At 46.1% G+C, this 230,686-nt stretch carries 190 protein-coding genes, 2 tRNA genes, 1 other RNA gene, 2 pseudogenes and 1 riboswitch (2 of these 196 cut by a window edge); of the genes and pseudogenes, 138 read left to right on the top strand and 57 right to left on the bottom strand.

From position 1 onward, the window contains the following. The 3 genes from aceE to lpdA form a co-directional block, all read left to right on the top strand. Positions 1 to 1,496: the 3' portion of a pyruvate dehydrogenase (acetyl-transferring), homodimeric type gene (aceE, locus tag AB0763_RS11075; RefSeq protein ID WP_306100627.1), read on the top strand. 1,165 nt of this gene lie to the left of the window's left edge; only the last 1,496 of its 2,661 coding nucleotides appear in the window; its start codon lies beyond the left edge, outside the window; it ends in the stop codon at positions 1,494 to 1,496. Positions 1,497 to 1,514: 18 nt separating this feature from the next. Continuing rightward, the gene (aceF, locus tag AB0763_RS11070; protein ID WP_306100628.1) at positions 1,515 to 3,395 is read left to right on the top strand and encodes a pyruvate dehydrogenase complex dihydrolipoyllysine-residue acetyltransferase; all 1,881 of its coding nucleotides are present in this window, start codon (positions 1,515 to 1,517) and stop codon (positions 3,393 to 3,395) included. Positions 3,396 to 3,634: 239 nt separating this feature from the next. Beyond that, the gene (gene lpdA / locus AB0763_RS11065) at positions 3,635 to 5,062 is read left to right on the top strand and encodes a dihydrolipoyl dehydrogenase (protein WP_306100629.1); all 1,428 of its coding nucleotides are present in this window, start codon (positions 3,635 to 3,637) and stop codon (positions 5,060 to 5,062) included. A gap of 236 nt (positions 5,063 to 5,298) precedes the next feature. On the opposite strand, the gene AB0763_RS11060 is transcribed toward lpdA, so the two are convergent. Next, entirely contained in the window at positions 5,299 to 5,901 is a 603-nt protein-coding gene (locus AB0763_RS11060; RefSeq protein ID WP_306100630.1) for a TetR/AcrR family transcriptional regulator, read from the bottom strand. Positions 5,902 to 6,236: 335 nt separating this feature from the next. Here AB0763_RS11060 and hpt point away from each other — a divergent pair, with 335 nt between their 5' ends. After that, positions 6,237 to 6,764 carry a hypoxanthine phosphoribosyltransferase gene (gene hpt / locus AB0763_RS11055; RefSeq protein WP_306100631.1) on the top strand — a complete coding sequence of 176 codons (528 nt, stop codon included), beginning with the start codon at positions 6,237 to 6,239 and terminating at the stop codon, positions 6,762 to 6,764. Between the two features lie 35 nt (positions 6,765 to 6,799). Here hpt and can read toward each other — a convergent pair whose 3' ends face one another. Beyond that, on the bottom strand, positions 6,800 to 7,462 hold the full coding sequence (can, locus tag AB0763_RS11050) for a carbonate dehydratase (protein ID WP_306100632.1): 663 nt from the start codon (positions 7,460 to 7,462) through the stop codon (positions 6,800 to 6,802). Positions 7,463 to 7,690: 228 nt separating this feature from the next. Between can and AB0763_RS11045 the strand changes: the two genes are divergently transcribed. Beyond that, entirely contained in the window at positions 7,691 to 8,605 is a 915-nt protein-coding gene (locus tag AB0763_RS11045) for an ABC transporter ATP-binding protein (RefSeq protein WP_306100633.1), read from the top strand. Positions 8,606 to 8,613: 8 nt separating this feature from the next. Continuing rightward, complete coding sequence (locus AB0763_RS11040) at positions 8,614 to 9,384, top strand: ABC transporter permease (RefSeq protein WP_306100634.1); 771 nt, start codon at positions 8,614 to 8,616, stop codon at positions 9,382 to 9,384. A gap of 226 nt (positions 9,385 to 9,610) precedes the next feature. Here AB0763_RS11040 and panC read toward each other — a convergent pair whose 3' ends face one another. The 7 genes from panC to sfsA form a co-directional block, all read right to left on the bottom strand. Further along, entirely contained in the window at positions 9,611 to 10,525 is a 915-nt protein-coding gene (panC, locus tag AB0763_RS11035; protein WP_306100636.1) for a pantoate--beta-alanine ligase, read from the bottom strand. 11 nt (positions 10,526 to 10,536) lie between these two features. Continuing rightward, positions 10,537 to 11,331 carry a 3-methyl-2-oxobutanoate hydroxymethyltransferase gene (panB, locus tag AB0763_RS11030; protein ID WP_306100637.1) on the bottom strand — a complete coding sequence of 265 codons (795 nt, stop codon included), beginning with the start codon at positions 11,329 to 11,331 and terminating at the stop codon, positions 10,537 to 10,539. A gap of 9 nt (positions 11,332 to 11,340) precedes the next feature. Beyond that, positions 11,341 to 11,838 carry a 2-amino-4-hydroxy-6-hydroxymethyldihydropteridine diphosphokinase gene (folK, locus tag AB0763_RS11025; protein WP_306100845.1) on the bottom strand — a complete coding sequence of 166 codons (498 nt, stop codon included), beginning with the start codon at positions 11,836 to 11,838 and terminating at the stop codon, positions 11,341 to 11,343. After that, complete coding sequence (gene pcnB, locus AB0763_RS11020) at positions 11,838 to 13,196, bottom strand: polynucleotide adenylyltransferase PcnB (protein ID WP_306100638.1); 1,359 nt, start codon at positions 13,194 to 13,196, stop codon at positions 11,838 to 11,840. Before pcnB ends, folK begins: the two co-directional genes overlap by 1 nt. A 66-nt stretch (positions 13,197 to 13,262) precedes the next feature. Next, complete coding sequence (gluQRS, locus tag AB0763_RS11015; protein WP_306100639.1) at positions 13,263 to 14,150, bottom strand: tRNA glutamyl-Q(34) synthetase GluQRS; 888 nt, start codon at positions 14,148 to 14,150, stop codon at positions 13,263 to 13,265. Positions 14,151 to 14,409: 259 nt separating this feature from the next. After that, positions 14,410 to 14,856: an RNA polymerase-binding protein DksA gene (dksA, locus tag AB0763_RS11010; protein WP_306100640.1), complete on the bottom strand. Its 447-nt coding sequence runs from the start codon at positions 14,854 to 14,856 to the stop codon at positions 14,410 to 14,412. Between the two features lie 123 nt (positions 14,857 to 14,979). Then, positions 14,980 to 15,705, bottom strand: coding sequence for a DNA/RNA nuclease SfsA (gene sfsA, locus AB0763_RS11005; RefSeq protein WP_306100641.1), 726 nt, complete (start codon positions 15,703 to 15,705; stop codon positions 14,980 to 14,982). A gap of 21 nt (positions 15,706 to 15,726) precedes the next feature. On the opposite strand from sfsA, the gene hrpB reads away from it, so the two are divergent. The 10 genes from hrpB (at position 15,727) to AB0763_RS10955 (ending at position 32,037) form a co-directional block, all read left to right on the top strand. Continuing rightward, positions 15,727 to 18,207, top strand: coding sequence for an ATP-dependent helicase HrpB (gene hrpB, locus AB0763_RS11000; protein ID WP_306100642.1), 2,481 nt, complete (start codon positions 15,727 to 15,729; stop codon positions 18,205 to 18,207). After that, positions 18,204 to 20,585, top strand: coding sequence for a penicillin-binding protein 1B (gene mrcB / locus AB0763_RS10995; RefSeq protein WP_306100643.1), 2,382 nt, complete (start codon positions 18,204 to 18,206; stop codon positions 20,583 to 20,585). The genes hrpB and mrcB overlap by 4 nt, the downstream gene beginning before the upstream one ends. 30 nt (positions 20,586 to 20,615) lie before the next feature. Beyond that, positions 20,616 to 22,979, top strand: a complete 2,364-nt coding sequence (locus tag AB0763_RS10990) for a patatin-like phospholipase family protein (protein ID WP_306100644.1) — start codon at positions 20,616 to 20,618, stop codon at positions 22,977 to 22,979. Between the two features lie 260 nt (positions 22,980 to 23,239). Further along, the gene (gene acnB / locus AB0763_RS10985) at positions 23,240 to 25,837 is read left to right on the top strand and encodes a bifunctional aconitate hydratase 2/2-methylisocitrate dehydratase (protein ID WP_306100645.1); all 2,598 of its coding nucleotides are present in this window, start codon (positions 23,240 to 23,242) and stop codon (positions 25,835 to 25,837) included. A gap of 154 nt (positions 25,838 to 25,991) precedes the next feature. Further along, complete coding sequence (locus AB0763_RS10980) at positions 25,992 to 26,363, top strand: YacL family protein (RefSeq protein ID WP_306100646.1); 372 nt, start codon at positions 25,992 to 25,994, stop codon at positions 26,361 to 26,363. 205 nt (positions 26,364 to 26,568) lie between these two features. Next, positions 26,569 to 26,907, top strand: coding sequence for a P-II family nitrogen regulator (gene glnK, locus AB0763_RS10975; RefSeq protein WP_306100647.1), 339 nt, complete (start codon positions 26,569 to 26,571; stop codon positions 26,905 to 26,907). 26 nt (positions 26,908 to 26,933) lie between these two features. Continuing rightward, positions 26,934 to 28,163: an ammonium transporter gene (locus AB0763_RS10970; protein WP_306100648.1), complete on the top strand. Its 1,230-nt coding sequence runs from the start codon at positions 26,934 to 26,936 to the stop codon at positions 28,161 to 28,163. A 151-nt stretch (positions 28,164 to 28,314) separates the two neighbouring features. Further along, the gene (locus tag AB0763_RS10965; RefSeq protein WP_306100846.1) at positions 28,315 to 29,331 is read left to right on the top strand and encodes a Fe(3+) ABC transporter substrate-binding protein; all 1,017 of its coding nucleotides are present in this window, start codon (positions 28,315 to 28,317) and stop codon (positions 29,329 to 29,331) included. 46 nt (positions 29,332 to 29,377) lie between these two features. Continuing rightward, positions 29,378 to 31,006 carry an iron ABC transporter permease gene (locus AB0763_RS10960; protein ID WP_306100649.1) on the top strand — a complete coding sequence of 543 codons (1,629 nt, stop codon included), beginning with the start codon at positions 29,378 to 29,380 and terminating at the stop codon, positions 31,004 to 31,006. Beyond that, complete coding sequence (locus tag AB0763_RS10955) at positions 31,003 to 32,037, top strand: ABC transporter ATP-binding protein (protein ID WP_306100650.1); 1,035 nt, start codon at positions 31,003 to 31,005, stop codon at positions 32,035 to 32,037. The genes AB0763_RS10960 and AB0763_RS10955 overlap by 4 nt, the downstream gene beginning before the upstream one ends. A 2-nt stretch (positions 32,038 to 32,039) precedes the next feature. Here AB0763_RS10955 and rsmC read toward each other — a convergent pair whose 3' ends face one another. The 3 genes from rsmC to hemL form a co-directional block, all read right to left on the bottom strand. Then, entirely contained in the window at positions 32,040 to 33,065 is a 1,026-nt protein-coding gene (rsmC, locus tag AB0763_RS10950; protein WP_306100651.1) for a 16S rRNA (guanine(1207)-N(2))-methyltransferase RsmC, read from the bottom strand. Positions 33,066 to 33,155: 90 nt separating this feature from the next. Continuing rightward, positions 33,156 to 34,244, bottom strand: coding sequence for an AI-2E family transporter (locus AB0763_RS10945; protein ID WP_306100652.1), 1,089 nt, complete (start codon positions 34,242 to 34,244; stop codon positions 33,156 to 33,158). Positions 34,245 to 34,330: 86 nt separating this feature from the next. Beyond that, on the bottom strand, positions 34,331 to 35,623 hold the full coding sequence (gene hemL / locus AB0763_RS10940) for a glutamate-1-semialdehyde 2,1-aminomutase (RefSeq protein ID WP_306100653.1): 1,293 nt from the start codon (positions 35,621 to 35,623) through the stop codon (positions 34,331 to 34,333). Between the two features lie 352 nt (positions 35,624 to 35,975). On the opposite strand from hemL, the gene erpA reads away from it, so the two are divergent. Continuing rightward, positions 35,976 to 36,317, top strand: coding sequence for an iron-sulfur cluster insertion protein ErpA (erpA, locus tag AB0763_RS10935; RefSeq protein ID WP_306100654.1), 342 nt, complete (start codon positions 35,976 to 35,978; stop codon positions 36,315 to 36,317). Positions 36,318 to 36,687: 370 nt separating this feature from the next. Here erpA and AB0763_RS10930 read toward each other — a convergent pair whose 3' ends face one another. After that, positions 36,688 to 37,974: a peptidoglycan DD-metalloendopeptidase family protein gene (locus tag AB0763_RS10930; protein WP_306100847.1), complete on the bottom strand. Its 1,287-nt coding sequence runs from the start codon at positions 37,972 to 37,974 to the stop codon at positions 36,688 to 36,690. A gap of 129 nt (positions 37,975 to 38,103) precedes the next feature. Between AB0763_RS10930 and tyrS the strand changes: the two genes are divergently transcribed. Next, the gene (gene tyrS / locus AB0763_RS10925; protein WP_306100655.1) at positions 38,104 to 39,291 is read left to right on the top strand and encodes a tyrosine--tRNA ligase; all 1,188 of its coding nucleotides are present in this window, start codon (positions 38,104 to 38,106) and stop codon (positions 39,289 to 39,291) included. Positions 39,292 to 39,330: 39 nt separating this feature from the next. On the opposite strand, the gene AB0763_RS10920 is transcribed toward tyrS, so the two are convergent. After that, positions 39,331 to 39,768: a YbaN family protein gene (locus AB0763_RS10920; protein ID WP_306100656.1), complete on the bottom strand. Its 438-nt coding sequence runs from the start codon at positions 39,766 to 39,768 to the stop codon at positions 39,331 to 39,333. Between the two features lie 519 nt (positions 39,769 to 40,287). On the opposite strand from AB0763_RS10920, the gene AB0763_RS10915 reads away from it, so the two are divergent. Beyond that, complete coding sequence (locus AB0763_RS10915; RefSeq protein WP_306100657.1) at positions 40,288 to 40,623, top strand: hypothetical protein; 336 nt, start codon at positions 40,288 to 40,290, stop codon at positions 40,621 to 40,623. Here the strand turns inward: AB0763_RS10915 and dacB are convergent. Further along, positions 40,617 to 42,050, bottom strand: a complete 1,434-nt coding sequence (gene dacB / locus AB0763_RS10910) for a D-alanyl-D-alanine carboxypeptidase/D-alanyl-D-alanine-endopeptidase (RefSeq protein ID WP_306100658.1) — start codon at positions 42,048 to 42,050, stop codon at positions 40,617 to 40,619. The two genes, AB0763_RS10915 and dacB, sit on opposite strands and share 7 nt — an antisense overlap. Positions 42,051 to 42,307: 257 nt before the next feature. Here dacB and greA point away from each other — a divergent pair, with 257 nt between their 5' ends. Continuing rightward, entirely contained in the window at positions 42,308 to 42,781 is a 474-nt protein-coding gene (gene greA, locus AB0763_RS10905) for a transcription elongation factor GreA (protein ID WP_306100659.1), read from the top strand. Positions 42,782 to 42,973: 192 nt separating this feature from the next. Here the strand turns inward: greA and yhbY are convergent, their stop codons facing one another. After that, positions 42,974 to 43,270, bottom strand: a complete 297-nt coding sequence (yhbY, locus tag AB0763_RS10900; protein ID WP_306100660.1) for a ribosome assembly RNA-binding protein YhbY — start codon at positions 43,268 to 43,270, stop codon at positions 42,974 to 42,976. 104 nt (positions 43,271 to 43,374) lie between these two features. Here yhbY and rlmE point away from each other — a divergent pair, with 104 nt between their 5' ends. The 15 genes from rlmE (at position 43,375) to nlpI (ending at position 59,345) form a co-directional block, all read left to right on the top strand. Next, positions 43,375 to 44,004 (top strand): 23S rRNA (uridine(2552)-2'-O)-methyltransferase RlmE, encoded by a 630-nt coding sequence (rlmE, locus tag AB0763_RS10895; protein ID WP_306100661.1) that lies wholly within the window; start codon positions 43,375 to 43,377, stop codon positions 44,002 to 44,004. A gap of 107 nt (positions 44,005 to 44,111) precedes the next feature. Next, on the top strand, positions 44,112 to 46,085 hold the full coding sequence (gene ftsH / locus AB0763_RS10890; protein ID WP_306100662.1) for an ATP-dependent zinc metalloprotease FtsH: 1,974 nt from the start codon (positions 44,112 to 44,114) through the stop codon (positions 46,083 to 46,085). Between the two features lie 64 nt (positions 46,086 to 46,149). Further along, positions 46,150 to 46,986, top strand: coding sequence for a dihydropteroate synthase (gene folP, locus AB0763_RS10885; protein WP_306100663.1), 837 nt, complete (start codon positions 46,150 to 46,152; stop codon positions 46,984 to 46,986). 8 nt (positions 46,987 to 46,994) lie between these two features. Further along, on the top strand, positions 46,995 to 48,341 hold the full coding sequence (gene glmM, locus AB0763_RS10880; RefSeq protein ID WP_306100664.1) for a phosphoglucosamine mutase: 1,347 nt from the start codon (positions 46,995 to 46,997) through the stop codon (positions 48,339 to 48,341). Between the two features lie 201 nt (positions 48,342 to 48,542). Continuing rightward, the gene (gene secG, locus AB0763_RS10875) at positions 48,543 to 48,893 is read left to right on the top strand and encodes a preprotein translocase subunit SecG (protein ID WP_306100665.1); all 351 of its coding nucleotides are present in this window, start codon (positions 48,543 to 48,545) and stop codon (positions 48,891 to 48,893) included. 10 nt (positions 48,894 to 48,903) lie between these two features. Beyond that, a tRNA-Leu gene (locus AB0763_RS10870) sits at positions 48,904 to 48,987 on the top strand. Between the two features lie 57 nt (positions 48,988 to 49,044). Beyond that, positions 49,045 to 49,121, top strand: a tRNA-Met gene (locus AB0763_RS10865). 205 nt (positions 49,122 to 49,326) lie between these two features. Continuing rightward, positions 49,327 to 49,782, top strand: coding sequence for a ribosome maturation factor RimP (rimP, locus tag AB0763_RS10860; protein WP_306100666.1), 456 nt, complete (start codon positions 49,327 to 49,329; stop codon positions 49,780 to 49,782). Between the two features lie 19 nt (positions 49,783 to 49,801). Continuing rightward, positions 49,802 to 51,289, top strand: coding sequence for a transcription termination factor NusA (gene nusA, locus AB0763_RS10855; RefSeq protein ID WP_306100667.1), 1,488 nt, complete (start codon positions 49,802 to 49,804; stop codon positions 51,287 to 51,289). Positions 51,290 to 51,310: 21 nt separating this feature from the next. Beyond that, positions 51,311 to 54,040, top strand: a complete 2,730-nt coding sequence (gene infB / locus AB0763_RS10850; RefSeq protein WP_306100668.1) for a translation initiation factor IF-2 — start codon at positions 51,311 to 51,313, stop codon at positions 54,038 to 54,040. Between the two features lie 94 nt (positions 54,041 to 54,134). Then, on the top strand, positions 54,135 to 54,530 hold the full coding sequence (gene rbfA, locus AB0763_RS10845) for a 30S ribosome-binding factor RbfA (RefSeq protein WP_306100669.1): 396 nt from the start codon (positions 54,135 to 54,137) through the stop codon (positions 54,528 to 54,530). Then, a complete protein-coding gene (truB, locus tag AB0763_RS10840) occupies positions 54,530 to 55,471 on the top strand; it encodes a tRNA pseudouridine(55) synthase TruB (protein WP_306100670.1) in 942 nt (313 codons plus the stop codon). Before rbfA ends, truB begins: the two co-directional genes overlap by 1 nt. Positions 55,472 to 55,588: 117 nt before the next feature. Further along, on the top strand, positions 55,589 to 55,858 hold the full coding sequence (gene rpsO, locus AB0763_RS10835; RefSeq protein ID WP_306100671.1) for a 30S ribosomal protein S15: 270 nt from the start codon (positions 55,589 to 55,591) through the stop codon (positions 55,856 to 55,858). Between the two features lie 330 nt (positions 55,859 to 56,188). After that, the gene (pnp, locus tag AB0763_RS10830; RefSeq protein ID WP_306100672.1) at positions 56,189 to 58,330 is read left to right on the top strand and encodes a polyribonucleotide nucleotidyltransferase; all 2,142 of its coding nucleotides are present in this window, start codon (positions 56,189 to 56,191) and stop codon (positions 58,328 to 58,330) included. Positions 58,331 to 58,427: 97 nt separating this feature from the next. Then, positions 58,428 to 59,345 (top strand): lipoprotein NlpI, encoded by a 918-nt coding sequence (nlpI, locus tag AB0763_RS10825; RefSeq protein ID WP_306100673.1) that lies wholly within the window; start codon positions 58,428 to 58,430, stop codon positions 59,343 to 59,345. 67 nt (positions 59,346 to 59,412) lie between these two features. Here the strand turns inward: nlpI and AB0763_RS10820 are convergent, their stop codons facing one another. Next, positions 59,413 to 61,458, bottom strand: a complete 2,046-nt coding sequence (locus tag AB0763_RS10820; RefSeq protein WP_306100674.1) for an EAL domain-containing protein — start codon at positions 61,456 to 61,458, stop codon at positions 59,413 to 59,415. Between the two features lie 288 nt (positions 61,459 to 61,746). Here AB0763_RS10820 and AB0763_RS10815 point away from each other — a divergent pair, with 288 nt between their 5' ends. From AB0763_RS10815 to rimI, 3 genes are read left to right on the top strand one after another with little or no spacing between them, the layout of a single operon-like run. Next, positions 61,747 to 62,247, top strand: coding sequence for a GNAT family N-acetyltransferase (locus AB0763_RS10815; RefSeq protein WP_306100675.1), 501 nt, complete (start codon positions 61,747 to 61,749; stop codon positions 62,245 to 62,247). 29 nt (positions 62,248 to 62,276) lie between these two features. Next, positions 62,277 to 62,696 (top strand): DNA polymerase III subunit psi, encoded by a 420-nt coding sequence (locus AB0763_RS10810; protein WP_306100676.1) that lies wholly within the window; start codon positions 62,277 to 62,279, stop codon positions 62,694 to 62,696. Further along, on the top strand, positions 62,689 to 63,123 hold the full coding sequence (gene rimI, locus AB0763_RS10805) for a ribosomal protein S18-alanine N-acetyltransferase (protein ID WP_306100677.1): 435 nt from the start codon (positions 62,689 to 62,691) through the stop codon (positions 63,121 to 63,123). The genes AB0763_RS10810 and rimI overlap by 8 nt, the downstream gene beginning before the upstream one ends. 59 nt (positions 63,124 to 63,182) lie before the next feature. Here the strand turns inward: rimI and AB0763_RS10800 are convergent, their stop codons facing one another. Beyond that, the gene (locus AB0763_RS10800) at positions 63,183 to 63,614 is read right to left on the bottom strand and encodes a hypothetical protein (RefSeq protein WP_306100678.1); all 432 of its coding nucleotides are present in this window, start codon (positions 63,612 to 63,614) and stop codon (positions 63,183 to 63,185) included. A gap of 333 nt (positions 63,615 to 63,947) precedes the next feature. Between AB0763_RS10800 and AB0763_RS10795 the strand changes: the two genes are divergently transcribed. The 7 genes and pseudogenes from AB0763_RS10795 to AB0763_RS10765 form a co-directional block, all read left to right on the top strand. Continuing rightward, entirely contained in the window at positions 63,948 to 66,104 is a 2,157-nt protein-coding gene (locus AB0763_RS10795) for an FAD-dependent oxidoreductase (RefSeq protein WP_306100848.1), read from the top strand. 135 nt (positions 66,105 to 66,239) lie between these two features. After that, positions 66,240 to 67,379 (top strand): ABC transporter substrate-binding protein, encoded by a 1,140-nt coding sequence (locus tag AB0763_RS10790; protein ID WP_306100679.1) that lies wholly within the window; start codon positions 66,240 to 66,242, stop codon positions 67,377 to 67,379. Then, on the top strand, positions 67,379 to 69,106 hold the full coding sequence (locus tag AB0763_RS10785) for an ABC transporter permease (RefSeq protein WP_306100680.1): 1,728 nt from the start codon (positions 67,379 to 67,381) through the stop codon (positions 69,104 to 69,106). The genes AB0763_RS10790 and AB0763_RS10785 overlap by 1 nt, the downstream gene beginning before the upstream one ends. Positions 69,107 to 69,117: 11 nt before the next feature. Beyond that, positions 69,118 to 69,750 (top strand): ATP-binding cassette domain-containing protein, encoded by a 633-nt coding sequence (locus AB0763_RS10780; RefSeq protein WP_306100681.1) that lies wholly within the window; start codon positions 69,118 to 69,120, stop codon positions 69,748 to 69,750. 1 nt (position 69,751) lies between these two features. Beyond that, entirely contained in the window at positions 69,752 to 70,378 is a 627-nt protein-coding gene (locus tag AB0763_RS10775; RefSeq protein ID WP_306100682.1) for a CDP-alcohol phosphatidyltransferase family protein, read from the top strand. Continuing rightward, positions 70,371 to 71,168 carry a sterol desaturase family protein gene (locus AB0763_RS10770; protein WP_306100683.1) on the top strand — a complete coding sequence of 266 codons (798 nt, stop codon included), beginning with the start codon at positions 70,371 to 70,373 and terminating at the stop codon, positions 71,166 to 71,168. The genes AB0763_RS10775 and AB0763_RS10770 overlap by 8 nt, the downstream gene beginning before the upstream one ends. Positions 71,169 to 71,433: 265 nt before the next feature. Beyond that, positions 71,434 to 71,577: pseudogene (locus tag AB0763_RS10765) on the top strand (DNA-binding protein); the annotation flags it as partial. A 14-nt stretch (positions 71,578 to 71,591) separates the two neighbouring features. Here the strand turns inward: AB0763_RS10765 and AB0763_RS10760 are convergent. Then, positions 71,592 to 72,592 (bottom strand): annotated as a pseudogene (locus AB0763_RS10760) (tyrosine-type recombinase/integrase). Between the two features lie 189 nt (positions 72,593 to 72,781). On the opposite strand from AB0763_RS10760, the gene AB0763_RS10755 reads away from it, so the two are divergent. From AB0763_RS10755 to prfC, 4 genes are all read left to right on the top strand, one after another. Beyond that, positions 72,782 to 73,633 (top strand): SDR family oxidoreductase, encoded by an 852-nt coding sequence (locus tag AB0763_RS10755; RefSeq protein WP_306100684.1) that lies wholly within the window; start codon positions 72,782 to 72,784, stop codon positions 73,631 to 73,633. A gap of 6 nt (positions 73,634 to 73,639) precedes the next feature. Then, positions 73,640 to 74,566 carry an AraC family transcriptional regulator gene (locus AB0763_RS10750; RefSeq protein ID WP_306100685.1) on the top strand — a complete coding sequence of 309 codons (927 nt, stop codon included), beginning with the start codon at positions 73,640 to 73,642 and terminating at the stop codon, positions 74,564 to 74,566. Positions 74,567 to 74,613: 47 nt separating this feature from the next. Beyond that, a complete protein-coding gene (locus tag AB0763_RS10745; RefSeq protein ID WP_306100686.1) occupies positions 74,614 to 75,366 on the top strand; it encodes an NAD(P)H-binding protein in 753 nt (250 codons plus the stop codon). Between the two features lie 343 nt (positions 75,367 to 75,709). Beyond that, positions 75,710 to 77,299, top strand: coding sequence for a peptide chain release factor 3 (gene prfC, locus AB0763_RS10740; protein WP_306100687.1), 1,590 nt, complete (start codon positions 75,710 to 75,712; stop codon positions 77,297 to 77,299). Positions 77,300 to 77,374: 75 nt separating this feature from the next. On the opposite strand, the gene AB0763_RS10735 is transcribed toward prfC, so the two are convergent. The 4 genes from AB0763_RS10735 to AB0763_RS10720 form a co-directional block, all read right to left on the bottom strand. Further along, entirely contained in the window at positions 77,375 to 78,340 is a 966-nt protein-coding gene (locus tag AB0763_RS10735) for an ABC transporter permease (RefSeq protein WP_306100688.1), read from the bottom strand. A gap of 2 nt (positions 78,341 to 78,342) precedes the next feature. Beyond that, on the bottom strand, positions 78,343 to 79,452 hold the full coding sequence (locus AB0763_RS10730; RefSeq protein WP_306100689.1) for an ABC transporter permease: 1,110 nt from the start codon (positions 79,450 to 79,452) through the stop codon (positions 78,343 to 78,345). Next, positions 79,452 to 81,008 (bottom strand): ABC transporter ATP-binding protein, encoded by a 1,557-nt coding sequence (locus AB0763_RS10725; RefSeq protein ID WP_306100849.1) that lies wholly within the window; start codon positions 81,006 to 81,008, stop codon positions 79,452 to 79,454. The genes AB0763_RS10730 and AB0763_RS10725 overlap by 1 nt, the downstream gene beginning before the upstream one ends. Before the next feature lie 341 nt (positions 81,009 to 81,349). Further along, entirely contained in the window at positions 81,350 to 82,348 is a 999-nt protein-coding gene (locus tag AB0763_RS10720) for a BMP family protein (RefSeq protein ID WP_306100690.1), read from the bottom strand. A 437-nt stretch (positions 82,349 to 82,785) separates the two neighbouring features. Here AB0763_RS10720 and AB0763_RS10715 point away from each other — a divergent pair, with 437 nt between their 5' ends. The 10 genes from AB0763_RS10715 (at position 82,786) to secF (ending at position 94,154) form a co-directional block, all read left to right on the top strand. Beyond that, positions 82,786 to 83,568, top strand: coding sequence for a TatD family hydrolase (locus AB0763_RS10715; RefSeq protein ID WP_306100691.1), 783 nt, complete (start codon positions 82,786 to 82,788; stop codon positions 83,566 to 83,568). Between the two features lie 209 nt (positions 83,569 to 83,777). Beyond that, positions 83,778 to 85,037, top strand: a complete 1,260-nt coding sequence (locus AB0763_RS10710; RefSeq protein ID WP_306100692.1) for a NupC/NupG family nucleoside CNT transporter — start codon at positions 83,778 to 83,780, stop codon at positions 85,035 to 85,037. Between the two features lie 286 nt (positions 85,038 to 85,323). Further along, a complete protein-coding gene (deoC, locus tag AB0763_RS10705; RefSeq protein ID WP_306100693.1) occupies positions 85,324 to 86,103 on the top strand; it encodes a deoxyribose-phosphate aldolase in 780 nt (259 codons plus the stop codon). Positions 86,104 to 86,130: 27 nt separating this feature from the next. Continuing rightward, a complete protein-coding gene (gene deoA, locus AB0763_RS10700; protein ID WP_306100694.1) occupies positions 86,131 to 87,450 on the top strand; it encodes a thymidine phosphorylase in 1,320 nt (439 codons plus the stop codon). Between the two features lie 86 nt (positions 87,451 to 87,536). Further along, positions 87,537 to 88,256, top strand: coding sequence for a purine-nucleoside phosphorylase (gene deoD, locus AB0763_RS10695; protein WP_306100695.1), 720 nt, complete (start codon positions 87,537 to 87,539; stop codon positions 88,254 to 88,256). 267 nt (positions 88,257 to 88,523) lie between these two features. Continuing rightward, positions 88,524 to 89,579, top strand: coding sequence for a tRNA preQ1(34) S-adenosylmethionine ribosyltransferase-isomerase QueA (gene queA, locus AB0763_RS10690; protein WP_306100696.1), 1,056 nt, complete (start codon positions 88,524 to 88,526; stop codon positions 89,577 to 89,579). A gap of 133 nt (positions 89,580 to 89,712) precedes the next feature. After that, on the top strand, positions 89,713 to 90,849 hold the full coding sequence (gene tgt, locus AB0763_RS10685) for a tRNA guanosine(34) transglycosylase Tgt (protein WP_306100697.1): 1,137 nt from the start codon (positions 89,713 to 89,715) through the stop codon (positions 90,847 to 90,849). A 136-nt stretch (positions 90,850 to 90,985) separates the two neighbouring features. After that, positions 90,986 to 91,315, top strand: coding sequence for a preprotein translocase subunit YajC (gene yajC / locus AB0763_RS10680; RefSeq protein ID WP_306100698.1), 330 nt, complete (start codon positions 90,986 to 90,988; stop codon positions 91,313 to 91,315). A gap of 20 nt (positions 91,316 to 91,335) precedes the next feature. Beyond that, positions 91,336 to 93,192: a protein translocase subunit SecD gene (gene secD / locus AB0763_RS10675; RefSeq protein WP_306100699.1), complete on the top strand. Its 1,857-nt coding sequence runs from the start codon at positions 91,336 to 91,338 to the stop codon at positions 93,190 to 93,192. Between the two features lie 14 nt (positions 93,193 to 93,206). Next, positions 93,207 to 94,154 (top strand): protein translocase subunit SecF, encoded by a 948-nt coding sequence (gene secF, locus AB0763_RS10670; protein WP_306100700.1) that lies wholly within the window; start codon positions 93,207 to 93,209, stop codon positions 94,152 to 94,154. Between the two features lie 272 nt (positions 94,155 to 94,426). Here the strand turns inward: secF and suhB are convergent, their stop codons facing one another. After that, positions 94,427 to 95,230, bottom strand: a complete 804-nt coding sequence (gene suhB / locus AB0763_RS10665) for an inositol-1-monophosphatase (RefSeq protein ID WP_306100701.1) — start codon at positions 95,228 to 95,230, stop codon at positions 94,427 to 94,429. Positions 95,231 to 95,445: 215 nt separating this feature from the next. Here suhB and trmJ point away from each other — a divergent pair, with 215 nt between their 5' ends. The 13 genes from trmJ to AB0763_RS10600 all read left to right on the top strand — a co-directional run bounded on the left by trmJ (position 95,446) and on the right by AB0763_RS10600 (position 110,341). Further along, complete coding sequence (gene trmJ / locus AB0763_RS10660; protein WP_306100702.1) at positions 95,446 to 96,171, top strand: tRNA (cytosine(32)/uridine(32)-2'-O)-methyltransferase TrmJ; 726 nt, start codon at positions 95,446 to 95,448, stop codon at positions 96,169 to 96,171. Positions 96,172 to 96,261: 90 nt separating this feature from the next. Then, positions 96,262 to 96,759, top strand: a complete 498-nt coding sequence (iscR, locus tag AB0763_RS10655; protein WP_306100703.1) for a Fe-S cluster assembly transcriptional regulator IscR — start codon at positions 96,262 to 96,264, stop codon at positions 96,757 to 96,759. Between the two features lie 49 nt (positions 96,760 to 96,808). Beyond that, positions 96,809 to 98,002 carry an IscS subfamily cysteine desulfurase gene (locus tag AB0763_RS10650; RefSeq protein ID WP_306100704.1) on the top strand — a complete coding sequence of 398 codons (1,194 nt, stop codon included), beginning with the start codon at positions 96,809 to 96,811 and terminating at the stop codon, positions 98,000 to 98,002. A gap of 449 nt (positions 98,003 to 98,451) precedes the next feature. Next, complete coding sequence (pepB, locus tag AB0763_RS10645) at positions 98,452 to 99,732, top strand: aminopeptidase PepB (RefSeq protein ID WP_306100705.1); 1,281 nt, start codon at positions 98,452 to 98,454, stop codon at positions 99,730 to 99,732. 65 nt (positions 99,733 to 99,797) lie between these two features. After that, positions 99,798 to 100,226, top strand: a complete 429-nt coding sequence (ndk, locus tag AB0763_RS10640; protein WP_306100706.1) for a nucleoside-diphosphate kinase — start codon at positions 99,798 to 99,800, stop codon at positions 100,224 to 100,226. A 126-nt stretch (positions 100,227 to 100,352) separates the two neighbouring features. Continuing rightward, positions 100,353 to 101,477 carry a bifunctional tRNA (adenosine(37)-C2)-methyltransferase TrmG/ribosomal RNA large subunit methyltransferase RlmN gene (locus AB0763_RS10635; protein WP_306100707.1) on the top strand — a complete coding sequence of 375 codons (1,125 nt, stop codon included), beginning with the start codon at positions 100,353 to 100,355 and terminating at the stop codon, positions 101,475 to 101,477. A 712-nt stretch (positions 101,478 to 102,189) separates the two neighbouring features. Further along, the gene (gene rodZ, locus AB0763_RS10630; protein ID WP_306100708.1) at positions 102,190 to 103,164 is read left to right on the top strand and encodes a cytoskeleton protein RodZ; all 975 of its coding nucleotides are present in this window, start codon (positions 102,190 to 102,192) and stop codon (positions 103,162 to 103,164) included. An 8-nt stretch (positions 103,165 to 103,172) separates the two neighbouring features. Further along, positions 103,173 to 104,309, top strand: a complete 1,137-nt coding sequence (gene ispG, locus AB0763_RS10625; RefSeq protein WP_306100850.1) for a flavodoxin-dependent (E)-4-hydroxy-3-methylbut-2-enyl-diphosphate synthase — start codon at positions 103,173 to 103,175, stop codon at positions 104,307 to 104,309. A 12-nt stretch (positions 104,310 to 104,321) separates the two neighbouring features. Then, on the top strand, positions 104,322 to 105,590 hold the full coding sequence (hisS, locus tag AB0763_RS10620; protein WP_306100709.1) for a histidine--tRNA ligase: 1,269 nt from the start codon (positions 104,322 to 104,324) through the stop codon (positions 105,588 to 105,590). A gap of 76 nt (positions 105,591 to 105,666) precedes the next feature. Further along, on the top strand, positions 105,667 to 106,281 hold the full coding sequence (locus AB0763_RS10615) for a tetratricopeptide repeat protein (RefSeq protein ID WP_306100710.1): 615 nt from the start codon (positions 105,667 to 105,669) through the stop codon (positions 106,279 to 106,281). 9 nt (positions 106,282 to 106,290) lie between these two features. Further along, on the top strand, positions 106,291 to 107,451 hold the full coding sequence (gene bamB / locus AB0763_RS10610) for an outer membrane protein assembly factor BamB (RefSeq protein ID WP_306100711.1): 1,161 nt from the start codon (positions 106,291 to 106,293) through the stop codon (positions 107,449 to 107,451). Positions 107,452 to 107,760: 309 nt separating this feature from the next. After that, positions 107,761 to 109,245: a ribosome biogenesis GTPase Der gene (gene der / locus AB0763_RS10605; protein ID WP_306100712.1), complete on the top strand. Its 1,485-nt coding sequence runs from the start codon at positions 107,761 to 107,763 to the stop codon at positions 109,243 to 109,245. Positions 109,246 to 110,104: 859 nt separating this feature from the next. Next, positions 110,105 to 110,341 (top strand): zinc-ribbon domain-containing protein, encoded by a 237-nt coding sequence (locus AB0763_RS10600; protein WP_368643185.1) that lies wholly within the window; start codon positions 110,105 to 110,107, stop codon positions 110,339 to 110,341. Here the strand turns inward: AB0763_RS10600 and xseA are convergent. Further along, a complete protein-coding gene (gene xseA, locus AB0763_RS10595) occupies positions 110,319 to 111,674 on the bottom strand; it encodes an exodeoxyribonuclease VII large subunit (protein WP_306100713.1) in 1,356 nt (451 codons plus the stop codon). The two genes, AB0763_RS10600 and xseA, sit on opposite strands and share 23 nt — an antisense overlap. Positions 111,675 to 111,874: 200 nt before the next feature. Between xseA and guaB the strand changes: the two genes are divergently transcribed. The 7 genes from guaB (at position 111,875) to AB0763_RS10560 (ending at position 122,821) form a co-directional block, all read left to right on the top strand. Further along, complete coding sequence (gene guaB, locus AB0763_RS10590) at positions 111,875 to 113,341, top strand: IMP dehydrogenase (protein WP_306100714.1); 1,467 nt, start codon at positions 111,875 to 111,877, stop codon at positions 113,339 to 113,341. 108 nt (positions 113,342 to 113,449) lie between these two features. Next, positions 113,450 to 115,003, top strand: coding sequence for a glutamine-hydrolyzing GMP synthase (gene guaA / locus AB0763_RS10585; RefSeq protein ID WP_306100715.1), 1,554 nt, complete (start codon positions 113,450 to 113,452; stop codon positions 115,001 to 115,003). Between the two features lie 338 nt (positions 115,004 to 115,341). Further along, positions 115,342 to 116,610: a PotD/PotF family extracellular solute-binding protein gene (locus AB0763_RS10580; protein ID WP_306100716.1), complete on the top strand. Its 1,269-nt coding sequence runs from the start codon at positions 115,342 to 115,344 to the stop codon at positions 116,608 to 116,610. A 9-nt stretch (positions 116,611 to 116,619) separates the two neighbouring features. Further along, positions 116,620 to 118,863 carry an ATP-binding protein gene (locus tag AB0763_RS10575; protein ID WP_306100717.1) on the top strand — a complete coding sequence of 748 codons (2,244 nt, stop codon included), beginning with the start codon at positions 116,620 to 116,622 and terminating at the stop codon, positions 118,861 to 118,863. Positions 118,864 to 119,021: 158 nt separating this feature from the next. Continuing rightward, positions 119,022 to 120,893, top strand: coding sequence for a methyl-accepting chemotaxis protein (locus AB0763_RS10570; protein WP_306100718.1), 1,872 nt, complete (start codon positions 119,022 to 119,024; stop codon positions 120,891 to 120,893). A 257-nt stretch (positions 120,894 to 121,150) separates the two neighbouring features. Beyond that, complete coding sequence (locus AB0763_RS10565; RefSeq protein WP_306100719.1) at positions 121,151 to 121,738, top strand: acetate uptake transporter; 588 nt, start codon at positions 121,151 to 121,153, stop codon at positions 121,736 to 121,738. A gap of 159 nt (positions 121,739 to 121,897) precedes the next feature. Beyond that, the gene (locus AB0763_RS10560) at positions 121,898 to 122,821 is read left to right on the top strand and encodes a bile acid:sodium symporter family protein (RefSeq protein WP_306100720.1); all 924 of its coding nucleotides are present in this window, start codon (positions 121,898 to 121,900) and stop codon (positions 122,819 to 122,821) included. Between the two features lie 233 nt (positions 122,822 to 123,054). Here the strand turns inward: AB0763_RS10560 and AB0763_RS10555 are convergent, their stop codons facing one another. After that, positions 123,055 to 124,566 carry a sodium:alanine symporter family protein gene (locus AB0763_RS10555; protein WP_306100721.1) on the bottom strand — a complete coding sequence of 504 codons (1,512 nt, stop codon included), beginning with the start codon at positions 124,564 to 124,566 and terminating at the stop codon, positions 123,055 to 123,057. Between the two features lie 384 nt (positions 124,567 to 124,950). Further along, entirely contained in the window at positions 124,951 to 125,703 is a 753-nt protein-coding gene (locus AB0763_RS10550; RefSeq protein ID WP_306100722.1) for a lipopolysaccharide kinase InaA family protein, read from the bottom strand. A gap of 427 nt (positions 125,704 to 126,130) precedes the next feature. Here AB0763_RS10550 and AB0763_RS10545 point away from each other — a divergent pair, with 427 nt between their 5' ends. Both AB0763_RS10545 and AB0763_RS10540 read left to right on the top strand, forming a co-directional pair. Beyond that, a complete protein-coding gene (locus AB0763_RS10545; protein WP_306100723.1) occupies positions 126,131 to 126,673 on the top strand; it encodes an Ail/Lom family outer membrane beta-barrel protein in 543 nt (180 codons plus the stop codon). 168 nt (positions 126,674 to 126,841) lie between these two features. Next, positions 126,842 to 127,456 carry a LysE family translocator gene (locus tag AB0763_RS10540; RefSeq protein WP_306100724.1) on the top strand — a complete coding sequence of 205 codons (615 nt, stop codon included), beginning with the start codon at positions 126,842 to 126,844 and terminating at the stop codon, positions 127,454 to 127,456. A 76-nt stretch (positions 127,457 to 127,532) separates the two neighbouring features. On the opposite strand, the gene AB0763_RS10535 is transcribed toward AB0763_RS10540, so the two are convergent. After that, positions 127,533 to 128,879, bottom strand: coding sequence for an MATE family efflux transporter (locus AB0763_RS10535; RefSeq protein WP_306100725.1), 1,347 nt, complete (start codon positions 128,877 to 128,879; stop codon positions 127,533 to 127,535). A 98-nt stretch (positions 128,880 to 128,977) separates the two neighbouring features. Between AB0763_RS10535 and AB0763_RS10530 the strand changes: the two genes are divergently transcribed. The 4 genes from AB0763_RS10530 to codA all read left to right on the top strand — a co-directional run bounded on the left by AB0763_RS10530 (position 128,978) and on the right by codA (position 133,966). Then, a complete protein-coding gene (locus AB0763_RS10530; RefSeq protein WP_306100851.1) occupies positions 128,978 to 129,934 on the top strand; it encodes a LysR family transcriptional regulator in 957 nt (318 codons plus the stop codon). Positions 129,935 to 130,195: 261 nt separating this feature from the next. Continuing rightward, on the top strand, positions 130,196 to 131,452 hold the full coding sequence (gene codB / locus AB0763_RS10525; RefSeq protein WP_306100726.1) for a cytosine permease: 1,257 nt from the start codon (positions 130,196 to 130,198) through the stop codon (positions 131,450 to 131,452). Positions 131,453 to 131,455: 3 nt separating this feature from the next. Then, positions 131,456 to 132,616: a PucR family transcriptional regulator gene (locus AB0763_RS10520; RefSeq protein WP_306100727.1), complete on the top strand. Its 1,161-nt coding sequence runs from the start codon at positions 131,456 to 131,458 to the stop codon at positions 132,614 to 132,616. A 99-nt stretch (positions 132,617 to 132,715) separates the two neighbouring features. Beyond that, positions 132,716 to 133,966: a cytosine deaminase gene (gene codA / locus AB0763_RS10515; RefSeq protein WP_306100728.1), complete on the top strand. Its 1,251-nt coding sequence runs from the start codon at positions 132,716 to 132,718 to the stop codon at positions 133,964 to 133,966. Between the two features lie 39 nt (positions 133,967 to 134,005). On the opposite strand, the gene AB0763_RS10510 is transcribed toward codA, so the two are convergent. The 5 genes from AB0763_RS10510 to AB0763_RS10490 form a co-directional block, all read right to left on the bottom strand. After that, positions 134,006 to 134,644: a response regulator transcription factor gene (locus tag AB0763_RS10510; RefSeq protein WP_306100729.1), complete on the bottom strand. Its 639-nt coding sequence runs from the start codon at positions 134,642 to 134,644 to the stop codon at positions 134,006 to 134,008. Continuing rightward, positions 134,637 to 135,998: a cache domain-containing protein gene (locus tag AB0763_RS10505; RefSeq protein WP_306100730.1), complete on the bottom strand. Its 1,362-nt coding sequence runs from the start codon at positions 135,996 to 135,998 to the stop codon at positions 134,637 to 134,639. Before AB0763_RS10505 ends, AB0763_RS10510 begins: the two co-directional genes overlap by 8 nt. An 81-nt stretch (positions 135,999 to 136,079) precedes the next feature. Continuing rightward, positions 136,080 to 137,363 carry a TRAP transporter large permease subunit gene (locus AB0763_RS10500; RefSeq protein WP_306100731.1) on the bottom strand — a complete coding sequence of 428 codons (1,284 nt, stop codon included), beginning with the start codon at positions 137,361 to 137,363 and terminating at the stop codon, positions 136,080 to 136,082. Between the two features lie 9 nt (positions 137,364 to 137,372). Then, the gene (locus AB0763_RS10495) at positions 137,373 to 137,903 is read right to left on the bottom strand and encodes a TRAP transporter small permease subunit (RefSeq protein ID WP_306100732.1); all 531 of its coding nucleotides are present in this window, start codon (positions 137,901 to 137,903) and stop codon (positions 137,373 to 137,375) included. 273 nt (positions 137,904 to 138,176) lie between these two features. Further along, positions 138,177 to 139,265: a TRAP transporter substrate-binding protein gene (locus AB0763_RS10490; RefSeq protein ID WP_306100733.1), complete on the bottom strand. Its 1,089-nt coding sequence runs from the start codon at positions 139,263 to 139,265 to the stop codon at positions 138,177 to 138,179. 488 nt (positions 139,266 to 139,753) lie between these two features. Between AB0763_RS10490 and AB0763_RS10485 the strand changes: the two genes are divergently transcribed. Both AB0763_RS10485 and AB0763_RS10480 read left to right on the top strand, forming a co-directional pair. Continuing rightward, on the top strand, positions 139,754 to 140,122 hold the full coding sequence (locus AB0763_RS10485; protein ID WP_306100734.1) for a PH domain-containing protein: 369 nt from the start codon (positions 139,754 to 139,756) through the stop codon (positions 140,120 to 140,122). 250 nt (positions 140,123 to 140,372) lie between these two features. Further along, a complete protein-coding gene (locus AB0763_RS10480) occupies positions 140,373 to 140,687 on the top strand; it encodes a hypothetical protein (protein ID WP_306100735.1) in 315 nt (104 codons plus the stop codon). A 61-nt stretch (positions 140,688 to 140,748) separates the two neighbouring features. Here AB0763_RS10480 and AB0763_RS10475 read toward each other — a convergent pair whose 3' ends face one another. Further along, positions 140,749 to 141,507 (bottom strand): DeoR/GlpR family DNA-binding transcription regulator, encoded by a 759-nt coding sequence (locus AB0763_RS10475; protein WP_306100736.1) that lies wholly within the window; start codon positions 141,505 to 141,507, stop codon positions 140,749 to 140,751. Positions 141,508 to 141,809: 302 nt separating this feature from the next. Here AB0763_RS10475 and ltnD point away from each other — a divergent pair, with 302 nt between their 5' ends. The 5 genes from ltnD to AB0763_RS10450 all read left to right on the top strand — a co-directional run bounded on the left by ltnD (position 141,810) and on the right by AB0763_RS10450 (position 146,921). Continuing rightward, on the top strand, positions 141,810 to 142,721 hold the full coding sequence (ltnD, locus tag AB0763_RS10470; RefSeq protein WP_306100737.1) for an L-threonate dehydrogenase: 912 nt from the start codon (positions 141,810 to 141,812) through the stop codon (positions 142,719 to 142,721). Further along, a complete protein-coding gene (gene otnK / locus AB0763_RS10465; protein WP_306100738.1) occupies positions 142,718 to 143,977 on the top strand; it encodes a 3-oxo-tetronate kinase in 1,260 nt (419 codons plus the stop codon). Before ltnD ends, otnK begins: the two co-directional genes overlap by 4 nt. Next, positions 143,970 to 144,602, top strand: coding sequence for an aldolase (locus AB0763_RS10460; RefSeq protein ID WP_306100739.1), 633 nt, complete (start codon positions 143,970 to 143,972; stop codon positions 144,600 to 144,602). Before otnK ends, AB0763_RS10460 begins: the two co-directional genes overlap by 8 nt. Continuing rightward, complete coding sequence (otnI, locus tag AB0763_RS10455) at positions 144,602 to 145,378, top strand: 2-oxo-tetronate isomerase (RefSeq protein ID WP_306100740.1); 777 nt, start codon at positions 144,602 to 144,604, stop codon at positions 145,376 to 145,378. Before AB0763_RS10460 ends, otnI begins: the two co-directional genes overlap by 1 nt. A gap of 91 nt (positions 145,379 to 145,469) precedes the next feature. Then, positions 145,470 to 146,921, top strand: a complete 1,452-nt coding sequence (locus AB0763_RS10450) for a GntP family permease (protein WP_306100741.1) — start codon at positions 145,470 to 145,472, stop codon at positions 146,919 to 146,921. Between the two features lie 126 nt (positions 146,922 to 147,047). Here AB0763_RS10450 and AB0763_RS10445 read toward each other — a convergent pair whose 3' ends face one another. Beyond that, positions 147,048 to 148,112, bottom strand: a complete 1,065-nt coding sequence (locus AB0763_RS10445) for a YeiH family protein (RefSeq protein ID WP_306100742.1) — start codon at positions 148,110 to 148,112, stop codon at positions 147,048 to 147,050. Positions 148,113 to 148,212: 100 nt separating this feature from the next. On the opposite strand from AB0763_RS10445, the gene AB0763_RS10440 reads away from it, so the two are divergent. The 8 genes from AB0763_RS10440 (at position 148,213) to atzF (ending at position 159,238) form a co-directional block, all read left to right on the top strand. Continuing rightward, a complete protein-coding gene (locus AB0763_RS10440; RefSeq protein ID WP_306100743.1) occupies positions 148,213 to 149,091 on the top strand; it encodes a LysR family transcriptional regulator in 879 nt (292 codons plus the stop codon). A 289-nt stretch (positions 149,092 to 149,380) separates the two neighbouring features. Further along, positions 149,381 to 149,481, top strand: a riboswitch (guanidine-I (ykkC/yxkD leader). Positions 149,482 to 149,551: 70 nt separating this feature from the next. Continuing rightward, on the top strand, positions 149,552 to 150,634 hold the full coding sequence (locus tag AB0763_RS10435) for a putative urea ABC transporter substrate-binding protein (RefSeq protein ID WP_306100744.1): 1,083 nt from the start codon (positions 149,552 to 149,554) through the stop codon (positions 150,632 to 150,634). 21 nt (positions 150,635 to 150,655) lie between these two features. Continuing rightward, entirely contained in the window at positions 150,656 to 151,477 is an 822-nt protein-coding gene (locus AB0763_RS10430) for an ABC transporter permease (protein ID WP_306100745.1), read from the top strand. Continuing rightward, positions 151,477 to 152,292 carry an ATP-binding cassette domain-containing protein gene (locus AB0763_RS10425; RefSeq protein WP_306100746.1) on the top strand — a complete coding sequence of 272 codons (816 nt, stop codon included), beginning with the start codon at positions 151,477 to 151,479 and terminating at the stop codon, positions 152,290 to 152,292. Before AB0763_RS10430 ends, AB0763_RS10425 begins: the two co-directional genes overlap by 1 nt. A gap of 11 nt (positions 152,293 to 152,303) precedes the next feature. Next, positions 152,304 to 153,038: an urea amidolyase associated protein UAAP1 gene (locus AB0763_RS10420; RefSeq protein ID WP_306100747.1), complete on the top strand. Its 735-nt coding sequence runs from the start codon at positions 152,304 to 152,306 to the stop codon at positions 153,036 to 153,038. Positions 153,039 to 153,053: 15 nt separating this feature from the next. After that, complete coding sequence (locus AB0763_RS10415) at positions 153,054 to 153,692, top strand: urea amidolyase associated protein UAAP2 (protein WP_306100748.1); 639 nt, start codon at positions 153,054 to 153,056, stop codon at positions 153,690 to 153,692. A gap of 93 nt (positions 153,693 to 153,785) precedes the next feature. Next, positions 153,786 to 157,394, top strand: a complete 3,609-nt coding sequence (uca, locus tag AB0763_RS10410; RefSeq protein ID WP_306100749.1) for an urea carboxylase — start codon at positions 153,786 to 153,788, stop codon at positions 157,392 to 157,394. A gap of 14 nt (positions 157,395 to 157,408) precedes the next feature. Next, the gene (atzF, locus tag AB0763_RS10405) at positions 157,409 to 159,238 is read left to right on the top strand and encodes an allophanate hydrolase (RefSeq protein WP_306100750.1); all 1,830 of its coding nucleotides are present in this window, start codon (positions 157,409 to 157,411) and stop codon (positions 159,236 to 159,238) included. 147 nt (positions 159,239 to 159,385) lie between these two features. On the opposite strand, the gene cpdB is transcribed toward atzF, so the two are convergent. After that, complete coding sequence (gene cpdB / locus AB0763_RS10400) at positions 159,386 to 161,356, bottom strand: 2',3'-cyclic-nucleotide 2'-phosphodiesterase (protein WP_306100751.1); 1,971 nt, start codon at positions 161,354 to 161,356, stop codon at positions 159,386 to 159,388. 239 nt (positions 161,357 to 161,595) lie between these two features. Between cpdB and AB0763_RS10395 the strand changes: the two genes are divergently transcribed. Beyond that, the gene (locus tag AB0763_RS10395) at positions 161,596 to 161,979 is read left to right on the top strand and encodes a hypothetical protein (RefSeq protein ID WP_306100752.1); all 384 of its coding nucleotides are present in this window, start codon (positions 161,596 to 161,598) and stop codon (positions 161,977 to 161,979) included. Positions 161,980 to 162,115: 136 nt separating this feature from the next. On the opposite strand, the gene AB0763_RS10390 is transcribed toward AB0763_RS10395, so the two are convergent. The 3 genes from AB0763_RS10390 to AB0763_RS10380 form a co-directional block, all read right to left on the bottom strand. Then, positions 162,116 to 164,035, bottom strand: coding sequence for an ATP-dependent DNA helicase RecQ (locus AB0763_RS10390; protein ID WP_306100753.1), 1,920 nt, complete (start codon positions 164,033 to 164,035; stop codon positions 162,116 to 162,118). Between the two features lie 188 nt (positions 164,036 to 164,223). Further along, positions 164,224 to 165,951, bottom strand: coding sequence for a ubiquinone-dependent pyruvate dehydrogenase (gene poxB, locus AB0763_RS10385; RefSeq protein WP_306100754.1), 1,728 nt, complete (start codon positions 165,949 to 165,951; stop codon positions 164,224 to 164,226). Positions 165,952 to 166,256: 305 nt separating this feature from the next. Next, complete coding sequence (locus AB0763_RS10380; RefSeq protein ID WP_306100755.1) at positions 166,257 to 168,266, bottom strand: methyl-accepting chemotaxis protein; 2,010 nt, start codon at positions 168,264 to 168,266, stop codon at positions 166,257 to 166,259. A gap of 315 nt (positions 168,267 to 168,581) precedes the next feature. Between AB0763_RS10380 and AB0763_RS10375 the strand changes: the two genes are divergently transcribed. After that, positions 168,582 to 170,885: a methyl-accepting chemotaxis protein gene (locus AB0763_RS10375; protein ID WP_306100756.1), complete on the top strand. Its 2,304-nt coding sequence runs from the start codon at positions 168,582 to 168,584 to the stop codon at positions 170,883 to 170,885. Between the two features lie 122 nt (positions 170,886 to 171,007). Here AB0763_RS10375 and AB0763_RS10370 read toward each other — a convergent pair whose 3' ends face one another. Next, positions 171,008 to 171,658 (bottom strand): sensor histidine kinase KdpD, encoded by a 651-nt coding sequence (locus tag AB0763_RS10370; RefSeq protein WP_306100757.1) that lies wholly within the window; start codon positions 171,656 to 171,658, stop codon positions 171,008 to 171,010. Between the two features lie 421 nt (positions 171,659 to 172,079). Here AB0763_RS10370 and dtpA point away from each other — a divergent pair, with 421 nt between their 5' ends. From dtpA to AB0763_RS10350, 4 genes are all read left to right on the top strand, one after another. Beyond that, on the top strand, positions 172,080 to 173,564 hold the full coding sequence (dtpA, locus tag AB0763_RS10365) for a dipeptide/tripeptide permease DtpA (RefSeq protein WP_306100758.1): 1,485 nt from the start codon (positions 172,080 to 172,082) through the stop codon (positions 173,562 to 173,564). Positions 173,565 to 173,743: 179 nt separating this feature from the next. Then, positions 173,744 to 174,697: an SPFH domain-containing protein gene (locus tag AB0763_RS10360; RefSeq protein ID WP_306100759.1), complete on the top strand. Its 954-nt coding sequence runs from the start codon at positions 173,744 to 173,746 to the stop codon at positions 174,695 to 174,697. A gap of 1 nt (position 174,698) precedes the next feature. Further along, positions 174,699 to 175,160, top strand: a complete 462-nt coding sequence (locus AB0763_RS10355) for an NfeD family protein (RefSeq protein WP_306100760.1) — start codon at positions 174,699 to 174,701, stop codon at positions 175,158 to 175,160. A gap of 146 nt (positions 175,161 to 175,306) precedes the next feature. Next, positions 175,307 to 175,612: a hypothetical protein gene (locus AB0763_RS10350; protein ID WP_306100761.1), complete on the top strand. Its 306-nt coding sequence runs from the start codon at positions 175,307 to 175,309 to the stop codon at positions 175,610 to 175,612. A gap of 236 nt (positions 175,613 to 175,848) precedes the next feature. On the opposite strand, the gene AB0763_RS10345 is transcribed toward AB0763_RS10350, so the two are convergent. The 4 genes from AB0763_RS10345 to smpB all read right to left on the bottom strand — a co-directional run bounded on the left by AB0763_RS10345 (position 175,849) and on the right by smpB (position 178,929). Next, positions 175,849 to 176,331, bottom strand: a complete 483-nt coding sequence (locus tag AB0763_RS10345; RefSeq protein ID WP_306100762.1) for a helix-turn-helix transcriptional regulator — start codon at positions 176,329 to 176,331, stop codon at positions 175,849 to 175,851. Next, complete coding sequence (locus AB0763_RS10340; RefSeq protein ID WP_306100763.1) at positions 176,316 to 177,677, bottom strand: type II toxin-antitoxin system HipA family toxin; 1,362 nt, start codon at positions 177,675 to 177,677, stop codon at positions 176,316 to 176,318. The genes AB0763_RS10345 and AB0763_RS10340 overlap by 16 nt, the downstream gene beginning before the upstream one ends. A gap of 332 nt (positions 177,678 to 178,009) precedes the next feature. Then, positions 178,010 to 178,376: a transfer-messenger RNA gene (gene ssrA, locus AB0763_RS10335) on the bottom strand. A gap of 67 nt (positions 178,377 to 178,443) precedes the next feature. Further along, entirely contained in the window at positions 178,444 to 178,929 is a 486-nt protein-coding gene (smpB, locus tag AB0763_RS10330) for an SsrA-binding protein SmpB (RefSeq protein WP_306100764.1), read from the bottom strand. 108 nt (positions 178,930 to 179,037) lie between these two features. Between smpB and AB0763_RS10325 the strand changes: the two genes are divergently transcribed. Together AB0763_RS10325 and AB0763_RS10320 are read left to right on the top strand one after the other, a co-directional pair. Then, on the top strand, positions 179,038 to 179,469 hold the full coding sequence (locus AB0763_RS10325; protein WP_306100765.1) for an SRPBCC family protein: 432 nt from the start codon (positions 179,038 to 179,040) through the stop codon (positions 179,467 to 179,469). Then, positions 179,469 to 179,771: an RnfH family protein gene (locus AB0763_RS10320; protein ID WP_306100766.1), complete on the top strand. Its 303-nt coding sequence runs from the start codon at positions 179,469 to 179,471 to the stop codon at positions 179,769 to 179,771. Before AB0763_RS10325 ends, AB0763_RS10320 begins: the two co-directional genes overlap by 1 nt. Before the next feature lie 62 nt (positions 179,772 to 179,833). Here AB0763_RS10320 and bamE read toward each other — a convergent pair whose 3' ends face one another. The 3 genes from bamE to nadK all read right to left on the bottom strand — a co-directional run bounded on the left by bamE (position 179,834) and on the right by nadK (position 183,458). Continuing rightward, positions 179,834 to 180,193, bottom strand: a complete 360-nt coding sequence (gene bamE, locus AB0763_RS10315; protein WP_306100767.1) for an outer membrane protein assembly factor BamE — start codon at positions 180,191 to 180,193, stop codon at positions 179,834 to 179,836. A 440-nt stretch (positions 180,194 to 180,633) separates the two neighbouring features. Then, positions 180,634 to 182,298 carry a DNA repair protein RecN gene (recN, locus tag AB0763_RS10310; protein ID WP_306100768.1) on the bottom strand — a complete coding sequence of 555 codons (1,665 nt, stop codon included), beginning with the start codon at positions 182,296 to 182,298 and terminating at the stop codon, positions 180,634 to 180,636. Between the two features lie 275 nt (positions 182,299 to 182,573). Next, positions 182,574 to 183,458: an NAD(+) kinase gene (gene nadK / locus AB0763_RS10305; protein WP_306100769.1), complete on the bottom strand. Its 885-nt coding sequence runs from the start codon at positions 183,456 to 183,458 to the stop codon at positions 182,574 to 182,576. A gap of 145 nt (positions 183,459 to 183,603) precedes the next feature. On the opposite strand from nadK, the gene grpE reads away from it, so the two are divergent. The 8 genes from grpE (at position 183,604) to tadA (ending at position 191,704) form a co-directional block, all read left to right on the top strand. Next, entirely contained in the window at positions 183,604 to 184,206 is a 603-nt protein-coding gene (gene grpE, locus AB0763_RS10300; RefSeq protein ID WP_306100770.1) for a nucleotide exchange factor GrpE, read from the top strand. A 407-nt stretch (positions 184,207 to 184,613) separates the two neighbouring features. Continuing rightward, complete coding sequence (dnaK, locus tag AB0763_RS10295; RefSeq protein WP_306100771.1) at positions 184,614 to 186,530, top strand: molecular chaperone DnaK; 1,917 nt, start codon at positions 184,614 to 184,616, stop codon at positions 186,528 to 186,530. Positions 186,531 to 186,738: 208 nt separating this feature from the next. Further along, positions 186,739 to 187,887: a molecular chaperone DnaJ gene (gene dnaJ / locus AB0763_RS10290; protein WP_306100772.1), complete on the top strand. Its 1,149-nt coding sequence runs from the start codon at positions 186,739 to 186,741 to the stop codon at positions 187,885 to 187,887. Between the two features lie 330 nt (positions 187,888 to 188,217). Next, a complete protein-coding gene (locus tag AB0763_RS10285) occupies positions 188,218 to 188,739 on the top strand; it encodes a prepilin-type N-terminal cleavage/methylation domain-containing protein (protein ID WP_306100773.1) in 522 nt (173 codons plus the stop codon). Position 188,740: 1 nt separating this feature from the next. Beyond that, positions 188,741 to 189,397 (top strand): PilW family protein, encoded by a 657-nt coding sequence (locus AB0763_RS10280; protein WP_368644071.1) that lies wholly within the window; start codon positions 188,741 to 188,743, stop codon positions 189,395 to 189,397. 36 nt (positions 189,398 to 189,433) lie between these two features. Beyond that, a complete protein-coding gene (locus AB0763_RS10275; protein WP_306100775.1) occupies positions 189,434 to 190,678 on the top strand; it encodes a hypothetical protein in 1,245 nt (414 codons plus the stop codon). After that, positions 190,644 to 191,069 (top strand): hypothetical protein, encoded by a 426-nt coding sequence (locus AB0763_RS10270; protein ID WP_306100776.1) that lies wholly within the window; start codon positions 190,644 to 190,646, stop codon positions 191,067 to 191,069. The genes AB0763_RS10275 and AB0763_RS10270 overlap by 35 nt, the downstream gene beginning before the upstream one ends. An 80-nt stretch (positions 191,070 to 191,149) precedes the next feature. Then, positions 191,150 to 191,704: a tRNA adenosine(34) deaminase TadA gene (gene tadA, locus AB0763_RS10265; protein WP_306100777.1), complete on the top strand. Its 555-nt coding sequence runs from the start codon at positions 191,150 to 191,152 to the stop codon at positions 191,702 to 191,704. Positions 191,705 to 192,474: 770 nt separating this feature from the next. Here tadA and mltF read toward each other — a convergent pair. Further along, entirely contained in the window at positions 192,475 to 194,151 is a 1,677-nt protein-coding gene (mltF, locus tag AB0763_RS10260) for a membrane-bound lytic murein transglycosylase MltF (protein ID WP_306100778.1), read from the bottom strand. Positions 194,152 to 194,432: 281 nt separating this feature from the next. Between mltF and purL the strand changes: the two genes are divergently transcribed. Beyond that, positions 194,433 to 198,326: a phosphoribosylformylglycinamidine synthase gene (purL, locus tag AB0763_RS10255; RefSeq protein WP_306100779.1), complete on the top strand. Its 3,894-nt coding sequence runs from the start codon at positions 194,433 to 194,435 to the stop codon at positions 198,324 to 198,326. A 76-nt stretch (positions 198,327 to 198,402) separates the two neighbouring features. Here purL and AB0763_RS10250 read toward each other — a convergent pair whose 3' ends face one another. Both AB0763_RS10250 and AB0763_RS10245 read right to left on the bottom strand, forming a co-directional pair. After that, positions 198,403 to 199,470, bottom strand: a complete 1,068-nt coding sequence (locus AB0763_RS10250; RefSeq protein ID WP_306100780.1) for a succinylglutamate desuccinylase/aspartoacylase family protein — start codon at positions 199,468 to 199,470, stop codon at positions 198,403 to 198,405. A gap of 135 nt (positions 199,471 to 199,605) precedes the next feature. Next, complete coding sequence (locus AB0763_RS10245) at positions 199,606 to 201,075, bottom strand: aminoacyl-histidine dipeptidase (RefSeq protein WP_306100781.1); 1,470 nt, start codon at positions 201,073 to 201,075, stop codon at positions 199,606 to 199,608. A 1,134-nt stretch (positions 201,076 to 202,209) separates the two neighbouring features. On the opposite strand from AB0763_RS10245, the gene AB0763_RS10240 reads away from it, so the two are divergent. The 14 genes from AB0763_RS10240 (at position 202,210) to pgpA (ending at position 214,567) form a co-directional block, all read left to right on the top strand. Continuing rightward, complete coding sequence (locus AB0763_RS10240) at positions 202,210 to 203,499, top strand: NCS2 family permease (RefSeq protein ID WP_306100782.1); 1,290 nt, start codon at positions 202,210 to 202,212, stop codon at positions 203,497 to 203,499. A gap of 82 nt (positions 203,500 to 203,581) precedes the next feature. Then, positions 203,582 to 204,046 (top strand): xanthine phosphoribosyltransferase, encoded by a 465-nt coding sequence (gene gpt / locus AB0763_RS10235; protein WP_306100783.1) that lies wholly within the window; start codon positions 203,582 to 203,584, stop codon positions 204,044 to 204,046. 90 nt (positions 204,047 to 204,136) lie between these two features. Continuing rightward, complete coding sequence (gene frsA, locus AB0763_RS10230; protein ID WP_306100784.1) at positions 204,137 to 205,384, top strand: esterase FrsA; 1,248 nt, start codon at positions 204,137 to 204,139, stop codon at positions 205,382 to 205,384. An 89-nt stretch (positions 205,385 to 205,473) separates the two neighbouring features. Further along, on the top strand, positions 205,474 to 205,851 hold the full coding sequence (crl, locus tag AB0763_RS10225; RefSeq protein WP_306100785.1) for a sigma factor-binding protein Crl: 378 nt from the start codon (positions 205,474 to 205,476) through the stop codon (positions 205,849 to 205,851). A 145-nt stretch (positions 205,852 to 205,996) separates the two neighbouring features. Beyond that, positions 205,997 to 207,136, top strand: coding sequence for a glutamate 5-kinase (proB, locus tag AB0763_RS10220; RefSeq protein ID WP_306100786.1), 1,140 nt, complete (start codon positions 205,997 to 205,999; stop codon positions 207,134 to 207,136). 18 nt (positions 207,137 to 207,154) lie between these two features. Beyond that, the gene (locus tag AB0763_RS10215) at positions 207,155 to 208,405 is read left to right on the top strand and encodes a glutamate-5-semialdehyde dehydrogenase (RefSeq protein WP_306100787.1); all 1,251 of its coding nucleotides are present in this window, start codon (positions 207,155 to 207,157) and stop codon (positions 208,403 to 208,405) included. A gap of 170 nt (positions 208,406 to 208,575) precedes the next feature. Further along, positions 208,576 to 209,025 carry a transcriptional regulator NrdR gene (gene nrdR, locus AB0763_RS10210; protein WP_306100788.1) on the top strand — a complete coding sequence of 150 codons (450 nt, stop codon included), beginning with the start codon at positions 208,576 to 208,578 and terminating at the stop codon, positions 209,023 to 209,025. Between the two features lie 6 nt (positions 209,026 to 209,031). Next, positions 209,032 to 210,138, top strand: coding sequence for a bifunctional diaminohydroxyphosphoribosylaminopyrimidine deaminase/5-amino-6-(5-phosphoribosylamino)uracil reductase RibD (ribD, locus tag AB0763_RS10205; protein ID WP_306100789.1), 1,107 nt, complete (start codon positions 209,032 to 209,034; stop codon positions 210,136 to 210,138). Positions 210,139 to 210,143: 5 nt separating this feature from the next. Then, positions 210,144 to 210,800 (top strand): riboflavin synthase, encoded by a 657-nt coding sequence (locus AB0763_RS10200; RefSeq protein WP_306100790.1) that lies wholly within the window; start codon positions 210,144 to 210,146, stop codon positions 210,798 to 210,800. Positions 210,801 to 210,838: 38 nt separating this feature from the next. Next, the gene (gene ribBA / locus AB0763_RS10195) at positions 210,839 to 211,948 is read left to right on the top strand and encodes a bifunctional 3,4-dihydroxy-2-butanone-4-phosphate synthase/GTP cyclohydrolase II (protein WP_306100791.1); all 1,110 of its coding nucleotides are present in this window, start codon (positions 210,839 to 210,841) and stop codon (positions 211,946 to 211,948) included. 140 nt (positions 211,949 to 212,088) lie between these two features. Beyond that, positions 212,089 to 212,559, top strand: coding sequence for a 6,7-dimethyl-8-ribityllumazine synthase (ribE, locus tag AB0763_RS10190; RefSeq protein WP_306100792.1), 471 nt, complete (start codon positions 212,089 to 212,091; stop codon positions 212,557 to 212,559). After that, a complete protein-coding gene (gene nusB, locus AB0763_RS10185; RefSeq protein ID WP_306100793.1) occupies positions 212,559 to 213,026 on the top strand; it encodes a transcription antitermination factor NusB in 468 nt (155 codons plus the stop codon). The genes ribE and nusB overlap by 1 nt, the downstream gene beginning before the upstream one ends. A 64-nt stretch (positions 213,027 to 213,090) precedes the next feature. Continuing rightward, positions 213,091 to 214,071 carry a thiamine-phosphate kinase gene (gene thiL / locus AB0763_RS10180; RefSeq protein ID WP_306100852.1) on the top strand — a complete coding sequence of 327 codons (981 nt, stop codon included), beginning with the start codon at positions 213,091 to 213,093 and terminating at the stop codon, positions 214,069 to 214,071. After that, complete coding sequence (pgpA, locus tag AB0763_RS10175) at positions 214,064 to 214,567, top strand: phosphatidylglycerophosphatase A (protein ID WP_306100794.1); 504 nt, start codon at positions 214,064 to 214,066, stop codon at positions 214,565 to 214,567. Before thiL ends, pgpA begins: the two co-directional genes overlap by 8 nt. 277 nt (positions 214,568 to 214,844) lie before the next feature. Here the strand turns inward: pgpA and dxs are convergent, their stop codons facing one another. Genes dxs through xseB form a run of 3 tightly spaced genes read right to left on the bottom strand, consistent with a single transcriptional unit; the run spans position 214,845 to position 217,869 of the window. Next, positions 214,845 to 216,710: a 1-deoxy-D-xylulose-5-phosphate synthase gene (gene dxs, locus AB0763_RS10170; RefSeq protein ID WP_306100795.1), complete on the bottom strand. Its 1,866-nt coding sequence runs from the start codon at positions 216,708 to 216,710 to the stop codon at positions 214,845 to 214,847. A gap of 21 nt (positions 216,711 to 216,731) precedes the next feature. Beyond that, a complete protein-coding gene (gene ispA / locus AB0763_RS10165) occupies positions 216,732 to 217,616 on the bottom strand; it encodes a (2E,6E)-farnesyl diphosphate synthase (protein WP_306100853.1) in 885 nt (294 codons plus the stop codon). 7 nt (positions 217,617 to 217,623) lie between these two features. Then, entirely contained in the window at positions 217,624 to 217,869 is a 246-nt protein-coding gene (gene xseB / locus AB0763_RS10160; RefSeq protein ID WP_306100796.1) for an exodeoxyribonuclease VII small subunit, read from the bottom strand. Positions 217,870 to 218,240: 371 nt separating this feature from the next. Between xseB and pomA the strand changes: the two genes are divergently transcribed. The 7 genes from pomA (at position 218,241) to rlmM (ending at position 225,254) form a co-directional block, all read left to right on the top strand. Further along, positions 218,241 to 219,002 carry a flagellar motor protein PomA gene (gene pomA, locus AB0763_RS10155; protein WP_306100797.1) on the top strand — a complete coding sequence of 254 codons (762 nt, stop codon included), beginning with the start codon at positions 218,241 to 218,243 and terminating at the stop codon, positions 219,000 to 219,002. An 18-nt stretch (positions 219,003 to 219,020) separates the two neighbouring features. After that, complete coding sequence (locus AB0763_RS10150) at positions 219,021 to 219,989, top strand: flagellar motor protein MotB (protein ID WP_306100798.1); 969 nt, start codon at positions 219,021 to 219,023, stop codon at positions 219,987 to 219,989. Positions 219,990 to 220,314: 325 nt separating this feature from the next. Then, positions 220,315 to 221,766, top strand: a complete 1,452-nt coding sequence (gene thiI / locus AB0763_RS10145; RefSeq protein ID WP_306100799.1) for a tRNA uracil 4-sulfurtransferase ThiI — start codon at positions 220,315 to 220,317, stop codon at positions 221,764 to 221,766. A gap of 484 nt (positions 221,767 to 222,250) precedes the next feature. Beyond that, entirely contained in the window at positions 222,251 to 223,171 is a 921-nt protein-coding gene (locus AB0763_RS10140) for a transcriptional regulator GcvA (RefSeq protein ID WP_306100800.1), read from the top strand. After that, positions 223,152 to 223,778: an alpha/beta fold hydrolase gene (locus AB0763_RS10135; protein ID WP_306100801.1), complete on the top strand. Its 627-nt coding sequence runs from the start codon at positions 223,152 to 223,154 to the stop codon at positions 223,776 to 223,778. Before AB0763_RS10140 ends, AB0763_RS10135 begins: the two co-directional genes overlap by 20 nt. Then, positions 223,768 to 224,151, top strand: coding sequence for a DUF423 domain-containing protein (locus tag AB0763_RS10130; RefSeq protein ID WP_306100854.1), 384 nt, complete (start codon positions 223,768 to 223,770; stop codon positions 224,149 to 224,151). The genes AB0763_RS10135 and AB0763_RS10130 overlap by 11 nt, the downstream gene beginning before the upstream one ends. Before the next feature lie 11 nt (positions 224,152 to 224,162). Next, positions 224,163 to 225,254: a 23S rRNA (cytidine(2498)-2'-O)-methyltransferase RlmM gene (gene rlmM, locus AB0763_RS10125; protein ID WP_306100802.1), complete on the top strand. Its 1,092-nt coding sequence runs from the start codon at positions 224,163 to 224,165 to the stop codon at positions 225,252 to 225,254. A 99-nt stretch (positions 225,255 to 225,353) separates the two neighbouring features. Here the strand turns inward: rlmM and xni are convergent, their stop codons facing one another. The 4 genes from xni to AB0763_RS10105 form a co-directional block, all read right to left on the bottom strand. Further along, positions 225,354 to 226,121: a flap endonuclease Xni gene (gene xni, locus AB0763_RS10120; RefSeq protein ID WP_306100803.1), complete on the bottom strand. Its 768-nt coding sequence runs from the start codon at positions 226,119 to 226,121 to the stop codon at positions 225,354 to 225,356. 113 nt (positions 226,122 to 226,234) lie between these two features. Continuing rightward, a complete protein-coding gene (gene ppnN / locus AB0763_RS10115; RefSeq protein WP_306100804.1) occupies positions 226,235 to 227,599 on the bottom strand; it encodes a nucleotide 5'-monophosphate nucleosidase PpnN in 1,365 nt (454 codons plus the stop codon). A 237-nt stretch (positions 227,600 to 227,836) separates the two neighbouring features. Next, positions 227,837 to 229,402, bottom strand: a complete 1,566-nt coding sequence (locus AB0763_RS10110; RefSeq protein ID WP_306100805.1) for a GGDEF domain-containing protein — start codon at positions 229,400 to 229,402, stop codon at positions 227,837 to 227,839. Between the two features lie 96 nt (positions 229,403 to 229,498). Next, on the bottom strand, positions 229,499 to 230,686 hold the 3' portion of the coding sequence (locus AB0763_RS10105) for a lipopolysaccharide assembly protein LapB (protein ID WP_306100806.1). 1,101 nt of this gene lie beyond the right edge of the window; 1,188 of the gene's 2,289 nt are visible here — the last part of the coding sequence; its start codon lies beyond the right edge, outside the window; its stop codon occupies positions 229,499 to 229,501.

Genomic DNA, 230,686 nt, shown 5'->3' with positions numbered 1-230,686 from the left:
CGGTTAAAGGTTACGGCATGGGTGAAGCGGCAGAAGGCAAAAACATCGCTCACCAAGTGAAGAAAATGGACATGACTCACGTTCTTCACCTTCGCGATCGTCTAGGCCTACAAGATCTTGTTTCTGATGATGACATCAATAATCTGCCATACTTGAAGCTAGAAGAAGGCTCAAAAGAGTACGATTACCTTCACGCTCGTCGTCAAGCGCTACACGGTTACACACCACAGCGTCAACCAAACTTCAGTGGTGAATTCCAAGTGCCTGCACTAGAAGAGTTCAAACCGCTATTAGAAGAGCAAAAACGCGACATTTCTTCAACGATGGCTTATGTTCGTACCCTGAACATCCTGTTGAAGAACAAAGCGATCAAAGACAACATCGTGCCAATTATTGCCGATGAAGCGCGTACCTTTGGTATGGAAGGTCTATTCCGTCAAATCGGTATTTACAACCCGCACGGTCAGACTTACACCCCTGAAGACCGCGGCGTCGTGTCTTACTACAAAGAAGACACGTCTGGTCAAGTGCTTCAAGAAGGTATCAACGAGCTAGGTGCAATGTCATCTTGGGTGGCGGCAGCAACGTCTTACAGCACCAACAACTTGCCAATGATCCCGTTCTACATTTACTACTCTATGTTTGGTTTCCAACGCGTTGGTGACATGGCATGGATGGCGGGTGACCAACAAGCTCGTGGTTTCCTTTTAGGTGCGACTGCCGGTCGTACAACACTAAATGGTGAAGGTCTACAGCACGAAGATGGTCACAGCCATATTCAAGCGGGTACCATTCCAAACTGTATTTCATACGACCCAACCTTCGCTTACGAAGTGGCAGTTATCATCCAAGACGGTATTCGTCGTATGTATGGTGAGCAAGAGAACATCTTCTACTACTTGACGCTAATGAACGAAAACTATGCAATGCCAGCAATGCCAGAAGGCGCTGAAGAAGGCATCCGCAAAGGTATCTACAAGTTAGAAACACACGCGGGCAGCAAAGGTAAAGTTCAGTTGATGAGTTCAGGTACTATCATGAACGAAGTTCGCAAAGCGGCGACCATCCTTAGCGAAGACTACGGTGTTGCTTCTGACGTTTACTCAGTGACTTCATTTAATGAATTGACCCGTGACGGTCAAGATGTTGAGCGTTTCAACATGCTACACCCAGAAGCGGATGCAAAAGTACCTTATATCACTCAAGTGATGGGCAACGAACCTGCAATTGCTGCAACCGACTACATGAAAAACTACGCAGAACAAGTTCGTGCATTTGTTCCTGCAGAGTCTTACAAAGTGTTGGGTACTGATGGCTTTGGCCGTTCAGACAGCCGTGATAACTTGCGTCGTCACTTCGAAGTGAATGCGGGTTATGTGGTTGTTGCCGCACTCAGTGAACTTGCAAAACGCGGTGATGTTGAAAAGTCTGTGGTAGTAGAAGCTATCAAGAAGTTCGACATTGATGCAGATAAAACAAACCCACTATACGCTTAATTAAAGGTAGGAAAAGCAATGGCAATCGAAATTAATGTACCAGATATCGGTGCGGATGAGGTTGAAGTTACTGAGATTCTGGTAAGCGTTGGTGACACAGTAGAAGAAGAACAGTCACTAATCACAGTTGAAGGTGATAAAGCGTCAATGGAAGTGCCCGCCTCTCAAGGTGGTGTCGTAAAAGAAATTAAAATTTCTGAAGGCGATAAAGTCTCTACAGGCTCACTTATCATGATCTTTGAAGCGCAAGGTGCAGCAGCAGAAGCTGCACCGGCTCCAGCCGAAGCACCTGCAGCACCGGCACCTGCGAGTTCTGAAGCTAAAGAAGTTCACGTACCTGATATCGGTGGTGATGAAGTTGAAGTCACTGAAATCATGGTCGCGGTTGGCGATAGCGTGGAAGAAGAGCAGTCTTTGATCACCGTTGAAGGCGACAAAGCGTCAATGGAAGTACCAGCACCGTTTGCCGGTACCGTCAAAGAAATCAAAATTGTGTCTGGTGACAAAGTGTCTACCGGTTCATTGATCATGGTCTTTGAAGTGGCGGGTGAAGCTGGCGCGGCACCGGCTCCTGCAGCCGAAGCCCCAGCGGCAGCTCCTGCCGCCCCAGCGGGCGCTAAAGAGGTTAACGTCCCTGATATCGGTGGTGATGAAGTTGAAGTCACTGAAATCATGGTCGCGGTTGGCGATAGCGTGGAAGAAGAGCAATCTTTGATCACGGTTGAAGGCGACAAAGCGTCAATGGAAGTACCAGCACCGTTTGCCGGTACCGTAAAAGAGATCAAAATCGCTGAAGGCGACAAAGTGTCTACAGGCTCTTTGATCATGGTCTTTGAAGTTGCCGGTGCAGCACCTGCAGCGGCACCAGCAGCTTCTACACCAGCACCAGCAGCAGCGCCAGCGGCGAAAGCGGAAGCACCAAAAGCAGCAGCGCCTGCAGCGGGTGATTTCCAAGAAAACAACGAGTACGCTCATGCCTCACCTGTTGTTCGTCGCCTTGCACGTGAATTCGGTGTCAACCTTGCTAAAGTGAAAGGGACAGGCCGTAAGAATCGCATCGTTAAAGAAGACGTTCAAAACTACGTGAAAGAGGCGTTAAAACGTCTTGAATCAGGTGCTGGCGCGGCTGCATCTGGTAAAGGTGACGGCGCTGCACTTGGTCTACTACCGTGGCCAAAAGTCGACTTTAGCAAGTTTGGTGAAACAGAAGTTAAACCACTTTCTCGCATTAAGAAGATCTCTGGCGCGAACTTGCATCGCAACTGGGTGATGATCCCACACGTGACCCAATGGGATAACGCAGACATCACTGAGTTAGAAGCGTTCCGCAAAGAGCAAAACGCAATCGAAGCGAAGAAAGACTCAGGTATGAAGATCACGCCACTTGTTTTCATCATGAAAGCAGCGGCGAAAGCTCTAGAAGCATTCCCTTCATTCAATGCGTCACTTTCTGATGATGGCGAAAGCTTGATCTTGAAGAAATACGTCAACATCGGTATTGCTGTTGATACGCCAAATGGTCTTGTTGTGCCTGTCTTCAAAGACGTGAACAACAAAGGCATCTACGAGCTATCAAATGAGCTTAAAGCGGTGTCTAAGAAAGCGCGTGACGGTAAGTTAACCGCTTCTGACATGCAAGGTGGTTGTTTCACTATTTCAAGCCTAGGTGGTTTGGGTGGTACGGCATTCACTCCAATCGTCAATGCACCTGAAGTGGCTATCTTAGGTGTATCTAAGTCTGAAATGAAACCGGTTTGGAATGGTAAAGATTTCACTCCGCGTCTACAGCTTCCTCTATCACTGTCTTACGATCACCGCGTGATCGACGGTGCAGAAGGCGCTCGTTTCATTACTTACTTGAACGGTTGTCTAAGCGACCTTCGTCGTTTGGTACTGTAAGCGACTTTTAGGGGCGGCATTAGCCGCCCTTATCAGTCAAACGTATTGAATGATTTAACAGTAAATGAATTTTATTGTTGAATTGTTGGCTAGCTCACAGGCTGAGTGGAAGCGCTTTTCGAAGCGAAGACATGTGGTTAAACTGTTGACGTTTTGAAACAAAATTGTTTTTCTTTTAAACAGAAAATGCATCTCCTCTCCAATTTGCCTGTTATGGATAATGACTACAAGAGGTCAAAATGAGCAAAGAAATTAAAGCCCAAGTCGTGGTACTTGGTTCTGGTCCCGCTGGTTACTCTGCCGCTTTCCGCTGTGCAGACTTAGGTCTTGAAACCGTCATCGTTGAACGTTACAGCACTCTAGGTGGTGTATGTCTAAACGTAGGTTGTATTCCTTCAAAAGCCCTACTTCACGTCTCTAAAGTGATTGAAGAATCTAAAGCGATGGCTGAGCATGGGGTTGTTTTCGGCGAACCTCAAACTGACATCAACAAGATCCGCATTTGGAAAGAAAAAGTGGTTGGCCAGCTAACGGGTGGTCTTAACGGCATGGCTAAAATGCGTAAAGTGAATGTCGTGAATGGTTACGGTAAATTTACCGGCCCTAACACCATCGAAGTCGAAGGCGATGAAGGCAAAACGGTGGTTAACTTTGACAACGCGATTGTTGCAGCGGGCTCTCGTCCAATCAAATTGCCATTTATCCCACATGAAGACCCTCGTATTTGGGATTCAACAGACGCACTTGAACTCAAAGAAGTGCCTGAAAAACTGCTTATCATGGGCGGTGGTATTATCGGTCTAGAAATGGGGACGGTTTACCACTCTCTTGGTTCTAAAGTGGACGTGGTTGAAATGTTTGACCAGGTGATTCCTGCGGCAGATAAAGACATCGTTAAGATCTTTACCAAGCAGATCAAAGACAAGTTCAATCTGATGCTTGAAACCAAAGTGACCGCGGTTGAAGCCAAAGAAGACGGTATTTACGTTTCAATGGAAGGCAAAAAAGCACCGGCAGAAGCTGAGCGTTACGATGCGGTTCTTGTTGCCATTGGTCGTACGCCAAACGGTAAATTGCTTGAAGCAGAAAAAGCCGGCCTTGAAGTGGATGAGCGTGGTTTCATCAACGTAGACAAGCAAATGCGTACCAACGTACCTCATATCTTTGCCATCGGCGATATCGTTGGTCAGCCAATGTTGGCCCACAAAGGTGTGCATGAAGGCCATGTAGCGGCTGAAGTTATTGCCGGTAAGAAGCACTACTTCGACCCTAAAGTGATTCCTTCAATTGCATACACTGAGCCAGAAGTCGCTTGGGTTGGTAAGACAGAGAAAGAAGCGAAAGCTGAAGGGATCAACTACGAAGTTGCTACCTTCCCATGGGCGGCATCGGGTCGTGCAATCGCCTCTGATTGCTCTGAAGGTATGACTAAGCTTATCTTTGATAAAGACACTCACCGTGTGGTTGGTGGTGCTATCGTCGGTACAAATGGCGGTGAGCTACTGGGTGAAATTGGCTTGGCGATTGAAATGGGCTGTGATGCTGAAGATTTGGCATTGACTATTCACGCGCACCCAACCTTGCACGAATCAGTAGGCCTAGCGGCTGAAGTATTTGAAGGTACGATCACCGATTTGCCTAATGCTAAAGCGAAGAAGAAGAAATAATACTTTTCCGTTTTAGTTGAAAAAAGCTGCCAATTGGCAGCTTTTTTATTATCGTCATCTGATTTATGTCAATCGAACGTCATTGTCGGTTGTGCGAGCGGGTTAGCAATCTCAATAACCGCGTACCAATCACATGGAAAATAGCGGCTTAAATTGGTATTGAAAAAAGGTTTGCCTTATTTAAGCTTTCCCTATGCCACCCAGGCTAAACCGTTAATGAGACTGGCAGGCTTTCCTCAGATGAACCGCAGCATTGAAAAATAGCTTTTCAATAATTCTTTAATCTCTTTACTGCTGGCTGAGCGATTGGCTTGGACAAAAATAGAGTAGGACATCGCGAGAAAGAGATTAGATAAGTGCTCGGGTTTAAAGCTATTGTCGATTTCGCCTTTTTCAATCGCGTTGCTGAACATGTTCTGGATCAGCAACTGATTAGTGCGATTACTGCTAACGAACAAAGGCCACACCTCTTCACGGGTGGACGCACTCCATTCAAACCACACTTTCATCCAATAACAATCATGCTCAACATTGAGTACCATATTTTCAATGATATTGGTCATGTTGTCCTGGATAGGCTGCTCCATATCGATGTGATCGGTGAGAAAGTTCGACAGTTGGCGAACTACATGATTAAGCACTTCGTCGACCAAATCCTCACGAGTGGGGAAGTAGTTAAAGACTGTTGCAACGGAAACCTGAGCAACTTCTGCAATGTCTGCATGCCCTCCGCGACCAATACCACGACGAGCGAATACTTCTAAAGCAATTTCCATTAATTGTTGTTTGCGTTTGAGAGGGGAAAGCCGAGTTCGAGGTCTTTTTGTTATCGTTTCCATAATAAATTTCCTTGCCAAGTGAGTGGGGCTCAGTAATTTGTGATTATTATTATTACTGTCCATTATCAGTGTACTGGTGCATATGATGGTGGTCAACTACTCACAACAAATTAAGATTGATAATTGAATTAATATCGACAACTAAGAGGGGGTTTTTGTTCGTTTTGGAATCAAAATCTCAGTATTATCTCGGCAAAAAGAGAAATATTGGCCTTTTATCGTTGATTAATCGTGCTTATTTTTCACCAGTAAATTGACGTTAGTGTGGTTATGTCTGAGTCATCGCGATGGTACAATAGCGGTAAATTTTATCCCTAAGCCAATATTGAGTAAGTATGAAGCATACGGTAGAAGTCCTGATTTCTGAGCAAGAAGTCCAACAGCGCGTCCGAGAACTCGGACAGTCAATCAGCGAGCATTACCAGTCGAGCCAAGAATTAGTCCTCGTCGGCTTGTTGCGTGGGTCATTTGTTTTTATGGCGGATTTGTGTCGAGCCATTGATTTGGTCCATCAAGTCGATTTTATGACGGCATCGAGTTATGGCAATACCATGGAGAGCTCACGAGATGTTCGCATCCTAAAAGATCTGGACGACGACATTCAAGGCAAAGACGTTTTACTGGTTGAAGATATAATTGATACTGGTAATACACTGAGTAAAATCAAAGAAATGCTTGCTTTGCGAGAGCCTAACTCGATCAAAATTTGCACCTTGCTCAACAAGCCATCTCGTCGTGAGGTTGACGTTCCTGTTGATTGGATCGGTTTTGACATTCCCGATGAATTTGTCGTTGGGGTCGGTATTGATTACGCACAAAAATATCGCCACCTGCCTTACATTGGCAAAGTGGTACCAGAGTAATCTGTTTATCTAGCCAATAAACTGAAAAACAAGGCTTATTGGCTGGGTAATTCGGCATGTAAAATTTTGTTCATGGCACTTTGATAGACGTTATCTAACGATAGAGCATCAGAACAACGCAGCGATAAATCTTTTAAACGCCCATCGGCAATCCCGTAAATTACCCCGTGTAAGCTTATGCTTTGACCTCGTTGCCACGCATTTTGCAGCAGAGTGGAGTTGCCAAGATTGTACACTTGGGCGGCGACATTGAGCTCACAGAGCTTGTCCGCCCATTGCGGTTGAGGAAAGAGCGATAGGCTTTTTTTATGCGTTAAATAGACATCGCGTATGTGTAATAACCAGTTGTTAATCAAGCCTAAATTCGGGTTTTCTATCGCCGCGATGACCCCACCGCAGCCATAGTGACCACAGACGATGATGTGTTTGACCTTTAAAATATCGACGGCGTATTGCACGACGGACAAGCAATTGAGATCGGTGTGAATCACTTGGTTGGCGACATTTCTATGAACAAACAGTTCGCCAGCTTCGAGTCCGGTTAAACGTTCTGCCGGTACGCGACTGTCTGAACAACCAATCCAAAGGTAACTGGGCGATTGCCCCGCCTCTAAATGAGAAAAGTATTCCGGTTGCCCTGATTTCAGTGCCTCAGACCATTTGGAGTTGTTATCAAATAAGGTTTTAAGTTCGGGCATCGGTTATCCTGGTTACACGAAGGGGTAAATGTTGAGACTAGGTGAAGTCGACGCCTTAGTAAATGATTTTGATCGGGTGAGGGTAAAAAAGCCGTGGTGGGGGATGGGATTCCATCATGGGGTATTTCCTTATTGCCTCACCTTACTTCACTTTTTCGGCGCAAGCGACTGAGTCGCCATTTTTCAATCACGTAAGGTATGTGTCCAAGACAAAAAGAGTAATCACTCATGTATGCATTAGAAATAGAACAGCTGACAAAAACCTATTCAGGTGGTTTTCAAGCGTTAAAAGGCCTCTCTTTAACGGTAGAAAAAGGCGACTTTTACGCCTTATTAGGCCCGAATGGCGCAGGAAAATCGACCACCATTGGCATCATCTCTTCTTTGGTTAACAAAAGCTCAGGTCAAGTAAAAGTCTTTGGCTACGATATTGACAGCCATTTGGAGCAAGCCAAACAACACTTGGGGTTAGTGCCACAAGAGTTTAATTTTAATCCCTTTGAAACGGTGGAACAAATTGTCTTGCAACAAGCTGGTTATTACGGCGTTAAAAGGGACGTAGCCAAGCAGCGCGCTCAGCAGTACCTCACTCAGCTGGATTTGTGGCAAAAACGTCACGAGAGAGCGCGTAACTTGTCTGGGGGGATGAAGCGCCGCCTTATGATAGCAAGAGCCTTAATGCACAACCCCAAGTTACTTATCTTAGATGAGCCAACCGCTGGTGTTGACATAGAGCTGCGCCGCTCTATGTGGCGATTTTTAAAGAAGATTAACCAAGAGCAGCAAATTACGATCATCTTGACCACACACTACCTTGAAGAAGCTGAGATGCTGTGTCGCAATATTGGTATTATTCAGGCCGGTCAATTGATCGAAAATACCAGTATGAAAGCGCTATTGAACAAGCTTGATGTTGAAACCTTTATCCTTGACGTCGATGATATCGAGGCATTACCGCGATTAACTGGGGTTAAGGAGCAGGTGATCGTCAATGGCTCATTGGAAATTGAACTGGAAAAAAGCCAAGGGTTAAATACTATCTTTGAACAGTTATCACAACACAATATCAAAGTGCTTTCGATGAGAAATAAAGCAAATCGCCTCGAAGAGCTCTTTGTTGCTATCGTTAATCAGAACGGTTAAGAGGAAGTATGTATCACATTTATTGGACTGCTTTTTGCAGTTTATTACTAAAAGAAATCAATCGCTTTACTCGTATCTGGGTACAAACGATTGTTCCGCCAGCAATTACGATGACTTTGTACTTTGTTATCTTTGGTCAATTGATCGGTCAGCGCATTGGAGAGATGCACGGCGTGAGTTACATGGCGTATATTGTCCCTGGCCTTATCATGATGTCCGTCATTACTAACTCGTACTCAAATGTGGCTTCTTCTTTTTTTAGCGCCAAATTTCAAAAGCACATCGAGGAGTTATTGGTCGCCCCCGTTCCGAACTACGTTATTATTTGGGGGTACGTCATGGGGGGCGTGACGCGAGGTTTGTTGGTCGGCACTTTAGTGACCGCGGTGTCTTTGCTCTTTGTTGACTTACAGGTCCATCATTGGTGGGTCATTGTGATCACGGTATTGTTGACCTCAATCGTGTTTGCGCTAGGCGGTTTGATCAATGCGGTGTTCGCCACCACCTTTGATGACATCTCAATCGTTCCCACTTTTGTGCTTACACCATTGACTTATTTAGGCGGTGTTTTTTATTCGTTGAGTTTGCTGCCTGAGTTTTGGCAAGGTGTGTCGAAAATCAACCCGATTGTTTATATGGTTAACGCGTTTCGCTACGGGTTCCTGGGCATCTCTGATGTGCCAATCGCCACGTCGTTTATGGTGTTAATAGGATTTGTGGTTGCCCTATACGCCTTAGCTCACTATTTGATCACCCGTGGTATTGGGTTAAGGCATTAATCGTCAATCAACACCATCTCGAGCAAATCGCGATCAATGGTAGAGCGGTAAAAGCCTTGCTATTAAGGCCGCTCTTGTTCTTGTAACAATAGGGGCGAGAGTGGTTGTTCGTTCCAACGCGTTAGCGAGTGTTTACCGGTAAGGGATGGCGGTGATTGAATAAGGTACGTTTTAAAGTTGAATAATAAAAAGGTCGCTGTTAAGCGACCTTTTTCTTTGCACAAAATTAAGCTTGAGAAGCCGTTTCACTTTCTGGCTCTTGCCCGCTGGTTTGCTCGTCACGAGATTCTTGAGTAAAGTCCACGACAAGGTTGTCGATGAGGCGAACTTGACCGAGAAAAGCCGACATTAAAATCACAATCTGTTGAGTGTGCTGATTGATATCTTGTAAAGTGCGTGCATCGCGGATAAAAATTTGATCTGGTTCGAGATCGGCGGCTCTTAGTTGATCATTGGCGTCTTCGATAATCGAGTCGTAATCATGGCGACCGCCGCGAATGGCACTGCTCATCCAGCGCATAGTGCGTGCGAGTACTGGCGCACGTTGACGCTCATCAATCGTCAGTAGATTATTGCGAGAACTCATCGCCAGGCCATCGAGTTCACGCGTCGTCGGGACACCGACAATGTCGACGTTTAACGCCAAATCGCTAACGAGTTTGCGCACAATGGCCAACTGTTGGAAATCTTTTTCACCAAAACACGCCAGATCCGGCTGAATGATATTGAGCAATTTAGTCACTACGGTCGTCACGCCGCGAAAATGGCCAGGGCGAGCATTGCCTTCTAAAATAGCCGACAGTACCGGAACATCGACCAAAGTGTGTGACTCTGGCTGTTCTGGGTACATGGTCTCTACTTCTGGAATGAAGACGGCATCTACGCCTGCTTCCATCAATTTACTCAAGTCAGCTTCTAGGGTTCTTGGGTAGTTTTCTAAGTCGTCTGCGCGATCAAATTGCAGCGGGTTGACAAAGATACTGACGACGACAATATCGGCAAGTTCTTGCGCTTTTTTGACTAAAGTAAGGTGACCATCGTGTAAATTGCCCATCGTGGGTACAAAACCAATACGTCGTCCATCGCGTCGCGCTTGTTGAATAAATTCACGAGCTTCTGAAATTTCAGCAAAAGTTTGCATTGCAATGACCTCTAAGCAATTGTGTGGGCGTCATCAGGAAACGCGCCATTACGCACATCTTCGATATACTGTGCAGCGGCTTGATGAATACTGCCTGTTTCTGCTAAAAAGTTTTTCGAAAATTTGGGTATATAGTTGGCGGAGATGCCGAATATATCATGCATGACCAACATTTGACCATCGGTCTTATTACCCGCACCGATACCGATCACAGGAATGTCAAGTAACTGGGTGATCCGCTCAGCTAATTCACTTGGCACGCACTCAAGCAATACGATTTGTGCGCCTGCTTGTTGTAAAATCAGTGCGTCTTTGACCATTTTATCCGCTTTGTCTTGTTCACGGCCTTGAACTTTATACCCGCCTAAGATATTAACAGATTGAGGCGTTAAGCCTAGGTGTGCACAGACTGGAACCGCGCGTTCTGTCAGCATACTAATGGTTTCAGCCAGCCACTCTCCGCCTTCTAATTTTACCATGTTGGCCCCTGCTTGCATTAACTTAGCGGCATTTTCGCACGCTTGTAATGGGGAGGCGTAGCTCATAAATGGCATATCTGCGAGCAGTAAACTGTTGGGGCTACCGGCTCTGACGCTGCGGGTGTGGTAGCAAATATCGTCAACCGTGACGGGCAAAGTGTCTGATTGGCCTTGTAGAACCATGCCAAGGGAGTCTCCGACGAGTAATACCGGCATTTCCTGGCTTTCGAACACTTGAGCAAAGCTGGCGTCATAGGCGGTGACACAAGCAAATTTGTGACCTTCTTTTTTCCAAAGATTAAGGTCATTAATGGTAACTTTTTTCATTGTTTTTCCTTACTCGTTTGGCAGGCTTTGCCAAATACTAAGCCCGTTTAATGGCGTGTTAGCCAGCAACTCAGAGAGCTTAGTCCCATCGGGGAGCGTTAAATCGGGAGTGATCTCAGCCAGAGGGTAGACAACGAATTCTCTGACTTTCATTCCGTAATGTGGGATGGTTAGTCTAGGGTGTTCGATGGTCTCTTGGCCATAGAGCAAGATATCTAAATCGAGCGTTCTTGCTCCCCAACGTTGTTCTTTTCTTACCCGGCCGTGCTCGAGCTCGATACGCTGGGTGTGCTCTAGCAGTTCAAGGGGTGTTAAGTGGGTGTACAACTTGGCCACCGCATTGATGTAATCCGGTTGATCTTGAGGGCCCATCGGCGTACTTGAGTACAGCGATGACACTTGCTCCCATTGGCTATCGGGGAGCTGTTTTAGCGCTTCGATGGCCTGTTGGGCTTGCTGTACTGGGTTGTCTAAGTTACTGCCGATGGCAATGTATACCGTTTTCATCATGCTTTGGGTTTCTTTTTACTGGTATTGCGACGGCGGCGGCGCGGCTTGCTGCTACCTGGCTCGTTGATGTCGTTAACCATGGCTTGGCGCATATTGCGACCCGCTTGTTGGAAGGTATCCCACCACTTGGCCAATTCTTGTGTTTCACCGCCTTCGATCTCGCCGCGCATTTCCAAAAAGTCAAAACCGGCTCTGAATTTATTGAGCTCGAGCAAGCGAAAAGCGCGTTTACCGCTGCGGCGCATCAAGCGCATTTGCAATACCCAAATATCGCGAATGGTCGTGGTATGACGGCGCGGAATAGCAATGGTTTTTACTTGTGCATCTAAAATGACATTGCTCGCTTCCATCATGGCGTCGTAGGCATTGAGGTTTAACTCTTTTTCTAGCTTGTTCGAAAGAGATATCAATGGGTACCACAGCATTGCGGCAAACATGAAAGCAGGGTTGATGCGTTTGCCCTCGAGAATACGTTGGTCCGTTGAATCGAGTACGATATCGAGCATTTGCTCTGTCGCCGAGTCGTATTGCTCGGTAAAGTGCTCAGCAATAACGGGAAACATCTGTTGAAACAAACCGTATTCACGCAGCAGATGGTAGGTCTCTAGCCCTTGTCCTGATTGCAATAACTTTAATGATTCTTCGTACATACGCGCTGCGGGAATGTCTTTGAGTAGCCCGGCAAGCTCTTCAATCGGCGCGGCGGTTTCTTCTTCGATATCAAAGTCGAGTTTCACCGCAAAGCGAATGGCTCGCAGCATACGCACTGGATCTTCTCGGTAGCGTTTATCGGGGTCACCGATGAGGCGAATCAGGCGCTCTTCTAAGTCTTCAACACCTCGAGCGTAGTCGTGGATCGAATAATCAGCGATGCTGTAGTAAAGCGAGTTAACCGTAAAGTCGCGTCGTTCCGCATCTTCGTCTATAGTGCCGTATACGTTATCTCTTAACAGCATACCCTCTTTGGATTGCAAAGACGTTTTATCATTCGATTGATCGTGATGACCGCGAAATGTCGCGACTTCAATGATATCGCGGCCAAACATAATATGGGCAAGACGAAAGCGACGACCAATAAGACGGCAATTGCGAAACAACTGTTTGATTTGCTCCGGTGTTGCATTGGTGGCGATATCAAAATCTTTTGGCGTTAAGCCAAGCAGTAAATCGCGGACACCGCCGCCAACGAGAAAGGCATCAAAGCCTGCACTATGAAGGCGATACAGGACTTTGAGTGCATTTTCACTGATTTGTTTACGCGAGATATTGTGTTCTTCGCGAGTGAACACGTTCAATGAGAGCTCCGGGCGTTGGAGGTGTTCGTCTGTGATGTTATCGTTTGTATTCATGTGCATTATTGGCAATGGTTTCTCAACCTAGCGTTATTGAATTTGCTGCGCCAAAGCGCAATTTGCGGCTAATCATAGCTCAACCGAAGGCATTTGAGAATGTTGCGGAATACTTAATTGGTTAGGTAGTTGATTTAAAGTCCAATTTTCGACACCCCAATGCAGTATTTCTGCCAGTTTTGCCTCTTTTAAGTTGGCTTCGAGCTTAAACCCCAAAAAGTTCATGGCGGCGAGCAATGTGCGTCTGGGGTGTTTTTCATCTAATGCCGGGGCGTGGTTTTGCTTGGATAATTTTAACCCTTGCGCTGTCGTTGCCAAAGGCAAGTGCAGATAAGACACCGGCGTTTTCTTTAATTGGTGGTATAAGCTGATTTGGCGTCCCGTCGGTTCAATCAAATCTGCGCCGCGCACCACTTCGGTAATACCTTGCTCAATGTCATCAATGACGACAGCAAGGTTATAAGCAAACAGCCCATCTTTTCTTTTAATGATGAAGTCTTCTCGGGCTAGGGCATCTGGAATGGTCAGTACCCCGTGTTTTCGGTCGTGAAATTGGTAAATGGGGCTGCGGGGTTGTAATCGGATTGCCCCGGTTGACCACTGTTTTTTTCGGCAACGGCCTTGATAAAAGCCACCGCTTTGTTGAACTTCTTTGCGAGTGCATTGACAGTAATAGGCTTGGCCTTGCGATAGCCAATGATCAATCTGCGCTTGGTATAAGTCATGGCGATGGCTCTGATAAACGACTTCTCCGTCCCAGTGTAACTGGTAGCGTTCAAGGGTTCTTAGGATCTGGTCGGCGGCGCCTGCCATTTCTCGTGGTGGATCGAGATCCTCAATGCGTACTCGCCACAAACCGCCTTGAGATTTCGCTTGGAAGTAACTGCCCAATGCGGCGATTAACGAGCCAAAATGCAACGGGCCAGAAGGGGATGGGGCGAAACGACCTATGTATCTCATACTGCTCTTTTGTTTCATCCTGTCAGATCAATCGAGTTACTATAAAACCAAATGCCTTCGAGAAAAAGGCGAACAGGTTTAAAAATCTTCTCGTTAAAGAAAAACCAGATAATTTACAAGGGAAGCGTATTCGTGACGATGAGTCTTTTTTCGATAGGAAGGCTCACGGCGTTAGAAAAAGAGTAACGCGGCGTTGCGTCGCCATGAGCAACGACAAAAGGGAGCATGAGCTCCCTTTATTCTAGCGCTCGATAAGGCTTTAGCCTTGCATTTGGCGTTCTTTGATTTCTGCGAGTGTTTTACAATCAATACACAAATCGGCTGTTGGGCGAGCTTCTAAACGGCGAATGCCGATCTCAACCCCACAAGATTCACAAAAACCGAAATCATCATCTTTGATTTTATCCATGGTTTTTTCGATTTTTTTGATCAAGCGACGTTCGCGATCTCGGTTGCGCAGTTCAAGACTGAACTCTTCTTCTTGAGATGCGCGATCAACCGGATCGGGGAAATTGGCTGCTTCGTCTTGCATGTGGTGTACAGTGCGATTGACCTCTTCCCTGAGTTGATTGCGCCATGCAGTCAAGATTTTAGTAAAGTGTTCCATCTGCTCTGGCGACATGTATTCTTCGCCAGCTTTTTCTTGGTATGGTTCAACACCGGCAATAGCTAGAATGCCTAGCGTTTTTTTCTTTGAGTCTGGCATACTGCATCTCCTACTTACACCTTGTTAACTGCTTTGCAGCTAATTTAAGGCGGGTATCTATATCAGAAAGAAGCGTGGGTGGCAACGACTGAATCAGATACTTCACTGAATATGATGGCAAGGTCAATATTTATGATGATTTTGCCAAGAAATGGGTGTCGTAAGGCTGATTTCAGAAGGGGTGATTTGTGCTTGATAACACAAGACCTCAACACCGGCTTCTTCCGCTTGTTTTAATAGTAATGAATAATCGCGGTCTATATGGTGGGCAACCGTGACTTTTTCAATCCCTGTATGTAAAACAGCGAAAAAAAGTACCGCTCGATAGCCCGCTTGTTTCATGGCGATCAACTCTCGCAGGTGTTTTTGTCCGCGGGCGGTGACGGCATCGGGAAAGGCACCGAGTTTATCTTGTTGGTCGAGCAATAACGTCACACTTTTTACTTCGATGTAGCAATCGGGTTGATTTGGATCGCTGAGCAAAATATCAATGCGACTCTTTTCGTGTCCGTAAGTGACTTCGGTGTGTAATTGCTGGTATCCAATGAGCTCTTTAATGCGCTGTTGGTTAATGGCGTCGACAACTAAAGGGTTCGCTTTCGCGGTATTGACGACAATGAAATCGCCTTGTTGAGTCTGGGTGATTTCCCAACTGTTGGGGTATTTGCGTTTTGGGTTGGTCGATGTTGAATACCACAGGGTATCTCCTGGGGTCGCACAGCCGGTCATAGCGCCCGTGTTAGCGCAGTGAATTGTGCGAATTTCCCCATTGTCTAATTCGATGTCGGCGAGAAAGCGTTTATAGCGACGCAGTAACTTGGCCGATTCTAGTGCCGGTTCGAACTTCATAATTTACTGTTTTTATGTACAATGATGTTATACGTTCATCATAAGGTTTTTTCTTTGTCTCAGCTACCTATTGAATCGGTTATGCCCCAATTATTGACCGCGTTGGATCAGTCTTCGCAGGTCATACTCAAAGCGCCTCCGGGGGCAGGGAAGTCGACGCTGTTGCCGTTACGGCTACTGGAGAATAACGCACACCAGCGCATTATCATGTTGGAGCCGAGGCGGTTAGCGGCGCAAAACATTGCTCAATTTCTTGCCAAGCAACTCAACGAGCCGATTGGGCAAACTGTCGGCTATCGCGTGCGCGGCGATAGTAAAGTTTCACAGCACACGCGCTTACAAGTGGTGACCGAAGGGGTGCTGACTCGCATGATGCAAAGCGACCCTGAACTGAGTGACTTTGATCTGTTGATTTTTGATGAGTTTCACGAACGCCATTTACACGGTGATACGGCGCTGGCGTTTGCTCTAGAAGTTCAAACATTGCGCGATGAGTTAACCTTATTGGTGATGTCGGCAACGTTAGAGTACTCATCATTGTGCGACGTATTGAGCGAGGCTGAGTACATCGAATCTCAAGGCCGTCAATTCCCTGTGCAAATCGATTATCACCCCTTGATGGCCAACGTGTCGCTTACCACCGCTGTCAGCCAAAAGGTGCAGCAAGCACTGGCACGATACGACGATTCTATTTTAGTGTTTTTGCCCGGTGTCGCAGCGATCAAAACGGTTGCTCAAGTTTTGTCTTCTTCACTCGGCACGGATGTTCACATTGCGCCTTTGTATGGGCAAATGAGCATCAAAGATCAGCAAGCGGCATTGTTACCCGCCCCTAAGGGAAAGAGAAAAGTCGTGTTAGCGACCAACATTGCTGAAACGTCATTAACGATTGAAGCCATTGGTGGTGTGATTGACTCAGGCCTAGAGCGCATGGCTGAATTTGATTTAAAATCTGGCAGCACGCGTCTCAAACAAAAGCGCATTGCTCAATCTTCGGCAATTCAGCGCAGTGGCCGCGCAGGCCGCTTACAAGCAGGGTGGTGCTGGAGACTGTATTCTGAAGCACAATTTCGCCAGCAAGCATTGGTCCCAGAGCCAGAAATTCTGCGCAGTGATTTGGCGCCCTTGGTGATGGAGCTATCGCAATGGGGGGTGAATGAGGTTTGTGAGCTGGCTTGGCTTGATGAGCCTAAGGCTTCTTCTATTGCTCAAGCCAAAACGCTCTTGTCTGATTTGGGCTTGTTGACGGATACCGGGTTGACGGAACTTGGTCGACTCGCTTACCCCTATCCCTGTCATCCTCGTTTAGCCGCGATGTTGGTGAAAGCAGAAGCGTCGTTAAGGCCGACGGCGGCACTGATTGTCGCGTTGCTTGAAGAGCGAGAAACCAAGGGCGATCTTTGTTTTTGGGTCAGATTGTGGTGTGAAGCAAAGCACCCCCAACAACAGCGTGTGTCTAAGACCGCTGAGCGCTTTTTATCTCAAGGTGAACGCATGTCAAGTCAGCAAATTGAGCTTGATCAAGTGCCTGCCTTGCTGTGCTTGGCTTACCCTGATCGAATTGCTCAGGTGCGCGCCTCATCTATGAACTATTTACTCGCTAATGGCCATGGCGGGCATTTTTCAGATCACAGTTCGTTTTTAAATCGCGAGGATTATCTGGTTGCCATTGATTTGCGTCACAGTGATGGCCAAAGCAGTAGCCAAATTTTGTGTTATGTCGAATTGGGATTGAATGTGATCGAAGAGACGATGGCTCGATTGATTGAACAAAGAGAATGGGTTGATATCGATGACAAAACCGGAACCATCAAAGCGCATTTGCAGACGCGTTACCAAACATTAGTGCTTGCACAAGTCCCAATTGTGAATCCTGAGCCAGAAAAAATGACTCAGGCTTTACTTAATTATGTCCATCGTCACCGTTTGTCGTGTTTAAATTGGCATGAGAGTGTTCAACAATGGGTGACTCGTATTCGGTGTGCAGAGCAGTGGTTACCAGAGTATCCATGGCCAGATGTTTCTGAGGCGGCTTTATTAGCCTCGACCGAGCTTTGGCTACTGCCAGAATTGCATCAGTGTAAGTCGGTAAAAGGATTAAAACAGATTGATCTTGTCAAGGCACTGACGCGTCTGTTGCCGTGGCCGTTACCACAAATATTGGACAATGAGTTACCCACTCATTACCGCGTTGCGACAGGGCAGGTCCATCCTATCCGCTATGTCGAAGCACAATCTCCGATCTTATCTGTGCGGATGCAACAGATGTTTGGCGAACGACAAAGCCCGACGATTGCACAAGCTAGGGTGACCTTAACCGTGGAGTTATTATCGCCAGCCAATCGCCCTTTGCAGTTAACACAAGACTTAGCCAGTTTCTGGCAAAACGGCTATCAAGCGGTCAAAAAAGAAATGAAAGGGCGTTACCCCAAACACGTTTGGCCTGATGACCCAGCTCAACACCAGCCAACCACTAAAACCAAAAAGCAGTTAAATTCATGACGGATAAAAAAACAACTCCAAAAGCGAAGAAAAAACAGGCTCCAACCAAACGAGGTAAAGAGAAGTCATCTTCTGCGAGTACGAATAAAAAGCCGGTAAAACCAACGGGTAATAAACCGAGTCGTTGGCGGGTATTGTGGGGGTTTTGTTGGAAGGCCAGTTTGGCTTTATCTGCGGTATTAGTGGTATGGGGTGTTTATCTCAATGCGGTAGTGAAAGAGCGTTTTGAAGGGCACTTGTTTAGCTTGCCAACGGTGGTGTATGCCAGGATTTTAGATTTATCACCTGGTGAAGGACAAACCATTGAGCAGATAAGAGATGAGCTCGATATTCTTAATTATCGCAAGGTATCGTCCCCAAAATTTGCTGGTGAGTATTCGATGTCAGCGCATAAAATTGAGCTGATTCGCCGGCCCTTTGCGTTTCCCGATGGGGAAAGCCCAGATCGTCACGTCATGTTGTATTTTGATCAACAAGGTCTGCAAAGGATCCATTCGTTAGATTCTTCCGGTGATCTTGGCTTTTTACGCCTCGATCCCAAAATGCTCGGCATGTTAGAAAAAAACAGCGATGAGCAGCGTTTGTTTTTGCGCCGTGATCAATTCCCAGAAATGATGATCGATGCCTTGTTAACGACCGAAGACCGCGATTTTTACCAGCACGACGGGGTTGAGCCATTATCCATTGCTCGAGCTTTACTGGCGAACATCCGCGCCGGTAGAACGGTTCAAGGTGGCAGTACCCTGACTCAGCAATTGGCGAAAAACCTATTTTTAAGTCGCGATAGAACCTTGTGGCGAAAATTGCAAGAAGCTTATATTGCATTGATTTTAGACCATAAATACAGTAAAGACCGCATTTTACAAGCCTATCTCAACGAGGTTTACTTAGGGCAAAGTGGTTCACAAGCCATCCATGGTTTTGGGCTAGCTGCCCGCTATTACTTTGGCCAACCTATCCAAGAGTTGCGAATTGATCAGTTGGCCATGTTGGTGGGGTTAGTCAAGGGCCCGTCGTACTACAATCCAGTGCGTTACCCCGAACGGGCGAAAAAGCGTCGTGATTTGGTCTTACGTTTGATGATGAATGAGAACTTGTTATCGTCAAAGCAATACAATACCTTGGCCAGTCGCCCCCTTGGTTTACAAGCCAAGCCCCATGTAGCGAGCAGGCAGCCTGCGTATTTCCAACAAGTCAGCCGAGAAATCAAGCGCACTTTAGGCGATCAATTTAAAGCGGAAGAAGGCCTGCGCGTGTTTACTTCTCTCGACCCGATTTCGCAAGATAGGCTCGAACAAGCCGTGCAATACGAAATTCCGCAACTTGAAAAACGCACTGGACACGATTTGCAAGTGGCTGCGGTGGCCGTCGCACGACAAAGTGGTGAAATCCGCGCAATGATCGGCGGTAAACACACACAATACGACGGTTATAACCGAGCGATTAGCGCCAGTCGACAAATTGGCTCTTTGGCCAAGCCAGCGGTGTATCTTACCGCGCTGTCAGAGCCGGAGAAATACGATTTAGCCACGACACTGCAAGACACGCCTTTGACGTTAGAAAGCGATGATGGGCAGCGTTGGCAACCACAAAATTACGATCGCAAGTTTCGCGGTGAGGTGCCTTTGTATCAAGGGTTAGCCAAATCTCTTAACGTGCCGACGGTTCGTCTCGGGATGGAGCTTGGCATTGATAACGTGTCTGAAACCATGGAAAAAATTGGTATTGATGGCAATGAGATAAGACCGGTACCCTCGATGTTTTTAGGCAGCTTTAGTTTAAGCCCTTTTAGTGTGGCTCAGATGTTTCAAACCATCACCAACTCCGGACGTAAAGCGCCTTTAACGGCCCTTCGTTATGTGATGGATGTAAAAGGCAATGTGTTGTATCGATCCCTGCCAAGAGCGTCACAAGTCGTGCCAGAACAAGCGGCATGGCTAACCACTTACGCAATGAAAATGGGGGTACTACAAGGCACAGGTCGCCACTTACAACAGTCTTTCTCTTGGGCCGCTCTTGCAGGAAAAACCGGCACCAGTAACGATACACGCGACAGTTGGTTTGTCGGTGTCGATGGTCGAGAAGTCACGACATTATGGGTAGGCCGAGATAACAATAAGCCGACGCAATTGACGGGTGCCAGTGGCGCACTTCGAGTTTATGAGCAATATTTATTGCGCCGGCAACCCGAAATGTTGCAATTGCCTTGGCCTCAAAATATAAAAACGATGGGGTTTGATCACAATGATCAAGGAGGCTTATCACTAAATTGCCAACGTCAACCTGATATAAAACTGCCCGTTTGGGATCGCGGTAATCAATGGCAACAACGCTGTGAGAAAAGTAAAACCTGGTTTCAACGCGTGTTTGATTGGTAATGATCAAACTCAACAATAAGGAATAAACAAATGATCGGGTTACGACGAGCAAGCGTGTCTAGATACCTGTATTTGGGGCTAACGGTGAGCTTTTGCTCTTTATTATCGTTTTGCTCTTGGGCAGACACTAAGGCGTCGCCTACGGATGAGCTCAGCACCCCTCGTTTTGAAGCACGCCCAGATCAGCGGCCTAAAATTGCTCTCGTATTAGCGGGTGGAGGGGCGAAAGGGGCCGCTCACATTGGCGTTCTTAAAGCATTAGAAGAATTAGCCATCCCGGTTGATTTCATTACCGGTACTAGTATGGGGGCCTATGTCGCAGGCTTATACGCAACCGGGATGAGCGCCGATGAAATCGAAACCCTGGTGACCAGCATCGATTGGAGCAATGGCTATCGCGATCGAGTGAACCGCAGTGAACGCCGCCTGCGTGAAAAAGAATACGAAGATCGTTACCAACTCAATACCGATTTGGGGATTGGACTGGGGGAAATTCATTCCCCGGTTGGGGTTGTTCTGGGCCAAAGTATGTGGCAAATCTTGCGAAAGAGCACGGGGAATTTGCCGTTATTTCGAACGTTTGATGATCTGGCGATTCCGTATCGTCCTGTCGCGACCGATATTGTCAGCCTTGAGCCAGTGGTCATTAGCCGAGGTTACCTCTCTGATGCCATGATGGCGAGTATGTCGGTACCCGGCGTACTCCCTCCATTTCCGATGGATGGCAAGATGTTGGTCGATGGCGGTGTCACCAATAATATGCCGGTGGATGTCGCTCGTAAAATGGGGGCCGACATTGTTATCGCGGTTGATATTAGTACGGACTACAAAAGTAAAGACGCTTTTACTGATATGTTTACCGTTGCCGATCAGTTGTCAAACTATCTGGTCAGGCGCAATACCGAGCAGCAAGCTCAGCAATTAGACGCAAATGATGTGTATATTAAGCCTCATGTTGGCGACATGGAAACAACGGAATTTGACCGTATGCCTGAGGCGTATGAGCAAGGGTATCGAGCCGTGTTTAGCCATCTTAGCAACTTAAAAAAGCTGTCGGTAACCAAAACAGAATACCAAGATTACCAAGACAAAAAAGAAGCGGTGCGCGAGGGACTTATCTATGGCCACCAAGTGAACATCGATCACATTGCCATCAATAACCACACTCATTACAGTGATGAGTGGATTCTCAAGCGGCTCAACCTACCAACCGGCCAAGTGCTGTCACAAGAGCAAGTTGAACAAAGCGTGCAAAAGCTTTACGCCTTAGATCGCTTTCAGTTGATCTCTTACCATTACCGTCAAAGTGATGAGGGCAATGAGCTCGTCTTTGATATCAAAGAGAAATCCTGGGGGCCAAACTACGCTAACTTCCGTTTTTTCCTTGAAGATGACTTTCGAACCAGTAGCCAATACGGTATTGGCTTGTCCACTAACTTCACCGATTTAAACGACAGTGGGGCGGAGTTTCGACTCAACTTGGATGTCGGTACCGATAAATTGATCGAAGGTGAGTTGTTCACTCCGCTGTTTTCCAGTCCGTATTTTTATAATGCGAGTAAGATTGACTATAGCGAAGAGTCGCGAAACTTTCCTCAATCCGATATTGAAAATCCCGATATCAGCGATGTTTACGATTATTGGCCAGTGGATTACGATACCTTAAGTGCCCAGTCCATATTGGGGTGGCAACCAGAGCTGTGGCAAGACGTACGCATAGGCCTTCGCTACAGCAAAGGGGATGCTAAATTATCCAACAATGAATCCGCCGGCACCGCCAGTTTTGAGCGCCGCGGTATTTTCGCTGATTATCGCCTAGACAGCTTGGATAACTACGCCTTGCCTAATGATGGCTGGTTACTCAATGTTGAATACTTATTGTCTTATGACGATGTTAACGCCGGGGGGCTATCGTCAATACTCCCTGAGTATCAAGATAACAATGATCGTGTTTACGAGTTAAAGTCAAAACTATTACACGCGAGAACCTTTGGTCGACATACCTTTGTCGCGCAATTCAATTACAGCTTTGTGAAAAGTGAAGCGGATCAGTTTCCGATTAACCCAGCTCAGTTGGGGGGCTTTTTGAATTTATCCGGTATTCCTCGCAACAGTCTTTTTGGCAAAAACAAATTGTACAGCAGTTTGGTGTATCGCTATCGCTGGTTTGATAATGATTTTGGGCTTTTTAAGGCGCCCGTTTATTTGGGCGGCTCGATAGAACGCGGCGGTGTTTGGTCCGATTCCGGAGTGGGCATTGACGATGCACCTATGTATAACGCAGGCTCGGTATTTGCCGGTATTGACTCTCCTATCGGGCCGATAGTGCTCGCGTATGGCAGAACAGAACAAAATATGAGTTCGGTGTATTTTATTATCGGAACTTCTTACTAGATGAGAATTTGAAAGGATGAAATGTCTCAAGTTGTCGACTTTTGCTCTAACTTGCTATGTTGATCAAAATGGTGAGATTTTAATTTCTCGTTACATTTGCTAATCTAGTGCTTACAGTTTGGCCTCTAGGGCGCTGTTTCCAGTCAGATCGATTGAATGAAAACAAGGGCAATGGAGAGCCAAGTTTCCAAGGATGTTCACTCTGTGTTTAAAACTCTAAAAGTATCAAATAGAGTGGACCGCAATGAGAGGAAAAAGTCGTGCTTGAAGCCTATCGTAAACACGTCGCAGAGCGTGCTTCAGAAGGAATCGTACCCAAACCCCTAGACGCGGAGCAAACCGCAGCGTTAGTTGAGCTATTAAAAAATCCACCGGAAGGTGAAACGGATGTTATTCTCGATTTATTTGAAAATCGCATTCCTCCCGGTGTCGATGAAGCTGCTTATGTCAAAGCGGGGTTCTTGTCTGCTCTGGTTAAAGAAGAGGTTTCCAGTCCTCTAATTTCGCGAGAAAGAGCGGTTGAGTTATTGGGAACCATGCAAGGTGGATACAACATTGAGCCTTTAATTCAGTCTCTTGATGATGATGCTCTAGCGCCTATCGCCGTTAAAGCACTGTCTAAAACGCTTTTGATGTTTGACGCTTTTTATGACGTGGAAGAAAAAGCCAAGAATGGCAATGAATACGCCCAATCTATTATTCAGTCATGGGCGGACGCCGAGTGGTTCTTAAATAAGCCAAAACTTGAAGAAAAACTGACGGTAACCGTTTTTAAAGTGTCGGGTGAAACCAATACCGATGACCTATCACCTGCACCAGACGCGTGGTCACGCCCCGATATCCCATTGCACGCACTCGCGATGCTAAAAAACGAACGCGAAGGCATTACCCCCGACGAGCCGGGTAATGTCGGTCCTATTTCTACGATTGACAATCTCAAAGAAAAAGGCTTTCCATTAGCTTATGTTGGCGATGTGGTTGGTACGGGGTCTTCGCGAAAATCTGCCACAAACTCTGTGCTTTGGTTCATGGGCCACGATATTCCTTATGTTCCAAACAAGCGCGGTGGTGGTGTTGTGCTCGGCGGTAAAATTGCCCCTATCTTCTTTAATACGATGGAAGATGCGGGAGCATTGCCTATTGAAGTCGATGTCAGCAAATTAGAAATGGGCGATGTGATTGATATCTACCCGTACGCTGGTAAAGTTTGTCGTCACGGTACTGATGAAGTTCTGGCTGAGTTCAAACTAAAAACCGAAGTCTTATTAGATGAAGTGCGCGCTGGTGGCCGAATTCCTCTGATTATCGGTCGTGGATTGACGGATAAAGCACGTCAATCTTTAGGACTTGAATCTTCCGATGTATTCCTAAAACCCGGTGATGTGGCTGATAACGGTAAAGGGTTTACCTTGGCTCAAAAAATGGTCGGCAAAGCCTGTGGTCTTCCTGGTGTTCGCCCTGGTGCGTACTGCGAGCCGAAAATGACCACGGTTGGGTCGCAAGATACCACTGGGCCAATGACACGTGATGAGCTCAAAGACTTGGCGTGTTTGGGTTTCTCAGCGGACTTAGTGATGCAATCTTTTTGTCATACCTCTGCTTACCCGAAACCCGTCGATGTGAATACCCACCACACGTTACCGGACTTCATTATGAACCGCGGTGGGGTGTCTTTGCGCCCGGGTGACGGAATTATTCACTCTTGGTTGAACCGCATGTTACTGCCAGACACCGTGGGCACGGGCGGGGACTCTCACACTCGTTTCCCCTTAGGGATCTCATTCCCTGCCGGCTCTGGTTTGGTGGCCTTTGCTGCGGCAACCGGTGTCATGCCTTTAGATATGCCTGAATCAATACTGGTGCGCTTTAAAGGGAAGATGAAACCGGGTATTACCCTTCGAGATTTAGTGCATGCCATTCCCTACTACGCGATTCAGCAAGGCTTATTGACGGTTGAAAAATCTGGCAAGATCAATGAGTTCTCAGGCCGAATTCTCGAAATTGAGGGTTTGGAGCACTTAACGGTTGAGCAAGCATTTGAGCTTTCTGATGCGTCAGCGGAGCGAAGTGCGGCAGGGTGTACGGTTAAGCTCTCTCAAGCGTCAATCGAAGAATACCTCAATTCAAATATCGTCATGTTGAAATGGATGATTTCTGAAGGTTATGGTGACGTTAGAACCATCGAAAGACGGATTAAGGCCATGCAAGAGTGGCTAGACAACCCTGAATTGATGCAAGCGGATGCCGATGCGGAATACTCCCATGTCATTGACATTGATCTCGCTGAAATTGATGAGCCTATTTTGTGCGCGCCAAACGATCCCGATGATGCTCGTTTGCTTTCTGAAGTGCAAAATACCGATATCGATGAAGTGTTTATCGGTTCTTGTATGACCAATATTGGCCATTTCCGTGCGGCGGGTAAACTGCTTGATAAGTACAAAGGCCAACTTGAGACTCGTCTGTGGATAGCACCACCAACTAAAATGGACAAAGATCAGTTGGTTGAAGAAGGTTACTACGGGATCTTCGGCAAAGTGGGTGTGCGTATTGAAACCCCAGGGTGTTCTTTGTGTATGGGGAACCAAGCGCGCGTGGCGGATAAAGCGACAGTCATGTCGACCTCAACACGTAACTTCCCCAACCGTTTAGGCGCTGGCGCAAATGTCTTCTTAGCCTCGGCTGAGTTGTCTGCCGTTGGGGCAATTTTAGGTCGTATCCCTACGCCACAAGAGTACTTGGAGTTTGCGGAACAAATTGATGCAACCGCGGCAGATACCTACCGCTACCTCAATTTCCACCTCATGGGCCAATACAAAGATAAAGCCGATACAGTGATCTTCCAAGAACCAGCTTAATCTCTGGCTTATTGCCGACTCACTTAAAGGCCCTAATGTTGATTAGGGCCTTTTCTTTTGCTGACTTTCCTGGTCGACCAATTATAATGCCGAGTTATTTTATTGAGCTGCTTATCGGACTTAGGCCGATTGCAGCGATAATAAGGGGTCACTCGTGGAATTTGAATTTACCAAAAATACGTTATTGGGGACTTACTCAGTGCGCTGCGAAATGGAGCACCAGATCCTTGCTCGCTGGCTAGAGGACGAAATCGGTGCACAGCGCACAATGATTGATCAAGTTCACAGTTTTCTCGAACTCTGTGCAAAAAAACCGATGCAAACGCATTGGTTACCCGGGAGAGAGATAGGTGTAAGTGGTTTAGAGCATGAAATAAAAGTAATGCAAAATTCGTTAGTTAATGATGATGAATGGTTAGAAGAAGAGGGGATGTCACTCTATCAATCTGAAGGCATCAGCGTGTGTGGTCTCGAAGACTTTCGCCAAGTGTTTCTGCAGTGGTGTGATTTTGTTGCACAGTATTAATCCAAGTAAAATTTATTGCGCACCATTATGGTGACAAAAAAATACCACGCATCATTTTAGTGATTGTTTGCACAATAAAGGTGCGCTCACTTCCCTTGTGTACTGGTTTTTTTCTTTATTTTTATATTTATCAGTCACTTAAAATAATGGCACGTACTTTGTATTACAAATGTGGTATCAAAACGACAGTTTGGGAGAAGGTACGATGAAATTAATAAATGCGATAATAAAACCGTTTAAGCTTGACGATGTTCGCGAAGCTTTAGCGGATGTAGGTGTTGAGGGGATGACTGTCTCTGAAGTCAAAGGATTTGGACGTCAGAAAGGTCATACCGAGCTGTATCGAGGTGCAGAGTACCAAGTTGACTTTCTACCGAAAGTGAAATTGGAAATCGCAACTCAGTCAGACAATGTCGATCGAGTGATTGAGGCGATTTCAAAAGCGGCTCACACGGGTAAGATCGGTGACGGTAAGATTTTTGTCTACGATCTGAGCCAGGCTGTGCGTATTCGCACAGGTGAAACAGATTCAGAAGCATTATAAGATTCAAGGGATTGGAGACTATAAACATGGAATTAGCAACAACAGTAACAGAACTGCGTTACGCATTAGACACTTTTTATTTCCTCATTTCAGGTGCGTTAGTTATGTGGATGGCAGCAGGATTTGCCATGCTCGAATCAGGGCTTGTTCGCTCTAAAAACACCACTGAAATTTTAACCAAAAACTTCGTGTTGTACGCAGTAGCTTGTACTATGTACTTGTTGGTTGGCTACAATATTATGTATGTCGACAATGGTGAAGGCGGTTGGATGCCATCGATTGGTGCGCTTATCGGCACTCAAGCGGATGGCGCGGACCACTCACTAGAATCTGACTTCTTCTTCCAAGTTGTTTTTGTTGCAACGGCAATGTCAGTGGTATCGGGTGCAGTTGCAGAGCGTATGAAGCTTTGGTCATTCTTGGTGTTTTCTGTCGTTCTTACCGCCTTCATCTACCCAATGGAAGGGTACTGGACATGGGGTGGTGGTTTCCTTTCTGCCGCTGGCTTTAGCGACTTTGCCGGTTCTGGTATTGTTCACATGGCTGGTGCTGCTGCCGCTCTTGCTGGTGTGCTACTTCTTGGCGCTCGTAAAGGCAAATACGGCAAAAATGGTGAAATCCACCCAATCCCTGGTTCAAATATGCCACTCGCAACACTGGGTACATTTATCCTGTGGCTAGGTTGGTTTGGTTTCAACGGCGGTTCTCAGTTGATGGTCTCTGACTTTGAAAATGCGACTGCGGTTGGTCAAATCTTCCTTAACACTAACGCTGCTGCGGCAGCTGGCGCAATCGCTGCCCTTATTGTTTGTAAGAGTACTTGGGGTAAAGCCGATTTAACCATGGTTCTCAACGGCGCATTAGCCGGTCTCGTTGCCATTACCGCTGATCCTCTTTCTCCTTCTCCAATCGCTTCTGTTATCATTGGTGCAGTCGCGGGCGTGATTGTGGTATTTAGCATCATCGCACTCGATAAAGTGAAGATTGACGATCCTGTCGGTGCCATTTCTGTTCACGGTGTGTGTGGTTTCTTCGGTGTTATGGTTGTTCCTATGAGCAATGGTGACGCAAGCTTTGGCGCACAGTTACTCGGCGCAGTTGTTATCTTTGCATGGGTTTTTGCTGCCAGCTTGGTTGTTTGGGCCATTTTGAAAGCCACCATGGGCATCCGAGTTTCTGAAGAAGAAGAAATGGAAGGTGTGGATATGAATGAGTGTGGTGTAGGCGCTTACCCTGAGTTTGTGACTAACAAATAAAAATTCGTTACACTTTTTTGAATCAAAACCTGCTGTCTACAGCAGGTTTTTTGATCTCTACACTAGGTAAACAATGTGTTTTCGTTATTATAAGTAAACTTTGATTGATAATAATTATTGTTAAGTTTATCAGGTGATGAGAATGAAACGAATGAAACCAAGCTGCCTACTGGCGATTGCTGCTTTACCTTTCTTAAATGCAACAGCGGCTTACGCTGCTGATGAAGTCAATGTTTACTCTTACCGACAACCTTTTCTTATTCAGCCAATGCTAGATGCTTTTACTCAAGAGACTGGCATTAAGGTGAATGTGAAATTTGCGAAAGCAGGTATTGCTGAGCAGTTGGTCCGCGAAGGCGAATTCAGTCCTGCTGATGTTTTACTGACGGTCGATATCAGTCGTTTGGCTGAATTGGTGGCAAAAGAGGTTGTTCAACCGGTATCAAACTCAGAAATACAAAATAATATTCCTGCGCAATATCGCGATAAAGACAATCAATGGTTTGCACTCACCTTACGCGCGAGAAATGTGTATTCTTCCAAAGAGAGGGTTGGGCCTCTAGCAGAAGAATTTACCTATTTAGATCTGGCGGATTCACGTTTTAAGGGCAAAGTGTGTACGCGAAGTGGTAAGCACCCTTATAATATCTCCTTGGTGTCTGCTATGATTGCCCATCACGGTGAGCAAGAAACAAAACAATGGCTTAACGGTGTGAAAGACAACTTAGCTCGCAAGCCGCAAGGAAACGATCGCGCACAAGTAAAAGCGATCAAAGAGGGTCTTTGTGATGTCTCGCTAGGCAACAGTTACTATTTGGGTAAAATGCTCGATGATAATGAGCAAAAAGCTTGGGCTGAGTCTGTGTACATCAACTTCCCTAACCAGACGACCAGTGGTACACATGTCAATGTCTCTGGGATGGCGATGGCGAAGTTTGCACCAAACAAAGACAATGCGCTTAAGTTAATGCAGTTCTTATCTGATCAACAAGCACAAAGTCTGTATGCAAAAGTGAACTATGAATATCCGGTGAACCCAAGTGTCTCACCTTCAGAGTTAGTGGCTTCATGGGGAGAGTTTAAAGCAGACTCTATTGCCCTTGGTGAGATAGCGGCCAATCATGAAAAAGCAACCAAGTTACTAGATGAAGTCAAATTTGACCTTTAATCTCGATACGGTAAGGCCCGTATCTCTGGGTCATTACTGAGTAAACATGAAACGATATTATCCTTTTTGGTTATTGGCCAGCACTGTGCTGGCCATATTAACTCTTGCCCCCATTACGGCAATTTTTTCTCTGTCATTGAGTCCTAGCGATGGTCTGTTTGAACACTTACAGCAGACAGTTCTACCTACTTATATCAAAAATACTTTTTTATTAACGAGTTATGTTTTGCTGGGCAGTGCTATTTTAGGGGTGCCTACCGCGTGGTTTATGGCCATGTGTCAAGTGCCGGGCGAGCGCTATTTACAGTGGTTGTTGGTGCTGCCTTTGGCCATGCCGGGCTACATAATGGGCTACATTTTTACTGATTGGTTTGACTTTGCAGGGCCAGTCCAGGTGTTATTGCGACACTGGTTCGACTGGCAGGCCGGGCAGTATTGGTTTCCCGATGTTCGCACCTTGCCCGGTGCTGCTATCGTATTATCACTGGGGCTTTATCCTTACGTCTATCTGCTTTGCCGCAACGCGTTTAAAGAACAAAGTAATCACTTGTTGAAATCGGCTCAACTGTTAAGACACGGCAGTATTGCGCGTTTTATGCTTGTGTCGATGCCATTGGCACGTCCTTCTTTAGTGGTGGCACTGTCTTTGGTGGCAATGGAAACGATTGGCGATTTTGGCACGGTCAGTTTTTTTGCTGTCAATACACTCACAACGGCGGTTTATGATACCTGGCTTGGTTATTCTGATCTCAATGCGGCGGCGAAAATTGCCGCTTCGATGTTAGGGGCCATTGTGATTTTATTGGCTCTTGAGCGATTTAGTCGCCGTAAACAGCGTCTGTTTCAAGCGCAAAACTCGGTTGAAAATATCGAGAAATTTGCCTTGAGTACAGCGAAAAAAATCGCGGTTTTATGCTGGTGTTGGGGCATTGTTTTTTTGGCTTTTTTCGCCCCTTTTGTGCAGCTTTTTCGTTATGCTTATCAATATTTTGCACAAAGTTGGAGCACATCTTTTTCCGAGTTTACAGCCAACAGTTTGTCGGTTTCTGCCATCGCGGCTGTATTGGCAGTGGGGTTGTCTTTGATCGTGACTTTAAACGCCCGTTTACACGCACGGCCTTCTCAATATCTTCAAAGCCGATTTTCTTCTTTGGGCTACGCGTTACCGGGGACAGTGTTAGCCATTGGCGTGATGTCTTTTTTGCTTATGATGGATCATCAAATTAATGATATTGCAGAGTTCTTTCACCTTGATAAGCCAGGGTTAATTTTATCTGGAACGATGTTTGCGATCATTTTTGCCTTTGTCGTGCGTTTTAGTACCATTGCCATTGGTACGATTGAAAGCCATTTGGCGAAAATATCCCCCTCCTTAGACATGGCAGCTCAATCTATGGGTTATCGGTCTTTGGCAATGCTAGCTCGTGTGCATTTTCCCTTGCTAAAGCGACCAATGTTAATCGCCGGTCTGTTGGTTTTTATCGAATCGATGAAAGAACTCAATGCGGCGCTCTTGCTAAGACCGTTTAATTTCGAAACCTTAGCGACCTATGTGTATAATTTTGCCTCTGACGAGCAATTGGAACTCGCCGCTTTACCGGCGATATTATTGGTGTTAGTTGGGGTTGTTCCCCTCGTGTTAATTAACCGTTCTTTAGAAAGGAGTCGGACATGACCTCCGCATTATCCGTATCTCAATTACAATGTGGTTATCAACAGCAAACGATTTTAGATCGCCTTTCTCTCGATGTTGAAGCGGGAGAAATTGTTTGCTTGTTAGGAGCAAGTGGGTGCGGTAAAACGACCTTATTAAAAGCCATTGCGGGTCTAATTGATACTGATGAAGGGATGATTTGTATTGATGGTCAAGCGGTTAATGGTCCCAACCTAAAAATAGAGCCAGAGCATCGTCAAATCGGAATGATATTTCAAGATTACGCTTTGTTTCCTCATCTCAATGTTGGGCAAAACATCGGTTTTGGTTTACGTCATTGGTCGAAGCAAGACAAACGCCAACGCATCAAAGAAATGCTGGCTCTTGTGCATTTAGAAGGATTAGAGGCACGCTTTCCCCATCAACTCTCTGGTGGTCAGCAACAGCGGGTTGCTATTGCAAGAGCGCTCGCCTATCAACCTAAGCTTCTTCTGCTTGACGAACCTTTTTCCAATATTGATAACCAAGTTCGCCACGAGTTAATCGGCGAAATTCGCCAATTGTTTAAAGCGCAAGGCATGACGGCGATTTTGGTCACTCACAGTCGAGAAGAAGCGTTTGCGTTTGGCGATAAAATTGCGGTGATGAATGAAGGGAAGATCGAACATTATGGCCATGCTGCCGAATTGTATCATCGCCCCAACAATACCTTTGTCGCTGAGTTCTTAGGTGCTTGCCGGTTTCTGTCGGCAACCCGTCTCGATGGCGATCGTTTTGCAACTGAGCTAGGGACACTCAAAGCTCAGGCTCTTTCCCCGATTGCTGAGGGAGAATCTGGTCTGGTGTTATTACGTCCTCATCAAGTCAGCGTGAGCGCTGACAGTAATAGCGCCTATCAAGTGGTCGAAAGTCAATTTACCGGTGAGAATTACCGAGTGCTGGTGTCGCTCGGGGAGCAGAGTGTTATCGCCACGACAAGCCAACCATTGCCTGCCGGCCAGCTTGTTTCGGTACGTCTTAACTCAAGTGAATTTATTGCACTGGCCAGCTAGTGCTATTTAGCTGCGTGATAAATGGCAAATTGACGGTTTTTGTCGACCGTTTGGCAATCGCCAAAAGCCTCTTTGATAATGGGGGGGTACTGCAAAAAACTGTTGGCGACAATCCACATGTTCCCATGGCTGTTGAGATGGTTTGGTGCTTGTCCCAGTAAGGTTTCTGCTGCTTGATAATGGGTTTCTAATCCACTGTGAAATGGCGGATTAGACACAATAGTTTGATAGTCACTGCGGGTATCGCTGTATATATCGGAAGCGAACACCTTGGCATCAAGCTGGTTGGCGATGAGCGTCGCTCGACTCGAGGCGAGGGCAAAGGCATTGATGTCACACATTTCTAAGCTGATTTGTGGGTTTTTTAGGGCAAGGTAGGCCCCAATGACCCCAGCACCACACCCAAAATCAAGAACTTTTCCTGAGAGTGCGGGTAAGTTCTTTAAGAGCAATTGAGTGCCGAGATCCAATTCCCCATGACTAAACACACCAGGCAGGCTTTTAACGGTAAAACACTCATCATTGACCATGACCTCAAAGCTTTTAAACCAAGAATCTAGTTCAAAGGCGGGGGCTTGTTTCTGACATTGTCCCCAGTAAAAAGCACAGCGGCGCGCGGAGTCGTATTTGTTGATCGGACCGTAAGGCGCAAACATCTTCTCGATGCTTTTAATACCAGATCGAGTTTCACCAACCGCGGCAATCTCAGTGTCGACACCTAATTTGTCCATGAGCATGGCCAATAGGTACTGGGCCTCTGTCTTGGCTTTTGGCCAATATAACAACACCATGTCAACGGGTTGGCTTTGATGCCACTCAATATCGAAATAGCAATTTAAAGTTGGAGCGCGTTTCGATATCGAGCGGTAGTAGCTGTAATTGGTACACAAGATAGAGACGGACGCACAGACCTCAAGCAGCTCAACTGGAAAGTCATCTTCGACCTCGCCAGCGATCAATAGGTGTTTACCTGAAAAGTAATCCAATTGACGATGTGCAATTTGACTCGGTGCGGTATAAGCAGACATAGGGTTCCTCAAGTTGGTAGACCAAGTATAGCTGGCGCGAAGTTTCTCATACATTGACCAGGCAATGAAGCGAAAATGTGGCGAACAGGGTTAAGTTTGGTCTTGTTTATCGAGAAAGTGCTTAAACTCTTCTTCATAAATATTAAACAGTACGAGAGTAATGGCAAAAATGAGTGGCCCATAAATCAAACCAATCAATCCAAAGACTTGTATGCCACCAAGCAGAGAGAAGAAAATCAGTAATGTACTCATCCCAGAGTGACCTTGCATAAGCAGCGGTCGTAAAAAGTTATCGATTGAGCCTACCACTGCCATACACCAAATGGCGAGAAAAAGTGCCCAACCTGAATCACCGATGACAAAGAGGTATAAGGTCGCGGGCAACCAAATTAATGCCGTGCCAATGACGGGAATAAATGAGGCAAAACCTATCATCGTACCCCAGAATAAGCCAGGGAACCCAGCGATGGCCATACCAATGCCTCCGGCAACGCCTTGGGCAATCGCGGTGAGAAACGAGCCCATGACCGCCGATTTTGACACCGTGACAATTTCACTGAGTAGGCGGTCTTCTTGGCTGCGAGAGAGCGGCAGTATATGCCTTAATGTACTGATAATGTGGTCGTGATCGCGCAATAAGAAAAACAGCACAAACAGCATGAGGAAAAAGTCTAATACAATACTAGTGACATTACCCAGGGCTTTGGCCCCTGCACCAACGACTTCTGTACCATAGCTAGAACCTTGGTCGACGGCCTTTTCTACGAGGCTTTCTAAATCGATCGCTTCGCCGGGTAGATAGGCATTGAGCCAAGATAGAAGTTGGTCGACGAAAGGATGACTAATCAGAGTCTTCACGCCGCCATCGCCAACCCATTGTAAGACATTTTGAAAAAACTTACTGCCTTGGTCGATAAGAGCCACGGCGACTAAGGCCAGTGGAATAATAATTATCACGGTTAATAAGATACAGCTCAGCGTTGCCGATGTATTGGGGTAATTGGGCCATTGTGATTCGACCTTTTGATGAATTGGTTGCATTAACAGCGACACAACAAAGGCCATGACAATCGCATTTAAATACGGGCTGATCAAATAATAGCAAGCCAATGAGGCGCATAGCAGGGCAATGATAATAACCCAATGACTGGCGTTAATAGTGAGCTTTTTATTCGCCACGTGTAACTCTCCTTGTGAAGCTGAACACAATCCCCCTAAACGCAGCCTAAATCTCGTTTAGGGGGCGGTTTTCACTCAGTGCTAAGTTATTCGCTTGTCGCCAGTTGAGCGAAACAATGTTCTGCGGCTTTCAAAGTTGCGTTTATTTCTTTATCGCCATGGGCTAGAGAAACAAAACTGGCTTCAAATGCCGAAGGGGCTAAGTAAATACCTTGCTCTAACATTAAATGGAAAAAGCGTTTAAATCGTTCAGTATCACAACGAGCGACATCTTCATAACACGTTACTCTTTCTTGATCCGTGAAGAAAAAGCCAAACATACCACCGACTTGGTGAACCAATAAAGGAATTTGGTATTGATTGGCAATGGCTTTAAAGCCTTGCGCGAGTTGTGACGTTTTATCGGCCAATCTCGCCTCGTTGCCTTCTTGGCGCAGTAGCGTTAAGCAAGTCAAGCCAGCGGCCATGGCAACGGGGTTTCCAGAGAGAGTCCCCGCTTGATATACCGGGCCTGTTGGAGCAATGTATTGCATAATTTCTTTTTTGCCGCCAAAAGCACCGACTGGCATTCCACCGCCAATCACCTTACCTAAGGTGGTGAGATCCGGAGTCACTTGGTAATGCGCCTGAGCACCGCCAAGGGCAACGCGAAAACCGGTCATGACTTCATCAAAAATCAACAACGCACCTTCTTGATCGCAAATGTCACGCAGGCCTTGGTGGAAGCCCTCAACCGCGGGGATACAGTTCATATTACCAGCGACAGGCTCGACAATAATACAAGCAATTTGACCTGGGTTGGCGGCAAATAACGCTTTGACAGAGTCTAGATCATTAAATCGAGCGGTCAGTGTATGTTTGGCAAAGTCTTCAGGAACGCCAGGTGAACTTGGCTGGCCTAGCGTCAATGCACCTGAACCGGCTTTAACTAATAATCCATCGGAGTGCCCGTGGTAACAACCTTCAAATTTAATAATTTTATCGCGTGATGTGTAGCCACGAGCAAGCCTTATGGCACTCATGGTTGCTTCAGTACCGGAATTGACCATACGCAACTGTTCCATCGATGGTACCAACTCAGAAACGAGCTCTGCCATTTGAATCTCAACCGCGGTTGGTGCACCGAAACTCAAGCCGCGTTGGGCCGCTTCGATGACTGCGTCTCGAATATCAGGGTGATTGTGACCGAGAATCATTGGTCCCCAAGAGCCGACATAATCAATGTACTCTTTGCCGTCAGCGTCATAGATGCAAGCACCATCAGCACGCTCGATAAATAGGGGAGAACCACCGACACCATTAAAAGCACGTACAGGTGAATTGACACCGCCAGGGATGATTTTTTGCGCTTGTTGATAAAGCGAAGCAGACTGGGTCATGGAATTCCTCTTCATTGTCGTTTGACCGTTCGATGTATTGTAACGATTGAAACTTGTTCGGTACAATCTTTGCGGTGGTATTTGTTTCATTCAAGCAAAAGACGCTTCGAACTCCAAGTTTGAATAAAACCAAGATAAGGGCATGGGGGAATAACGGTGTGAGAATGGTTTGGTATTAAATGTTTTTTATTTTATATCAATCACATAAAAGTTATTTTCAACGTCGATGACGGTGAGGAAACGTATAATACTTGAACCCATAGATGAGCTGTACGATAATTGATTATTATTAAAGCCAGTTTGTATTTGGCCAAGTGGCTAAAGCACAGAGTAACACACGGGAGAAGTCATCGTGAGTGAAGTCAATATTCCTTTATCTTTTTCAGATGCAGCAGCCATGCGCGTGAAAAACCTGATCACCGAAGAAGAAAATCCAGAGCTAAAACTGCGAGTTTACATCACCGGAGGCGGTTGCAGTGGTTTTCAGTACGGTTTTACCTTTGATGAGTCTATCAACGACGGTGATACAACGATTGAAAACAGCGGAGTCACTTTGGTTGTTGACCCGATGAGTCTGCAATATTTAATCGGTGGCGTGGTTGATTATACCGAAGGTCTCGACGGTGCTCGGTTCTTCGTGAGTAACCCAAATGCAACCACAACCTGTGGCTGTGGCGCCTCATTTAGTGTGTAAATGATAGCCCTATTAGGGGCGAAAAATGCTTCATTGTGGCACGCTTAACAATAAAAAAGTCATGACTAGAGTCATGACTTTTTTATTTGCCTTAACCTTGGCTTGGTCGTTGACGCAGTGAGTTATCGATTGAGCATTAGCGAGCCTTTTCTGCGCCAATATAATCAAATCACCATTGAGTGATTTACCTGTTATACCAATCTGATTAAGTATGTGGTCAATGATAGCGCAGAGAAAAAGCTTGAGAACAAGGCAACCTATTTATTTATAAATACAAGACAGTTAGTAGTTGTTCTACAAGTTATTTTCTTAACGATGTTATCGAGTTTTTTAACCAGCTAGGGTGACCAGCTATTTAGTTAGATTGGTATTATTGCATAGAAAGCAATTGCTGGTACTGTTCGAGTTTTTGTAAGCGTAAATTGGCATTGGCAATAAAGGTTGCTTTAGCTTTGCCTTGTAATGATTTTGACAGTGGTAAGTCAACCGTTCTTGGGTTCTTGTGAACGCCATTGACCAGAAATTCGTAGTGTAAATGCGCACCGGTTACCCGACCTGTACTGCCTAACGTGCCGATCGTTTGCCCCTGCTTCACTCGTTGGCCGGTATTAACGAGGCGTTTTTTCATATGTAAGTACTTGGTAATGTACGTATTACTATGACGGATAAACACATAATTGCCATTAAAGCGATTGTATCCGGCTTTTTGTACGACACCATCACCAGCCGCCCAGATCGGAGTCCCTACAGGGGCCACGTAATCGGTGCCGCGATGGGGTTTAACTAACCCTGTGACTGGGTGTAGCCGTTTGGGGTTAAAATTTGAGCTGACACGACGAAAATCGATCGGTGCCCGCAAAAAGGCTTTTTTCATTGCGCGGCCATTTTTATCGAAATACTGATCGCTATTTTCGTCTAGTATGGCGGTAAAGGTATCGCCTTGGTTGGTAAACGTCGCCGCGAGAATTTTGCCTTTTCCAACCACTTCGCCCTCGACAATCATATCTTGGTAAAGCACCTTAAAGCTGTCTTGTTGACGAATGTCTAAAGCAAAATCAATATCCCAGCCAAACATACCGGCAATGGCCATGATTTGGTTAGGAGTGAGATTGGCACTGATCGCGGCATTCCAAAAATTGGAAGTGATGGTCGCTTCGGTGTAGTTGTATTGATAATCGATGTGCTTTTTATCGGTGCGAGATTGATACCCCTGCTCTCCTTTGACGACGACAAAGGTTTCGAATTGATTGAGCCCTCGTCGTAATTCAGTTAATTGCTTTTCTTGATCAAAGCCAAAGGCCAGTTTGTCGCCCGGTCGTAAATTGCTCAGCTGACTTTTAATTTCTTGGCTGCTATTCATGATGCGATAAAGCAAGGTGGGTGAGAGGCCAATTCGTTTGAATAGTAAAGCGGTACTTTCACCAGGTTGGACTTGGTAATGTTGCCAATCAAGGCTGTGGACTGGCTTTTCGGGAGAGTAAAAAAGATCGATGTCTAAAGGCAAGCTATAACGCTGGCCAACCACGTATTTTCTTTTGCGATCGTTTTCACTCAAAGATGCTTCATCTGGAAGTAAACACGCGACAAAAATTAAGGCGCTAAAAAAACCGACCCCGATACGATGAAAGCGAGGCAAAGTGTTAAAAATAGTCTTGATTGGTAAAAACATTAGCAATGAGTCGTAAAAATCCCTTGTTCCTAGTCTAACCTGTTTCAAAAAACATCGCTATTCAAGTACACTTATGCGCTAATCTATTTTTGCCAAATTTGTGGGAGTGAACAAACAATGGCGAGTCTTGAAGCGGCATTGGCCGAAATTAAGCGTGGTGTGGAAGAGTTAATTCCCGAAGAAGAGTTAATTACAAAATTAAAAGAAGATCGTCCGTTGCGCATTAAGCTTGGGGCGGATCCGACAGCACCAGACATTCACTTGGGGCATACCGTGATTTTGAATAAATTGCGTGCCTTCCAAGAGCTCGGCCATGAAGTCACTTTCTTGATCGGCGATTTTACCGGTATGGTCGGCGATCCAACGGGCAAAAACACAACCCGTCCTCCTTTGACCCGTGAAGACGTTATCCGCAATGCTGAAACCTATAAACAGCAAGTGTTTAAAATTTTAGATCCTGAGAAAACCAAAATTCAATTTAACTCTGAGTGGTTATCTGAGCTTGGTGCGGAAGGGATGATCCGCCTTGCGGCCAACCAAACCGTAGCGCGTATGCTTGAGCGCGATGACTTTAAAAAACGTTACCAAAATGGCCAAGCTATTGCGATTCACGAGTTTATGTACCCATTACTCCAAGGCTATGACTCTGTCGCCATGGAGACGGATGTTGAGCTTGGTGGTACGGACCAAAAATTCAATTTATTGATGGGGCGTGAACTGCAAAAAGCGCATGGTCAGAAGCCTCAAGTGGTATTAATGATGCCGCTTTTGGTTGGCCTGGATGGCGAAAAGAAAATGTCGAAGTCGGCGCATAACTATATTGGTATTACCGAAGCACCGAGTGAAATGTTTGGCAAGATCATGTCAATCTCGGATGATTTGATGTGGAGTTACTACGAATTGCTGTCATTCCGCCCATTAGAGGAAATTGCGCAATTTAAAGCTGAGATCGCGAATGGGAAAAACCCACGTGATATCAAAATCTTATTAGCTAAAGAAATTATTGCTCGTTTCCATACCGAAGCCGATGCCGATGCCGCAGAACAAGAATTTATCAATCGTTTCCAAAAAGGGGCGATTCCGGATGAAATGCCAGAGTTTACCTTTGAAGCCGGCTTACCCTTGAGTAACTTGCTAAAAGAAGCTGGCTTATGTGCTTCGACATCAGATGCCATGAGAATGGTAAAACAAGGTGCGGCAAAAATTGATGGTGAAAAAGCAGTAGATGCTAAGTTTGTGCCACAGGCTGGGACTTATGTCTTCCAAGTTGGCAAACGCAAATTTGCTCGTATTACCATTCAATAATCGCTTGTAAAAAAACTGATTGCATATTCAACCCCTAATTTAATTAGGGGTTTTTTCTGTTTTCGGTTTCGTTGCGATCTTTTTGTCGGCGGTTTTAAAGCGTAAAATAAACCAGGTTTCAAACGCCAAGAGGCCTGCAATGGCATAAAACCAATGTGTACCCCAAGCGACAAAGTACGCCACCGCCCCCATCGAGAGCCAGATCATAATTAACGCATTGATCTTTTCTTTTTTGGTCAGTCCTGAATTGTTTTTTAATCGCCTTGCCATAGGGCCGAGTTTAGGATGATCCAATAGCCATTGCTGAAATGCAGGAGATGAGCAGCCAAAACAATACAGTGCCAATAAAATAAAAGGCACAGTGGGCAACAAAGGCACGGTGATCCCAATTAAACCGAGAATCACACTGGTCCAGCCAATACAGGCAAACCCTTTTCTTTTGATTTTTTCTTTTCGTGTAATCGGCTCTTGGTCCATGGAAGTCTCTTAGTGTTGAAAAGCGCATGCCCTTAGAAGGAGTAATGGTGCTCGATAAAATACGCTATGTCAGTATTGGTACAACGCGAAGAAAGCTCACATTGTTTTTTTTACCGGCCAGGTAAATCGGCGATTGTGCTACACCAAAATAAATAGTATCGCTGTGCGATTGGCGGTGCAAATAGATTCCTAAAAAACCTTGCCCAGCTCCCTGCCATTGACATTGGTAGTCAACGAAAAGCAATCACGGCGCAACCCTGAGCATGGAAGGCGTTTGAGAAGGGTGAGCAAAAGGCGATCAATTTTGCTATACTATGGTTAAATGAATTAATCAGGATCAATTAAGAGGTTGAGCATAATGAACTTATAACACCCCTTGTCCAAGCGTTAAGGGATAAGCGGATCTGAGGAGGTGACTCCTTGCTATCTGTTTCTCCGTTGGCGTTTGCTTTTCCACAATAAGTTATCTCATTTGAGGAGAAGCGAAGGATTTGATCCTATGATATTAGGAGCAACAATATGATGCCGATGACAAACCATTATTCGCCAAAAGGGCGCTTTTCTGAGCAAGATATCCAAGCGGCGACCAAAGCTTTTTTAATGTACGACAATTCACACCAAGTTCGCTTGCTATTGCTGATGTCTTTTGACGAGGGATTAGCCGTACTTTCGCAGTGTGATGCGGATCGAGTTAAACTCTGGCTTAAAGAGCTTAGCCAGCAAGCCCCCGAACGGGCTCATTCCTATCACATCGCTCTGACTGCGGCCCCTGAGAGTCATTATACTTTGCCTCGTTGGGTAAAAGTATTCATTGCTTTAGGCGTGTTGGTGATCCCTGTCCCTCTTTTCTATTGATGAGGCCGTTGTTGAGCAAGGGCCATGTCACGTTGCACAACCAAAGGGTAAAAACGCCGTTCTACTTGGGTTAAAGGAGAGGTCTTACGGTCTTTTTCTGGAAAGTAATCACTCACCAATTGTAGAAATATTCGCGTGGGCTCACCTTGTTCATTTAAGGCAAACCCCGCCATGTTTTTGGTGCCATACAGCGTACCACTTTTGGCGGCTATGTTTCCCTTTACAGGGCTCGCGAGCATACTACGTCGGTATTTAAGCGTGCCTGATTGACCGGAACGAGGCAACAGTGTGACGAAATTCAGTGTCTTGTCGTGTTGCCCAATATAGCGCAACACGTCGAGTAACATTCCCGCCGTCAGTCGATTACTCCTCGACAGGCCTGAGCCATCAACAATCTGAGCATGGGTGAGGTCAATGCCTGCTTTACTGAGTAAAATTTGCTTAATGGCTTCGGTACCGTTATCAAAATTACCTGGTTGAAAGAAGAATTTTTGTCCTAGGGTTTTGGTCATGCTGTCCGCAATGAGGTTATCTGATTTTCTCAACATGACTTTGAGTAAATCATCTAACGGTTGGGATTGATGTTGCGCGATGAGTTCACTGTCCTTGGGGCGAGGGGCGGTAAGAACTTGTCCATCAAGGGTAATGCCTAGCTGATTGAGCTGTTGATAGATAACTTGAGTGGTATAGAGCGAGGTATTTCTGACGGCAAAATTCAGCGGTAAGGGCTTCTCTCTCTCGACAATGCACCCACTTAATACATAGTGATTGTCATTGGTCGCTTGCAGATGGAGTTCGCAATGCTGTTGTTTCTTTACGCTAGAGGTTACCGTGACGGCTTGATTGTCGACATAAATAGGATATTGTTTAGGGACATTGACACGCGTTTTTCCACTGGCAGACGTATAAAGGGCACCAGGGATACAATTGTGATCTAAATTGGTCGCCTGACTGGGCGCGCTATAACAAACCCCCAGTGCATCCCAAGGAGAACCTACGGCATTGCCAAGTCCTGAAAAGTGAGTGTCGTCAATATAAAGGTTGCCTTTGATATGGGTTAACCCTTGCTCCTTGGCTTGGGTTAATAGTGTTAACAAATCTTGGCGCGACAATGTGGGATCGCCGCTAAAATGCAAATACCAATGGTCTGCTTTTTTCGATAATTCAGTCCGATAGTGGAAATCGGGCTCAAGTTCGAGTTTAGCGGCTAATGCGGTCAACAGTTTTTGGGTGCTCGCGGGTGGAAAAAAGCCGTCTTGATTATTCTGTATGAAGTTATCACTAGGGTCGGATAGGTTTTCCACTTGGAAATAATAGCGGGTATTCTGCGGTAAAGTATCGAGCTCAAGAGTGTCTGCCAGTGAATAAGGCCCCAAGAGTGAGCAAAGAAAAAAAAGCAGTGAAAGTATTAAAGTGCGATCTGGCATGAGCTGTGAGGACCAATGGTTCGTTTGAGTTTTGAGTATAGCGAGAGTTTGCCCATCCCTCTAGTGAACTAAGTCTTGGATTTGTCAAAATCGTTGTAAGAATTGATAAGCGTTTCTCAGTTAGCCTTGAATATAGATGATTTCACCCCCATATTTGTTTACACTAACACGAATTGTTTCACGCATATGACTACCTAGTCTCGCTCGACTAGGTAGTTTTATTTTGTCCAAAGAACACTTTGGCATAGAGGTAAAAAATGGAAAAAATTCCTATGACAGTTCGCGGCGAAAAGAAGCTGCGAGAAGAGCTTGACCGTTTATTAAAGCTTCGTCCAAAAATCTCCGCAGCAATTGCTGAAGCACGTGAGTTGGGCGATTTAAAAGAAAACGCGGAATACCACGCCGCTCGTGAAGAGCAGGGGATTTGTGAAGCTCAAATTCGCGATATAGAGTACAAATTATCGGTTGCCCAAGTTATTGACGTGACCAAAATGGACAACACGGGCAAAGTTATCTTTGGCGCCACGGTTACGCTGATTGATTGCGATACCGAAGAAGAAAAACGCTATCAAATTGTCGGTAACGATGAAGCAAATATCAAAGCGGGTCTAATATCTGTAAGCTCACCGATTGCCCGAGGTTTGATTGGCAAGATGGAAGGTGACGAAGTAGTGATCTCTACGCCTGGCGGCGATCGCGACTTTGAAATTGACAGTGTTGACTATATCTAACCCCTGTCTCTCTATCGCGTTGGCACAGGTTTTGTCACGGGACACAATGAGGCAAAGCGCGATAAAAGCACTCTGCTGAGAATCAAGGCGGCGATCATTTGAACAATGACTCTTTTTTAATGAGAGATGCTTCAAATAAAAAACAAAAAGACGGTGTGAGCCGTCTTTTTTGTTTTAACGTATAAACAGACGTTACTTACGAGGCAGTTCGATTTTACGGTCTTCTGTCTGGCGATATAGAACCAGTACTTTACCAATAGTTTGTACTTTTTCTGCTTTCGTTTCACGAACGATGGCATCGATGATCAAATTCTTAGTGTCGCGATCTTCAGATGCAACCTTGATTTTGATCAGTTCGTGATGATCCAATGCAATCTCAATTTCGGCCAGTACTGCTTCTGTGAGACCGTTTGCTCCCATCAGTACGACGGGTTTGAGATTGTGTGCTAGGCCTTTAAGGTACTGCTTTTGTTTTGTGCTTAGGTTCATTACGTACTCAAATTTATTTAAGATAAGGGTTGAAAACGCGTATTTTAACGCCATCTTAACCGGAAGACTATCATTTATTAGTCACGTTGAAATTTGGGATACTCATGAGCAAAAAGAAACATTCAGCCAGTTCAGGCCGATGGTTGAAAGAACACTTCGATGACAAATACGTAAACGAAGCCAAAAAAAAGGGTTATCGCTCTCGGGCAATCTTTAAAATTGAAGAAATTCAAGGCAAAGATCAGTTGCTTAAACCCGGCATGACGGTTGTCGATTTAGGAGCCGCGCCTGGTGGTTGGTCACAATATGCCGCGAATATTGTCGGAGAGTCAGGGCAAGTCATTGCATGTGATATTCTGCCAATGGATTCCATTGCCGGTGTTGCGTTTTTGCAAGGTGATTTCCGTGAAGATGCGGTTTTAGAGGCTTTGCTCGATAGAATTCAACCCGATATGGTCGATGTTGTGATGTCTGATATGGCGCCTAACATGGCGGGAAATTTGTCGGTTGATCAGCCTAGAGCCATGTATTTAGTCGAATTGGCCTTAGATATGTGTCGACAAGTTCTAGCTGCTAATGGTAGCTTTGTGGTCAAAGTCTTCCAAGGTGAAGGCTTCGATCAATATGTAAAAGACGTACGCGATCTCTTCAAAGTGGTCAAAATACGCAAACCCGACTCGTCGAGGGCTCGCTCTCGTGAAGTCTACATTGTTGCAACTGGTTACAAAGGGTAACTAATTAGGCGTTAAGTGCGGCAATGTATGCATAGCTACAGTGTAAAAACTGTAGTACCCTACCTTTAATTACAATTAGTTATCGAGAGGCTGACACCTTGAGTGACATGGCAAAAAATTTAATTCTGTGGCTGGTTATCGCCGTTGTATTGATGTCGGTATTCCAGAGCTTCGGTCCAGGCGATAGCAGTGGGCGAGCAGTTGACTACACGACTTTTGTTCAGGAAGTTGGACAAGGTCAAATTCAGGAAGCGACCTTCAAAGACAGTGAAATTACCTTCACTCGTCGTGGTGGAACGGCAAAGTACGTGACTTACATGCCAGTTTACGATCAAAAGTTACTGGATGACATGATCAACAAAAATGTCAAAGTCCAAGGTACCCCACCTGAAGAGCAAAGCTTGTTGGGCACCATTTTCATTTCGTGGTTCCCCATGATTCTTCTTATCGGGGTGTGGATTTTCTTCATGCGCCAGATGCAAGGTGGCGGTGGTAAAGGCGCCATGTCGTTTGGTAAGAGTAAAGCTCGCATGATGAGCGAAGAGCAAATCAAAACGACGTTTGCCGATGTTGCCGGTTGTGATGAAGCAAAAGAAGACGTTAAAGAACTGGTTGACTACCTTCGCGATCCGAGCCGCTTCCAAAAATTAGGGGGTAAAATCCCAACAGGCGTGTTGATGGTGGGCCCTCCTGGTACGGGTAAAACTTTGCTGGCAAAAGCGATTGCGGGTGAAGCCAAAGTACCATTTTTCACTATCTCCGGTTCAGACTTTGTTGAGATGTTTGTCGGTGTTGGTGCTTCACGTGTTCGAGATATGTTTGAACAAGCGAAGAAAGCAGCGCCTTGTATTATCTTTATCGACGAAATTGATGCGGTTGGTCGTCAGCGTGGCGCTGGTGTCGGTGGCGGTCACGATGAACGCGAACAAACCCTAAACCAAATGCTGGTAGAGATGGATGGTTTTGAAGGTAACGAAGGTATTATTGTTATCGCCGCAACAAACCGCCCAGATGTTTTGGACCCGGCATTATTGCGCCCAGGCCGTTTTGACCGTCAAGTGGTTGTTGGTTTGCCAGATGTACGCGGACGTGAACAAATCTTGAAAGTACACATGCGTAAAGTGTCTGCCGCATCTGACGTTAAACCTGAGTTGATTGCTCGTGGTACACCAGGCTTCTCTGGTGCGGATTTGGCGAACTTGGTCAATGAAGCGGCGCTATTTGCTGCGCGTGGTAGCAAAACCGAAGTGACCATGGTTGAGTTTGAGTTGGCAAAAGACAAAATCATGATGGGCGCAGAACGACGTTCTATGGTGATGTCTGAAGACATTAAAGAATCAACGGCTTATCATGAAGCTGGTCATGCGATTGTCGGGCGTTTAGTACCAGAACACGACCCGGTTTACAAAGTGTCAATTATCCCACGCGGCCGTGCTTTGGGTGTGACCATGTATTTGCCTGAGCAAGATCGCATTAGTATGTCTCGTCAACACTTAGAGTCTATGGTGTCGAGCTTGTATGGCGGCCGCCTGGCAGAAGAGCTCATTTACGGCGCTGATAAAGTGTCTACCGGTGCATCAAACGATATTGAGCGTGCAACCGATATTGCACGTAAGATGGTCACTCAATGGGGCTTTTCAGATAAATTGGGTCCGTTGTTGTACGCTGAAGAGGAAGGGGAAGTTTTCCTCGGGCGCAGTGTGACACAAACCAAACACATGTCTGATGATACCGCGAAGTTAATCGACGATGAAATTCGTCAAATTATCGACCGCAACTACGACCGTGCTAAGCGTATTCTTGAAGAGAATATGGACATTATGCATGCAATGAAAGATGCGTTGATGAAATACGAAACCATTGATGCTGGCCAAATTGACGATTTGATGGCTCGTAAGTCTGACATTCGCCCGCCTGCTGGTTGGGTTGAAAAAGATGAAGCGGCTGCCAACAGTACTGCGCCAGTAGCGAAAGCGGAGCCTACCTCCCAACAAGTAGAAGAGACGAATAAGACAGACACTTCTGACAGTGATAAGTCTTCACCTGAATCTTCAACAGAGGATTCAGAGAACAAACAGTAATCTCTTCCTCATTAAAAACCCCGAGTCACGCTCGGGGTTTTTTGTCGTTATGCTGAGTTAACACATGCAGATTAAATCAAAAAACAAAACGCTCGATCTCACCACTCCCCAAGTGATGGGGATAGTCAATACCACCCCAGATTCTTTTTCTGATGGCGGCTTGTATCGTCAAACCGAAGCCGCAGTCGCCCATGCCAAAGCCATGATTGAGGCCGGTGTCACCATTATCGATATAGGCGGAGAATCAACTCGTCCAGGCGCGGAATGGGTCAGTGAAGAAGAAGAGTTAGCTCGAGTGATCCCTGTGATTAAAGCGATCCGGGCATTCTCATCCGTGTGGATCTCTGTCGACACCAGTAAAGCTGAGGTAATGAAACAAGCGGTGGAGGCCGGGGCTGATCTCATCAATGACGTCCGTTCATTAACTATGCCTGGCGCGATGGCGGTGGCAGCCAAAGCACAGGTGCCGGTGTGTATTATGCACATGCAAGGGCAACCGCAAACCATGCAAGTTTCCCCTCAATACCGCGATGTCTTTCAAGACGTCGAGGATTTTTTAACTGAACGTGTGTCGGCGTGTGAACAGGCCGGTATTCCAAGAGAGAACTTGATTCTCGACCCTGGTTTTGGTTTTGGAAAAACGTTACAACACAATTATCATCTGTTGGCGAATTTAGAAAAATTTCATAAATTTAACCTGCCGGTGTTGGCTGGGATGTCACGCAAATCTATGATCTTTAAACTACTAGAAAAGCAACCGTCGCAATGTATGGTCGGTAGCGTCACCTGCGCCACACTCGCTGTGCTCAAAGGGGCACATATTATTAGAGTTCATGACTTTCAAGAAACCTTGGAAGCGATGGCCATTATTCGAACGATGCAAGAAAACAAAACAAGTTAAGGCGAATTATGTCACAGTCTAACGAAAGACAGTATTTTGGAACCGATGGTGTTCGAGGCGAAGTGGGTCAGTATCCTATTACCCCTGATTTTGTACTGAAACTGGGCTGGGCGGCTGGCCGAGTATTGGCCAAGCAAGGCACCAAAAAAGTCATCATCGGTAAAGACACGCGCATCTCAGGTTATATGTTAGAGTCAGCTCTTGAGGCAGGGCTCGCCGCTGCAGGCCTAAAGGCGGTACTAACAGGGCCGATGCCTACCCCTGCCATTGCTTATTTGACCCAGACTTTTCGCGCTGAAGCGGGTATTGTCATTTCAGCGTCACACAATCCATATTACGACAATGGTATTAAGTTCTTTTCGTCGGAAGGGACTAAATTGCCAGACGAAATCGAGTTGGAAATCGAGGCTGAGTTGAATAAAACCATTGAGTGTGTTCAGTCTGCTGATCTCGGCAAAGCAGAGCGACTCGTTGACGCTGCAGGGCGCTACATTGAGTTTTGTAAGAGCACGTTTCCCAATCAGCAAAGCCTAAAGGGACTGAAAATCGTCGTCGATTGCGCTCATGGTGCCACTTATCATATCGCACCGAGTGTCTTTCGCGAGTTAGGAGCTGAAGTCATTGGCATGGGGGTTGAGCCTAATGGTACAAACATTAACGATAAAGTTGGTGCTACCGATGTCGCTGCGCTGCAACAGCGCGTTATCTCAGAACAAGCAGACCTAGGCCTAGCTTTTGATGGCGATGGCGATCGCTTGATCATGGTCGATGAAAAAGGCGAGAAAATCGACGGTGATCAAATTGCGTATTTAATTGCGCGAGAAGCACTGCGTCGCGGGGAGCTAAAAGGCGGTGTTGTCGGAACGCTCATGACCAATATGGGGATGGAGAAAGGCCTCAAACAGTTGGGTATTCCTTTCACCCGCGCTGCGGTGGGTGACCGTTATGTGATGGAAAAACTGCAACAAAAAGGTTGGAAAATTGGCGCAGAAAACTCAGGCCATATCATTTTGCTCGACAAGGTCACCACAGGGGATGCGATAGTCGCTGGCTTACAGGTTTTATCTTGTGTTGTGAGCAGTGAGATGACCCTGCATGAATTGGCTTGTGGTATGACGCTTTACCCGCAAGTTCTTGTCAATGTACGTTTTAGTGGTGATATTGATCCATTAACGGCGCCGGCGGTTACCCAGGCCGTGGCAGAGGTGGAGCGCAATCTAGCCGATAAAGGACGCGTGTTATTGAGAAAGTCCGGCACTGAGCCATTGATCCGAGTTATGGTAGAAGGGGAAGACCGGGCTCTGGTGGAGCAAAGCGCCGAGAATATTGCCACTGCGGTAAAAGCAAACTGTTAAAATCTGAACACATTCGCTCTTTGTTGTGTTATTTTTGACCGTTTGATGTCAGTGGTTGGTTTTTTTGTTATTTTTCCCTTGTCAGCGCTATGGGCTTTCGATAGTATTGCCTCCGCCTCTTAAAGTAGAGGCGCTAGCCTTGTTCCTAACAGAGTGTTTTGAACGGCGCTGGCTCAACAATTTGGAACATAGGTGGACGTTATGTTTACAGCTCTACTTGTGATTTACCTGTTGGCGGCGCTTGCTGTTATTGGCCTGGTGTTGATTCAACAAGGTAAAGGCGCAGATATGGGAGCCTCATTCGGTTCAGGTGCTTCAAACTCAGTGTTTGGCTCTGGCGGCTCTGGTAACTTTTTAACCCGAATGACTGCAATTTTTGCAACTGCATTTTTTATTATCAGTCTTGTACTAGGCAACATGTCTACTCACAAAGACGCATCAGAATGGCTTGACCCATCGTTGAACCAATCTGTTCAACCTTTGATTCAAGATGCTTTGACTGATAAATCGAGCGAATCTTCTGCACCTTCGAGTGACGAGATTCCTCAATAAAGATTTTTGTGCCGAGATGGTGAAATTGGTAGACACGCTAGCATGAGGTGCTAGTGCCTTAGGTGTGAGGGTTCGAGTCCCTCTCTCGGCACCATTATTCTTGACAAACTTGTAAATCACTTGTCAGTGCGTATAATGCACTCAAGTCGGACGCGGGGTGGAGCAGTTTGGTAGCTCGTCGGGCTCATAACCCGAAGGTCGTCGGTTCAAATCCGGCCCCCGCAACCAAACTTTGCCGAACCTAACAAGTTTGTAGCAATACCGCTATCGCATGGTATTGCAGTTGAGTTTACGTTTTATTAACTCAACGATTCAGGGTCCAGCAACTAAAAACCCCGACTTTCGGGGTTTTTTATTATCTGAAGAAATTCAGAAGTTGCTTGGTAATTTTGATTGGGCTCTGAGCCCTTTTTTTGTTTCTGGAGTGGTTTAAATGACTGGTTTAGAAAGACAACTTACTGAAATGCTTGAAGCTCCTGTGGCTGCATCAGGTTATGAGTTGGTTGGATTAGAGTTTATTCGTGCTGGTGAGCACTCGACTTTGCGTATTTATATTGATCATGAAAACGGCATTAATGTCGATGATTGTGCAGAAGTGAGTCATCAAGTCAGTGCGGTATTGGACGTTGAAGATCCAATTACAGTGGCTTACAACCTGGAAGTGTCTTCACCAGGTATGGAAAGACCACTCTTTAAAGCTGCACACTACCAGCAGTTTTTAGGTCACGAGGTCAATGTTGTTCTCAAAATGGCCGTTGGAAATCGTCGCAAGTGGAAAGGTGTGATTGACGCTGTAGAAGGCGAGACAGTCACTGTACTGGTCGATGGGCAATCCGAACAATTTGCGTTGAGCAATATTTCTAAAGCAAATCTTATCCCTAAATTTTAAGTCTTAGAGGCAAGACACAATGAGTAAAGAAATCTTAGCGGTTGTTGAGGCGGTTTCTAACGAGAAAGCAGTTCCTCGTGAGCGTATTTTTGAAGCACTTGAAACCGCATTGGCAACATCAACCAAGAAAAAATACGAAATAGAAATTGATGTTCGTGTTGCTATTGATCGCAAAACCGGTGAGTTTGATACTTTCCGTCGCTGGTTGGTCGTCGAAGAGGTTGAGTTCCCAACTAAGGAAATCTCTCTTGAGGCCGCGCAATACGACGACGAAGAGATCGAATTAGGTCAATTTGTTGAAGATCAAATCGAATCAGTCAAGTTCGATCGCATTACGACGCAAACGGCGAAGCAAGTGATCGTACAAAAAGTTCGCGAAGCTGAACGCGCACAAATTGTTGAGCAATTTATCGACAATGAAGGCGAGTTGGTTACCGGTGTCGTAAAAAAAGTCAACCGCGAAACCGTCGTTATTGATTTGGGTAACAACGCGGAAGGGGTCATTCTTCGTGAAGACCAACTGCCACGTGAAAACTTCCGCCCAGGCGATCGCGTTCGCGGTCTCTTGTACGCAGTAAAACCGGAAGCTCGTGGCTTCCAGTTGTTTATCACGCGCTCTAAGCCTGAGATGTTGTCTGAGCTATTCCGTGTCGAAGTACCCGAAATCGGTGAAGAGTTAATTGAACTTCGCGGTGCGGCTCGCGATCCGGGCTCACGTGCTAAAATTGCGGTTAAAACCAATGATAAGCGTATTGACCCAGTTGGTGCATGTGTCGGTATGCGCGGTGCTCGTGTTCAAGCTGTCTCTGGTGAGATCGGCGGCGAGCGTATCGATATTGTTTTATGGGACGACAACCCAGCGCAATTCGTGATCAATGCGATGGCGCCTGCCGAAGTGGCTTCAATCATCGTTGATGAAGACAGCCACACGATGGACATTGCTGTCGAAGCGGACAACTTAGCTCAGGCGATTGGTCGCAGTGGTCAAAACGTTCGTTTGGCATCTCAACTGACCGGTTGGGAGCTCAATGTCATGACGGTTGAAGATCTTCAGAAGAAACACGCTGAAGAGTCTGAAGCCTCAATTGAAAACTTCATGAAGTATCTCGATATTGAAGAAGATTTTGCTCAACTACTGGTTGAAGAAGGTTTCTCTACTCTTGAAGAAGTTGCTTATGTGCCCGTCAATGAGCTTTTGGACATCGACGGCTTAGATGAAGATCTCGTTGAAGAGCTGCGCGGCCGTGCAAAAAATGCATTGACCACGATTGCACTAGCAAAAGAAGAAGCTTACGGAGATGTTGAGCCTGCAGATGACTTGCTGGCATTAGAAGGCCTAGAGCGTGAGCTTGCTTTCAAATTCGCTGCTAAAGGCATCATTACCTTGGAAGATTTAGCCGATCAAGGTATCGATGATTTAGAAGGTATTGATGGACTGACAGAAGAGCGCGCCGGAGAGCTGATTATGGCTGCTCGTAATATTTGTTGGTTTGGAGAAGACGCATAATATCAGCAAGGAGGAGGCGGCATGACAGAATTTACCGTGAAAGCACTGAGTGAAGAGATTGGCACCCCAGTTGACCGCTTGATAAAACAACTCGCCGACGCTGGCATTAACAAGTCAAGTAGTGATACGATTTCACAAACAGAGAAACAAACTCTACTGACTTACTTGAAAAAAGAGCACGGAGACACCAGTGATGAGAGCGCTCCGACTCGTTTGACACTTCAGCGCAAAACGCGCAGTACTCTTAGTGTTAGTGCAGCAGGTGGTAAAAATAAAGACGTTCAAGTCGAAGTTCGCAAGAAACGCACTTATGTAAAACGCAGTGCACTCGACGAAGAAGCAAAACGCGAAGCGGAAGAAGCCGCGAAACGTGAAGCCGAAGAACTTGCTAAACGCGAAGCCGAAGAAAAAGCGAAGCGTGAAGCAGAAGAAACAGCAAAGCGCGAGGCGGAAGAAGCTGCCAAACGCGAAGCTGAGCAAAAAGCGAAGCGTGAGGCCGAAGAAGCCGCTAAGCGTGACGCAGAAGAAAAAGCGAAAAGTGAAGCTAATGCAACACATCGCGATCAAGAGGCGGCCCATGTCGCTGAAGAGAAATTAAAGCAAGAAGCAGCGCGAAAAGAAGCCGAAGAGCTAAAACGTCGTCAGGATGAAGCGGCAAAGCGTAAGGCTGAAGAAGAAAGTCAGCGTAAAATTCAGGAAGCTCGACAACTGGCTGAACAAAATAATGAGCGTTGGTCTGCGGAACAAGAGAAAAAAGGTGATATGGAAGATACAGATTACCATGTAACGACTTCACGTTATGCCCGTGAGGCCGAAGATGAAGCAGACCGTCGCGTAGAGGGCGGTCGTCGTAAGAAGAAAAAGAAAGCAAGCTCGAAAGACAGCGAAAATGCCAACAGCGGTCGCGAACCGCGTAATAAGGCGAATCGCCGCAATCGCAAGCCATCTAAACCTTCTTCGATGCAGCACGGCTTTGATAAGACAGCAACGGTTGCTAAGCAAGACGTTGTCATCGGTGAAACGATCGTCGTCTCTGAGCTGGCTCAAAAAATGTCTGTCAAAGGCACTGAAGTCATCAAAGTGATGATGAAAATGGGTGCTATGGCAACCATCAACCAAGTTATCGACCAAGAAACAGCTCAGTTAGTTGCTGAGGAAATGGGCCATAAAGTGGTTCTGCGCAAAGAAAATGAGCTTGAAGAAGCGGTACTTTCTGATCGCGATGACAACGCTGAATCTGTGCCTCGTGCACCGGTTGTGACCATTATGGGTCACGTTGACCACGGTAAAACGTCGACACTGGATTACATTCGTCGTGCTCACGTTGCCTCTGGAGAAGCCGGTGGTATTACCCAGCACATCGGTGCTTACCACGTAGAAACGGATAACGGCATGATCACCTTCCTGGATACCCCAGGACACGCGGCCTTTACCGCTATGCGTGCTCGTGGTGCTCAAGCGACGGATATCGTTGTTCTGGTTGTTGCTGCAGACGATGGCGTCATGCCACAAACAAAAGAAGCTATCCAACACGCGAAAGCGGCGGGTGTGCCTCTTATTGTTGCAGTGAACAAGATCGATAAAGAAGAAGCGAACCCAGACAACGTTAAAAATGAGCTTGCTCAGTTTGATGTTATTCCTGAAGAGTGGGGCGGTGAGAACATGTTTGTTCACATCTCTGCTAAACAGGGAACCAACATAGATGCGCTTCTTGAAGCAATTCTTCTTCAAGCGGAAGTGTTAGAGCTTAACGCAGTGAAAGAAGGCATGGCCTCTGGCGTGGTGGTAGAATCTCGCCTCGATAAAGGTCGCGGTCCTGTCGCTACCATCCTAGTTCAATCGGGTACGTTGAACAAAGGCGATATCGTTCTGTGTGGTCAAGAGTACGGGCGCGTTCGCGCAATGCGTGATGAACTCGGCAACGAAGTGATGCAAGCAGGCCCATCGATTCCTGTTGAAGTATTGGGCTTGTCTGGTGTTCCAGCGGCCGGTGATGAAGCCACTGTGGTTCGCGATGAGCGTAAAGCGCGTGAAGTCGCCAACTACCGTCAAGGCAAATTCCGCGAAGTTAAGCTTGCTCGTCAACAAAAAGCGAAGCTTGAGAACATGTTCTCGAATATGGCTTCTGGTGACGTGGCAGAACTGAACATTGTACTCAAAGCAGACGTTCAAGGTTCGGTTGAAGCGATTGCTGATTCATTGACGAAATTGTCAACGGATGAAGTAAAAGTCAATATCGTTGGTTCTGGTGTTGGTGGTATTACCGAGACTGATGCTGTTCTTGCGGCTGCGTCTAACGCTATCGTTGTTGGTTTTAACGTTCGTGCTGATGCTTCTGCTCGTCGTACCGTTGAAACTGAAAACTTAGACTTGCGTTACTACTCAATCATTTATCAATTGATTGATGAAGTGAAACAAGCGATGAGCGGTATGCTTGCGCCTGAATTTAAGCAAGAGATCATTGGTCTTGCTGAAGTTCGCGATGTGTTCAAATCACCTAAGTTGGGCGCGATTGCCGGCTGTATGGTCACAGAAGGTGTCATCAAGCGCAATAACCCAATTCGCGTTCTTCGTGATAACGTGGTTATCTATGAAGGTGAGCTTGAGTCGCTACGTCGCTTTAAAGATGACGTGCAAGAAGTGAAAAATGGTTATGAGTGTGGTATCGGTGTTAAAAACTACAACGATGTCCGCGTTGGTGACCAAATTGAAGTATTCGAAGTCGTTGAAATTAAACGTACTATCGATTAATTCACTCAGGTTGCATTAAGCAAACGGGTTGTTTAAATACACCATGGGGGGCTGGGATAACCATCCCCCCATTCTTCTATAAAGAGAAAAAGTTATGTCAAAAGAATTCAGCCGCACCCAACGTGTCGCACAACAATTGCAAAAAGAATTGGCGATGATCTTACAACGCGAAGTCAGAGACTCTCGTTTGGGCATGGTCACGGTTTCCGATGTTGAAGTGTCTCGTGATCTCGCTTACGCCAAAGTATTTGTTACTTTCTTATGTGTGGGTGAGCAGACTCCAGAAAGCTGTCTCAAAGCGCTGCGTGAGCACGAGACCCACATTCGAATGATGCTTGGCAAACGCATTCGCTTACGCCTGACCCCCGAAGTGCGTTTTTATTACGATGAGACGCTAGTTGAAGGGATGAGAATGTCTAACTTGGTCAGTGAAGTGGTCAGTCAAGACAATGAGAAAAAACACTCATCAGGTCGCGAGGACGAAGAGTAATGGCACGTCGTCGTAAAGGACGCCCCGTCGATGGGGTTTTATTATTAGACAAGCCCACTGGCGAGTCGAGTAATCACGTACTACAAAGAGTGAAACGCGCTTTTTTTGCTGAAAAAGCTGGTCATACTGGCGCGTTAGATCCTCTTGCGACGGGGATGCTGCCCATTTGTTTGGGTGAAGCAACCAAGTTTTCACAATTCTTGCTTGATTCCGACAAGCGCTACCGCGTGGTTGCCAAACTGGGTGAGCGCACCGACACCTCGGACTCCGATGGTGAGATTGTCGAGCGTCGTCCAATCGACTTTAGCCCTGAGCAATTGGCTCAAGCGGTTGAGAGTTTTCGCGGTGAAACTCTTCAAGTTCCCTCGATGTTTTCTGCACTTAAGCACCAAGGTAAACCCTTGTATGAATATGCAAGACAAGGGATTGAGGTCGAGCGTCAAGCACGTCCTATCCACGTCTATGATATCCAGTTGATAAAACATGAGAATGATGAAATCGAAATGGACGTTCATTGTTCTAAGGGCACTTACATCCGCACTATCGTTGATGACTTGGGTGAAATGCTAGGCTGTGGCGCGCATGTGACGTATCTGCGCCGCACTGCCGTTGCCAATTATCCTTATGAAAAAATGGTCACGCTCGAGCAACTCGATGCGCTACTCGAACAAGCCAACGAGAGTCAAGTGGCGCCAAAAACGCTACTTGATCCTTTGCTATTGCCTATGGATACCGCGGTTGCTGCGCTGCCTAAAGTCAATTTGATCGATGAATTAGCCGATATGATTCTACACGGCCAGCCAGTCCAAGTTATTGGCGCTCCGGCATCAGGCCAGGTGTGTTTGACCGCCGGTGAATCTCAAACATTTATCGGTGTTGGGGTGATTAATGACGATGGCAATATTGCCCCTAAGCGCCTAGTGGTTTTTCGCGAACAATAAACAACGATAATTGAACTTGTTTTAGCGGAGGTTATTGCCTATAATCCCCGCTCCTCGTACCGGCTGAATCAGAGATTGGCTGGTACAAACGTTAACTCAACTCTTTAGGAGAGAATTATGTCTCTGAATGCAGAAACTAAAGCAGCTGTTGTAGCTGAATACGCACGTGGCGAAGGCGACACTGGTTCACCAGAAGTACAAGTAGCACTACTTACTGCTTCTATTAAACACCTACAAGGTCACTTCCAAGAGCACAAAGGCGATCACCACAGCCGTCGTGGTCTTCTACGTATGGTTTCTCGTCGTCGTAAACTTCTAGATTACCTAAAAGGTAAAGATCTAGCTCGTTACCAAGACCTAATCAAGCGTCTAGGTCTACGTCGTTAATTTCGACAGACAAAGAACAATGATTTGAAAAAGGGGCTTTATGCCCCTTTTTTATTGGTGAAATTTAGCCAAATGCCGATTAAATCGTTATACTATTTGGCGAAATCTCATCGGATTTTATTCATGCTAATAGGGTGAACTGACTTGGAGTAACCAGCGGTTTCATCCTATGGCATAAGTGGCTTTGGGCGTTGCTAGTCACATCACACGTCGACCATTTGGTCGCGGCTATTCCAAGCAGGTTATTTGAGCCTGTTTGGATTAGTCGCGATAAGCAATGTCTCACTGCCCTTGTTAATTTTTATAGGCTCAAAGAGCAAAGGACAAGACATGTTCGAAAAACCCGTAGTAAAAACGTTTCAATACGGTAATCATACCGTTACTTTAGAAACTGGTATTATCGCACGCCAAGCCACCGCTGCTGTGATGGTGACCATGGATGACACTGCTGTATTCGTTTCAGTGGTTGGTAAAAAAGAGGCCGTTGAAGGCCAAGATTTCTTCCCATTAACGGTTAACTACCAAGAGCGTACTTACGCGGCAGGTAAAATCCCTGGTGGTTTCTTCAAACGCGAAGGCCGTCCTTCAGAAGGCGAAACATTAACCGCTCGTCTTATCGACCGCCCAATCCGCCCACTGTTCCCAGATTCGTTTAAAAACGAAGTTCAAGTGATTGCGACAGTTGTCTCGGTGAACCCTGATGTTCAACCTGACATTGTTACTATGATTGGTACGTCTGCGGCATTGGCCATTTCAGGCATTCCATTTAACGGCCCAATCGGTGCGGCGCGCGTTGGTCATATCGATGGTCAGTTAGTGTTAAACCCGAGTAACACAGAGCTTGAAAACTCTAAACTAGACTTAGTGGTTGCGGGTACTGAATCGGCTGTATTAATGGTTGAATCCGAAGCGGATAACTTAACAGAAGAAGAAATGCTCTCTGCTGTGGTTTACGGCCACGATCAACAACAAACGGTGATCAGCGCCATTAATGAGTTTGCTGCAGAAGTCGCAACACCGGCATGGGACTGGGTTGCTCCAGCGGAAAACACTGAGCTGAAAGCAAAAATTGCACAGCTAGCAGAAGCGCAATTGGTCGAAGCGTATCAGATCACTGAAAAGATGGCGCGTTATGAACGCATTGGTCAAATCAGTGCTCAAGTCAGCGAAACGCTATTGGCGGAAGATGACACGCTTAACCCGAAAGAGATCCACACGATTTTCCACGATCTAGAAAAAACCGTTGTTCGCAGCCGTATTATTTCTGGTCAGCCGCGTATTGATGGCCGTGAAAAAGACATGGTTCGCGCTTTGGATGTTCGTACGGGTGTACTTCCTCGTACCCACGGTTCGGCTTTGTTCACTCGTGGTGAAACCCAAGCTATGGTGACCGCGACGCTTGGTACCCAGCGCGATGCTCAAATTATCGATGAGTTGACCGGTGAGCGTAAAGACCACTTCTTGTTACACTACAACTTCCCTCCATACTGTGTGGGTGAAACGGGCTTTGTCGGTTCACCTAAGCGTCGTGAAATTGGTCACGGTAAACTGGCTAAACGCGGTATTGCTGCGGTAATGCCATCGGTTGATGAATTCCCATACACAGTGCGTGTTGTATCGGAAATTACCGAGTCTAACGGCTCTTCATCAATGGCTTCTGTATGTGGTACTTCCCTTGCTCTTATGGATGCAGGTGTGCCAATTAAGTCATCCGTTGCCGGTATTGCGATGGGCCTAGTGAAAGAAGGCGATGATTTTGTCGTGCTGTCTGACATCTTAGGTGACGAAGACCACTTAGGTGATATGGACTTTAAAGTTGCGGGTACCAATGAAGGTATTACTGCGCTACAAATGGATATCAAGATTGAAGGTATCACGAAAGAGATCATGCAGATTGCGCTAAATCAAGCACAAGGTGCGCGTAAGCACATCCTATCTGTCATGGATCAAGCCATTGCTGGCGCTCGTGATGATATCTCTGAGTTTGCTCCTCGTATCCACACGATGAAGATCAGTGCTGAAAAGATCAAAGACGTTATCGGTAAAGGCGGTGCGGTTATTCGTCAATTGACAGAAGAAACCGGTACAACGATTGAAATCGAAGATGACGGTACCATCAAAATTGCAGCAACCGAAGGAACAGCGGCAAAAGAAGCGATTCGCCGTATCGAAGAAATCACCGCAGAAGTTGAAGTTGGCCGCATCTACACAGGTAAAGTTGCTCGCCTTGCTGACTTTGGTGCTTTCGTGACCATCTTGCCTGGTAAAGATGGCTTGGTACACATTTCTCAAATTGCGGATAAACGCGTCGAGAAAGTCTCTGACTACTTGAGCGAAGGCCAAGAAGTAAAAGTGAAGGTCTTGGAAATTGACCGTCAAAACCGCGTGCGTTTGAGCATGAAAGAAGCGGTTGAGAAACCAGCAGAAGAAGCAGAACAAGCGCCAGCATCGGCAGATAATGCAGGTGAATAAAGCAGAACTTTTTGCTGCTTAAGCACTTTTGTGTTTCACTGGTGTCTATATCAAAAGGGAGCGATAGCTCCCTTTTTCTTTGACAAGGGGTATATGAGTGGTGAAATGGTTAGCATTATTGGGAATGAGCTCAGTACTATTACTGAGCGGTTGCGCTACTCAACAGGAGACTTCTGAACATTGGGTCTTTCCGGCTATGGCAGTACCGCTGCAGCCTTCGGCAGAACAACAAGTGAAAATTGCTCAGTTAACGCAGTTGCTTGCGCGAAAAAACCTACCGGCTGATGTCAGGGCCAAAATGTTGGTTGAGCGAGGGCATTTCTATGACAGTGTTGGGCTGGATGAGTTAGCTCGCGTTGATTTTTTTCAATCATTGAAGATCAACCCCCAGCAACCGGCAATCTTTAATATCCTTGGTGTCTATGAAACGCAAAGGGCCAATTTTGATGATGCTTATCAATTTTTTGATTCGACATTGGAGCTCAACCCGCAAGATACTTTTGCTCAGCGCAATCGCGCCATTGCCCTGTATTACGGCGAACGCTACTTGTTGGCACTCGAAGATATGAACGCTTATTGGCGTGAAGATCCCAGTGATCCTTTTCGCGTGTTGTGGCGCTATGTCATTGAGCAAAAAGTGGACCCGCAACAAGCTAAAGCCCACTTAGCAGAGAGTTATCAGCAGAGAAACGCTCGTTGGGGGTGGTTAATTGTCGCTGTCATGCTCGATGAAATTAGTGAGCGACAAGCCTTTCAAGTGGTGATGGACAATAGCGAAAACAATAACGATCTCGCTGAGCGCTTAACCGAGTTGTACTTTTATATGGGCAAAAAATATCAAATCAACCAAGATTACGCCCATGCGATCTCTTTGTATAAATTGGTCTTATCTTATAACGTTTTTGACTATTTAGAGCACAGGTATACGTTTGTCGAGCTTGGCAACATTTATCGTAGCTTAACTCTGGATGAGGAAGAGTCGGCATCGGCGAAAGATGACAGTGCAGAGCAATGACTCTCGTTCAATGAGATGAAAATCAAATGAAAGTTTTCATCTCATTCGCCAATAGCCTGTTCACCAATTAATTTTTGTTACGCTTATTTTTGGCAAATAAGACCTCAACCTCTTGTTTGGGTTGAGGTCGATAAAAGTGGAAGCCTTGAATTGAATTGCACTTGAGATTGGAAAGTAAACTGGCTTGCTCTCGGTTTTCTACTCCTTCAGCCACGACATTGAGCTCTAGTGCGTGTCCAAGGTTAATGATGTTTTCAATCACGGTGACCTGTTTGGGTAAGGTGTCGATATCACAGACAAACGCTCGGTCTATTTTTAACTCATCAATGGGAAAACGAGCTAAATAAGACAGTGATGAATACCCAGTACCAAAATCGTCTATCGATAACGAAAAGCCCAATTTTTTAATCGCGTTGAGCATTTGTAATGTGTGGTCACTGTCACTCATCACTGCGCTCTCCGTTAATTCAAAGGTAATACAGCTGGGATCCAACCCTGTCACTTTGAGCAGTTTTTCCATGTATTGTGTCAAGAGGGAGTTACCAAATTGCTCTGGCGATAAGTTGATCGCCACCCTGCCAGGGAGAATATTTTGTTGCTTCCACTTTTTGACTGTCGTGAACACCTCGCGCATGACCACTTTGCCAAGTTGCTCAATAAGACCTGCTTTTTCAGCGACAGGGATAAAGGCGGCAGGGCTAATGTAGCCTTCTACCGGGTGTTTCCAACGCACTAAGGCTTCGGCGCCATGAATGGTAAAATCACGAGCATTCACCTTAGGCTGATACCAGACTTCAAGGCCGTTTTGTTGCAGCGCTTTTTGTAATTCAATCTCCAACCATAGTCTCATTCTCGCTTCTTTATTCATTTGCTCATGAAATTGGATTAAGCGATTGCGACCGCGCTCTTTCGCTTCATACATCGCGGTGTCTGCACTTTGCAGCAAACTGCGTGCATCTTTGGCGTTAGTGGGATAAACCACACTGCCAATAGAGCAGGCCAAACGCTTGGTAAAGTGGTGTAAATCAAACGGCTGGTTGATGAGATTAATCACTTTTTGCCCTAATTGCTCAATCGCATGGGGCGTGCTCTCCGCTTCCGGAATCATAATGCCGAATTCATCTCCGCCAAATCGGCCTAGAATCGCACGCTTTGGCAAAGAGCGTTGTAGCCGCTTCGCCACTTCTTCGATCACGCGGTCACCGATATGATGACCAAGGGAGTCATTAATATTCTTGAAGTTATCGATATCGAGATACAAGAGAACCAAAGGCGTTTTGTTGCGAATAAATTGCTCTAGGCGTTGGGTAAAACCTGTGCGGTTGTAGAGCTTTGTTAGAGGGTCTTGAATACCAATGTTATCCTTGGGTTGCTCGTCGAGGGTTGAGGTTTGTGAATTTCTTGATTGCAGCATGACCATTTGAATCGGTGCCCCAAACTGAAAAGTTTGATTGGCGCACAGAGTCATCGCTTTTTCAAAACCACAACGAGCACTGGTTGAGCAAGGGGTTGGTGTGGTTGACAACAATTCGCTGAGCGGCCGGGCAAAGCTTTGTTTGGTTTGCGCATCGACAAACAAGCGAGACAATTGCTCACCAAGTAGCTCTTTAGGCGCGTTATAGCCAAGCAATTTGGCGGCGGCTGGATTGGCCGATAAAATAATGTCATCTTCAACCATCAGTAGGCCATCATCGAGCAGGTGAAGGAGGTGAGAAAACTTGTTTTCAGCTTCTTCTAAGGAGCGAACCAGCAAATGTTTTTCAGAGGTGTCTACAGCATGGAAAATCAAATAGCGTTTGAGCTCCCCTTCATCGAGTGGGGTAATACTAAACTGTAAACTGGTTTCGATATCGGAGTCGTCGAGTGAAATTTCTGACTCGATAAACTCGCCTTTGATGGCACGCTGATAATAGGGTTTGAGCTTGTGGTAAAAGTTGTCCCCTAAGATTTGTTGGTCATTTTTTCCAACCAATTCCGTCTTGGACAAACCCGATACATCACAATACCTGTCGTTGACTAAGCAATAATTGTGTTGACTGTCTAAAATGGCAAAAAAGAAGGTATTATTCGATGTCAATCTCGTAAACCAGTGCTGCATTTGCTCTGAAAGCATTCTACCTACCAACATTTGAAGATGTGAATTTGAACATATTTTGTCTTAAAAATGCGTGTATAAAAGACTTTGTAAAAACGCGTCATGCTAGCATGACCTGATTGTGAGGTGATATCCATATGAGCCATTTAAGGTTCATTTTTTTCACACAAAGAAAATCGTGAAAAAAATATCGCTTTCACTTGAGTAAGTATATAGTCTAATTCGTCAAAGCCATTTTAATTCTACGATTGTTCACGCGAAAGTGTGAAATCGTTACAAATATCATTAATTTTTAAGGGATTTGGGATGTTGATTCGCACAGAAGCCCCCGCTGATATATTGCCGATTGAGCAACTGGTTACTGACTACGGTGACTCTGATGAGTTGCCTAGGGCCATTCGCAAATTAAGGCAAACTGGGCAGATGACATTGTCATTGGTTGCCTGTGATGATGACGGGATGATTCAGGGGCATTTACTGTTTACTGAGTTAGCACTAGAATCGACCCAGTCTGTTCAGTGGCTGTGTGCGTTAACTCTTTCTCCTTCCTTTCAGCGTGATGGGTCGTTGAAAGAGGCGTTGATCGAATATGGGCTTGAAACACTTAGTGAGTTAAGTTATTCCACTTGTGTGACTCATCAAGGTGCTTGGTGGGCTTATAAAAGCACGGCGGATAAGATAGCAGTAGACAAGGCTGATCTCGACGCCTCCCATTGGGCTTGGTTAAGTTTGGCTCCCTCATCGACATCCTGTCCGAACAATCCAAGTTTTTTATTCTCGCCAGAACAAAAACAACTGTTTGTTTAAATTCTATTGATTATTGTACTGTTAAGCTAATGCGTGAAAATCATTCTTCATATTTGTCTGAGATGGGTATCAGTACCTGGCAACTCACTCATCCAGAACGTTTGCTTGGTTACCAAGCGAAAAAAATTTCACCGGTCAATGACTGCCAATTATTGTTAGTGATGTCAGAGAAACCCAGCCAAAACTACTCGACTTTGTTGCAAAAGATAGCGCAAAGTATGGGCCTGACGTTGTCTCAAGTTGGGCATGTTTTCCCCCGTGATATCAGCACGATTGATCAACAAGCTTTGCGTTGGGTGTGGTTTTGCGGTTGCGATCCGACTGCGCTTGATCATAGTGATATTTCAGTTTTGATCTCACCCAGTTTAGCGGTGATCAATGCTTCCCAAGCACATAAAAGACATCTATGGCACCAAATAAAACAAAGCTTAGGAGGCGAGCGTGATTAGGCCATTAACCGCGCATGATATAACGTGGGTGGAAGCGATTGAGCAACAAGTTCATCTCTCTCCCTGGAGTTACAGCACCTTATCAAAGCTTGATGGTCGAGGAGCTTATCACTTTGGTTATTTTGAGCAAGAAAAAGGGCTTGGGTATTGTTACTCACAGTGCATCGCTGGGGAAGTGCACCTTCACAATTTAGCCGTGGCGAAAGTCAACCAGGGACAGGGGATCGCGAGCTGTTTATTATCGGCCCTAATCACGCAGGCAAAAAGTCTCAATGCGGACAGTATATGGTTGGAAGTCAGGGTCAGTAACCTTTCTGCTCAAGCCCTGTACCACAAGTTTGATTTTTCAGAGGTCACTCGTCGAGAAAATTATTACCCGGCGAAGCAAGGTTATGAGGATGCGTTGATCATGTGTTTAACACTTTGATTCATCGATGGATTACTCAGGCAGTTGTTGGACTGCCTGAGTTTTTACCACGAGGGCAATTAGACGTTTTTAGCCCGAGATAACGTCCATTTTGTATCAAACTCTCGCAGTAAATAAAGCGTCAGACAAGCGCCAAGCATCGGCCAAGCGGCAAAAAACAGTAAATGTTTGAAGGGGTCCAAGTATTGATTAAACGAGGCCAGTGTCGAGCCCAAATGCATCAGTAAAATAAGTCCATAGGTATAACGCTTCGCAACGCCCGCCAAAAAAGCGACAACCAGTATCAACTGTGCAACACCTAAGAGGTAAATGATCGAGGTTGATGCATCCATAGAATAAAATTTTTGAAAAATGACCACACTATGGCCAGGATTCATAAACTTATCTAACGTCCAAATAAACATAACGATAAATACCCCAAGGCGCAATGACAGTAATGACCAACTCAGTCGTTGACCAAAGTTTGCCGGATAGGGTGCTTGATGTTCCATAATACTCTCCAGTTAATTATCTTTTAAATAAGAAAGCGTTTTTGGTTACTTTCTTTCACTTTGCCAAGAAAAAAGTTTTATCAATAGAAATTTTTTGATTCTTAGTGCGGTCTTTTTCTCTGAGGTCATCAATGGGTACCTGTCTTTTAATCTGTGTACACCAAAATATTGATCTGGTTTACAAAGTTTATTTTTATTTTTAAATCAGTTACGTAAAGGTATGGCTTCCAGCTAATCTTTAAATGTTAATCCGAATATTTCGTTAGTTATTGATGACTAACCGTGTTTGGGTCTTGATCACATGCGGTCCTTACACGGCCACACTTGGAGAAAATTATGTATAAAAAAATAGCGCTACTTGCGGTGCTAATAGGCGTGGCCACTGCGTTTTTTCATTTTGAACTCAATAGTTATCTCACGCTAGAAGGGATGAAAGCATCGCTTGATAGCTTCAAATTGACCATTGGCGAACACCCAGTCTCGAGCGCCTTGATCTTTTTTGTCATTTACGTTGCTGTCGCCGCCCTCTCTTTGCCTGGCGCTGCGATCATGACTCTGGCTTCAGGTGCCTTGTTTGGTTTAGCACAAGGTTTGTTCATCGTATCGTTTGCGTCAAGTGTTGGAGCGACATTGGCCTTTTTAGTGGCCCGATTTATTTTGCGTGATTCGGTGCGTAAGCGCTTTGGTGACAAACTAAAAAGTATCGATCAGGGCATAGAAAAAGAAGGCGCTTTTTATCTGTTTACTTTGCGTTTATTACCTGTATTTCCGTTTTTCTTGGTCAATTTATTGATGGGCTTAACCAGCCTTAAAACCTTGACATTTTATTGGGTTAGTCAGGTTGGCATGCTCGCGGGGACCATTGTCTATGTCAATGCCGGTACGCAATTAGCACAGATCGACAGTTTGGCTGGTATCCTCTCGCCCGGTTTGTTGTTTTCCTTTGTGTTACTGGGTATTTTCCCTTGGATTGCTAAATTTATTGTCGGCATTTTCCACAGTCGTCGCGTTTATAAGGGGTATAGCAAACCTAAGCGCTTTGATCGCAATTTAGTCGTTATAGGTGCTGGCGCTGGGGGCTTAGTCTCGAGTTATATTGCCGCCGCGGTAAAAGCCAAAGTCACTTTGGTCGAGGCTGGGGAAATGGGGGGCGATTGCCTCAATTACGGTTGCGTACCCAGTAAAGCGATCATCAAATCGGCCAAAATGGCTCATCAAATGCGTCATGCTGATAAATACGGCCTGGAGCCCGTTAACCCTGAGATTGTATTTAAAAAAGTGATGGCGAGAGTGCACCAAGTGATTGCCGCGATTGCCCCTAACGACAGTGTCGAACGTTATACCGAGTTAGGTGTGGATGTAGTTAAGGGGTACGCCAAAATTCGCGACCCTTGGACGGTGGATATCACCTTAGAGAATGGCGAGGTTCAAACACTGACGACCCAGAGTATTATCGTCGCTACTGGTGCGAGCCCATTTGTCCCGCCATTACCCGGGATCGAAGAGAGTGATTATGTGACATCCGATACATTATGGGAGCGCTTTTCTACGTTAGAATCAGCACCTAAACAATTGATTGTACTAGGTGGTGGGCCGATTGGTTGTGAGTTAGCTCAATCTTTCTCTCGCTTGGGCAGCAATGTAACTCAGGTTGAATTGGCCCCGCGCTTGATGGGTAGAGAAGATGCCGACGTTGCACAATACGCGCAAAGCGTTTTAACCGAGAGCGGTGTCAATGTATTAACTGAACACAAAGCGTTGCGCTTCGAGCGCGTTGGCCAACAAAAGCATCTCATTGTCGAGTATCAAGGCGAAGAAATCACCCTTGAATACGATGAAGTGATTGTCGCGGTTGGGCGTAAGGCACGTCTCAATGGCTTTGGTCTTGAAGAGCTTGGCATTGAGTTTGACCGCACAATTGAGACCGATGAGTATTTGCAAACCTTGTACCCCAATATTTATGCCGCGGGTGACGTCGTTGGGCCTTATCAGTTTACTCACGTCGCTGCTCATCAAGCCTGGTATGCTTCGGTGAATGCTCTCTTTGGTTGTTTTAAGAAGTTTAAAGCGGATTATCGCGTTATTCCATGGGCAACCTTTATTGACCCTGAGGTTGCTCGGGTCGGGTTAAACGAATCAGAGGCCAAGGCTCAAGGGATTGACGTTGAAGTGACGAAGTTCGAATACGAAGAGCTCGATCGAGCCATTACTGAAAGTGCTCGTCAAGGGTTTATCAAGATATTAACACCGCCAGGAAAAGATACCATTCTCGGCGTTACCATTGTTTCTGAGCATGCCGGCGATCTTATCCCTGAGTTTGTCTTGGCGATGAAGCATGGGTTAGGCTTAAACAAAATACTGGGTACTATCCACGCTTACCCAACTTGGGCGGAAGGAGCGAAATACACGGCGGGAAATTGGAAAAAAGCCAATAAACCAGAAAAAGTATTGGCTTGGCTTGAAAAGTACCACACTTGGCGTCGTCAATAACCAAGCGGGCATCCTCTTTTCCGGGGGATGCCTTTTATTTTGAACCGTGCATTTAGGTTGGAGCAATGCCAAATGGAGTTTAGGAGCAAAAATCGACCAATGAGAAGAAGCATATTATGCCGTTGCATGTGGCTTTTGAGTACGTTATTAACATCAGCATTGTCTCAAGCAGAAACGGTTCAGTTTTATGCTTGGGGGGGCAGTGCTCAAGTCAATGGTTACTTACAGTGGGCAAACCAGCAATTGCAACAGCAATACGGAATTACACTCAATCACGTTAAATTAGCAGACACCAGTGATGCCGTCTCACGGGTGTTAGCCGAAAAAGCCGCAGGTAATGATGACCGCGGTAGTGTCGATCTGATTTGGATTAACGGCGAGAATTTTGCGGCCATGAGTCGCCATCATTTGCTACTCAAAGATTGGGTCGCGGATTTGCCCAACTTTTCTTTGACAAATCCGGACAAAAACCCCGCAATGACCAAAGATTTTGGCTTAGATACACAAGGGCAAGAAGCCCCTTGGGGGAAAGCGGCAATGGTATTTTATTACAATAGTCGCTATATCGAGGCTCCCCCTGAAGATCTGCAGCAATTGTTGGCTTTTGCCAAACAGTTTCCGGGGCGTTTTACCTACCCATTACCCAGTGATTACTTAGGAATTACCTTCTTAAAGTATGCGCTCCTTGCGTTAAATAAAGACAATACCGACCCCTTATACCAACCGGTAACACAGGCTAATTTCGAACGAATGACCGCTCCATTGTGGCAGTATTTGGATCAATTACACCCTTTGATGTGGCGGCAAGGTCAGTATCGGTTGAGGCAAGCATCGCAATTGCAAAAATTGATGAGCGATCAAGAATTATTGCTGTCTTTTTCTTTTACTTCTGCTGAAATCCCCAGTGCGGTGACCCGCTACGATCTGCCGGAAAGTATTCGTACTTATGCGATGAAAGATGGCAGCTTAGGCAATATTCACTTTGTTGGTATCCCTTATAATACGGCTCATCCTGAGGCAGCTAAGAAAGTGGTTAACTTCTTTTTGTCGCCACAAGCTCAAGCAAAAAAACAACAAGTATCGGTGTGGGGAGATGAAACCGTTTTGGATTTGTCATTGTTAGAACCTGATATTCAAGCTCAGTTTTTACCCGATGTCGTTTTGCCATCAGCATTGCCATCCGGTGCTTATCACGCGCTTTTGCCAGAACCCGATGCAAGTTGGGCTGACGCCTTAAGAGAAGCTTGGTTTGAACGTTATGGGGAGCATTACTAATGATGAATTTTCAGCAATTTACTTGGCTGATGAGAATGGGCTTATTCGCAGCCCTACTGATCCCCGTTTTAATGGGCGTTGTCGGCGTGTTGATGCCGGCGCTTGGGTATTTTCCTGCTCTTGGTGAAATGGAGATAGGTTTTGGTGTCTTTGCCACACTCTTCCAAGTCGATGGTCTCGCCACCATGGTTGGTTTATCTCTTTTTACTGGGGTTATCTCGACGTTAATTGCCACCCTGGGTGCACTGGCACTGATCTCGGTTTTTTATCATCATGCTTGGTTGGCGAAGATTCAACGATTATTAAGTCCGTTATTGGTCATTCCCCATGCCGCTGCAGCGATTGCCCTTATTTTATTGTTATCCCCCTCTGGTTGGCTCGCTCGCATCGTCGTATGGGGGAGTGAGGCCATGCCTCCGCAGTGGGATTTTCCTTATGACCGCGGTGGTTTGGCGATAATTTTTGCTTTAGCGCTTAAAGAATTGCCTTTTATTTTTCTGATCTTGTTGAGTACATTAGAGCAGCCACAACTAAAACGCCGTTTTGATGGCTACTTAAAAACCGCACAATCTCTGGGTTATTCTCCGGTTATGTCATTGGTAAAAACAGTGTTGCCCGTGGTGTACCCTCATATCCGTTTGCCTCTGCTGGCCGTGCTTGCCTACGCAACGGCCAACGTGGAAATCCCGCTGATTTTAGGGCCTAATGATCCACCCACTTTGGCCGTCGCGATTCTTCATTGGTTTAACCATGTCGATTTATCACTGCGCTTTCAAGCTTCTGCAGCAGCGCTGTTACAATTAGCCGTCACTTTATTTGCATTGGTTTTTTGGCTGATTCTCGAGCGTGCTGTTCGGCTTTTAACCCAAGAGTCCTTGGTGCGTGGACGGTCATTTGGGGTTGAGCACTTATTCAAGTTTGTCGCTTATTTCTTTGTTGTTTTGTATTTTGTGATGGCATTGCTCATGATGTTGAGCTTAGTGTTGTGGTCACTGGCGACATATTGGTCTTTTCCGGATTTGCTTCCTCAAGGAGTGACGTTATTGCACTGGCAAACGGCTTTAACGGCTTTATCGACGCCGATTGTAAACAGTTTGGGGCTAGGTATTGTGGTTAGCCTTAGCGCGGTGTGTCTGGTCTTATTCGCACTAGAGGCCGAGGTTGGGCAAGTGATGCATAAAAAAGGTCGTTGGCGGCAGTGGGAGCATTGGCTTCTTAACGTCACCTTGTATTTGCCGTTAATTATTCCAGGTGTCGCCTTCCTATTTGGTTTGGTGTGGTTTCAGCAAGTCTATTGGCCTAAACTGCTGTGGTTTAATGTGTATATCAGCCATTTTGTTTATGTCTTACCTTACGTGTTTATCTCACTTGCCGTTTCGTATCGACGCTTTGAACCGCGCTACTTAAAAGTCGCTGCGGGCCTGGGGATCGGGCCGCTACAAACGTTTTTACACGTCAAATTACCCTTGTTATTTCGCCCAATTTTAGTGGCGTTTGCCTTGGGGTTATCGATCAGTTTTAGTCAGTATTTACCCACATTACTTGCTTCCGGCGGGCGTATGGCAACAGTGACGACAGAAGCGGTGGCGATTGTTTCTGGCAGCAGTACTCGCTTAAGTGCCGTGTATGTTTTGGTTCAACTGATACTGCCTTTACTCGGTTTCGTGCTGGCTTGGTGGTTACCTAAGGTATGTTTTAACCCCAAAACTGAAACAACACACAAATAATAGAGGGAATCATGAATTTAGTCTTAGACAACATTGCCATTTTTAATGGCGATACCCCCTTACTGACCATCAATGAGACCGTGGGGGCTGGGGAAGTTTTGACCATAATGGGGCCATCCGGTGTCGGTAAGTCCACATTACTTGATGTGATTAGCGGCCAGTTGCAAGCGCCTTTTCACTATACAGGGAGTGTAAAATTTGGTGATAATGCACTTGATAGTATGCCGTCGCATTTGCGCAAGATCGGGGTTTTGTATCAAGATGCCTTGTTGTTTGAACATTTCACGGTTGAGCAAAACATTGCTTTTGCTATGAATGGTGCGAAAGCAAGTTGGCGTAAAGCTGAGCAACAGCATTGGATTGCTGAGCAGTTATCGCAGATTGGGTTAGCCAAGATGGCTAAGCGCTCTGTCGATACTTTATCGGGGGGGCAACAAGCCCGTGTGGCGCTGCTGCGTACCTTGGCCTCTGAGCCTAATGCCGTGTTGCTCGATGAACCGTTTAGCAAATTAGATACGTCGCTGCGACAACAAATACGCGATTGGGTGTTTGAGCAATTATCCGAGCGTGGTTTACCTGCGGTTCTAGTGACACACGATAAAGAAGACAGTGCCATGCTTAATGGCCAAGTCATTGAGGTTTAGTATGTTTGATGCCAAGGTCACCCCTTATATAAAACCAATACTCAATCCTTTCATTGTTGCCTTGGACAAAAAAGGAGTGCGCCCAAACCACGTGACAGTGGCGGGTTTTGTGATTGGCTTAATGACCATGCCAATGATCATTCACGGTTTTTGGTTGATGGCACTTCTGTGTATTGCCATTAATCGCCTTTGTGATGGCATTGATGGTCAATTGGCGCGTTATCAAGCCTCGAGTAGCAGTGCAGGGGGCTATCTTGATATTTGCCTCGATTTTTTGTTTTATGCGTCCGTTCCTTTGGCGTTTGGTATTGCCAATCCGAATGAGTGGGGGATCCCCGCTTTGTTACTTATTGCAAGTTTTATTGGTACTGGGAGCAGCTTTCTCGCCTTTGCGATTGCCGCAGAAAAATACCAAATCGATAAACCCCAATTTCGCCACAAGAGTTTTTATTATATGCAAGGCTTAACCGAGGGGTTTGAGACCATTTTGGCTTTTGTGGCTTTTTGTTTGTGGCCGCATTACTTTCCGGTTTTGGCTTATGTTTTTGCCCTTGCTTGCTCTATTACTATTGTGACTCGGATTGTCGGTGGGTTTTACACACTAAAACAGGTCGAAGAAAATGGATGAACAGAGTGCTAGCATTCGGCTGAGCGTGTTTCTCTCTGTCTTTGTGGTGATGGCGATATGGGAAGCGTTATTACCCGCGAGGCATTCGCCGGTTTCTAAAGTGCGTCGCTGGTGGGGAAACCTTGCAATGATTGTTGTTGGCTCTGTTGCTGCTCGAGTGGTTTTGCCAATGACACTAACCGGTATTGCTCTGTGGTCGGCAGAGCATAATTTCGGGGTATTTCATTGGCTCGACACCGCGATAGTGTTCGCCACTATTTTGGGGGTGTTACTACTGGATGTGGTGATTTATTGGCAGCATAGGCTTAGTCATACCATCCCCATTTTATGGCGTTTACACCAAGTACACCACGCAGATGGACATGTTGATACAACGACAGGGTTGCGTTTTCACCCATTTGAAATCGTGATGAGCTTAGCGATTAAAGCATTGGTGGTACTCTTATTCGGTATTCCTGCTGTCGCGGTGGTCATTTTTGAAGTGGCGCTGAATGGCTTTGCCATTTTTAATCACGCCAATATTCGCCTCCCCAAAAAGTGGGATGATCGACTGTCTTATATCTTTATTACTCAAAGGGTACATCGTGTACATCACAGTGTGAAACTCAATGAATCAAATAGTAATTTTGGGTTTAGTGTCTCGTGGTGGGATAGGTTATTTGGCAGTTACAAGTCGCAAGGTGAGAAAAGCGATGAAACCCTCGACATTGGGCAAAATGCATTTCCTGCCAATAATGATAATGCGAGCTTGTGGCGATTGTTGACCATGCCTTTTGCCAAAAGAAAATAGCCATACCTACCAGTAAGCCGCCAATAAGGCGGCTTAATTTATCGGTTTTAAAGCTCAGTGACAGAGGGCAAATATGACGAATCACTCCGTTATGTTGGATGTCAGGAACTGAAGCCATTGAGGTAAAATCTTCTGAACGAATCATCCATCTTTCTGACCATCAACAAGTAATAAATCAGGCGATGATAGCTTTACATTGATTTTCAGGAGAATTCAGATGACAGCAGTAGCACACTAGTTAACCCCTTTTCTAACATCTTACGAAGTGATGGCTCGTTACCACATTAGCTGTACGACGCTCTGGCAAAGAATAAAAGATGGCAGCTTGCCGCAACCTCGTATCAACCGAAATACACGAAACAATTTGTGCCACATTCAAGACCTAGAAGCGTATGACAAGAAAGAGGACTGTGCCTCTTTCTTTTATTGTCCGAAACGCCAGTTGAATGGAAAGTCTGTCGGCTCGATGATGGTTTCTAGTTGTTGATACCAAACGTCGTAAGCATGACGCATTTCATCCAGGTACTGATATTGGTTGTAGATAGCATCCAACCCTTTTTTGCTGTGGACAATCATCAACTCGGCAACTTCTTACGTCGTGATGGCCGATATTCGCGTTCGCATCGTTCTGCTAAGATCATGTATAGACCAGTGTTCCATCTCAATACCAAGCGACCTGCGAGTCCAGGTTTTCACATTGTTAGGAATAGTGGTATCAAAGCCATTTGTGGCAAGCTCTTCTTGTCCGTTCGCGGGAAGCAAGTAAGTTGATTTGCTCATCTGCATCGCCAGTTCAATCAGCTCGATAGCTGGTTTAATTAATGGCCGCATGGTCGGCGATTCAATTTTCTCACCTTGTTTGCGGATCTCTACAGGCTCTGTCCACATTGCAGATTGGAAATCAAAGTGATGCTTTTTAGCTTGAATGAGTTCGCCCTTGCGGTCTCCCAATAACAGAAGCAATTTTATGTAGATGCGATTCTTCTCAATGATTTTTGACTTGTGTAAATAGCGCCAAAGTATCCTGAGCTCGTTGTCGTTTAGCACCCGAGTTCGTTTGCCTTTTTTACCGCCGACCTTTTTGCAGTGATCCCAGCGGCGGCGTTAATTTCCAATATTTGTTCATCAATCAGCCAGTCATAAACTTATGCAGCACTGACACTAGGCGTTCTGTGTTTGAAGGGGACGACTCCGAAACTTCACGAAGACAGTTTCGCAAGGACAATTCATTGATGTCAGTTAATGGGTACTTGCCAAGTCGGTTCAGCAAATATATTTCACTGCTGTGTTTTTGGTAGTGCCACGTTTTCTCCTTTTTCCTTGGCCGATACACCCTTACTTAGTCTATCTTGGTCGGCTTTTACTACGCTTTCTTTTGTTTCTTTATTTAACCTCGCATGGAGCCAGCTAACTGTTAACGGCATGTGATAAAGCCAGCCCTAGTTTGTTGAATTCTGAAAAGAGTTCTTGTTACAGAGGTAATATCAACAAATAATCCAATTACTATCTCTGAGGGAAATACGGGATTTCGTACTACTTTTATGTCTTTTTGTGTAACGTAATGCAGGTCTATTTTCTCTACTATAGCATCATAAATTGAATAGGAGCAGAAAATGAAATTGGTCGCATTGGTAACAGGTACATCTACAGGTTTAGGTATTGCACTTAGTGTGCAACTGGCGCAACAAGGTTATGAAGTCTACGCGACGATGCGTGATGTCGCTAAATCGCAAGCGCTATTAAACGCAGCTAAGGAAGCAGGTGTGACTTTACATGTGCTAGCGCTTGACGTACAGGATAATGACACAATTACCAATAGTGTTGAGCGCATTATTGCAAAGCACGGTCAAATAGACTTACTGATAAACAATGCAGGGGCGGGATGCGTTCGCACAACAGAGCATGCGACAGAAGCCGAAGTTAAATGGGTGATGGATGTTAACTTTCACGGTATCGTGCGTTGTACCAAGGCTGTATTGCCTCATATGCGTCGGCTAAAACAGGGTAAAATCATTAATATTGGTTCAGTTGGTGGGTTAGTTGGCCAGCCATTTAGCGACATATACTGTGCGGCAAAATTTGCGGTAGAAGGATACACAGAAGCCTTGGCTAGTTACATTACGCCTAGTTTTGGTATCCAATTTTGCTGTGTCGAGCCGGGGGGGATTGCGACTGAGTTTGCTAATAACGTAATCGCTCAATTACAATCAAATGGTGACATGCCTAACGATTCATACAAGCCAGTCTTTGAGGCCTTTTTGGCAAGTGGCGCAGGCTCTGAACGAGATGACTTATATCAAAGCCCAGAGCAAGTGGCAGAGATCGTGGTAACAACCGCGTTAAATGAACAGTTGCCGCTCCGTATTCGCACGTCTGCTTGGGCAGAACAATTTACCGCATTAAAAACACAAGCTGACCCAAGCGGCTTGAAACAACTAGCAATAGTCCAACAAACGTTTGGGTAGATTAAGGTGAACAACTCCGTTTTGCACTTTGAACATATTAGTGATTATTTAACAGCAGCAGGGTTTGCAGCGCCTAACCATCCGCTCGTCGCAACAATGAGGCTAAGTGCCGCACAATTAGCGGTACGCCCCCCGAGTTTTGCTAAAGGGGTGCAGTTATCGGGCGGTTTTTATTACCTTGCGTTAAAGCAGGTTACTCAAGGGCAGTTATTCTACGGCCGCACCGAATATGACTGCCAAACGGGTACCTTAATTGCTATGGCTCCTAATCAAAAAATGTCGAGTCATGATGTAACGATTGAAGCTGATGCCTGTGTCTTAATGCTACATCCAGATTATGTGCGTGGGCTTCCACTTGAGATGTTACTTAACGAGTGTGGTTTTTTTCAATATCAGGTCAATGAGGCGTTGCATGTCTCCACGTCTGAGCAAGCTATATTGCAACAGTTATTTAATGCATTAGAGCACGAATTACAAGGTGGCTACGACAGTACTAGTCGAGATATTATTTTGTCTCAAATTACGGTGTTAATGCATTATTGCCAGCGCTTTTATCAGCGTCAGTTTATCCAGCGCAGTGAGCTGCAAGGTGATTGGCACAGTCGTTTGGTTGTCTTGTTAGATGCGCATTATGCAAACCAAAGTCACTATATTGAATTACCCAACTTGCAACAGCTTTGCAACCAAATGCAAGTGTCGCCGCGTTATTTAACGGATGCCTTGAAGGCACAAACGGGGCAAAGTGCGAAGGCATGTGTGCAAAACTATTTGATTAATAAAGCAAAAAACTTATTGCTGGCGAGTAATCAAAGTATCAACCAAGTGGCGTACGAACTTGGCTATGAAAGTGCGGGTTACTTTACCCGTATATTTAAAAACAAAACCGGTAAAACACCTAAACAATTTCGTGAATCTATGCAGTTTAGGCATTAGTATTTATATAAATTCTTGGTTCAATTTAATTGTGACGTGATACCGGTATGACCGCTATTGAGTGCATTAAATGGTTCGCTTCGGATGAACGTTTAATACAAATGGGGATAGGTGGTAAAGTGAGCGCACATTTGAACAAGCAGAAGATTGTTTTTTTAGGGGCAACTGGCGCGGTGGGCTCGGTCGCTTTTGATCGTATTTTACGGTTTTCAGAAGTCATAGATGTATTGTCACTAGGAAGAAGAGCAATTGATGTTAAAAAATCGATAGCAAAGGTAAAATCTCGCGTTATAGATATTCATGATGTCAATACTTATTCGGCTCTTATTAACGGCTACACTACGGCAATTTGCACATTAGGTGTTGGCGAGCCTTCAAAGTTATCAAAGACTGAGTTTGTCAAAATTGATAGAAGCGCTGTTTTAGCATTTGCAAAGGTGTGTAAGTCTAAGGGCGTGAAGCATTTTCAATTACTTTCCTCTGTCGGTGTTAATAAAAAATCTCGAAATTTTTACCTTCGTACTAAAGGGGAGCTGATTGATAAATTGATTCAGCTAGACTTTGAACGGTTGAGTATTTTTCAACCGTCTATGATTTTAACGCCCCAGAACAGATATGGACTTACTCAAGCCTTAACACTGATGGTTTGGCCAAAACTTGATTTCTTGTTACGCGGGGAACTCCGTCAATATCGGGGTATTAAAGTAGAATTGCTAGGCAATGCGATTGCAAACAATCTCTTATTGGCAAAAAGAGGTATTGAATACTTACAATATGATGAGTTTATGTCGCTGCAGTGATAATCCGCTATCATCGTTCTGAGTTTGATGTGAACTGAATTGTACCTTTCAGACATACGGCCCACTTGTGTGTCTAGCGAAGGTCGCGAGTCGTTAATAGGATTCTCAGTTTTAAGTGTACTATTGTGCTTGCTAAAAAAGAGATGGTAAATAAAGTGTCGGTGCGTGATTTATAACACTCAGGCTTTTTGCTAGAATGCGCTCAAATTTTTCAATGCTCCGATAGAGGTTTGCTGGTTTGTAGGTCTAGCGGGCTATTTAACGGTCAGAGCTTAGAGCAAACCTTATTTTTTTGCACTCCTTCTGCCTACTATAAGCGGTTGCAAAATGGGAATTTAGATTTATGGCAAACCAAGATTTTCTCAATCAAGTCAATAAGCGAAGAACCTTTGCTATCATCTCTCACCCTGATGCGGGTAAAACGACCATCACTGAAAAAGTCTTGTTATTTGGACGCGCGATTCAGTCGGCGGGCACCGTAAAAGGCCGAGGTTCAAGCCAGCATGCCAAATCTGACTGGATGGAAATGGAAAAAGAGCGCGGTATCTCGGTGACCACCTCGGTGATGCAATTTCCTTACAACGAGTGTTTAGTCAACTTACTCGATACTCCCGGACACGAAGATTTCTCTGAAGATACCTACCGTACATTGACGGCTGTCGATTCTTGTTTGATGGTGATTGACGCAGCCAAAGGTGTCGAAGATCGCACGCGCAAGTTAATGGAAGTCACTCGCTTGCGCGATACGCCCATTGTTACCTTTATGAACAAACTTGACCGTGATATCCGTGACCCAATGGAGTTGCTTGACGAAGTAGAAAGTGAACTCAATATGGCGTGCGCTCCTATCTCATGGCCGATCGGGTGTGGTAAAGAGTTTAAAGGTGTGTACCACATACATCGCGATGAGACGATTTTGTACAGTACCGGTCAAGGGCACACGATTCAAGATGAGCGTATTGTTAAAGGTTTGAACAACCCTGAATTGGATCAAGCGATTGGCGTTGAGCTCGCTGAGCAATTGCGCGAAGAGCTTGAGCTCGTTGTTGGGGCATCGAATGAATTTGATCTTGAGTTGTTCCTCAGTGGTGAACTCACGCCGGTTTTCTTTGGTACCGCTTTGGGTAACTTCGGTGTTGATCATATGCTCGATGGTCTCACCCAATGGGCGCCGTCGCCATTGCCTCGTCAAACCAACGAGCGAGTCGTCAGTGCCGAAGAAGAGAAGTTTTCTGGTTTTGTGTTTAAGATCCAAGCAAACATGGATCCCAAACACCGCGACCGCATTGCCTTTATGCGTATTGTGTCCGGCACCTACCAGCAAGGGATGAAAATGAATCACGTGCGCCTGGGCAAGCAGATAAACATTGCCGATGCTGTCACCTTTATGGCCGGTGATCGTGCGCGTGCAGAGCAAGCTGTCGCGGGTGATATTATTGGTTTGCACAACCATGGTACCATCCAAATTGGCGATACCTTTACTCAAGGTGAAACGCTTAAGTTCTCGGGGATCCCTAACTTTGCCCCTGAATTGTTCCGCCGAATTCGCCTTAAAGATCCATTAAAGCAAAAGCAATTGCTCAAAGGGTTGGTGCAACTTTCAGAAGAGGGGGCGGTACAGGTATTCCGCCCACTGCAAAACAATGATTTGATTGTTGGTGCCGTTGGGGTCTTGCAGTTTGACGTCGTCGTTGCACGCTTAAAATCTGAATACAATGTTGAAGCGATTTATGAAAGCGTTAACGTGGCCACAGCACGCTGGGTTGAATGTGAAGACGAGAAGAAGCTCGATGAGTTCCAACGTAAGAATCAGACGAACCTTGCGCTCGATGGTGGTGATAATTTGAGCTACATTGCCCCGACCATGGTCAATCTAAACTTGGCGCAAGAGCGTTTCCCTGATATCCAATTCAGAGCAACTCGTGAGCACTAATCGTGTAGCCTGATCATTTGAAATGGCCAATAAAAAGCGGAGTCATAGTGACTCCGCTTTTTTATGTCAAAAGCTTTATTCACGTTCTTTGGTGTAGGGAACACCGATGGCTTTCGGGGCCATGGCTTTGCCAATAAAGCCCGCCAATAAAAAGACCGTTAACACATAAGGCAATGCTTCAATGGCTTGTACCGGGATGGCGATGTCGCCGATACTAAAGCCTTGCATGCGGATCGCCAGAGCATCCAAAAAGCCAAATAGCAAACACGCCGCCATGGCGGTAAAGGGACGCCATTTACCAAAAATCAACGCCGCCAATGCCATATAGCCTTTACCTGCACTCATGTTGGGAATAAATTGCGCGGTTTGCGCCACTGAGAGGTAGACACCGCCAATGCCGACGAGGACGCCACAGATGATCACACCGGCGTAACGCGTGCCATTCACGGAGATCCCAGCGGTATCGACAGCAGAAGGTGAATCTCCCACAGCGCGCAGGCGCAAACCAAAGCGAGTTTTAAACATCACAAACCAAGCGAATGGCACCGCGAGGATCAATAAATACTCAAGCAAAGAGTGTCCACTGATCAATTCATGGTAAAAATAACCCACCACAGGAACATCGGCAAGAGCTTGAGCACCAGGTAATTCGATCGGGGCAAAGCGAGCATCGCCGGAGAGAGAAGGGGTTTGTCCTCCTTGGTGATACCAATAGCGCCCCAGTGTCACGGTGAGACCGACGGCAAGAATATTGATCGCCATACCGCTGACGACTTGATCGCCTTTATGAGTAATGGCAGCAAAGCCGTGCATTAAGGATAAAAGTACGGAGATGCCAATACCTGCAAACAGCCCAAGCATGGCCGAGTTGGTTTCATAAGATACCGCAGCCCCAACAAATGCCGCAGAGAGTAATTTGCCTTCTAGAGCAATGTTAACCACACCAGCGCGCTCACAAAACATCCCGGCTAAGGCGGCAAATATCAGTGGTGTTGCGACGCGAATGGTGGCGTCGAGCATGAGAATAATGGTTTCGTACATAATCAAGCTTCTCCTTGACGAGGAGTGACAAGGCGTAAGTAGAGTTTTTCAAGCGTGGGTCTAAACATGTGTTCTAAAGCGCCAGAAAATAAAATCACTAACCCTTGCAAAACAACAACAATATTACGGTCAACACCGTATTCGAAACTCAGTTCGGCCCCCCCTTGATATAAAAAGCCAAATAACAAACTGGCGAGCAGTACACCGACTGGGTGATTGCGGCCCATGAGCGCTACGGCAATACCAGTGAAGCCAAAGCCTTCAACGAAGTTGAGCTTAATTTGGTGCAATTCCCCTTGTAAGACGTTTAAGCCAAAAAAGCCGGCGAGCATCCCTGATATTGCCATTGCCATCACGACGACTTTGACATAGTGAATCCCCGCGTAGCCAGCGGCTGACGGGTTAGCACCCACTGCGCGTATTTCGTAACCCCAGCGACTATGCCAAATGAACAGCCATACAAACACACAGCAAAGCAAAGCAAAAATAAAGCTTAAGTTGAGTGGGCTTGCGGCAATGTCGATACCCAATGGCGCTAATATCTGATGCATTTTGGGTAGCCAGCTGCCCTCGGCAAAGATGCGACTTTCAGTTGCCATCGTGTCTGCGGGCTTGAGAATATCCACCAGTAAATAGGCCATTAATGACGCGGCAATAAAGTTGAACATGATGGTCGTGATCACAATGTGAGAGCCGCGGGTAGCTTGTAGATAGGCAGGAATAAAGCCCCACGCAGCCCCAAACAGCCCGCCGGCGATGATCGCGACCGGGAACACAACATACCAAGGCGCAAATTCCCCCAAGGTCAAACAGACCAAACCGACTCCTAAGCCACCAATATAGGCTTGTCCTTCGCCGCCAATGTTAAATAAGCTGGCTTTAAAGGCAACAGAAACAGCCAGACCAGTAAAGATGAAGCCAGTGGCATAATACAAGGTATAACCAAAGCCTTCTTCGTAACCAAAGGCGCCGGTCCACATGGTTTTCGCCGCGTCAACGGGATTGATACCAATGTAAAAAAACAAAATCGCGGAAACAAGGAAGGCTACCGCAACGTTAATGGCGGGCAACAATGCAACCGTTACCCAAGCCGGAACTTTCTTTTGACTCATTAGTGCGATCCTTGAACTGGTTTTAAATGATCAGGCAAAATATTGGCCATCATTAAGCCGAGCGTTTTCTCGTCGGCTTGCTCTGCACTGACTTCACCGACAATGGCCCCGTCAAACATGACTAAAACTCGGTCAGATAAACTGAGAATTTCGTCGAGTTCGACCGATATCAGTAACACGGCTTTACCGGCATCGCGTCCGGCAATAACTTGCTGGTGGATGTATTCAATTGCACCAATGTCGACACCGCGGGTGGGCTGGCCGACTAATAATACATCCGGGTTTTGCTCCATTTCTCGTGCAATAACCAATTTTTGTTGGTTACCCCCTGAAAAATTGGCTGTTTTTAAATGCACATTATTCGGACGCACATCCCATTTATCCATATTGACTTGGCAAGCGTCTCTTATGGCTTGTTTGTTTTGTAAGAACCCCTTGTTGTATTTTTCTTGGTTGTGATAACCAAGGATGTAGGCTTCTTGTGCTTCAAACTTGTTAATGAGGCCTTGTTTGTGGCGATCCTCTGGGATGTGTCCGACTTTCATCGCACGAACTTGTTGAGGGTCTTTAGGGGTTTGGGCTGTGATGGTGTTTCCATTGAGATCGATCGAGCCTGATGAAGGGGTTAGGATGCCAGATAACAAGCCCAACACTTCGGATTGTCCATTGCCAGAAACCCCGGCAATACCAACCACTTCTCCGGCTCTAACGTTAAAACTGATGCTTTTGACTCGTTCGACACCGCTGCTGTCGAAATACTGAAGTTTATCGACTTGAATCAAAGGTTGCTTTGGCATCGCGATGTCTTTATCCACTTTTAAGCGCACTTTACGCCCTACCATCAGTTCGGCGAGTGCGTCTTGATCGGTATCACAAGTTTTCACGTGCGCCACCATTTCGCCTTGGCGCATTACGGAAATATTATCCGTAATCGCAAGCACTTCACGCAGTTTATGGGTAATGATCATCACGGTGGTGCCTTGTTGGCGTAACTTGTCGAGAATGCGAAATAAGTGATCGGCTTCTTGTGGCGTTAAAACCCCTGTCGGTTCATCTAAGATCAAAATTTTCGCATCTCGATACAGGGCTTTTAATATTTCGACACGCTGTTGTAAGCCAACAGGAAGCTCGCCCACAATGGCATCTAAAGGCACTTCTAAGCCGTAATCTTGTTCAATTTTCAGTAATTTCTTACGAGCAGAAGACAAACTTTCACTGAGTTTCCAGCCCTTTTCTGCGCCGAGAATGATATTTTCTAATACCGTGAATGTATCGACTAGCATAAAGTGTTGATGGACCATGCCAACACCGGCTTTGATCGCCTCTTGTGAATTGGCGGGTTTATAGAGCTGGCCATTGATGTGCATGCTGCCTTGGTCAGCATGATAAAAACCGTAAATAATGCTCATCAGGGTTGATTTACCGGCACCATTTTCGCCGATGATGCCATGTATTGAGCCTTGAGGAATTTGAAGATCGATATGTTTGTTGGCATGAACGGCGCCAAAGCGTTTATCAATTCCTTTTAGTTCGATGGCGAAGTCTTGGGAAGTCATCACATTTACATCCTGAAATCTGTGAATGTTTACACCCATTACATCCATTAATACTGAATAATCAAGCTAATACACCGATCATCATTAAATGGTTAATCCTTGCCTTGGTGGGCAGTGTCTCGATTAACACCGAAATGAGATGGCTCGACTAAAGAGTATTTAAAAGCTGTGATGAGTCTTGTTGAAGACGCGTATGGCACTGCAAGAAGAGCCATGCCACTGTCAACGTGGTATCGCAAAACAATTCTTGGGTTATTGTAATCTCAATTACCGGCCACCCTTGAAATAGAGGATCGTCAGGGTGGCCATACGTGAGTTTATTGACTATTCATCAATGACGATTAGTAGGTACAAGTATTGTCAGACATGTAATCGTGAACCACGATCTTACCGGCGACGATATCGTCTTTTAACCCGTCGACATAGGCTTTGAGATCAGAAGAAATAAGCGCTTTGTTGTTGTCATCCAGTGCCCAAGCTACGCCGTCTTCTTTCAGGCCAAGCACTTTGATACCAGGGGTCCAACTTCCTTGCATTGCGGACTCCCACGTATCGTAAGCGGCCATGCCGACACGCTTAACCATTGAAGTCAGCATCGTTCCAGGTTGAATGTGGTTTTGGTTAGAATCAACACCGATAGCGAATTTTCCTGCATCTTTTGCTGCTTGATACACCCCCATCCCCGTACCGCCTGCTGCGGCGTAAATAACGTCAGCGCCTTTTGAGAATTGAGATTTTGCTAATTCAGAACCTTTGGCTGGATCCGAGAAAGCCGCTGGCGTTGAGCCCGTCATATTTTGCAAAATAGTGGTATCGGCATTGGCGTATTTCACGCCTTGTTGATAACCGCATTCAAATTTTCGGATCAACGGAATATCCATACCACCAACGAAACCAACGACACCAGTTTTCGAAGTTTTAGCGGCAATCGCACCTACTAAGAAAGAGCCTTCATGTTCTTTAAAGATCACAGATTGAACATTGGGTTTGTCGATGACCATGTCGATGATGGTGAATTTGATATCCGGAAACTCGCCTGCCACTTTTTCGACAGCAGAGGCCATGTTAAAACCAACGGCAACGATCGGGCTAAAACCACGACTGGCAAGGCGACGCAGACCTTGCTCTCGTTGTGCTTCGTTTTGTGGTTCAAATTCACGAACTTTAACATCTTTATCGGCATTGAATTTCTCAACGCCGTTTCTAAATACGGCTTCGTTAAAAGATTTATCAAATTTACCGGCGGTATCATAAACCACAGCCGGTTTTTCGGCGGCAAAAGAAGAGAAAGAGCTAATTGCTAAAGTGAGCGCTGAAAGAGTGAGTATGGATTTTTTCACTGGTGATATCCCTATGTTGTATTGTAATCATCATTAACGTCGTTCTTATTGGCAATGTGAGCGTTACTGTATTTTGCTCACATCATTATTATTATGATGGGTAAGATTTGAATTGAGCATGCCTTTGCTCAAAAAATCGAATAGATTTTTTAAAAAGTCGATCCTGGTCTTACCTGAACAAATATTATCCTGAGTTACCCATAAAAAAAAGCCATCTCAGTCACAGCTAATTGACATAGATGGATACTTTTTGATCTAAATTGTGATGTAAATCACTAATGAAGTGGGGGAGTGGCTTGTTCTCTATCGCGCGTTGTTCGTCTTAAATGATGATTTTATCGACTCTACACATCGTATAACGTGATAATCTAGTCTCTCGTCCCACCCATTTAGTCAATCGATACTTGAGCGTCTTGTCGATTGGTTAGGAGGTTTATTTGTCGCCATTGTTTGATACCCATTGTCACCTTGACCGCCAAGATCGCAGTGCGCTTTCTCTAGACTCTATTTTAGAACAGGCGCAACAAGTTGGGGTGAACCGCTTTATGTTGCCAGCTTGTTTCGCCGCAAATTGGCAAGAGGTTGTCGAGATAACCAAGCACAATGAAGGGGTGTATTGTGCTTTGGGGTTGCACCCCTATTTTATCGAACATCATCAAAACAGCGATTTAGATAGATTGGCTACCTTGTTGGAAAGCCGGGAACAATCAAAATGTGTGGCGGTTGGTGAAATGGGACTGGATTTTTATCATTCACGTGACACGCAGGAAAAACAGACGTTTTTCTTTCAACAGCAAGTGAAGTTAGCGAACCGCTATCAGTTGCCTGGGGTGATACACAATCGTAAGGCGTCACAGGACATCGTCAAACTGTTGCGCCGCACCCCATTGGAAAACGGGGGAGTGGTACACGGCTTTACCGGGAGTCTTCAGGAAGCAAAGCAATTTATTGATTTGGGAATGATGATCGGCGTGGGGGGAAGCATTACGTATTTACGTGCACAGAAAACGCGTCACACCATCGCGAGTTTACCACTTGAGTGTTTGGTGTTGGAAACCGACGCCCCTGATATGCCGTTATCAGGCCGACAAGGACAAGAAAACTACCCCTTTTATTTACCGCAAATATTTGAACACTTGGTGGCACTTCGCTCTGAGTCCAAGCAAGTGATCGCCGAGGTCTTGTGGGCCAATAGCCATCGCTTATTTTCGGTGAAATGACATTGATGCAATCGTTTACATACTAAAGTTGGGTGAATTTGCTTTTATCTCGGGTTGTTTTTTGAGCTATTTCACAAAATTGTCATCTGTTACATCTAGAACCACATAAAAGTGTGAAATTGGTACTACTTTCTTGGCGATGGATACGTATAATTGGCGCTTCTTTTAATGCCCCTTTTTTGCCATCAACTATAAGGAAGCCATAAACCATGAGCCTGTTTATGAGCCTGATTGGGATGGTCGTACTGATCGCTATCGCAGTACTGCTATCTGATAATCGCAAAGCCATCAATCTTAGAACTGTGGGTGGTGCATTTGCCGTCCAATTTATCCTCGGAGGGTTTGTACTTTACGTCCCTTGGGGTAAAGACCTTCTCGCTGGTTTTTCTGCCGGTGTACAAAATGTGATCGATTACGGTAAAGACGGCATCAGCTTTCTGTTCGGTAGTTTGGTTAACTTTTCGGTCGACGGTATTGGATTTATTTTTGCTTTCCAAGTGCTGCCAACCGTTATCTTTTTCTCCTCGTTGATTTCTGTATTGTATTACTTAGGTGTGATGCAATGGGTGATCAAAATTTTAGGCGGCGCTCTACAAAAAGCGCTCGGCACTTCTCGCGCAGAATCTATGTCTGCTGCGGCTAACATTTTTGTCGGCCAAACCGAAGCACCATTGGTCGTGCGTCCATTCGTACCTAAAATGACTCAGTCAGAGTTGTTTGCCGTGATGTGTGGTGGCCTGGCTTCTGTTGCGGGTGGTGTATTAGCGGGTTACGCTTCAATGGGTGTACCTCTTGAATACCTTGTTGCTGCGTCATTTATGGCGGCGCCAGGCGGTTTGTTGTTTGCCAAGATCATCAAGCCTGAAACCGAAACACCAAACGATGAAATCATCGAAATTGATGGTGGTGACGAAAAACCCGCTAACGTCATCGATGCTGCGGCAGGTGGTGCCTCTATGGGTCTACAACTGTCGTTGAACATTGGTGCAATGCTGCTTGCCTTTATCGGTTTGATCGCTTTGCTAAACGGCATCTTAGGTGGTGTGGGTGCATGGTTTGGCTTTGAGCACTTAACCCTAGAATTGTTATTGGGTTGGTTGTTTGCCCCATTGGCTTACGTGATTGGCGTGCCTTGGAATGAAGCGACCTTGGTTGGTTCTTTCATCGGCCAAAAAATTGTCGTCAACGAATTTGTTGCTTACCTCAACTTCATTCCATACGTTGGTGAAGGTGCACAAGTGGTTGCTCAAACCGGTCAAGTTCTATCTGAAAAATCAACAGCTATTATTTCGTTTGCATTGTGTGGTTTTGCGAACTTGTCCTCCATTGCTATTTTACTTGGTGGTCTGGGCGGTATTGCGCCAAACCGTCGTCAAGACATCGCTCGCTTTGGGGTTAAAGCCATTGCTGCAGGTACCTTGTCGAACTTGATGGCCGCGACCATCGCCGGTTTCTTCTTGTCGTTCTAAACCCAGGACGTCAAACATCAGAACCATATTGTCAGCCCTATAGTGCTTTGCTATAGGGCTGCTTGTTTTTTAATTACTTTTTTTGAGATACAAAACGTTTGCGTTTTTAAACTGGCTACCTTTTGTGAGTGAAAAGCTCTACTCTTGAACAGTGAATACGTTATCGACACAGCGGTGACAGGGATAGCAATTGATCAGACGATCGAGTCTTCAAGGAACCAAGTCCGTTCATCTAGGTGCCAGTTCGCTCAACGAATGGTGACTGTGAACTTTATTGGAGAGAAAAATGAACGAATTACAGCAACAAGCTCTACGCGCTTTACGTCTAATGGACCTAACAACGCTCAATGATGACGATACCAATGAAAAAGTGGTGAGTTTGTGCCAACAGGCGAAAACGGCAGTTGGAACCACCGCGGCGGTATGTATTTACCCTCGCTTTGTGCCGATTGCGAAAAAAACATTGGCTGAGCAAGGCACCCCAGAGGTGAAAATTGCCACGGTAACGAACTTCCCACATGGCAACGACGATATAGAGATTGCGGTTGCTGAGACCCGTGCTGCCGTTGCTTACGGCGCTGATGAAGTCGATGTGGTGTTTCCGTACCGCCGCTTAATCGCCGGCGATGAGCAATGCGGCTTTGATTTAGTTAAAGCGTGTAAAGCGGCTTGTGGCGATACTGTATTGTTAAAAGTCATTATTGAAGTCGGCGAATTAAAAACTGAAGCCTTGATCAAACAAGCGTCGAAAATTTCGATTGAAGCCGGTGCCGACTTTATTAAAACCAGCACGGGTAAAGTGGCGGTTAATGCGACGCCAGAATACGCACGTTGGATGTTAGAGGTGATAGCTGAGCTCGGTGTTAGTGACACTGTTGGTTTTAAACCCGCTGGTGGTGTGCGCAGCGCTGAAGACGCAGCGGCTTATTTGGCGATGGCCGATGAGATTCTCGGTGCGCAGTGGGCTGATCAGCGTCACTACCGTTTTGGCGCGTCGAGTTTGTTGACGAACTTGCTCAATACCCTTGACGTCTCTGATGACGTTGCTGACCCAAACGCTTATTGATTTGGCGATTTGTATTGAGGAGGCAGGATGTTTCTAATACAAGAATTAATCGCTAAAAAGCGTCTTGGTAAAGTGTTAAGTCGAGACGAGATTTATTTTTTGATCGATGGCATTACAAAAGGGACGGTGGCGGATAGCCAAGTGGGTGCTTTTGCAATGGCCGTGTGCTTTCAGGATATGACCAAGCAAGAGCGCATCGACTTAACCTGTGCAATGCGCGATTCTGGTCAAGTATTAAATTGGCGAAGTCTAAACTTGTCTGGTCCGATACTCGACAAGCACTCGACAGGCGGCGTTGGTGATGTGACGTCTTTGATCTTGGGTCCTTTAATTGCTGCTTGTGGCGGCTATGTCCCCATGATTTCAGGGCGTGGGCTTGGTCATACCGGCGGCACGCTCGATAAACTTGAAGCCATCCCTGGTTATCAAGTCGAAGTCTCAAATCAAAAAATTGGCACGACCTTACAATCGGCAGGTGTGGCGATCATTGGTCAAAGCGGGGAATTGGCTCCGGCGGATAAACGCATTTATGCCATCCGAGATGTGACTGCGACGGTCGATAACATCTCGTTGATCACGGCTTCCATTCTGGCCAAAAAACTGGCCGCTGGACTCGATGCACTGGTCATGGATGTCAAGGTGGGATCCGGTGCCTTTATGCCCAGTTATCAAGAGTCACAAAATTTGGCACAAAGCATCGTTGATGTTGCCAATGGGGCTGGTACCCAGACTCGAGCTCTACTGACCGACATGAACCAAGTACTGGCTCAGTCGGCGGGCAATGCGTTGGAAATTAAAGAAGTCATTGCCCTGCTGACAGGGGATGTGCGTTCTTCGCGTTTGTACCATGTCACCATGGCGTTGTGCCAAGAGTTACTTGTGATGGGTAAGCTGGCTCACCATGCTCAAGAGGCGAAAGTCATGCTCGAGCGCGCGCTCCAAAGCGGCGAAGCGGCAGAGCGCTTTAACCGCATGGTCGCCTGTCTTGGTGGGCCGAATGACATTATTTCCACTTACCAAGAACACCTACCGCAAGCGAAAATCGTTCGTCCGGTGTTTAGTTCAACCAATGGTATTATTGGCCAGATAGATACCAAGCAAGTGGGCATGGCAGTCGTTGAGCTTGGCGGTGGTCGTAAACAACCAACAGATAAGCTGAATTACAGTGTCGGTTTAGAGGCGATTTGTGGTGTCGGCGAGGAAGTGGATTCGCAGCGCCCACTGGCTTTGATTCACGCTCAAAGCGAGGAAGACTGGCAACGTGCCGCTCGTCGCTTGCAACAAGCGATAGTGACGACTCAAGAGCCGGTTGAATCAATCACGTCGGTGTATCAAACGATTGAATAATTTTATCGGCTAAGTCGGTAAACGACACCACTTAGCCACATTAAGTCAGATTGACTTTTTACACACAAACTAGAAGGAATACGCGAATGGCAACGCCTCATATTAATGCTGAAATGGGTGATTTTTCAGATGTTGTTTTAATGCCTGGAGATCCTTTACGCGCAAAATACATTGCCGAAACGTTTCTTGATGATGTTGTTGAAGTGTGTAACGTTCGAAATATGTTCGGTTACACTGGGACTTATAAAGGCCGTAAGATCTCTGTGATGGGACACGGCATGGGCATCCCTTCTTGCTCTATCTACGCCACAGAGCTTGTCAAAGACTACGGTGTCAAGAAATTGATCCGTGTTGGCAGCTGTGGTGCGGTCAATGAAGGTATTAAAGTACGTGATGTTGTGATCGGTATGGGAGCTTGTACTGATTCTAAAGTGAATAGAATTCGCTTTAAAGATCACGATTTTGCCGCAATCGCTGATTACCACATGGTAAGAGCAGCCGAAGAAGCCGCCAAAGCGCGTTCGGTTGATGTTAAAATTGGTAACTTATTCTCAGCAGAGCTTTTCTACACACCGGATCCGGAAATGTTCGATGTGATGGACAAATACGGTATTGTTGGTGTGGAGATGGAAGCGGCAGGCCTTTATGGCGTAGCGGCAGAGTACGGCGTGAAAGCGCTAACCATTTGTACGGTGTCTGATCACATCAAAACAGGTGAGCAAACCACGTCGGATGAGCGTCAAAATACCTTCAATGAGATGATTGAAATTGCGTTAGAGTCGGTATTGATCGGCGACCAAGCTTAAAAGTTATCCCAGCGGCTAGCCATCGCCTCTGGATTAACACACAAGAAAAACCGAGTGTATTGCTCGGTTTTTCTATTTTTAAACTTGAATGTCGAGATGTTCGCTTTGTTGATCGCCTTCGCTGCGCCCTTTGTTTTTAACTTTTTGTTGGTGAACTCGGAGTGGAAAACCGCGCAAAACTTGCTATTGACACCTGTCTCTCTATACTAGCGTCGGCGAACGATGACACTCGCTATATCCACCATTTACAGAAGAAGAAGCCTAACCATGCAAGTTTCAGATTTTCATTTCGAACTGCCAGACGAGCTGATTGCCCGCTACCCTCAACCGGAAAGAACGGCAAGTCGTTTATTGCAACTCAATGGCAACACGGGAGAGTTAAATGACCGTACATTCACCGATGTGTTGGCGCTAGTCGAGCCCGGCGATTTAATGGTGTTCAACAATACTCGTGTGATCCCAGCCCGTCTTTTTGGCCGCAAGGAATCCGGTGGTAAGTTAGAAGTTTTGATCGAACGCATGTTGGATGACAACAGTATTCTCGCCCATGTTCGTTGCTCAAAATCCCCAAAACCTGGCAGTGTCATTTGGCTCGGTGAGCAAGATGAATTTCAAGCAACCATGGTGGCTCGCCATGATGCGCTGTTTGAGTTGCGCTTTGAAAGTGATTTGTCGGTTTTGGATATTTTAAACCAAATAGGCCATATGCCTTTGCCACCTTATATCGACCGTCCCGACGAAGAAGCGGACAAAGAGCGTTACCAAACGGTATACAATGCCAAGCCTGGCGCGGTGGCAGCGCCGACCGCCGGGTTGCACTTTGACCAAGAATTATTGGAAAAGATCAAAGCAAAAGGCGTTGAATTTGCTTATGTGACACTGCATGTCGGCGCGGGTACTTTCCAACCCGTTCGCGTTGATGAAATTGAAAATCATCACATGCACGCTGAATATGTCGAGGTGCCGCAAGAGGTGGTGGCCGCCATTGAAGCCACTCGCGCTCGCGGCAAGCGCGTTATTGCCGTGGGTACCACCTCCGTACGCTCTTTGGAAAGTGCGGCTCAAGAAGCAAAAAAAGCCGGTCATGAAACAATCCAGCCTTTCTTTGGTGATACGGAAATCTTTATCTACCCCGGTTACCAATATCAAGTGGTTGATGCGTTAATTACCAACTTTCACTTACCCGAGTCGACCTTGATCATGTTGGTGAGCGCTTTTGCTGGTTATGATCACACCATGAAGGCCTATCAGCATGCTGTGCAACAAGCCTATCGCTTTTTTAGTTATGGCGATGCCATGTTTATCACTAAAAAAACCGATTGAGTGCACAGGGCGACAGTAACATAGCGGTTACTGGGCTCGCTAGGCACCGTTAGTAAAACTGAGATAGCTCACTCTCTTTACAAAGAGGGTTGTCAATACACCGTCAGACTGTTTCTCTGACCTTGGAGATAGAATGAAATTACAATTTCAATTGTTTAAAAAGAATGGCAACGCACGTCGAGGGCAACTTGCTTTCGAACGCGGTACCGTTGAAACCCCAGCATTTATGCCGGTTGGTACCTATGGTACGGTCAAAGGCATGACACCAGAAGAAGTCAAAGAGACCGGCGCTGAAATTTTGCTCGGCAACACCTTTCACTTATGGCTACGTCCAGGTCAAGAAGTGATGAAATTGCACGGCGACTTGCATGACTTTATGAATTGGCAAGGCCCAATCCTAACCGACTCAGGTGGTTTCCAAGTCTTCAGTTTAGGGGACATTCGTAAAATCACTGAACAAGGTGTGCACTTTCGCAATCCAGTCAATGGCGATAAGATTTTTATGGATGCGGAAAAATCAATGGAGATCCAACACGACCTCGGTTCTGATGTGGTGATGATTTTTGACGAGTGTACCCCGTACCCGGCCACTCATGACGAAGCCAAAAAATCGATGGAAATGTCACTGCGTTGGGCACAGCGCTCACGCGATCACTTCGATAAATTGGGTAATGAAAATTCATTATTTGGCATCGTACAAGGTGGCGTTTATGAAGATCTGCGCGATGTTTCTGTTAAGGGCCTCACTGATATCGGCTTTGATGGCTATGCCGTTGGCGGTCTAGCGGTTGGTGAGCCCAAAGAAGACATGCACCGCGTACTTGAACATACGTGCCCACAGCTGCCTGAAGACAAACCTCGCTACTTGATGGGCGTTGGTAAACCAGAAGACTTGGTCGAGGGCGTACGCCGTGGTATTGACATGTTTGATTGCGTTATGCCGACGCGAAATGCGCGCAATGGCCACTTGTTTGTCACCGGCGGGATAGTCAAAATCCGCAATGCGAAACACAAAGCAGACACGGGACCACTGGATCCACATTGTGATTGTTATACCTGTAAAAATTATTCAAAATCGTATCTGCATCACCTAGATCGTTGTAACGAAATTTTAGGTGCCCGTTTGAATACTATCCATAACTTGCGATACTACCAACGTTTAATGGCCAGTATTCGTCAAGCGATTGATGAGGACCGATTTGATCAATTTGTGACTGAGTTTTACGCTCGTCGCGATCGCGAAGTGCCACCTTTGGCAACCGGCGAGTAAACATGAAGGTGGGGTGGCAGTATCACCTCATGTGACATTTTAGTGATTTAGAGCTAATTTTCCTCTAAAGCGCTTGAAAATCCGTCACCTCACCCCAATTTCTTTGGTAATCAAATAAAAATAAAGAGGATGTTTGATGTTAATTAATAAAGCGTATGCGGCTGCAGAAGGCGCACCACAAGGCGGTGGTTTTGAAATGTTAATTATGCTTGGCATGTTTGCGGTGATCTTTTACTTTATGATCTACCGTCCACAAGCTAAACGCGTAAAAGAACATAAAAACTTGATGGCTTCGATGGGGAAAGGCGATGAAGTCTTAACCAGTGGTGGTTTGGTCGGTAAGATCACAAAAATTGCTGAAGACAACGACTACGTGTCGATTGAACTCAACACTAACAACGAAGTTGTGATCAAGAAAGACTTCGTGACAGCGGTACTGCCAAAAGGTACGCTAAAATCTCTCTAAACAGCTAAAGGATCCTCGCTGTGTTAAATCGTTATCCATTGTGGAAGTACATCATGGTGGCATTGGTACTCATAGCCTCTGCCCTGTATGCACTGCCAAATTTGTATGGTGAAGATCCGGCTGTTCAAGTAACAGGGGCACGTGGTGCCTCTGTGAATATGCAGACGCTGGATTCTATCACTGATGCGCTTGATAAAGCGCAAGTCCCTCATCAATCTATCGCCCTAGAAGACGGGTCGATACTCGTCCGCTTTAAAGACACTGATAACCAGCTCAATGCCCGCGATGTCATCACCGAAACCTTGGGTAATGACGCCGTTGTTGCACTGAATCTCGCACCTTCGACCCCAAGTTGGCTACAGGCGATTGGTGCCTCGCCGCTGAAACTAGGCCTTGACCTACGTGGTGGTGTGCACTTCTTAATGGAAGTGGATATGGATGCGGCACTTGAAAAATTGCAAGTGCAACAAGAAGAAGCCTTTCGTATTGAATTGCGAGATGAGCGTATCCGTTACCGAGCTATTCGCACTGTGGATGATCACGCCGTACAAGTGGTCCTACAAAACGAAGAGCAACGCGATAAAGCCAAGGCGCTTTTGAGCACTAACCATCGAGATATGACGTTTGTCGAGTCCTCTCAGGGCAGCAACCAATTGCTAACCGCGCAATTTACCGAAGAACGTCTACAAGAAATTCGCAACTATGCCGTTGAGCAAAACATCACCATTCTTCGCAATCGCGTTAATGAATTGGGCGTTGCAGAGCCATTGGTTCAGCGCCAAGGTGCTTCGCGTATTGTGGTGGAGCTACCCGGTGTTCAGGACACGGCACGCGCAAAAGAAATTTTAGGCGCCACGGCCACACTGGAATTTCGCGAAGTCAACTCGTCAGCGGATCTTGCCTCTGCGGCGGCCGGTCGCGTTCCGGCTGGCAGTGAAGTAAAAAGCGATCGCAATGGCCATCCTGTGGTGTTGAAAAAACGCGTCATTCTGAGTGGTTCAAGCATCACTGATGCTTCATCGAGCGCAGATGAATACGGTCGTCCACAAGTGAATATTGAGCTAGACAGCGAAGGCGGCAGTAAAATGTCGGCGTTTTCTAAGCAAAACATTGGCAAGTTGATGGCGACGGTCTTTGCTGAGTACAAAGACAGCGGTGAGCGCAATGCCGATGGCAAAGTGATTTTGACCAAGCATGAAGAGGTCATCAATCAAGCGACTATTCAATCGGCATTAGGTCGCAGTTTCCGTATTACGGGCATTGATTCACAAGCAGAAGCCCATAACCTTGCGCTTTTACTTCGCGCTGGGGCTTTGATAGCGCCAATCTCAATCGTGGAAGAGCGTACCATTGGTCCTTCAATGGGAGCGCAAAACATTGAAATGGGGGTCCAAGCTTGTCTATGGGGCTTGATCGCCATTATGTTGTTTACCACGCTTTACTATCGAAAATTTGGTGTGATTGCTTGTGTGGCTTTAATTGCCAACTTGATTTTGATTGTCGGTGTGATGTCCTTGATTCCCGGCGCGACCATGACCTTACCGGGTATTGCCGGTATTGTGTTGACGGTGGGGATGGCCGTTGATGCCAATGTCCTGATTTTTGAGCGTATCCGAGAAGAAATCCGCGAAGGACGCAGTATTCAACAAGCGATTCACCAAGGGTATGCCAACGCATTTAGCACCATCGCCGATGCCAATATTACCACCTTACTGACCGCGATTATTTTGTTTGCTGTTGGTACCGGTGCCATTAAAGGCTTTGCTGTGACGCTATCGATTGGTATTTTGACGTCAATGTTCACCGCTATTGTTGGAACTCGATGTATTGTCAACCTGCTTTACGGTGGCAAACGCATTGATAAATTGTCGATCTAAGGCTGAGGTTGTCTATGTTTCAAATATTAAAAACCGACCATACGATTGATTTTATGCGTTGGTCGAAGTTCAGCTTCTTGTTGTCGACTCTGATGATTGTGGCGTCGATTGCCACTTTGTCGACTAAGTGGTTTAACTGGGGGCTTGACTTTACGGGCGGCACACTGATTGAAGTGGGGTTTGAACAACCCGCCAACCTCGATGTGATCCGCAGCGCCTTGGTGGCGAAAGGTTTTGATGATGCCACGGTACAAAACTTTGGTTCGTCGAAAGAAGTGTTAGTCCGTATGCGCCCACATCCTGAGCTTAAAGGCGATGAACTGGGCCAACAGGTTATGGGCGCCATTCGTGAAGGCACGGGAAAAAGTGTTGAGATGCGCCGTGTTGAATTTGTCGGCCCTAATGTCGGAGATGAATTGGCAGAAGCGGGTGGGTTAGCGATTATTGTTTCGCTTATCTGTATTCTTCTCTACGTGTCGATGCGCTTTGAGTGGCGATTGGCCGCTGGCTCTGTTCTGGCTTTGGCGCACGATGTCATTATAACGCTTGGGGTATTTTCCTTCCTACAAGTAGAAATCGATTTGACCATCGTGGCAGCCTTGTTGACGGTTGTCGGTTACTCGCTCAACGATACCATCGTTGTTTTCGACCGCGTAAGGGAAAACTTCCGTAAAATGCGTAAGGGCGGACCTGCTGAGATCATCAATGCATCCGTGACACAGACACTGAGCCGTACCTTGATCACTTCAGGGACCACTTTGTTTGTTGTTATCGCCTTATTTGTTAAAGGGGGAGCGTTGATCCACGGTTTTGCACTGGCACTCTTGCTCGGTATTACCGTTGGTACTTACTCTTCTATTTACGTTGCTTCAGCCTTGGCGGTGAAATTGGGTATCAGTAAAGAACACTTAATGCCACCTCAAGTTGAAAAAGAAGGTGCCGATCTCGATCCTATGCCTTAGGTCCGGTTCGTTACCGAGATAAAAAAAGCCACTTTAGTGGCTTTTTTTATGTCTGATACCATGCTCACGAGTGACTTTGTATGTTGCGTTATTCACGCGGGTATCGCGATGATCAACCCACAAGGCCAACTCGTGATGTCGATAGTGGGGCGTTAGCAAATTGGTCGTAAAATAAAAAAAGCTTCGTCAATAAGACGAAGCTTTTTTAAATGGTGGCTGACACAGCACTCCGATTTGATAAATAAGGAGTGTGGGTTGCCAAAGTCGAGCGCTTATTTGAACATCGCCGCGTTGCCATTCTCGCGAATGTGCTTGAGTAGGATTTTTACACCACGTGCGTTTGAAGCGACAATATTACCCGACTTCATGTAATCCGTACCGCCGGCAAAGTCTGTGATGATGGCACCCGCTTCACGTGCGATCAGATCGCCTGCTGCGGTATCCCAAGGCTTAAGGCCAAGTTCAAAGTAGCCGTCAACACGACCCGCTGCAACATAGCAAAGGTCAAGTGCCGCTGAACCGGTACGACGGAAGTCTGCACATTCAGTGAACAGGGAAGCAACAATCTTCATGTAGCTTTCTGAATGCTGTTTTGCTTTGTATGGGAAGCCCGTTGCCAACAAAGCACCTTGTAAGTCTTTGTTGTTTGCAACGCGGATACGTTGACTGTTTAGCTGAGCACCAGAACCACGTTGGGCGGTGAACAGTTCGTTTTGCATTGGGTCGTAAACACATGCAACTTCAGTTTTGCCTTTGAAACGAACGGCAATTGAAACAGAGAAGTGAGGTAAACCTTTGACGAAGTTAGCGGTTCCATCCAGTGGGTCGATGATCCATTGTACGTCTTTATCTTTACCGTCAATCATACCGCTTTCTTCTGCCACGATATTGTGCTCAGGGTAAGATTGTTTGATGGTATCGATGATGATCGCTTCAGCTTCTTTATCGACATTGGTGACGAAGTCATTCGTCCCTTTGAGTGAAGATTCGATCTTATCTTTGTTTTCGAGTGATTTGGCAATATGATTGCCTGCTTTTCGCGCAGCGCGAATCGCAATGTTTAGCATAGGATGCATACGATATTTCCCAACGGATGTTAAAGAACAAGTGAAAGCGGGCGAAGTATAGCAGAGTAAAACAAAAAGGGAAGTGGTTATTTTTTGTCCTTTGCTTAGTGAGTGGTGGAAAGGGTGTTATTGATGCGATGCGTAGACAGTAATATTTTGACGTTCGCACGCGTTAATTGATTTTTATGCTATGATCTCGGCCTTTTTATTTGGTGGGGAAAAACATGTTAGACAATGTGAAAATTGTATTGGTTGGCACATCGCACTCCGGCAACGTCGGCTCGGCAGCGCGAGCGATGAAGGTGATGGGCCTATCGGATTTAGTGCTCGTTGACCCGCAATGTGAAGTGGACGCTCAAGCTATTGCGTTAGCGTCAGGCGCTTCAGATATTGCACAAGGGGCAACCGTGGTTAATACCTTACAAGAAGCGGTGGCTGACTGCAGTTTTGTCGCGGGGACAAGTGCGCGCTCGCGTTCACTTGAATGGCCGATGTTGACCGCCAATGAATGTGGGCAAAAAGTCGCTCAAGAAGGCAAAAAACACAAGGTCGCGATTGTCTTTGGTCGCGAGCGTACCGGCCTCAATAATGAAGAGCTACAATGTTGTCATTATCACATTACCATTCCGGCGAACCCAGAATACAGCTCATTAAACTTGGCGATGGCAGTGCAGACTTTGTGTTACGAAGTGCGCATGGCACATTTAGCCGATCAAGCATCACACTATCCTACGCCTGAGGTGCCTGAGTATGCACGCCATGAAGAGTTAGAGCGTTTTTATCAACACCTCGAACAAGTTTTGTTAAAAACCGAGTTTATTTCGGCCGACCAACCCGGACAAGTGATGAATAAACTCCGCCGTCTTTTTAATCGCGCGCGTCCCGATCAGCAAGAGATCAATATTTTGCGAGGTGTATGTCGCACGATTGAAAAGCGCATTGACAAATAATACCTGACTATTTTAGTCAATTAAATACTTGACCAATTTAGTCAAGTATGGGAGTCTTCAAAACATGATAATTTGTGTGGGTATTGTGTTATGAAATTGACTTCTAAGGGCCGATACGCGGTGACTGCTATGTTAGATGTGGCGTTGCACTCGCAGCAGCACCCTGTGCCATTGGCAGATATTTCAGAAAGACAAGGGATTTCTTTATCTTATCTAGAGCAATTGTTTTCTAAATTGCGCAAAGCTGGATTGGTATCGAGTATTCGTGGGCCGGGTGGCGGTTATCGCCTTGGGGCTGAGGCGGAAAGCATTTCAATTGGTATGGTCATTGCCGCGGTCGACGAATCCGTTGACGCAACGCGATGCCAAGGTAGCGCAAACTGCCAAGCGGGTGTGCGTTGTTTAACCCACACTTTGTGGTGCGATCTGAGCTCGCGGATCACTGAGTTTTTGAATAACATCACCTTGGGGGCGCTCATGAAAGATAATGAGGTGCTGGCCATCACAGATAGACAAGGCCTGTCGCTATCAGAAAGCTCAAGTGAAAGCACAAAGCGCTTTTCCCCTATTGGCGTAAACGTTCGCTAGTGTTGTAAATTTTTATCTCGTGCTGAGTTTTATTTTTTCGGAGTAATGCATGAAACTGCCCGTATATTTAGATTATTCGGCGACTTGTCCTGTCGATCCGCGTGTGGCGGAAAAAATGGTTCAATACATGACAATGGATGGCATTTTTGCTAACCCGGCTTCTCGTTCACATCGCTATGGCTGGCAAGCTGAAGAGGCGGTCGATACGGCGAGAGAGCAGATTGCTGATCTCATTAATGCCGATCCAAGAGAGATCGTGTTTACTTCCGGGGCAACCGAGTCCGATAACCTGGCGATTAAAGGGGCGGCTTTGCAATACGCAGAGCAAAAAGGCAAGCATATTATTACCTCTTTGACTGAGCATAAGGCCGTACTGGATACATGCCAAGCCCTTGAAAAAGAAGGCTTTGAGGTCACGTACCTGAAGCCTGACTCCAATGGGTTAATCGGCATAGAAACCCTCAAGGCCGCGATGCGTGATGATACGGTTTTGGTCTCTATCATGCATGTCAATAACGAAATTGGTGTCATTCAGGATATCGCCGCGATGGGTGAGTTATGTCGTCAGCGCGATATCCTCTTTCACGTTGATGCTGCCCAATCGGCGGGTAAGTTGGCGATCGACGTGCAAAATATGGCGGTAGACCTAATTTCTATTTCTGCGCATAAGATGTATGGCCCTAAAGGGATTGGTGCCCTTTATGTACGCCGCAAGCCTCGCCTCCGTTTGGCGGCACAAATCCATGGTGGCGGGCACGAGCGCGGTTTTCGCTCTGGCACCTTGCCAACTCACCAGATAGTGGGTTTTGGTGAAGCGTGCCGAATTGCCAAAGAGGAGATGGAAAGCGATCATCAACACGCAATGGCGTTACGTGAACGTTTTCTTGACAAGATTAAAGACTTACCCTTTGTGACCATTAATGGCGATCTCACGCAACGCGTGGCCAATAACTTAAATTTGGCTTTTGACTATGTCGATGGCGAGTCATTGTTAATGTCACTCAAAGACATAGCGGTGTCGTCAGGCAGCGCTTGTACCTCTGCCAGTGTTGAGCCTTCTTATGTGCTTCAAGCGATTGGGCTTGAACGCGAACTGGCTCACAGCGCATTGCGTTTGTCTTTTGGCCGATACACCACGCAAGAAGACGTCGATTTTGCGGCCGAACACCTTTGCCAGTGTGTGACGCGTTTAAGGGATATGTCTCCGCTCTGGCAAACGTTTCAGCAAGAGAGCGTATCATAATCGAGTCATTAAACCTTTCAGGAGCGAGTAAATATCGCTCCTGATTTTTCTCTCCTTGCCTTTTATTCCTCCTTTACTCATGAACTGTCTTCTCCTTGGTTAAGCAACCCTCTTACTCTCTCTCCTTTGCTATTTGTGCACCTAAGGTCATTTTCATGATTTTAATATTGAGCTACTCAGGGCTTAGGGGCAGAATGGTGGTTACGACAAAGCGATATTCTCAAAACTGTCTCAATTAAAGAGTAAACTGGTGTCGATAAATGCAATCTATTCCAGTATCAAGAGATAACAATGAGGTTGATACCCATCGTATGCCGTCTGTGGTGAACCGTGGGTTTCGTTAAGCTATTTGTTTGAATGACACGCTAAGATATGGCATACGAGACATGAACAAATAGAACAATATCCCTTCGCGAATATGACCTGCGAAGAAAAGACAAGGAGTAAGAATGTCTACACAAATGCCAGTTAGGTTAACACTTGAATCCGCCGCAGAGGTATGGGGCGCGGGCGCTTTGGTTTCTTTTGAAGGAAAAAGTACCTTGATTCACTTTGCTGGAAGCCTTGATAAAATCCAGCAAGCCGCACGCAAACTCAATGCTCAAGGATTAAAGCAAGTTAAGCTTGAAGGTGAGCATTGGGGACTAGAAGCCATTTGGGCCTTTTACTTGGGCTTTCGCACGCCAAAACAATCCCCGCAGATGGAATGGCCAGAATTGGGTGCCGACGACCAAGCTGAATTAGAGGCGCGGATCAAAACATCACAATTTACCTGTGAGCTGATCAATAAAAGCGCGGAAGAAGTCGCGCCTCGTCAATTGGCGACCATGGCTTCTGAGTTTATTAAATCCCTTGCGCCTGAAGGCACAGTGAGTATTCGCATTGTTAAAGACAAGGATTTGCTGACTGAAGGTTGGGAAGGCATTTATGCCGTTGGCCGTGGTTCTGAACGCACGTCAGCGATGCTGCAACTTGATTATAACCCAACAGGCGATGAGAACGCGCCGGTGTTTGCTTGTTTGGTGGGTAAAGGCATTACGTTCGACTCAGGGGGATATAGTTTAAAGCCGTCTAACTTTATGCTGTCGATGAAAGCGGATATGGGGGGCGCAGCGACAGTCACCGGTGGATTGGGGTTGGCCATTTTACGCGGCTTGAACAAGCGAGTTAAGTTGATCCTTTGCTGCGCTGAAAACATGGTCTCTGGCCGAGCGTTAAAACTGGGCGATATCATTCGTTACAAAAACGGTAAATCGGTCGAAATTCTCAATACGGATGCCGAAGGTCGTTTGGTGTTGGCCGATGGATTGATTTATGCGTGTGAACAAAAACCGCAAATGATCATCGATTGTGCAACGTTAACCGGCGCGGCGAAGCAAGCGCTTGGCAATGATTATCACGCGTTACTAAGTTTTGATGAGGGGCTTTCCCAGCGTGCTTTGGCATCGGCGAGTGCAGAACACGAAGGGGTGTGGCCTTTGCCCGTTGCAGAAGCTCACCGCGACATGCTGCCATCGCATTTTGCTGACTTAGCCAATATCAGCCAAGGCGATTACGTACCAGGGGCGAGTACTGCCGCTGCATTTCTGTCTCATTTTGTTGAAGACTACCAGCAAGGTTGGTTACACTTCGATTGTTCGGCAACTTACCGTAAGTCAGGTAATGACAAGTGGGCCGCTGGAGCGACAGGTGTCGGTCTTCGGACTTTGGCGCGTTTACTTAACGAATAAGTAAGAAAAAACCTCGACACCAGTGTCACTTACATTGGAAAAGAATAACAATTAAAGGAAATACCATGGCGATAGAAAGAACCTTTTCAATCATCAAGCCCGATGCGGTCGAAAGAAACCTCGTGGGCGAAATTTACAATCGCATCGAAAAAGCGGGACTGACCATCATTGCCGCGAAAATGGTGAAGCTAAACGAAGAACAAGCGAGCGGTTTTTATGCCGAGCATGAGGGCAAACCGTTTTTTGAACCATTGAAAGAGTTCATGACCTCTGGCCCTATTATGGTACAGGTCTTAGAAGGGGAAAATGCCATTAGCCGTTATCGTGAATTGATGGGCAAAACCAACCCTGAAGAAGCGGCAGCAGGAACACTGCGAGCTGATTACGCAGTGAGCATGAGATTAAACTCGGTACATGGCTCTGACAGCCCTGAGTCGGCTGAGCGCGAAATTGCGTTCTTTTTCCCGGATTCAGAAATTTGTCCCCGCGGATAAGTTAACAAACCTCAGCCCTTGCTGAGGTTTTTTTTATTGCATTGAGCTTGGGCAAAGCCTTGTTGAAAGTGTGTAAAGGCTGTACAATTCGCGCCCTTATTTCCCGTTTCGTCATTGAGGGCAACCATGACCACAGATAAAATCAATTTACTTGACTTTGATCGCCAAGGCTTACGCCAGTTTTTTGCTGAAGAATTGGATGAAAAAGCCTTTCGTGCTGACCAAGTAATGAAGTGGATCTATCACTTTGGTTGCGATGATTTCGACGCCATGACCAATCTCAATAAAAAGTTGAGAGAAAAGCTCAAACAGCGTTGCCATATTGTTGCGCCAGAAGTGTCTGCCGCTCAGCACTCTAATGACGGTACTATCAAGTGGGCCATGCGAGTCGGCAATCAAGACGTGGAAACCGTGTATATTCCTGAAGATGATCGCGCGACCTTGTGTGTTTCTTCTCAGGTGGGGTGTGCATTGGATTGTAAGTTTTGCTCGACTGCTCAGCAGGGCTTTAACCGCAACTTAAAAGTGTCTGAGATCATCGGTCAGGTTTGGCGTGCAGCTCGCGAGATCGGGGTCGAAAAAGAAACGGGACGCCGCCCAATTACTAATGTGGTCATGATGGGGATGGGCGAGCCGTTACTGAACATGAAAAACCTGATGCCAGCGCTGCGTTTAATGCTAGACGACTTGGCTTTTGGTCTGTCTAAACGTCGAGTGACGGTGTCAACATCAGGGGTTGTCTCTGGCCTTGATCAAATGACAGGGAATATTGATGTTGCATTGGCCATTTCATTACATGCGCCAAATGATCAATTGCGCAGTGAAATCATGCCAATTAATGATCGTTGGGATATCGATGACTTTTTAGCATCGGTGCGTCGATACATCGCCTCTTCCAATGCCAACCGCGGTAAAGTCACGGTTGAGTACATTTTGCTGGATCACGTCAATGATGATATGGATCACGCGAGAGAGTTGGCACAATTGATGAAAGACACGCCGTGTAAAATCAACTTAATTCCGTTTAACCCATACCCGGGCTCACCATATAAAAAACCGAGTAACTCGCGTATTGATCGCTTTATGAAAACCCTGACTGCAGAAGGGTATACGGTGACGGTGCGCAAAACGCGTGGTGACGATATTGATGCGGCGTGTGGCCAGTTAGTCGGTGATGTAGTAGATCGGACTAAGCGAACGCAAAGAGCGGCAGAGTTGGCCCAAAATGCCATTCCTTTCAAAAGTATTTAAATAAAATAACAACCAGGCAATACGCCTGGTTTTTTTATGCAGATCAATTCATCCCATCAATTGTTGCTGGGAACCAAATCGATCAATCTTTGTCAAAATTTGGACAAAAGACTGAGTAGGCTGTAAATTTGTACCTAAATAGATTGGGGATAAGCCGACTTGAGAGTATGATTTGTCTTCCGTGTGTCAAACGGAGCGCTTGGTAAGGGAAGTGGCCAATACATCAACAACGACCTTGACAAAAGTATCACAGGTGTACTGACACCCCGTTCTTTTGTTCAGGTTTACAAGCGCAGTTAAACTGTCCGTCGAGCCTTTTTTAAAGGTTTGAGCCAAGAAGTACTTGGTGTTTAGATGAATGTGCCTTTTCGTGAGTAACTGAGAGTTACTTACATTATCTAGACCGATAGTGTAATACCAATCTGATTAAGTATGTGATCAATGATAGCGCAGAGCTAAAGCTTGAGAACAAGGTAAGAAAAAAATCTAAGTAGTTATTCTACATGTTATTTTCTTAACGATGTTATCGAGTTTTTAACCCGCTAGGGTGACCAACTACTGAGTTAGATGGGGATAAATACGACTCAAGATGAGAGAGGTTCATGTTGAGTTCGACGGTATGCTTATTCAATGTTCAACGCAATGTGGTGATGTCTACAAACTAAAATATCAGCAGCCACCTTGTTCGCAATCAAAAGTGATAAAAACAACTATGACAACAGAAACAGAACAAAAAACAGAATCCTCCCACGAAGGGGTTACTCGTGCAGATACTGGCATTTTGTTGCGCCAAAAGCGCGAATCATTGGGGTTAACAAAGCAACAAGTTGCCGACCGGTTGAGATTGAGAGTGACCGTCATTGAACAAATCGAGGCCAATCACTACGAATCTCAAAAAGTGGCCACATTTATTCGCGGTTACGTGCGCAATTACGCTCGCTTGGTCGGGCTCGACGAAAACCAAGTGCTTGACTCTCTGTCTCACTTTGAGCACGTTCAGCATAAACCGCAAGAGATGCAAAGCTTTTCGGGTAAAACTAAGCAAGCGAAGCACAACAGCCGTATCATGTGGGTGACCGGGATCATTTTCATCATCATTTTAGGGATCTCGTCGCTGTGGTGGTTGCAAAATCAACAAAACAACAGTTTGACTGAGAATCTAAATCAGGCCATCAGCGAAGGGACAAACCTCTCGGCGCTAGAGCCGGAAGTGTCAGAACCCGTCAGCCCCGTGAGTGACCTGCCAGCGGCTTCTGACGAATCAAGCACCGAGGCGCTCACCGATACTGATGCGCCTGCAGAGACGTCGCCAGCAAGTCTCCCTTCTACAACGGTCGCCGATAACCAAGGCGAGCCGGTGGCCGAATCTGCCCCGATAGCGACGGCGGATGTCGCAGCCGTCGCCACTCAAAACGCAGTGTCTGAGCCACAAGCCCCAGTGACCGTCAAATCACAGAACTTAGTCATGGATTTTAGTGACGATTGCTGGGTACAAATTAAAGACGCCAGTGGTAAAACCTTGCTAGTCGGCTTACAAGAAGCGGGCAAGCAAGTCGATTTATCTGGAGAGAAGCCGTTTCAGGTCGTTTTAGGCGCGCCTGAAGCGGTAAACATGACATTTGCCAGTGAACCTATCGATCTTTCTCGTTATACTGCAGGGAAAGTCGCAAGATTCACCCTACCTTAGAAACTATGATGCAACACGAATCTCCTATAGTAAGACGCAAATCGACTCGAATTTATGTCGGTAATGTTCCGATTGGTGATGGGGCGCCGATTGCTGTTCAATCGATGACCAACACCAGAACCACGGATGTGGCGGCGACCGTCGCACAAATTAAATCTCTTGAAAATGTCGGTGCCGACATTGTTCGTGTCTCAGTGCCGACCATGGACGCTGCTGAAGCGTTCAAACAAATCAAGCAACAGGTCTCGGTGCCTTTAGTCGCCGATATTCACTTTGACTACCGCATTGCACTTCAAGTGGCGGAGTATGGCGTAGACTGTTTGCGCATTAACCCGGGTAATATTGGCAACGAGAGCCGAATTCGCTCTGTGGTTGATTGTGCTCGCGATAAAAATATCCCAATTCGCATTGGGGTCAACGGCGGTTCTTTGGAAAAAGATCTGCAAATGAAGTACGGCGAGCCAACGCCAGAGGCCTTGGTTGAGTCGGCAATGCGTCATGTCGATATCCTCGATAGGCTCAATTTTGATCAATTTAAAGTGAGTGTTAAGGCTTCAGATGTCTTTTTGGCGGTGGGATCGTATCGTCTACTGGCACAAAAAATTGATCAGCCTCTGCACCTTGGTATTACCGAAGCGGGCGGGGCAAGAGCGGGCGCTGTGAAATCATCTGTCGGCCTTGGTATGTTATTGGCTGAAGGGATTGGCGACACCTTGCGAATCTCTCTTGCCGCCAACCCAGTCGAAGAGATCAAAGTCGGCTTTGACATTCTCAAATCACTGCGTATTCGCTCTCGCGGCATCAATTTTATTGCGTGTCCGAGTTGCTCTCGTCAAGAATTTGATGTTATCTCAACGGTCAATGCACTCGAAGAGCGTTTAGAAGATGTACTAACGCCGATGGATGTCTCAATCATCGGGTGTGTGGTAAACGGCCCAGGTGAAGCGGAAGTTTCGCATTTAGGCTTAGCTGGCAGCCATAAGAAAAGCGCTTTTTACGATGATGGAAAACGTCAAAAAGAGCGTTTTGACAATGATGACTTGGTCGATAAACTAGAAGCAAAAATTCGCGCCAAAGCGGCAATGATGGACAGTAGTAATCGCATTGATGTACGTATTGATGACGAAATAAACTCAACAAAATAAACGGTAAGCATCGTGGCAAAAACAATTCAAGCAATTCGAGGTATGAATGACTGCCTCCCAACTCAATCCCCTTTGTGGCAAAAACTGGAAAACACCGTAAAAAGTGTTATCAGTGCTTACGGCTACAACGAAATTCGCATGCCTATTGTTGAGGCGACACATTTATTTAGCCGTGCTATCGGCGAAGTCACCGACGTGGTCGAAAAAGAAATGTACACCTTCGACGATCGCAATGGCGATAGCTTGACGTTGCGCCCGGAAGGTACGGCGGGTTGTGTGCGTGCAGGAATTGAAAATGGCTTGCTTTACAACCAAGAGCAACGCTTGTGGTACATGGGACCGATGTTCCGTCACGAGCGTCCGCAAAAAGGCCGTTACCGTCAATTCCACCAATGTGGTGTGGAAGTCTTTGGCCTGGATGGTCCTGATGTCGATGCTGAATTAATCATGATGACAGCGCGTATCTGGCGTCAGTTAGGCATTGATAAGCACGTGCGTCTAGAGTTGAACTCGATTGGATCTCCCGAGGCTCGCGCTCAATACCGCGACGCTTTAATTGCGTTTCTTGAGCAGCACAGTGAGGTGTTAGATGAAGATGCCAAGCGCCGTATGTACACGAACCCATTACGCGTATTAGACACAAAAAATCCCGATATTCAAAAGGTTTTGGTCGATGCACCAGAGCTAAGTGACTACCTCGACGAGGAGTCTAAAGCCCACTTTGCGGGTTTGTGTGAACTTCTCGACGCGGCAGGAATCGAATACACTGTCAATCAGCGTCTTGTTCGTGGTTTGGATTATTATAATCGCACGGTTTTTGAGTGGATCACGGAAAGCTTAGGCGCACAAGGTACGGTTTGTGGCGGTGGTCGCTATGATGGCCTTGTGGAGCAACTGGGCGGGCGTGCAACACCGGGAATCGGTTTTGCTATGGGATTAGAGCGTTTGGTACTGATGCTTGAAACCTTAGAGCTTGACGAAGTGCGCCGCAGTGTCGATGTCTACATGGTCACCGCAGGCGAAGGCACTATGATGGCGGGGATGAAACTCGCCGAGCAATTGCGTGAAGACGTCGAGGGCATTCGTGTCATGAGTCACTTTGGTGGCGGCAATTTTAAGAAGCAATTTAAGCGCGCTGATAAAGTGGGGGCTGTCGTGGCCTTGGTTCTGGGTGAAAATGAAGTTGCCCAAAACACCGTGGTCCTAAAAGATTTGGTTGGCGGCGAACAAACCACCTACGCACAAAGCGAAATCGCACAACGCATTCGCGAGTTAATCTAGTTGCCGCATTGGGCACAATACAGCATGTAATCAATGGCAGCCTAGCGCTGCCATTTGATCAGTAAGAGGACAGGAAGTGGAACTTTACGATACTGAAGAGCAACAAGTCGAAGCCATCAAAAGTTGGTGGGCTCAATACGGTAATGCCTTAATTGCGGGCGTTGTGATTGGTGTGGGTGGCCTGATTGGTTGGCACTACTACCAAGAAGGGCAAACCACAAAGACGCACGACGCTTCTCACCAATATACTGAAGTGATGCAAACCCTCACCACACAAGGTGTTGATGCGAGTCAAAGTGTCAGTGATTTTATTGATAATAACCCGGTGACCGAGTATTCCGTGTTGGCGGCAATGCAGTTGGCCAAAGCGTATGTACAAGCGCAAGACTTTGACAACGCATTACAACAACTTCGCTGGGCCAAAGAAAATAATCAAGAAGAAAAACTGGAACCGCTATTAACGTTTGATATTGCTCGAATTGAGAAAGAGCAGGGTGACCTTACCAAGGCAGAGCAAACGCTTAATGGCCTCACTGATGAAGCGTGGAAAGGGCGTGTGGCTGAGCTACGCGGTGATATTGCTTTGCAAAAAGGCGATCAGCAAGCGGCTTATACCGCTTATACACAAGCGCAACAAGAGCAAGATGCCAGTCAACTACTCGCGCTCAAACTAGATGATTTAGCACAGTAAGGTCAGTAAATGAAGCAAACACTTACAAAAGCTTTGATGAGCTTGGCCGTGGTCAGTGCCTTAGTGGGGTGTGCTGGTGAAGAAGATGCCATTGTGATGGCGCCTCTCCCTTTGGTTGAAAACCAATTTGAGACCCAGACTGAATGGCGCGCGAGTGTCGGTGACGGTGTTGAGCATTATTTCTCTCGCCTTGCCCCGCTTTATGCTTACGATAAAGTTTTTGTCGCAAGTCGCGATGGGGTGATCAAGGCACTTTCCCCTGATCAAGGGGATCGAGTATGGAAAGTTGAGTTAGATGACGACGATGACGCCCGGTTATCCGGTGGGCTGAGCGCCGCTTACGGCAAGCTTTACGTCGGGACTGAAAATGGTCAGGTGTACGCGCTCAATGAAGAGACGGGTGACACACAATGGCGTGTACAAATCGGTGGGGAAATTTTGTCTAAGCCTTTGGCTGACAATAACCTTATCATGATCAATACCAGTCAAGGCGAGTTGGTCGCTCTGAACCCGGATAATGGTGAGCAAGTCTGGTCGATTACCGTTGATGAACCAAATCTGTCTCTGCGCGGCGACAGTTCGCCAGCCGCCGTTTCGGGGGGCGTCTTTTGGGGTACTGCCAACGGCCGTCTCGCCGCTGCGATTTCTGAGCGTGGACAATTGCTTTGGCAACAGTCGATAGGCTCACCTCAAGGCTCGACAGAAATTGATCGTCTTGTCGATGTTGACAGTTCACCGGTTATCATTGGCAGTGATTTATATATTGTAGGGATCAATGGCAACTTGACGTCAATAGATTTGCGATCTGGCAAACCGCGTTGGAAGCGCCGTTACTCCTCTGCCATTGACATGGCGACCGATGGTTCCGATTTATTCTTAGTTACAGATAAAGATCACCTGGTCGCGGTTGATGCACGAAGTGGCACGGAACTTTGGCAAAACAAACAGTTGCAGTATCGCTTACTGACGGCGCCTAAGTTGATCGATGGTTATTTAGTGGTTGGGGATGCCGAAGGGTATCTGCACTGGCTTGACCCCGATACCGGTGACTTTGTTGCTCAGCAAGAGATCGATGATAGCGGTTTTGCCGTAGGGCCCGTATCCGTGGACGATGGCTATGTGATCATGACCCGCGATGGCGACATAAAGAAACTTAAGATCCGTCGCTAATTCGTGATATAATTGCAAATCGGCTCTTGGTTGGTGACAGCCAGGAGCCGATTTTTTGATAGAGACACAGTGATAGAGAATACCCATTTCACTAGGGAATGATTGGTTTGCGCTTAAGGTCAGTTCGATGCGTAAAGGTTCAGTTATCAAAAGCGACCTTAATCGACATAAGTCGATGTGGCGTTGGGTTTTGTTTGACTGGTTTAGTGAAATGGGTATCGTTTTGGTTTGCCACTGCCAACCTAAATAATGTCAAGGGAATAAGCATTCACTATCACGCTAAACATTTACTATTTACAGAGGTTATTTATGGTTCCTGTTGTTGCCCTTGTTGGGCGTCCCAACGTAGGCAAATCCACCTTATTCAATCGTTTAACGCGCACGCGTGACGCTTTGGTGGCAGACTTCCCTGGTTTGACGCGCGACCGTAAGTACGGACAAGCCAAGCTGGGTGATCACGACTTCATCGTCATTGATACCGGTGGTATTGATGGTACGGAGACCGGGGTAGAAACCAAAATGGCTGAGCAGTCACTGTCTGCAATTAACGAAGCAGATGTGGTGCTATTTCTTGTTGATGGTCGCGCCGGGCGTACGCCTGCCGATGAAGCCATCGCGACCCACCTGAGAAAAATCGAAAAACCGACCATGTTGGTGGTGAACAAAATTGATGGTGTCGATGGCGATGCCGCGTGTTCCGATTTTTGGCAGTTGGGCGTTGAAAACATGTATCAAATTGCTGCGGCACATGGCCGTGGTGTGACCGCATTGCTGGAACGAGCCTTACATCCTTTTATCGAGTCTTTGATCGAAAATGAAATGGGCGAAATTCAAGATCTGTCTGAACTTGAAGACAGCGAAGAAGAAAGCTTTGATTACAGTGAAGCGGAAGCGGAAGAAATTCACGCTCGTTTACAGGCTCAGCCGATCAAACTGGCCATTATTGGTCGCCCAAATGTGGGTAAATCCACATTGACCAACCGCATTCTCGGTGAAGAGCGCGTCGTGGTTTACGATATGCCTGGCACCACTCGGGATTCGATTTATATCCCGATGGAGCGCAATGGCCGTGAGTACGTGTTGATCGATACCGCTGGTGTTCGACGTCGTGGCCGTATTGATGAAACGGTTGAGAAGTTTTCGGTGGTAAAAACACTGCAAGCCATCGAAGATGCCAACGTTGTATTGGTCGTGATCGATGCGAGAGAAAATATTTCTGATCAAGATCTAAGCTTATTGGGCTTTGCATTGAATGCGGGTCGATCTGTTGTCTTAGCCGTCAATAAATGGGACGGATTAGATACCGATGTAAAAGATCATGTGAAAAAAGAATTGGATCGCCGTTTGGGGTTTGTTGATTTTGCGCGCTTGCACTTTATTTCCGCCTTGCACGGTACCGGCGTTGGCCACTTGTTTGAATCGGTAGAAGAAGCATACCGCTCTGCAACGACGCGTGTCAGTACGTCGGTATTAACCCGTATTATGAAAATGGCGACAGAAGATCACCAGCCGCCAATGGTACGTGGTCGACGTGTTAAATTAAAATACGCGCACGCCGGTGGTTATAACCCACCGATTGTGGTCATTCACGGTAACATGGTCAATGAGTTACCGGACTCTTATAAACGTTATTTGATGAATTACTACCGCAAATCGCTGGAGATAGTCGGTACACCCATTCGCGTGGTTTTCCAAAATAGCGACAACCCTTTTGAAGGTAAAACCAATAAGTTGACCCTTTCTCAAGAACGAAAACGCAAACGTATGATGTCCGCGGTTAAAAACCGTAAATAACAGCCAAGCCCAAGTGTTTCACTTGGGCTTTTTTGTTGAACGGATCAAGCCAGTGTCATGATCCTAGAGACAATGATATCTGTCAGGCTAACCCGTACGCGATCTTTGATGTACGATTATAGAATGTGGCTCTCTTTTTATCGCTTAGCAAGATGATATGCTGATACTTCAGTTTACATAGTTTTTTATTAGGTTAAGTGGCCTCTTAGGCAAGATTATTTTTCCTCGAGTGAGGTTGGTCATTTGTGGTCGATAACTGTGCTTAATGGTGATTGATGTAGCGTTATTTGCTTAAAAGTGAGGCGAAAGGTCAATGGCAAGCTGTGTTTTTCAATTTTCAGACTTACAACCTATCTTTTATATAATTCTAATCAATTGGGTTTTAGTTGTTTTTATTGATATAAAAAACCAAATAAAATCCATATGCAGGATATGTAACTTATGCTTTCGGGGTGTGGTTATATAAAAATTCTTTTTCATACTGATCGCTGATCACCGATAGATTATAAGGATCTTGATGTTTGATGATCTTTTGGCGTCGATCTGTGTTATTTGTTCTTTGAGCTGTAGAGTGACATGGGTTATTGGCCGCAAGTGTATGCATTGGCATAAAGTACCGGCGATATTTTAGCGCTAATGCGTGCTGAACTGGTACTCATTTAACCTGTTATGAGTGAGGTAGCCATCGTTGATCAGAAAAGCGTGACTAAGTCGGGGGTAAGCTTCGCAGAATGGATGGTCATATTGCGGGGTCGGCAAAGCTATGGTCGACCAATGGTATGATTGTTGTTTGTGATCAATATCGACAAAATAAATGCGGGTATATTGTGCTTAATACGTTTAACGAGAGAAATTGACAATGAATACCTGCCCTCAATGCGCCACTAAAATGCAGTGGCAACCGATTGGTCATTACTGTCAAACCTGTCGCCATTATTGGCAATTACAATCGAATTGCCCAGATTGTCAGGCTAAATTAGAAAAACTGCAAGCATGCGGTTCGCTGAGTTATTTTTGCCCTGATTGCCAAACGCTCAAATCACGTAAAGCCATTAAACCTATGTGGGTTCGAGTCAGTCCTTGCTCATGCGCTTAACTTCGGAGTAGATTTGGCCGTCAGAAAGCTGAGTGAGGATCACGTCACCGGCTTTTAGTTGCTCTTGAGTGGTAATCACCTTGCCATCTTCACTTTGCGTGATCGAATAGCCGCGTTTTAACGTCGCCAATGGGCTGACAGCATCGAGCTTTTCTGCTTGGAGAGCTAAGCGGTGGCTTTGGTGTCTAAGGTAGGTCGTCATCGCTTGATGCAAACGCTGCTCGAGTCGAGCCACTTTCTCTTGTTGACGCTGAATAAAGTTAAGAGGGCTCAAATGCATCAATTTGGTCTCTAGGCGCTGTAGTCGATATTGTTGTTGTTCGAGTTGGCGGATCAGCGCTTTGTTTAAGCGATTGTCGAGATCGTCGAGCTGTTGACTTTGTGTGGCAAGTCGATGCTGCGGATGGTGCTTTTCCAATCGATGCCGTTGCTGGCTCAAATGGTATTGGCGACGGCTGAGGTAGCGTTCAAAGGCGTGCTGTAAATAACGCGTCTTTTCGACAATTTGCATTGCTTTATGACTTTGATCGCGACTGACCAGTTCGGCGGCTGCCGATGGGGTGGGCGCTCGCATATCGGCAACAAAGTCTGCGATCGTGACGTCGATTTCGTGACCAACGGCGCTGATCACGGGAATTTGGCTTGCGACAATGGTTCTCGCAACAATTTCTTGGTTAAAACACCACAGATCTTCCAGTGACCCTCCACCGCGACCGACAATCAATACATCGCATTCGTTGCGATCATTGGCCGCGCCAATAGCTTGTGCAATACTGATCGCCGCGCCTTCGCCTTGTACTAACGTAGGATACACCACCACGGGCAGCGTGGGATCACGACGTTTGAGTACATCTAAAATATCGTATAACGCGGCGCCGGTTTTTGAAGTAATGACCCCAACGCACTTGGGGTGCTCTGGCAAGGGCGTTTTAAGATGCTGGGCAAAAAGGCCTTCTGAGGCAAGTTTGAGTTTTAATGCGTCAAATTCTTGCTGACGTCGACCATCGCCCTCGGGCTGCATACTCTCGATAATCAGCTGATAGTCACCACGCGGTTCGTATAAAGACAAACGCGCTTTAACCAGCACTTGTTGTCCGTTTTGTGGTTTAAAGCTGACACGGCGGTTATTGCCACGGAACATGGCACATTTGACTTGTGCTCGGCTGTCTTTGAGAGTGAAATACCAATGGCCAGAGACCGGAGTGGATAAGTTAGACATTTCGCCAAGTAACCAGACGATTCCCATTTCATTTTCGAGTAGTAAACGCACCTCAGCATTTAGACGCGAGACGGTGAAAATATTGGTTTGGGTAGTGGACAAGGCTGATCTCATAGACGTGAGTATGGAAGATAGCCGCAATATAATACATATCAAGGGGGTAATTGCAAATAAAAAACTAAAAAATGAGTAGCCAATCGTTTACCTTCAACGTATAATCCCACCGCAATATCAAATCCAAATCACTTTAATGACAAATCAGTAAAGTCTTGGATAACTCTTTCATTCATCCTATTTGTTGTGAGATATTGCAAATGCTAAGAATTGCCAAAGAAGCGCTGACATTCGATGATGTTCTTCTCGTGCCAGCACACTCCACCGTTCTCCCCAACACCGCTGAGTTGCGTACTCAGTTAACGAAAAATATTCAGCTCAATATTCCTATGCTGTCCGCTTCTATGGACACAGTGACTGAAGCTCGTCTGGCCATTGCCCTTGCGCAAGAAGGCGGTATTGGTTTCATTCACAAGAATATGTCTATTGAACAGCAAGCGGATGAAGTCCGTCGTGTGAAAAAGTTTGAAGCGGGCATGGTCACACACCCTGTGACGGTTCAACCTGATCAAACCATTGCTGACGTGATGGCGCTGACTGAAAAGCACGGCTTTGCCGGTTTCCCTGTCGTGACAGAAGGCCATGAATTGGTCGGTATCATTACGGGTCGTGATGTGCGTTTTGTGACGGATTTATCAAAGAGTGTCGAGTCGGTCATGACACCTAAAGATAAATTGGCGACGGTAAAAGAAGGGGCATCACGCGCGAATGTGCAAGAAGAAATGCACCACGCCCGTGTTGAAAAAATCCTCGTTGTTAACGATGATTTCCAATTAACCGGTATGATTACAGCGAAAGATTTCCACAAAGCAGAGCGCAAGCCTAACGCTTGTAAAGACGAGCAAGGCCGTTTGCGCGTTGGTGCTGCAGTGGGTGCTGGCGCGGGTAATGAAGCGCGCGTTGCTGCTTTGGTGGAAGCGGGCGTTGATGTGCTGTTGATTGATTCTTCTCATGGTCACTCTGAAGGGGTACTAAATCGCATTCGCGAGACACGTGCCGCTTATCCTGATCTCGACATTATCGGTGGTAACGTGGCCACGGGTGAAGGCGCTCGTGCATTGATTGAAGCGGGTGTGAGTGCAGTGAAAGTGGGTATTGGCCCAGGTTCTATTTGTACAACTCGTATCGTTACCGGTGTTGGTGTGCCACAAATCACGGCGATTTCTGACGCCGCTGAGGTCGCTGATCAATACGGTATCCCTGTGATTGCCGATGGCGGCATTCGCTTCTCGGGTGATATTTGTAAGGCGATTGCCGCTGGCGCATCTAGTGTCATGGTTGGCTCTATGCTTGCAGGTACCGAAGAGTCCCCTGGAGAAATCATTCTTTACCAAGGCCGTTCGTACAAATCTTACCGCGGTATGGGCTCACTGGGCGCCATGTCTCAAGGTTCATCTGATCGTTACTTCCAAAGTGATAATGCGGCAGACAAATTGGTACCAGAAGGTATTGAAGGTCGCATTGCTTACAAAGGTCGCTTAAAAGAGATCGTTCATCAACAGATGGGTGGTTTGCGTTCAAGCATGGGCTTAACAGGGTCTGCGACGATTAATGATTTGCGCACTAAAGCTCAATTTGTACGCATTTCTGGCGCGGGCATTCAAGAGTCACACGTTCATGACGTGCAGATCTCTAAAGAAGCGCCAAACTACCGTTTAGGTAACTAAGTTTTACTCGTTAATAGGCATTGAGATGTATCGAACAAGCTCAATGCCATCTTGCGGGGCGGTTTAAGTCGCCTCGTTTTGATAACCCAGTTTAATAAGATAGCTCAAATGACCAAAAACATTCATGATCAACGTATTCTTATCCTAGATTTCGGTTCTCAATACACTCAACTTGTGGCGCGTCGCGTACGTGAAATCGGTGTGTATTGTGAATTGTGGAGTTGGGATGTCGATGAAGCCGATATTCGCGAGTTTAACCCTGACGGCATCATCTTATCTGGTGGCCCAGAGAGCGTAACAGAAGCAAATTCGCCTCGTGCACCACAATATGTTTATGACGCAGGTGTGCCTGTACTTGGTGTTTGTTACGGCATGCAAACCATGGCTGAGCAGTTAGGCGGTAAAGTTGCCGGTTCTACTGAGCGTGAGTTCGGCTATGCACAAGTCAATGTCGACAATCAATCTTCTATTTTTGCGGGCTTAGAAGCCGTTCAAGATGTGTGGATGAGCCACGGTGATAAAGTTGTCGAGATCCCTGCTGACTTTACCAAAGTCGGTCAAACAGACACCTGTCCTTTTGCCGCAATGGCCAATGAAGACAAGCGCTTTTACGGCGTTCAATTCCACCCAGAAGTGACTCATACTAAGCAAGGTTTGCAAATGCTCGAGAACTTTGTTCTCAAGGTGTGTCAGTGTGAGCGTTTATGGACGTCTGAATCCATTATTGAAGACGCGGTTGCTCGTATCAAAGAGCAGGTTGGTGATGACGAAGTTATCCTAGGTCTTTCTGGTGGTGTCGATTCTTCGGTTGTGGCGATGTTGGTTCACCGCGCAATTGGCGACAAATTGACTTGTGTGTTCGTTGACAACGGTCTACTTCGTCTCAACGAAGGTCAGCAAGTGATGGATATGTTTGGCGATAAGTTTGGCCTAAACATCATCAAAATCGATGCAGAAGATCGTTTCCTTCGCGCGTTAGAAGGCAAATCAGACCCTGAAGAGAAGCGTAAGACGATCGGTCACGTGTTTGTTGAAGTGTTTGATGAAGAGTCGAAGAAGCTGAAAAATGCTAAATGGTTAGCCCAAGGCACCATTTACCCTGATGTGATTGAATCGGCTGCATCGAAAACCGGTAAAGCACATGTGATTAAGTCTCACCACAATGTCGGTGGCTTGCCAGATGATATGGCGATGGGCTTAGTGGAGCCACTGCGCGAGTTGTTTAAAGATGAAGTGCGTAAGATTGGTCTTGAGTTAGGCTTGCCTTACAACATGCTTTACCGTCACCCGTTCCCAGGCCCAGGTTTGGGTGTGCGCGTGCTTGGCGAGATCAAAAAAGAGTACTGTGATCTCTTGCGCCGCGCTGATGCGATCTTTATTGAAGAGCTGCACAATGCCGACCTTTACAACAAGGTCTCTCAAGCGTTTACCGTGTTCTTGCCGGTGCGTTCTGTTGGCGTTATGGGCGATGGTCGTAAATACGATTGGGTGGTTTCGCTGCGCGCAGTAGAAACGATTGACTTTATGACCGCGCATTGGGCGCACTTGCCATACGATTTCCTTGGTAAGGTGTCTAACCGCATTATTAATGAAATCGATGGCATCTCTCGTGTGGTTTACGATATTTCAGGTAAGCCACCAGCAACCATCGAGTGGGAGTAGGGCTCGCGATTAATAGCGTATAAAGTCTTTAGCCAATAAATAAAATGCCAGTCAGTATTACTGACTGGCATTTTTTATGCCTTTTATTTCAACCTTACAAGCGGCTTTTAAGGTCATGATCACCGCTATTGGAAGCATGGACAGTCAAATCATGCGCCACATATCAAACTCACGATCTGCGTGATGAATTTCATTAAATATGGTCTACGATTGAATTGGGGGTGTGATTTGACGATGCGCTTCGCCTGATGAGTGTCGGGGGCGAGACATTTCTCATGACGGCTTTACCTCCAAACCAAGCTTATGGAAGGTAAGCAGAATAAGGGAGAGTCTGTATTATGAGTTATAACGTAAACCGACGTCAGTTTCTGCGCACACTTGGCGCCGGGGCCGCCACCTCGGCGTTGGGGATCAAGGCGCCTTATGTGTTCGCAAAACAAAAAGTCACTTTACGGGTGATGGGAACCCACGTCACATTACAAGAAGAACTGCGTCAAAAAGCCATGCAGGAACTGGGTATCCATTTATCGTTCACCCCGATGGGCGATGCGGCCTTGCTGCAAAAGGCCGCCACGGATCCAAGCTCATTTGACCTTTACGAGCATTGGTCGGATTCGATCAATATTCTTTGGCAGGCAGGCACGATTAAACCTATCGAAGTCGAGCGGCTTAGGTACTGGGATGAGATAAACTCGCTCACTAAAACGGGGAAATTAACCCCAGATGCACGCGTTGGAGCGGGAGATGCGCCGAATAAAATTATTTTTGTTCAGCCCGATGGCTCACTTGGGGCCAGTGCATCGAGACAGCTGAGTTTTATGCCTTATGTGCACAATGTCGACTCATTTGGGTACAACACGCGTTTTATCGAAAAGGGGCAAGCTTATCAAACGGAATCTTGGTCTTGGCTTCTAGAAGAACAAAACAAGGGTAAAGTGGCTTTAATTAACGCGCCAACCATTGGCATATTTGATGCTGCTCTTGCCGCGCAAAGCAAAGGGTTAATGACATTTAAAGACATTGGCAACATGAGCATGGCTGAAATTGATACGTTATTTGATATCTTGCTGGCCAAAAAACGCCAAGGTCACTTTGCCGGTTTTTGGACTTCCGTTCCACAATCGGTCGACTTTATGAAGAGCGAACGAGTGCATATTCAAAGTATGTTTTCACCTGCCATTAGCGCTTGTAAAGGGCAGGGTATTCCGGTGGTTTACGCGGCGCCAAAAGAAGGCTACCGAGCATGGCATGGCGTCATGTGCTTGTCATCCAATGTGTCTGGACATGTACAAGATGCGGCTTATGAATACATGAATTGGTGGTTATCTGGCTACCCAGGGGCATTCATTGCTAGGCAAGGATATTACATCTCTAACCCAGAGCGCAGCCGAGAGTTAATGTCAAAAGCAGAATGGGATTATTGGTACGAAGGCAAAGAAGCTCAAACGGATTTGAGAGGGACCGATGGCAATGTGTCGATTAACGCTGGTGATATACGTCATGGGGGCAGCTACCTATCGCGTCTGTCCAATATCGCGGTTTGGAACACCGTCATGCAAAATTACGACTACAGCCTAGATAAATGGTACGAATTACTTTACGCATAAGGTGACGGGTTGTTGCAAATCATTACTCGCTCGATTGTAGCAAAAATTATTTTGGTGCTTAGCTTGCTCGTTGTCACGATTGCGGCGACGTATATTGTCATGGCGCAGCGGCTTTCCACGATTCACTCTGCCATGAACAATGTGACTGAAATCAGCACTTATACCACATCGATTCTGAGCATGAATAAAGAACTCGTCGAAATTCAGCGAGATATTTCTGTGTACAGTAACACAGGGAGCCAGAGTGTATTGGCAAAAATCAGCCAAAACCTGACCCATCTTCACTTGAGAATTCAGGCTTTGTCACGCGGTCATGTCCCCCCAGAGGAATTGCGTTATGTTGATTCTTTATCTGAGCTGGTGGTGCGTTTTTCCGGCCATCTAGAGGTACTCGTTTCACTTCATCAACTTCGTTCTGGCTTGATCGATACTGAGCTTGAGTCTATTTATCAGCAAGCGACGACATTTTTAGAGTCATCAGAACGTGAGTCGCAAAACGCAGAGATGAAATTGAGCATTGTGGAAAAGATCAACGACTGGCATACCCTACATCGCAGCGCATGGCTGTTTTTAACTAAAAAAGACTTTACTAAAAAGCAATCGGTTAACTCGCTATTGAACAAAATCGCTCATAAATCGTCAAATTTTGCTCCGCAATTTATGGTAAAACTTGACGATTTGGTGAAGCAATACCAAGTGACCTTTACCAAAAGTGTGCAAGCAAACCGCAACTATCTTTCGTTAATTAATGTCGTGATCGCAGGGGATGCGATTGAGTTTAGTACGCAAGCGAATAAGCTTAAAGAGCTTTCTTTAGAGCGGCTCAATGAGATAAAAAAAGTCGGTAACGAGAGTATTGACACCTCAGTGCAAACCCTGATCGTGTTGAGTGTTGCTTCGGTGGTGTACATGCTTGGCTTATCACTCTTTTTTCATTTGCATATCGCCAAGGCCATTATCTTACTTACCCAGAGTTTTCGACAATTTTTGGCGGGAAACTTGTCTGCTTCCATTCATGGTACGAAACGCGAAGATGAAATTGGTTTGTTAGCGGAAGCGGCGAGTCGCTTTCGCGATGTTAGCCAAGATCTGATTGTTGCCAAACAAAATGCCGAACACACGACCAAGATCAAATCGGAATTTTTGGCCAACATGAGCCATGAAATTCGCACGCCAATGAATGGGGTTTTAGGCATGGCTTGGCAATTGAGTACTACAGAGTTATCGGCGTCCCAGCGTCGTATGCTTGAGATTATTCAATCGTCGGGAAACAGCTTGTTAGTCATCATTAACGATATTTTGGATTTAAGTAAAATTGAAGCCGGTAAAATAGAGCTCGAACATCTGCCGATCAGTTTGCAAAAGCTGTGCGAAGAGTTAGAACATTTATTTCGGCATCAAGCCGAAGAAAAAGGTATCCAGCTGTTTGTGAATGCCTCTTCAAAAGACACCTACTTTTTAGGCGATGAGACCCGAATCAAACAAGTGCTGATGAATCTTTTGAGCAATGCGATCAAGTTTACCGACCAAGGCCGTGTCGCATTGGATATTGATATTGATAAGCAAGACGATAATAAGCAGTTATTAACCTTTCGTGTCACGGATTCCGGAATCGGGATTGATGACAACAACATAAAAACGCTTTTTGACGCTTTTTCTCAAGCCGATACATCGATTACTCGTCGTTATGGCGGCACTGGCTTAGGGCTCACTATCACCAGTAAGCTCTTGTCGCTCATGCAAACGGAGTTAAACATCGATAGTCAATTAGGCAAGGGCTCTTGTTTCTATTTTACATTAGACAGTGAAGCGCCTCAGAGACAAGATTTCGGCTCATTAGAGCAAGTGATACCAGCGCCAAGTACGGATTTTTCACACCTTAAAATATTGGTGGCGGAGGATAATGAGATAAACCAAGTCGTGATAGAAAGTTTGCTTCACAACCTCAACATCACAACGATTGTTATCGTTGACGATGGGAAACAAGCGGTTGAACAATGCCAAGCCGAACACTTCGACCTTATTTTAATGGATATGCAAATGCCCGTCCTCGACGGTTTGCAAGCGACAAGCCAAATAAAGCAACTGGCTGCTTACCAAAATACCCCGATCATTGCGCTTACCGCCAACGTGTTAGAAACAGATAAGCAATTGTGTTTGAGTGTGGGTATGTGTGACTTTTTAACCAAGCCTTTGGATTTTTACAAGCTCGAAGCGATGCTGGTCAAATGGGGAGCGGTTAAGCCAAGATGACTAAGACATAGCAACGTGATGGAGCACTCGCCCATGGTGTGTTAAGTCACTTACCGCTATACCTAGGCTCTAATAGAGCGTAATATTCATTAGATCTATCAATAGGTGTTTTAGTACCGCTGAGCGATCTTTTTTACAATACAACACGGAAGTCCATTATGAAGTTTAGTTATAAAGTGGTCATTGCCTCCTCATTTCTGCTGATTGTTTCAATCTCTTTATTGAGTATTAGTCAGTACCTAACGATTAAATCTGCAGTAGAACAGCAGATTGCTCAAACCACGCGCGATACTATTAACGGTGTCAGTCGCACAGTTTCTTACGTACTTGATGCCCGAAAAGCGCAAGCGCAATACGTAACATCATTAGCGAATAACGATCTGTCGCGAGCGGGTATTACCGACGTAATTGAAAACCCGACACTGCACCAAAACTTTTTATTGGTTGGCGGCGGTATGGAAACCGACGGCAAAGCGATTTCCGGCGATCCAAATTGGGATCCCGGTAGTGAGTGGGATGCGCGTACTCGACCTTGGTATCAAGATGCGAAAGAGCGCAATCAACTCATCATTACCGCTCCTTATGCCGACGCGGTGACTGGCGACATACTGATTTCGATTGCCACGCCATTACAAGCGACTGGCGAGTTTAAAGGGGCGCTGTTTTTCGACATGAGTTTAAAGACCTTGTCTGAGATGGTAAATGATGTGGCTCTGGACTCGGGGTATCTATTCATTGTCACCGATCAGCAAGTGGTGTTGGCTCACCCGGATGCGGCTCTTAATGGCCAAAAAATGGCGCAATTTCTCCCCAATGTCGATTTAACCACTAATAAAGTGCTTCATACCCAGCTCAATTCTGGCGAGGAGAGAATCGTTGAGTTTACAAAAATCGCCGGACAAAACTGGTATGTCGGCGCTGTGATTGACCAGCAAGCGGCATATAGCACGGTTACTGAAATTCGCAATAATGCCATTATTTATAGTGTGATTGCTTTGCTTATCTCTATGCTGCTGCTTGGCTTATTGATGAAGAAATTAATGACTCCTCTTCGTTTACTCAATCAAAGAATGGAAGGCGTAGCTTCGGGCAGTGGTGATTTAACTCAGCGATTAAACACTGATATTGATGCTGAATTTGCTCAATTATCACAAAATTTCAATGTGTTCACTCAAGCGTTACAACAACAAATCAAAGATCTTAAGCTGCTGGCAGACAAGATACTTGATGGGACAGAGAGCACCAAGCAAGGAGCGAGTACATCGGCGAAAGCCATGGGTTTACAGCTCGAGCAAATTGAACAATTGGCGACGGCCATGCATGAAATGTCCGTGACGTCCAACGACGTGGCCAATAACGCCCAAGGGGCGGCTGCCGCGGCGCAAGAGGCCGAAAAATCAGCGCAAACCGGCAGTGAGTTAGTGGCGAAAACCACACAGAATATACATGTGCTGTCACAAACTATTGAACGCTCGACCAGCGAAGTTGAAAAGCTAAAAAGCGCTACAACGGATATCGATACCGTGCTAAAAGTCATTAGTGATATTGCTGAACAAACCAATTTGTTGGCGCTCAATGCAGCGATTGAAGCGGCAAGAGCGGGGGAGTATGGCCGAGGGTTTGCTGTGGTTGCTGATGAAGTTCGCTCGTTAGCCAGTCGAACGCAAGACTCGACCACAGAAATTCACACGATTATTGCTCAGTTGCACACCAGTGCTGATTCCGTAGTCAGTGCAATGCGACAAAGTAAAGGAGCCTCAGAAGAAACTGTCGAAAACGCTGGCCATGTAGAAGATGCTCTGCAACAGATTTATCACGCTATCCAAAAAATCAGTGATATGAACATCCAAATTGCCTCGGCAGCCGAAGAGCAAAGCTTGGTAGCGGAAGAGATCAATACCAATACCGTTAACATTAAACAAATCACGCAAGAAGTGACCGACAATGCGACCCAAGCCAATAAAGCGACGGAGCAACAAGTCGATTTTGTCAAAGCGCAGCATCAGGTACTGGGGAAATTTACCGTTTAACATCGACCCGATAAGAGCGGATAGATATCAGCGACTTTGATTTGATAATAAGGTGATAGACATAATGGTCTGTCACCTTTTTTGTTTTAAGTGGACCTCTAAAGCCTTGAACTATTGAGTATTATCATTTTTGCCTACTATTCATGCGATTTATTGGTTTAAATTGATTTATTTTTCTGTGTTTAGTCTGTAGAATCCGCCTCGGTTTTGCGCTCTATTGGCGCAATTTTATTCACTTTTAATTAGGGTAAAGGTTGATGTCAACGAAACTTGCCAATCCAGCGCCATTAGGTCTAATGGGCTTTGGTATGACAACAGTGTTATTAAATATTCACAATGCTGGTTTTTTTCCACTCGATTCAATGATCTTAGCAATGGGCATTTTTTACGGTGGTTTGAGCCAAGTCATCGTTGGCTGCATGTGTTTTAAACGCGGCGATACTTTTGGTACCACAGCCTTTACCTCTTATGGTCTATTTTGGTTAACCTTAGTCGGCTTAATCGCTTTGCCTAAAATGGGCTTCCCTGCTAGCCCGGCGCACTTCATGGGGTGGTATCTAACGCTGTGGGGCATTTTTACCGGCTTTATGTTTATTGGCTCTTTGAACTACCCAGTCGCGAAGCAAGTGGTGTTTGGCTCTCTAACGATTTTGTTTGCCTTGCTGGCGATTCACGATTTTACTGGCATTAAAGCTATCGGTATTATCGCGGGCTTCGAAGGTATTTTCTGTGGTGCAAGTGCGATTTACTTTGCTATGGCACAAGTCTTGAACCAAGAATACGGCCGTACAGTCTTGCCAATTGGCGAGAAAAAGGCGCCACAAGCTGCCACGGTAACCGCTTAAATAACATGGCGATTTTTCGCTTTAATCAAGGTTAATTGAAGAAGCTCGAGCACTGTGTGGTCGAGCTTTTTTTATTTATTTCACATTCGTTATTGTAACTGCTTATCAGCTTCGGTAGTTTTACTTGTCCATAATCATTACAAGGACGAGAGCAAAATTATGCTCAATTTTATCACGCAATTATTTCCTCTATGGGCAGTATTACTGTCATTTATTGCTTATCAGCAGCCGCAACTTTTTGTGCCATTAAAAAGCCAGATTGTGCCACTACTGACGGTTATCATGTTGGCGATGGGGTTAACCTTGACGCCGAAAGATTTTACCAATGTCGTCCGTCATCGCTGGGCGATTGTCGCGGGTTTGTTCTTGCAATTTTCCATCATGCCTCTTGCTGCGTTGTTCGTCAGTTTTCTCTTTCATTTTGATAGCGCATTAACCGTTGGGATGGTTTTAGTTGGCAGTGTGGCGGGGGGAACGTCGTCTAACGTGATGTGTTATTTAGCGAAGGGGGATGTGGCCTTGTCGATTTCTATGACCGCTGTATCCACATTACTTGGGGTGGTCTTAACGCCGTTACTGGTTGAAATCTTTGCCGGGCAAACCGTCGATGTCCCAATGTGGTCAATGCTGGCAAGCCTGGTGAAAATTGTGCTGTTACCTGTGGCTATCGGGGTGTTTGCCAACGTGTTCTTACGGCCGCTCACTCAGGTAATTTCGCCGATTTTACCGCTGATTTCTATGGTGGCGATTGTCGTCATCATTGCTATTGTTGTCGCACTTAATCAGAGCAATATTCAGCAAATAGGATTAATAGTGGCATTAGCCGTGATCGTGCACAATGGAATGGGGCTCTTTATGGGGTATTGGATATGCCGTTGCTTGGGCTTTTCACAGCAAGTTTGCCGAACGATTGCGTTTGAAGTCGGATTGCAAAATTCAGGGTTAGCAACGGCATTGGCGATGAAATTTTTCACGCCAGTGTCAGCCGTACCCGGGACTTTGTTTTCCATTTGGCACAACTTATCTGGTTCTACTTTGGCCGGTATTTGGTCGAAAAAACCCGCTTCTTCTGAGCAGAAGTAAGTGATAGCGCAGGGATCAAGCTTAAGAACAAGTCAAACCTTCTCTTATCAAGAACGGAATCTAAGTCGTTACTCTACAGGTTATTTTGTTAACGATGTTATCGAGTTTTTTAACCCGCGAGAGTGACCAGCTACTTAGTTAGATTGGTCTAAGAGAGTTAACGCGAAATAAAAAACCGCCAGTTCATTCAGAGCTGGCGGTTTTTTTAGCTGATGTCGCTAGAGTGAAGGCCCTTAGACAGGATCGATGTCAGAGGTTTTCTTCTGGCGTTCGAGGCGTTTTTCCCAATAGGTTGCGCCTTTTATACCGAGTTTCTTAGGATCGAATGTGTATTCTTCAACACCGGCTTGCTGCTGTTCTTCATAGTCTTTCAGAACCGCCAAAGCCGGTTTGGCAACAAAAAAGATAATCAAAATACCAATGATGTTAAGCCAAGCCATCAGGCCAACCCCAACATCACCCATAGCCCAAGCTAGGTTCGCGGTTTTAACGGTGCCATAGAATACCGAGGCGATAAGAACCAGTTTTAAGATAAACTTAAGCCCTTCCAATTTCACCGTACGACGGATGTACGCGACGTTGGTTTCCGCGATGTAGTAATAAGCCAAAATCGTAGTAAAGGCAAAGAAGAACAGGGCAATTGCAATAAAGGGCTTGCCGATGCCAGGCAGTGCACTTTCGATCGCCATTTGGGTAAATACAGGGCCATTGGCAGAAATATCCGCAGAAAGGTTTTGTATCAGAAAAGCACCATCAGGACCTTGTACGTTGTAAGCCCCAGTAATGATGATCATAAAGGCAGTGGCCGAGCAGACTAATAATGTATCGATGTATATAGAGAAAGATTGTACTAAACCTTGCTGTGCCGGGTGCTCTACATTGGCGGCAGCGGCAGCGTGTGGGCCAGTCCCTTGTCCTGCTTCATTGGAATACACCCCGCGTTTTACCCCCCAACCAATTGCTGCGCCAAAGCCGGCCATCGGCGTAAAAGCATCGCTAATGATGAGTGAGAATACACTTGGGATTTTATCGATGTTCAACAGCAAGATCACAAAAGCTGTGATGATATAAGCAAGAGCCATGAAAGGCACAACGATTTGAGTAAAGCTGGCAATGCGTTTCACACCACCAAAAATGATGAAGGCTAAAATAATGGCAATCACTGTCCCTGTTAGCACTTTAGCAAAGCTGAAAGTCCCCAACGTCGTTTCAATCATATCACCAGACCCGAAGGCCGCTTCTACCGCATTACCTATGCTGTTTGATTGTACGCCAGGGAGTAGCACGCCACACGCAAAAATGGTCGCAATAGCAAAGATCCAGGCATACCATTTTTGGCCAAGAGCTTTTTCAATATAGTAAGCAGGACCACCTCGAAATTGACCTTCTTCTTCCTCTTTATAGATCTGAGCCAGGGTAGATTCGGCATAAGCGGTCGCAGCACCAAAAAAAGCCACCATCCACATCCAAAATACCGCACCAGGGCCACCAAAGCCGATAGCAGCAGCAACACCTGCGATATTACCAGTGCCGACACGACCAGAGAGAGAGACGGCCAAAGCCTGGAAGGATGAAATCCCTTTTGTTGAGCTCTTGTTTGACACCAAAAGTCGGCACATTTCTTTAAAGTGGCGAACTTGAACAAAGCGCGTGAGGATAGAGTAAAACAAACCGGCACCAAGACAAAGATAGATCAGCGTTGGGCTCCATATTATTCCATTTATAAAGTCTACAAATGACTGCATTGAATATTCCCTTAGTTCAATTGGGTATTTGAGTTTGGTATTGCGATGAGCGGACAAAGAAAGGAGAGAGGTGTTGCTCAGAAGAAACGATCAGCACCTGTGAACTATTGTTTTAAACAAGTAAACGGAATTCCTTTCCTGGGTCATCATGAGATGACCGTGCCTCATGGCAATCGTTTATTGTCGCTCACGTTAGTGAGTTAAGAACAAAAGACCATAAAATGACCTTTTTTTCAAACAAAAAAGTCATAGAGTGGGACAAAGCTTAAATTATAGTTCTGTTTATAACGCTCAATCTAGTAAGACGTTTGGGCTGTTCGCTGTGATTGGCTTACCACGCCGTTTGACGGCGTGGTGAGTACTCGTTTGAGTCATGAAGGCGGTTTAAAATGCGCGCTCTAATAAGGTTAAGGTGGCAATTAACTGTTGGGAAGCTCGGTTTTTGGGTTTGACCGATAAAACGGTTTTCGCTATCCAGCGGCACTTGTTTGCAAAGCGAAAAATTTTCTGCAAACTTTGCCACTCTTCTGAGCTAACTTGGTTTTTCCAAGTCATTAATGCCGCGAGTTTACGTTGTTCAGTTACTGACGTTAAACGACACAAATCCATCAATAACAAAAAGATATCTCGTGCTTTAAGGCTAGAATTCGCGTCCATGGTCGACTCTTCAAAATCAATCAAGCTGATCTGATCGTGATTGTCGACTAAAATATCGCGCAAGGCGGGGCGGCCATGGGCAACTTGGGTATTGTGCAGGCGAGCAAATAGAGTAAATAAGTTCGCTAACAAGTCATCGGTAATTCGTTCTTCCGGTAAGTTTTTAAGCTGAACGCCCTTATCTGCCGTTACGAAATAACCTTCACCTTCTAATTCGATTTCAGGCACATTGAAGCCATTTGCACTTAAAAAGTGCAGCATAACTCTTTCGTGTTCAAATCTTTCAAAAGAGTCGAGTGTTGATTTAGTCTGAAGAAAAGAAAGAAAGCTCACATGTGAGATAAAAGCAGAGCACTTACGGATGAAGTTCGACTTGTCTTCCCCATTGATTTTAAGCCAGTAAACCTTGCTTTCATCAATGATTTTAGTCACTCCGACAGTGTTGCTATCAATGTAATCAATGCATTTTTCCAGTAACATAATTTTTATCTTGTAACGTTTAGTAACATTCTCATGGTGTGATTTATATCACATACCAATCCCTTTCCGTAGTAATTTATCTTCATTAAAAAACATTGTTTTATTACAGTTTGGCAATATTCATCAAGTTAATGTTTCTTTGTCTAATTAAATTTATTTTCAGTGGTGATCATGGCATGTGTTCAAGGCGCGCATGTTAGCAGTTTGTTGTTTATTGTTCAGTTGTTCATCAGCACAAGATTAAAGTGTACTGAGCACCAATCCACTTTATATAAATCTTTCAAATGGTTAACTATGATGATCGCGTGTTATTCATCGATATTTTATATGATATGGATCACATTAAAGGTGTGTGTCTCTGCCCATACTTGTTTAATTATGAGATCTTTTGCTTATTAAACAACAACATCAAAAATGGCTAGCGAATATGAAAAAGACGACGCTTTTATGCGCTTTGATCACCGGGCTCACCACATCAGGCAGTGTGATGGCTGAACAATTACTGAATCCTCAACAAGCTTTATCGGTAGGCTACGCTAGTACCGACATTGATACTGGCGATGACACCGGCAATGGGCTTATCGATGATCCTGCCGGCATTAACCTCAAATACACCTATCAATCCGACGATAAAATTGGCTTTATCAGTTCACTGACCTACACAAAGAGCAGCGAATCCTATACCAGTGATATAGAGGTTGAGATCAATTACCTCTCTTTACTCGCTGGCCCCACGTATTCGTTGTCTGACAATTTAAAAGTGTATGGTATGGCAGGCTTGGCACGGGCTGAGATTAAAGTGAGCGACTCTTCTGACTCTGCCAGTGATGATGAAAGTGATTTGGCGCTGGCTGCGGGTCTGCGAGTCAATGTCACTGACAATATTGCCCTTGATCTGTCTTATGAATACACTGACATTGAAGAATGGGACTTTAGCACCCTGAGCGCCGGGATCGGGTTTAACTTTTAGTGCGAAACGATCACGCCTAAACGGCTCATTTCATTGAATCATTCCCACACCGAGACGCAACCTGCAAGCGACTCGGTGTTTAAACTTGTTTTTGGTATTATGCTCGCTACACTTCACGCCTGTAATCTATACATTGCCTTTCATTATCGGTTTTAACAAGGAAACATCATGACGCTCACTACTTGGCTGGCTTTATTCAGTGTCTCTTTACTCGGCGCGATGTCACCAGGCCCGAGTCTTGCCATTGTCGCCAAGCATACTCTCGCGGGAGGGCGCGTTAATGGCATTGCCGCGGCTTGGGCTCATGCTTTGGGAATTGGTGTGTATGCGCTGCTCACTTTGCTTGGACTGGCGGTGGTGTTACAACAAATGCCGATGGTTTTTCATGCCGTCAGTTATGCTGGGGCAGGCTACTTGGCCTATTTAGGTTGGCAAGCGTTGCGCTCGCAAGGTGGCATTGCCGATAAACTGTCGTCGGGCAATGCCGTGCCTTGGTATCAATCTGCGCGAGAAGGGGCATTAATTTCGTTACTCAACCCCAAAATCGCGCTTTTTTTCATCGCTTTGTTCAGCCAGTTTGTTCACCTTGACTACGATCATTGGGATAAGCTGACTGTGATTGCGACGCCAACGCTCATCGATGGGTTGTGGTACACGTTAATGGCGTTATTGTTATCTCAAAGCCATGTTGTTTCTATGATCCGTCGCCACGCCGTGTGGATTGACCGAGTGACTGGCGTGGTCTTTTTGGCCTTGGCGGCCCAAGTTTTTATTCATGGCTGAGTCATGAGTCACTTGCTCGATGGCGTATTCAATCAGCACGCGTCTAGCAAGTGTGGCGTGATTCCGGGTTGGCCTTTTAATCGGGCTGCGCAGTTTGTATTTGTCCCTTGGGAGAGTGCATAAAAAAGAACAGCATGCGCGCGATTAACAACACCGCCGTTAAGGCCAAGCCAATGGCAATGCCCGCCCAAAGTCCTACCAAACCATAACCTTGCATTAACATGGCTGCCGCTGGTAAGCCAAAGCCACAATAGCCAATGGCCGTCATCACGGTGGGACCAAGTACGATATTCATTCCGCGCAACAGGTTTATTGCCAGCAGTTGCCAAGCATCGACCACAAAGCACAACGCCACCACCCAGAGGGACGTGTTGAGCAATTGATGCATTTCGCTGTGAGGTTCAATTTGAAACACCCAGCGAATTATGTCGGGAAAGGTCATGAAGACGCTGCACAGAATGACACTGACCAAAGTCACTAAAGTAAAGCTATTCATAGCCGTCTTTTTGATCTGATCCATTTGACCGGCCCCATAGCTTTTTCCAGCTAGGATAGCGGCAGCTTGAGCTAGGCCAAAGTTGATGTTCCAAGTAAAACTTAAACATTGGAGCAGCACCTGGTGTAATGCCAGGGCCGCAATACTGATGCTGCCCGCCATGAAGGTGGCACCAAAAATCAGACCGTTTTCCAGTAAGGCCGCAATGGCAATCGGCAAGCCCATTTTGAGTAAAGGAGTAACTAAAGAGAGTGAATATTGTTCAACGGAATGCCAAGGTGCCAGCGGCGTAAATTGTGGTTGAGCGAAGACCCAAAACCCGTAGCCGAATAAAACCAAACAAGCAGAGAGCGTGGTGCCCAGGCCTAGACCCGTGATGCCCATTTGCCAATGAAAGGCCAACAAATAACTGATGGGAATGTTGATCACTACGGTTGCTATCGACATGATTAAAATAGAGCGAGTTTGACCGTAAGTGCCAGTCAAGGCACGTAATATTAAGAGAAGTATTGTGGGTAGTACCGACCATTTCAAAGTGCCAAGGTAAGCCATCGCTATGTTTGTGGTTGCAACAGATTGACCGGTGAGTATGAAAAATGGGGCAACAAAAGACAGTGCGAACACGACAAAAGAACTGAGTATGACGCTCAGTAGCACCCCACCTTTAATCAGCTTGCCAATGGCCTGTTTTTGCTCTGTAGGAGAGTGATGATATCGCCCAAAAGCCATGGCCATTAAGTTAGCGCTACAACCGACAATACTGCTGACCACAAGGAAAACCAGAGCAAATAACGAGGCGCCAAGGCCACCCCCAGCGAGATCTAGGACACTTAAGTGTGCCATCATTGCCACATCGGTGGCGACAAGTGCCATGGATATCAGTTGCGATATCATCAACGGAATGCCAAGAGAAAGTATTTTTTGCATGGTAACCTCGGTAGAATAGAGCCCTAAGGTACGGATATCTTATCCAATGTTCAATTGACATTTCTGCCTCTTTGGTATGACTTTAAGGAATGCGAATGATGTCGCCATACCCTGATCTTCCCTTTTCTCACAACAGTCTTAAATCGTTTGAATCCGTGGCGAGACATTTGAGTTTTACTCAAGCGGCGGCAGAGCTTCACGTGACGCAAAGCGCCGTGAGCCGACAGGTAAAGCAGCTCGAGTCTGAGCTTGGGGTCGCTTTAGTGATCCGCAAACATCGAGCAATAGAATTAACCGCTCATGGCCAAGCGTTATTTGCAACTTTGAGTCAACACTATCAAGCGTTAGAGACCCTGATTGCCTCATGGCAACATCAGGAACATCAAAAAGTGGTGATTAAAGCGACCTTGAGTTATGCCACACGCTGCTTGATCCCCAAATTTAAACGCCTTAGTGAGTCGTTTCCGAATGTCGATATCAGTGTTGTTCCTGCATTGGAAGAAGATGAAGGTGTCCACCGAGGTGATTATGATTTGTTTGTGTTTAACACGCGAAAAGGACACCAGTATCAAGCGCACAGCGCATTTACCTATCTACGCGATGAGTTTATGTCTCCCGTGTGCCCACCGAACTTGTTGGGTGAACAACAAGATTTAGAGCAAGTGTTGAGCTTGCCTCGCCTGCACCCGACTTTTAATCACGAAGATTGGAATTCATGGTTAAAGAAAAACCAGATACCGCGAAATGACAAGGTCAAAAATTCGGTGTTTTTTACCCTAGATTTGGCGCTAAGTGCTTGTTTAGCTGGGCAAGGCGTCACGGTTACGGATTTGATGCTGGTGTTGCCGGAAATGAAACAAGGCTTTTTGACGTGCCCTTCTCAAGTACCGGTGCAACACAGTGCTTGGCAGTATTATTGTCACCAAAGACAGCCTTCATCACTTCACCAAAGTATCATTGAGTGGTTACAACAAGAAAGCCATAGAGAAGTTGAGCAATTGTATCAGTTGGCGCGTGAACGACACTGGCAAGGGCTTTTTACCTTCCGCTCATAATAAGCGCTGGTGAGTTAGGTATAGAAGAGGGCGCACAATGATGGTGAAAAATGTCACTTTTGGTGCGTCGTTTAACGTTGCGGAAAATGATGACTGAGCTCTCTCTTCATTTATTGTGCATTTGGTACAAATAACGTCGCGTTATTGCACTTGAATGCTGAAGTGACTGCCGTCATGAGGTTGTCGTTTGTTGGCATGTAAGTTGTTTGTCTATGGTTTCAAAATTGTGATTTTCTCGCCACTTATTCAAGGATGAATACCATGAACAGCAATAGTGATTACCCGTTAAGTGCCGTTCCTAGCAGTGAAAGAAAAGGCCTGTGGTCTATGATGTCAGTGTTACTCGGCTTTACTTTTTTTACCTCGACAATGTGGGCCGGAGGGACGTTAGGGACGGCGTTTAGTTTTTATCAAATGCTCGCCATCTTATTGGTCGGTAATGTATTACTTGGCAGTTACGCGGCGGCATTAGCCTATATCGCCAGCAAAACGGGTTTAAACACCGTATTACTTGGCCGTTATGCATTTGGTACTCAGGGCAGTAAATTATCGGACTTTGTCTTAGGGTTTACTCAGATTGGTTGGTATGCCTGGGGCACAGCGACTATTGCCTTGATTTTAGTAAAGGTACTCGAGTTACCCGAAAGTTACACTTTGCCTTTGATGTTTGTCTTTGGTTTTGCCTTTTGCGTGTCAGCGTATATCGGTTATCGCGCTTTGGAGTGGTTATCAAAAATATCAGTACCGCTCATGCTCTTTTTCATTGGCCTGAGTTTTTATCAAGGTTTTGTGGATATCGGTGGCTTAACACAACTTATCGCGCAAGAGCCAACCACATCGATGCCGGTTGCCGCCGCCATTACACTGGTGTTTGGTACTTTTGTCAGCGGCGGTACCCAAGCGACCAACTGGAGCCGTTTTGCCAAGAGTGGCAAAGTGGCGGTATGGAGTACACTGGCTGCTTTTTTTATCGGTAACGGATTGATGGTTTTTGTTGGTGCTTTTGGCGCAATGATTTACCAGCAAGCAGACATTGTTGATGTGTTACTGGCGCAAGGTTTTATGTTGGTGGCCCTTTTAATGCTGTTTGCCAATATTTGGACGACGCAAGATAACACCATTTACAACTTTGCAGCTGCAGGTTGCCATGTATTGCGCACCGACAAGCGTCGTCTAATTACCCTCATTGGAGCGGCAATCGGTACCGCGATGGCGATGTTAGGCATGTATAACCTTCTGATCCCATTTTTAATTTTGTTGGGTACTTTTATCCCGCCGATTGGGGCCATTATCATGACGGAATATTGGGTGCGTTATAAGGGGAAAATGCCGTCCTTAGAGCAGGCCAACTTACCAGCATTTAATATGATGGGGTTATCGGCTTATGTTGTCGGTTCGGCGTGTGCGTACTTTTCACCTTGGATTGCACCTTTAGTCGGTATTGTCACGGCGGCAGGGTTTTATTCGTTATTACTTTACATTGCGGCCCATAAAGCCAATGCGTTGGAAAGTGCTTAATCTGTGATCAAAATAGAAGAGTTACTCGCCATGTCCAGTTTGTCTTCTCTGCGTCTTTGTGCAGGAGCGGGCGGACAAGGCAATATGGTTCGATGGCCCTATGTTGCGGAGAATGCCGATATTAAAGATTGGCTCGAAGGTGGTGAGCTGATCTTTATTACCGGCCTTAACTGGCAGTGGCAAACTCAAGAGTTGGTGGAGTTATTTAACAGCGCGGCTCAGTGCCACGCTAGCGGGGTGGTGATGTTGATCGACTCCCCGTATTTAACCGCGATCCCAGAGCGCTTATTGTCAGTGGCAGACAAGTTGGACTTGCCACTGATTTCACAACCTTATACTTTTCCAATGGTTAAGGTTACCCAGTTGATTTCAAAAGCGATTATCGATACGGAGCACGCTCAAAAATCAACCCAATGGCTGTTGTATCAGTCGATAGAAAGTCCGCAATGTGACCCATTGGCCCTGAAACAAGTCTCGCAATTAGGACTCTCATTGGATCAACCCATCGTTGTGGCCATGATCCAGTGCTTTCATCTGGTGCAAAATGAGTTAGCGGCCGTCCAATATTTGCTTAAGCAATTTCTCGATAAGCAGGCCAGCGTATTGCCATTACTGGATTATCAGCAAGGTTGGCTGCTGTGTTTGCCGGTGTCGTTGAGTCGCGAGAAGAGGGACCTGCCTTGGCAATATTTATTAGAGAGAATGGATGCTTTAGGGCCATCATGTGTGTTGGGGATCAGTGAAGCTCAGTGCTTCCAAGACCTTTCTAAAGCGGTTCTAGAGGTGAAACAAGCGGTAAGGTATTGCCTCGCTCATGATCTAAAAATGATGCATTACCAACACCTTGGCGTCGTGCAGTTGTTTGGTAATAGCGAGAACCCAGAGTTGTTAAACGCATTTTGTCAGCGCCACCTTGGCGAGCTTTTTCAAACTAAGGATCCGGCACAAATAGAATTAAAACACACCCTCATGGTATTTTTTGAACAGTTAGGTGCGATGAGAAACAGCGCACTTGCCTTGGGAATACATCGCAACACATTAACCCACCGACTGCGCAAAGCAGAGCGGATCACAGGGATGAATATTTTTGATGCTCAGCAGCGTTTGAGCTTACAAACGGCATTACTGGTAGAAAAAACATTGATTGAATACAAAAAAGCATAATCAATTGGCGTTAACGACGGTGAATCACCGTGACTTGTCTAATGCGACGTCTGATTCACGTCATTGAGCGCCGACGAAGGATAGAACGAGGAGAAATGGATGAAAGTAATTAATGCACGCTTACGCCACCAAGAGGGTTACTTCACCATACGATGTGAAGAAGGAAAGTTTAGCGCTATCGAGCCACAAGTCGGCTGGATAGAGTCTGATGGCGCGTTAGATGCCCAAGGTTATTTAGTCTGCGCGCCCTTTGTCGAACCTCATCTGCACCTCGATGCGGCGTTAACGGCGGGGGAGCCTCGGTGGAATCAAAGTGGCACCTTGTTTGAAGGCATCGAATGTTGGGCCGAGAGAAAACCCATGTTAACGCATAGCGATGTGCAATCTCGGGTACGGCGCACCTGTGAGTTGTTGATTGCTCAAGGGGTACAGCACGTGAGAACGCATGTTGATGTGACCGACCCTGAGTTAACCGCCCTAAAAGCGATCCTGGCGATGAAAGCCGAGTTGTCTCCGTATCTGGATTTGCAAATCGTGGCTTTTCCACAAGAAGGCATACTGTCTTTTGACAATGGCAAGGCGTTGATGGAGCAGGCGATAGAACTTGGCGTCGATGTTATTGGCGGTATTCCCCATTTCGAGTACACGCGTGAATACGGTGTCGAATCGATGCGCTATGTGATAGCGCTGGCCAAAAAACATCAAAAATTAGTCGACGTTCACTGCGATGAAATCGACGATGACCAATCGCGTTTCTTAGAAGTACTGGCTACGGCCACCTTAGAAAATGACATGGCCGGTAAAGTGACGGCCAGTCATACCGTCGCAATGCACTCATATAACAATGCTTATTGTTCTAAGTTGTTTCGATTGTTGAAAAAATCAGGTATTCAGTTTGTTTCTTGCCCGACTGAAAACATTCACTTGCAAGGCCGTTTCGATGCCTTCCCTAAACGGCGCGGTATCACTCGAGTGAAAGAGCTTAGCAAAGCGGGGATCAACGTGGCCTTGGCTCAGGACTCGATCCAAGACCCTTGGTACAGTTTGGGCAATGGAAAATTGCTGCGCGAATTGGACTTCGCCCTTCACGCTTGTCATATGATGGGGTATGAGGATTTTAACACCGCCCTAGACTTTATTACCGACAATGGCGCTAAAGTGATGAATATCAATGACCGATATGGGATAGAAGTCGGTAAGCCAGCCAACTTTATTATTTTACAAGGTGGTGATGATGTCGAGGTCGTTCGACAGCAATCAGAGGTCTTGTGGTCTGTTCGACAGGGAAAAGTCATGCTTGAGCGCGCACCGTCAGTGGTAAAATCTGCGCCTCAGTTGTTCGAGCGTTAAGCTTTTTCACCAAGTGCGTACGAACTGCAAGGTTATGGGCTAGTCAATTAGCCCATTTTCTAATGCGTATTTGGCCATTTCAGCGGTACTGTGAATGTCGAGCTTGTGTTTAATATTTTGCCGATGCGTTTCGACGGTCCGCGCACTAATATTGAGTAAAGACGCTATTTTTTTACTGCTGTGTCCTTGGGCGACTAGCGCTAAAATGGCTTCTTCGCGCCGACTTAGCGGGTTGGGTTTTTTGGTATTGGGTGCAATCTGTTGTGAAAACAAGGTTTGCGTGACCGACTCACAAAAATACGTTGAGCCTTGATAGACGGTTTCGATGGCTTGGATCATACGCGTGGCGCAAATTTCTTTTAACATGTAGCCCACCGCGCCCGCTTGCATCACCTCCATGATGTACTCTCGGTTATCGTGCATGGTCAGCATCAATACTTTGACTTCTGGGCATTCGTGTTTGATCTGCCTGGTGGCATCAATGCCGTTCATCACCGGCATACTCACATCCATCAGGACCACATCGGGTTGGAGCATTTTGACGACTTCGAGTGCCTCAAAGCCATTGCTCGCCGAACCGACCACCTCGATTTGTGGCTCTTGTTTTAAACGCGAGATAAACCCTTCTAAGACGACTTGATGATCGTCGACAATCACCACGCGAATATGATTATCCATAATGGTTTCCTTCTAAGGTGAGCAATACCGTGATTTCAGTTCCGAACCCAGGCTCGCTTTCAATTTCAATTTCACCGCCAATAAATTCAACTCGCTCGCGCATATTCCTCAGTCCGATACCGCTTTTTCGCATGGCACTGCTGACGTCAAAACCGCGGCCGTTATCGCGAATGATCAACTGCATCATCGCGCCCATTTGCTGTAAGATCACGGTGACTAAATCCGCATGGGCGTGTTTTTCGATATTGGTCAAAGACTCTTGAGCAATGCGATATAAGGTTGTGGCGACTTCTGATGATAACTTGGTCGCAGGGTGGCAAAGCGAGGTTTCGACGCCAATCTGCGCGTGGAGTTGAAAATCTTGTAACAAGGTTTTTAAAGCGGCATTCAAGCCAATATCATCCAATGCGCTTGGTCGCAGTTGATGAGAAATATGCCGAACTTCATTGATCGCGGTTAACAACGCGCGTTGCGATTGTTGCAAGTGTTGTTGGCGTTGTGTTTCGCTTCGCTCTGTCTGCATTAAATCGAGATGACATTTGCTTGAAACTAATAATTGGTTGATGCCATCGTGTAATTCCCTTGCCAGTTGTTTCTTTTCATCCTCTTGAAACATAACGGTTTTATGCGCAAGTTCTTTAAGGCTTTTATCCGCTAGTCGGTGCTCGTGAAGGTTGACAGCAAGGGTGATAACCACAATCACCGCCACGGTGATGACCATAATGACAATCACAGAAAAGAAGGTAGTTTCGATGTTTTTATCAACTTCTGAGCGCAGTTTGGCCACCTCTTGTGTGATGTCTTCGACATAAAGCCCCGTTCCTACCATCCATTGCCATTCATCTAACCAAGCGGCATAGCTCAGTTTTGGAACTTCTTCACCCGTAGAGGGTTTTTGCCATAAATAACGATGAAAGCCGCCGCCGGCTTGAGCTTGCTCTAATAACCTCATGATGACGTAATTGCCACTTTCATCTTGAATATGGAGGAGATCTTGACCGATTAATTCTGACTGAACCGGATGAACCACGTTAATGCCATTGATATCGTAAACAAAAAAATAGCCATCGTTTTCTTTGCCGTAACGCAGGTGATTGAGAATGTGTTTTACCCTTTGCTGAGCGAGATCTTGCGGCAAACTTTTGTCGTGGTAAATATGGCCAATCGCATCTAGGGCAAGGTCAACACTGTCTTTTAAAGCCGATTCTTTTGAGCGAATGAGCCCTTGTTCAAAGCTTTGAATTTCTTGTGCGCCGAGGGTTTTGGCTTGATGAATAGAAATCCAACTCGTGATGACAGTAACGAGTAAAAGCGGAACCAGACTCAAAAAAATCAACTTGGCTTGCAGTGGCATTTTGACCTCGTAGAAAAAAAGGCCACCGTTGTGGTGGCCTTTTAATTTATCAATTATACGCTTAGAGCGTTAATTGAGCGATCACATTCCATACAATTGAGGAAAGACTAATAAACTCGCCAGCACTAAAATCTGTATCGCGATAAAGGGCATGACACCGCGATATATATCCGTTGTGGCAACCCCTTTAGGGGCCACGCCCTTGAGGTAAAACAAGCTAAAGCCAAAAGGAGGCGTCAAGAAGGAGGTTTGTAAGTTCATGGCGATTAAAATCGCAAACCAAGTCATATTGATGCCGAGAATGTCAGCAACGGGTGCAATGATCGGCACGATAATAAAACAGATCTCCACAAAATCGATAAAAAAGCCCAAAATCAGAATGACGACCATGGTGATGATTAAAAAGCCCCATTTCTCGCCGGGAATTTGCAACATCCACTCTTCGACTAAGTAATCGCCACCGGTATAGGTAAAGGCCATCGAAAAGGCGGTCGCGCCGAGCAAAATAGCAAAGACCATGGCGGTGACTTTGACGGTTTCTTTCGACGCATCATAGACCATAGACCAACTGAACTGTCGATAGATAATCGCTAAGGCAATTGCTCCAGCCCCGCCAAGCGCCGCGGATTCTGTCGGAGTGGCAATACCCGCAAAAATAGAACCCAGTACCACAACAATGAGCGCAAGGGGCGGGATGATGGCTTTTAAAGCCGTCAATACTTCTTCTTTGCGGCTGATATTGGGGTCTGATGGGATTGTTTGTGCTGCGTCAGGGTTTAATTTTGCATAAATAAGAATGTATATGACATAAGCGCCGACTAACACAAAACCGGGCCACAGTGCCGCTTGGAATAAATCACCGACGGGAATACCCAGTACATCACCGAGTAAAATCAATATGATGGAAGGTGGGATAATTTGCCCTAAGGTTCCAGAAGCACAGATGGTGCCGCAGGCCAATCCCTTGTCATAATTGTACTTAAGCATGACGGGCAAAGAAATCAACCCCATTGCCACCACGGAGGCGCCGACCACACCGGTTGAAGCCGCGAGCAGTGCGCCAACCAATACCGTTGAAATGGCAAGACCGCCGCGAACGCCACCAAATAAGCGCCCCATTGATTCGAGTAACTGTTCGGCGAGTTTGGTCTTTTGCAGCACCAAACCCATAAAGACAAACAGCGGCACCGCCATTAATACGGTGTTTTCCATGATTGACTGAATGCGAAAAGGCATAAAGGCAAACATGTCCATGCCTTCGGCCCAGACACCAAAAATAAGCGCAATACCCCCAAAGGTAAACGCCACGGGAAAGCCAAGTAGCAGAGCAAACAAGGCAACAAAAAACATCACGATACCTATCATGGCTAACTCCTAAGCTTGATTTTTCTGCAGTGAATGAGGGTTGAAAATTTTGTTGAGCGAGTGGACGATTAACCCAATACCACTGATGGCCATAAACAAAAATGAGAGGGGGATCATGGCTTTGATTATCCAGCGGTAGGGCAAACCACCCGGGTCGCCAGAGCTTTCGCCCAATGAGTAGCTCTCTTTGGCAAAGTCAATGCCAAACCAAGCGACCAAAAAACAAAAGGGCAATAGAAAAAAAACCGTGCCTAAAAGGTCAATGATACCTTGTGCTTTGTTGGATAAACGCTCGTAGAAAAGATCGACCCGCACGTGACCACTCGCGCGGATAGCGTAGGGTACACCGAGTAAAAATACCGCGGAGAACAGGTGCCATTCCATTTCTTGAAAAGCGATGGACACGTCATTAAACACATACCTCATTACGACGTCATAAACGACGTTCGCCAGTAGTAAAATAAACAGCACACTCGATAGCCAGCCGAGAAAATCACCAAAGCGATTAAAGGCTTTTTCGAGATAAATTAAATTTTTCATTGGTGGCTCCAAAAGTCGTGACAGCTAAAATTAAGCCGAAATGAGCACGTTTACATTCCACTGCCCTAGGTCGAATCTCACACAGTATTGAGAAGGCGCTTGCCCATATAGTCAGTTGGATTGGCATTCACTCAGTGCGTTACTGCGTTCGCTCTAACCAAATACAATTGATGCTCATTGAACGCCTAGACACGCAGTGAGCAATGCGAGATTGAAAAAGGACAGTCTTAACCTAAATAAAGGGCGCCTGAAACTCAGGCGCCGAGTCTGTCATTATTGCGATAAGCTATTGAGGTAAGCCTTAGTCGAAATATCAGTCCAAGCGCGAACTTGTTTTAGGTAGTCGGCTTGAGATTGCTGAATTTCTTTGGCCATTGGGTCTTTATCCGCGTGGGCTTTGAGCAAGCGATCATTGGCTTCACGCAGTGAGGTAATCACCTCGTCGGGGAAGTTTTTGATTTTGACATCTGGGTATTCGGTTTGAATGGTCGCCCAGTTTTTTCCGCTTTCGTGTTTAGATTGTGTGTACATATCGTAGGCTGCGGTCTTGATAGCGACTTGTAGAATCGCCTTTAAGTCATCGGGCAATTTTTCCCACGTGCGCTTGTTGACCAAAAACTGCAGCTCAGTGGCCGGCTCATGCCAACCCGTGTAGTAATAAGGGGCAATTTTGTGAAAGCCCATGCGCAAGTCCAGTGATGGGCCCACCCATTCAAGAGCATCGATGGTGCGGCGTTCGAGTGACGTGTAGAGCTCACCGGGTGCTATGTTGGTCGGTTTGGCGCCAAGTTCTGCCAAAATTTCGCCCGCAAAGCCCGGAATTCGCATTTTCAGGCCTTGAAGATCGTCCACGGAATTGATCTCTTTTTGGAACCAGCCGCCCATTTGCGTATCGGTATTCCCGCCAGGAAAAGACAGCATGTTGTGGGGGGCATAGACTTTTTCCATTAACTCCATGCCACCGCCGTGGTAGAACCAAGCGTATTGTTCTGTCGGCAACATACCAAAGGGCATAGAGGTAAAATAGAGCGTATTCGGTACTTTGCCTTTCCAATAATAAGAAGCGGAGTGACCCATGTCGTATTGACCGGATTTGACCATGTCAAATACACCAAAAGGCGCTTTGTGTTTATTGGCTGAATCAATGCGAATTTGTAGGCGGCCGTTAGACATTTCTTCAGCCATTTTGGCCATGTTTTTCGGCGCATCACCAAAAATAGGGAAGTTAGGCCCCCAGGTCTCGGCCAGCTTTAAGCGATACACTTTGTCTGCTGCATTGGCTGAAGTGGCTAACAAGGCCATCATTGCGCTCACGGCCGTGCCTTTTAATAGCACTTTGAAGTTGTTTTTTATACGGTTCATGTTTCACGTTCCTTTTGTTGTAACTTGATGGTTACTTATCGATTGCACGCTAAGGTTGCGGTAAATTGCAGCGAGTTAAAATCAGCAGGAACACCGAGGGGGATTAACGTATAAAAATGATTCGAATACATAAAGTACGTAGTTTTACGTAATCAAAAAATAGATATATATTTAGTTTGTTGTTTATTAAGAAGTATTTTTAAAAAGTTTCATCAAGATAAATAAAAAATACGTACGTGTATTTTTTAATGATTTGCCCAAAAAGGTTGTAAAATTGTGATCATGATGAGGCCATTGATCACATAGTGGTGGCTGGCAGGTTAAGAGGGAAGTCCATTGTTAGCCTCAAAGTGAGGGGGAACTCGCATCTTGTTTTTAAGGTTGGGTTAAATTTTGTCAAGGGGAGTGCATTTTGTGCCAATTTCACCTATAACCTTTAAAAGTTTGTATTAACTGATCTTTTATTCATTTTCAGGAGCAACACCGACATGCAGTATTCAGAACACCCCGCTATGTTTCGCAATAGCCCACTGTTATTTATTTTGGCGCTCATCACCATTCCCATCGGCATCGGTTTGATCGCTTTGTTGTGGTGGTACGCCAAGTGCAAAAGTATTCAGCTCGAGTTTTCTGGCAATGATTTGATTTTAGAAAAAGGCTTGCTGAGTAAAGATCGCACTGAGCTCAATATTGATGGTATACGCACAGTCAATGTGTATCAGTCTTTCTTTAATCGTGTCTTTGGCGTCGGAAAAATTGCCATTTACACCGCAGGTGATGAGCCAGAGATTGAAGTCGAAGGTCTGCCTCGGCCCCATGAGTTGCGCGATTTAATCAAGTCTCACCAAGCCGATTAACAGGGGCGGTGAGCGAGTTATACCAATCTGATGAAGTATGTGATCAATGATAGCGCAGTGATCAGGCTTGATAACAAGGCAAGCCTTTTGTTATCAACAACGGAATCTAAGTTGTTATTTTACATATTATTTTATTAACGATGTTATCGATTTTTTTAACCCGCTAGGGTGACCTTTTACTGAGTTAGATTGGTATTAACCCACTGAGACCGGCAAATGAACGGTATGTGTAGAATGAAATGGAGAATCTATGCCTTCGACAAGTGACGCTAAAGACAAAAAAGAGGCCCGTCGTATTGCACTCATCTTATTGGTGTTAATCGCCGTACTCGCGTTTTGCTTGTACATGGTGTTGCCGAGTTTGGTTGAGTTTAATCAGCAGTATTTCGCCAGCGGATTAGGCATTAAAGCCGCCGTCATTCCGGCGTTTATCACCACGTTGGTGGTCTTTATTCTTTTTGCTCTGGTCGCGGGGGATGGATTACTGGGCGAACTGCAATACTTATTGTCAGGCTTTTTGGCGTTTTTTCTTCCTATTTGGCTACTCATTGCCTGGGTCTTTTAAGGGCCCTATACCACGAGAATTTGCCTTGGCGATGAGGAGTGCTGCCAAGGCTTGCTCCCGATTAAGCGAGGCGGACTTCGATGCCTTTTTGCTCTAGTTCAGCTCGGACTGACTGTGGGAAATCTTGATCGGTCAACACCGCGTCAAACACGTCAATATCCAGAGCGTGGAAGGTGGCTATCTTGCCAAACTTTGATGTATCAGAAACCAAATAAACGTGTTGGCTGGCCTCGGCTATCGCTTTTTTAACGATCACTTTGGGCTCACTTGGGGTTGAAATACCACTCAAACTCCAAGACGAGGTGGAAACAAAGGCCACATCAATATTCATCTGACTGAGAAAGTGGGCCACTTTACTGCCAACACTTGATTGGTTTTCTTTATCGATTCTGCCACCAGTATGGTAAATCTCACTTTGACTATTGGCGGTTAAATAAGCCGCAATCACAAAATCATTGGTAATAAAAACCAAATCATTGCGATGCGCCAATTGATGCGCAATCTCGAGTGTCGTGGTGCCGGCATCAAGATACACAGAGGCGTTGTCGTGAACACACTGCGCAGCGAGCTGACCAATGGAGGCTTTTTGTTTGGAGTGTTGGGTCACTTTCGTGTCATGAGAAGGCTCGTAGCTTAACACTGTTGTTAACTGAACCCCACCGGACACCGACATCACCAGGCCTTTTTGTTCAAGCTTGGCGATATCGCGGCGGATGGTCATGTGAGAAACCTGTAATTGATCCACCAACTCATTAATGCTGATCACATCTTGGCGTGATAACAGGGCAAGGATCATTTTGTGTCGTTCAGCTGGGATCATATCTTTTCATTCCATAACTAACATATTGATATCCTAGCAGCTAAAGCGAAGTGTGTGAAGTTATGTTAATAAATGTTGTGAACGTGATATCTAATGTTCACACCCCCTGCCTAAGAAAGACAAAAGGACGGTTTGATTGTTATTTATTGTGAAAAATGCCTCTTAAGTGTGAAAAAATGATAAAAACGTGATCATTGGCACGGTAAAATAACTCTTTTAACATATAATCACATCATCAAACATTTATTAACACACTAACCCTGTGTTAACGACCAAATAATAGAGCTAAGCGAGAAGAAGGTATGGAAAAGCAAACAGTACAATCAATTGCCGTTGTTGGACTAGGGTCTATGGGAATGGGCGCTGCTCAATCTTGTATTCGCGCTGGCTTGGATGTTTATGGTGTCGACCTTAACCCTCAAGCGCTCGAAGCTCTGGGCAATGCAGGTGCAAAAGGCGTATCTCAAGATGCCAACGTCTTTGCCGAACAACTCGATGCCGTGATGTTATTGGTAATTAATGCCAAGCAAGTCAACAGCGTATTGTTCGATTCTGGTTTAGCAGCCTCGTTAAAGCCTCAAACCATCGTCATGGTGTCCGCCACGATCTCTGCCCAAGATGCCAAGGCGATTGAAGAAAAACTAAAGCAATACGATCTGATCATGCTAGATGCTCCGGTGTCTGGTGGCGCAATAAAAGCACAAGCGGGTGACATGACCATCATGGCATCAGGCTCTAAGTTGGCTTTTGAAAGAATGGCGCCAGTGCTAGAGGCCACTGCCGGGAAAGTCTACAACATCGGCGAACAAATCGGACTGGGCGCAACGGTCAAGGTCATTCATCAGCTGTTGGCAGGTGTACACATAGCGGTGGGGGCCGAAGCGATGGCGTTGGCGGCCAAAGCGGATATTCCTTTAGATCTGATGTACGACGTCGTCACGAACGCGGCAGGTAACTCGTGGATGTTTGAAAATCGCATGAAGCACGTCGTTGATGGTGATTACACACCGACGTCGATGGTGGATATCTTTGTCAAAGACCTCAATTTAGTGGCGGATACGGCGCAAGATTTACAATTTCCATTACCTTTAGCCAGCACGGCGTTGAATATGTTTAAAGCAGCCAGTAACGCTGGATTTGGCAAAGAAGATGACAGCGCGGTGATTAAGATTTTCGATGGTATTGAACTGCCTGGCGTGGAGAAAAAACAATGAGACTTGGTGTAATTGCAGACGACTTTACCGGAGCCACTGATATTGCGAGTTTTTTAGTCGAGAACGGCATGCGTACCGTGCAAGTCAATGGTATCCCAGTGGATAAGTTGGACATTGAAGCCGAGGCGGTCGTGGTCAGTTTGAAAAGTCGCTCTTGTGCGGTTGAGCTTGCCGTTGCGGATTCATTAAAGGCGTTAGCTTGGTTACAAGCTCAGGGGTGCCAACAGTTTTATTTTAAATATTGCTCAACATTTGACAGCACAGATAAAGGCAATATCGGCCCGGTCACCGATGCGCTGATGGCCGAACTTGAGCAGTCCTTTACCGTGGTTTGCCCGGCTTTGCCCATCAATGGCCGAACCGTCTATAACGGTCATTTGTTCGTTTTTGATCAGCCGCTGAACGAATCCGGTATGCGTCATCACCCGGTAACGCCGATGCTCGACTCTAGCGTGTTGCGTTTGATGGAGCAGCAGTCGCAAGGGAAAAGTGGTTTGGTCAATCATCAAATCATTGACCAAGGCGAACAGGCGGTACAAGCAAGATTGGCACAACTTGAGTCGACAGGCGCGCGTTATGCCGTGTTAGATAGCATTCACATGGCTCACCTTGATACCTTGGGACTTGCAGTGCAATCGATGCCTTTGGTCACGGGAGGATCTGGGTTAGCGGCAGGGCTTGCCAAGGCTTGGGGCGCAAAACAGGAAGCCGCACAGCCTGCCACAGTTGCTGGCCAACCCACCAATCAGCCAACGGTGATTTTGTCGGGATCGTGCTCTGACATGACCAATCGACAAGTCAGCTACTACCAGTCACTTGCGCCACATTTCGCTCTAGAGGTGTCTCAGTGTTTTGATAACCCGACTTATGCTCATCAAGTGGCTGATTGGGTACTAGAACATCAAAGCGGTCAGTATGCACCGATGGTTTATGCCACGGCGGATCCGCAATCACTGCAGCGCATTCAAGAACGATACGGCGCCCAAGCATCCAGTGAAGCGGTCGAAGGTTTCTTTAGTCAACTCGCTCATCAACTTAAAGAGCAAGGCATCGTCAACTTTATTGTTGCTGGCGGTGAAACCTCAGGAACTGTGACCCAAAGCCTCAACGTCAGTGGTTTTCATATCGGCCCTCAAATCGCACCTGGCGTGCCTTGGGTAAAAGCCGTCGATGGGGGGTTATCTCTAGCGCTTAAGTCGGGCAATTTTGGCGACGAGTACTTCTTCAAAACGGCACAGGATTTTTATCATGACTGAACAACAATTACGTGAACAAATGGTTTCCCTCGCGCGTTCTATGTTCGAGCGTGGTTATGCCACCGGCGGTGCTGGTAATTTATCGCTTAAACTGCCCAATGGTCATATTTTGACGACTCCGACAGGCTCTTGCTTTGGCCGTTTAGTCGCAGAAGAGTTATCGGTCGTCGATTTAGATGGTCATCATTTATCGGGGAAAAAACCGTCTAAAGAGGCAGGGTTTCATTTGGCCATCTACCGCCATAATATCGATTGCAATGCGATTGTCCATTTACACTCGACGTACTTAACCGCGCTATCGTGCTTACAGGGCATTGATGTTGACAACGCGATTCGACCGTTTACCCCTTATTTTGTGATGCGTATTGGCAAACTTCCGGTGATTCCTTACCTCCGACCGGGGTCGCCGAAAATTGCCGATGAACTGGCTAAGCGTGCCGCTGATTATCGCGCCTTCTTACTGGCTAACCATGGTCCTGTGATCACGGGGTCGAATTTTGAAGATGCGGTCGATAACGCCGAAGAACTAGAAGAAACGGCAAAACTGATGTTTTTGTTAAAAGATCAACCGATTCGCTATCTCACCGATGATGAGATTGAAGACTTGCAATCAAGGGGCAAATAATGACCAAACTGGCAGCCAACTTAACCATGTTGTTTAACGAATTCCCTTTTTTAGAGCGGTTTAAACAAGCGAAAGAAGCGGGGTTTGATGCGGTTGAATTTTTGTTTCCCTATGATTATGAGCCCGAGGCATTGGCGCAATTGGTTCAAGAACTCGACTTGAGTGTGGCGCTTTTCAATTTACCGCCGGGCGACTGGGACGCTGGAGAAAAAGGCATTGCCGCGTTACCTGGCAGAGAGCAAGAATTTCGCGACAGTGTCGATACTGCCTTGTTATACGCACAAGCCTTAGGATGTCGAAAGGTACATGCCATGTCTGGCCTCATCGATACAAACTACAGTGTGCAGGCGCATTTGGAGACCTTTATCGACAATGTGCGTTATGCCGCAGATACCCTCGGTCCTCATGGCATTGACATCATGATTGAGCCTCTCAACCACTATGATGCGCCTAATTACTTTATTGCCCACCAAAGGCAAGCGGTGGAATACATTCAAAAAGTAGAGCGCAGTAACGTCAAACTGCAACTCGACTTATACCACGCCCAGATTATGGATGGTGACCTCGTTCGCTTGATAAATGAAGTGTCGCCTTGGATAGGCCATGTACAAATTGCCTCAGTACCTGACCGCCACGAACCTTTTGATGGAGAGCTTAATTACCCTTATTTATTCAATGCCCTACAACAAGCACAATACCTAGATTGGATCGGGTGTGAATACAAGCCCAAAACCTCAACCCATGAGGGATTAGGCTGGGCAACGCCTTACCTGTAAACGCAGGTTTATGATTCGACTGACAATAACGATGACTGTAACCCCAGGTTACGGCAGACAATGAAACAAAACTGATTAAAAGGACAGAACGATGGACGCAGCTTTAATTGGTATTATCCTTGGCATCGTGGCCATGATGGTGATGATCATCAAAACACGTATACCGGTGGCGCTCTCAATGGTGATCGCCAGTATCATCATGGGCTTGTTTGCTGGCATGGCCCCAACCGACCTTATCAACGCAATCAAAGCCGGCTTTGGTGGGGTTTTAGGTGGTATCGGCCTTATTATTGCTTTTGGCGTGATCATGGGCGCGTGTTTTGAACGCTCTGGCGCCGCGGTACGAATGGCAAAAACCTTTGTTAAACTGTGTGGCAAAGGACGCGAAGACATTGCGCTTGGCTTTACCGGCGTACTCGTGGCGATCCCTGTGTTTTGTGATTCTGCGTACATCATTTTACATTCCCTCGTTCGCGCAATTTCACGCAATACCGGTAAATCCGCTGTTGGTCTTGGGGTGACGTTGGCTTTGGGCCTATTGATCACACACGCGATGGTGCCGCCAACGCCAGGTCCGGTGGCGGTTGCAGGGATCTTGAATGTCGATCTTGGGGTTTACATGCTTTGGGGACTGATAGTGTCTGTGCCTATGATGTTGTTGTCTCTGATTTACATCCGCAAAGTGGGTAAAGACTACTACCGAGTTCCCAACGGCGACACTTGGATCACTCGAGAAGCGGACTGGGCAAACCTAGAAGTGGTACAAGAAGCGGACGAACGCGAACTGCCAAGTAACTTCTTGTCATTTGGTCCAATTTTAGTACCGATTGCGTTGATCTTGATTGATACTTTAACGGCAAAAGGCGATTCCTTTTTCCACTCTGTGATTGCTTTACTCGGTAACCCAGTGGTCGCTGTGGGGATCGGGGTGTTGATGGCGCTTTATGGCCTAACTCGCAATATTGAGCGTAAAGACATGATAGGTTCAATGGATGATGCACTATCAACAACCGGGCTGATTTTAATTGTAACCGGTTGTGGTGGTGCGATGGGCGCGGTATTAAAAGCGTCTGGAGCCGGTCCTCAAGTGGCTGAAGCGATTGCGAGCTCTGGTATTCCTCCTTTGCTGGTACCATTGGCGATTGCGTCGATGCTGCGTTTGATTCAAGGCTCTGCGACTGCGTCTATGATGGTGGCCGCGACCATGACGTTACCTTTGGTGGAAACCCTTGGCCTTGATCCTGTCTTTGTTGCTTTGGCTTGTGCTGTTGGCCCCGTTGGCTTCTCACATCTTAACGACTCTTACTTCCACATCATCAGCCGTACTTTGGGCATTACCGAGTTATCGGATCAGTTAAAGATTTGGTCCGTGACCTCAACCATTGCCTGGGCCATTGGCGCGAGCTTTGTGATGATTCTCAACCTGATCTTTGGCCAAGGTGGCACATTGGTCGACCCATTAGTTCCGTTTGTGGCATTAGCGGCCATTTGGGGATGGCTTAAATACAAAGAACCGAAAGGCATGTTAAAAACCGCAAATTAACCCCTTTGACGGTGAGTCTGATTATCCCCACTCTGCTCACCGTTTTTTTATCAATAAAACCGCTTTGATCACGTTGACCGAAGCGGTTTTTTCGTTTTATGAGACAGTATTACTGGCTTTCAACTTCTAAAAAGCTCGGATGAGACCATTGATAAAATAGCCACCCACAGTAAGAAAAACAAATAAACACCCGGCTAAAAGTAACGGTTTAATCCCCGCTTGACGAATCGCACCCACATGAGTCCTAAGTCCAAGCGCCGCCATGGCCATGGTCAAAAGAATATTGTCCAACGCGGCTATTTCGTTGCTGTGGGTAAGCGAAATCAGCCCCAGCGAGTTGACACCGCAAGCTAAGATAAACAGCAAGGCAAACCAAGGAATAAAAAGGCGTTTGCTTTGAGATGAATCGGTTACTGTCTGGGTGTGCTTTTTTTGATACCAAAACGACAAAGCAAATAAGAACGGTGCCAATAGCATCACCCGCAGCATTTTTTCGATCACGGCAATATCAGCCGCGTGCTCACTCACCGCACTGCCGGCGGCCACCACCTGAGCAACTTCGTGAATCGTAGAGCCGACCAATAAACCATAGCTGTGTTCGCTTAAGCCTAAAACGGGGTAGAGCAATGGATAGGTAAACATGCTTAATGTGCCAAATACCACCACGGTAGCGACGGCAATAGAGACTTTGTGTGCCTGAGCTTTGATCACAGGCTCCGTTGCCATAACGGCCGCAGCGCCGCAAATAGAACTGCCAGCCCCAATCAAGATGGCAGTTTGGTCATCGAGCTTAAAGCAACGTTTTGCCAAATAAAGGGCGAGTAAAAAAGTGCCTGATAACATCACCGCATCGATGAGTAAGCCTTGCCAACCGACACTGGCCACTTGAGAAAAGGTAATGCGAAAGCCAAACAAAATCACGCCCGCTTTGAGCAACCAAGATTTGGCGTAATCCACCCCGTGATCGGTGTGATGAGCAATGTGGGGAAAAAGGCTATTTCCGACGATAACCCCCAATACTATACCCAGTGTTAAAGGGCTAATTTGTGTCTGTTGAAACCAGGAAACATGACTGAGTTCAATGGCACACAAAGCAAGGGTACTGACCAAGAGTATGCCCAGCCACCAACGCGTATTTTTTAGGTAGGCCGTGGTCACATTTCTGCTTACCGCCAAAGTGATATTCGACATGTTTTATCCCCCCTGTCATGTGATTTGCCTTTATTGTAAGAAGCGATAACATATAACTCCAATACATTAAAATAATTAAAGGATGAAAATAGGTTATACAATGAATTTGCATTCACTGAGGGTATTTCACACGGTGGCTCGTCTTGGCAGCTTTTCACAGGCAGCGGAACGGTTGTGCATTAGCCAACCCGGTGTTTCTAAAGCGCTTAAAGAGCTTGAATATCAATTGGATATAAAATTAATTGAGCGGGCGTCAAAAGGAAAGAAGCTGGCGCTGACGGCAGCGGGTCAAGCGCTGTTTGATCATGCGCGCAGTATTTTTGCGATTGAAAAAGCCGCCATTGACGATATAAAAGCGCGAACTGGCTTAAAAAAGGGCACCTTAGTGATTGGCACCAGTACAACGATTGCCAACTACTGGCTTCCTCCTTATCTAGCAAGGTTTCATCACCAGTACCCAGGCATTAAAGTCGAAGTCAAGGTCGCCAATACCGCGCAAATAGAGCAGTCTCTTCTCGACTGCACCCTAGATTTGGCCTTGGTGGAGGGCAGTGCTCATCAGGAAGGGATTAGTAGCCGTTATTGGCAACAAGACAGTATGAGCTTTGTCATGGCCAGTCATTGTGACGTCAATGAACCTTGTATTGATTGGTTTAATCAACAAGTCTGGTTACTACGAGAGCCGGGGTCGGGGACGTTAGAAATGACCGAGCAATGGTTGGCATCTTGCCATATTCAGCCTAAAGAGACGATGCAATTAGGCAGTAATGAAGCCATTGCACACGCCGCGGCACAAGGGATTGGCGTTGCCCTGCTGCCCGAAGTCGTCACTGCCGATTTAGTGACATTGGGGCGATTAAAGACACTTCCGAATGCGCAACAAGTGGAGATGTCACGGCCTTTATTGCAATTGCAGTATAAAAACCGCCCGAGTTCTCACGCGGCACAAGCTTTTGAGGCTATTTTATTTGAGCGGTAAGCAAAAGCGTTTTTCTTGACAAATCGCCCGTGTCGCTCTGACTTATTTGCCTTTCCTTTGGCCTGATGAATGATTGAGTTGGGAGTGAATTTGGGCTGTTTTGGTGCGCGTGCATTGTATTTGTGCATGGGGAGGCGTTGAATGTGAGCTCCTAACTCTAACGATTATTGATATGAGGTTGTTTATAAAGGGCTAATTCCATTGCTTTCTTTATGGCATCCAAATTGCTTAAATAAATTTGATAGCGCAGAGTTATAACCAATGCACTGCATTGGTCCAAAATTTGTAGCAAATAGACATCTAGGGTTCCGATCAGCCGTTGGCTGGTGACTGGTCCGAGAGTTGTCAACCTCAGATGAGGTCACACGGCGGGATAAAAGCCCGGGAGGCCGACCAATGATATTGGTTATGTCTCTTGGCGCGTATATTTTGTCTAATGACCCACATCGGAGGTGGTCCCATGAAAAAGTCTTCTCTCAAGGCGCTGAGTTCCTTATTCCTTTCTGCAAGTATTCTTACAACCCCTTTTGTTAGTACCTCAACCTTTGCCGAAGAAAAGCAAGAATTCAAAGTCGCCTGGTCGATTTATGTCGGTTGGATGCCTTGGGATTATGCCCAATACGCGGGAATTCTCGATAAGTGGGCTCAAAAATACCACATCAAAATAGACCTTATTCAGGTCAACGATTATGTGGAGTCCATCAATCAATACACCGCAGGTCAATTTGATGCCACGGTCATGACCAATATGGATGCGTTGACCATTCCGGCAGCGAGTGGTGTGGATTCTACGGCTTTGATTGTTGGCGATTTTTCCGATGGCAATGATGGTGTGGTCGTTAAAGGGAATGATAAATCACTGAGCGATCTTAAAGGTCAGTCGATTAATCTCGTTGAGCTGAGCGTCTCTCATTATCTGTTAGCACGTGGTTTACAAAGCGTCGGCATGAGTGAGCGTGATGTGAAGGTCGTCAACACGTCGGATGCCGATTTGGTCGCGGCGTTTAGTACCGATGATGTCACCACGGCGGTCACTTGGAATCCATTGCTAAGTGAAATCAAATCACAACCCAATACCAGTCTCGTTTTCGATTCCTCAAAAATCCCAGGCGAAATTATCGATTTAATGGTCGCCAATACCCAAACCCTCAATGACAACCCCGCACTTGGCAAAGCTTTGACCGGTGCTTGGTATGAAACCATGGCTCTGATGTCTAAAGATGATGCTAACGCCGATGAAGCGAAAACCCATATGGCCACTGCATCAGGCACGGATTTAGCGGGTTATAACCAACAATTGGCGGCTACGAAGATGTTCTACACCCCAGAAAGCGCAGTGACCTTTACTCAAAGTGACGATTTGAAACAGACGATGCAAAAAGTGGCTGAGTTTTCGTTCGATCACGGCCTATTAGGCGAAGGTGCCCCCGATGCCAGCTTTATTGGTATTGAAACCCCATCCGGTGTGTACGGCAATCCTAGCAACATCAAATTGCGCTTTAGTGAGACGTTTATGCAAATGGCTGTAGACGGCACTTTGTGATCTTAAAGGCGAGGAAAGGTTATGACAAAGCTCATTAATCGACGTCCTTCGCGGCTAGGTAAGATCGCGTTGGGGTTATTGCCATTTATCATTTTGCTTTTTCTTTATATGACGGCATCGAATGCCCGATTGGAGATTAACCCGGCAGATAAACTCTTGCCTGCGTTTGATAGCTTTGTCAGTGCGTTTGAGCGCATGGCATTGTCACCGAGCAAGCGTACCGGTGAGTATGTTTTTTGGGCCGATACCTTAGCCAGTTTAGAGCGTCTCGCATTAGGCGTTGGCGCCAGTGCTTTAGTCGGCCTGATGGTCGGTATTGCCAATGGGATGATCCCGCTGGTCCGTTCGGCGATGTCGCCAGTGGTCACGGCGATTTCATTAATTCCCCCAATGGCGATACTTCCCATTTTGTTTATTACTTTTGGCTTGGGAGAGTTGTCCAAAGTCATGCTGATTTTTATTGGTATTTGTCCAATTATCATCCGCGATATTCAACTCAAAGCCAGTGCTTTACCGCAAGAGCAATTGATTAAGGCGCAAACCTTGGGCGGTAACAGTTGGCAAATCATTGTGCGGGTTATTTTGCCGCAGTTGCTACCGCGTTTAATTGATGCGATTCGTTTGACTCTAGGCAGCGCTTGGCTGTTCTTAATTGCCGCTGAAGCGATTGTGGCCACCGACGGACTGGGTTATCGAATTTTCTTGGTTAGGCGTTACTTATCTATGGATGTGATCCTCTTGTATGTATTTTGGATCACAGTATTGGCTTATCTGATGGATTGGTTACTCAAGACGCTCTCTGAAAAGTGTTGCGCTTGGTACCACCAGTCACAAGGAGAGTAATGATGACTCACGCTAGCCCCCTCATCGAAATTAAAAAGCTGTGGAAGGAGTACGGCGATAACATCGTATTGGAAAAGCTCAACCTCAATGTCTTTCCGGGCGACTTTATCAGTATTGTTGGCGCCTCTGGTTGTGGCAAAACCACGTTTCTCAACATGTTGTTAGGGATTGAAAAAGCCTCGCGTGGTGAGTTGCTTCTCGATGGTCAACCATTGCCAAATGAACCCAGTGTTGAGCGCGGAATCGTATTTCAAAAGTACTCGGTTTTTCCCCACTTAACGGCCCTGGAAAATGTGATGCTGGGTAAGGATTTTGAGTCTCGCGGTGTGCTGTCTTGGTTATTGGGACGCGGTTTTGGCCCGCACCAGAAACAAGCCAAACAGCAGGCTGTGGCGTTATTGCAACAGGTGGGGTTAGGTCATGCGCTGGATAAATATCCCCACGAATTATCCGGTGGCATGAGACAACGCTTGTCTATTGCGCAGTCGCTGATCAAAAAACCGAGAATTTTACTGTTAGATGAGCCGTTTGGCGCACTTGACCCTGGGATCAGAAAAGAAATGCACGCGTTGATCAAAACACTGTGCCAAGAGCAACAGCTCACCGTGTTTATGATCACTCATGACTTGAGTGAAGGTTTCGAACTTGGCAATCGATTGTGGGTGTTTGACCACGTTCGCCTCGACGAGCAAGCCCCAGAGCGGTTTGGCGCACAGGTGACTTTTGATATCGATGTTGGCCGTACGTCACCACAACAAGCGTCGGCCATCCTCAATCACCCTTTAACCTCTATTAGTGAAAAGAAAATTGCCTAGGAGAATGCAAGATGACGAAAAAAGATCCTATTCTTAATGATTTTATTCCTGGGGCCTCCCATTGGTCTATGGTGATCCCAAAAGGGCATACCCTCAAAGCGACAGATTTAGAAGGGGGGGCGAACTTGAGCATGCTGTTTTATAACCCGACTCAACCTTTAGAGCGCTACAACGCTCCAGACACCTTAAAAGGGCAGCACACTTTTAAACTGACGAAAGGGCATTGTCTTTACTCCGATATGGGGCGCGTTTTTTGTTCAATCACTCGTGATGATACCGGCTGGATCGATACTGTCTGCGGCGTGGCGAATAAAGCGAAAGTCGCTGAAAAATGGGGCGAAAGAGACTACCAAGCAGACCACAATCAATGGAAGCAAAACGGCTATGATGCGCTGCTAGTCGAAGTCGCTAAATACGGTTTAGGCAAAAAAGATCTGGTGGCTAATCTCAACTTATTCAGTGCGGTAAAAACCGATGAACAAGGGGCAATGCAGTACACTGAAAACCACAGCAAAGCCGGCGATAGCATTGAGCTGAGATTTGAGATGGATACGCTCGTGGTGTTGACGACTTGCCCTCACCCGATGAACCCAAGTGAAACTTACCCGTTCAAACCCGTTGAATTGAGCGTGTCAGTCTCCGAGCCAATGAAAGAGGATGACGCTTGTTTAAACTCTCGTCCTGAGAACGCTCGTGGATTTGAAAATAATCGTCGCTACCACTTACACACTCATTGTCACCATTAATTCGGAGTACTTATCATGATTGTTGAAAGCTCACTGACCCCCGAGACTGCCATTATTAAGGACAAAGTCCCTGCGGGTGATTACTACATCAAAGTGGTGAAAAAAGGACAAACATTACGAATTTTAGATCTCGAAGGCAACCAAGCGGCGGATACCTTATTTTACAGCGCCGACGATCCGACCGAGCGATACAGTGTGATGGATACTATTCGCGAGCAGGGCAATGTGTACCTCACGGCAGGCAGTGTCTTGGTATCTAACTTTGGTAACCCGTTACTCGATATTGTGGCCGATACGTGTGGTCGTCATGACACGTTAGGCGGGGCTTGTGCGGCAGAGAGTAATACTGTGCGTTACGACGTTGAGAAAAAACACATGCATTCGTGCCGTGATAGTTGGTTATTAGCGGTGTCTGAAAACGAACAATTTGGCATGAGCAAGCGAGACATCACGCATAACATTAATTTTTTCATGAATGTACCTATTACCAAAGCAGGCGGTTTGACTTTTGAAGATGGCATCAGTGGTCCTGGGAAATACGTCGAATTAGAAGCCAAGATGGATGTGATCGTTCTGATCTCAAATTGTCCTCAGCTCAATAACCCCTGTAATGCGTACAACCCCACTCCGATTGAAGTCTTGATCTGGGACTAGGTGACAAAGTCGTTGTTTATGAGCTGAGAGGACGACCTCCAACAAGAGCTCTTTTTTATTCCGGGACGGCCCGGTGTGACAATGGATGTTGGTATGTTCAATAAAGTCTTGATTGCGAACCGCGGTGCGATCGCTTGTCGCGTAATAAGAACACTAAAGAAACTGGGGATCAGCAGTGTCGCGATTTACAGTGAAGCCGATGCGAAAAGTCCGCACGTTTTACACGCTGATGAAGCCTACTCACTCGGCAGCGGGCCGGCAACTCACACCTATTTAGACCAAGATAAAGTCCTCGCAATAGCCAAACAATGTGGCGCTCAGGCCATACATCCCGGGTATGGATTTTTAAGCGAAAACCCAGATTTCGTTACCTTATGTGAATCACAGGGGGTGGTTTTTCTCGGCCCAACGGCAGAGCAAATGAACACCTTTGGTTTAAAGCACTCTGCTCGTGCTATTGCTAAGCAGTCACAAGTACCACTGTTACCGGGCAGTGAATTACTGAGCGATAAGCAACAAGCCCTTGTCGAAGCCAAACGAATTGGTTATCCGGTGATGCTAAAAAGTACCGCCGGCGGTGGTGGTATCGGCATGCAATGTTGTTACAGTGAAGCGCAACTTAGCGATGCCTTTGATTCGGTTAAACGCCTTAGTGAAAACAACTTTAGTAATGATGGCGTCTTTATTGAAAAATTTATTGAGCGCGCTCGTCATATTGAAGTGCAAATTTTTGGTGACGGGCAAGGGCGAGTCACCGCTTTGGGTGAGCGTGATTGCTCGGCGCAGCGACGCAATCAAAAAGTGATTGAAGAAACGCCGGCGCCGAATTTATCTGCAAAAACTCGCCAAGCCCTGCAAGACACCGCGGTTCGATTGGCTCAGCAAGTCAATTATCGCAATGCCGGAACCGTGGAATTTGTCTTAGATCAATCCGATGAAGCGTTTTATTTTTTGGAAGTGAATACTCGTTTACAAGTTGAACACGGGGTGACAGAAGAAGTGTTTGGGGTCGATTTGGTCGAGTGGATGATCAAACTGGGCGCCGGTGAGCTCAGTACAGACACCCTAATGCAAAAACGCAGTCCACATGGTCATGCGATACAAGTGCGTCTTTATGCCGAAGATGCCAATAAGAACTTTCAACCTTGTGCAGGGTTACTGAGTCATGTTGAGTGGCCTGACGTGCCCGGTTTGAGAGTGGAACATTGGATTGAAGCCGGGGTTGAGGTGTCGCCTTTTTTTGACCCTATGTTAGCCAAAGTTATCGTCTACCAAGACAACCGCGAAAAAGCACTAAATAGTCTCGAAAAAGCGTTAGAAAACATTGAAATTTACGGTATTGAGCACAACCGCTCGTATCTGGCTCAATTGCTCGCTTGGCCTGTTGTACGTCATGGCCAAGTGTTGACGCGTTCTTTAAATGATTTTGAGTACAAGCCCAGCTCTATTGATGTGATAAGCGGTGGTACGCAAACCACGATTCAAGATTACCCTGGCCGCAAGGGATATTGGCACATCGGGGTCCCCCCTTCTGGCCCAATGGACTCTTTAAACTTTCGCCTTGGCAATCAGGTGCTGGGCAATGACGAGACTTGCTCTGGACTCGAGATGATCATCTCTGGACCGACATTGACCTTTAACACCGCTTCTCGTTTTGTACTCACTGGCGCGGATATCGCTGCGCAACTCGACGGCGAGCCCATTGAAATGGGCCAAGTAGTGACGGTTGCCGCAAAGCAAACATTAAAATTAGGCCGAATTTCAGGTGATGGCGCGCGCAGTTACTTGTTGTTGCAAGGCGGCTTTAACTGTCCGAGCTATTTAAACAGTCAATCGACGTTTACGCTGGGGCAATTCGGTGGTCATGCCGGTAGGGCCTTGCTGGCCGGTGATGTGTTGCCGATAAATCAATATGATGCCTCTAGTGTTGAGCCGGTGAGTTCTAACACACGCAACCAAATCGAGTTACCTCAGCTGCAAAAAGAGTGGTGCGTTCGCGTGATTTACGGCCCACACGGCGCTCCTGATTTTTTCACCGACCACGATATAGAACAGTTTTTTTCTGCGACTTGGAAAGTTCACTTTAACTCGAGCCGTACTGGCGTTCGTTTGATTGGGCCTAAACCTCAATGGGCGCGTCAAGATGGCGGTGAGGCAGGCTTACATCCGTCGAATATACACGACAATGCTTACGCGGTTGGCACCATTGATTTTACTGGCGATATGCCGGTGATTTTGGGCCCAGACGGTCCAAGTTTAGGGGGATTTGTCTGCCCTGCGACCATTATTAAGGCCGATCTTTGGAAAGTGGGGCAGTTTAAAGCCGGTGATAAGTTGCGTTTTGTTCCTGTCAGTGTCGAGGACGCTGAGCAAGCCGAGCGGCAACAACGCTTGGATATTGAACAGCTCACACTCAGCGAGGAGTCTGTCACTGCCACGGAGCTTGTGTCACCGGTGATCAAAACCCTCTCTGCACAGGAGGTGGGGGAGCAAGTGGTTTATCGCCCCAGCGGAGAAGACTTTTTATTGGTCGAATACGGCCCACAAGTGCTCGATATCCGTTTGCGCTTCCGAGCTCATGCCTTAATGCTAAAACTTGAAGCGCTTGAAATCGATGCAATATTAGAGCTCACGCCGGGCATTCGCTCTTTGCAAATTCATTACGACAACTTGCGTTTGCCAAGAGAGAAGTTACTCGACATGTTAGTCGGCATTGAGGCCTCACTCAGAGATATCGATGAGCTTACCGTACCTGCTCGCATCGTACACTTGCCGCTCTCTTGGGATGATGAAGCGACGCGATTAGCAATTAGAAAGTACGATGAAGTGGTCAGGAAAAATGCCCCATGGTGCCCAGATAATATTGAGTTTATTCGTCGTATTAATGGGTTAGATTCCGTTGAGCAAGTCAAGAACATCGTTTTCGATGCCAGTTATTTGGTGATGGGACTGGGCGATGTTTACTTAGGTGCTCCGGTGGCGACGCCCCTCGACCCTCGTCATCGTTTAGTGACGACTAAGTACAATCCGGCCAGGACTTGGACACCGGAAAACGCCGTCGGTATTGGTGGTGCTTATCTGTGTGTTTACGGTATGGAAGGCCCTGGCGGGTATCAGTTTGTTGGTCGAACTTTGCAAATGTGGAATCGATATAAGCAAACTGAGGCGTTTGAAAAGCCGTGGTTACTGCGCTTTTTTGACCAAATTCGCTTTTATGAAGTCAGTGCTGATGAGCTGTTGACGATTCGAGAAAAGCACCCACAAGGCCAATACCCCATTAAGATTGAACAGACGTCATTCTCATTGGCCGATTACGACGCCATTTTAACCGAGCATCAAGCAGAGATAGTCGCTTGTAAAGCGCGTCAACAGCAGGCGTTTGAACAGGAGCGTCAACGTTGGATTGCAACTGGGCAAGCGGATTTTGTTGTTGAGGAGACACAAGAGCAAGATTTAGCGCCTCGTGTGCTTCACGATACACAAACCTTGGTGGAAAGCCATGTGGCTGGCAGTTTATGGCAAACACTGGTTAAGCCTGGTGATCAGGTCAAAGCGGGCGATGTGATCATGGTTTTAGAGGCAATGAAAATGGAATTAGAAGTGGTGGCATCAGAGTCAGGCACCATTGACGAAGTGTGTATTGAGCAAGGCTCACAAGTCGCTGCAGGGCAAGCTCTTGCCATCATTAACCACGAATTATGATAAGGACATCAAATATGAACTCACCTCAGACGATGGAAGCGTTGATCAGCGCTTATCAAACCAAGGCCCTGACCGTGTCGGGCTATTTACAACAGCAATTGGCTCTGGCAAGAGAAGATGATCACAACACTTGGTTATCACTGCTCAGCGACGAGCAGTTACAAGGCTACATCGATGCTCTAGAGCAGCAAGACCCGCAGAGTTTGCCTTTGTATGGGGTGCCTTTTGCGATTAAAGATAATATCGATTTGGCGGGGCTAGAGACGACTGCAGGGTGTGAAGCGTACCGTTATCATCCCCAAGAGTCAGCATTTGTTGTTCAGCAATTGATCAACGCGGGGGCAGTGCCGCTAGGAAAAACCAATCTCGATCAATTTGCGACTGGCCTGGTAGGGGTTCGCAGTCCTTGGGGGGCGGGCAAAAACAGTTTTGACCCAGAGTACATTTCAGGTGGGTCGAGTTCGGGCAGCGCCATTAGTGTCGCTCGTGGTCAGGTTTTTTTCTCTTTGGGGACCGATACCGCGGGCTCAGGGCGAGTACCAGCGGCGTTTAACAATTTGATCGGTGTTAAGCCAAGTAAAGGGTTATTCAGTAATTCTGGTGTTGTACCAGCGTGTCGCACTTTAGACTGTGTCACCATTTTTGCTCGTACGGTAGAAGATGCCAAGCGGGTTTTTTCTGTGGCGAATTGTTTTGACGCAAGCGATTGTTATGCGCGTGCGTACCAAGAACAGTCCCTACCCAGTGATTGGTCTCAGGTTAAGGTCGGGATCCCTCATCAAGAGCAATTGGCTTTTTTTGGTAACAGCGAATATCAGCAGCAATACCAACAAGCCGTGCAACGCTTAGAGCAGCTTGGCGCAACACTCGTGCCATTTGATTTACAGCCTTTTTTGGATGCGGCCACTTTATTGTATCAAGGTCCCTGGGTGGCAGAGCGTTACGTGGCGATTCAATCGTTTTTTGAGCAAGATCCCAAGGCGTGTTTGCCTGTCATTGAAACCATTATAGGCGGTGCCAAACACTACAGCGCAGCCGATACCTTTGCTGCCATGTACAAGCTACAAAAGTATAAATCGGCGTGTGATAAAGCATTAAGTCAGGTTGATCTGGTGATGACGCCAACGGCTGGGACCACGTACACGATTGCGGAACTTGAAGACAATCCGATTGAGTTAAACTCGAATTTGGGTTACTACACCAATTTTATGAATTTACTGGATTATGCGGCGATAGCGTTGCCAAGTTCGCTAGGGCCTTCTGGCCGCCCATTTGGCGTGACTTTTTTCGCACCGGCCATGACCGATCTCGGTCTGCTCAGTTTGGGTCAGCAATGGACACAGCACCTCGATTTACCTTTGGGCGCGACGGGGAAAAAGGCGGTGCTGGAGAGTCGAGCGGCTGAGGATCACATGCCATCTTCGTTGGCAACGGATAAGGGAATGCCTATCTTGGTATGCGGTGCGCATATGCAAGGCTTACCACTCAATCATCAATTGACTGAACTCGGTGGATACTGGCAGTTTAGTGGTAAAACATCGTCTCACTATCGACTGTACGCTTTAGCCGGTGAGGGGCCATTACGGCCAGCACTGGTGCGCGACCCATCAAGTGACAGCGCGATAGAGATTGAAGTTTGGCATTTGCCAGAACGTGCGGTTGGCCCTTTTTTGGCACAAATTCCTTTTCCTCTGGGGCTGGGTAAAGTTGAACTCGAAGATGGCGAGTGGGTCAGTGGTTTCATTTGTCAGCCAGAGGGGCTGCAAGGCGCAACGGAGATCACCGAGTTGGGGGGATGGCGGGCATATTTAGCGTCTATCAGTACTTGTGAGCCGCAAGCCTAATTTCCCGAAGCCCATGATGATCGGTAAGTTCAGTCATCCATTGGCATGATTTTGTCGATATTAAAACCTACTTTGAACGTCGATCCAAAGTAGGTTTTTTTCGTTGTCAGGCTCGTTATGACGGCGTGACGTCACCCTGCTGACCGCTTAGTTGGAAGGGCTGTTGAGGTCAATGGTATAAATATCAAAGCCAATCTCATCACTGCCGACGCGTTTCATTGGGTAGCTTTGGCGCTGTTTGATGAAGCGTTTCGCGTTGTCGCTGGCTGAGGTCTCAAAGCGAATATCCAATGGGGTTGCACTGGCAATCGGCGCAATTGACCAGTTGTTATCCGCTGTTGGAGTCACTTGGCCTTGTTGCTGCGAAACGCGTGAAATGTAATTGGCCAAGATAGTACGGTTTTTGTCTGGCGCTTCAAATGCGATGTATTGACTGCCCGTGCCAGCAAACTTGTTGCCAAAAGCGCGGTAATTATTGGTCGCTATAATAAAGGTTTGCGCATCATTGACCGGCTTGCCTTGATAAGTCAGGTTAGTAATCCGTGCCGATTCAGGGTGGATGAGTGTACATTCCCCGTCATAACGCGCCGGTTGTGTAACATCAATTTGGTAATTGACCCCATCGATCACATCAAAGTTGTAGGTTCTGAACCCTTCCCAATTGATCAAAGATTGAGTTTTTGTGCTGTTGGGGTCGATTTGATTGAATTGACCAGCAGAACATTCTAACCATTCTTTGACTTGTTTTCCGCTGACTTTAAGTGCGACGAGCGTATTGGGGTAAAGGTAGAGATCAGCGGCGTTTCTAAAGGTCAATTGACCGGCCTCTACCTCGGTATAGCCTGTCGGATCATTTTTACGACCGCCGACTTTAAACGGCGCAGCTGCAGAAAGTACGGGTAAACCATCGAGATCCGGATCGCCTTGGATGAAGTTTTCGACATACGCTTTTTGTGCCGCGTTCACGATCTGAATCGTAGGGTCATCCTGAACGAGGGCGAGATAACTGTAGAGTACGTCACTGGATTGGCCAATCGGTTGATTGACAAAATCGCGAGTGGCTTGATGATCGGTGGCCAGCGCGGTCACGATGTTTTGATCCGGCTTAGCAAGGGACTTTTTCTTTTTGACATCGTAAATGGGACGAGCGACTGAGGTGGCATCTGTGGTGTGCCAGTGCCCAGTTTGCTTATTAAAGGCTAAGGTCAGATCCATAATGCCAATGTGGTTGCCCCAATAGCCCGGCATAACGGCAGCAACCCCATTGATGGTGCCATTGACGTTGTCGACCCCTTGGATATTGTCAAACCCAGGGCCTGGGAAGACGGCGTGGGCATGACCAAAGGCAATGGCATCAATGCCTTTGACTTCCGATAAATAATACACCGAGTTTTCCGCTCCAGCGCGATAAGGATCGGATGAAAAGCCCGAGTGAGGAATCGCAACAATGACGTCCGCGCCCTGAGCTTTCATTTCTGGGACCAATTTTTCAGCGGTTTTCTTGATGTCGGCAACCGTCACTTTGCCGGTTAAATTCTTCTTATCCCAAGTCATGATCTGCGGCGGAGCAAAGCCAATGTAACCGACTTTGATTTGATGAGAATGACCGTCTTCATCTTTGACTTGATAGCGCTTAATCAAATATGGGGTAAAGTAATGCTCACCGGTTTTGGCGTTATAAATATTGGCGTTGATGTAGGGGAAGTTCGCATCATTGACCGACTCTTTGAGAAAGTCTAGGCCATAGTTAAATTCGTGGTTACCAAAGTTAGCCACCTCGTACCCCAATTGGTTCATGGCTTTGTAAACGGGGTGAATCTCTTTTGGCTCAATGCCTTTTGCAGCCATGTAATCGCCCATTGGGCTGCCCTGGATCAAATCACCGTTGTCGATCAGTAGACTATTAGCGACTTCTTTTTTCGCTTGTTCGACTAAGGTCGCAGCACGAGACAGGCCAAACTTTTCTGTTGGGCTGTCTTTGTAATAGTCATAAGCCAGTACATTGGCGTGAATGTCGGTTGTTTCTATGATGCGTAAGTGAATGGGGGCGGATGCCATAGCAACCGATACCGGCAGAAGACTTAAGGCAAAAAGGCCGGTGAGAGAAGGGCGACGCATAAGATTTTCCTTAATCGAGATACTTTAGGTTGTTCAGTATAACCAACTAATGTAACAAATTGTTTAACGTGGTGTGTTTTACAAAATCTTGATCCCATTTTTTCTTTTTATACTAAGAGTGTGATTTGAATATTAAGTCTGTAAAAGTAAATTTTTATTCTTTTGTGGTGGGTGGTTTCTTTTTGATAAGGAATAAATTAGACTGAAGCTAAGATAAATTGAAACTCTAAGGACAAGCAATGAGTGAAAGTGCCGTGTTATCCCAGTCTTTAATTGAAAGTGGCCGAGATATCCCACTAAAAGAGCTGTTGTACGCAAAGCGTGTTTTGCATAATTATATGGTTGTGGCGAAAGATAATAGCCCACAAGAATTGCTTGAAGAAATGCGCGAAGCCATCAAGGCGGTTGAGTACTTTCGAAACCCAACCAGCCCAAATGATGCCCGTAATGTGATTTCGACTATGTTTGCTGAAATTGATGCGGCAAGCTCATTTGATGACTTTACCGCGTTGGCAACTAAGCCGTTTGGCGCGTTAAATGAGTTGATTGAAGACCGTGCGGTATTGATTAAACAGGAGCGAGCGCTATTACTTGCTTCGGGGTACGATCTGGCCGATTTTTAACTCGCTTCACGCTGGTGAGTGACATTCTCACTCGCCAGCGATGCCTTAATTTTCCTTACCTCTTACCTCTTACCTCTTACCTCTTACCCCTTGCCCAATACGCGTTTTCTGCCACGTTTGGTTTTCCTGTTTTCGTCTATCCTGATTGTGTTATCTCTTCTATTTGGCGATATACCTGTTGAAATGGCACATGGGCAAGACGGCCAAACCCAGACATTTTTGCGCCTTTATACTGTGTGATCGCCGGTGTGGTGAGGCCACACAAAAAACGGACTTTTTCTCTGGTCGTTAAAGGAGAGGGACAAGCTTTTTGCCACTCTGACAACCATTTATTCAGCGTAGAGAGTTCGGTATCAGGGTAAGAAGGACGGTCAAATTGCGCGATTTGACCTTGGCACACAGAGCAATGACCACAGGACTTAGGCGCTTTCTGATCAGAAAAATAGTCGGCTAAAGCCGCGCTTAAGCAACGAGTTTGAGAGAAAAATTGGATCATAAATTCGATTCTAGCCACTTCTTGTTGCTCTTTTTGCAAAAACAACTGACTTAATGTCTGACACAGTTCATCGGCCTTGAACGGGGTCGGCTGCTTTAGGTAGACGTCGGTCATTAATTTGGATTCAAGTTCAATCCAGCCTTGTTGACTTAAATACTCCAAGGCTGCGATCACCCTTTGCCTAGGCGATTGGTCTTGTTGCCATAGAGCATCAAAATCTAATGATAACCATATTTTACTGCGTTTACTCGATGAAAAAATCTTGTCCAAGAAGCGCTTCCTCTCTCCGTTGAAGCGTTGCAAAATGGCATGTTCACTGTCGAGAAATTTAAACCGATAGCTGGAAAAATAGCTGTATTGCGCTTGGATAACCCCTTGCAGTTCCAAATAGACCAGGAGGGTTTTTAACGGTAATTGTCGAATGTTACTGTCTTTGGATAAGCGCGGTAGGATCAATTCCCACTGCCTAGTGGCCGCTTGCATGTCATCGATGACGGTTTTGATCGAGGGTTTGTCTGGGGTATCGCCATAGATGAAATTTTCTAAAGTGGGCAAGTCGTGTAAGTCTGCCAACATAATACATTGCGATGTCTGCCCATCTCGGCCTGCGCGGCCGATTTCTTGGCTGTAGTTTTCGATCGATTTTGGTAAGTCGTAGTGAATGACATAGCGGACATCGGCTTTGTCTATCCCCATACCAAAGGCGATAGTCGCGACAATACAAGGGGTTTCGCCACTCATAAAATCGCGCTGTATTTGTTGGCGACGTTCGCTGTCTAACCCGGCGTGGTAGGCTTTTGCAGGCAAGTGCTCCGCTTGCAGAGCACTGGCGATATCTTCGGCACTTTTTTGCAGTGTGACATAGATAATACAAGGTTTTTGTTGGGTTTGTTTGACGAGTTGAATTAACGCATTCAAGCGCTGTTCGGGTGGATGCGGAGAGATATCGAGATTCAAATTAGAGCGATAAAAACCAGTAACTGTGATGTTGTCGGCGGCGATGTTAAATTTTTCACTCATGTCTTGAATGACATTCGGTGTCGCGGTCGCGGTCAGCAATAACACTTGGTCGATATTAAATTGTCGTCGATAGTCAGGCAGCTTTAAATAATCCGGGCGAAAGTTATGTCCCCATTCCGAAATACAATGCGCCTCATCAACCACTAACAGCGAAATAGGCACACTGGCAATAAACTGTCTGAAACGCTCGTTTTTAAAGCGCTCAACCGATACCATGAGTATTTTTAACTTGCCTTGGCGAGCCTGTTTCATGATGTCTTGACTGACTTCTCTGTCTTGAGTTGAGTCTAAACTGGCTGCGGCGATCCCTTTGCTGTGTAAAAACTCAAGTTGATCTTTCATCAAGGCCAGCAGAGGAGAGATAACCAGTGTCATGTTCGGTAAGTGCAGTGCCGTTAACTGATAGCACAGCGATTTACCAGAGCCGGTGGGGAAAATGGCGGCAGCCGATTGTTTATTCAGTAAATTGTTGATTACTTCTTGTTGACCGGGCCGTAAAGAAGAAAAGCCAAAATAGTGCTGTAAGGTTTGTTGAATCATAAGTGCTCCCTGACGCGCTGCTGGAGCTTAGAGTGTAAAAGGGATGACAATGAATGGAAAGAGTGCTCGAGCTCTGTTGTTGAGAAACAGAGAATGAGAGTAACAATCTCATCCTTATTCAAGCCAATAGGGATGAGATTGCGTGATATGGCTTATACTTTTAACCGGTTAACAAAATAAAACCACCATTAACGTAGCCAGTTGGTTTTACTAAGCTCAATGATTTCATCGCCTCGTCCGTTCATGATGGCTTTCATCATGTAGAGACTGAACCCTTTTGCGTGTTCTGCTTTAAGTTGAGGCGGCATAGCGAGTTCGTGTTTGGCGGTATCGACTTCGAGCACCACGGGGCCTGAGTGTTCAAACGTTTCGCTCAATGCGCTAGGCAGCTTTTCTGGATCATCAACGTGAATGCCTTTTAAGCCACAAGCGTCGGCGATGGCGGCAAAGCTTGGGTTATCGAGGTCGGTATCATCGGATAAATACCCGCCGGCTTTCATTTCCATAGCGACAAAGCCTAAAGAGCGGTTATTAAAAACAATGATTTTGATGGGGAGATCAAGTTGTTTTAACGACAGTAAATCCCCCATAAGCATTGAGAACCCACCGTCACCGCACATGGCGACCACTTGTCTTTCTCTCTCTATTGCTTGTGCTCCCATGGCTTGCGACATGGCGTTGGCCATTGAGCCGTGATTAAAGGAGCCAATAAGACGGCGTTTGCCATTCATTTGTAAATATCTCGCGGCCCAAAGTGTGGGGGTCCCGACATCGCAGGTAAATATCGCATCGTCAGCGGCTTGCTCACTGATCAGTCGCGCTAAATATTGGGGGTGAATTAGCCCTCTACCGGTTTTTCCGTTGGCGAGTTGGTCGAGATCTTTACGAGTTTCTTTGTAGTGTTTAACACAATCATCAAGGTGTTTTGATGAGGATTTCTCGTTTAAGAAAGGCAGTAAATTCTGCAAAGTCGCTTTCGTTTCACCTAATACGCCAAAGTCAATCTGGCAGTGTCGGCCCAGAGAGCCTGGATTGTGGTCTATCTGTAGAATTTTTGCTTTTTCTGGGTAAAAAGCTCGGTAGGGAAAACTGGTACCAATGAGCAAAACCGTATCGGCTTCTTTCATAGCGTGATAGCCTGATGCAAAGCCAATTAGGCCGGTCATACCGACATCATACGGGTTGTCGTATTCGATGTATTCTTTGCCGCGCATGGCGTGAACAATCGGCGCTTGCAGTGTTTCGGCCAGCTTAACGACTTCTTGGTGAGCGCCTTTTATGCCGGCCCCAACCATTAAGGTAATCTTGTTGCTTTGGTTTAATGCGTTGGCTAATTGCTCCACATCACTTTGTTGGGGGAGATAAGACGCGGGTTTTGGTACATTCCACTTAGGTTTTACTCCCTCTGGCATCGCTTTCAGGGCCACGTCACCAGGCAGTACTAAGACGGCTACGTCATTGTGCAAAATGGCCTGCCTCATTGCAGTTTCAAGTAAGTAGGGCATTTGTTCTGGGTTTGAGACCAGCTCGCAAAACACACTGCATTCTTTAAACAGCTCTTGTGGGTGGGTCTCCTGGAAGTAATTTGTACCAATCTCTGCAGAGGGGATATGGGCGGCAATTGCGAGTACAGGAACCTTGTTGCGATGACAATCGAATAAGCCATTGATTAAATGCATGTTACCTGGCCCGCAAGAACCAGCACACACTGATAATTGTTCTGTTAGATGTGATTCAGCCCCAGCGGCAAAGGCAGCGACTTCTTCATGTCTTGTGCCTAACCATTCAATGCCGCCAATTTTTCTCAGGCTGTCACTTAAGCCATTAAGTGAGTCGCCGGTCACGCCCCACATTCTCTTGACGCCGGCTTGTTTGAGGGTATCGGCAATGAAATAGGCAATACTGGTCTGACTCATTGGTAACTCCTTAATAGGTGATTAAGTCCTCAATTTCGTGAGGGCTAGCGATGTGTCTGGTTTATTATTTGCCTATAGAGAAGGATTGTTGTCAAAATAATTTTAACTTTTACAACGTTTTTTTATAACCATGAAATGCTTTAAGTTTAATTGTTATAAAAAATGGGTGTGTTATACCTTATATAAATGTGAAGAGTGAGTGAATATGAGTAGATTGAATGGATTAAACTGACAAAATATATAACGAGAGGGAATGTTTTTTCTCGTTATATATTTTATGTTGAAGCTTTGAGTGGACAGAACTATTATTTGTTAAATAAATAAGGCTGTTTAAAGTAGTTGAAGAGTTGTTTTATTTTTTCTTCACTTTGAGTATTTATCTCCTTAAATTGCAAGCCATAGCAAAACCCTTGAGCGGAGCGCTCTTTGTGGACAATATTGGCCTGCAGCATTAAGCGATTACCGATTTTTCCATGTAGGGCTTGGGGAATAGAGAGCTCAAGAGCCGTGAGTTGGTTTTTATCTAATTCTTGTGAGCAGCGTACTTTTAAGCCGTGAAGACTAATGTCATCAGTCAGTCCTTGGATACGCTGCTCCCCTTGAGTGATAAATAGCATTAACTTGTTGCCTGCCCGAGGGAAAGCACGCTTTTCGTTGCTATTACTTGTGATTGAAGTGGCAACTTGGGTGTCGAATTTTTTCAATTGCGACTCTAATTGCTCAGAGATAGAGAAAAGATCTTCTGCCACCATCGATGTCGTACTGGCTTTACTGGTACTCTCAACCAAAACCGAGAATAACTCTTTTAATTTATTATTCAGGTATTTAAGGCGCTCAGTTTGCTGCTGGTTAGAGCTGGCTATGTCTTCCGCACTTTGCATGGTTTGGTTGATGCCGGTTTTCATTTCATTAAAAGAGACAACCGTTTGATCTGACTTTTCTTGTGATTGATTAACGGTAGTAACGACCTTTTGCATTGAGTTGACCGAACTTTCGACTTTGTGAGTCAGTTGCTCTAATAAGGTTGATATCTCACCACTTGAGCTTGACGTTCGGGCGGCTAAGTTTCTCACCTCGTCAGCGACAACGGCAAAGCCTCGACCATGCTCGCCCGCCCGCGCTGCCTCTATGGCCGCATTGAGGGCCAATAAGTTGGTTTGTTCAGCGATATTGTGAATGGACTGAGTGATTTCGTTGATTTGCACGGTGAAACTTTTTAGCTCATTCATTTCTTCAGCGGTGGCGTGGACACTGCCCACCGCGACGTTGAGCTCATCGATACTCTGTTTAACAATATCAAGCCCGTGCTCGGCCTGTTGGTTGGTTTGTTGCGATAATTGATAAGCTGACTCAATACTTTGGCTGACATTATCTGATGTATCGAGCAGAGAATTCACCGCACTTAACACCTGCTGAGAGCTTTCTTGTTCAAGTTGGCTTGCCTGAGATATTTCCCCAGACACTATCGACACTTGTTGGGCTGAGTGAGCCATTTGTCGGCTGTTGGCTTTGACGACGCCAATCACGTCGTGTAGTGAGGCTCTCATTCCTTCAACGTTTTGTGTCAAAGATGCAAATTCACTTTTCCCTTCGATAATCGTGTCTTGGGTAGGGGTCAAGTTGCCGCTGGCGATGCGTTGGGTGGTATTGAGAATGCGGCTGAGTGGACGAGTAATGGAAAAAATAGTTAATGAGGACAGAAATATTGCCACGATAATCGACACCACTCCGATGACAATTTGATTACGCTCCATGCGATAAATTTTTTGGTCTGAATACTCTGAAAACATGCCTACTGCTTTATTCATATTGGCCAAAACTTTAACGCTTTGATCATTGATGGCGGTAAGTTGTTGTTGAGAAAATTGAGCCGGTTGCACCGCTTGTAATTGCTGGAGGAACTCTTGCCAAAGGGTATTGACTATCTCGAGTTGTGTTTTTATGTGGTCTGGGGCGGGGGGAAGCGTGATGGCATTATTCATACCCAAATCGGAATAGGTCGTACCGCCATCGGTCAGTGCATTTAGAGAAACGCTAAACAGTTGTCGGCTTTTATCAATACTGTCTAACACTTGCTGTGAAGTTTGCTGCTTGGCAGCATGCAAAGCCAACAAAAATTCTTTGGTCACTTTTTGGGAAAGCATGCGTTGACGACCTGCAACATTAACCACCAATGTATCGCCTTTTTGAGCGTTAATAGAAGAGACGGTATAGCTGACCAAGCCAGTGACCACCGCCAAAAATAGTACAATCAAAAGCTGTAATTTTCTTTTGATACTCAAATTGGCCATAAAACCAAAGCGTTGTGTTCCCATGTGTCACTGACCCCATTCATCAAACGTTTTCTCATCTTAACGCTAGCTTTAATTATCGAGTTGTTCAAATACAGTGTGGCCATAATTTGAACTGATTCATATACGGTGAAATAAAATGACAAAATGCGACAATGTGAGCGCAACATGATGTTAAATATCATATTGTTGTTCTATGCTTTTAATGTATTTTTTTGTTGTTTTAATGTTGTTTTTTTGACGGTGGTTGTTTTTTTGGCGACATTCGAATTGTCAAAAACAGCAAAGTGAATCGATAGTGCTTTTCTCAAACCGATGTTAGGTAGGGAGTGATTAAAAATGGTTTCCTTGAAGAAAAAAATGTTGTTTGTGATTTCTGGATTATCGATTTTTTCTTGTGTGGTTGGGATTTTGGTGACCTCTAATATTGCGATTAAACAGATTGAAAAGGATACGCTTGAACGTGCAAAGTCTGATTTAACTGCAAAAAGAGAGCTTGTATCTAGTGAGCTAAAGCACTACCTCGATACCATTGAGAAGCAAGCGATTGTGATGGCCGAAGATGTGTCTATTAAAGAGGCTATCAGTGACTTCACTCAGGCGTTTGACGATTTTCCTGAGGACGCAGGCAATATAGAAGCTATCAAGCGTTACTATCGGGAACAGTTCAAAGCCAAGTTTGAACAAATTAATCGTCAAACCGTGGATACTTCGCTGCTCTATCAGTCTCTTTCTCCTACGGCGATTGCATTACAATCTCAATTTATTGCCTTGAATCCAAGCTCAATAGGCCACAAGGATCAACTTGATAGCATTGACGATGGCAGTTTGTATGATCAGTTACATCAAAGATACCACCCGACTATCCGTAAGTTTTTGCAAGAGTTTGGGTATTATGACATTTTTTTAGTCGAGCCCAAGCAAGGCAATATTGTTTACAGTGTTTTTAAAGAGTTAGATTTCGCGACCAGTTTAGACCGCGGACCCTATCGCAATTCGGGGATTGCAGAAGCCTATCACCAAGCGCTGACTTTAAAGCAGGGAGAAACTTATATAACGGATTTTAAAAAGTATTTACCCTCGTACAATCAAGCAGCTAGTTTTATTTCTGCGCCCATATATCACGATGATGCGTTACTTGGCGTACTGATTTTTCAATTTCCTATCGACAAAGTGAATGATATTTTAACCCAAAATAAGCAATGGCAGAGTAGGGGATTCGGTCAAACTGGTGAAGTTTACTTGGTGGGACAAGATCACACTTGGCGTAGTAACAGTCGTTTCTTTATTGAGCATCGCCAAGATTATCTCAATGACATTCGCGTTCAAGATGCGGATCTTGCTCGTGAAATTGAATTAAAAAATAGCCCGATCATTTTACAAACAGCGTTATCATCGTCCGTAGACCTAGCTTTACAAGGAGAGTCTGGCTTTGATATTCACGATGATTATCGCGGTATACCGGTACTGAGTGCGTTTGCGCCAATAGACGTTGGGTCGCACCGTTGGGCCATTATGGCCGATATTGATAAAGCAGAAGCCTATGCCAATCTAGAACAAACACGAGGTTATATTTGGCAAACTGCGGCAATTACCATTATCTGTGTGGTTACGGTTGCGGTACTACTATCATTAATGTTTGCCAATACCCTGACTAAGCCGCTGAATGTATTAGCAACTCGATTTGAATCGCTTTCTCAAGGTGAGGCGGATCTTACCTCGCGTTTAGATCAAAGCACAACACCAGAAATTCAGCGCAGTGTCAGTGGCTTTAATCAATTTATTTCTCAAGTGGCCAGTGTTTTTGGCAATGTCAAAGACTCGGTTGCTCGCATTGCTTCAAGCAGTACGGAATTAGGTGCGACAATAGAGCAAACCTCAGTCACCTTAGATGAGCAAAAACGCTCTGTTGCGCAAGTTCGTCAATCGGTGAGTGAGTTTAAAAGTGCAGTCTATAGCATTAACGATCAAACCGAGGTGGCGTTAACGGAAGCCCAGCAAGCAAGAGATAATACCGAACATTGTTCTAATCGTGCCACCAATGCGGTCGACAACATTTCACAACTGGTCAATGAATTACAAGATTCTTCGCAATCAATGGCATCGTTACAAGCCAGCGTAGAACAAATCAGCTCGGTGCTAGAGGTGATTAACTCGATCGCAGAACAAACCAATTTATTGGCATTAAATGCGGCGATTGAGTCTGCGCGAGCTGGGGAATATGGCCGAGGGTTTGCTGTGGTCGCTGACGAAGTGCGTAGTTTGGCTTCTCGCACCCAAGAAAGTACCGTGACTATTTCTACGAAAATGAATCAATTAGTGGAAACCGTTCAACTGTCTGCTCAGTCTATGACAAGAGCGAACAAATCGGCAGAGTCGGGGATAGAGTTAGTAGAAGACGTGCACCACAGTTTGCGTGACTTACAGATAAGTATCGAAAAGCTCAGTGGCATGAGTGCGGATATTGCCACATCAACCCAATCGCAAAGTCAAAATATTGAGCGCATTGATGAGACCATATCCCTGTTGGAAAATCGCGCTAGTGAAATTTCAGACGCGTCCTTAAATATTGCTCAAGTAGCTCATGAGTTGTCGGACGTTGCCGAAAACTTAGAAAGTGAAACCAACCGCTATAAAGTGTAGTCATCGATAAACGGGCGTGAAAATGTGAGTCGTTTCTTAGCGAGGGTGAATTTTTATTACTCTTGTGTTCGGTCGTTTTTCTCGCCTTGCGTCGTCACACGGGGAAGTCTCACATGTCAGGTTTAGGCATCAAGCAAACAAAACCGCTGCCGATAGCGCTGCGCCGTTTGTTCTGTTTGTAAGTGGCTGTGATGTAACATTAAGATGGATTGAACAATATGAATTCCAATCCCGAGACTGCCTTTGTCCGCGTGAATATCGATGTTATTTTCGATACTGAATTCAATCAAACCTTGCTGTGATACTCTTTTTGCTCGGCAGATCACCTTCCCTCCTTTGGGGCTGTGCCTTAACGCATTGTCGAATAAGTTATTAAGCAGTCTTTCTAAGAGTGCCTTATCTCCGATAATACGGAGGTCACTTTCGGTTTTAATCTCTAACTCAATATGTCGACGATAAAATTGAGGGAGAATGTTCTCAGTACAGTGTTCGATGAGGGTCTCTAGGTTGAGTGGCACATAGTGATAACGTGGCATAGGGGCTTGTTGTTTGGCCTGTGTAAGCATGCTCTGGAGTTGTTTGGACAGTTTTAAGCTGTTGCGGTGAGCGACATCGATAAGTGGGTTGTTATTGCCCGGTTGCAATCGCCAGGTTTCAAGGTAACCCAATACGCTAGAAAGTGGCGTCTTCAGGTCATGGCTCAGCTGTAATAATGTTTGTCGGCGGTGTGATTCTTGGTATTGAAGTTGTAAAAAATCACACAGGACACTCATCGAATTCTCATAAATTTCTCACAAAGTTCTGCAATATTTCATCACAGGATCAGTGGTGTGATAGGTGGTGAGGAGGACAGAAAGATAAATTCTTTTGGTGAATTTAATAATCTTTGTTTATTGTTTAAATCAATGTTTCTGTTTGATTTTTTATCGAAGTGGTGGGGATTTGTTCACTCTGTTTTGGAAAGAAAATAAAGCCATTGCTATTTTAAAGTCACTTGGTTATACCATGAAGTAGGAGTAAGTGATTACCTATCGTTAAGGCTATGTCAATCCTAGGTTTGAACCCAATGCCACTGCTTATTTCATCGTTATAACCGCCTTTTGCGTCCACAAACTCCTCGTTTTCTTTGGCATGTGAATGATAAGCAGCTGACACATACAGCGCCGATCTCTCGGCTATTAATAGGAAGTATCTATGTCAGACTTGAATATATTCAAGCAACCTAAGTCCTTTTATCTGATTTTCTCGATCGAGTTTTGGGAACGTTTCGGTTTTTACGGCATGCAGGCCATTCTCACCGTTTATTTAGTGAAAATTTTAGGAATGAGTGAGTCTGACTCATTTGTGCTATTTGGCGCGTTTTCAGCTTTGCTCTACGGTTTTGTTGCGGCAGGCGGTTGGTTAGGTGACAAAGTGATAGGGACCAAAAGAGCGATTACTTTTGGTGCTTTAGTCATGATGTTCGGCTACCTATTGTTGGGGGTTTCGACCAATACCTCACAGCATAGTACAACGTTTATTTATTTGGCGATGGGGTTTATTACGGTCGGTAACGGCCTGTTTAAAGCGAACCCATCAAGCCTGTTGTCAAAAGCCTATCAAAAGGACGATCCTCGTCTCGATGGCGCGTTTACTTTGTATTACATGGCGGTCAATATCGGCTCGTTAATCTCAATGGTATTGACCCCAGTCGTCGCTGAAAAAGCGGGCTATGGGCTGGCATTTGGTGTCTCGGCAATTGGTTTGGCGATTACCGTGGTGAATTTCGTCGTTTGCTTAAAACTGCTCAACAATGTTGGCTCACCTGCTGACTTACAGCCTGTCAAAAAAACAGCCATGTTGGCGGTATTGGCCGGTACTCTTGGCGCGAGCTTTTTGTGCAGTTATCTCTTGCAAAACTTAACGCTCGCACACGGTATTTTGGTTGTCGCTTCGCTGTTGATTGTCGCGTATTACTTTAAGGAAGTGTTGGCTTCTTCGGGAATCGAGCGTAAGAAAATGGTGGTGGCTTTTATCTTGATGTTACAGGGCGTGGTATTTTTTGTTCTTTATTTTCAAATGCCAACGTCGCTCAACTTCTTTGCCATTCACAATGTGAGCCATGATATTTTAGGCTTTTCTGCCCAGCCGGAGCAGTTTCAGGCTTTGAACCCATTTTGGATTATGATTGCCAGCCCACTCTTGGCGATTTTGTATACCAAACTGGGTGAGCGCTTCTCGATGCCATTTAAGTTTGCTGTCGGCATGATGTTGTGCGCATTATCATTTTTGATCTTGTCGTGGGGAGCCCCTTTTGCCAATTCACAAGGCTTGATCAGTTCTAACTGGTTAGTGGCCAGTTACTTTTTCCAATCGATCGGTGAGCTTTTAGTGTCTGGTCTAGGGCTGGCGATGGTGGCACAACTCGTTCCACAGCGAATGATGGGTTTTGCCATGGGGATGTGGTTTTTGACCACGGCCGGCGCCGCTGTCGTTGCGGGTTGGGTAGCAAGCCTGACGGCAGTCCCAAGTGATATTGACGATCCTCATCGCTCTTTGTCTATTTATGCCGATGTTTTTGGTCAGATTGGGTATTCGACAGCCGTGATTGCACTACTGATGTTGTTACTTGCCCCGAGGTTAAATCGCATCACTCGCGATGAGTCAAAACCGGTCGAGTTAGAGCCAGCGCAGGCGTAATTGAGCGTGCCCAAAAACGCGGTTGGTTTTTGACTAAGTTGATTTTTTTGATGCCTCATCGTGTGATGAGGCTTTTTTGTATTGTTGATGGCGGCGGTGTTGTTTTTTCGATCTTTAACTCATCCTTAATGATGTGCTTGTATTACTATATAGGTAACTTTATGTATAAGGACTGAATCATGGATTATCCTGTCGCGTTAATTGTTAATAATCTCATTCCCATTGCTCTGTTTATTCTTATTGTTTTGGTGTTAAAGAGCAGTGTTAAGTTTGTTCCCCAAAACCAAGCGTGGCTAGTGGAGCGGTTTGGTAAATATCATTCCACCAAAACGGCTGGGATTAATTTTATCGTGCCGTTTATCGACCAAGTCGCTGCTGAACGTAGCTTAAAAGAACAAGCGCAAGATGTGCCTTCTCAATCCGCCATTACCAAAGACAATATTTCATTGATTGTTGATGGAGTTTTGTATTTTCGTGTACTGGATCCTTACAAAGCCACCTATGGCGTCGATGATTATGCCTTTGCGGTGACGCAATTGGCGCAAACAACGATGCGTTCTGAGCTGGGTAAAATGGAGCTTGATAAAACGTTTGAAGAGCGTGATTTACTCAATACCAATATTGTATCAGCGATTAATGTGGCGTCAGAGCCTTGGGGTATTCAAGTGCTTCGCTACGAAATTAAAGACATTGTTCCACCGCAATCGATCATGGAGTCTATGGAAGCGCAGATGAAAGCCGAGCGGGTTAAACGGGCGCAGATATTAGAATCTGAAGGTGACCGACAAGCGGCGATCAATGTTGCTGAAGGGGAAAAACAGGCTCGTGTATTATCGGCTGAAGCGGATAAAGCGGAACAAATTTTAAGGGCAGAAGGTGAAGCAAAGTCGATTATTGCCGTGGCGAATGCTCAGGCAGAAGCACTAAAAACCGTGGGGGATGCGGCCAATACGGATGAAGGTCAAAAAGCGATTCAACTTGATTTGGCCACCAAAGCCATCGAGGCCAAACACGCGATTGCCAAAGAGTCTTCGGTGGTGCTCTTACCTGAAAGTGGCACCGATGCCAGTTCGTTAGTGGCACAGGGGATGAGTATCATCAATGCCTTAAACAAAACACCAAAAGGGTCTTAATTTGCTGTATTTGATCGATTATTTACCCCAGCTTTTGATTGTGGCCGGTGTGGTGACCTTAGTGATTGAGGTGGCCATTCTCGGTTTTTCGACGTTTATTTTCTCTTTTGTTGGGTTGGCATTACTGGCTACGGGGCTGGCCATGTCACTGGGCTGGTTAGACATCAACGTGAAATCCGCTCTGTGGTCGGTATTGGTGTTGACACTGGGCTTTGCGGTTGTGCTGTGGAAGCCATTAAAGCAGTGGCAAAATAAGCCGGTTTCTCAACAGACTGCCTCTGATTTTGCGCAGCTCTCTTTTGTTTTAGAGCAACCCGTTGATAAGGATAGCGAGCAAGTGTTTTATGCCTATTCTGGTGTGCAATGGAAATTGAAAAGTGAGCAATCACTTTCAAAAGGGCAGCGAGTTAAAGTGGTTAAAACACAAGTTGGTGTGATGTGGATTGAGGCTCAGTCAGACTAAACAAACAAGCGCGGCTTTATCGTCACCGCGATGAAGTCGCATTGGGTTGTGATTACGGGCAAACGAATCTGGGTTTTGTCGACACAAGCTGAGTCTATAAAAATGTAGCTCATAAAAAATGTAATGTATAAAAACAAGGAGGTGGTGTGTCTGTTTGGTCATTTATTGGTGTGCTGTTGGTTCAGGTGTTTATTGGCGGGCAGTTGATGATGTTTTCGGTGTTTTATTTTAGTGCAGAGCATCACCCGGCATTAACACTGGCGGCAAGTCAAGGGTTGACTTATCTATCCTTGAGTTTTGCTGGCTCTTTAGTCGTGAGCGCGATCGTTTCCATTTATCGTTATATTTCCACCAGTGGTCAGATGCCTTATCCCATTTTTTATGTTTCCTGGTTTTTGTTGGCGGCGCTGGTCGTGTATTGGTTGGTGGTCACGACGTTTTTTCGCGCATAAGGTGTGTGGATAGGTTGAGGATGCTCCAAGCGGCAGCGCCCTCGCTTTTTGTGGACTGTCGGGCGTTAAGATGGTTAGTAAATTTCAATAAATTCAATAACTTATATTGATGCTGCCAATTTGGTGTTGCATCAAATTTCCTGCTTCAAAAGGAACTAAACCTGCGCCGTGTTTTCCTAAATCATTTAAAAATGCTAGCTTGTTATAAGAATTTATTCTAAAGCAATAGCGCTGATTTACCCAGCCTCACCATCTATGAGTAGCGATTTTAACACATCAGGAGAAGAAGGTAGCATTCCGACTTTTAAACCAAATGGTTTGAATACCTTGTTGAGAATCTCTGTATTGTAGCTGCCCCGATCATTCTCTATATCTGAGAGTGTTTTCCTTGAGACACCAACGAGTTTTGCGAACACATCCTGTTTGAGTCCCAGTATATTAATGCGTAAACTTCTTAACGCTTGGCCTTGTGTTAGCTCTCCAAGCAATAAGTGTTTGATGATTTTGTTTGCCTCGGTTTTGCGTTCTGCTGCACTTACTGCTTTGGTGTTTTTTGAGGTTTTCGATCTAGTCGGAGTGTTAAGTTGCGATCGTTCTTTGGTCGAATGAGTTGCATCCGTCCCAATCTTGGGCTGATGTTGATTTCGGTTTGCTCTTAGACGAGCAACGGTATCTTGTACGGACTCTTTATTGCTTGGTTTATTCATAGTAGCCCCCATTTAGTGAGCTTTTCTGATATATGATTAAGTCCAACGGCTGGCATCTCTAAGATTTGTTCTGGTACTCCTCGTAATGCGAGTCTCTGCTTTAAATCAATGCATTTACTTGCAGTAACCTTTAGTTCTTGTAATAACACTTCTTTTGGCACGAGATCAGATAAGGTGTCCGCTATTCCTACGAAGTCGTAAGTTCCGCCAACCTCTAGTGGGGCTTTCCATTTTGTTGTTCTTGGAATGCCCTCAGGATCAGCTTTCATTGGTGCGAAGTCGTAAACAGGAGCAAGCTTTATGACGCCATCACCTTTTAAGAATGAAGTGTTTCTGCCATGGTTATCACTATTACCAAACAAGATGTTGAGTAGATCTCTTTTCACCCATTCAATGACGAAAGCTTGGGTATCAAACCTATACCCTTGGTGTTTAACCATATTGCTTTGAGTCATTTTTTTTATGAGAGTTCGGATGGTTGTTTCGTGATCAAGAGTGACCCCAGCGCCTTTGTTCAAAATGGAATACACAGATTCCATGCCAAATCTCTCTATTTGTTGCTCATTAATTTGAACATCAAATCGAGGAAGCCACAAGGAAGGGTAGTTTAATCCTTCCTCTAAGCGCATACCGTCGGTGGAGATCGTTTCAACTCCCATTTCAGTGAGTTCGTGGTAGAAGTAGAACTCAGCTCTTAGAATATTACAATCAATGGTGCTTTTTGAGCCTCTAGGGTACTTCACTAAGTAATGTAAGTCGTGGTTACTATTGTCATCTTGGTATGGATCAATCCATATTTTTTCGCTGCCAGATCCATGATCGAAACCACATCGGAGGATCAGCTTTGGCGCCTCACCTCCAGCCCCTGTTGCACCACCTGCGGCTGCCCCTCTTTGCTGTGCATAGTCGAGGAAATCACCAGCTCGATTTTTAACATCATCAATAGAGAAGTAGAGGTTGTCTGCTACTTCGTAGCGCTCAGGAAGAGAGTCTTTTACTCTTAAGTTACCAATAGGCGATATTGTGCCAAACTTGAGCAAAACATAGTCTTGTTCATCAGAACTAAGGTCGTCAATATCTAGGTGTTTGACCCAGTATCGTCTACTCGCGCCACTAGGCATAATATCGTCTAGAAACTTTAACCATCCAGGTTTACCCATGTCATCAAAAAAGAATGAGACAGGGTGACTGAGTGAAACCGCGTGAAAGTCATCTTTATCGTGATGTTCTAGTGCATAGTCGCTGAGGTAGTTGAGTTCAGTCACTCGGAAATTATGTTGGCTACTTTTAGGGAATGAGATGATACCAATATCTATCCATTCACCTCTGATAAAAGCTTGTATGGTTAGTTCTTCCATCGACAACACCTCTACTTATCAATGAGTAAAACTTTACTCTTAAAGTCATTTTCTTTCAAGTTGTGAGTAAAGTATTGCACATTAATGTATGGCGAGACTCTTTATGAGTAAATAATTACGCATAGCTTGTAAGTCAAAATTGTTGATGAGCAGAATGGATTATTTTAGCTATGAAAGCTGCGATAGGGAGTGGGGCGTTAATGGTTTGTTTCATTGTAAACAGAAAACTCTAATTGCTAATGACCAGTGTTTTGGGGAGGTTTACAACTAGTTGAATCTCAGTACTTTTAGATACAAAAAAGGCCACCCTAAGGTGGCCTTTTCCAAACGTTTGGTGGAGCTGGCGGGAGTTGAACCCGCGTCCGGAAACCATTCATCTTTGGTACTACATGCTTAGTCGATCTTTAATTTCACTACCGCCTGCGAACCGACACGCCAACGAATAGCTAACCTGAATTGTATCTTACGCTTCATCCCTCAGGTGGGGGAATCCACGCCAGCTTGATTTGGTTTGACCTTCTGTAATTCCCCGTCTTACAAGCGGAAGCTAGGGCAGAAGGGCTCTGAGCAGGTTATTAAGCTGCTAGTGCGTAGTTTTCGTCGTTTGCGACTATTTTTTTGCGGTTTGTTAACGAGGCCTACCGCACCTCGGCATGCACCTCAGACTGCAAAATTCCCGTCGAATCCTGAATCAGCCCCAAGGTATGAATGCATAGTACCAGAAATTTATTACCTGTCTAGCACTATAGCAATCAAGTGGTTAAGTTTAACGCAGTGAGCTTTTCATTACTCGTGCTTTTTGACGCTGCCAATCGCGATCTTTGATGTCTTCGCGTTTGTCGTGCATCTTTTTACCTTTCGCGACGCCAACTTTTAATTTAGCCCAAGAACGAGACCAGTAAAGAGAAAGCGCGGTTAATGTCATCCCCTCGCGGTTGATGCGACCAAAAAGGTTATCGAGTTCGCGACGAGACATTAGCAGCTTACGCACCCGAGTCGGCTCCGCGACCACGTGAGTTGACGCCTGGTTTAAAGGGGTAATCGTCATACCACTAATAAACGCCTGACCGTCACGCATAAACACGTAACTCTCCGCGATGTTTGCTTTGCCTTGGCGAAGTGACTTCACTTCCCAGCCTTGTAACTCAATGCCAGCTTCAACTTCATCTTCGATGAAATACTCGTGGCGAGCTTTTTTATTGAGCGCGATAGTATTGCTACCGGCTTTTGATTTTGTATTTTTCTTTGCCATAATCACCACATTATACGGATTGCTTCTCGCATAGGAAATCCCTTATTTACGCTATGTGCGAATAAAAGTAAAATCCTAAGCAGATAAAAGGATTAGATAGGAGAGGTTATGAAGCAAGTCAGTCGCTCTGCCTTGGTCTCATTTAGTGCCAAGCAGATGTACGATTTGGTCAACGATGTTGCTCAATACCCCAAATTTTTACCCGGTTGTGCCGATGCCAAAATTTTAGAAACCAGTGATCAGGCGATGGTGGCATCTGTGTTTATTTCCAAGGCCGGGATCAGTAAAACTTTCACGACTGCCAATACATTGATCAAAAACGAAGCTATATTGATGAAACTGGTTGATGGCCCTTTTAAATCACTGTCGGGTGGTTGGCATTTCACTCCGCTTGATGATACGGCTTGTAAAGTGGAATTAAAACTGGATTTTGAATTTTCTAGTAAAATGATCGAATTGGCTTTTGGTCGAATCTTCAATGAATTAACCAATAATATGGTCAACGCTTTTACCGAGCGTGCTAAGCAGGTGTACCTCTAATGTCAGATACCATGATCCATGTCGAAGTTGTCTATGCGTTGCCTCACGAACAAAGAGTGATCAAATTGGTGGTCAACCAAGAGGCGACAGTACGTTCTATTATCGAACAGTCTGGGATATTAGAGGCGTTCCCAGAGATTGATCTCGATAAAAACAAAGTGGGTGTGTTTAGCCGCAACATCAAACTCGATGCCAACGTTCGCGACCAAGATAGAATTGAGATCTACCGGCCGCTTCTTGCTGATCCAAAAGAAATTCGCCGCAAGCGTGCCGAGCAAGCTAAAAATGAGAATAAAAAATAGGCACCGTCATGGTGCCTTACATGTTTGGGTTGCTTTGCAAAGGCAATGAAAGCCTTTAAATGTTATTGCAAAGCTTCAAAGAAGTGGTCACTGACTTTAAAGTCCCCAGAGACCGTTTTGAGTAACCCCTCATCATTAAAGTTTACTATCAGGTTCTTTTGCACAGACTCTTCGTGATTTTCTGTATGGTGATAAATGTAATACCAAGTATTCGGATAGCCATTTTCCACCAACATTGGCGAGCCTAACACGTATTGGACTTGCTTCATCGTCATGCCAAAGCGAAGTTTATCGACCGCGGTTTGCTCAACATAATTACCTTGATTGATATCAATGCGGTAAACCAATTTTTCGAGTACGGAACAGCCAGACAATAAGGCCATAGATAGGGGAATGGTAATAAGCCACTTCTTTGATTGCATAATTCTTCTTTCGAAACCTCTGAGTACTGCGCTGATAATAAACAAGCCCACGTGATAATACCAACCCCAATGATTGACTGAGAACCTTACGGGATAAAAAAAGCGCATAAGGGCGTAGCTTTGTTCGCCCCAAATTAACATCCGCTTTTGGCTAGGTTAGCGGCTTTATGGGTTACGGGTAACGGTGTCATACCGATTAAAGCCCGATGGTTTTGAGCACCACAGTGAAAACCCGCTTATGGGGTAACGTACAATGCAAAAAATCGGATGGTAACCTGCCGATAGACTTCCTTGTAACCGCTGTTGAGACTACAGAATTACCGAGAAGTTGCAAATAATTTCCCATTATTCGTGGGGGATAAGTCAGGTTGATGCACTTTTTTCATCAAACGCCCCTTGTGATTACCCGTTGCATTGGGGCGTTTGTCATGGAGAGGAGATTACGCGGCAATTAAAAGCTCGCGTGCATTGGCCAGTGTCGATTCGGTTATTTGGCTGCCACCGAGTAAACGCGCTAACTCTTCGATGCGCTGTTGCGGGCTTAGGCGACGCATTTGTGTTTCGGTTTGCCCATCGCGCGTGTCTTTGGCCACAAATAATTGCTCGTGCCCATAGCCTGCCACTTGTGGTAAGTGAGTGACACACAATACCTGAGTTGATTGACCAAGTTGACGCAGCATTTTACCGACAACCGCCGCAGTAGGGCCACTAATTCCCACATCGACTTCATCAAAAATCAGACTTGGTGTGTCGACTTTTTGCGCCGTAATGACTTGGATAGCCAAAGAAATCCGAGAAAGCTCACCGCCCGAAGCGACTTTGGCAATCGGCTGTAATGGTTGGCCTGGGTTGGTCGATACCATAAAGCAAAGGTTGTCCAAACCGGTTGGAGAAGGGCGGCGTTCATCATAGTTGATGTCAATGGCAAACTGCGCTTTTTCCATGCTGAGTTCATGCATGCTTTGGGTGATCAGTGTGTTGAGCTCTTTCGCGTAACGCAGTCTGGATTGATGCAGTTTTTCTGAGGCTTGCAAGAAAGTTTGATAGTGCTGTTCAACTTCTTCTTGCAACGCTTCTAATCGGTCATCAGAGCTGTCGAGCAGTTCGATATCACTGAGCAATTGCTGGTGATGCTCATACAGTGATTCAGGAGCAACTTGGTGCTTTTTCGACAAAGACATCACTTTAGAGTAGCGCTGCTCAACAAAGGCCATCCGCTGCGGATCGACATCGATGGCATCCAAATAATGGCGAAGCTCATTGTTGGTTTCTTCCAGCTGGATCATCGCCTCGGAAACCATGTTTGGTAACTCTTTCAGTGACTCATCAAGCTCGGCAAGCTGGATCAAGGTTTGACTCACACATTGCAATAAAGCAATCGCGTTAACGTCATCATTTTCATACAGCAAGTCAATCGCTTGTTGGCTGGCCATCGCGAGATCACCACTGTTAGACAAGCGTTTGTGCTCTTGCTCAAGCTGCTCGTACTCGTCTTCACCAATCGCCAATTCGTTGAGCTCTTTAATTTGGTATTCTAAGAGCTGCTTTTGTGCTTGGTTTTGTAAGCTATTTTCTTTGAGGTTTTTCAGATGATTATCAGCCTGGCGCCAAGATTGATAAGCCTGGCGTGTTTGCTTTAACAAACCGTGATGGCTGGCGTATTGATCGAGCATCGACATTTGATGGTCGCTTTTCATCAACTGATGATGAGCGTGCTGACCGTGAATGTTGATCAAGAGTTGTCCAAGGGCTTTGAGTTGAGAAAGCGGAACCGGCGCACCATTGATAAAGGCTCTTGAGCGGCCTTCTTTAGAAATGGTACGGCGTAAAATGCACTCTTTCCCCTCGAGTAATTCATTGTCTTCCAACCAACGTTTAGCAGCGATATTATTATCGAGCAAAAACGCGGCACTGACCTCGGTTTTCTCCTCGCCTTGACGAACCATGCTCGCTTCAGCACGGCCACCTAAGCACAGTCCAAGGGCATCAATCGCAATGGATTTACCGGCACCGGTTTCCCCAGTAATGGTGGTCATTCCAGATGAAAGCTCGAGTTGTAGTGATTTGACGATCGCAAAATTATTGACGCTTAGATGAGCCAGCATAAGACAAGTCCTGTATAAAGAATCATACTGTGTATGAGTACAGTATATACTGTTCCTTTATACAGTAAATAGTCTAAGTGAAAATTGTGATTTTGATCTAAGAATGTTGTATGGGGTAATGCTTGTGATGAGCATAAAAAAGCACTTTAAAATCCGTTGTTTATGTTTCGAGATACGACAACGTTTTTTTAAAGTGCGATGATGGGTGACCAATCTAAGTGGTTGATTTTATGTTCAAAGGTTCGGTTGAATCAGAAGTTAAACCGCTCGACGGCTTAGAAAAGTTTACTCGACCAGCCCAATTTACTGCGTAATACGTGATAGTAACTGTAGTCTTTAGGGTGAACGAGGTGTAACACATTGGGACTTTGAAAAATGTGTATTTCATCGCCGGGGTTCACAGAAAGGGATACTTGCCCATCACATACCACCTCTTGTGTACCGCGGTTATTGGGCGATACTACCAGTTTAATGCGTCGCTTACTGTCGACCACTAAAGGACGACTCGATAGGGTATGTGGAAACATCGGCACCAGGGAGATGGCATTGAGACTGGGCGATAAAATTGGCCCGCCGCCAGACAGCGAATATGCCGTTGAACCGGTGGGCGTTGAGATTATCAACCCGTCTGAGCGCTGAGAAAACGCAAACGTGTCATCAATATAAACCTCAAACTCGATCATGTGTGCCACTTGGCCTGGGTGTAACACAGCTTCGTTGAGGGCGGCGTTGCGAGTTTTTAATTCTCCGTGTCTGTGTACCTCCGCTTCTAATAAAAAGCGCTCCTCAAGCACGTATTCACCGGCGAGGACTTCACTGAGTGATTGCTCGAATTCTTCGGGGTTTAAATCGGTTAAAAAACCGAGGTTGCCGCGATTCACCCCAATGACATGAATGCTCGAACGAGATAAAATTCTCGCAGCGCCGAGCATATTACCATCGCCACCAACCACAATGGCCAAATCGGCGTGTTGACTGAGTTCGAGCAAACTCATGAATGAAACCCCTTGAAGATCAGCCAATAGATCCGCGAGGCGATCATCGAATTTGACCTGGTAACCGGCCTTAGTCAGCCAGTGATATAAATCGCGATGGGTTTGAATGGCTTTTTGATCTCGGGGTTTACCGATAATGGCGATCACGTTAAAGTTTTTTTTCATAGTTTTTCCGTGGTCTAAGGACTTGAATCGGGAAACATCGTCCCCATAATAAAGGCAAGTTACCTCAATAAGCGAATTTTTATGCCTTTATAGGAAACATAACTTAAAAGGTGTGAAAGGCATAGCGTTGAATTCTGGAGATATCATGAGCAACGAAGATAAGAAAATTCAAGATGAAGAACTGCAACCTGAAGTCGAAGTGGTTGAAGAGACAGAAGCTGAGATCGTGGGTTCTGACGCCGATGTTGAGTGGAATGAAGCCAATGTTGAGCAAGACAGTCAAATTGCTCAACTCGAAGCTGCATTAGCTGCCAGCGAAGCAAAAGTGAAAGAGCAACAAGATTCTGTCTTGCGTGCCAAAGCGGAAATGGAAAACGTCCGTCGCCGCAGTGAGCAAGAAATTGACAAAGCGCGTAAATTTGCACTGAATAAATTTGCCGAAGAGCTCTTACCGGTTATCGATAACTTAGAGCGCGCAATTCAAGCGGCAGATACCGAAGCTGAAGCGGTAAAACCTTTGCTTGAAGGTGTGGAGATGACACACAAGTCATTTGTTGACACCATCGCTAAGTTTGGCCTGAAAGAAATCAACCCAGAAGGTGAAACGTTCAATCCTGAGTATCATCAAGCGATGTCAATTCAAGAAAGTGCGGATCACGAACCGAACACCGTGATGTTCGTGATGCAAAAAGGTTACGAACTCAATGGCCGCGTTATTCGCCCAGCCATGGTGATGGTGTCTAAGTAATCCATTAAGCCTTGCTTTTTATCACAAGCCGGCTCGACTGACGTTGAGCCGGCTTGTTTATTTTCAGCTGATCTTGATTTAATTGCGCTTATCACTCCGTCCTCACGATTCAATTTTTTCGTGAAAGCTTGTAATGACTCAATCCTTAGTTATTGAAAAATAGAGTGATAGCTAAAACATTTAAGCGGTTCATTGACACAAATTAGCCGTCTTAAAGGCATTTTTTTAAAATTAGTGAACTTTTTTTATTGGTATCCCTTGAAAAGCAAGTGGACGCCCTTATCTATGTGGCATAAGCGAAACAAACATTAATTATTTTTGTTTGTTAGTAAGGGTTGAAAGCCCAATGTCCATCCCCATATATGGGGTATAGCCAAACGAAAATAGAATTTATCGGAGATAGCCTGATGGGTAAAATCATTGGTATTGACTTAGGTACGACTAACTCTTGTCTAGCAGTTCTAGACGGTGACAAACCACGTGTAATTGAAAATGCTGAAGGTGAGCGTACTACGCCTTCTGTCATCGCTTACACCAAAGACGGTGAAACACTTGTCGGTCAACCTGCTAAACGTCAAGCAGTTACGAACCCTGAAAACACGCTATTTGCAATTAAGCGTTTGATCGGTCGTCGTTTTGAAGACGAAGAAGTTCAACGTGATATTCAAATCATGCCTTACAAAATTGTCAAAGCTGACAATGGCGATGCTTGGGTTGAAGCGAAAGGCCAAAAAATGGCTGCGCCACAAGTCTCTGCAGAAGTTCTTAAGAAAATGAAGAAAACTGCAGAAGACTACCTAGGTGAAGAAGTAACGGGTGCGGTCATTACAGTTCCTGCTTACTTTAACGACGCTCAACGTCAAGCGACAAAAGACGCTGGCCGTATCGCCGGTCTTGAAGTAAAACGTATTATCAACGAGCCAACCGCAGCGGCACTGGCTTACGGCCTAGATAAGAAAGGCGGCGATCGCACTATCGCAGTATACGACCTTGGTGGTGGTACTTTCGATATCTCAATCATCGAAATCGATGAAGTGGAAGGCGAGCAAACGTTCGAAGTTCTTGCAACCAACGGTGATACACACCTAGGTGGTGAAGACTTTGACAACCGTATGATCAACTACTTGGTTGACGAGTTTAAGTCTGAGCAAGGCATCGACCTTCGCAACGACCCACTTGCGATGCAACGCGTTAAAGAAGCGGCAGAAAAAGCGAAGATCGAATTGTCTTCAGCACAGCAAACTGACGTTAACTTGCCATACGTAACGGCAGACGCAACAGGTCCTAAACACATGAACGTGAAAGTGACTCGTGCCAAACTTGAGTCATTGGTTGAAGATCTTGTTCAACGTTCACTTGAGCCGCTTAAAGTGGCACTGGCTGACGCTGACCTGTCTGTGAGTGAAATCACTGACGTTATCTTGGTCGGTGGTCAAACACGTATGCCAATGGTACAAGCGAAAGTGGCTGAGTTCTTCGGTAAAGAAGCTCGCCGTGACGTTAACCCTGATGAAGCGGTTGCGATTGGCGCTGCAGTTCAAGGTGGTGTCCTTGCCGGTGACGTGAAAGACGTTCTTCTTCTTGACGTAACTCCGCTTTCTTTTGGTATCGAAACCATGGGCGGCGTAATGACGAAGTTGATTGAGAAAAACACTACAATCCCAACTAAAGCGGATCAAGTGTTCTCAACCGCAGAAGATAACCAAAGCGCAGTAACGATTCACGTATTGCAAGGTGAGCGTAAGCAAGCGACTTACAACAAGTCTCTAGGTCAATTCAACCTAGAAGGCATTCAGCCTGCACCACGTGGTGTGCCACAAATCGAAGTAACTTTCGACTTGGACGCTGACGGTATCTTGAACGTGTCTGCGAAAGACAAGCAAACAGGTAAAGAGCAGAAGATCACTATCCAAGCTTCTGGCGGTTTGTCTGACGAAGAAATCGAGAAAATGGTTCAAGAAGCAGAAGCAAACAAAGAAGCGGACAAAAAGTTCGAAGAGCTCGCTTCTGCGCGTAACCAAGCAGACCAAATGGTTCACGCAACTCGCAAGCAAGTGACTGAAGCGGGTGATGCACTGCCTGCTGAAGACAAAGAGAAGATTGAAGCGGCGATTGCGGAAGTTGAAACTGCTCGTAAAGGCGAAGACAAAGAAGCTATCGAAGCGAAAGTTCAAGCTCTGATGGAAGCGTCTCAAAAACTAATGGAAATCGCACAGCAAAAAGCACAAGCGGAAGCGGGTGCAAGCGCTCAAGGCGAGCAAAACACAGCTGATGACGACGTTGTTGACGCTGAGTTCGAAGAAGTAAAAGACGATAAAAAATAATTGAATCTGAGTAGGCAAAGTTCTTCTTTGCCGAAAAGACGATGTTTTTCTTCGTTAACGGGCGTTTGGGGTAACTCTTACGCCCGTCTATTTGTCCACAATATCGCTCTAAGCAAACGGATTAAGACACTCTGATCAGTTTGCTTAGAACGATATAAACCACACAGCGGTGAACTGCCGTTAGAAGTAGCAATTGGTGACTGAAACTATGTCAAAACGTGATTTTTACGAAGTATTAGGCGTAAGCCGAGACGCCTCTGAGCGCGACATTAAAAAGGCGTATAAGCGTCTGGCAATGAAGTTCCACCCGGATAGAAACCCTGGTGACAAAGAAGCGGCGGGTAAGTTTAAAGAAGTAAAAGAAGCGTACGAAATTCTAACCGATGCTCAGAAAAAAGCGGCGTACGATCAATATGGTCATGCTGCGTTTGAGCAAGGCCAAGGCGGCTATGGCGGCGGCGGCTTCGGTGGCGGCGGCGCAGACTTTGGCGATATCTTCGGTGACGTCTTTGGTGATATCTTCGGCGGTGGTCGACGTGGTGGCGGCCAAGCGCGAGCACAGCGCGGTGCCGATCTTCGCTACAACATGGAGTTGACCTTAGAAGAAGCCGTACGCGGTGTGTCGAAAGAGATCCGAGTTCCGACTATGGTTCACTGTGACACTTGTGATGGCAGTGGGGCGAAAAAAGGCTCGACACCAGAGACCTGTGGTACCTGTCATGGGCACGGCCAAGTGCAAATGCGCCAAGGTTTCTTTGCGGTTCAACAAACCTGCCCAACCTGTAATGGTAAAGGGAAGATCATTAAAGACCCATGTAACTCTTGTCATGGTCAAGGTCGCAAGCAAGAAACAAAAACGCTGAATGTCAAAATCCCAGCCGGTGTCGACACGGGTGATCGCATTCGTTTGAACAACGAAGGCGAAGCCGGGGAAATGGGGGCGCCAGCCGGTGATCTTTATGTCCAAGTTCACGTTAAAGAGCACCACATTTTTGATCGTGATGGCAATAACCTACACTGTGAGGTGCCAATTAGCTTTGCAATGGCTGCTCTGGGTGGTGAAGTCGAAGTCCCTACGTTAGATGGCCGCGTCAGCTTAAAAGTACCGGAAGAAACTCAAACCGGTCGTATGTTCCGCATGCGTGGCAAAGGGGTACAAAATGTTCGCGGCGCTGGTGTCGGTGATTTGATTGTTAAACTTGTGGTTGAAACACCGGTTAAACTCAGCACCAAACAAAAAGACTTATTGCGTGAATTTGATGAGTCATGTGGCGGTGATTCGGGCCACAAACACAAGCCTAAATCAGAAGGCTTTTTCCAAGGCGTGAAAAAGTTCTTTGACGATTTAACCAGTTAATTTGTTGTGTATTAACGTATGACAGCCTGCTTTAAGCGGGCTGTTTTTTTATCCGTTGAGTTTTCTCTTCAACGCGCTTTTTACGTACCGAAACCTCGATTTTTTCCTGTTGTTGTCACAGTTTCTCACCCTAAAGCCTGTCACTCTGGCATGATTTCATACTCCTTCACCGCTTATTTTCGTCCTCCAATCCTTTCCCTTCACCGCCCTGATTCTAAACTGTCATCAATGGCTTAGATTTCAGGGAATTTGGGTGAGTCTGCCAAGGTAAAAAAGCATGACCTGGTGTCATCAACCTTGGCAGTCATGGGTGATTAGCAGGGGAAAGTGATGAAAAAGAAACAAGGCTTTAGTTTGATTGAGCTTTTAGTCTGCGTATTTTTATTAACACTGCTCAGCGGCTTTTCTTTGCCCTTTGGCCAAGTTGTGACCGAACGCGAGACACTAACGGCGAACGGCAAGGCGCTCTACGGTTTTTTACAGTACAGCCAATCTTTAACTCAGACATTGGGCAAGCCTTTATGGCTTCACCTGGGGCATCCCGCATCGAAGTGGCAATCTCATTGGCAACTGACTTTATCCGACTCACCAAACGCAGACGCCGATGAGTTTGTGACCGTTTGGGCTCAACTTCGCTCTGATGATACCCATCAACTGGAGTTTTCTCACAATTATGCCCAAGCGAGAGTCAAGTTTCTTGCCCGTCGTGGTCAACCCATTTCCGGTCACCTCCTACTGAGATCCTCTGAAGGTGAATCGGCCATCAAAACCATTTTATCCATGCATTCCGGTCGGATCCGCCAATGCGCTACACAGTTAGCATACACTCATGGATTAGACTGGTGTGGTTAAGATGGTCAACGTGACGCTGCGTGACCAGAAAGGGGCAAAGTCCTTGTTAACGGCAATAAAAAGGCAGCGGGGCCTCAGTTTCATTGAGCTATTGATGACTCTACTGATTGCCTCTTTAGTCATACTTTTGGCCAGTGGCTTTTTTGTCACCTTTCGCCAAACGATGAGCACGCAATGGCAAGCACTGACCTTGCGACAACTGATCGATAAACAAGTCGCGGTAATGGCGGATGATTTGGCCCATGCCGGCGCACAAGTTCAATGGTCATCGACAATAGCGTCCCATTGGCCAATTGACATTGCCGAGCAAGGCAAACAAATGACGTTATTTTTTCAAGTATCAGACGAGGTGAATGTCTGGCAGCAATACATTCGCTATCAACAACAAGGGAAACAATTGAAATTGTGTGAGTGGCGTCAGGCGATCAGTGCCCCCTACAGTACGCAGCCGCAGGCCCCCTGTTATCAAATTTGGGATACGAGCTTTATTCAAGTCAGTGAACTTAACATTGCTGCTTTTACTCATCAACGAGGTGACACCACAGTGTTAGAGCTTGAGATCTCCTTAACCGCTGCTTTAACTGCGCAGCCAAATGCGTTTTATACTCGTCAGCGCAAGGTACTGGTTAACAATATTATCTTGGGTCAGGGAGGGTAATGTCGTGAGCCAATCGAACTTGAGGTTATTGCTATCATGAGATCTCTTACTGTGCAAAAGAGACACCGTCGGCCTTTTGTTCCCTCAAAGCGCAATCGCCGCCTGGGAGTGTCTGATCAGTCGGGTTTTTTCTCATTAATTTTTATTAGCTTGGTCACGCTCATTTTGAGCCAATATTATGCGCAGGTCACCCGTGAGCAATGGCAAATGGCCAGGCTTGCTCACCTTTATCAAGAGAGGCAAAAAAACCAGTGGCGTTTACAAGGCGATCTCAGCTGCGTGTATCAATCACTGTTGGATCAGGTGATTCTCAAAGCGGATACGCCATTGTCTGGCTGTGATGAAAGCGCTCAAGTGATGTGGCTTGAATACCCTAAGCGACTGAAAATTAGACGTGATAATGAGGAAATACAGCACAGCCTTGTGATTGTGCCCCGGCAGGCACATTGGGCGATTGCCACTCACTCTGACTTGATATTGGACGGACAGTTGAGTCTTGAGCCTTTAAGTGAACTGTCACCGTGTCTAGGCGTGATCAGCCAGAGCAAATGGAGAGTCTCAGCACAAAGCGGGCTTTTTTATCGCGCGCCTTGGTCATCAGAGGGTAGGGTAGAATGTGCGCTAGAAGCGCCGCAATTGAACTCTCAGGATCCACTGCCACCTCACCAAGAACAAGCCAAGTGGCAACAAGACGCCCGCTTTGTTAACCCACAAGAGGTTGATCAAGCCCTGAATGACTTTGTCGCTGGCTTAGACATCACCGAGGCTCAACAAGATTTTTGGCGCAAAGCACAATGGAGTCATCTAGGTCTGGTCGGCGACAGTCGTGAATTTCAAACCTGTCAGTCCTGGTTAGAAGAAGGCCTTACGACAGGGAAGCGCTATTTTGCCTGGCGTGGCGATTGTGCTTTGTCTGGAGATGTTCAATCTGCACAGGGTATGGTTTTTTGGCTGCACAACGGCACGCTGGTCTGTGACCACTGTCAGATGCATGCCGCCTTAGTGACGACTCAAGATGTTGACTGGCAAGCGTCAATGTGGGCCAAGCAACAGGTGAATCAAGCACTCAGTGTTAGCGAGTCCGACACGATACAGCCACATTTTGTGGCCTTGGGTACGTGGTTTTGGCGTGGCAATCTTCTCTTTACCCAACAAGAGGCCAGTATTTACCTCACTGGGCAAGGCAGTATTCAGGCGACAAGGGTGGAGAATGGTGAGTGGGGAAACGTCATTTTTTGGAGGCCATATGGGCTGTATCGTTCGGCGACCGTTGGGATTTAGCTTATTAGAGCCGATGATTGCCTTGGTGGTATGCAGTCTCTTTTGCACGGTGATTTGGCAGTGCTGGAGTAATAGCCTTTATCATCAGTACATCGTGGCGCAAAAATCACAAGTACTCCAATGGGCGCAGACCCATTACACACAGCAATTTTTGCTATTTTATCAAGGGCAGTCGCTGACTTCTGCATCAGGCCATTGGCAAGGTTTACAACAACAAACGATCTATTGGCAGCAAACCATCACTGAGCGGGCCGATCATTTTGTTGAGCTACAATTAGACGTTCATTGGCAAACGGAGCGCGGGCAAGAGTATCACATCGATATACAAACGGGGGTTAGCCATCTTACTCAGGATGTTGCCCCCTTATCTTGGATAGCCAACCGGCAATAACCGGCGTATTTCTCTTGGGAAACCATTGGTGTTCTGGGTGAGGTTCGGTATCCTAGCGGCTGTTATTAGGTGAGGTAATCATGGAACCATTTTCTTCTCAGCAGCCCGGCAACGAAGCGCGATTCACAGAGCTGGATCAACATTATATGCAAATGGCGATAGAACTTGCTCGCCAAGCAGAACAACAAGGTGAAGTGCCTATTGGCGCTGTATTGGTGAAAGATCAGCAAGTGATCGCCACCGGTTACAATCAGTCGATCAGCTTGTGTGATCCTTGTGCTCATGCCGAAGTGAACACCTTGCGTCAAGCCGGTAAAACGCTGAATAATTACCGATTGTTAGACACCACGTTGTACGTTACGTTAGAGCCATGCCCTATGTGTGCCGGTGCTTTGTTACATGCCCGAGTCACGCGTATTGTTTACGGAGCGCCAGATTTAAAAGCCGGTGCGGCCGGCACCGTTATCGATGTGTTTAACAGCCCTGCGGCTTTTCACTATGCCCAAGTCGAAGGCGGGCTGCTTGAAGATGAGTGCAAGTCACTGCTGCAAAACTTTTTTAAACGGCGTCGCAAAGAGATCAAACAACAAAAGCAAAAAGCGAAACTGACCGGCCCTCAAATACCAAAAAGCTAGGCTTTACACCTAGCTTCTACGGTTATCGAATTTAATTCGACAATACTTGTACGTAAATTCGGTGCCTAGCACTGATTTTTTTTCTCATATGAGCAAATTTACGCTTTCTTCTATTCGCTGCGACAATATTATTAAGTCGCTTTGCGGTGCGTCTTTTACGCATGGTGTGTTCTCCCCAAATCAGTCATCCCAGTGGACAAGGTATAGCTCTTTATTCTGGGTACTGTTCTTTTACTGATACGACATTTGTTTGGTATAAGCTTTATATCGCTCACATTAATCACAAATCGCCTTTCGGTGACACAATCACCCACTGGCCACTACTCAAAGCTGGGCTATGTCATCGTACATATTGTGATTTTGGTGTAACGGTATCCTGTTATGTCTGCCATAGAGTAGCCCTCTAATGTGACAGAAATAAGTAAGGAACATAGTTAGTTACTGATGCTCGTAGGAACTGCTGTGTGAGTTAGCAGGAGTCATCAAGGCTTGTTTGAACACCCACCAGTCACTTATGCCCAAGACGCGCAATAACAGCCTGGTGAAGGTTTCAGTATGAACCAGACATCTTCTGATGTTGATTCAAGAAGTAAAGTATAGTTTGCCTTTGAAAAATAGGCAATCTTTTTACACCCAAGTGCTTTAACGACACTTGGGTGTATATTGCATGGTTTGTTAGCCGTGACAACGGCGCTTGTAAGGACAGCCCTTAGAGAAATGCCAACCCTGTTGCAAAGGCTTTCCTATTGACACAACAGGTAGAGCAGAGATTAAGTTTGACTCGATGTATCTTCGGACGGTTCGGACGGTGTTGGGCGGTCATTATTGTCGCTGTTGCCATCAGAAACATCAGTCTGGTTTTGGTTGTTGTCTGACGTGTTTTGTTCGCTGTCTGCGCCAACGGTTTGCTCGTTCTCTTGCTCTGCACTGATCGCTTCGTCTAATTCATCTTCATCTTCGTTTTCATCAAGTAGGTCAGGGATCACCGCGAGATCGTCGAAGTTATCATTGTTTTCCAAGCTTGGGTGTTGCTCAACGTGGCCAACAATACTTTGATAATAACGGCGAATGTTTTCAACGTAATTAAGGGCTTCATCCCCACGGGCATAACCATAGCGAGTCTGGGTATAGTATTGCTTTTTACGCAACTGCGGCAGTCTTTCTTTTACATCGCCCCACTCATTGGGGTTGCCGCCTTGGCGCTCAGTGAGACGCCTTGCATCCATCATGTGACCGTAGCCAATGTTGTAGGAGGCCAGGGCAAACCAATATTTTTCATGCGCTTCAATCGAGTCTGGAATACGGGCGATAATACGGCGAAAATAAGCCACACCACCGCGTATGGATTGCTCGGGATCCAGGCGGTCTGTCACGCCGACACTACGAGCAGTGGGCAAAGTCAGCATCATCATTCCTCTGACCCCAGTTGGCGATTTGGCTTTGGGCCGCCAATGAGACTCTTGATAGGAAATCGCCGCGATAAGGCGCCAGTCAAACTCCTCTGAATACTTTTTAAAAATCGGCTCCCATTTCGGCAGGGTTTTATCTAAGGCGCGAATAAAGGCGCGAGTATCCACATAATCAAACGAACCAATGTGACCGAGATACTTTTCTTCTAAATTCGCCAGTTGCCCCGACTGCTGCAGTTGACCAAAAAACTCGATCAGTAAAGCGTATAAGCTTTCGTCTTCGGAGCGTCGTAAATACCAAGACACGGGTTGATCTTCTGTCAATTCAAACGCCGTGGCTAAATCAGGGTAGAGACGCTGTGCTAGAGAAAGCTCTATCGAATCGGCAACGGTAAAAGGCAGATCGCCCGACGAGACTTGTTGAAGCAAGTCTTGATTGTCGGCATTAGTGACCGCGCGAAAGGCGAGTTCAGGCTCGTTTTGTTGCTGTTGTTTTAAGGTATCAACAAAAGAAGAGTTGGCGACGACCTTGAGAGTGCTTTCTCGGGCTAACTCTGGATTATTGGTGGCGAGGTTGTCGACGTGTTGCTGCTGGTATTTGACCAGTTGTTTGAGATCCCGTGGCCGCCTCTGGCCTTTTTTGTAGATCACTTGTTGGCTGACATAGTAATAGGTGGGGCCTGGGTGAAACCCTTCATCATCAGCAGTTTCTTGATTGAGGCCCGTCGCGATCAGATCGATTTCCCCTTTTTGCAAGGCAGGAAAAAGTTCCGCCAATCGATAAGCCGGCTTGATTTCTATGCGAACGCCAAGCTCTTTGGCCAGCGCCTGAGCCAACTCGTAATCTAACCCTGTCGGGCCTTCAGGGCCTATGTAGTAAGACAACTGATTATTCAGGGTTCCGACTCTTAACACCCCCCGTTGTTGAATTTTTTCGAGATCGCTTTTCGGCTGGGATTCAATTTGGCAACCGGTGAGTAACAGTAGGGCAGCGCATAAGGCAAAGCAGCGGATAAGAGCAGAGGGTAGTCGAATCATGAAAAATCCAATTAAAGGTTTATTTATTGTTATATCAAAGCCGAGCGATAAGGCAAAGTGTTGACATGATATCAGGAAGGCTTATCAACACTGAATTTATTTTCAAAAAAAGAAAAAAAACGCGCAAACGGTTGCTTTCGGTGTTACATCACAAAAATAAATCCTTTATAATGCAGCCGAACTGAGAGATTAAATTGATTTGTGTTTATGGTTTTAGTCTTTAACTATATGAATATAAATCAATTTTTTCTTAATTCATCTGTCAGAAGAGACCTAAGCATATGAGAATTTTGCGTGGTTCCCCCGCTCTTTCCGAATTTCGCACCAACAAACTACTCGACTTGTGCCGCGAACATGCCCTCCCCATCAGTGATATTTATGCTGAGTTTGTTCACTTTGCTGATCTTACTGCTGAGTTGTCTGTATCAGAATTAGAAACGTTACAGCAACTGTTGACTTATGGGCCGACGATTGAAGAGCATGAGCCCAAAGGGTTATTGCGCTTAGTGACGCCTCGCCCTGGTACGATTTCGCCATGGTCTTCAAAAGCGACAGATATTGCACATAACTGTGGATTGTCATCCGTGGCGCGTCTTGAGCGTGGCTGCGCTTACTACATCGACAGTGAGGTTCCTTTAACGTCACAGCAGACTGAGCAATTATCAGCTCTGATCCACGATCGCATGATGGAAACGGTCTTTGACGAGCTTGAGCAAGCTCAACAGTTGTTCCACCATGCAGAGCCTGCTGAAATGACCGCGGTGGATATCCTAGCGGGTGGAAAAGCGGCGCTTGAAGAAGCAAACGTTTCCCTTGGTTTGGCTTTGGCTGACGATGAAATTGATTACTTAGTTGAAAACTTTACCAAACTGGGCCGCAACCCAAATGACATTGAGTTAATGATGTTTGCTCAAGCGAACTCAGAGCATTGTCGCCACAAAATCTTTAATGCCGATTGGACCATTGACGGGGTTAAACAAGAGAAATCTTTGTTTAAGATGATCAAAAATACCTATGAGAAAAACCCCGAGCACGTTTTGTCTGCTTATAAAGACAACGCCGCAGTCATGACCGGCTCTCAGGTTGGGCGCTTCTTCCCCGATCCAAACTCACGCCAGTACCAATACCATCATGAAAATGCCCATATTTTGATGAAGGTGGAAACGCATAACCACCCAACGGCCATTTCACCTTGGCCTGGTGCGTCAACCGGCAGCGGTGGTGAGATACGCGATGAAGGTGCAACCGGTATTGGTGGTAAACCAAAGGCGGGCTTGGTCGGTTTTTCCGTGTCGAACTTACGTATTCCAGGCTTTGTTCAACCTTGGGAAAGCGATTTTGGAAAGCCAAGTCGCATTGTCAACGCTCTTGATATTATGCTGGAAGGCCCATTGGGCGGCGCGGCATTTAACAATGAATTTGGTCGACCTAACTTGTTGGGCTACTTCCGTACCTATGAAGAAAAAGTCACCTCACACGGCGGTGAAGAAGTACGTGGTTACCACAAGCCGATCATGATTGCCGGTGGTATGGGCAACATCCGCGAAGAGCACGTCGAGAAAAAAGAGATCCCTGTTGGGGCTAAATTGATTGTTCTCGGTGGCCCGGCGATGAACATCGGCTTAGGCGGCGGCGCGGCATCGTCAATGGCGTCAGGTCAATCGTCTGAAGATCTTGATTTTGCCTCGGTACAACGCGAAAACCCTGAAATGGAACGCCGTTGTCAAGAGGTGATCGATCGCTGCTGGCAACTCGGTGAGCAAAACCCGATTGCCTTTATCCACGATGTGGGCGCTGGCGGGATCTCTAATGCGCTACCTGAGCTCGTCAATGACGGCGAACGCGGTGGTAAATTCCAATTGCGCGATGTGCCAAATGATGAGCCAGGCATGAGCCCATTAGCGATTTGGTGTAATGAATCACAAGAGCGTTACGTTTTGGCGGTGTCGACCGAGCACATGGCAACCTTTGAAGCGATTTGTCATCGTGAGCGTGCGCCGTTTGCTGTGGTTGGCGAAGCGACAGAAGAGCGTCACTTGACCTTAGAAGATTCTCACTTTGACAACACGCCAATCGATATGCCAATGGATATTTTACTTGGCAAGCCACCGAAAATGTCTCGTGAAGCGACGACAGTGAAAGTGGAAGGGCAGTCTCTTGTTCGCGATGGTATTGAAATCGATCAAGCGATTGATCGCGTTTTGCGTTTGCCTGCAGTCGCAGAAAAAACCTTCTTGATCACCATTGGTGACCGCTCGGTAACCGGTTTGGTGGCACGAGATCAAATGGTTGGCCCTTGGCAGATCCCGGTTGCGAACTGCGCGGTAACAGCGGCGAGCTACGATACTTACCACGGTGAAGCGATGTCGATGGGAGAGAGAACCCCGGTTGCATTACTTGACTTTGGCGCTTCAGCGCGTTTGGCTGTGGCAGAGTCGTTAACCAACATTGCCGCCACTGATATCGGTAGCCTAGCTCATATCAAATTATCGGCCAACTGGATGTCACCAGCCGGCCACCCGGGTGAAGATGCCGGTCTGTACGAAGCGGTAAAAGCGGTCGGTGAGGAGTTGTGTCCAGCTCTTGGTCTGACCATTCCTGTTGGTAAAGACTCGATGTCGATGAAGACCCAATGGCAAGAAGATGGTCAAGAAAAATCGGTGACTTCGCCATTGTCTTTGGTGATCACTGCTTTTGCTCGTGTTGAAGACGTAAGAAAAACCATTACGCCACAGCTTCGTACCGATCTTGGCGAGACCCGTTTGTTAGCCATCGACTTAGGTCAAGGCAAAAACCGTCTTGGCGCAACCGCTCTGGCTCAGGTTTACAAACAGTTAGGGGATAAGCCTGCTGATGTTGACAGCCCAGAGTTGTTAAAAGGCTTCTTTAATGCCATGCAGCAATTGGTTCGCGATGAGTCTTTGATTGCTTATCACGATAAAGGCGATGGTGGTTTGCTAGTCACCTTGGCAGAAATGGCGTTTGCCGGTCATTGTGGTCTCGACGTCGATATTCAAACGCTTGGCGAGGATGCTTTGGCGGCGTTATTTAACGAAGAACTCGGCGCCGTGATCCAAATCAAAGCGCAAGACTTGGATAAAGTACAAGGCGTACTGGCTCAGTTTGGCTTGGCGCAATGCAGTCATGTTCTCGGTACCGTGACGGCGGATGATCGCTTTGTCATTCGCTCTGGTGAACAAAACGTTGTCGAACGTTCTCGTCTACAACTACGTACCATTTGGGCTGAAACAACACACAAAATGCAAGCCCTACGCGACAACCCTGAGTGCGCGGATCAAGAGTTTGCCGGTAAACAAGCCGACAATGATCCTGGCCTGAATGTAGCGCTGAGCTTTGATGTCCACGAAGACGTTGCAGCACCTTACATCGCGAAGGGAGCTCGCCCTAAAATGGCGGTTTTACGTGAGCAAGGTGTGAACTCTCATGTCGAAATGGCAGCGGCATTTGACCGCGCTGGCTTTGAGTCTGTCGATGTACACATGAGTGATATCTTAACGGGCGCTGCCGTTCTCGAAGATTACCAAGGCCTGGTGGCTTGTGGTGGATTCTCGTACGGCGATGTACTCGGTGCTGGTGAAGGTTGGGCGAAGTCCGTTCTCTTTAATCCACAAGCCAGAGAGCAGTTTGAAACCTTCTTCCAACGCAAAGACAGCTTTGCACTTGGTGTGTGTAATGGCTGTCAAATGCTGTCTAACCTGCGTGATCTCATTCCGGGAGCAGAGTTATGGCCGCGCTTTGTGCGCAATGAATCGGAGCGTTTTGAAGCGCGCTTTAGCCTTGTGGAAGTGCAGAAGTCTGATTCGGTCTTCTTTGACGGTATGGCCGGCTCTCGTATGCCAATCGCCGTTTCTCACGGTGAAGGACGTGTTGAAGTTCGTGATGCGCAGCACCTGCAAGCGCTTGAAGCTTCCGGTACGGTTGCAATGCGTTACGTTGATAACTTTGGTCAGGCGACGCAGCAATACCCGAATAACCCGAACGGGTCGCCTAATGCGATTACAGGGTTAACGACTCAGGATGGCCGTGTCACCATTATGATGCCGCACCCTGAGCGTGTGTTTAGAACCGTCGCCAACTCGTGGCACCCTGATAGTTGGGGTGAAAACAGTGCTTGGATGCGTATGTTCCAAAATGCGCGTAAAAACATCGGCTAATTGCGATGCCAGCAAAGCAGCCCTGAAAAAACAAGCCGCGAAAGCGGCTTGTTTTTTTGTCTTTTGAGGTCAGTTATTATTCTTTGAGGGCAATTTGTCCCGTCGTGAGAGGGGAGCTATCTATCTCGCCAATCTCGTCAATGTAATCTTCAACTCGCTGTTCAACGTCGCCATCTTGAGAAGTAAAGTAGGCCAAATGGAATAGCGCATCGCCTTCATTGACAAGCGGCAAGGTTAACTGGCCGATCACAATACCGGCATTGGGCGCTAACAGCGGCGTTTCTTCATGGCCGAGAGGGTCACTGATATAGGCCAGCAATTCCCCTTTTTCAACCATATCCCCTAAATTCACTACGGTTCTTACAATGCCATTCGTGACCGCTCGTACCCAACTCGTGGAAGTGGCGATAACCGGCTCTGGCAACTGTTTTCGGCTACCACGGTACATATCGATGGCTTTTAAGACTCGACGGATCCCCAATACGCCAGCGCTAATGGACAAGGGATCAAAGCGCAACGCTTCTCCGCCTTCATAGGTCAGCACCGGAATATTGTGTTTTTCAGCTTCACTGCGAATCGAGCCATTGCGCAAAGCCGAATCGATGATCACCGGCGTTGCAAACGCTTTGGCGATACGCTGTGTTTCCGGATTGGTTAAATTAGCGCGAATTTGTGGCAAGTTGGTTCTGTGGATCGCCCCCGTGTGCAGATCGATGATGTAATCACACGATTGAACCACTTCGGTAAAGTAAGTGTGGGCAATACGAGACGCCAGTGCCCCTTTTTCACTGCCAGGAAAACAGCGGTTGAGATCGCGCCTATCGGGTAAGTAACGCGATTTGTGGATAAAACCAAACACATTTACGATCGGCACTGCAATGACCGTACCTTTGAGCTTTTTGGCATCGAGTAAAGCCAGAACTTGACGAACAATTTCTACGCCATTGAGCTCATCACCGTGAATCGCAGCATTGATCAGCAACCGTGGCCCTTGATATTGGCCGTGAATGATTTCGATCGGGATCGACAGCGGGGTATGAGTGTAAAGTTGGGCGACGTCGAGCTCAAGGGCTTTGCGTTCGCCAGCGTGAATCGTCGTACCTAAAAAAGAAATGGACGGGTTTTTTTTGTATGAAGTAGCCATGGGCGCCTCGTTATTTTCAGAGCGCTCACTTTACGAGCATCGAGTTTGAATTTCGAATCTGACTTGTGATGCTGACGATAAATAACCGTTATCATTAACGAGGGGTGATAACGGTTATATTATGCAAGATTAGTATTACTTGGCTGGAATGGCCGCTAATAGCGCGCGCATTTGTTGCCAATACAAATCGACACTGCCGATGTGAACCTGTTCATCGGGTGAGTGGGGGTATTGAATCGTTGGGCCAAAAGAGAGCATGTCCATCTCAGGGTAAGGTTCTTTAAACAAACCACATTCTAACCCGGCATGAATGACCATGATATTGGGTTTGTGGCCGTAGATTTCCTGATACATGTCACGGAAGATGGCCATGATAGGTGAGTTGGGCTCTGGCTTCCAGCCTGGGTAAGCGCCACTAAATTTAACCTGCGCTTGAGCAAGCTCCCCTAGAGCGGTTAGTTGTTGTTCAATGTATTCACGGCCAGAGTCAATCAGTGAGCGAATGAGGCACATGATCGATACGGTGTTTTCTTGACACGTCACCACACCCACATTAAGAGACGTTTCAACGACGCCGCGGACTTCTTCACTCATCTTGGTCACGCCGTTGGGGCAGGCATTTAAGAGGTTGATGACTTTGGTTTGACAGACATCGGTTAATGGCGCGAGTGAGGATTCAACCGCCTCGAGAGTAAAGGTGATGTTAGGTTCAATATCGGCGTACTCTTGGCGTATTAGCGCACAAAATTCGACTAATGCTTGGCGAAGTGGATCGGCGTTTTCACTCGCGATCGCAACCGTGGCAAAGGCCTCTCTTGGAATGGCGTTGCGAAGCGTTCCGCCGTGTATATCGAGGAGCTGCAACGCTAAATTACGCTGAGCTTGATGGAGAAAACGAGCCAATAATTTATTGGCATTTGCTCGGCCTGCGTCAATGTTGACTCCGGAGTGACCGCCGCGCAGTCCTTTTAGTGCAATAGCAAAAGTCTGGTAGCCCTCTTTTAAAGCACGTCTTTCTAATGGCAGTGTGAATTCGCCATCGACCCCTCCGGCACAGCCCATATAGACTTCGCCTTCTTGCTCTGAGTCGGTGTTTAAGAGGATTTCACCGTTTAGCCAACCGGCCTCGAGGCCAAATGCCCCGCCCATGCCCGCTTCTTCATCGACGGTGAGCAAGACTTCGAGAGGGCCGTGTTTAATATTTTTGTCGGCCAAAACGGCCAAGCAACTGGCCAAGCCAATACCATTATCTGCACCGAGAGTGGTGTCTTGAGCTTTAACCCAGTCACCATCGATGTATGGCTTAATCGGGTCATTAAAAAAGTCGTGGTCACACCCTTCGTTCTTCTGCGCCACCATGTCCAAATGCGCTTGCAACACAACGCCTTTGAGGTTTTCCATTCCGGGTGTGGCGGGTTTAGAGATAAACAGGTTTCCAGTTTTATCTTGTTTAACTGCCAAGCCCAATTTGGTTGCCCAGTTGATAATGTAATTGGCGAGTGCTTGTTCGTGTTTAGAAGGGCGGGGAATACGACAGATTTGATCAAAAAAGTCCCAAATGGGATTGTCGGTGCGCTGACGGATAGCAGTGAGAAATTCTGACATGGAAACTCCTTGTTATTATACCAATCTGACTGAGGCGTGTGGTCAATGATAGCGAAGAAAAAAAGTTTGAAAATAGGGCAAAATGCTTTCTTATCACATCAATTTTTCATCATTATCCTTCTCGATATTGTTCAACGTGGTTACCCTTCGTTGCCACTCGTGATGTGACCCCCGGTGTGAGACAGACGGGTTAGTATCCACATAATACAATGTGGTGAAAAACGGCGTTCAGAGTAGCACTCATCATCGGTCTGGGGTAGTCACAGGTTGAGAAATCTTGCCATTCAACAAAAATGCTTTATAAGGCAGGCTAAAAACACTAGGTGTGAACGAATATCAACAGTTTTGTAATTTAATTACAGTAATTGGGGTTTTTATGATGGTTTTGATCGAATTCACTAAAAAATGTTGTAATTATTTTCCTAAGTAGTATATTTACTTTCAAGATCTGATGCGATCTTCTTTATCTTCATAGGTTAGCGGTGAAGGTAAAGACAAAAATGCTCATAGGATGAGTCCGAAAATATCGCCTCCAAGGAACCGAGGATCAATTGTTTTTAACGATTTAGATCAAGAGGTGTAAAATGACAGGTTTAACGAGTGTAAAGTTTTGGCAGCAAACAAATAACGTCTATACACAAAACTTTATGTATCGCCCGTGTTTCGGTTATTGTAAATGACAGTGACCTGGACAAGTGATTGAACGAAAGTTCACCCCCCTATTATTTAGAATTTCCAAGTGATTTTCACGCCGCTTTGCTAGCGGCGTTTTTTTTTGCGACCGAGAAATCAAATTTGTGGCTTTGGCTTGTTATTTTCTCTCGTCCTTTTAACATAGTTTGCCACTCACCGAGGAAATGGAGATATCCGTGGTGAGTGCACCGTATTTTAACGATTATTTTTCCTTCATCGATTTGGTTTTCGTTATGTTTTGAGCGGTTTTGTCTTACGCTTGACTATATTTTGAAATGGATTTTGGGATATATCAGACTTCTTTATTCAATGAGTTTTGTATTTGTAAGTTGCTTTTTTACCAATTGGTCGAAAGTCTCTGGCATTTATAATTTGATAATTCTATAATTCGCGCCAATCGATTACGCAACCGTTTTACTCAATCTTTGACAGGATTCAAATATGCTCGAAAGGCTTTTTAAACTCAGTGAAAATGGAACCACTGTACGTACTGAAGTGGTCGCTGGTCTCACCACCTTCTTGACCATGGCTTATATTATTTTCGTCAACCCTGCTATCTTATCCGATACCGGTATGGATCGCGGTGCGGTATTTGTGGCGACGTGTTTGGCGGCGGCGATCGGCTGTTTTATCATGGGCTTTGTTGCTAATTACCCGATCGCCCAAGCACCAGGCATGGGACTCAATGCGTTCTTTACTTATGCCGTTGTGCTGGGAATGGGGTATTCCTGGCAAGTGGCGTTAGCGGCGGTATTTTGCTCGGGTGTGCTGTTTATTCTGCTCAGCTTATTTAAAGTTCGCGAGTGGATTATTAATTCCATTCCGATGTCGTTGCGCACGGGTATTTCTGCCGGTATCGGTTTGTTCCTCGCTTTCATTGCCTTGCAAAACAGCGGTATTGTTGTCGATAGCCCAGCAACGTTAGTGACACTGGGTGATATCACCTCCGTATCAGCACTGTTAGCGGCGTTGGGTTTCTTTATCACCGTTGCCTTAGTACATCGCAAAATCAAAGGCGCTGTCATGATTGCCATTTTGGCTGTCACGGCTTGTGGGCTTTTATTTGGTGACGTTCAGTGGCACGGTGTAATGTCTGCTCCGCCAAGTATCGCACCAACCTTTATGCAGCTCGACTTTTCTGCGGTATTTGAAATCGGTATGATTTCGGTTGTATTCTCATTTTTATTCGTTGATCTGTTTGATACTGCGGGTACTTTGGTCGGCGTAGCGAGCAAAGCTAACCTGATCGACAAAGACGGTAAAATTCCACGTTTAAACCGTGCGCTTTTAGCCGATTCAACCGCCACTTCTATTGGCGCTTTGCTCGGTACGTCTAATACGACCTCTTATGTAGAAAGTACGGCCGGGGTTGCTGAAGGCGGCCGCACTGGTCTGACTGCCGTTGTGGTTGGCGTTTTATTTCTTTTAGCGCTATTCTTTTCACCATTAGCCGGTATGATCCCCGCTTATGCGACGTCCGGTGCGCTGTTCTATGTCGCTATCTTGATGATGTCAGGATTGGCAAACATTGAATGGAATGACATTACTGAGTCGGCACCGGTCGCGGTGACCTGCTTACTTATGCCTCTTACTTACTCTATCGCAGAGGGTATCTCTTTTGGTTTTATCGCTTACGCTGCCATTAAATTATTCAGCGGAAGAGCGAAAGAGGTATCATTAAGTGTATGGGTAATGGCGATTATTTTCATCGTTAAGTTTGCTCTGCAATAATTAAGAGTTCGCTTAACACTTCTAAGCCTGTCGATATAACCTATCGTCAGGCTTTGCTATATTCACAGATTGGGTTATGACAATGAGCAAAAAATTTATTATCACTTGGGACAACATGCAAGCTTACTGCCGAGAACTGGCAGAAAAACAAATGCCTGCAGAGCAATGGAAAGGAATCCTAGGTGTGAGTCGTGGCGGTCTCGTCCCTGCCGCGATCCTCGCTCGTGAACTCGGCATTCGTTATGTGGATACCATTTGTATTTCCAGCTATGATCACGATCATCAGCGCGACATGAGTATTTTAAAAGCACCAGAACACGACGGTGAAGGATTTTTGATTGTCGATGATTTAGTGGACAGTGGTGATACCGCAAGACAAGTCAGAAAAATGTACCCCAAAGCGAAGTTTATCACGGTATGTGCTAAACCTGCCGGTGCTGAACTTGTCGATGAATACATCGTCGATATTCCACAAGACACTTGGATTGAACAGCCTTGGGATTTGACACTGTCTTACGTCGAGCCGATTAATCGCAAGCAAAAGTAACCGATATCGTTCACTTTGTTTGATTTATGCCCCTTTGATAAGGGGCATTTTTTGTTATTCTCTAGCCCTAACGTTGCATCTGAGGTCATTATGCGAAAGCCCCTGAGTGATAATTTATCTGAAACACTCTTTACCAACCACAAGCAGGCAAGAGAAACATCATCATTAATTCCGTATATGCCGAGCAGCGAAGCACGATTGGCACAGCGGCAAGACCATCAAGCTTGGTATCGCCAGTTGCGTCCTACGCAATGGATTTGGCAAGGCGTTGACCCGATAGAATACAAAGCGATTATGGCATCTATCGCGGCATCAAACGGTTCGCGAACTCATGATCACTGGTTGGATACTGTGATGGGCTATCGCAGTGGTAACTGGGCTTTTGAGTGGACGCGCTCGGCGATGCAACATCAACAAAAGGCACATGAACTGACAGGTGATGCCGCGGCTGAGGCCTTGTTTCGAGCTTCGTTGCACTACAGTTTGGCTGGCTACCCTCATCTAAAAAACGATAACTTGGCGATACAGTCTCACGCGTTGGCGACAGCCAGTTATCTCGAGGCTGCAAAACACTCTCGCTATAAGATTAAAGCGGTTGAGTTTCAATATAAGAACAAAAAGATTCAAGGCTACTTGCATTTGCCTCACACCGATGAGCCTTTGCCAACGGTGATCGTCGCTCCGGGCTTAGATAGTCTACAAACGGATATGTGGGCCTTGTTTCGCGACCATTTTGCGCCGCAAAAGATAGCAATGTTAACCTTGGATATGCCCTCGATTGGCCATAGCAAACAATGGCCATTGAGTGAAGACAGCAGTTGTTTACATCAAGCCGTCTTGTCTCAATTGCCCACTTTGCCGTGGGTTGATCATTACCGTATCGGTTTACTTGGCTTTCGCTTTGGTGGTAACGCTATGGTGAGGCTGGCTTTTATCGAACAGAGCAAAATAAAAGCTTGTGTGGCCTTAGGGGCGCCCATTCACCAAGTGTTCATCGATGAAGAAAAAATCCGCACGATGGATAAAATGTACCTTGATATCTTGGCGTCCCGCGTCGGACGTTTACCCGTTGATATTGATAGCTTAACGAAGCGAATGAGGGCGTGGTCGCTCAAAGTACAAGGCATTCTCAGCGGTCGTCAGTGTGACGTGCCTATTTTGGCTCTCAGTTTACCGGGCGATAGCATTTCTCCCGCCAGTGATAATCAATTGGTCGCCCTTTACAGTCGCCAAGGTAAAACAAAGAAATTAACCAAAAAGTCAATTACACAAGGGTACGATCAGGCTCTCAAAATGTCATTGCAATGGTTAACAGAACACCTTCAAGAGCAAAGTTAAGTCTTATTGCGATTGACTGTTTGTAGATAAATGCTAACAGTATCTTTAATTTATCGATAACTAAAAAATTGAAAATTAGGGAGATTGTTATGAGTGAAGCTGCTTTAAAGCCGACATACCACCGGCTCATTGCTAAGTTTAAGAGCATTGGCCCTTATTTGCGTGAAGAGCAAAGCAGTCAGCAGGGCTTTTTCTTTGATTGTTTTAGCCTCTGTGTCGACAGTCGCAGAGAACCCGACAGTCGAGAGTTTTATGGCTGGTGGATGTTGCTAACGCCAAATGATAATGGTGATGAGTTTTATGCTGACTATCAAATTGGCCTTTTCGATCAGGGCGGAAATTGGCAACAACACCCACTTTCAGAAAAAGCACTGTCGGAAGTTAAGCAAACCTTGGATGACTTCGATAGTAAACTGCAAGACCTGCTCAGTAGTAAATTTGGTTTATCTGTGAAACGCCGTCAATAAGGTAGGCGTTGATGACGCAATCAAGTACCGCACAATACGAAATGGAATTGAGCTAATTAAAAATAGTCAAGCGAATGGTATTTCTACTTGGAAGTCGTTATCCCCTTTGCTATAACATCGTTCTTATTTTTGTAAAGATCAGAGAATGATGACAACACAACAACCTTCAGGTACGACTCAATCACAAACGGTTGTGGTTAAGCTCGGTACCAGTGTTCTTACCGGCGGTACAAATGCGCTCGATCGCGCTCACATGGTTGAGCTTGCCAGACAGTGCTCAGAATTAACTCGACAAGGCCATTCGGTTGTGTTGGTTTCTTCTGGCGCGATTGCAGCTGGTCGCGAACATTTAGGTTATCCTGATTTGCCCACATCAATCGCCAATAAGCAGATGTTTGCCGCCGTTGGTCAGAGTTATTTGATTCAAACATGGGAGCGTTTGTTTGCGATTTACGGGTTGAAAATTGGTCAAATGCTACTCACGCGTGCTGATCTTGAAGACCGCGAGCGATTTTTAAATGCTCGTGACATGATCAATACCTTGATTGCCAATGGCATCATTCCGGTCGTCAATGAAAATGACGCAGTGGCCACCAATGAAATCAAAGTCGGTGATAATGATAACTTATCTGCTTTGATTGGTATTTTGTGTGGTGCGGACAAACTCCTGCTCCTCACGGACCAAAAAGGCCTCTTTACCGCCGATCCTCGAAAAGACCCCAAAGCTGAATTGATCAGAGAAGTTCGCACTATCGACGACACGCTGCGCAAAATTGCCGGTGACAGTGGTACTTCTCTTGGTACGGGGGGGATGGCGACCAAACTCAAAGCGGCCGATATTGCGCGCCGTGCCGGAATTGAAGTGACGATTGCCGCAGGCCGTGCTCCGAACGTTATTTTTGATTGTTTGAGTGAACACTACCAAGGCACGCGTTTTTGGCCTTGTCAGGAAGCCTTAGAAAATCGCAAACAATGGATATTAGCGGCACCGGTCTCGTCGGGCGATATTGTTGTTGATGGCGGAGCGGTCAACGCTGTCATTAACCAAGGCAGTAGCTTATTAGCCAAAGGCATTTGTGACGTACAGGGTAATTTTTCCCGTGGTGATGTTGCGCGCATCGTCAATCGAGAAGGAAAAATTATTGCCAGAGGGTTGACGCATTATTCCAGCCAAGAGCTGCTCAAAATTGCCGGGCGGCACAGTCGAGATATTCATGATATCTTAGGCTATGACTACGGCTCAGAAGTTATCCATCGCGATGATATGGTCGTGATTCAAGAATAAGAAAGAAGAGGGATAAAAGTGGACTTACAACTATTGGGCAAAGCGGCAAAAGAGGCCGCTTTCCAATTGGCGACAGCCTCAACCGCACAAAAAAACCACGCTTTAGCTATTATGGCTGATGAGCTTGAAGCGAATGCAGAACGTATTTTGGCTGCCAATAGCAAAGACATCGAGGCCGGCCGCCAAGCCGGTCTGACTGAAGCGATGCTTGACCGCTTGTTTCTCGACCAAGGACGTTTGTCTGCGATGGCACAAGACGTGCGCAATGTCATTCAACTCGACGATCCCGTTGGTGTTGAGCTCGACAGCAAGATTTTGCCCAATGGTATGCGTTTATCGCGTCGAAGAGTGCCCCTTGGCGTGGTTGGCGTGATCTATGAAGCGCGTCCTAATGTGACGATTGATATTGCCGCTTTGTGTTTAAAAACCGGTAATGCGGCGATCCTGCGCGGTGGTAAAGAAACGTTTGCCACTAATATGGAATTGGTCAAAGTGATTCAAATCGCATTAGAAAAAGCGCAGCTTCTCTCTGCCTCTGTCCAATACATTGATAACCCAGATCGCGCCTTAGTTGCCCAGTTGTTAAAGCTCGATCAATACGTGGATATGATCATTCCACGCGGCGGAGCTAACTTGCACAAAATGTGTCAAGAAAACAGCACCATTCCCGTTATCATTGGCGGTTTTGGTATCAGTCACATTTTTGTCGATAACAGCGCCGACATCGAACGCTCCTTACAAGTTATTACCAATGCGAAAATGCAAAGGCCCTCAGCCTGTAATGCCCTCGATACCTTATTAGTGCATCGCGATGTCGCCAAGCCCGTTTTAACTCAATTGGCAGAGCGTCTTTCAGAGCAGCTAGAATTTGTGGCCACTCAGGAAGCCTACCCGCTGTTAGCCGCGGCGCAATCTGTGCGCGTGGCCGAGGACGGCGATTTTGATACTGAATGGCTCGCCTTTACACTCGGCGTTCGCATCGTTGAAGATGTTGAACAAGCGATTGATCACATGCGAACTCACAACGCTTCCCATTCCGATGCGATCATGACCGAAAGCCTTGCTAATGCAGAGCGCTTTATCAATGCGGCTGGGTCGGCAGCGGTCTACGTGAACGCTTCAACGCGCTTTACCGATGGCGCACAATTTGGTTTGGGCGCCGAAGTGGCCGTCTCGACGCAAAAGCTGCACGCCCGCGGTCCAATGGGACTGGAAGAGTTGACCAGCTACAAATGGGTTGGCATCGGCGATTACTTGGCGAGAAGTTAATCGGCGTTAGTGTCAGCGCCTTTTTCAGTTAGGTTTTGATATAAAAGGGAGTTCGACTCCCTTTTTCTTTCCCTATCATTTCGCTTTCCGCTAAACTGAAGCCATTGTCACTGTCTTTCTCTAGACAGATTGAACGATTGACAGATTAAGACAAAGTGTTTGGAGGTTTTATGCATTGTCCATTTTGTTCCGAATGTGATACTAAGGTTATTGATTCTCGCTTGGTTGCAGATGGGCACCAAGTGCGCCGCCGCCGTCAGTGTTTAGCTTGCCAAGAGCGCTTTACCACCTTTGAAACGGCTGAATTAGTCATGCCAAAAGTGATCAAAAGCAATGGCAATCGCGAACCGTTTAATGAAGATAAAATGGTGGGTGGGTTGCAAAGGGCACTGGAAAAGCGGCCAGTGAGTGCTGATGCGATTGAGTTGGCGATTACTCATATTAAATCTCAACTCAGAGCAACCGGTGAGCGCGAAGTCTCCAGTGCCATGATAGGTAACTTTGTGATGGAGCAACTCAAAGAGTTAGACAAGGTCGCTTACATTCGCTTTGCTTCTGTGTATCGCAGTTTTGAGGACATCAAAGAGTTTGGTGAAGAAATAGCACGCCTAGAAAATTAGGAATTTATGACCACATTTACTTTATTCGACCATCAAATGATGGCTAAAGCGATCGAACTTGCTCGCGCTGGGGTATACACCACCTCGCCCAATCCCAATGTCGGATGCGTTATTGTTCAAGACCAGACCATTGTCGGTCAAGGGTTTCACTTTCAAGCCGGGCACCCCCATGCCGAAGTACACGCGTTGCGCGAAGCGGGTGAGTTAGCCGCAGGGGCGACGGTATACGTCACCTTAGAGCCTTGCTCACACTACGGTCGTACACCACCTTGTGCCAAAGGGCTTATTGATGCCAAAGTCAAAAAAGTGATCTGTGCAATGCAAGACCCTAACCCTCAAGTGGCAGGTCGAGGCATTGCTATGCTCAGAGAAGCTGGCATTGAGGTCGAAGTCGGGTTATTAGAATCTCAAGCAAAGGCCCTAAATCTCGGTTTTATCAAAAAGATGCAGTCGGGCATGCCGTATGTTCAGCTGAAAATGGCGGCCAGTTTAGACGGCCAAAGTGCACTTTCCAACGGTCAAAGCCAATGGATTACCTCGTCGGATGCTCGCCGTGACGTGCAAAAGTTTCGCGCCAAATCTGGTGCTATTTTGTCGACCAGTAAAACGGTGATTGCAGATAATGCGTCACTGAATGTTCGTTGGTCACAATTGCCGCCGAGTGTACAAGCGCATTACCACCAAGATAAAGTTCGTCAACCGACACGGGTTATTTTGGATCGGTGCGGGCGTTTGAGCTCGGATCTCAAGCTTTATCAGCACGAGGGAGACATCCTCACCGTGGGCGGTGAAAACGCCGATATTTTAGCGCCTTGCAAAGAAGATGGTTTCGTTGATCTCACTTCATTATTGTCGATTTTGTCACAGGCAGAGAACATCAATCATTTATGGGTCGAAGCGGGCGCCACATTGGCCGGGAGTTTGTTAAAAGCCAAACTTGTCGATCAGTTGGTGATTTATTTGGCGCCAAAATTGATGGGCAGTGATGGGCGCGGTTTGCTCGGTGCTTTAGGCTTAACCCAAATGCAAGACGTGATAAACTTACACTTCGATGATGTGCGTTTAGTCGGTCGCGATATTCGTATTATCGCCTCAATAGATTACAAAGAGTAAAAAGTATGTTTACTGGAATTGTGGAAGCGGTCGGAACCCTGTCTGCGATGACGCCAAAAGGCGGAGATATAAGTGTGACCGTTGAGTCCCATGGCTTAGATATGAGCGACGTGAAACTGGGCGACAGTATTGCCACCAACGGCATTTGCCTAACGGTTGTCGCCATGACGCCAAACAGTTACAGCGCAGACTTGTCCTTAGAAACCCTAGATAAAAGTGCTTTTTCAGAGTATCAAATCGGTGACAAACTCAATTTAGAAAAAGCCATGTTGCCCACGACTCGCTTTGGCGGTCACATCGTTTCTGGTCATGTTGATGGTGTGGGAGAAATAGTCGAGCGACAAAGTGTTGGCCGCGCGATTGAATTTTGGGTTGCTTGCCCACATTCAATCAGTAAGTACATTGCAGAGAAAGGTTCTATCACTGTCGACGGAATCAGTTTGACGGTTAATGCGCTTCGCGATGATGCTTTCAAATTGACCATCGTACCTCACACCGGTGGTCAAACGACGATTGATGATTTTCACGTCGGTAAAAAGGTTAATTTAGAAGTGGATGTCTTGGCGCGTTATATGGAAAGGTTACTGCAAGGGCAAGCGCAGACATCGTCACCGACATCTCGATTAACGATGGACTTTTTACAACAAAATGGTTTTGCTTAAAGCGAAACAGTACAACTAAATAAAAAATAGGAATTGACATGTCGATCAGTACTCCAGAAGAAATAATTGAAGATATTCGTCAAGGTAAAATGGTCATTTTGATGGATGATGAAGATCGCGAAAATGAAGGCGACATCATCATGGCTGCTGAACATGTCACACCTGAAGCGATCAATTTTATGGCGACCCATGGCAGAGGATTAATTTGTTTGACTCTGACTCATGAACGCTGCCATCGATTGGGCTTACCGCCGATGGTACAAGATAACAATGCGCAATTCTCGACGGCGTTTACTGTGTCTATTGAGGCCGCAGAAGGCGTGACGACCGGTATTTCTGCTGCAGATCGCGCGCGCACAGTCCAAGCGGCAGTGGCCAAAGATGCCCGAGCGGCCGATCTGGTTCAGCCTGGCCATATTTTTCCTTTAACCGCTCAAGATGGCGGTGTTTTGGTTCGCGCTGGTCACACGGAAGCGGGGTGCGATTTGGCTCGTCTTGCGGGGCTAGAGCCTGCGGGTGTGATTGTAGAAATCTTAAAAGAAGACGGCAGTATGGCTCGTCGCCCAGATCTGGAAGTGTTTGCACAGCAGCACGGCATTAAATTGGGCACCATTGCCGATTTGATCGAGTACCGCAATAATACCGAAACCACGATTCAGCGTGTGGCAAGTTGTCGCTTGCCGACCGAATTTGGTGAGTTTGAGCTGGTGACTTACCAAGACATTATTGATCAGCAAATTCACTACGCTTTGGTCAAAGGCCCATTGACCGATGAAGCGCCTTTGGTGCGCGTGCACTTGCAAGATACCTTTACCGATTTGTTGCGCAGCGATCGCAATACCGAACGCAGTTGGGGGCTAGAACAAGCCATGCAACGCATCGGACAAGAGGGCGGAGTACTCGTCATTTTGGGTAATCAAGAAAGCCCAGAGCTGATTTTACATCGGGTAAAAATCTTTGAACAGCAAGACAAAGGCCAAGCGCCGGCGACCGCCAAAAAGCAAGGCACATCGCGTCGTGTTGGGGTGGGCTCACAAATTCTTTCCGACCTTGGTATTAAGGATATGCGCTTACTGTCTTCCGTCAACAAAAAGTACCACGCTTTGGGTGGCTTTGGCTTGAACGTGGTCGAGTACGTGTGTGAATAAATGGACTTGAAAGCAGTCTGGCACTGCTTTCAAGCATTGTGATTTAAATGACGTTGCCGGAAATATCAATAGATATTCGCCTTGAGTTTGTGCTAGAATCCGGCGATTCTCACTAGTTGAACAGAGTTAAAGGAAAGTTTATGAAAGTGATCGAGGGTGGCTTCCCAGCGCCACAAGCAAAAATTGCGATCGTTATTTCTCGTTTTAACAGTTTTATTAACGAAAGTTTGCTGTCAGGTGCTATCGACACTTTGAAACGCCATGGACAGATCAGCGAAGACAATATTACCGTTGTCCGTTGCCCAGGTGCCGTTGAGTTGCCATTAGTTGCTCAGCGCGTTGCAAAGACCGGTAAGTTTGACGCTATCGTTTCACTGGGCTCAGTGATCCGTGGTGGTACACCTCACTTTGACTATGTTTGTAGTGAAATGAACAAAGGATTAGCACAAGTATCACTAGAGTTCAGCTTGCCTGTCGCTTTTGGTGTGCTAACCGTTGATACTATCGATCAGGCGATCGAACGCGCAGGAACCAAGGCTGGTAATAAGGGTGCAGAAGCTGCACTTAGCGCACTTGAAATGATTAATGTTTTATCTGAAATAGATTCCTAATGGGGGCCAGTGTGAAACCAGCCGCACGTCGAAATGCACGTCAATTTGCTTTGCAAGCGATTTATTCTTGGCAAATTACAAAAGAAAATGTTGCCACTATTGAAGAGCAATTTCTCTCTGGTGATAAGTACGATGAAGAAGAGCACCACGTATCTGAACCTGCGCTTCATGCACCAGAGACAGACGTTGATTATTTTCGCGATTTATTAACCGGTGTGGTTTTGAGCCACCAAGAGCTCGATAGCAAGTTGCGACCATTTGTTTCACGTCCTATGCAAGACTTAGATCAAATGGAGTTAGCACTGCTGCGTTTGGCGATGTACGAAATGACGCGCCGTGAGGACGTTCCTTATAAAGTAGTAATAAATGAGGCCATTGAACTGGCTAAAGTGTTTGCTGCAGAAGACAGTCATAAGTTCATCAATGGTGTGTTGGATAAAGCGGCACCCCATGTACGCAAAAAATAAGATATAATGATGTATAGAGACCAGCAATCGCTGGTCTTTTTTTTGAATGAAGAATGGGATGAACATGCTTGGAGAGTTTGACCTAATTGAAAAATACCTCGTTGGTAAACAACGCCAGCGCAAAGATGTTGCTCTTGCGGCCGGCGATGACTGCGCATTAGTGATTCCACCGAAAGACTGCCATATTGCTGTGACTACCGACACTTTAGTTGCGGGTACACACTTCTTGCCCGATGCCAATCCAGCCTGGTTGGCACATAAGGCATTAGCAGCCAACCTCAGTGATCTCGCCGCCATGGGAGCGACGCCGACCTGGGCGTCACTGGCTTTGACCTTACCTAAATTAGATGAGCCTTGGATGGCTGCCTTTTGCCAAGCCTTTTTTGAGTTAGCCGATTATTTTGATATTCAATTGATAGGCGGTGATACCACAAAAGGGCCTTTGTCCATAACGTTAACGGTACAGGGCGTCGTGGGTAAAGATCAGGCCTTGACACGCCACGGTGCAGAGCCAGGAGATTGGATTTACGTGACTGGCCATTTAGGGGATAGCCAAGCGGGCTTAGAGGTGATTCTCAAGCCTGAATTAAAAAGCCAACCTTTTGCCGAACATTTAGAGCGTCAGCATTTTATGCGTACGCCACGTATTCTCGCTGGCCAATCTTTGACTCGCTATGCCACTGCTGCTATTGATATTTCCGATGGTTTGTTGGCCGATTTATCGCATATTTTACAGCGCTCCAATGTCGGTGCTTTAATCAATGTTGAGCAAATTCCTGTATCGAGTGAGCTGCAAGCGTTTTGCCGCGGCAGTGAACAGGCTTATCAATACGCTTTGAACAGCGGAGAAGAGTATGAGCTGTGCTTTACTTTGCCAGACTACCACCGCGAGCAACTCGAACAAGCACTGGCCCATACCGCGACCCCGGTTACCTGTATTGGCCAGATCCGCGGTCAGGCGGGGTTAGAGTGTCGATTAAATGATAAGCCATTTGAGCAGTCGGTACAGGGCTTTGATCATTTTAAAGGGCAGCTTGATGAATAACCCAAAACAAAAACTGTCGATGTCTAACCCATGGCATCTGTTGGCCATTGGCTTTGGCAGCGGCTTATCACCTTGGGTTCCCGGTACAATGGGCACCTTGGCATCGGTGCCATTCGCTCTGTTGTTGAGTGGCCTTAGTCCGGCTTTTTATGCTTTGATTGTCGGCCTTGCCTGTGTCGTCGGGGTGAAAATTTGTGATATTACCGCGCGCGATATGGGCGTGCATGATCACGGTTCGATTGTGTGGGACGAGTTTGCGGGGTTTTGGATCACCATGCTCCCGGTAATCTTCTATGCTCCATCGGTGTTGGATTGGCACTATTGGCTCACAGGCTTCGTGCTGTTTCGCTTTTTCGATATGTTAAAACCTTGGCCAATCTCATGGCTAGATAAAAAGGTTCACGGCGGACTCGGCATCATGGTCGACGATATTGTCGCGGGTGTGGTCTCGGCCTTGTGCTTACTTGCGATTGCTCAATATGCCGGTTGGTGGTAATACCAATCTAACTAAATAGCTGGTCACCCTAACTGGTTAAAAAACTCGATAACATCGTTAAGAAAATAACTTGTAAAACAAAGACTAACTGTATTTTCTTGCCTTGTTCTCAAGCTTGATCCTGCGCTATCATTGACCACATACTTAATCAGATTGGTATCAATGACCACTAGAGCGTGATGGTGATGAAAAAGGCGCCGGTATCATGTGCGTTGTGATACCGGCGCCTTCGTTACGATACACCATGGCCCCTGACTGAGGGGGACACCAAACAGGGTTAATCGGCGAGGTAGCGCAAAATGGCGCGTTGAATCCCTTCGCCATCTAACTCGAGTTCTTGATACAACTCTTCTTGCGTACCTTGATGAATAAAGTGATCAGGAAGGCCAAGGTTTAACACCTGGTTGCGCTGTTTGTTTTTCATCAAACACTCATTAACAGCAGAGCCTGCACCACCTGCGATGGCGTTTTCTTCTAATGTCACTAATGTTTCATGCTGCTGAGCAACTTCAAGCAGCAATGCTTCGTCGAGGGGTTTGACAAAACGCATATCGATGACACTCGCATTGAGCGCTTCAGCCGCTTCTATGGCATAGGGAAGTAAAGGACCAAAGTTAAGAATGGCAAGGTTGCTGCCTTGGCGTACGGTACGAGCCTTGCCAAGGGGGAGTGCAGTAAAGTCTTTATCGATTGCCGCGCCCATGCCCGCGCCCCTTGGGTAGCGTACCGCACTTGGGCCAGGGTGTTGATGACCGGTGTAGAGCATCTGTCGGCACTCATTTTCATCACTTGGCGTCATTATCACGAGGTTGGGGATACAGCGTAAAAAGCTAATATCAAATGCCCCTTGGTGAGTTTGTCCATCAGCGCCGACCAGACCTGCTCGGTCGATGGCAAACATCACGGGTAAGTTCATGATCGCGACATCGTGAATAAGTTGATCATAACCTCGTTGTAAAAAGGTGGAATAAATCGCCACGATGGGTTTTTTGCCACCAAGAGCCAAACCCGTCGCTAAGGTCACTGCGTGTTGCTCTGCAATCGCGACATCAAAATACTGCTGAGGGAAGCGTTTTGAGAATTCAACCATACCCGAGCCTTCACGCATGGCTGGGGTAATGGCCATTAAGTCGCGATCGATTTTAGCCATATCACACAAAAATTGGCCAAAAATAGCAGAGAAAGTGGGTTTAGCGCTGCTGCTTTTGGGTAATTGTTGCTGGTCGAGATCAAACTTAGGAACGGCGTGATAACCAATCGGATCGTTTTCGGCCGGTGCATACCCTTTGCCTTTTTTGGTCATAATATGAAGAAATTGTGGCCCTTTGAGCTCGCGCATGTTGCGCAGAGTCTTGACCAGTTCATTGACATCGTGACCATCGACAGGGCCGATGTAATTAAACCCCAACTCTTCAAAGAGAGTGCCGGGCGCCACCATCCCTTTGAGGTGCTCTTCGGTGCGCTTGGCAAATTCTTTGATGGGTGGCAAGCCGGAGAGGACTTTTTTACCGCTTTCGCGAATCGATGTGTACAAGCTCCCAGACAGCAATTGCGCCAAGTGGTTGTTCAACGCCCCAACGTTTTCTGAAATCGACATTTCGTTATCATTGAGGATGACCAGCATATTGGGCTTGATGTCACCGGCGTGGTTCATCGCTTCAAAGGCCATGCCAGCGGTAATGGCACCATCGCCAATCACACTGACCACTTTGCGATCTTCACCATTGCGATCTGCGCTGATGGCCAAGCCTAATGCGGCACTGATGGAGGTTGACGAGTGACCGACAGACAAGGTGTCGTACTCGCTTTCATCGCGCCATGGGAAGGGATGCAACCCGTCTTTTTTGCGAATGGTGGCTATTTTTTCGCGGCGACCAGTGAGAATTTTATGAGGATAAGCTTGGTGTCCGACATCCCAAATCAGTTTGTCATAAGGGGTTTGGTAGACGTAGTGTAAAGCGACAGTCAGTTCGACGGCGCCTAGTCCAGAAGCAAAATGGCCACTCGACTGGCTCACTGAGTTGAGTAAGTAGTTTCTGAGCTCTTCACAGACCTTAGGCAAAGACTCTTTCGGTAATTGGCGAAGCTCTTCTGGCGTATTGGCCAGAGCAAGCATAGGGTACTTAGAAATATCAAGTGTCATAGACGGTGCGCGCTTGTTTGTTTAGTTATTGCGCTCGACAATAAATCGGGCGAAATCTTCCAGTAATTGAGTATCGTATGGGATGTTTGCCAAGGCTTGTAAGGCATCATCAACCAGTGATTGCGCTTTTTGCTTGGCTCCCTCTAAGCCCAGTAACGCGGGATAGGTACTTTTATTGGCGGCGAGATCTGAGCCTTGAGGCTTACCCAAGGTTTGTGTATCGCTAGTGATATCAAGGATATCATCTTGAACTTGAAAAGCTAACCCAATTGCGTCAGCGTAGTGTTCTAACTCTTCAAGATGTGCGCTGCCTCTCTCACCGGCTGCCAAGGCACCAAGTTGAACCGCGCAGCGGATCAGAGCCCCGGTTTTCATTCTGTGTATGGTTTCTAATTTTGCAAGAGAGATAGATTTACCCTCTGCTTGTAAATCCAGTGCCTGTCCCATACACATCCCTTGGGCGCCAGAGGCAAAAGCCAATTTTTCAATCATCGCAATGCGGTTGGGCTCGGCGTTCTTATCTAATGGGCCGCGGGCTAAAATAGTAAAAGCCAGAGTTTGCAGTGCATCGCCAGTTAATATTGCCGTGGCCTCGTCAAATTGCACGTGACACGTGGCCTGGCCGCGACGCAAATCGTCGTCGTCCATGGCCGGTAAATCATCGTGGATCAACGAATAAGCATGAATACACTCGATGGCGCTTGCCGGGGTATCTAAGTCTTGTTCAGCGCAGCCAAAGAGCTGACCCGTCATGTACACCAGAGCCGGTCGAATGCGCTTGCCGCCGAGCAATAACCCGTAACGCATCGCTTGAGTGAGGGAAGAGTGCGGTGTGGGAAGATCCGCTAGCCATTGTTCGAGTTGTTGGTTGTTACGCGTTTGATAATGCGTTAATGAAGAGAGCATCGCGGCATTACTCATCGTCATTGTCGATATGAAAAGGAGTCAATTCCTGATCGTGTTGTTGCTGCAATATACTGACGCGTTGCTCTGCTTGGCTGAGTTTAGATTGGCCAGAGCGAGCCAGCGCAATACCACGTTCAAATTGCTTAAGCGCGTCTTCAAGGGGTAAATCACCTTGTTCTAATTGTTCAACAATACCATCGAGTTCAGTGATTGCCGCTTCAAATGTCATGTTGTCGGGTTTTTTCGTCGCCATGGTATTTACCTTGATCGTTGTCTGAGATTGACTTTGCAAATCGATGAGATGAAAACTCAGTTCGGAAGCAGCAAAAGTCCTATTGATGGCCTACGGCTACGATGTCTGGGTGTTTGTCGGCAATTCATGCCGTTTTGAGTGGCCATTGCCGGGCTCTTAGTATAGCGAAATGCACCAAACCATTATAGGCCGCCATCATCACGGCCAACATTCTAACCTGTACCGTGATATAGAGTGAAGCATTTCACACCGGTGATTGAATAAAATAGAATGGATTACATTGAATTTTAGTAAATTTTCCATTCCGTTTGCCGATAATAGAGTTACACTAAGAAATATCGACCTTTGGCAATGAAAAACAAGGAGCGCGTGTGGATTTAGCCACTTTAATTGGTTTGATCGGTAGTTTTGCTTTTATCATCATGGCGATGATTCTTGGCGGCAGCATCAGTATGTTTGTCGATACTACATCTTTGTTAATTGTGATTGGCGGCTCAGCCTTTGTGGTATTGATGAAATTTACCATGGGGCAGTTTTTTGCCGCGTCCAAAATTGCCATCAAGGCGTTTATGTTTAAAACCGATGAGCCTGAAAACTTAATTGCCACCATCGTAGAAATGGCCGATGCGGCTCGTAAAGGTGGCTTTTTGGCGCTCGAAGAAATGGAAATCACCAACAGTTTTATGCGCAAGGGCATTGACTTACTTGTCGATGGGCACGATGCGGATGTGGTACGTGCCGCGATGCAAAAAGACATAGCACTTACCGATGAGCGACACGAAAAAGGCACCAAAGTGTTTACCGCATTTGCCGATGTGGCGCCGGCGATGGGAATGATTGGTACCCTCGTTGGTCTGGTGGCCATGCTGTCTAATATGTCCGATCCGAAATCCATCGGCCCTGCGATGGCGGTGGCCTTGCTAACGACCCTGTATGGCGCCATGATGTCGAACATGGTGTTTTTCCCCATTGCCGATAAATTGTCACTGCGTCGAGAACAAGAAACCCTGAATCGACGCTTGATCATGGATGGAGTCTTGGCCATACAAGATGGTCAAAACCCTCGTGTGATTGACAGTTACTTAAAAAATTACCTCAACGAAGGGAAACGCGCACTTGATGATGCGGAGTAAAGGCGAGGAGATCAGATAATGGATGAAGAAAACAACTGTAAATGTCCACCGCCAGGCCTGCCGGCTTGGATGGGAACGTTTTCTGATTTGATGGCATTGCTGATGTGCTTTTTCGTTCTTCTCTTGTCTTTTTCTGAAATGGACGTACTCAAATTCAAACAAATTGCCGGCTCAATGAAATTTGCTTTCGGGGTGCAAAACCGTTTGGAAGTAAAAGACATTCCCAAAGGAACCAGTGTGATTGCTCAAGAGTTTCGACCTGGTCGCCCTGAACCGACCCCCATTGATGTCATCATGCAGCAGACCATTGACGTGACACAAAAAACACTTGATTTTCACGATGGAGAATCCGATAAGGCGGGGGGAACCAAGCGCGATGAAGGCAAGTTAACCGGTGGCCAATCGCCAGAAAACTCCACCAATGCCAACCAAAATGAACAAGCGGAGCAACAGCAACAACAAGCCCAGCAGCAAGCACAACAATCAGAAGAGTTAGATACGACCGTTGAGAGCATTAAAAAAGCCCTTCAGCGCGAAATCGATCAAGGCGCGATCGAAGTGGAGAATTTAGGTCAGCAAATTGTGATACGCTTGCGAGAAAAAGGGGCATTTCCCGAAGGTTCGGCATTTTTACAACCCAAGTTTCGCCCTCTAGTCCGACAGATCGCTGAATTGGTTAACGATGTGCCGGGTATGATTCGCGTGTCAGGTCATACGGATAACCAGCCATTAGAGTCTGAGCTTTATCGCTCTAAATGGGACTTGTCTTCTCAGCGAGCTGTCTCAGTTGCTCAGGAAATGGACAAGGTTCCCGGCTTCGATCACCAAAGGTTACAAGTTAGAGGCATGGCTGATACTGAGCCGTTGGTGGCGAATGATACCCCTGCCAACCGTGCTCGAAATCGACGGGTTGAAATCAGTATTTTACAAGGTAAACCTCTTTACAGCGAAGAAGTGCCTGACATTCCACCGTTAAGTGATAATTAACTCATTTCACAGCGAGTCATCACGGCTCGCTTTTTTATCCTTGCTGACTCGTGTATAATTCGCGCCCTTGAGTGTCTTTGTTATGCTTTGTCTTGTACCAATAGGCGCTGCCGTTCTGTGATTATGGCCGGTTGCGTAGGCGATGAAACGGTCGATAACCTAAAAAGTGCGTTCGCCATAAAGCGAATTTAGCCAGATTGTACTTTTGATTGGTTTGTTATCCATGTTTTATATATTGTCGCTGCGGTTTTCTACCGGCGATTGGTCGTTCGACAAAACCGCCTTTGACGTACTATCTAGCCTGTTATGATTAGCGAAAAATATTATGAAATTAATTGTTAGACCCCATCCGGAAATTTTTGTGAAAAGTGAATCGGTTCGTAAGCGTTTCACAAGGATTCTAGAATGCAACCTTCGTAATATTATTAAGCGCCGTACGCGTTCTGTGGCAGTTTTTAATCGTCGTGACCACATCGAAGTAAGTTCAGAAAGTCATGACTATTATGAACAGGTCATCGAAATTTTGACTCACACGCCAGGTATTCATCACGTTCTCGAAGTCAAGCAATCGCAATTTACCGATATGCACAATATCTTCGAGCAAGTTTTGGAAACCAATCAAGCGCAGTTAGACAATAAAACGTTTGTCGTTCGCGCCAAGCGTCGCGGCAAGCACGACTTTACCTCTATTGAGCTTGAGCGTTATGTCGGCGGCGGTTTAAATCAAGCGATTGAAAGTGCCAAAGTCAAGCTTAAAAACCCAGACGTAACGATCAATATTGAAGTGACCAACGACATTTTAGATCAAGTCATTGCGCGCCATAAAGGGTTGGGCGGTTTTCCGTTAGGGACTCAAGAGGATGTACTGAGTTTGATTTCTGGTGGTTTTGACTCGGGTGTGTCGAGTTACTTACACATCAAGCGCGGATCAAAAGTGCATTACTGTTTCTTTAACTTGGGTGGCCCAGCCCATGAGATTGGCGTAAAACAAGTGGCGCATTACTTGTGGAATAAATTTGGTTCATCGGCTAAGGTGAAATTTATCTCTGTCGACTTTGAACCGGTTGTCGCAGAAATTCTTGAGAAAGTTGACGATGGCCAAATGGGCGTCGTCCTCAAGCGTATGTTCATGCGCGCTGCGGGCAAAATCGCCGATAAATTTGGTATTCAAGCCTTGGTGACCGGCGAAGCATTGGGGCAAGTGTCGAGCCAAACCCTGACGAACTTGCGTATGATAGACAATGTGACAGACAGTTTGATCTTACGTCCTTTAATCAACTGGGACAAAGAAGACATTATTAATCTAGCGCGTACTATCGGCACGGAAGACTTCGCCAAAACCATGCCTGAGTACTGCGGGGTTATATCTAAAAAGCCGACGGTAAAAGCCCGTCAAGATAAACTCGAAGCGGAAGAAAGCCATTTTGATTTTGCCATTCTTGATCAGGTGGTTTACGACGCCCGCATCATGGACATTCGCGAGATCGCAGAGCAAGCTCAACAGGCCGCCCCAGAAGTTGAACAAGTCTCTCAACTTCAAAATGATGCCGTGGTATTGGATATTCGCAGCCCTGAGGAAGAAGATGAGCAGCCATTAGAGCTTGACCAATGCGAAGTGAAGCACATTCCATTTTACAAGTTAGCCACTCAATTTGGCGATTTGGATCAGAGTAAAGAATACTTGTTATATTGTGATCGCGGTGTGATGAGTCGCTTGCAGGCTTTGTATCTGCAAGAGCAAGGCTTTCACAACGTCAAAGTGTACCGACCTCACTAAATTGTGATGGATAAATAATTCGACACCCGAGCCGCGAAGTCACTTTCGCGGCTTTTTTATTGTTGCAAGTACGCCGATAAAGCTTGATAACAACAAACCAGTCTACGTTAAAAAGGATTATATTTATTCATCTGATTAAATAAGGTTAAGCGCAGAGTGAAGCGCGGTGGATTGGTAGTTCGTTCAGTGAGACAATAAAAAAAACGCCACCTATAAAATAGGTGGCGTAAAAAACTTTGACAGACAGGTCAAAAAATAAATACAGGAAGTAAGATGAAAGTAAGTAGAGACTTAGCTTCATCAGTAGTAGCAAAGCTACTTAACTCGAAATACGAGTTTGCAAACACAACATCGCAACACAGGAGTAAATGACAAAGTTGTCGCTTAACTAGGTTGCGGGGCAGAATATAGAATTATTATGGCTTTATCACAATCGACAATTTATAATGCTTCGCATAAGAAAAACTAATCTTTGAGTAAATCTATGTCTCGTCGATTACCGCCACTCAACGCCTTGAGAGTGTTTGAAGCTGCTGCTCGTCATTTGAGTTTTACGCGCGCAGCGGAAGAGCTCTTTGTCACTCAAGCCGCCGTGAGTCACCAAATTAAAACCTTAGAAGCCTTTTTGTCGATCAAGCTGTTTCGGCGTAAAAATCGAGCTTTGCTGTTAACTGAAGAGGGGCAAAGTTATTTCCTCGACATCAAAGATATTATTAAAGCGATAGGTGAGGCGACGGATAAGGTTCTCGAGCGCAGTGAAAAAGGCACCTTGACCATTAGCCTGCCACCGAGCTTTGCTATCCACTGGCTGGTGCCGAGGTTGGCCGATTTTAATCGTCAACAACCCGATATTGATGTGCGTATCAAAGCGCAAGATGTTGAAGAAGGTTCGCTAACAGACGATGTCGATGTGGCTATCTATTACGGACGAGGCCAATGGTCAAATGTTCGAGCCTATAAGCTTTACCAAGAGTTTTTGATCCCGGTGTGTGCCCCAAGTCTACTAGAAGATGACAAACCCTTAACTCAGCTTGCTGACTTGAGACATCACACTTTATTACACGACGGTTCGCGAAAAGCCTGGCAACAGTTTGTCAAACAAAAAGCAATAGCGCAGGTGATGGTCAATCAAGGGCCGATTTTTAGTCATTCAACCATGGTGTTACAGGCCGCTGCACTTGGTCAAGGCATAGCATTGGCTAACAGTGTCTTGGCGAAAACGGATTTGTCATCTGGGCGCTTGATAGCCCCATTTGATGAAGTGCTGTTTACCGACAATGCCTTTTATTTAGTCTGCCACGAAAACCAAGCTGAGATGCCCAGAATTGCGACATTTCGAGATTGGATGATCACCACGACTCAAAGAGAGCAAGAGGAGTCACTCGATGATGCAACCAAAAATTGATGGCGATACGTCACCTTACACTTTTATTTTTGCCCATGGGGCTGGCGCGGGGATGGATCATTCGTTTATGACGACGATTGCTAAGTTATTGGCGCAAAGAGGCATTAAAGTCGTGCGTTTTAACTTTCCGTACATGATACAACGTGAAAAAGATGGCCGTAAGAGACCGCCAGACCGAGCCCCAAAACTTCTTGAGGCCTATCGGCAGATCATTACAGAGTATGCCCAAAAGGGACCGATTGTGATTGGCGGTAAGTCAATGGGGGGCAGAATGGCCTCTTTGCTCGCCGAAGATGAGCAAGTGTTGGCGGTGGCTTGTTTGGGGTTCCCCTTTCATCCACCTGGTAAGCCGGAAAAATACAAAGGTGAACACTTGGCGAGTATCGTTAAACCGACCTTGATCTTACAAGGGGAAAGAGACGCTTTTGGCCGTGTTGAAGAGGTGGCTGATTACTCATTGTCTCCCTGTGTTGAGGTGCAATACCTCACCGATGGCGACCACAGCTTTACGCCGAGAAAACGCTCTGGTGTCAGCGAAGAAGAGAATTTAATTCAGGCTGTTGAATGGCTCAGTCACTTTATTAAGAAGCAATATGATGAACAATAATAAACTGTATGGATTGGCGGCTTGTCTTTGTGCGGTTGCTGTTTTGTTGGGGGCTTTTGGTGCCCATGGTTTGGCGAATGTGTTAAATCCGCAGCAGTTAGACGCGTATCAAACCGGGGTTCATTATCATTTTATACACAGTATTGGCGCTTTGCTGTGCGGTGTTTTTGCCAACCAAGCCTCGTCACTTAACCGCCAAAAAGGTTTCTTTTATGCGGCGCTTTGTTTTATCATCGGCGTCTTTTGTTTTAGTGGCAGCTTATACGCGTTAGCCTTGACACAGCAAACCTGGTTTGGTCCTATTACGCCGCTTGGCGGCCTGATGTTTGTTGTCGGCTGGCTGCGTTTCGCTTGGGCACTGTGGAAATCATAAGAGGTAAAAACGTGAAAAAATTGATGTTGTATTGCCGTGCTGGCTTTGAAAAAGATTGCGCGGGCGAGATACAAGACCGCGCTTCACAATTGGGTATTTATGGTTTCCCGCGCCTGAAAAAAAATAGCGGTTATGTGATTTTTGAGTGTTATCAAGATCAAGAAGCGGCAAGATTGGCGGAACAAATTGATTTTCAAAGTTTGATTTTTGCTCGTCAAATGTTTGTTGTCGCGGCAGAGTTGGCTCAGTTGCCTAGTGACGATCGCATTAGCCCGATACTTGAGGCGTTATCGGAAGTCGATGACTTTCCTCAAGGCGGTGAGTTACGGGTCGAAATGCCCGATACCAATGAGGCCAAAGAGCTGTCTAAGTTTTGTCGCAAATTTACCGTGCCACTGCGTCAAGCCCTGCGCGGTAAGGGGTTATTAAGCAGTAAAGACAACAGTAAACTGCCGGTTGTCCATTTGTGTTTTATCGCGCCTGGCCACGGCTTTGTGGGGTACTCACTCAGCAATAATAACTCAGCGTTTTACATGGGAATCCCGAGATTGAAATTTCCCGCAGATGCGCCGAGTCGCTCGACCCTAAAACTGGAAGAAGCTTTTCACGTCTTCATCCCTAAAGAGGAGTGGGACACACGGTTAGCACCGGGGATGTGGGGCGTCGACCTAGGTGCGTGCCCAGGTGGGTGGACGTACCAATTGGTTAAGCGTTCGATGTTCGTCCACTGTGTTGACAATGGCATGATGGCGGACAGCTTAATGGAAACCGGTCAGATACAGCACCACCAAGTTGACGGTTTCAAATTTGAGCCGCCGCGTAAAAACGTCACTTGGATTGTTTGCGATATGATAGAAAAGCCGGCCCGAGTAGCGCACTTGATGGGTGAGTGGTTGCGAAAAGGCTGGGCGAAAGAGGCGCTGTTTAACTTAAAACTGCCGATGAAAGGCCGTTATGATGAAGTATTGCAAGATATTGAAAATCTAAAAGAATACCTGCATGAACACGGAATTAAATACCGTTTACAGGCCAAGCATCTGTACCATGATCGCGAAGAAATTACCGTGCATGTCCAGTGTTTGTCTAAAATTGCCTCGTTTTAGTGTTAACCTGCCACCACTGTTAACAGCGAGCTTGTGTATCCAGCTCGCTGGGTGTTTTCAAAATGCCCCTTCTTTTCATGAACAAGCTTGTGACAAGGTTTAGTTTTCGATTCTTAAATCTTGTAAGTTAAACCCAAGAGGCACATCGGTTTTTAATCTTGATACCTGTCGACAAGCTCTGGCTTGCTCGATATAAGGCTCCAGTTTTTTTCGGTATTTCGCCTCAAGGTGTTCATCTTGATAAGCTTGTTCGATATCTTGATACTGATTGAGAATCGCTTTGGCGGCTTTAGGACCAATGCCTGGCACCCCGGGGATCTGACTAGAACTGACGCCAGCCAAGCCCCAATAGTCTGGCAGTTGCTGTGGCTTAACCCCGAACTCTTGAGCGATAAAAGGGACGTCTAACCAGCGGTTTTGAAAGTAATCACGGATTTGTAGGTGTGGTGATAACAGTTGGCAGTAGCCTTTATCGGTAGAGACAATAGTGACCTTTTCTTGGTGATTAGCGACTTTCGTTGCTAAGGTTGCCACTAGGTCATCGGCTTCGTCACCCTCGCTAAGCAACGAATCTAATCCTTTTTGCCACCACGCTTCTTGAATGGCGTCTAAGCCTTGTTGCAATGGCAATGGCATTGGCTTGCGATTTTGCTTGTAGCTGGGTAAACACTCTGCTCGCCACCCTCTATCGGATAGGTGATGATCAAACACTGCGATCCAATGGCTGGGTTGGGCCTGGTTAACTATTTTATCTAACGTGCGTGACGTCGTGGCAATGGTTCGCTCTATGTCTTTTTCATCGGGTTGAGCGCTGTGAACGCGGCGAATGAGATTTAACGCATCAATGATAACCAAATGGATAGACATAACCTTCCTAACAAAAAAATAGAGCCCGAAAGCTCTATTGTAGCGAATCTTGGCGACTTGGATAAGCCTTGGAGTAGACTTTACGCGTCGCTAAATTAAGGTTCATGAATCCGTCAATGATCTTTTTTAATCACATAACAAGGTTGGTAGGCACTCCCTCCTGGCAGTTTCATGCGATCTTGACGAACAAAATCGGCCAATAAGGTGTCCATTTTTGCCATCAGTTCAGGGTCACCGGATAACTCGAAGGGGCCGTGTTTTTCTATTTCTAAGATCCCTTCGGCTTTCACATTACCTGCGACAATACCAGAAAAAGCCCTTCTTAAATTTGCAGCCAGTGACTGAGGTGGTTGGTCAAGGTGTAAGTCCAGCGCGGCCATTGACTCGTGGGTTGGGGCAAACGGCTGTTGAAATTCGGGTTCGATATGCAATGACCAATTAAAGAAGTAAGCATCCCCAAGCGCTTTGCGATGTTCTCTGATTGCTGGCATGGCGTTTTTCATCGTTTTTGCCACCAACACAGGATCATCGATAATGATTTGATAGTGCTGGCGCGCTGCATCCCCTAATGTTGCGCCGATAAAGGCATCGATGGCGTTAAAGTAATCTGCGCTTTCTTTGGGGCCGGTGAGAATAATCGGCAAGGGTTGAGCTTGGTTTTCTGGGTGCATCATAATACCAAGAATATACAACAGCTCTTCTGCCGTCCCCGCACCACCCGGGAAGATAATAATACCGTGCCCGGTGCGGACAAAAGCTTCTAATCGCTTTTCAATATCCGGTAGGATCACCAACTCATTGACGATCGGGTTTGGCGGTTCGGCCGCGATAATAGAAGGCTCGGTTAATCCTAAGTAACGCCCCGGAGCAATCCTTTGTTTGGCGTGACCAATCGCGGCCCCCTTCATCGGCCCTTCCATCGCACCTGGGCCACAACCGGTACAAATATCGAGTTTTCTCAAGCCCAGTTGATTCCCGACCAAGCGAGTGTATTGATACTCATTGGCTTTAATTGAGTGCCCGCCCCAGCAAATAATTAAATTGGGATCTTGACCAGGCTTAAAGGTATCGGCGTTACGCAACACGCCGAAAATAAAGTCAGTAATGTTGGCTGAATTGTCGTGATCTGAATGGCCATTCTCATCCAGTTGCATGTTGACATAAACGATGTCACGCAACACCGAAATTAAATGATCTTGAATGCCTTTTATGATTTCATCATCGACAAAAGAGTGCTCTGGCGGGGCGTTGAGTTCGAGTTTTATTCCGCGCTCACGACGTATCACTTCGATATCAAAATCGCGGTATTTATCCAGTAACTCTTTAGAGCTGTCGGTGTGGCTGCCTGAGTTTAATACGGCGAGTGAGCAATTGCGGTAAAGCTGGTACAGGTTACTCTCTGCGGTTTTTTGCAGTTTTTCAACTTCTAATTGAGATAATAAATTCATTCTACCTGTTGGGCTGATATGAGTTTTCATAATGCCTCCTTAACATGTCGGTAGTGACAAAGCATTGTTATTATTGTCTTGTCATGGTGGTAGCAATAGCAAAGGCGATAGTGGGAATAATGGGAGCTACCATCACAATGAGAGCGCCGCATTTCCATTGCAGCTCAAAATTAGATTAGCAGAGCTTTTGGGAAAAGATAGTGACTAACTGCTTGAAATGACTAAATAAGAGTAAAATACGTGCCAGTTGTTGGAAAAGTGAGCAGTTTAGTGCCAGCTGATTTGTTCTGTGCCGCGTTTTTTGCACTCTTGAAGGGCGAGCATCAGTTTGTCGAGGATGATTTCAGGGGTATCGGCATCGGCAAAAGCGATAGAAGCAGCACTGAGTGAGATCCTCAATTGTTGGTTTTTAAAGGTAAACGGCAACTCTTTTATCTCATTTTGCAATGACTTGGTTACCGACAAAACGTGTTCATCGGTTTCTTCAGGGAAGATCAAAGCAAACTCTTCGCTGTTTAAACGCGCTAGACAGGCGGTACTCGGTAAATACTTTTTGATCGTTTGTGCAATGATCTTGAGGGCTTTATCCCCCGCGTTGTAACCGTATTGCTCATTGACCGTCTTAAAGTTATCGATGTCTAACACCACCACCCTCAAGTTGTGTTGAAAGCGGATCCAGCGGCGATATTCCACTTCTAAACGCTCGTTAAATGCCGTTTGATTATACACTTGAGTTAAGGGGTCTTGCAGTGCTCGCTGAGCTTGGTCTTTGACTCTTTGATGTTGCTCTTGTGTTGACTCAAAAATCGTTTCGGTTTGCTGCTTGTTGTAAGTTAGGCGCTCTAGTAGGTGTTGCTGGCGCGTTTCAGCCATACTGAGTCGATCGCTGAGTTGGCCAATCTTCATCAGCAAAGGTGTGATGCTTTGTTTCAGTGTTTCTAGGTCTTGGCTTTGATCCACGGTTTGTTTTGAGCGTGAGACAAGATCATCGAGTTCGTGGTTGAGATCTTGGTATTGCTCTATTGACGCTTGGTGTTGGTCGACTAAGGCGTGTTGATTTTTTAAGCTCGACGCCAATTGTTCATTGAGGTGATTGAGAAAATGAGTCGAAACTTGTCGTTCGAGCTGTGTACCTTTGAGTAGTAATTTTAAGACTTGTAAGGTTAACGTGATCAGACTTTCACTGGTGACACCGTGTAGTAATTGAGAACGGATCGCCATGAGTTCTTGGCCAATATCACCATCAAAGTCAACGTCGGCAATCAGACTTTGTAACTCTAAAGAGAGCGCTTCGAGTTGTAACTTATCGGATAAAGCATCATTAGCAATAAAGTTAAGTTTTGAATTGGTCGTGATGATTTTGATCGAGCGTTCATAAATTGCGATCAGCTTGATCGCATGGGACAAGTCGGTGTAATTGTGCTCTTTGACTTGCTCGATTAACTGGCGCAATTCGCGTTTAAGCGGGGCGGGGAGGTAAGTGACTCTTTGCAAAGTCTCCGCACTGTGCTTGAGTTGATGATCGAGAAGTTGGCTTTGTTTGCCCATAGAACTTGACCTTTGTTTGAGAACGCGCTCAATAACCGCCAGCCGAGGTATAAGTCGGCTGACATCTTTAGGTTGCTCTAATTCACGCTTTAATGCAATAAGATGCTGTGCAATTTCGTCACTCTTGGGAAAGTAAGAATCAGCAAGCGATGTAATAAGACGCTTTAATACGTGTTGTTCACGCTGAAACTTTAATGATGCATCCCGATGTGTTAAGCGCAGTTGATCTAATTTGTGTTGCAATAGATCCAGTTGCGCTTGAATATCGGCTTCAACAATACCCATGAAAATGAAAAGCCAATCCCTAATATATGCGTTAATTTAAGATAATAACAAAACTGACTATAACGTCATACCGTATTTGCACTAATTCTGGGTATGCTACTCATTTTTTAGAATATTTTTGATTTCATGCTCATTTTCGTACGAGGATTGTAGCTTTATTAACCCCTGTTCAATGGCTTGCTGACAAGCATGTCGAATATTGTCTTTGGCCAAACTCGCCGCGGGGGCATTCTTGATTGCTTTTAAATAAACCCAATGGCTTTGTTGGTCTCGTAAACTGACCTCGCGGGCAATATGAGTAGCCAACAATAAAATGTCCAACAGTTCTTGATCATTAATGGCAGTATAAGCCCGAGGTAAAAAAGGGTAATCAGCCATGCCGATTCGAATGGTCGGGTTTAAATTGTATTGCTGGGCAAAGTCACTGACCCAAGCTTGGATTTTATCAAACATGGCTTGAGTATCTATGGCGACGGTACCGTCTGAGCTTGGTTCGATATACAACAAATTCGCATCGGAAAAATGATAAATTCGAGAGTCATCTTGCGCTTGTTTGGATAAAAAGTCGCCAAAGGCGCCTTCGAGCTCTAAGCCTTTTTTATAGCCGTGCTTAACGTACATACTGCGTAAAAAAGGCAAATCGATCATGACAAATTTTAATTTATCATTCAGCGGCTCGTGGACTAAATCCCCTAAATGCCATTGTTCAAAAGAGGCATTGGCTTTGAGCAGTGACTTTCTCAATTTTAAATTAAGCATACGCAAATTGCGCAGATGAGAACGTGAGTGAGTATATAACTCGCTGGACAGCGTCGTAATTTGCTCGCTTTGTCTTTGTATAACAATGCGCTGACGCCAAGTGAAGACAAACAGCGCCATTAAGGTTGTCGTTAATGCATAGACGAATAATTGAAATTTAGACAATTGGCGCTGAGCGCTTTTTAAATGATCCGCTTGGCTAGATAAGTGCAATGTTTGTTCTGCAAATTCTTTTTGTTGTCGGAAAGCGTCTTCACTGATCTCATTTAATTTGGTTTGTTGTTGATGCAATAGCGCTTGATAGTGCTCTAAATGAGTAAAGGCTTTTTGGTATTGATTGCTCTGTTGGTAAGCCTGAGCCAGTAATAGATAAATCTTGAGTTTTTGCTCGCTATTCGCCTGACTTGAATGGGTAATTAGCGATAAAGCTCGCTGACTTAAATCAATCGCTTGCGCAAAGTTTTTCTGATTGAGATAAAGCTCCGCTTTTAAACGAGTCGCGCGAATTTTCTCTACCGGAAAAGC

This window comes from Vibrio sp. HB236076 (genome assembly GCF_040957575.1).
Taxonomy (GTDB): Bacteria; Pseudomonadota; Gammaproteobacteria; order Enterobacterales; family Vibrionaceae; genus Vibrio.
Note: the sequence above shows the minus strand (reverse complement) of the source record. Positions and strands in the feature narration are given on the sequence as shown.

Coding starts and splice junctions, on each gene's coding strand:
- dxs (WP_306100795.1), bottom strand. CDS start 216,710: ATGACACTTGATATTTCTAAGTACCCTATGCTTGCTCTGGCCAATACG.
- glmM (WP_306100664.1), top strand. CDS start 46,995: ATGTCACAGTCTAACGAAAGACAGTATTTTGGAACCGATGGTGTTCGA.
- purL (WP_306100779.1), top strand. CDS start 194,433: ATGAGAATTTTGCGTGGTTCCCCCGCTCTTTCCGAATTTCGCACCAAC.
- iscR (WP_306100703.1), top strand. CDS start 96,262: ATGAAATTGACTTCTAAGGGCCGATACGCGGTGACTGCTATGTTAGAT.
- pepB (WP_306100705.1), top strand. CDS start 98,452: ATGTCTACACAAATGCCAGTTAGGTTAACACTTGAATCCGCCGCAGAG.
- AB0763_RS10485 (WP_306100734.1), top strand. CDS start 139,754: ATGCAGTATTCAGAACACCCCGCTATGTTTCGCAATAGCCCACTGTTA.
- AB0763_RS10555 (WP_306100721.1), bottom strand. CDS start 124,566: ATGCAGTCATTTGTAGACTTTATAAATGGAATAATATGGAGCCCAACG.
- ribE (WP_306100792.1), top strand. CDS start 212,089: ATGAAAGTGATCGAGGGTGGCTTCCCAGCGCCACAAGCAAAAATTGCG.
- AB0763_RS10815 (WP_306100675.1), top strand. CDS start 61,747: ATGTTGATTCGCACAGAAGCCCCCGCTGATATATTGCCGATTGAGCAA.
- hpt (WP_306100631.1), top strand. CDS start 6,237: ATGAAGCATACGGTAGAAGTCCTGATTTCTGAGCAAGAAGTCCAACAG.
- AB0763_RS10970 (WP_306100648.1), top strand. CDS start 26,934: ATGGAATTAGCAACAACAGTAACAGAACTGCGTTACGCATTAGACACT.
- AB0763_RS10955 (WP_306100650.1), top strand. CDS start 31,003: ATGACCTCCGCATTATCCGTATCTCAATTACAATGTGGTTATCAACAG.
- nadK (WP_306100769.1), bottom strand. CDS start 183,458: ATGAAAAAAAACTTTAACGTGATCGCCATTATCGGTAAACCCCGAGAT.
- AB0763_RS10820 (WP_306100674.1), bottom strand. CDS start 61,458: ATGCTTTCAGAGCAAATGCAGCACTGGTTTACGAGATTGACATCGAAT.
- rpsO (WP_306100671.1), top strand. CDS start 55,589: ATGTCTCTGAATGCAGAAACTAAAGCAGCTGTTGTAGCTGAATACGCA.
- secF (WP_306100700.1), top strand. CDS start 93,207: ATGTTTCAAATATTAAAAACCGACCATACGATTGATTTTATGCGTTGG.
- der (WP_306100712.1), top strand. CDS start 107,761: ATGGTTCCTGTTGTTGCCCTTGTTGGGCGTCCCAACGTAGGCAAATCC.
- AB0763_RS10500 (WP_306100731.1), bottom strand. CDS start 137,363: ATGATAGGTATCGTGATGTTTTTTGTTGCCTTGTTTGCTCTGCTACTT.
- deoA (WP_306100694.1), top strand. CDS start 86,131: ATGTTTCTAATACAAGAATTAATCGCTAAAAAGCGTCTTGGTAAAGTG.
- grpE (WP_306100770.1), top strand. CDS start 183,604: ATGAGCAACGAAGATAAGAAAATTCAAGATGAAGAACTGCAACCTGAA.
- AB0763_RS10755 (WP_306100684.1), top strand. CDS start 72,782: ATGAAATTGGTCGCATTGGTAACAGGTACATCTACAGGTTTAGGTATT.
- otnI (WP_306100740.1), top strand. CDS start 144,602: ATGACCAAACTGGCAGCCAACTTAACCATGTTGTTTAACGAATTCCCT.
- panC (WP_306100636.1), bottom strand. CDS start 10,525: ATGCAAACTTTTGCTGAAATTTCAGAAGCTCGTGAATTTATTCAACAA.
- AB0763_RS10505 (WP_306100730.1), bottom strand. CDS start 135,998: ATGCCACTGCAAGCCAAGTTGATTTTTTTGAGTCTGGTTCCGCTTTTA.
- ftsH (WP_306100662.1), top strand. CDS start 44,112: ATGGCAAAAAATTTAATTCTGTGGCTGGTTATCGCCGTTGTATTGATG.
- AB0763_RS10280 (WP_368644071.1), top strand. CDS start 188,741: ATGGTCAACGTGACGCTGCGTGACCAGAAAGGGGCAAAGTCCTTGTTA.
- mrcB (WP_306100643.1), top strand. CDS start 18,204: ATGACGGATAAAAAAACAACTCCAAAAGCGAAGAAAAAACAGGCTCCA.
- recN (WP_306100768.1), bottom strand. CDS start 182,298: ATGCTGGCTCATCTAAGCGTCAATAATTTTGCGATCGTCAAATCACTA.
- proB (WP_306100786.1), top strand. CDS start 205,997: ATGATGACAACACAACAACCTTCAGGTACGACTCAATCACAAACGGTT.
- AB0763_RS10340 (WP_306100763.1), bottom strand. CDS start 177,677: ATGGAAGAACTAACCATACAAGCTTTTATCAGAGGTGAATGGATAGAT.
- ppnN (WP_306100804.1), bottom strand. CDS start 227,599: ATGAAAACTCATATCAGCCCAACAGGTAGAATGAATTTATTATCTCAA.
- AB0763_RS10250 (WP_306100780.1), bottom strand. CDS start 199,470: ATGGCTACTTCATACAAAAAAAACCCGTCCATTTCTTTTTTAGGTACG.
- suhB (WP_306100701.1), bottom strand. CDS start 95,230: ATGCATCCTATGCTAAACATTGCGATTCGCGCTGCGCGAAAAGCAGGC.
- AB0763_RS10600 (WP_368643185.1), top strand. CDS start 110,105: ATGAATACCTGCCCTCAATGCGCCACTAAAATGCAGTGGCAACCGATT.
- AB0763_RS10490 (WP_306100733.1), bottom strand. CDS start 139,265: ATGAACCGTATAAAAAACAACTTCAAAGTGCTATTAAAAGGCACGGCC.
- frsA (WP_306100784.1), top strand. CDS start 204,137: ATGCGAAAGCCCCTGAGTGATAATTTATCTGAAACACTCTTTACCAAC.
- AB0763_RS10960 (WP_306100649.1), top strand. CDS start 29,378: ATGAAACGATATTATCCTTTTTGGTTATTGGCCAGCACTGTGCTGGCC.
- AB0763_RS10570 (WP_306100718.1), top strand. CDS start 119,022: ATGAAGTTTAGTTATAAAGTGGTCATTGCCTCCTCATTTCTGCTGATT.
- AB0763_RS10775 (WP_306100682.1), top strand. CDS start 69,752: ATGTTTGATGCCAAGGTCACCCCTTATATAAAACCAATACTCAATCCT.
- rodZ (WP_306100708.1), top strand. CDS start 102,190: ATGACAACAGAAACAGAACAAAAAACAGAATCCTCCCACGAAGGGGTT.
- AB0763_RS10270 (WP_306100776.1), top strand. CDS start 190,644: ATGGGCTGTATCGTTCGGCGACCGTTGGGATTTAGCTTATTAGAGCCG.
- secG (WP_306100665.1), top strand. CDS start 48,543: ATGTTTACAGCTCTACTTGTGATTTACCTGTTGGCGGCGCTTGCTGTT.
- AB0763_RS10510 (WP_306100729.1), bottom strand. CDS start 134,644: ATGGATAATCATATTCGCGTGGTGATTGTCGACGATCATCAAGTCGTC.
- AB0763_RS10810 (WP_306100676.1), top strand. CDS start 62,277: ATGCGTGAAAATCATTCTTCATATTTGTCTGAGATGGGTATCAGTACC.
- uca (WP_306100749.1), top strand. CDS start 153,786: ATGTTCAATAAAGTCTTGATTGCGAACCGCGGTGCGATCGCTTGTCGC.
- glnK (WP_306100647.1), top strand. CDS start 26,569: ATGAAATTAATAAATGCGATAATAAAACCGTTTAAGCTTGACGATGTT.
- tgt (WP_306100697.1), top strand. CDS start 89,713: ATGAAATTACAATTTCAATTGTTTAAAAAGAATGGCAACGCACGTCGA.
- AB0763_RS10650 (WP_306100704.1), top strand. CDS start 96,809: ATGAAACTGCCCGTATATTTAGATTATTCGGCGACTTGTCCTGTCGAT.
- AB0763_RS10420 (WP_306100747.1), top strand. CDS start 152,304: ATGACGAAAAAAGATCCTATTCTTAATGATTTTATTCCTGGGGCCTCC.
- AB0763_RS11040 (WP_306100634.1), top strand. CDS start 8,614: ATGTATCACATTTATTGGACTGCTTTTTGCAGTTTATTACTAAAAGAA.
- infB (WP_306100668.1), top strand. CDS start 51,311: ATGACAGAATTTACCGTGAAAGCACTGAGTGAAGAGATTGGCACCCCA.
- tadA (WP_306100777.1), top strand. CDS start 191,150: ATGGAACCATTTTCTTCTCAGCAGCCCGGCAACGAAGCGCGATTCACA.
- cpdB (WP_306100751.1), bottom strand. CDS start 161,356: ATGCGTCGCCCTTCTCTCACCGGCCTTTTTGCCTTAAGTCTTCTGCCG.
- AB0763_RS10770 (WP_306100683.1), top strand. CDS start 70,371: ATGGATGAACAGAGTGCTAGCATTCGGCTGAGCGTGTTTCTCTCTGTC.
- guaA (WP_306100715.1), top strand. CDS start 113,450: ATGACCAAAAACATTCATGATCAACGTATTCTTATCCTAGATTTCGGT.
- thiL (WP_306100852.1), top strand. CDS start 213,091: ATGCTTGGAGAGTTTGACCTAATTGAAAAATACCTCGTTGGTAAACAA.
- AB0763_RS10135 (WP_306100801.1), top strand. CDS start 223,152: ATGATGCAACCAAAAATTGATGGCGATACGTCACCTTACACTTTTATT.
- AB0763_RS10370 (WP_306100757.1), bottom strand. CDS start 171,658: ATGAGTGTCCTGTGTGATTTTTTACAACTTCAATACCAAGAATCACAC.
- gpt (WP_306100783.1), top strand. CDS start 203,582: ATGAGCAAAAAATTTATTATCACTTGGGACAACATGCAAGCTTACTGC.
- AB0763_RS10390 (WP_306100753.1), bottom strand. CDS start 164,035: ATGATTCAACAAACCTTACAGCACTATTTTGGCTTTTCTTCTTTACGG.
- yajC (WP_306100698.1), top strand. CDS start 90,986: ATGTTAATTAATAAAGCGTATGCGGCTGCAGAAGGCGCACCACAAGGC.
- AB0763_RS10375 (WP_306100756.1), top strand. CDS start 168,582: ATGGTTTCCTTGAAGAAAAAAATGTTGTTTGTGATTTCTGGATTATCG.
- mltF (WP_306100778.1), bottom strand. CDS start 194,151: ATGATTCGACTACCCTCTGCTCTTATCCGCTGCTTTGCCTTATGCGCT.
- hrpB (WP_306100642.1), top strand. CDS start 15,727: ATGATGTTATACGTTCATCATAAGGTTTTTTCTTTGTCTCAGCTACCT.
- codA (WP_306100728.1), top strand. CDS start 132,716: ATGAAAGTAATTAATGCACGCTTACGCCACCAAGAGGGTTACTTCACC.
- nusB (WP_306100793.1), top strand. CDS start 212,559: ATGGGGGCCAGTGTGAAACCAGCCGCACGTCGAAATGCACGTCAATTT.
- AB0763_RS10395 (WP_306100752.1), top strand. CDS start 161,596: ATGAGTGAAAGTGCCGTGTTATCCCAGTCTTTAATTGAAAGTGGCCGA.
- codB (WP_306100726.1), top strand. CDS start 130,196: ATGAACAGCAATAGTGATTACCCGTTAAGTGCCGTTCCTAGCAGTGAA.
- AB0763_RS10425 (WP_306100746.1), top strand. CDS start 151,477: ATGATGACTCACGCTAGCCCCCTCATCGAAATTAAAAAGCTGTGGAAG.
- AB0763_RS10780 (WP_306100681.1), top strand. CDS start 69,118: ATGAATTTAGTCTTAGACAACATTGCCATTTTTAATGGCGATACCCCC.
- AB0763_RS10450 (WP_306100741.1), top strand. CDS start 145,470: ATGGACGCAGCTTTAATTGGTATTATCCTTGGCATCGTGGCCATGATG.
- AB0763_RS10285 (WP_306100773.1), top strand. CDS start 188,218: ATGAAAAAGAAACAAGGCTTTAGTTTGATTGAGCTTTTAGTCTGCGTA.
- AB0763_RS10565 (WP_306100719.1), top strand. CDS start 121,151: ATGTCAACGAAACTTGCCAATCCAGCGCCATTAGGTCTAATGGGCTTT.
- AB0763_RS10920 (WP_306100656.1), bottom strand. CDS start 39,768: ATGGACCAAGAGCCGATTACACGAAAAGAAAAAATCAAAAGAAAAGGG.
- dacB (WP_306100658.1), bottom strand. CDS start 42,050: ATGCCAGATCGCACTTTAATACTTTCACTGCTTTTTTTTCTTTGCTCA.
- gluQRS (WP_306100639.1), bottom strand. CDS start 14,150: ATGAGATACATAGGTCGTTTCGCCCCATCCCCTTCTGGCCCGTTGCAT.
- AB0763_RS10785 (WP_306100680.1), top strand. CDS start 67,379: ATGATGAATTTTCAGCAATTTACTTGGCTGATGAGAATGGGCTTATTC.
- AB0763_RS10150 (WP_306100798.1), top strand. CDS start 219,021: ATGGATGAAGAAAACAACTGTAAATGTCCACCGCCAGGCCTGCCGGCT.
- AB0763_RS10200 (WP_306100790.1), top strand. CDS start 210,144: ATGTTTACTGGAATTGTGGAAGCGGTCGGAACCCTGTCTGCGATGACG.
- AB0763_RS10550 (WP_306100722.1), bottom strand. CDS start 125,703: ATGTTACTGGAAAAATGCATTGATTACATTGATAGCAACACTGTCGGA.
- nrdR (WP_306100788.1), top strand. CDS start 208,576: ATGCATTGTCCATTTTGTTCCGAATGTGATACTAAGGTTATTGATTCT.
- crl (WP_306100785.1), top strand. CDS start 205,474: ATGAGTGAAGCTGCTTTAAAGCCGACATACCACCGGCTCATTGCTAAG.
- AB0763_RS10965 (WP_306100846.1), top strand. CDS start 28,315: ATGAAACCAAGCTGCCTACTGGCGATTGCTGCTTTACCTTTCTTAAAT.
- bamE (WP_306100767.1), bottom strand. CDS start 180,193: ATGCAATCAAAGAAGTGGCTTATTACCATTCCCCTATCTATGGCCTTA.
- AB0763_RS10325 (WP_306100765.1), top strand. CDS start 179,038: ATGAAGCAAGTCAGTCGCTCTGCCTTGGTCTCATTTAGTGCCAAGCAG.
- pcnB (WP_306100638.1), bottom strand. CDS start 13,196: ATGCACATGAATACAAACGATAACATCACAGACGAACACCTCCAACGC.
- AB0763_RS10730 (WP_306100689.1), bottom strand. CDS start 79,452: ATGAGTCAAAAGAAAGTTCCGGCTTGGGTAACGGTTGCATTGTTGCCC.
- AB0763_RS10245 (WP_306100781.1), bottom strand. CDS start 201,075: ATGTCAGAATTTCTCACTGCTATCCGTCAGCGCACCGACAATCCCATT.
- xseA (WP_306100713.1), bottom strand. CDS start 111,674: ATGAGATCAGCCTTGTCCACTACCCAAACCAATATTTTCACCGTCTCG.
- nusA (WP_306100667.1), top strand. CDS start 49,802: ATGAGTAAAGAAATCTTAGCGGTTGTTGAGGCGGTTTCTAACGAGAAA.
- AB0763_RS10990 (WP_306100644.1), top strand. CDS start 20,616: ATGATCGGGTTACGACGAGCAAGCGTGTCTAGATACCTGTATTTGGGG.
- AB0763_RS10580 (WP_306100716.1), top strand. CDS start 115,342: ATGAGTTATAACGTAAACCGACGTCAGTTTCTGCGCACACTTGGCGCC.
- AB0763_RS10725 (WP_306100849.1), bottom strand. CDS start 81,008: ATGACTTCCCAAGACTTCGCCATCGAACTAAAAGGAATTGATAAACGC.
- AB0763_RS10745 (WP_306100686.1), top strand. CDS start 74,614: ATGACCGCTATTGAGTGCATTAAATGGTTCGCTTCGGATGAACGTTTA.
- AB0763_RS10530 (WP_306100851.1), top strand. CDS start 128,978: ATGTCGCCATACCCTGATCTTCCCTTTTCTCACAACAGTCTTAAATCG.
- xseB (WP_306100796.1), bottom strand. CDS start 217,869: ATGGCGACGAAAAAACCCGACAACATGACATTTGAAGCGGCAATCACT.
- AB0763_RS10475 (WP_306100736.1), bottom strand. CDS start 141,507: ATGATCCCAGCTGAACGACACAAAATGATCCTTGCCCTGTTATCACGC.
- truB (WP_306100670.1), top strand. CDS start 54,530: ATGGCACGTCGTCGTAAAGGACGCCCCGTCGATGGGGTTTTATTATTA.
- ndk (WP_306100706.1), top strand. CDS start 99,798: ATGGCGATAGAAAGAACCTTTTCAATCATCAAGCCCGATGCGGTCGAA.
- smpB (WP_306100764.1), bottom strand. CDS start 178,929: ATGGCAAAGAAAAATACAAAATCAAAAGCCGGTAGCAATACTATCGCG.
- rsmC (WP_306100651.1), bottom strand. CDS start 33,065: ATGTCTGCTTATACCGCACCGAGTCAAATTGCACATCGTCAATTGGAT.
- AB0763_RS10275 (WP_306100775.1), top strand. CDS start 189,434: ATGAGATCTCTTACTGTGCAAAAGAGACACCGTCGGCCTTTTGTTCCC.
- AB0763_RS10635 (WP_306100707.1), top strand. CDS start 100,353: ATGACCACAGATAAAATCAATTTACTTGACTTTGATCGCCAAGGCTTA.
- AB0763_RS10380 (WP_306100755.1), bottom strand. CDS start 168,266: ATGGGAACACAACGCTTTGGTTTTATGGCCAATTTGAGTATCAAAAGA.
- dnaJ (WP_306100772.1), top strand. CDS start 186,739: ATGTCAAAACGTGATTTTTACGAAGTATTAGGCGTAAGCCGAGACGCC.
- folP (WP_306100663.1), top strand. CDS start 46,150: ATGCAGATTAAATCAAAAAACAAAACGCTCGATCTCACCACTCCCCAA.
- AB0763_RS10415 (WP_306100748.1), top strand. CDS start 153,054: ATGATTGTTGAAAGCTCACTGACCCCCGAGACTGCCATTATTAAGGAC.
- AB0763_RS10240 (WP_306100782.1), top strand. CDS start 202,210: ATGCTCGAAAGGCTTTTTAAACTCAGTGAAAATGGAACCACTGTACGT.
- ispG (WP_306100850.1), top strand. CDS start 103,173: ATGCAACACGAATCTCCTATAGTAAGACGCAAATCGACTCGAATTTAT.
- poxB (WP_306100754.1), bottom strand. CDS start 165,951: ATGAGTCAGACCAGTATTGCCTATTTCATTGCCGATACCCTCAAACAA.
- AB0763_RS10430 (WP_306100745.1), top strand. CDS start 150,656: ATGACAAAGCTCATTAATCGACGTCCTTCGCGGCTAGGTAAGATCGCG.
- xni (WP_306100803.1), bottom strand. CDS start 226,121: ATGTCTATCCATTTGGTTATCATTGATGCGTTAAATCTCATTCGCCGC.
- AB0763_RS10460 (WP_306100739.1), top strand. CDS start 143,970: ATGACTGAACAACAATTACGTGAACAAATGGTTTCCCTCGCGCGTTCT.
- ispA (WP_306100853.1), bottom strand. CDS start 217,616: ATGCTCTCTTCATTAACGCATTATCAAACGCGTAACAACCAACAACTC.
- can (WP_306100632.1), bottom strand. CDS start 7,462: ATGCCCGAACTTAAAACCTTATTTGATAACAACTCCAAATGGTCTGAG.
- AB0763_RS10800 (WP_306100678.1), bottom strand. CDS start 63,614: ATGGAACATCAAGCACCCTATCCGGCAAACTTTGGTCAACGACTGAGT.
- queA (WP_306100696.1), top strand. CDS start 88,524: ATGCAAGTTTCAGATTTTCATTTCGAACTGCCAGACGAGCTGATTGCC.
- pnp (WP_306100672.1), top strand. CDS start 56,189: ATGTTCGAAAAACCCGTAGTAAAAACGTTTCAATACGGTAATCATACC.
- guaB (WP_306100714.1), top strand. CDS start 111,875: ATGCTAAGAATTGCCAAAGAAGCGCTGACATTCGATGATGTTCTTCTC.
- AB0763_RS10735 (WP_306100688.1), bottom strand. CDS start 78,340: ATGTACGAAACCATTATTCTCATGCTCGACGCCACCATTCGCGTCGCA.
- pgpA (WP_306100794.1), top strand. CDS start 214,064: ATGAATAACCCAAAACAAAAACTGTCGATGTCTAACCCATGGCATCTG.
- AB0763_RS10440 (WP_306100743.1), top strand. CDS start 148,213: ATGAATTTGCATTCACTGAGGGTATTTCACACGGTGGCTCGTCTTGGC.
- ribBA (WP_306100791.1), top strand. CDS start 210,839: ATGTCGATCAGTACTCCAGAAGAAATAATTGAAGATATTCGTCAAGGT.
- lpdA (WP_306100629.1), top strand. CDS start 3,635: ATGAGCAAAGAAATTAAAGCCCAAGTCGTGGTACTTGGTTCTGGTCCC.
- AB0763_RS10110 (WP_306100805.1), bottom strand. CDS start 229,402: ATGGGTATTGTTGAAGCCGATATTCAAGCGCAACTGGATCTATTGCAA.
- ribD (WP_306100789.1), top strand. CDS start 209,032: ATGACCACATTTACTTTATTCGACCATCAAATGATGGCTAAAGCGATC.
- AB0763_RS10345 (WP_306100762.1), bottom strand. CDS start 176,331: ATGGGGGCTACTATGAATAAACCAAGCAATAAAGAGTCCGTACAAGAT.
- rimP (WP_306100666.1), top strand. CDS start 49,327: ATGACTGGTTTAGAAAGACAACTTACTGAAATGCTTGAAGCTCCTGTG.
- deoD (WP_306100695.1), top strand. CDS start 87,537: ATGGCAACGCCTCATATTAATGCTGAAATGGGTGATTTTTCAGATGTT.
- dtpA (WP_306100758.1), top strand. CDS start 172,080: ATGTCAGACTTGAATATATTCAAGCAACCTAAGTCCTTTTATCTGATT.
- AB0763_RS10480 (WP_306100735.1), top strand. CDS start 140,373: ATGCCTTCGACAAGTGACGCTAAAGACAAAAAAGAGGCCCGTCGTATT.
- tyrS (WP_306100655.1), top strand. CDS start 38,104: ATGGCGAGTCTTGAAGCGGCATTGGCCGAAATTAAGCGTGGTGTGGAA.
- AB0763_RS10320 (WP_306100766.1), top strand. CDS start 179,469: ATGTCAGATACCATGATCCATGTCGAAGTTGTCTATGCGTTGCCTCAC.
- AB0763_RS10710 (WP_306100692.1), top strand. CDS start 83,778: ATGAGCCTGTTTATGAGCCTGATTGGGATGGTCGTACTGATCGCTATC.
- panB (WP_306100637.1), bottom strand. CDS start 11,331: ATGAAAAAAGTTACCATTAATGACCTTAATCTTTGGAAAAAAGAAGGT.
- AB0763_RS10545 (WP_306100723.1), top strand. CDS start 126,131: ATGAAAAAGACGACGCTTTTATGCGCTTTGATCACCGGGCTCACCACA.
- AB0763_RS10560 (WP_306100720.1), top strand. CDS start 121,898: ATGCTCAATTTTATCACGCAATTATTTCCTCTATGGGCAGTATTACTG.
- atzF (WP_306100750.1), top strand. CDS start 157,409: ATGAACTCACCTCAGACGATGGAAGCGTTGATCAGCGCTTATCAAACC.
- trmJ (WP_306100702.1), top strand. CDS start 95,446: ATGTTAGACAATGTGAAAATTGTATTGGTTGGCACATCGCACTCCGGC.
- AB0763_RS10140 (WP_306100800.1), top strand. CDS start 222,251: ATGTCTCGTCGATTACCGCCACTCAACGCCTTGAGAGTGTTTGAAGCT.
- AB0763_RS10360 (WP_306100759.1), top strand. CDS start 173,744: ATGGATTATCCTGTCGCGTTAATTGTTAATAATCTCATTCCCATTGCT.
- ltnD (WP_306100737.1), top strand. CDS start 141,810: ATGGAAAAGCAAACAGTACAATCAATTGCCGTTGTTGGACTAGGGTCT.
- hemL (WP_306100653.1), bottom strand. CDS start 35,623: ATGACCCAGTCTGCTTCGCTTTATCAACAAGCGCAAAAAATCATCCCT.
- AB0763_RS10130 (WP_306100854.1), top strand. CDS start 223,768: ATGAACAATAATAAACTGTATGGATTGGCGGCTTGTCTTTGTGCGGTT.
- yhbY (WP_306100660.1), bottom strand. CDS start 43,270: ATGAACCTAAGCACAAAACAAAAGCAGTACCTTAAAGGCCTAGCACAC.
- prfC (WP_306100687.1), top strand. CDS start 75,710: ATGGCAAACCAAGATTTTCTCAATCAAGTCAATAAGCGAAGAACCTTT.
- rbfA (WP_306100669.1), top strand. CDS start 54,135: ATGTCAAAAGAATTCAGCCGCACCCAACGTGTCGCACAACAATTGCAA.
- folK (WP_306100845.1), bottom strand. CDS start 11,838: ATGAAAACGGTATACATTGCCATCGGCAGTAACTTAGACAACCCAGTA.
- AB0763_RS11060 (WP_306100630.1), bottom strand. CDS start 5,901: ATGGAAACGATAACAAAAAGACCTCGAACTCGGCTTTCCCCTCTCAAA.
- thiI (WP_306100799.1), top strand. CDS start 220,315: ATGAAATTAATTGTTAGACCCCATCCGGAAATTTTTGTGAAAAGTGAA.
- AB0763_RS10535 (WP_306100725.1), bottom strand. CDS start 128,879: ATGCAAAAAATACTTTCTCTTGGCATTCCGTTGATGATATCGCAACTG.
- AB0763_RS10435 (WP_306100744.1), top strand. CDS start 149,552: ATGAAAAAGTCTTCTCTCAAGGCGCTGAGTTCCTTATTCCTTTCTGCA.
- aceF (WP_306100628.1), top strand. CDS start 1,515: ATGGCAATCGAAATTAATGTACCAGATATCGGTGCGGATGAGGTTGAA.
- deoC (WP_306100693.1), top strand. CDS start 85,324: ATGAACGAATTACAGCAACAAGCTCTACGCGCTTTACGTCTAATGGAC.
- AB0763_RS10445 (WP_306100742.1), bottom strand. CDS start 148,112: ATGTCGAATATCACTTTGGCGGTAAGCAGAAATGTGACCACGGCCTAC.
- AB0763_RS11045 (WP_306100633.1), top strand. CDS start 7,691: ATGTATGCATTAGAAATAGAACAGCTGACAAAAACCTATTCAGGTGGT.
- greA (WP_306100659.1), top strand. CDS start 42,308: ATGGAAAAAATTCCTATGACAGTTCGCGGCGAAAAGAAGCTGCGAGAA.
- rlmE (WP_306100661.1), top strand. CDS start 43,375: ATGAGCAAAAAGAAACATTCAGCCAGTTCAGGCCGATGGTTGAAAGAA.
- sfsA (WP_306100641.1), bottom strand. CDS start 15,705: ATGAAGTTCGAACCGGCACTAGAATCGGCCAAGTTACTGCGTCGCTAT.
- AB0763_RS10915 (WP_306100657.1), top strand. CDS start 40,288: ATGATGCCGATGACAAACCATTATTCGCCAAAAGGGCGCTTTTCTGAG.
- bamB (WP_306100711.1), top strand. CDS start 106,291: ATGAAGCAAACACTTACAAAAGCTTTGATGAGCTTGGCCGTGGTCAGT.
- dnaK (WP_306100771.1), top strand. CDS start 184,614: ATGGGTAAAATCATTGGTATTGACTTAGGTACGACTAACTCTTGTCTA.
- otnK (WP_306100738.1), top strand. CDS start 142,718: ATGAGACTTGGTGTAATTGCAGACGACTTTACCGGAGCCACTGATATT.
- AB0763_RS10495 (WP_306100732.1), bottom strand. CDS start 137,903: ATGAAAAATTTAATTTATCTCGAAAAAGCCTTTAATCGCTTTGGTGAT.
- AB0763_RS10540 (WP_306100724.1), top strand. CDS start 126,842: ATGACGCTCACTACTTGGCTGGCTTTATTCAGTGTCTCTTTACTCGGC.
- dksA (WP_306100640.1), bottom strand. CDS start 14,856: ATGCCAGACTCAAAGAAAAAAACGCTAGGCATTCTAGCTATTGCCGGT.